At 60.4% G+C, this 199,856-nt stretch carries 184 protein-coding genes (1 of these 184 running past the window's edge); 95 read left to right on the forward strand and 89 right to left on the reverse strand.

All coding sequences use genetic code 11. The features are described from left to right. Positions 1 to 73: the 3' end of a thiolase family protein gene (locus tag AEQ63_RS01100; protein WP_064361491.1), read on the forward strand. 1,112 nt of this gene lie to the left of the window's left edge; the window shows 73 of its 1,185 coding nt (coding positions 1,113-1,185); its start codon lies beyond the left edge, outside the window; the stop codon is at positions 71 to 73. Between the two features lie 101 nt (positions 74 to 174). Here the strand turns inward: AEQ63_RS01100 and AEQ63_RS01105 are convergent, their stop codons facing one another. Continuing rightward, entirely contained in the window at positions 175 to 375 is a 201-nt protein-coding gene (locus AEQ63_RS01105) for a DUF6316 family protein (RefSeq protein WP_042607953.1), read from the reverse strand. 210 nt (positions 376 to 585) lie between these two features. Here AEQ63_RS01105 and AEQ63_RS01110 point away from each other — a divergent pair, with 210 nt between their 5' ends. After that, positions 586 to 1,545 (forward strand): DMT family transporter, encoded by a 960-nt coding sequence (locus tag AEQ63_RS01110; RefSeq protein ID WP_042607952.1) that lies wholly within the window; start codon positions 586 to 588, stop codon positions 1,543 to 1,545. 104 nt (positions 1,546 to 1,649) lie between these two features. On the opposite strand, the gene AEQ63_RS01115 is transcribed toward AEQ63_RS01110, so the two are convergent. Beyond that, positions 1,650 to 3,044: a class II fumarate hydratase gene (locus AEQ63_RS01115; protein ID WP_064361492.1), complete on the reverse strand. Its 1,395-nt coding sequence runs from the start codon at positions 3,042 to 3,044 to the stop codon at positions 1,650 to 1,652. Positions 3,045 to 3,235: 191 nt separating this feature from the next. Between AEQ63_RS01115 and AEQ63_RS01120 the strand changes: the two genes are divergently transcribed. From AEQ63_RS01120 to AEQ63_RS01150, 7 genes are all read left to right on the forward strand, one after another. Continuing rightward, positions 3,236 to 3,757, forward strand: coding sequence for a DUF2059 domain-containing protein (locus AEQ63_RS01120; protein ID WP_039760068.1), 522 nt, complete (start codon positions 3,236 to 3,238; stop codon positions 3,755 to 3,757). A 12-nt stretch (positions 3,758 to 3,769) separates the two neighbouring features. Continuing rightward, positions 3,770 to 4,069: a BolA family protein gene (locus tag AEQ63_RS01125; RefSeq protein ID WP_064361493.1), complete on the forward strand. Its 300-nt coding sequence runs from the start codon at positions 3,770 to 3,772 to the stop codon at positions 4,067 to 4,069. A gap of 272 nt (positions 4,070 to 4,341) precedes the next feature. Continuing rightward, positions 4,342 to 5,283: an oxygen-dependent tRNA uridine(34) hydroxylase TrhO gene (gene trhO, locus AEQ63_RS01130; protein ID WP_064361494.1), complete on the forward strand. Its 942-nt coding sequence runs from the start codon at positions 4,342 to 4,344 to the stop codon at positions 5,281 to 5,283. Positions 5,284 to 5,318: 35 nt separating this feature from the next. Continuing rightward, positions 5,319 to 5,921: a DsbA family protein gene (locus AEQ63_RS01135; protein WP_172667887.1), complete on the forward strand. Its 603-nt coding sequence runs from the start codon at positions 5,319 to 5,321 to the stop codon at positions 5,919 to 5,921. After that, positions 5,914 to 7,731, forward strand: a complete 1,818-nt coding sequence (locus tag AEQ63_RS01140) for an ABC transporter ATP-binding protein (RefSeq protein ID WP_064361495.1) — start codon at positions 5,914 to 5,916, stop codon at positions 7,729 to 7,731. Before AEQ63_RS01135 ends, AEQ63_RS01140 begins: the two co-directional genes overlap by 8 nt. 137 nt (positions 7,732 to 7,868) lie before the next feature. Next, entirely contained in the window at positions 7,869 to 10,328 is a 2,460-nt protein-coding gene (locus tag AEQ63_RS01145; protein ID WP_064361496.1) for an EAL domain-containing protein, read from the forward strand. Positions 10,329 to 10,407: 79 nt separating this feature from the next. Then, a complete protein-coding gene (locus AEQ63_RS01150) occupies positions 10,408 to 11,169 on the forward strand; it encodes a TenA family transcriptional regulator (RefSeq protein WP_371919864.1) in 762 nt (253 codons plus the stop codon). A gap of 102 nt (positions 11,170 to 11,271) precedes the next feature. Here AEQ63_RS01150 and AEQ63_RS01155 read toward each other — a convergent pair whose 3' ends face one another. From AEQ63_RS01155 to AEQ63_RS01175, 5 genes are all read right to left on the reverse strand, one after another. Beyond that, positions 11,272 to 12,198 carry a GGDEF domain-containing protein gene (locus AEQ63_RS01155; protein ID WP_042607945.1) on the reverse strand — a complete coding sequence of 309 codons (927 nt, stop codon included), beginning with the start codon at positions 12,196 to 12,198 and terminating at the stop codon, positions 11,272 to 11,274. A 361-nt stretch (positions 12,199 to 12,559) separates the two neighbouring features. Then, complete coding sequence (locus AEQ63_RS01160; protein ID WP_064361498.1) at positions 12,560 to 13,300, reverse strand: YciK family oxidoreductase; 741 nt, start codon at positions 13,298 to 13,300, stop codon at positions 12,560 to 12,562. 102 nt (positions 13,301 to 13,402) lie between these two features. Next, complete coding sequence (gene mupP / locus AEQ63_RS01165; protein WP_064361499.1) at positions 13,403 to 14,074, reverse strand: N-acetylmuramic acid 6-phosphate phosphatase MupP; 672 nt, start codon at positions 14,072 to 14,074, stop codon at positions 13,403 to 13,405. Positions 14,075 to 14,078: 4 nt separating this feature from the next. Further along, positions 14,079 to 14,777: a bifunctional 2-polyprenyl-6-hydroxyphenol methylase/3-demethylubiquinol 3-O-methyltransferase UbiG gene (ubiG, locus tag AEQ63_RS01170; protein ID WP_024013875.1), complete on the reverse strand. Its 699-nt coding sequence runs from the start codon at positions 14,775 to 14,777 to the stop codon at positions 14,079 to 14,081. Positions 14,778 to 14,835: 58 nt separating this feature from the next. Beyond that, entirely contained in the window at positions 14,836 to 16,170 is a 1,335-nt protein-coding gene (locus AEQ63_RS01175; protein WP_042607943.1) for a TRZ/ATZ family hydrolase, read from the reverse strand. 108 nt (positions 16,171 to 16,278) lie between these two features. Here AEQ63_RS01175 and mtnA point away from each other — a divergent pair, with 108 nt between their 5' ends. The 18 genes from mtnA to AEQ63_RS01265 all read left to right on the forward strand — a co-directional run bounded on the left by mtnA (position 16,279) and on the right by AEQ63_RS01265 (position 38,878). Next, the gene (gene mtnA / locus AEQ63_RS01180; RefSeq protein WP_042607942.1) at positions 16,279 to 17,355 is read left to right on the forward strand and encodes an S-methyl-5-thioribose-1-phosphate isomerase; all 1,077 of its coding nucleotides are present in this window, start codon (positions 16,279 to 16,281) and stop codon (positions 17,353 to 17,355) included. Positions 17,356 to 17,778: 423 nt separating this feature from the next. Then, on the forward strand, positions 17,779 to 20,433 hold the full coding sequence (gene gyrA / locus AEQ63_RS01185; protein ID WP_064361500.1) for a DNA gyrase subunit A: 2,655 nt from the start codon (positions 17,779 to 17,781) through the stop codon (positions 20,431 to 20,433). 230 nt (positions 20,434 to 20,663) lie between these two features. Continuing rightward, a complete protein-coding gene (gene serC / locus AEQ63_RS01190) occupies positions 20,664 to 21,749 on the forward strand; it encodes a 3-phosphoserine/phosphohydroxythreonine transaminase (RefSeq protein WP_064361501.1) in 1,086 nt (361 codons plus the stop codon). Next, complete coding sequence (gene pheA, locus AEQ63_RS01195; protein WP_016770924.1) at positions 21,749 to 22,843, forward strand: prephenate dehydratase; 1,095 nt, start codon at positions 21,749 to 21,751, stop codon at positions 22,841 to 22,843. The genes serC and pheA overlap by 1 nt, the downstream gene beginning before the upstream one ends. 13 nt (positions 22,844 to 22,856) lie before the next feature. After that, positions 22,857 to 23,969, forward strand: a complete 1,113-nt coding sequence (gene hisC, locus AEQ63_RS01200) for a histidinol-phosphate transaminase (protein ID WP_064361502.1) — start codon at positions 22,857 to 22,859, stop codon at positions 23,967 to 23,969. Between the two features lie 28 nt (positions 23,970 to 23,997). Continuing rightward, a complete protein-coding gene (locus AEQ63_RS01205) occupies positions 23,998 to 26,205 on the forward strand; it encodes a bifunctional prephenate dehydrogenase/3-phosphoshikimate 1-carboxyvinyltransferase (protein WP_064361503.1) in 2,208 nt (735 codons plus the stop codon). Next, positions 26,202 to 26,891 carry a (d)CMP kinase gene (gene cmk / locus AEQ63_RS01210; protein ID WP_024013869.1) on the forward strand — a complete coding sequence of 230 codons (690 nt, stop codon included), beginning with the start codon at positions 26,202 to 26,204 and terminating at the stop codon, positions 26,889 to 26,891. The genes AEQ63_RS01205 and cmk overlap by 4 nt, the downstream gene beginning before the upstream one ends. A 119-nt stretch (positions 26,892 to 27,010) precedes the next feature. Beyond that, positions 27,011 to 28,696 carry a 30S ribosomal protein S1 gene (gene rpsA / locus AEQ63_RS01215; RefSeq protein WP_016770920.1) on the forward strand — a complete coding sequence of 562 codons (1,686 nt, stop codon included), beginning with the start codon at positions 27,011 to 27,013 and terminating at the stop codon, positions 28,694 to 28,696. Between the two features lie 193 nt (positions 28,697 to 28,889). Continuing rightward, positions 28,890 to 29,168 carry a hypothetical protein gene (locus AEQ63_RS01220; protein ID WP_064361504.1) on the forward strand — a complete coding sequence of 93 codons (279 nt, stop codon included), beginning with the start codon at positions 28,890 to 28,892 and terminating at the stop codon, positions 29,166 to 29,168. Positions 29,169 to 29,321: 153 nt separating this feature from the next. Continuing rightward, positions 29,322 to 29,618: an integration host factor subunit beta gene (ihfB, locus tag AEQ63_RS01225; protein ID WP_007950920.1), complete on the forward strand. Its 297-nt coding sequence runs from the start codon at positions 29,322 to 29,324 to the stop codon at positions 29,616 to 29,618. 30 nt (positions 29,619 to 29,648) lie between these two features. After that, positions 29,649 to 29,888 carry a LapA family protein gene (locus AEQ63_RS01230; RefSeq protein WP_042607937.1) on the forward strand — a complete coding sequence of 80 codons (240 nt, stop codon included), beginning with the start codon at positions 29,649 to 29,651 and terminating at the stop codon, positions 29,886 to 29,888. A 222-nt stretch (positions 29,889 to 30,110) separates the two neighbouring features. Then, on the forward strand, positions 30,111 to 31,187 hold the full coding sequence (gene rfbB, locus AEQ63_RS01235; protein WP_042607936.1) for a dTDP-glucose 4,6-dehydratase: 1,077 nt from the start codon (positions 30,111 to 30,113) through the stop codon (positions 31,185 to 31,187). Then, positions 31,184 to 32,077 (forward strand): dTDP-4-dehydrorhamnose reductase, encoded by an 894-nt coding sequence (rfbD, locus tag AEQ63_RS01240; RefSeq protein ID WP_064361505.1) that lies wholly within the window; start codon positions 31,184 to 31,186, stop codon positions 32,075 to 32,077. The genes rfbB and rfbD overlap by 4 nt, the downstream gene beginning before the upstream one ends. Continuing rightward, complete coding sequence (gene rfbA, locus AEQ63_RS01245; RefSeq protein ID WP_064361506.1) at positions 32,074 to 32,964, forward strand: glucose-1-phosphate thymidylyltransferase RfbA; 891 nt, start codon at positions 32,074 to 32,076, stop codon at positions 32,962 to 32,964. The genes rfbD and rfbA overlap by 4 nt, the downstream gene beginning before the upstream one ends. A gap of 252 nt (positions 32,965 to 33,216) precedes the next feature. Next, a complete protein-coding gene (locus tag AEQ63_RS01250; protein ID WP_064361507.1) occupies positions 33,217 to 34,659 on the forward strand; it encodes a mannose-1-phosphate guanylyltransferase/mannose-6-phosphate isomerase in 1,443 nt (480 codons plus the stop codon). A gap of 148 nt (positions 34,660 to 34,807) precedes the next feature. Then, positions 34,808 to 36,172, forward strand: a complete 1,365-nt coding sequence (locus AEQ63_RS01255; protein WP_064361508.1) for a phosphomannomutase/phosphoglucomutase — start codon at positions 34,808 to 34,810, stop codon at positions 36,170 to 36,172. 100 nt (positions 36,173 to 36,272) lie between these two features. After that, positions 36,273 to 37,496 carry a hypothetical protein gene (locus AEQ63_RS01260; RefSeq protein ID WP_152972314.1) on the forward strand — a complete coding sequence of 408 codons (1,224 nt, stop codon included), beginning with the start codon at positions 36,273 to 36,275 and terminating at the stop codon, positions 37,494 to 37,496. After that, positions 37,493 to 38,878 carry a glycosyltransferase family 4 protein gene (locus AEQ63_RS01265; RefSeq protein ID WP_052512465.1) on the forward strand — a complete coding sequence of 462 codons (1,386 nt, stop codon included), beginning with the start codon at positions 37,493 to 37,495 and terminating at the stop codon, positions 38,876 to 38,878. Before AEQ63_RS01260 ends, AEQ63_RS01265 begins: the two co-directional genes overlap by 4 nt. Before the next feature lie 48 nt (positions 38,879 to 38,926). On the opposite strand, the gene AEQ63_RS01270 is transcribed toward AEQ63_RS01265, so the two are convergent. Genes AEQ63_RS01270 through AEQ63_RS01305 form a run of 8 tightly spaced genes read right to left on the reverse strand, consistent with a single transcriptional unit; the run spans position 38,927 to position 46,158 of the window. Beyond that, positions 38,927 to 40,228 (reverse strand): glycosyltransferase, encoded by a 1,302-nt coding sequence (locus tag AEQ63_RS01270; protein ID WP_064361510.1) that lies wholly within the window; start codon positions 40,226 to 40,228, stop codon positions 38,927 to 38,929. Beyond that, entirely contained in the window at positions 40,225 to 41,262 is a 1,038-nt protein-coding gene (locus AEQ63_RS01275) for a glycosyltransferase family 4 protein (protein ID WP_042607929.1), read from the reverse strand. The genes AEQ63_RS01270 and AEQ63_RS01275 overlap by 4 nt, the downstream gene beginning before the upstream one ends. Then, positions 41,259 to 42,293, reverse strand: coding sequence for a glycosyltransferase family 4 protein (locus tag AEQ63_RS01280; RefSeq protein ID WP_042607928.1), 1,035 nt, complete (start codon positions 42,291 to 42,293; stop codon positions 41,259 to 41,261). The genes AEQ63_RS01275 and AEQ63_RS01280 overlap by 4 nt, the downstream gene beginning before the upstream one ends. Next, on the reverse strand, positions 42,293 to 43,396 hold the full coding sequence (locus AEQ63_RS01285; protein WP_042607927.1) for a DegT/DnrJ/EryC1/StrS family aminotransferase: 1,104 nt from the start codon (positions 43,394 to 43,396) through the stop codon (positions 42,293 to 42,295). Before AEQ63_RS01285 ends, AEQ63_RS01280 begins: the two co-directional genes overlap by 1 nt. Positions 43,397 to 43,406: 10 nt before the next feature. Then, positions 43,407 to 44,036 carry an acetyltransferase gene (locus AEQ63_RS01290; protein ID WP_042607926.1) on the reverse strand — a complete coding sequence of 210 codons (630 nt, stop codon included), beginning with the start codon at positions 44,034 to 44,036 and terminating at the stop codon, positions 43,407 to 43,409. Then, positions 44,033 to 44,572: a hypothetical protein gene (locus AEQ63_RS01295; RefSeq protein ID WP_064361511.1), complete on the reverse strand. Its 540-nt coding sequence runs from the start codon at positions 44,570 to 44,572 to the stop codon at positions 44,033 to 44,035. Before AEQ63_RS01295 ends, AEQ63_RS01290 begins: the two co-directional genes overlap by 4 nt. Before the next feature lie 5 nt (positions 44,573 to 44,577). Next, on the reverse strand, positions 44,578 to 45,321 hold the full coding sequence (locus AEQ63_RS01300) for an ABC transporter ATP-binding protein (RefSeq protein ID WP_064361512.1): 744 nt from the start codon (positions 45,319 to 45,321) through the stop codon (positions 44,578 to 44,580). 12 nt (positions 45,322 to 45,333) lie between these two features. Beyond that, on the reverse strand, positions 45,334 to 46,158 hold the full coding sequence (locus AEQ63_RS01305) for an ABC transporter permease (RefSeq protein WP_227972800.1): 825 nt from the start codon (positions 46,156 to 46,158) through the stop codon (positions 45,334 to 45,336). Between the two features lie 355 nt (positions 46,159 to 46,513). On the opposite strand from AEQ63_RS01305, the gene gmd reads away from it, so the two are divergent. The 4 genes from gmd to AEQ63_RS01325 are packed head-to-tail and all read left to right on the forward strand — an operon-like array spanning position 46,514 to position 50,702. Further along, positions 46,514 to 47,545: a GDP-mannose 4,6-dehydratase gene (gene gmd / locus AEQ63_RS01310; RefSeq protein ID WP_039760002.1), complete on the forward strand. Its 1,032-nt coding sequence runs from the start codon at positions 46,514 to 46,516 to the stop codon at positions 47,543 to 47,545. Continuing rightward, positions 47,545 to 48,441 carry a GDP-mannose 4,6-dehydratase gene (locus AEQ63_RS01315; RefSeq protein WP_064361513.1) on the forward strand — a complete coding sequence of 299 codons (897 nt, stop codon included), beginning with the start codon at positions 47,545 to 47,547 and terminating at the stop codon, positions 48,439 to 48,441. The genes gmd and AEQ63_RS01315 overlap by 1 nt, the downstream gene beginning before the upstream one ends. Then, positions 48,442 to 49,587: a glycosyltransferase family 4 protein gene (locus AEQ63_RS01320; RefSeq protein ID WP_064361514.1), complete on the forward strand. Its 1,146-nt coding sequence runs from the start codon at positions 48,442 to 48,444 to the stop codon at positions 49,585 to 49,587. Continuing rightward, entirely contained in the window at positions 49,584 to 50,702 is a 1,119-nt protein-coding gene (locus AEQ63_RS01325) for a glycosyltransferase family 4 protein (RefSeq protein ID WP_064361515.1), read from the forward strand. The genes AEQ63_RS01320 and AEQ63_RS01325 overlap by 4 nt, the downstream gene beginning before the upstream one ends. Before the next feature lie 116 nt (positions 50,703 to 50,818). On the opposite strand, the gene AEQ63_RS01330 is transcribed toward AEQ63_RS01325, so the two are convergent. From AEQ63_RS01330 to AEQ63_RS01355, 6 genes are all read right to left on the reverse strand, one after another. Then, entirely contained in the window at positions 50,819 to 52,246 is a 1,428-nt protein-coding gene (locus AEQ63_RS01330) for a hypothetical protein (protein ID WP_064361516.1), read from the reverse strand. Positions 52,247 to 52,352: 106 nt separating this feature from the next. Next, a complete protein-coding gene (locus AEQ63_RS01335; RefSeq protein ID WP_064361517.1) occupies positions 52,353 to 54,548 on the reverse strand; it encodes a hypothetical protein in 2,196 nt (731 codons plus the stop codon). A gap of 10 nt (positions 54,549 to 54,558) precedes the next feature. Beyond that, positions 54,559 to 54,969: a GtrA family protein gene (locus AEQ63_RS01340; RefSeq protein ID WP_223259132.1), complete on the reverse strand. Its 411-nt coding sequence runs from the start codon at positions 54,967 to 54,969 to the stop codon at positions 54,559 to 54,561. Further along, the gene (locus AEQ63_RS29125; RefSeq protein WP_042607921.1) at positions 54,966 to 55,922 is read right to left on the reverse strand and encodes a WxcM-like domain-containing protein; all 957 of its coding nucleotides are present in this window, start codon (positions 55,920 to 55,922) and stop codon (positions 54,966 to 54,968) included. Before AEQ63_RS29125 ends, AEQ63_RS01340 begins: the two co-directional genes overlap by 4 nt. Further along, complete coding sequence (locus AEQ63_RS01350) at positions 55,915 to 56,859, reverse strand: glycosyltransferase family 2 protein (RefSeq protein WP_042607920.1); 945 nt, start codon at positions 56,857 to 56,859, stop codon at positions 55,915 to 55,917. The genes AEQ63_RS29125 and AEQ63_RS01350 overlap by 8 nt, the downstream gene beginning before the upstream one ends. Next, entirely contained in the window at positions 56,856 to 57,953 is a 1,098-nt protein-coding gene (locus AEQ63_RS01355) for a DegT/DnrJ/EryC1/StrS family aminotransferase (RefSeq protein WP_064361518.1), read from the reverse strand. Before AEQ63_RS01355 ends, AEQ63_RS01350 begins: the two co-directional genes overlap by 4 nt. Before the next feature lie 381 nt (positions 57,954 to 58,334). On the opposite strand from AEQ63_RS01355, the gene AEQ63_RS01360 reads away from it, so the two are divergent. The 5 genes from AEQ63_RS01360 (at position 58,335) to fabF (ending at position 64,403) form a co-directional block, all read left to right on the forward strand. After that, the gene (locus AEQ63_RS01360) at positions 58,335 to 59,306 is read left to right on the forward strand and encodes a UDP-glucose 4-epimerase family protein (protein ID WP_042607918.1); all 972 of its coding nucleotides are present in this window, start codon (positions 58,335 to 58,337) and stop codon (positions 59,304 to 59,306) included. Continuing rightward, complete coding sequence (locus AEQ63_RS01365; protein WP_064361519.1) at positions 59,303 to 60,334, forward strand: MraY family glycosyltransferase; 1,032 nt, start codon at positions 59,303 to 59,305, stop codon at positions 60,332 to 60,334. Before AEQ63_RS01360 ends, AEQ63_RS01365 begins: the two co-directional genes overlap by 4 nt. 96 nt (positions 60,335 to 60,430) lie before the next feature. Further along, positions 60,431 to 62,425: a polysaccharide biosynthesis protein gene (locus AEQ63_RS01370; RefSeq protein WP_064361589.1), complete on the forward strand. Its 1,995-nt coding sequence runs from the start codon at positions 60,431 to 60,433 to the stop codon at positions 62,423 to 62,425. Positions 62,426 to 62,535: 110 nt separating this feature from the next. Then, positions 62,536 to 62,871 (forward strand): ComEA family DNA-binding protein, encoded by a 336-nt coding sequence (locus AEQ63_RS01375; protein WP_042607916.1) that lies wholly within the window; start codon positions 62,536 to 62,538, stop codon positions 62,869 to 62,871. Positions 62,872 to 63,128: 257 nt separating this feature from the next. After that, complete coding sequence (gene fabF, locus AEQ63_RS01380) at positions 63,129 to 64,403, forward strand: beta-ketoacyl-ACP synthase II (protein WP_064361520.1); 1,275 nt, start codon at positions 63,129 to 63,131, stop codon at positions 64,401 to 64,403. Here fabF and AEQ63_RS01385 read toward each other — a convergent pair. The 3 genes from AEQ63_RS01385 to eat form a co-directional block, all read right to left on the reverse strand. After that, positions 64,400 to 64,957, reverse strand: coding sequence for a TetR/AcrR family transcriptional regulator (locus AEQ63_RS01385; RefSeq protein ID WP_042607914.1), 558 nt, complete (start codon positions 64,955 to 64,957; stop codon positions 64,400 to 64,402). The genes fabF and AEQ63_RS01385 overlap by 4 nt on opposite strands. Before the next feature lie 138 nt (positions 64,958 to 65,095). Then, positions 65,096 to 65,263, reverse strand: a complete 168-nt coding sequence (locus AEQ63_RS27015) for a DUF2897 family protein (RefSeq protein ID WP_016770901.1) — start codon at positions 65,261 to 65,263, stop codon at positions 65,096 to 65,098. A gap of 148 nt (positions 65,264 to 65,411) precedes the next feature. Next, positions 65,412 to 66,776, reverse strand: coding sequence for an ethanolamine permease (gene eat / locus AEQ63_RS01390; protein ID WP_064361521.1), 1,365 nt, complete (start codon positions 66,774 to 66,776; stop codon positions 65,412 to 65,414). A gap of 396 nt (positions 66,777 to 67,172) precedes the next feature. Here eat and kdpF point away from each other — a divergent pair, with 396 nt between their 5' ends. The 6 genes from kdpF to AEQ63_RS01420 all read left to right on the forward strand — a co-directional run bounded on the left by kdpF (position 67,173) and on the right by AEQ63_RS01420 (position 75,327). Further along, a complete protein-coding gene (kdpF, locus tag AEQ63_RS01395; protein ID WP_007899818.1) occupies positions 67,173 to 67,262 on the forward strand; it encodes a K(+)-transporting ATPase subunit F in 90 nt (29 codons plus the stop codon). 8 nt (positions 67,263 to 67,270) lie between these two features. Next, entirely contained in the window at positions 67,271 to 68,980 is a 1,710-nt protein-coding gene (gene kdpA / locus AEQ63_RS01400; RefSeq protein WP_064361522.1) for a potassium-transporting ATPase subunit KdpA, read from the forward strand. Next, a complete protein-coding gene (kdpB, locus tag AEQ63_RS01405; RefSeq protein WP_064361523.1) occupies positions 68,977 to 71,034 on the forward strand; it encodes a potassium-transporting ATPase subunit KdpB in 2,058 nt (685 codons plus the stop codon). Before kdpA ends, kdpB begins: the two co-directional genes overlap by 4 nt. 231 nt (positions 71,035 to 71,265) lie before the next feature. Next, entirely contained in the window at positions 71,266 to 71,811 is a 546-nt protein-coding gene (gene kdpC, locus AEQ63_RS01410) for a potassium-transporting ATPase subunit KdpC (RefSeq protein WP_064361524.1), read from the forward strand. 120 nt (positions 71,812 to 71,931) lie between these two features. Next, on the forward strand, positions 71,932 to 74,583 hold the full coding sequence (locus tag AEQ63_RS01415; protein ID WP_064361525.1) for a sensor histidine kinase: 2,652 nt from the start codon (positions 71,932 to 71,934) through the stop codon (positions 74,581 to 74,583). 48 nt (positions 74,584 to 74,631) lie between these two features. Further along, positions 74,632 to 75,327 carry a response regulator gene (locus tag AEQ63_RS01420; RefSeq protein WP_064361526.1) on the forward strand — a complete coding sequence of 232 codons (696 nt, stop codon included), beginning with the start codon at positions 74,632 to 74,634 and terminating at the stop codon, positions 75,325 to 75,327. A gap of 109 nt (positions 75,328 to 75,436) precedes the next feature. Here the strand turns inward: AEQ63_RS01420 and AEQ63_RS01425 are convergent, their stop codons facing one another. Next, entirely contained in the window at positions 75,437 to 76,474 is a 1,038-nt protein-coding gene (locus AEQ63_RS01425; protein WP_064361527.1) for a patatin-like phospholipase family protein, read from the reverse strand. Positions 76,475 to 76,688: 214 nt separating this feature from the next. Here AEQ63_RS01425 and AEQ63_RS01430 point away from each other — a divergent pair, with 214 nt between their 5' ends. From AEQ63_RS01430 to AEQ63_RS01440, 3 genes are all read left to right on the forward strand, one after another. Then, complete coding sequence (locus tag AEQ63_RS01430) at positions 76,689 to 76,967, forward strand: lipoprotein (protein WP_042607906.1); 279 nt, start codon at positions 76,689 to 76,691, stop codon at positions 76,965 to 76,967. Positions 76,968 to 77,080: 113 nt separating this feature from the next. Further along, positions 77,081 to 77,842, forward strand: coding sequence for a CHAD domain-containing protein (locus AEQ63_RS01435; RefSeq protein WP_064361528.1), 762 nt, complete (start codon positions 77,081 to 77,083; stop codon positions 77,840 to 77,842). A 234-nt stretch (positions 77,843 to 78,076) separates the two neighbouring features. Beyond that, positions 78,077 to 78,871, forward strand: a complete 795-nt coding sequence (locus AEQ63_RS01440) for an acyl-CoA thioesterase (protein WP_064361529.1) — start codon at positions 78,077 to 78,079, stop codon at positions 78,869 to 78,871. A 1-nt stretch (position 78,872) separates the two neighbouring features. On the opposite strand, the gene AEQ63_RS01445 is transcribed toward AEQ63_RS01440, so the two are convergent. The 3 genes from AEQ63_RS01445 to AEQ63_RS01455 form a co-directional block, all read right to left on the reverse strand. Next, complete coding sequence (locus tag AEQ63_RS01445; protein ID WP_042607903.1) at positions 78,873 to 79,238, reverse strand: Mpo1-like protein; 366 nt, start codon at positions 79,236 to 79,238, stop codon at positions 78,873 to 78,875. Between the two features lie 204 nt (positions 79,239 to 79,442). Then, positions 79,443 to 80,924 (reverse strand): methyl-accepting chemotaxis protein, encoded by a 1,482-nt coding sequence (locus AEQ63_RS01450; protein ID WP_064361530.1) that lies wholly within the window; start codon positions 80,922 to 80,924, stop codon positions 79,443 to 79,445. Positions 80,925 to 81,140: 216 nt separating this feature from the next. Beyond that, a complete protein-coding gene (locus AEQ63_RS01455; protein ID WP_064361531.1) occupies positions 81,141 to 81,947 on the reverse strand; it encodes a TatD family hydrolase in 807 nt (268 codons plus the stop codon). A gap of 235 nt (positions 81,948 to 82,182) precedes the next feature. Between AEQ63_RS01455 and AEQ63_RS01460 the strand changes: the two genes are divergently transcribed. The 3 genes from AEQ63_RS01460 (at position 82,183) to AEQ63_RS01470 (ending at position 84,709) form a co-directional block, all read left to right on the forward strand. Continuing rightward, positions 82,183 to 83,604: a transglycosylase SLT domain-containing protein gene (locus AEQ63_RS01460; RefSeq protein WP_064361532.1), complete on the forward strand. Its 1,422-nt coding sequence runs from the start codon at positions 82,183 to 82,185 to the stop codon at positions 83,602 to 83,604. A gap of 113 nt (positions 83,605 to 83,717) precedes the next feature. Then, positions 83,718 to 84,152 (forward strand): DoxX family protein, encoded by a 435-nt coding sequence (locus AEQ63_RS01465; RefSeq protein WP_016770887.1) that lies wholly within the window; start codon positions 83,718 to 83,720, stop codon positions 84,150 to 84,152. Positions 84,153 to 84,400: 248 nt separating this feature from the next. Further along, positions 84,401 to 84,709 carry a hypothetical protein gene (locus AEQ63_RS01470; protein ID WP_042607899.1) on the forward strand — a complete coding sequence of 103 codons (309 nt, stop codon included), beginning with the start codon at positions 84,401 to 84,403 and terminating at the stop codon, positions 84,707 to 84,709. A 6-nt stretch (positions 84,710 to 84,715) separates the two neighbouring features. On the opposite strand, the gene greB is transcribed toward AEQ63_RS01470, so the two are convergent. From greB to AEQ63_RS01485, 3 genes are read right to left on the reverse strand one after another with little or no spacing between them, the layout of a single operon-like run. Then, on the reverse strand, positions 84,716 to 85,213 hold the full coding sequence (gene greB, locus AEQ63_RS01475) for a transcription elongation factor GreB (RefSeq protein WP_016770885.1): 498 nt from the start codon (positions 85,211 to 85,213) through the stop codon (positions 84,716 to 84,718). 34 nt (positions 85,214 to 85,247) lie between these two features. Further along, positions 85,248 to 87,752, reverse strand: a complete 2,505-nt coding sequence (locus tag AEQ63_RS01480; protein WP_064361533.1) for an ABC transporter permease — start codon at positions 87,750 to 87,752, stop codon at positions 85,248 to 85,250. Continuing rightward, on the reverse strand, positions 87,752 to 88,435 hold the full coding sequence (locus AEQ63_RS01485) for an ABC transporter ATP-binding protein (protein WP_016770883.1): 684 nt from the start codon (positions 88,433 to 88,435) through the stop codon (positions 87,752 to 87,754). The genes AEQ63_RS01480 and AEQ63_RS01485 overlap by 1 nt, the downstream gene beginning before the upstream one ends. Before the next feature lie 10 nt (positions 88,436 to 88,445). Between AEQ63_RS01485 and AEQ63_RS01490 the strand changes: the two genes are divergently transcribed. The 3 genes from AEQ63_RS01490 (at position 88,446) to AEQ63_RS01500 (ending at position 90,587) form a co-directional block, all read left to right on the forward strand. Next, on the forward strand, positions 88,446 to 89,051 hold the full coding sequence (locus AEQ63_RS01490) for an arylesterase (RefSeq protein WP_064361534.1): 606 nt from the start codon (positions 88,446 to 88,448) through the stop codon (positions 89,049 to 89,051). A 58-nt stretch (positions 89,052 to 89,109) separates the two neighbouring features. Further along, a complete protein-coding gene (locus AEQ63_RS01495) occupies positions 89,110 to 89,403 on the forward strand; it encodes a hypothetical protein (protein ID WP_039759936.1) in 294 nt (97 codons plus the stop codon). Positions 89,404 to 89,615: 212 nt separating this feature from the next. Next, positions 89,616 to 90,587: a L,D-transpeptidase family protein gene (locus AEQ63_RS01500; RefSeq protein WP_042607894.1), complete on the forward strand. Its 972-nt coding sequence runs from the start codon at positions 89,616 to 89,618 to the stop codon at positions 90,585 to 90,587. Between the two features lie 124 nt (positions 90,588 to 90,711). On the opposite strand, the gene oprI is transcribed toward AEQ63_RS01500, so the two are convergent. Continuing rightward, on the reverse strand, positions 90,712 to 90,963 hold the full coding sequence (gene oprI / locus AEQ63_RS01505; RefSeq protein ID WP_003183784.1) for an outer membrane lipoprotei OprI: 252 nt from the start codon (positions 90,961 to 90,963) through the stop codon (positions 90,712 to 90,714). A gap of 638 nt (positions 90,964 to 91,601) precedes the next feature. On the opposite strand from oprI, the gene AEQ63_RS01510 reads away from it, so the two are divergent. Then, complete coding sequence (locus AEQ63_RS01510) at positions 91,602 to 91,883, forward strand: GNAT family N-acetyltransferase (protein WP_016770879.1); 282 nt, start codon at positions 91,602 to 91,604, stop codon at positions 91,881 to 91,883. Between the two features lie 60 nt (positions 91,884 to 91,943). On the opposite strand, the gene AEQ63_RS01515 is transcribed toward AEQ63_RS01510, so the two are convergent. Further along, positions 91,944 to 93,020 (reverse strand): 3-deoxy-7-phosphoheptulonate synthase, encoded by a 1,077-nt coding sequence (locus tag AEQ63_RS01515; RefSeq protein WP_016770878.1) that lies wholly within the window; start codon positions 93,018 to 93,020, stop codon positions 91,944 to 91,946. 128 nt (positions 93,021 to 93,148) lie between these two features. Continuing rightward, entirely contained in the window at positions 93,149 to 93,592 is a 444-nt protein-coding gene (locus tag AEQ63_RS01520) for a PilZ domain-containing protein (RefSeq protein WP_041478403.1), read from the reverse strand. On the opposite strand from AEQ63_RS01520, the gene AEQ63_RS01525 reads away from it, so the two are divergent. From AEQ63_RS01525 to cysB, 5 genes are all read left to right on the forward strand, one after another. Then, entirely contained in the window at positions 93,591 to 93,977 is a 387-nt protein-coding gene (locus AEQ63_RS01525) for a thioredoxin family protein (protein ID WP_042607893.1), read from the forward strand. The genes AEQ63_RS01520 and AEQ63_RS01525 overlap by 2 nt on opposite strands. After that, positions 93,974 to 94,930 carry a putative 2-dehydropantoate 2-reductase gene (locus tag AEQ63_RS01530; protein ID WP_064361535.1) on the forward strand — a complete coding sequence of 319 codons (957 nt, stop codon included), beginning with the start codon at positions 93,974 to 93,976 and terminating at the stop codon, positions 94,928 to 94,930. Before AEQ63_RS01525 ends, AEQ63_RS01530 begins: the two co-directional genes overlap by 4 nt. 22 nt (positions 94,931 to 94,952) lie before the next feature. After that, entirely contained in the window at positions 94,953 to 95,858 is a 906-nt protein-coding gene (locus AEQ63_RS01535; RefSeq protein WP_024013777.1) for a 5'-nucleotidase, read from the forward strand. A 98-nt stretch (positions 95,859 to 95,956) separates the two neighbouring features. Then, entirely contained in the window at positions 95,957 to 96,460 is a 504-nt protein-coding gene (locus tag AEQ63_RS01540; RefSeq protein ID WP_016770874.1) for a universal stress protein, read from the forward strand. Between the two features lie 112 nt (positions 96,461 to 96,572). Then, a complete protein-coding gene (gene cysB / locus AEQ63_RS01545; RefSeq protein ID WP_016770873.1) occupies positions 96,573 to 97,547 on the forward strand; it encodes an HTH-type transcriptional regulator CysB in 975 nt (324 codons plus the stop codon). Between the two features lie 9 nt (positions 97,548 to 97,556). Here cysB and AEQ63_RS01550 read toward each other — a convergent pair whose 3' ends face one another. Together AEQ63_RS01550 and AEQ63_RS01555 are read right to left on the reverse strand one after the other, a co-directional pair. Continuing rightward, on the reverse strand, positions 97,557 to 98,039 hold the full coding sequence (locus AEQ63_RS01550) for a GreA/GreB family elongation factor (protein WP_064361536.1): 483 nt from the start codon (positions 98,037 to 98,039) through the stop codon (positions 97,557 to 97,559). A 2-nt stretch (positions 98,040 to 98,041) separates the two neighbouring features. Continuing rightward, a complete protein-coding gene (locus AEQ63_RS01555; RefSeq protein ID WP_042607890.1) occupies positions 98,042 to 98,455 on the reverse strand; it encodes a hypothetical protein in 414 nt (137 codons plus the stop codon). Between the two features lie 125 nt (positions 98,456 to 98,580). On the opposite strand from AEQ63_RS01555, the gene earP reads away from it, so the two are divergent. Next, positions 98,581 to 99,723 carry an elongation factor P maturation arginine rhamnosyltransferase EarP gene (gene earP / locus AEQ63_RS01560; protein WP_064361537.1) on the forward strand — a complete coding sequence of 381 codons (1,143 nt, stop codon included), beginning with the start codon at positions 98,581 to 98,583 and terminating at the stop codon, positions 99,721 to 99,723. A 48-nt stretch (positions 99,724 to 99,771) separates the two neighbouring features. Further along, a complete protein-coding gene (locus tag AEQ63_RS01565) occupies positions 99,772 to 100,341 on the forward strand; it encodes an elongation factor P (RefSeq protein ID WP_003226785.1) in 570 nt (189 codons plus the stop codon). A 186-nt stretch (positions 100,342 to 100,527) separates the two neighbouring features. On the opposite strand, the gene AEQ63_RS01570 is transcribed toward AEQ63_RS01565, so the two are convergent. The 4 genes from AEQ63_RS01570 to AEQ63_RS01585 form a co-directional block, all read right to left on the reverse strand. Next, positions 100,528 to 101,538 carry an alpha/beta hydrolase gene (locus tag AEQ63_RS01570; protein WP_042607888.1) on the reverse strand — a complete coding sequence of 337 codons (1,011 nt, stop codon included), beginning with the start codon at positions 101,536 to 101,538 and terminating at the stop codon, positions 100,528 to 100,530. Between the two features lie 36 nt (positions 101,539 to 101,574). Continuing rightward, positions 101,575 to 101,994 carry an organic hydroperoxide resistance protein gene (locus tag AEQ63_RS01575; protein ID WP_064361538.1) on the reverse strand — a complete coding sequence of 140 codons (420 nt, stop codon included), beginning with the start codon at positions 101,992 to 101,994 and terminating at the stop codon, positions 101,575 to 101,577. Between the two features lie 324 nt (positions 101,995 to 102,318). Continuing rightward, complete coding sequence (locus AEQ63_RS01580) at positions 102,319 to 102,774, reverse strand: MarR family winged helix-turn-helix transcriptional regulator (RefSeq protein ID WP_042607887.1); 456 nt, start codon at positions 102,772 to 102,774, stop codon at positions 102,319 to 102,321. Positions 102,775 to 102,848: 74 nt separating this feature from the next. Beyond that, on the reverse strand, positions 102,849 to 103,805 hold the full coding sequence (locus tag AEQ63_RS01585) for a LysR substrate-binding domain-containing protein (protein WP_064361539.1): 957 nt from the start codon (positions 103,803 to 103,805) through the stop codon (positions 102,849 to 102,851). A 112-nt stretch (positions 103,806 to 103,917) separates the two neighbouring features. On the opposite strand from AEQ63_RS01585, the gene AEQ63_RS01590 reads away from it, so the two are divergent. Continuing rightward, positions 103,918 to 104,664, forward strand: a complete 747-nt coding sequence (locus AEQ63_RS01590) for a sulfite exporter TauE/SafE family protein (RefSeq protein WP_409212585.1) — start codon at positions 103,918 to 103,920, stop codon at positions 104,662 to 104,664. Here AEQ63_RS01590 and AEQ63_RS01595 read toward each other — a convergent pair. Then, positions 104,654 to 105,508 (reverse strand): LysR substrate-binding domain-containing protein, encoded by an 855-nt coding sequence (locus AEQ63_RS01595; protein ID WP_172667885.1) that lies wholly within the window; start codon positions 105,506 to 105,508, stop codon positions 104,654 to 104,656. The genes AEQ63_RS01590 and AEQ63_RS01595 overlap by 11 nt on opposite strands. 97 nt (positions 105,509 to 105,605) lie before the next feature. Between AEQ63_RS01595 and AEQ63_RS01600 the strand changes: the two genes are divergently transcribed. Then, entirely contained in the window at positions 105,606 to 105,827 is a 222-nt protein-coding gene (locus AEQ63_RS01600) for a DUF1127 domain-containing protein (protein ID WP_042607883.1), read from the forward strand. A 64-nt stretch (positions 105,828 to 105,891) separates the two neighbouring features. Further along, entirely contained in the window at positions 105,892 to 107,127 is a 1,236-nt protein-coding gene (locus AEQ63_RS01605; RefSeq protein WP_064361541.1) for a winged helix-turn-helix domain-containing protein, read from the forward strand. A gap of 91 nt (positions 107,128 to 107,218) precedes the next feature. On the opposite strand, the gene AEQ63_RS01610 is transcribed toward AEQ63_RS01605, so the two are convergent. Next, complete coding sequence (locus tag AEQ63_RS01610; protein ID WP_064361542.1) at positions 107,219 to 108,565, reverse strand: class II 3-deoxy-7-phosphoheptulonate synthase; 1,347 nt, start codon at positions 108,563 to 108,565, stop codon at positions 107,219 to 107,221. A 151-nt stretch (positions 108,566 to 108,716) separates the two neighbouring features. Between AEQ63_RS01610 and AEQ63_RS01615 the strand changes: the two genes are divergently transcribed. Beyond that, complete coding sequence (locus AEQ63_RS01615) at positions 108,717 to 109,472, forward strand: spermidine synthase (protein WP_042607880.1); 756 nt, start codon at positions 108,717 to 108,719, stop codon at positions 109,470 to 109,472. A gap of 111 nt (positions 109,473 to 109,583) precedes the next feature. On the opposite strand, the gene AEQ63_RS01620 is transcribed toward AEQ63_RS01615, so the two are convergent. Next, positions 109,584 to 110,357, reverse strand: coding sequence for a crotonase/enoyl-CoA hydratase family protein (locus tag AEQ63_RS01620; RefSeq protein ID WP_064361590.1), 774 nt, complete (start codon positions 110,355 to 110,357; stop codon positions 109,584 to 109,586). A gap of 420 nt (positions 110,358 to 110,777) precedes the next feature. On the opposite strand from AEQ63_RS01620, the gene AEQ63_RS01625 reads away from it, so the two are divergent. Then, positions 110,778 to 112,451, forward strand: a complete 1,674-nt coding sequence (locus AEQ63_RS01625; protein WP_042607879.1) for a DEAD/DEAH box helicase — start codon at positions 110,778 to 110,780, stop codon at positions 112,449 to 112,451. 106 nt (positions 112,452 to 112,557) lie between these two features. On the opposite strand, the gene AEQ63_RS01630 is transcribed toward AEQ63_RS01625, so the two are convergent. Continuing rightward, positions 112,558 to 113,325: a DODA-type extradiol aromatic ring-opening family dioxygenase gene (locus tag AEQ63_RS01630; RefSeq protein ID WP_042607878.1), complete on the reverse strand. Its 768-nt coding sequence runs from the start codon at positions 113,323 to 113,325 to the stop codon at positions 112,558 to 112,560. A gap of 103 nt (positions 113,326 to 113,428) precedes the next feature. Between AEQ63_RS01630 and AEQ63_RS01635 the strand changes: the two genes are divergently transcribed. Continuing rightward, positions 113,429 to 114,085, forward strand: coding sequence for a thiopurine S-methyltransferase (locus AEQ63_RS01635; protein ID WP_064361543.1), 657 nt, complete (start codon positions 113,429 to 113,431; stop codon positions 114,083 to 114,085). 171 nt (positions 114,086 to 114,256) lie between these two features. Here the strand turns inward: AEQ63_RS01635 and htpX are convergent, their stop codons facing one another. Together htpX and AEQ63_RS01645 are read right to left on the reverse strand one after the other, a co-directional pair. Next, on the reverse strand, positions 114,257 to 115,144 hold the full coding sequence (gene htpX, locus AEQ63_RS01640) for a protease HtpX (protein WP_007908619.1): 888 nt from the start codon (positions 115,142 to 115,144) through the stop codon (positions 114,257 to 114,259). 303 nt (positions 115,145 to 115,447) lie between these two features. Further along, on the reverse strand, positions 115,448 to 116,659 hold the full coding sequence (locus AEQ63_RS01645) for a pyridoxal phosphate-dependent aminotransferase (RefSeq protein ID WP_042607876.1): 1,212 nt from the start codon (positions 116,657 to 116,659) through the stop codon (positions 115,448 to 115,450). A gap of 224 nt (positions 116,660 to 116,883) precedes the next feature. Between AEQ63_RS01645 and msrB the strand changes: the two genes are divergently transcribed. The 3 genes from msrB to AEQ63_RS01660 all read left to right on the forward strand — a co-directional run bounded on the left by msrB (position 116,884) and on the right by AEQ63_RS01660 (position 118,324). Beyond that, positions 116,884 to 117,279: a peptide-methionine (R)-S-oxide reductase MsrB gene (msrB, locus tag AEQ63_RS01650; RefSeq protein WP_064361591.1), complete on the forward strand. Its 396-nt coding sequence runs from the start codon at positions 116,884 to 116,886 to the stop codon at positions 117,277 to 117,279. A gap of 104 nt (positions 117,280 to 117,383) precedes the next feature. After that, positions 117,384 to 117,869, forward strand: a complete 486-nt coding sequence (locus AEQ63_RS01655) for a glutathione peroxidase (RefSeq protein ID WP_042607874.1) — start codon at positions 117,384 to 117,386, stop codon at positions 117,867 to 117,869. Beyond that, positions 117,866 to 118,324 (forward strand): MarR family winged helix-turn-helix transcriptional regulator, encoded by a 459-nt coding sequence (locus AEQ63_RS01660; protein WP_064361544.1) that lies wholly within the window; start codon positions 117,866 to 117,868, stop codon positions 118,322 to 118,324. Before AEQ63_RS01655 ends, AEQ63_RS01660 begins: the two co-directional genes overlap by 4 nt. On the opposite strand, the gene AEQ63_RS01665 is transcribed toward AEQ63_RS01660, so the two are convergent. Beyond that, positions 118,308 to 120,629 carry a hybrid sensor histidine kinase/response regulator gene (locus AEQ63_RS01665; RefSeq protein WP_042607872.1) on the reverse strand — a complete coding sequence of 774 codons (2,322 nt, stop codon included), beginning with the start codon at positions 120,627 to 120,629 and terminating at the stop codon, positions 118,308 to 118,310. The genes AEQ63_RS01660 and AEQ63_RS01665 overlap by 17 nt on opposite strands. Positions 120,630 to 120,794: 165 nt before the next feature. Here AEQ63_RS01665 and AEQ63_RS01670 point away from each other — a divergent pair, with 165 nt between their 5' ends. Together AEQ63_RS01670 and AEQ63_RS01675 are read left to right on the forward strand one after the other, a co-directional pair. Beyond that, entirely contained in the window at positions 120,795 to 121,685 is an 891-nt protein-coding gene (locus tag AEQ63_RS01670; protein ID WP_041478431.1) for an ATP-binding protein, read from the forward strand. Beyond that, positions 121,682 to 122,164, forward strand: a complete 483-nt coding sequence (locus AEQ63_RS01675; protein WP_042607871.1) for a GAF domain-containing protein — start codon at positions 121,682 to 121,684, stop codon at positions 122,162 to 122,164. Before AEQ63_RS01670 ends, AEQ63_RS01675 begins: the two co-directional genes overlap by 4 nt. Here AEQ63_RS01675 and AEQ63_RS01680 read toward each other — a convergent pair whose 3' ends face one another. The 8 genes from AEQ63_RS01680 to AEQ63_RS01715 all read right to left on the reverse strand — a co-directional run bounded on the left by AEQ63_RS01680 (position 122,165) and on the right by AEQ63_RS01715 (position 133,545). Next, positions 122,165 to 125,110, reverse strand: coding sequence for an HD domain-containing phosphohydrolase (locus AEQ63_RS01680; protein WP_064361545.1), 2,946 nt, complete (start codon positions 125,108 to 125,110; stop codon positions 122,165 to 122,167). It abuts the gene before it with no gap. A 48-nt stretch (positions 125,111 to 125,158) separates the two neighbouring features. Further along, on the reverse strand, positions 125,159 to 128,803 hold the full coding sequence (locus AEQ63_RS01685) for a transporter substrate-binding domain-containing protein (RefSeq protein ID WP_064361546.1): 3,645 nt from the start codon (positions 128,801 to 128,803) through the stop codon (positions 125,159 to 125,161). Positions 128,804 to 128,811: 8 nt separating this feature from the next. Then, on the reverse strand, positions 128,812 to 129,438 hold the full coding sequence (locus tag AEQ63_RS01690) for a response regulator transcription factor (protein WP_042607868.1): 627 nt from the start codon (positions 129,436 to 129,438) through the stop codon (positions 128,812 to 128,814). 386 nt (positions 129,439 to 129,824) lie between these two features. Next, on the reverse strand, positions 129,825 to 131,153 hold the full coding sequence (locus tag AEQ63_RS01695; RefSeq protein WP_064361547.1) for a deoxyguanosinetriphosphate triphosphohydrolase: 1,329 nt from the start codon (positions 131,151 to 131,153) through the stop codon (positions 129,825 to 129,827). 69 nt (positions 131,154 to 131,222) lie between these two features. Beyond that, the gene (locus AEQ63_RS01700) at positions 131,223 to 132,386 is read right to left on the reverse strand and encodes an EAL domain-containing protein (protein ID WP_042607866.1); all 1,164 of its coding nucleotides are present in this window, start codon (positions 132,384 to 132,386) and stop codon (positions 131,223 to 131,225) included. 120 nt (positions 132,387 to 132,506) lie between these two features. Continuing rightward, the gene (locus AEQ63_RS01705; RefSeq protein WP_042607865.1) at positions 132,507 to 132,845 is read right to left on the reverse strand and encodes a hypothetical protein; all 339 of its coding nucleotides are present in this window, start codon (positions 132,843 to 132,845) and stop codon (positions 132,507 to 132,509) included. Beyond that, the gene (locus tag AEQ63_RS01710) at positions 132,842 to 133,228 is read right to left on the reverse strand and encodes a phage holin family protein (protein WP_008079909.1); all 387 of its coding nucleotides are present in this window, start codon (positions 133,226 to 133,228) and stop codon (positions 132,842 to 132,844) included. Before AEQ63_RS01710 ends, AEQ63_RS01705 begins: the two co-directional genes overlap by 4 nt. A 2-nt stretch (positions 133,229 to 133,230) precedes the next feature. Beyond that, on the reverse strand, positions 133,231 to 133,545 hold the full coding sequence (locus AEQ63_RS01715) for a DUF883 family protein (protein ID WP_016770842.1): 315 nt from the start codon (positions 133,543 to 133,545) through the stop codon (positions 133,231 to 133,233). Between the two features lie 293 nt (positions 133,546 to 133,838). Here AEQ63_RS01715 and AEQ63_RS01720 point away from each other — a divergent pair, with 293 nt between their 5' ends. After that, positions 133,839 to 135,047, forward strand: a complete 1,209-nt coding sequence (locus tag AEQ63_RS01720) for an ammonium transporter (RefSeq protein ID WP_064361548.1) — start codon at positions 133,839 to 133,841, stop codon at positions 135,045 to 135,047. Here AEQ63_RS01720 and AEQ63_RS01725 read toward each other — a convergent pair. Further along, on the reverse strand, positions 135,044 to 136,756 hold the full coding sequence (locus AEQ63_RS01725) for a cation:proton antiporter (RefSeq protein WP_064361549.1): 1,713 nt from the start codon (positions 136,754 to 136,756) through the stop codon (positions 135,044 to 135,046). The two genes, AEQ63_RS01720 and AEQ63_RS01725, sit on opposite strands and share 4 nt — an antisense overlap. Before the next feature lie 198 nt (positions 136,757 to 136,954). Here AEQ63_RS01725 and AEQ63_RS01730 point away from each other — a divergent pair, with 198 nt between their 5' ends. From AEQ63_RS01730 to AEQ63_RS01740, 3 genes are all read left to right on the forward strand, one after another. Continuing rightward, a complete protein-coding gene (locus AEQ63_RS01730; protein ID WP_064361550.1) occupies positions 136,955 to 137,191 on the forward strand; it encodes a glutaredoxin family protein in 237 nt (78 codons plus the stop codon). A gap of 114 nt (positions 137,192 to 137,305) precedes the next feature. Next, positions 137,306 to 137,623, forward strand: coding sequence for a hypothetical protein (locus tag AEQ63_RS01735; RefSeq protein ID WP_042607861.1), 318 nt, complete (start codon positions 137,306 to 137,308; stop codon positions 137,621 to 137,623). 70 nt (positions 137,624 to 137,693) lie between these two features. Further along, positions 137,694 to 138,584, forward strand: coding sequence for a pseudouridine synthase (locus AEQ63_RS01740; protein ID WP_064361551.1), 891 nt, complete (start codon positions 137,694 to 137,696; stop codon positions 138,582 to 138,584). Positions 138,585 to 138,666: 82 nt separating this feature from the next. On the opposite strand, the gene AEQ63_RS01745 is transcribed toward AEQ63_RS01740, so the two are convergent. Beyond that, a complete protein-coding gene (locus AEQ63_RS01745) occupies positions 138,667 to 138,888 on the reverse strand; it encodes a YgdI/YgdR family lipoprotein (protein WP_016770600.1) in 222 nt (73 codons plus the stop codon). 78 nt (positions 138,889 to 138,966) lie between these two features. Further along, a complete protein-coding gene (gene mobA, locus AEQ63_RS01750) occupies positions 138,967 to 139,569 on the reverse strand; it encodes a molybdenum cofactor guanylyltransferase MobA (protein WP_064361552.1) in 603 nt (200 codons plus the stop codon). An 81-nt stretch (positions 139,570 to 139,650) separates the two neighbouring features. Between mobA and moaB the strand changes: the two genes are divergently transcribed. Then, positions 139,651 to 140,190 (forward strand): molybdenum cofactor biosynthesis protein B, encoded by a 540-nt coding sequence (gene moaB / locus AEQ63_RS01755; RefSeq protein WP_016770598.1) that lies wholly within the window; start codon positions 139,651 to 139,653, stop codon positions 140,188 to 140,190. Next, entirely contained in the window at positions 140,174 to 141,400 is a 1,227-nt protein-coding gene (locus tag AEQ63_RS01760) for a molybdopterin molybdotransferase MoeA (RefSeq protein ID WP_064361553.1), read from the forward strand. The genes moaB and AEQ63_RS01760 overlap by 17 nt, the downstream gene beginning before the upstream one ends. Positions 141,401 to 141,459: 59 nt before the next feature. On the opposite strand, the gene AEQ63_RS28715 is transcribed toward AEQ63_RS01760, so the two are convergent. Both AEQ63_RS28715 and AEQ63_RS27615 read right to left on the reverse strand, forming a co-directional pair. After that, positions 141,460 to 141,768 (reverse strand): hypothetical protein, encoded by a 309-nt coding sequence (locus tag AEQ63_RS28715; protein ID WP_172667884.1) that lies wholly within the window; start codon positions 141,766 to 141,768, stop codon positions 141,460 to 141,462. A 56-nt stretch (positions 141,769 to 141,824) separates the two neighbouring features. After that, a complete protein-coding gene (locus tag AEQ63_RS27615; protein WP_141681062.1) occupies positions 141,825 to 142,058 on the reverse strand; it encodes a hypothetical protein in 234 nt (77 codons plus the stop codon). Positions 142,059 to 142,083: 25 nt separating this feature from the next. On the opposite strand from AEQ63_RS27615, the gene yegS reads away from it, so the two are divergent. Next, positions 142,084 to 143,001 carry a lipid kinase YegS gene (yegS, locus tag AEQ63_RS01770; RefSeq protein WP_064361554.1) on the forward strand — a complete coding sequence of 306 codons (918 nt, stop codon included), beginning with the start codon at positions 142,084 to 142,086 and terminating at the stop codon, positions 142,999 to 143,001. Here yegS and AEQ63_RS01775 read toward each other — a convergent pair. From AEQ63_RS01775 to AEQ63_RS01785, 3 genes are all read right to left on the reverse strand, one after another. After that, positions 142,985 to 143,644, reverse strand: a complete 660-nt coding sequence (locus tag AEQ63_RS01775; protein ID WP_042607856.1) for a response regulator — start codon at positions 143,642 to 143,644, stop codon at positions 142,985 to 142,987. The genes yegS and AEQ63_RS01775 overlap by 17 nt on opposite strands. Beyond that, positions 143,641 to 144,534 (reverse strand): sensor histidine kinase, encoded by an 894-nt coding sequence (locus AEQ63_RS01780; protein WP_064361555.1) that lies wholly within the window; start codon positions 144,532 to 144,534, stop codon positions 143,641 to 143,643. Before AEQ63_RS01780 ends, AEQ63_RS01775 begins: the two co-directional genes overlap by 4 nt. 462 nt (positions 144,535 to 144,996) lie before the next feature. After that, positions 144,997 to 145,467, reverse strand: coding sequence for a hypothetical protein (locus AEQ63_RS01785; protein ID WP_064361556.1), 471 nt, complete (start codon positions 145,465 to 145,467; stop codon positions 144,997 to 144,999). Between the two features lie 454 nt (positions 145,468 to 145,921). Between AEQ63_RS01785 and AEQ63_RS01790 the strand changes: the two genes are divergently transcribed. Further along, positions 145,922 to 146,857, forward strand: coding sequence for a chemotaxis protein CheV (locus tag AEQ63_RS01790; protein ID WP_016770829.1), 936 nt, complete (start codon positions 145,922 to 145,924; stop codon positions 146,855 to 146,857). Positions 146,858 to 147,049: 192 nt separating this feature from the next. After that, positions 147,050 to 147,856: an MOSC domain-containing protein gene (locus AEQ63_RS01795; protein WP_064361557.1), complete on the forward strand. Its 807-nt coding sequence runs from the start codon at positions 147,050 to 147,052 to the stop codon at positions 147,854 to 147,856. A gap of 73 nt (positions 147,857 to 147,929) precedes the next feature. On the opposite strand, the gene ppnP is transcribed toward AEQ63_RS01795, so the two are convergent. The 8 genes from ppnP to AEQ63_RS01840 all read right to left on the reverse strand — a co-directional run bounded on the left by ppnP (position 147,930) and on the right by AEQ63_RS01840 (position 157,473). Next, entirely contained in the window at positions 147,930 to 148,214 is a 285-nt protein-coding gene (gene ppnP, locus AEQ63_RS01800) for a pyrimidine/purine nucleoside phosphorylase (protein WP_039759849.1), read from the reverse strand. A gap of 71 nt (positions 148,215 to 148,285) precedes the next feature. Then, positions 148,286 to 148,828, reverse strand: coding sequence for an exonuclease domain-containing protein (locus AEQ63_RS01805; RefSeq protein ID WP_064361558.1), 543 nt, complete (start codon positions 148,826 to 148,828; stop codon positions 148,286 to 148,288). A gap of 70 nt (positions 148,829 to 148,898) precedes the next feature. Next, positions 148,899 to 150,860: an acetyl-CoA carboxylase biotin carboxylase subunit gene (locus tag AEQ63_RS01810; protein ID WP_064361559.1), complete on the reverse strand. Its 1,962-nt coding sequence runs from the start codon at positions 150,858 to 150,860 to the stop codon at positions 148,899 to 148,901. Positions 150,861 to 151,189: 329 nt separating this feature from the next. Continuing rightward, on the reverse strand, positions 151,190 to 151,987 hold the full coding sequence (locus AEQ63_RS01820) for an enoyl-CoA hydratase/isomerase family protein (RefSeq protein ID WP_064361561.1): 798 nt from the start codon (positions 151,985 to 151,987) through the stop codon (positions 151,190 to 151,192). Further along, positions 151,984 to 153,141, reverse strand: coding sequence for a citronellyl-CoA dehydrogenase (atuD, locus tag AEQ63_RS01825; RefSeq protein WP_064361562.1), 1,158 nt, complete (start codon positions 153,139 to 153,141; stop codon positions 151,984 to 151,986). The genes AEQ63_RS01820 and atuD overlap by 4 nt, the downstream gene beginning before the upstream one ends. Before the next feature lie 30 nt (positions 153,142 to 153,171). Continuing rightward, positions 153,172 to 154,788: a geranyl-CoA carboxylase subunit beta gene (gene atuC / locus AEQ63_RS01830; RefSeq protein ID WP_064361563.1), complete on the reverse strand. Its 1,617-nt coding sequence runs from the start codon at positions 154,786 to 154,788 to the stop codon at positions 153,172 to 153,174. 3 nt (positions 154,789 to 154,791) lie between these two features. Beyond that, a complete protein-coding gene (locus AEQ63_RS01835; RefSeq protein WP_064361564.1) occupies positions 154,792 to 155,676 on the reverse strand; it encodes an SDR family oxidoreductase in 885 nt (294 codons plus the stop codon). A gap of 12 nt (positions 155,677 to 155,688) precedes the next feature. Beyond that, complete coding sequence (locus AEQ63_RS01840; protein ID WP_064361565.1) at positions 155,689 to 157,473, reverse strand: acyclic terpene utilization AtuA family protein; 1,785 nt, start codon at positions 157,471 to 157,473, stop codon at positions 155,689 to 155,691. 184 nt (positions 157,474 to 157,657) lie between these two features. Between AEQ63_RS01840 and AEQ63_RS01845 the strand changes: the two genes are divergently transcribed. From AEQ63_RS01845 to AEQ63_RS01855, 3 genes are all read left to right on the forward strand, one after another. Then, positions 157,658 to 158,281 (forward strand): TetR/AcrR family transcriptional regulator, encoded by a 624-nt coding sequence (locus AEQ63_RS01845; protein ID WP_042607845.1) that lies wholly within the window; start codon positions 157,658 to 157,660, stop codon positions 158,279 to 158,281. A gap of 94 nt (positions 158,282 to 158,375) precedes the next feature. Then, positions 158,376 to 159,173, forward strand: coding sequence for a substrate-binding periplasmic protein (locus tag AEQ63_RS01850; RefSeq protein ID WP_064361566.1), 798 nt, complete (start codon positions 158,376 to 158,378; stop codon positions 159,171 to 159,173). A gap of 85 nt (positions 159,174 to 159,258) precedes the next feature. Continuing rightward, positions 159,259 to 160,272 carry a GNAT family N-acetyltransferase gene (locus tag AEQ63_RS01855; RefSeq protein WP_064361567.1) on the forward strand — a complete coding sequence of 338 codons (1,014 nt, stop codon included), beginning with the start codon at positions 159,259 to 159,261 and terminating at the stop codon, positions 160,270 to 160,272. A gap of 135 nt (positions 160,273 to 160,407) precedes the next feature. On the opposite strand, the gene AEQ63_RS01860 is transcribed toward AEQ63_RS01855, so the two are convergent. Beyond that, the gene (locus tag AEQ63_RS01860) at positions 160,408 to 160,962 is read right to left on the reverse strand and encodes an RNA polymerase factor sigma-70 (RefSeq protein WP_042607842.1); all 555 of its coding nucleotides are present in this window, start codon (positions 160,960 to 160,962) and stop codon (positions 160,408 to 160,410) included. A 370-nt stretch (positions 160,963 to 161,332) separates the two neighbouring features. Here AEQ63_RS01860 and AEQ63_RS01865 point away from each other — a divergent pair, with 370 nt between their 5' ends. Together AEQ63_RS01865 and AEQ63_RS01870 are read left to right on the forward strand one after the other, a co-directional pair. After that, positions 161,333 to 174,331 carry a non-ribosomal peptide synthetase gene (locus AEQ63_RS01865; protein ID WP_064361568.1) on the forward strand — a complete coding sequence of 4,333 codons (12,999 nt, stop codon included), beginning with the start codon at positions 161,333 to 161,335 and terminating at the stop codon, positions 174,329 to 174,331. A gap of 204 nt (positions 174,332 to 174,535) precedes the next feature. Further along, positions 174,536 to 175,360, forward strand: coding sequence for an alpha/beta fold hydrolase (locus AEQ63_RS01870; RefSeq protein WP_064361569.1), 825 nt, complete (start codon positions 174,536 to 174,538; stop codon positions 175,358 to 175,360). 111 nt (positions 175,361 to 175,471) lie between these two features. Here the strand turns inward: AEQ63_RS01870 and dsbG are convergent, their stop codons facing one another. From dsbG to dsbD, 3 genes are read right to left on the reverse strand one after another with little or no spacing between them, the layout of a single operon-like run. Next, a complete protein-coding gene (gene dsbG / locus AEQ63_RS01875) occupies positions 175,472 to 176,242 on the reverse strand; it encodes a thiol:disulfide interchange protein DsbG (protein WP_064361570.1) in 771 nt (256 codons plus the stop codon). Beyond that, a complete protein-coding gene (locus AEQ63_RS01880; protein WP_064361571.1) occupies positions 176,218 to 177,099 on the reverse strand; it encodes a TlpA disulfide reductase family protein in 882 nt (293 codons plus the stop codon). Before AEQ63_RS01880 ends, dsbG begins: the two co-directional genes overlap by 25 nt. After that, positions 177,099 to 178,832, reverse strand: coding sequence for a protein-disulfide reductase DsbD (gene dsbD, locus AEQ63_RS01885; protein WP_064361572.1), 1,734 nt, complete (start codon positions 178,830 to 178,832; stop codon positions 177,099 to 177,101). The genes AEQ63_RS01880 and dsbD overlap by 1 nt, the downstream gene beginning before the upstream one ends. Before the next feature lie 155 nt (positions 178,833 to 178,987). Between dsbD and AEQ63_RS01890 the strand changes: the two genes are divergently transcribed. From AEQ63_RS01890 to AEQ63_RS01910, 5 genes are all read left to right on the forward strand, one after another. Next, on the forward strand, positions 178,988 to 179,668 hold the full coding sequence (locus AEQ63_RS01890; protein ID WP_042607836.1) for a response regulator: 681 nt from the start codon (positions 178,988 to 178,990) through the stop codon (positions 179,666 to 179,668). After that, on the forward strand, positions 179,668 to 180,990 hold the full coding sequence (locus AEQ63_RS01895; RefSeq protein WP_042607835.1) for an ATP-binding protein: 1,323 nt from the start codon (positions 179,668 to 179,670) through the stop codon (positions 180,988 to 180,990). The genes AEQ63_RS01890 and AEQ63_RS01895 overlap by 1 nt, the downstream gene beginning before the upstream one ends. 215 nt (positions 180,991 to 181,205) lie before the next feature. Beyond that, complete coding sequence (locus AEQ63_RS01900; RefSeq protein ID WP_064361573.1) at positions 181,206 to 181,727, forward strand: GNAT family N-acetyltransferase; 522 nt, start codon at positions 181,206 to 181,208, stop codon at positions 181,725 to 181,727. A 106-nt stretch (positions 181,728 to 181,833) separates the two neighbouring features. Beyond that, positions 181,834 to 183,246, forward strand: coding sequence for an aspartate aminotransferase family protein (locus AEQ63_RS01905; protein WP_064361574.1), 1,413 nt, complete (start codon positions 181,834 to 181,836; stop codon positions 183,244 to 183,246). Positions 183,247 to 183,329: 83 nt separating this feature from the next. Further along, entirely contained in the window at positions 183,330 to 183,554 is a 225-nt protein-coding gene (locus tag AEQ63_RS01910; protein ID WP_041478467.1) for an MbtH family protein, read from the forward strand. Positions 183,555 to 183,731: 177 nt separating this feature from the next. On the opposite strand, the gene AEQ63_RS01915 is transcribed toward AEQ63_RS01910, so the two are convergent. From AEQ63_RS01915 to soxR, 10 genes are all read right to left on the reverse strand, one after another. Beyond that, complete coding sequence (locus tag AEQ63_RS01915) at positions 183,732 to 184,637, reverse strand: metal ABC transporter substrate-binding protein (protein ID WP_064361575.1); 906 nt, start codon at positions 184,635 to 184,637, stop codon at positions 183,732 to 183,734. Beyond that, positions 184,638 to 185,537: a metal ABC transporter permease gene (locus AEQ63_RS01920; RefSeq protein ID WP_007917717.1), complete on the reverse strand. Its 900-nt coding sequence runs from the start codon at positions 185,535 to 185,537 to the stop codon at positions 184,638 to 184,640. Continuing rightward, the gene (locus AEQ63_RS01925; RefSeq protein ID WP_064361576.1) at positions 185,537 to 186,385 is read right to left on the reverse strand and encodes a metal ABC transporter ATP-binding protein; all 849 of its coding nucleotides are present in this window, start codon (positions 186,383 to 186,385) and stop codon (positions 185,537 to 185,539) included. The genes AEQ63_RS01920 and AEQ63_RS01925 overlap by 1 nt, the downstream gene beginning before the upstream one ends. Next, the gene (locus AEQ63_RS01930; protein ID WP_042607829.1) at positions 186,382 to 187,311 is read right to left on the reverse strand and encodes a metal ABC transporter substrate-binding protein; all 930 of its coding nucleotides are present in this window, start codon (positions 187,309 to 187,311) and stop codon (positions 186,382 to 186,384) included. The genes AEQ63_RS01925 and AEQ63_RS01930 overlap by 4 nt, the downstream gene beginning before the upstream one ends. A 35-nt stretch (positions 187,312 to 187,346) precedes the next feature. Then, positions 187,347 to 187,922 carry a DUF6162 family protein gene (locus tag AEQ63_RS01935; RefSeq protein ID WP_064361577.1) on the reverse strand — a complete coding sequence of 192 codons (576 nt, stop codon included), beginning with the start codon at positions 187,920 to 187,922 and terminating at the stop codon, positions 187,347 to 187,349. Further along, on the reverse strand, positions 187,919 to 188,260 hold the full coding sequence (locus AEQ63_RS01940) for a hypothetical protein (protein WP_064361578.1): 342 nt from the start codon (positions 188,258 to 188,260) through the stop codon (positions 187,919 to 187,921). Before AEQ63_RS01940 ends, AEQ63_RS01935 begins: the two co-directional genes overlap by 4 nt. Further along, positions 188,257 to 188,799, reverse strand: coding sequence for a hypothetical protein (locus AEQ63_RS01945; RefSeq protein ID WP_064361579.1), 543 nt, complete (start codon positions 188,797 to 188,799; stop codon positions 188,257 to 188,259). Before AEQ63_RS01945 ends, AEQ63_RS01940 begins: the two co-directional genes overlap by 4 nt. Continuing rightward, positions 188,796 to 189,995: a PepSY-associated TM helix domain-containing protein gene (locus tag AEQ63_RS01950; RefSeq protein WP_064361580.1), complete on the reverse strand. Its 1,200-nt coding sequence runs from the start codon at positions 189,993 to 189,995 to the stop codon at positions 188,796 to 188,798. Before AEQ63_RS01950 ends, AEQ63_RS01945 begins: the two co-directional genes overlap by 4 nt. A gap of 212 nt (positions 189,996 to 190,207) precedes the next feature. Further along, a complete protein-coding gene (locus AEQ63_RS01955) occupies positions 190,208 to 190,666 on the reverse strand; it encodes a VOC family protein (RefSeq protein WP_064361581.1) in 459 nt (152 codons plus the stop codon). Between the two features lie 112 nt (positions 190,667 to 190,778). Continuing rightward, positions 190,779 to 191,231: a redox-sensitive transcriptional activator SoxR gene (soxR, locus tag AEQ63_RS01960; RefSeq protein ID WP_042607823.1), complete on the reverse strand. Its 453-nt coding sequence runs from the start codon at positions 191,229 to 191,231 to the stop codon at positions 190,779 to 190,781. Positions 191,232 to 191,324: 93 nt separating this feature from the next. Here soxR and AEQ63_RS01965 point away from each other — a divergent pair, with 93 nt between their 5' ends. The 5 genes from AEQ63_RS01965 to AEQ63_RS01985 all read left to right on the forward strand — a co-directional run bounded on the left by AEQ63_RS01965 (position 191,325) and on the right by AEQ63_RS01985 (position 196,025). Then, complete coding sequence (locus AEQ63_RS01965; protein WP_064361582.1) at positions 191,325 to 191,678, forward strand: antibiotic biosynthesis monooxygenase; 354 nt, start codon at positions 191,325 to 191,327, stop codon at positions 191,676 to 191,678. A gap of 111 nt (positions 191,679 to 191,789) precedes the next feature. After that, positions 191,790 to 192,059: a hypothetical protein gene (locus tag AEQ63_RS01970; RefSeq protein ID WP_064361583.1), complete on the forward strand. Its 270-nt coding sequence runs from the start codon at positions 191,790 to 191,792 to the stop codon at positions 192,057 to 192,059. A gap of 101 nt (positions 192,060 to 192,160) precedes the next feature. Then, entirely contained in the window at positions 192,161 to 192,775 is a 615-nt protein-coding gene (locus AEQ63_RS01975) for a LysE family translocator (RefSeq protein ID WP_042607820.1), read from the forward strand. Positions 192,776 to 192,980: 205 nt separating this feature from the next. Further along, a complete protein-coding gene (locus AEQ63_RS01980) occupies positions 192,981 to 194,147 on the forward strand; it encodes an aminotransferase class V-fold PLP-dependent enzyme (RefSeq protein ID WP_064361584.1) in 1,167 nt (388 codons plus the stop codon). 69 nt (positions 194,148 to 194,216) lie between these two features. Next, on the forward strand, positions 194,217 to 196,025 hold the full coding sequence (locus tag AEQ63_RS01985; RefSeq protein WP_042607818.1) for an aminopeptidase P family protein: 1,809 nt from the start codon (positions 194,217 to 194,219) through the stop codon (positions 196,023 to 196,025). Positions 196,026 to 196,068: 43 nt separating this feature from the next. Here the strand turns inward: AEQ63_RS01985 and AEQ63_RS01990 are convergent, their stop codons facing one another. Then, positions 196,069 to 196,665 (reverse strand): 2-hydroxychromene-2-carboxylate isomerase, encoded by a 597-nt coding sequence (locus AEQ63_RS01990; protein WP_064361585.1) that lies wholly within the window; start codon positions 196,663 to 196,665, stop codon positions 196,069 to 196,071. A 40-nt stretch (positions 196,666 to 196,705) separates the two neighbouring features. Continuing rightward, positions 196,706 to 197,434: an SDR family oxidoreductase gene (locus AEQ63_RS01995; RefSeq protein WP_042607816.1), complete on the reverse strand. Its 729-nt coding sequence runs from the start codon at positions 197,432 to 197,434 to the stop codon at positions 196,706 to 196,708. Positions 197,435 to 197,525: 91 nt separating this feature from the next. On the opposite strand from AEQ63_RS01995, the gene AEQ63_RS02000 reads away from it, so the two are divergent. Further along, positions 197,526 to 198,095, forward strand: coding sequence for a TetR/AcrR family transcriptional regulator (locus AEQ63_RS02000; RefSeq protein ID WP_064361586.1), 570 nt, complete (start codon positions 197,526 to 197,528; stop codon positions 198,093 to 198,095). On the opposite strand, the gene AEQ63_RS02005 is transcribed toward AEQ63_RS02000, so the two are convergent. Both AEQ63_RS02005 and rhtA read right to left on the reverse strand, forming a co-directional pair. Continuing rightward, positions 198,096 to 198,377, reverse strand: a complete 282-nt coding sequence (locus tag AEQ63_RS02005; protein WP_039759777.1) for a hypothetical protein — start codon at positions 198,375 to 198,377, stop codon at positions 198,096 to 198,098. A gap of 169 nt (positions 198,378 to 198,546) precedes the next feature. After that, positions 198,547 to 199,434 carry a threonine/homoserine exporter RhtA gene (gene rhtA, locus AEQ63_RS02010; protein WP_064361587.1) on the reverse strand — a complete coding sequence of 296 codons (888 nt, stop codon included), beginning with the start codon at positions 199,432 to 199,434 and terminating at the stop codon, positions 198,547 to 198,549. Positions 199,435 to 199,856: the final 422 nt, after the last annotated feature.

Here is a 199,856-nt window from a genome sequence, read left to right on the forward strand (position 1 = left end):
GCGTTACGGCATCGTCACCATGTGTGTGGGTGGCGGGATGGGGGCGACGGGGTTGTTTGAGGCGGTGCGCTAAGCCCTGACTGATGCGTTGATTGATCAACCGCTATCGCGAGCAGGCTCACTCCTACAGGGGAACGCGTTCCAAATGTAGGAGTGAGCCTGCTCGCGATGGCATCAACCGGTTGTCCGATTGGAATCCTGCCGCTGCATCCGCGCGATATAAGCCTGAATCTCCCGCTCAATCACCTGACCGTCAAACGGCCCCTCAAGAGTATTTTCCCGGGTGCTGAAATACAGCTCGCCATTGACCCGACACACACGGTCGCTGCGAAAACGGGTGGCGGGGGCGCTGTCCTCGGCGCGCATGGCGTACATGTCGGTCTCCCTGATCAATGTGTGGAAAAGTCTGCAATCAGCTTATGCCTGAAGCACTTGGCGCGCCTGTCCGGCCGATCAACGGCGGCGTGGCGGTTTACTGCTGCGACCTGCACAGTTTCATTCGCGGCCTGCCGGCAACTGTCCCTGTGTCGCACGGGACAGGGCGCCTAGAATGACCGCTCTTGTCAGCAGGCTTTTGGGGTTCGCATGCACATTTCATCGGGGCGCTGGGTATACGGACTGTTCCTGGCACTGCTGACCGCGTTTCTGTGGGGCATCCTGCCGATCAAGCTCAAACAGGTGCTGCTGGTGATGGACCCGGTCACGGTGACCTGGTTTCGCCTGTTGGTGTCCGGCGGCTGCCTGTTCATCTATCTGGCCTCGGTCAAACGCCTGCCGAGTCGCAAGGTGCTCGGCCCCAAGGGCGGCTGGCTGGTGCTGATGGCCGTGCTGGGGCTGGTCGGCAATTACGTGCTGTACCTGATGGGCCTCAACCTGCTCAGCCCCGGCACCGCGCAACTGGTGGTGCAAATGGGCCCGATCATGTTGCTGATTGCCAGCCTGTTCGTGTTCAAGGAACGCTTCAGCATCGGCCAGGGCATCGGCTTGCTGGTGCTGCTGCTCGGCTTTGGCCTGTTCTTCAATCAGCGCCTGGCCGAACTGCTGACCTCGCTGTCCGATTACACCGCTGGCGTGCTGTTGGTGTTGCTGGCGTCGACCGTCTGGACCTTTTACGCGCTGGGCCAGAAGCAATTGCTGACGGTGTGGAATTCGTTGCAGGTGATGATGGTGATCTACCTGTTCTGCGCGCTGTTGCTGACGCCGTGGGTGCATCCGCTGGAAGCGCTGGCGCTGAGCCCGCTGCAGGGCTGGCTGTTGCTGGCGTGTTGCATGAATACCTTGATCGCTTACGGCGCATTCGCCGAAGCGCTGGCGCATTGGGAAGCGTCCCGGGTCAGTGCGACGCTGGCGATCACGCCGTTGGTGACGTTTGTTGCGGTGGCCATTGCGGCGCGGATCTGGCCCGAGTATGTGCATGCCGAGCAGATCAATGCCCTGGGCTATGGCGGGGCGGTGCTGGTGGTGCTGGGTTCGGCGCTGGTGGCGCTGGGGCCATCGTTGATTGCCGGGCTCAGGGCGCGCCGGCTGAAGATGGCAGCCAGTTAAACCGCGTCAGCTTCATCGCGAGCAGGCTCACTCCTACAGTTGGAATGCGTACCCCCTGTAGGAGTGAGCCTGCTCGCGATGACTGACTAACAGACGCTACAGATCTAGCCCTTGGCGCCCGCTTCGATCATGTTCTCCGGCCGCACCCACGCATCGAACTCTTCATCAGTCAGATAACCCAGCTGCAACGCCGCCTCACGCAAAGTCAGGCCTTCGCTGTAGGCCTTCTTGGCGATCTCCGCCGACTTGTCATAACCGATGTGCGGGTTCAGCGCGGTCACCAGCATCAGCCCACGCTCCAGATGTTTGGCCATGGCCTCGGCATCCGGCTCGAGTCCGGCGATGCAGTGCTCCTGGAAGTTGCTGCAGCCATCGCCGAGCAAACGGATCGATTGCAGCAGGTTATGGATGATCACCGGTTTGAACACGTTCAACTGCAAGTGCCCCTGGCTCGCAGCAATACCGATCGCCACGTCGTTGCCGCGCACCTGACAGGCGAGCATCGACAGCGCTTCGCACTGGGTCGGGTTGACCTTGCCGGGCATGATCGAGCTGCCCGGTTCGTTGGCCGGCAGCTTCACTTCCGCGAACCCCGCGCGCGGACCCGAGCCCAGCAGACGCAGGTCGTTGGCAATTTTCATCAGCGCCACGGCGAGGGTTTTCAGCGCACCGGACAGGGTGACCAGCGGCTCATGGCCGGCCAGCGCGGCAAATTTGTTCGGCGCGGTGACGAACGGCAAGCCGGACAGCGCAGCGAGCTCGGCGGCAATCGCCTCGCCGAAGCCGTGGGGCGAATTGAGCCCGGTGCCGACCGCAGTGCCGCCTTGGGCCAGCTCGCAGACAGCCGGCAGCGCGGCACGAATCGCGCGCTCGGCGTAATCCAGTTGCGCGATGAACCCGGACAGCTCCTGACCGAAGGTGATCGGCGTCGCGTCCATCATGTGCGTGCGCCCGGTCTTCACCAGTTTCATATGGCGCGCCGCCAGTTCAGCGAGGCCGCCGGACAACTCGGCAATCGCCGGCAGCAGCTGTTCCTGTACCGCTTTGGCGGTGGCGATGCTCATGGCGGTAGGGAAGCAGTCGTTGGAGCTTTGCGAGCGGTTGACGTGATCGTTCGGGTGCACCGGCGACTTGCCGCCGCGCGGGTTGCCGGCCAGTTCGTTGGCGCGGCCGGCGATCACCTCGTTGACGTTCATGTTGCTCTGGGTGCCGCTGCCGGTCTGCCAGACGACGAGCGGAAACTGCTCGTCGTGCTCGCCGGCGAGGACTTCATCGGCGGCCTGTTCGATCAGGCGGGCGATGTCGGCGGGCAGATCGCCGTTGCGGTCGTTGACCCGCGCGGCGGCTTTCTTGATCAGCGCCAGGGCATGCAGCACCGGTAGCGGCATGCGTTCCTGACCAATGGCGAAGTTGATCAGCGAGCGTTGCGTCTGAGCACCCCAGTAAGCGTCGTCCGGGACTTCGATCTGGCCCAGGCTGTCGGTTTCGATACGGCTCATCGTGCACACTCCTGTTGGTCTGTTGGCGCAATTTAGGCCGGCATCGGCCCGGGTGGTTCCATCGGCTCGATTGTTGACCGCAAAGCCCCGCCAATCAAGCGCGGCAAGGGGCGGGGGTTGAGCCACAGCGATTGTTAGGCGCAGAATGGTCGCCCTTGGGGTTCGACCTCGCTTTGCTTAAAGGAAACTCGATGACTCGTCTTCGCGCCATCTGTACCGCGGTTGCACTGGTTTGCGCCAGCGGCCAGGTGCTTGCCGATACCGCCAGCCACAACGCCAGTGCCGAAGCTTTCCTGACGCTGGCTCACGCTGACAAGCTGGGCACCCCGGTGTACATGCAAGTGCAGCAAATGTTCGCCCAGCGCTTTGAACAGACCAAAGCGCCGGAGTCGAAGAAAGCCGTTCTCGAAACCTACCAGGCCAAGGCCAACGCCGCGCTGGACCAGGCCATCGGCTGGAACAAGCTCAAGCCGGACATGGTCAAGCTCTACACCAGCAACTTCAGCGAATCCGAGCTGAAGGATCTGGTGGCTTTCTACCAGTCTCCACTGGGCAAGAAAGTCCTCGAAAAAATGCCACAGCTGACCCAGCAGTCGGCGCAGATGACCCAGGGCAAACTGGAAAGCGCGGTGCCTGTGGTCAACAAGCTGCTCGACGACATGACCAAAGAGCTGGACCCGAAAGGCGCTGCTGCGCCGGCCAAGAAGAAGTAAGCGGAGTTCGTGATGACCATGCAACAACGCATCGAATCGACGCTGGCTTTGTTACAGCCTGAGCACCTGCAAGTGCTGGACGAAAGCCACATGCACAGTCGCGGGTTACAGACCCACTACAAGGCTGTGGTGGTCAGCACGCAGTTCGAAGGCCTGAACCGGGTCAAGCGGCACCAGAAAGTCTACGGCACGCTCGGCGAGCTGATGGGCGAGTTCCATGCGTTGGCGCTGCACACCTATACCCCGCAGGAATGGGCAGAGCTCGATGGCGCCCCGGCGTCGCCGACCTGTGCTGGCGGTAGCAAACACTGAGGATAGTGAGGGCTGTTGTGGCGAGGGAGCTTGCTCCCGCTGGAGTGCGCAGCGCTCCCGAGGCTGCAAAGGTGCACGAGCTGAAGGAATGCGCTTGCTGGTTTTATGACTGCTGCGCAGCCAAGCGGGAGCAAGCTCCCTTGCCACAGAGATATCAGTGCACCGTCAATTGACCGTGTTTTTTGCTAGAATCCGCAACGCGCCGCTTAGCCGGCGCGTTTTTTTTGAATCCGGTTCACCCTTTGCGAGGGTAGCCACCTGGAGAAATACCCATGACACAACCGATTGTCGTGGCGGCACTGTACAAGTTCGTCACTCTCGAAGATTACGTTGACCTGCGCGAGCCACTGCTGCAAGCGATGGTCGACAACGGCATCAAAGGCACCCTGTTGATCGCCGAAGAAGGCATCAACGGCACGGTTTCCGGCAGCCGTGAGGGTATCGATGGTCTGCTCGCCTGGCTGAAGAACGATCCGCGCATGGTCGACATCGACCACAAGGAATCCTACTGCGACGAGCAGCCGTTCTACCGCACCAAGGTCAAGCTGAAGAAAGAGATCGTCACCCTCGGCGTCGAAGGCGTTGACCCGAACAAGAAGGTTGGCACCTACGTCGAGCCGCAGGACTGGAATGCGCTGATCAGCGACCCGGAAGTGCTGCTGATCGACACGCGCAACGATTACGAAGTGTCGATCGGCACCTTCGAAGGCGCCATCGATCCGAAAACCACCAGTTTTCGCGAGTTTCCCGACTACATCAAAGAACACTTCGACCCGGCCGTGCACAAGAAGGTCGCGATGTTCTGCACCGGCGGCATTCGCTGCGAAAAAGCCTCGAGCTACATGCTCGGCGAAGGTTTCGAAGAGGTCTACCACCTCAAGGGCGGCATCCTGAAGTACCTCGAAGAGGTGCCGCAGGAAGAAACCAAGTGGCACGGCGACTGCTTCGTCTTCGACAACCGCGTGACCGTGCGTCACGACCTGACGGAAGGCGACTACGATCAATGTCATGCCTGCCGCACACCGGTCAGCGTTGAGGATCGCGCCTCCGAGCACTACGTCGCCGGCATCAGTTGCCCGCATTGCTGGGACAAGCTCAGCGAGAAGACCCGGCGCAGCGCCATCGATCGGCAAAAGCAGATCGAACTGGCCAAGGCGCGCAACCAGCCGCACCCGATCGGCTACAACTATAAGCAAGCATCCACCGAGGCTTAACCATGTCTGCGCGCCTGCTCTATGTGATGGATCCGATGTGTTCGTGGTGCTGGGGATTTGCTCCGGTGGCCAAGGCACTGGTCGAGCAGGCGCAGGCAGCCGGGGTCGAGCTGCATCTGGTGGTTGGCGGTTTGCGTACCGGCAGCGGTTCGGCACTGGAGCCGACCACGCGACGCTACATTCTTGAGCACTGGCAAGCGGTCACCGAGGCCACCGGCCAGCCGTTCAAATTCGACGGCGCGTTGCCTGACGGATTTGTCTACGACACCGAACCGGCCTGTCGCGCCATCGTGACCGCGCGCAGTCTGGCGCCGGATTGCGCGTGGACGTTGGTCGGGCTGATCCAGCAGGCGTTCTATGCCGAAGGTCGCGATGTCACTCAGGCCAGCGTGCTGGTCGAACTGGCGGAGCAGGCCGGTGTGCCGCGTATCGAATTCGCCGCGCTGTTCGATCATGCCGAGCAGCACAAGGCGACTCAGGCCGATTTCAGCTGGGTGCAGGATCTGGGCATCGCCGGATTCCCGACCCTGCTCGCCGAGCGCAACGGTCAACTGGCGCTGCTGACCAATGGCTATCAACCGCTCAGCGAGCTGTCGCCGTTGCTCGGCCGCTGGCTGGAGCGCGCGGCCTGTGTCTGACCGGGCCGATGACACGCCAGCCGTAGAGCGTGTCGACCGGCTGAGCTGGGCCGAAGTCCGGCGTCTGGCATTGCATCACAAGAAATCCCTGTGGATCGCCAACGGCGTGGCTGTGCTGGCGACGTTGTGCAGTGTGCCGATTCCGTTGCTGCTGCCATTGCTGGTCGACGAAGTCCTGCTCGGCCACGGCGATGCGGCACTGAAAGTCATGAACCATTTCCTGCCGAGCATGTGGCAGCAGGCGGCGGGTTATATCGGCCTGATGCTGGTGGTGACCCTGACTTTGCGTTGCAGCGCCCTATGTTTTGGTGTTTTGCAGTCGCGGCTGTTCGCGCGGCTGGCCAAGGACATCGTCTACCGGATTCGCATGCGTCTGATCGAACGGCTCAAGCGTATCTCCCTCGGCGAATACGAAAGCCTTGGCAGCGGTACGGTGACGACGCATCTGGTCACCGATCTGGACACGCTGGATAAATTCGTCGGCGAAACCCTTAGCCGCTTCCTTGTGGCCATGCTGACCCTGGTCGGCACCGCCAGCATCCTGATGTGGATGCACTGGAAGCTGGCGCTGCTGATTCTGCTGTTCAACCCGTTGGTGATCTACGCCACGGTGCAGTTGGGCAAACGTGTCAAACATCTGAAGAAACTGGAGAACGACAGCACTTCGCGCTTCACCCAGGCGCTGAGTGAAACCCTCGATGCGATTCAGGAAGTGCGCGCCGGCAACCGCCAGGGCTATTTCCTCGGGCGCCTCGGGTTGCGAGCGCAGGAAGTGCGCAACTACGCGGTCAACTCGCAGTGGAAAACCGACGCCTCGAATCGCGCCAGTGGTTTGCTGTTCCAGTTCGGCATCGACATCTTCCGCGCAGCAGCGATGCTCACCGTGCTGTTTTCCGACCTGTCGATCGGCCAGATGCTCGCGGTGTTCAGTTACCTGTGGTTCATGATCGGCCCGGTCGAACAGTTGCTTAACCTGCAATACGCCTACTACGCGGCGGGCGGCGCACTGGCGCGGATCAATGAACTGCTGGCGCGCGCCGACGAGCCGCAGTATCCCGGCGGCGTCGATCCGTTCAAGGGCCGCGACACCGTCGGCATCGAGGTGCAAGGCCTGAGCTTCGGTTATGGCGACGAGCTGGTGCTGGATCAGATGAACCTGTCGATCCTGCCCGGCGAGAAAGTTGCGATTGTCGGCGCCAGCGGCGGCGGCAAGAGTACTTTGGTGCAGCTGCTGTTGGGCCTGTACACGCCAGCGGCCGGGACCATTCGCTTTGGCGGGTCGACCCAGCAGGAAATCGGTCTGGAGACGGTGCGCGAGAACGTCGCGGTGGTGCTGCAGCATCCGGCACTGTTCAACGACAGCGTGCGCGCCAACCTGACCATGGGCCGGATTCGCAGCGACGAAGCCTGCTGGCAGGCTCTGGAAATTGCGCAAATGGCCTCGACCATCCGCGCGCTGCCAGATGGCCTCGACAGCATCGTCGGTCGTTCCGGCGTGCGTTTGTCCGGCGGCCAGCGCCAACGTCTGGCGATCGCACGGATGATCCTCGCCGAGCCGAAAGTGGTCATTCTCGACGAAGCCACCTCGGCCCTCGACGCCGCCACCGAGTACAACCGGCATCAGGCGATGGCGAAATTTCTCAACGGTCGCACCACATTGATCATTGCCCATCGCCTTTCGGCGGTTAAGCAGGCGGACCGGGTGCTGGTGTTCGACGGCGGGCAGATCGCCGAGGACGGCGACCATCGCCAACTGATCGCCGACGGCGGTCTGTACGCCAAGCTCTACGGCAACTTGCAACAGCACTGATCGAAACCTTCGCCGACCTGTCAGACGTTCTGCGCGCGGTGTAAGGCCGCGCCTTGCCTTGAACGAGAACCCCACCTAGTCTCGTCATAGCGAATTCGCCCGGAAGGCGAGCGGGCAGTGCTCATGCAAGGACTCTCATGAAGCAAAAGCAGACTCTGGGAACACCACGGTTGTTGGGTATCGTCTGGCCCTTTATTGCTGTCGTGGTGTTCCAGGCATTACTCGGGGGCGTGAGCCTTTACGTGCTTTCGGCCGTGCGTGGCTACGTGGCTGGCGAAAGCCTGTGGTCCAAGGGCCAGAAAGACGCCATCTATTATTTGAACCTCTACGCCGACAGCCGTGACGAGGCGATCTACCGCAAGTACCTGACGGCCATCGCCGTGCCCCAGGGCGGGCACGAATTGCGCTTGGCGCTGGATCGTCAGCCGCCGGATCTGCAGGCCGCGCGCGAAGGCATACTCAAGGGCGGCAATCACCCCGACGACGTCTCCAGCCTGATCTGGCTGTACCTCAATTTTCGCCATTTCAGTTATCTCGAAACGGCGATCGAGCGCTGGACCGTCGGCGACGCCTATCTCGACCGACTGCACGAAGTCGCGCAGGAGATGCATCAGGGCATGGCCCGGAACCAGGCCAGCCCTGGCGATGTGCAGCGCTGGAAAGTGCAGATCTTCGCCATCAACGATGCCGTGACCCCGGCAGCCAGGGCTTTCAGCGATGCCTTGGGCGAAGGGTCGCGGGTGATCATGCGGATTTTGCTGTTCACCAACCTGGCCACCGCGCTGGGTCTGATCGTGCTGGCGCTGTGGCGCACGCACAAACTGCTCAAACAACGACATGAATTTGCCCAGGCACTGCAACTGGAGAAGGATCGCGCGCACATCACCTTGCAGTCGATTGGCGATGGCGTGATCACCACCGACGTCAACGGCGCGATCGATTACATGAACCCGGCCGCCGAGGCCATGACCCACTGGAAGGCCGAGCAGGCGGCGGGGCTGCCGCTGTCGGCGCTGTTCAACCTGCTCGACGAGAATGCCCAGACCGAAGGGCTGACCTTGATCGAGCACATTCTCAGCGGTCAGCTCAGCGGCGGCAGCGAGCATTCCAAATTGATTCAGCGTCTGGATGGCAGCACGTTGTCGGTGACCCTGGTCGGTGCGCCGATCCGCAATGCCGGCAATGTCAGCGGCACCGTGCTGGTGTTGCACGACATGACCCAGGAGCGGCAGTACATCGCCAATCTGTCGTGGCAGGCGACCCATGATGCGCTGACCGGGCTGGCCAACCGCCGCGAATTCGAATATCGCCTCGAACAGGCCTTGCACAACCTGACACGCCAGCCCGGGCGGCATGCGCTGATGTTCCTCGACCTGGACCAGTTCAAACTGGTCAACGACACCTGCGGCCATGCGGCAGGCGATGAGTTGTTGCGGCATATCTGCACGCTGCTGCAATCGGGCCTGCGCGAGGGCGACACGCTGGCGCGGCTGGGCGGCGACGAATTCGGCATCCTGCTGGAGAACTGCCCGCCGGAGGTGGCGGAGAAGATTGCCGAGAGCCTGCGCCAGACCGTGCAGAACCTGCATTTTGTCTGGAAAGGGCGGCCGTTTCTGACCACGGTCAGTATCGGCCTGGTCCACGTGGCGCAGAATCCGACCACCCTTGAGGCCTCGCTGCGGGCGGCAGACATGGCCTGCTACATGGCCAAGGAAAAGGGCCGCAACCGCGTGCAGGTCTATCACGCCGACGATTCCGAACTGTCCATGCGCTTCGGTGAAATGGCCTGGGTGCAACGGCTGCACATGGCGCTGGAGGAAAACCGCTTCTGCCTGTATGCCCAACAGATCGCGCCGCTCAAGCCGCAACCCGGTCAGGCCGGGCACATCGAGATCCTCCTGCGTTTGCACGATGAGTCGGGGCGGATGATTTTGCCGGACAGCTTTATTCCGGCGGCAGAGCGCTATGGTTTGATGACCCAGTTAGATCGCTGGGTAGTTCAGAACGTGTTTAAGGTAATTGCTCAGTGTATTGAGCAGGAACATGAACTTCCGTTAGCGATGTGTGCGATTAATCTGTCAGGCATTACTATCGGAGATGACGCGTTTTTGCACTTCCTGCGCGAACAGTTTGTTAACTACGCTATACCGCCTGAAATGATTTGTTTTGAAATTACTGAAACCAGTGCAATCGCCAATCTTGGCAGCGCAATTCGTTTTATCAATGAACTCAAAGGCTTAGGTTGTCACTTTTCCCTGGATGACTTTTGTGCCGGAATGTCTTCATTCGCTTACTTGAAACATTTGCCTGTAGACTTCCTGAAGATCGACGGGAGTTTCGTAAAGGACATGCTGGACGACCCGATTAATCGGGCAATGGTCGAGGTGATCAATCACATCGGCCATGTTATGGGTAAGCAGACAATTGCCGAGTTTGTTGAAACTAACCAGATCGAACAGGCATTGCTTGAAATAGGTGTGGATTACGCTCAGGGTTATGTCATAGAGCGTCCGCAGTTATTTACCTGTGACAGTTTGCAAAGTCGCCCTGCCAGACCGCAGCCGTTGTTGTTCAAAGCGCCTGGCACGTTCCGTTGAAGTCTCTCGCCGATCCTTGCCATCACAACTCAAAAGGAGCCGAACAGTGATCGACACATTCAACCGAACCGGACCCCTCATGGAAGCTGCAAGTTATCCTGCCTGGGCACAACAGCTCATCAAGGATTGCAGCGAGAGCAAGCGCCGGGTTGTCGAACATGAACTTTATCAGCGCATGCGTGACAACAAACTCAGCGCGAAAACCATGCGCCAGTACCTGATCGGCGGCTGGCCGGTGGTCGAGCAGTTTGCCTTGTACATGGCGCAGAACCTCACCAAGACCCGTTTCGCCCGCCATCCCGGCGAGGACATGGCGCGGCGCTGGCTGATGCGCAACATCCGCGTCGAACTCAATCACGCCGACTACTGGATGCACTGGAGCCGCGCCCATGGCGTCAGCCTCGAAGATCTCCAGGCTCAGCAAGTGCCACCGGAGCTGCACGCCCTGAGTCACTGGTGCTGGCACACCAGCTCGGCGGATTCGCTGATCGTCGCGATCGCCGCGACCAACTATGCGATCGAGGGCGCGACCGGGGAGTGGTCAGCGGTGGTCTGCTCGACCGGGGTCTATGCGGCGGCGTTCCCGGAAGAGGACCGCAAGCGCGCGATGAAGTGGTTGAAGATGCACGCCCAGTACGATGATGCCCATCCGTGGGAAGCGCTGGAAATCATCTGCACCCTGGCCGGCCTGAACCCGACCAAGGCTTTGCAGGCCGAGCTGCGGCAGGCGATCTGCAAGAGCTACGACTACATGTATCTGTTCCTCGAACGGTGCATGCAGCTTGAAACGTCGGAGCGGTTGCTGGTCAACCGCGAGCGCAGGACCGTAACCGAGAGCTGATAGAACTGTGGGAGCGAGCCTGCTCGCGAAAGCGGTGGGTCATTCAACGAATCGTTGTCTGACACTCCCTCTTCGCGAGCAGGCTCGCTCCCACAATGATTTCTAGCCGGCCATCGCCAGCCGGTTACGCCCCTCGCGCTTTGCGACATAGAGCGCACTGTCCGCGCGGCGCAGCAAGCTGTCCGCCGATTCGCCCGGCAACAACGTCGAGCATCCCAGGCTCACGGTGATCTCGATCAACTGGCCATCGGCGAAATATTCCTCCGACTGCGTCGCCTGGCGCAAACGCTCGCCGACCATCGCCGCCGCTTCACGGCCGGTGTTGGACAGCAGGATCAGAAACTCCTCGCCGCCATAACGGAACACCATGTCGACGTTGCGCAGCTGCGCCTTGATCGACGCTGCGATAGCCTTGAGCACGTCATCCCCGGCGCCGTGGCCGTGTTCGTCGTTGACCCGTTTGAAGTGGTCGATGTCGAGCATCAGCACCGACAGCGGCTGCACATGGCGGCGCGACATGTCGATCTCGCGCTGTAAGGTCTGCTCCATCGCCACGCGATTGCCGGCGCCGGTCAACGGGTCGCGCAAGGCACTTTGAGTGGCGGCGCGATAGAGCAGGGCGTTGCGCATCGGATAGAGCAGGCAGGACAGCAGCGACTCGAGATCGCCCTGTTCCTTGTCGTTGAAACGCTGATTGCGGCGGAAGACCAGCTCGCCCATGTGCTCGCCTTCGTGGCTCAGGGTGTAGCTGACCGAATGGTGGCCGCGCGCGCCGAACTCCAGGCGCAGATCACTGGCCTTATGCACGTAGCTCAGCGCGTCCAACGGCACCAGGCGCTGAATTTCGCGGAAAAAGAGGCCAAGGATGCGCTGTGGCTCAAGGCTGGTTTGCAGTTGCAGGCTCATTTGCTGACGCAATTGCGCCAGGCTGGTCGGGCGCTCGATCAGCGCCGGTAGTTGACCGAAGCCCAGGCGCTGCAATTTGGCACTGTCAAAGTCAATTGCATGGGTCTGGGAAGGAGATTTCATATGGCGTGAGCCCCTAAGCAGTAAGTCTGTCTTACAGGCTGGGTGAGAGCGGCTATGGGCTGCGCGTCGTACTGATCCATCAGTCCCGTAGGACGTTTGGCGTAAGTTTAGTCTGCCGCAGGACGATCAGTCAGCTATCGAAATCGGCGTTGCCCCATGGCCATCACACGGCATGTTTTGAGGGAATTTAGAGCGAAACCCGTGCCATTCGGTTCGATTTTATTTAAAGCTTTTCGAATCAATGACTTGCTGAAAGGTGCCAGCGTCTAGCGCTGGGTAATTGGCGGCTTTGTGACGCTTCTGAGCGGCAATGGTTTGCCGCGACAGCATTCTGCCGCGGCAACAAATGCGACGTATGGCGTTATTGAGCGTTGAAAGCCTGGCCATTGACGCCTGTGCTGTCGGGACCCATCAGGTACAGATACACCGGCATGATCTCTTCCGGCGTCGGGTTGTTCAGCGGATTTTCCGCCGGGTACGCCTGCGCACGCATGCTGGTGCGGGTGCCGCCGGGGTTGATGCTGTTGGAGCGCACCGGCGCCACGCCTTCGACTTCGTCGGCCAGGGTTTGCATCAGGCCTTCGGTGGCGAATTTCGACACGCCGTAGGCGCCCCAATACGCACGGCCCTTGCGCCCGACGCTGCTGGAGGTGAACACCACCGAAGCATCCTGGGACAGCTTGAGCAGCGGCAGCAAGGTGCTGGTCAGCATGAACATCGCGTTGACGTTGACCTGCATGACGCGCATGAAGTTTTCGCCGGACAGTTGCTCGATCGGCGTGCGTGGGCCGATGATCGAGGCGTTGTGCAGCAGCCCGTCGAGGTGGCCGAACTCGGTTTCGATCATCGCTGCCAGTTCATCGTACTGATGGGGCAGGGCAGTCTCAAGGTTGAACGGGATCACCGCCGGCTGCGGATAACCGGCCGCTTCGATCTCGTCGTAGACCTCGGTCAGATTGGCCTCTGTCTTGCCCAGCAGCAGCACGGTGGCGCCGTGTGCGGCATAGGTCTTCGCCGCAGCCGCGCCAATGCCACGACCGGCACCCGTGACGAGGATGACCCGGTCCTTGAGCAATTCGGGGCGAGCGGTGTAATCAAACATAAAAACCTCATAGTCCTTAAAAGATCGCAGCCTTCGGCAGCTCCTACATGGGTATGCATTCTCCTGTAGGAGCTGCCGAAGGCTGCGATCTTTTGATTTTGGTCAGCAGTTGCACAGCGCGCTATCGAGCACCTTGCGCAACTCCAGCGGGTGATCCACGACCACGTCCGCGCCCCAATGCCGCGGGTTGTCATCAGGGTGAATGTAGCCGTAGGTCACCGCAGCGGTCTTGGTGCCGGCGTCGCGGCCCGATTCGATATCGCGCAGATCATCGCCGATAAACAGCACGGTCGACGGATCCAGATCAAGCATCTTGCAGGCGAGGATCAACGGCTCCGGGTCCGGCTTGCTGTTCTTCACATGGTCCGGGCAGATCAGCAGCGCCGAACGCTCGGCCAGCCCAAGACGTTGCATGATCGGCTCGGCGAAGCGCACCGGTTTGTTGGTGACCACACCCCAGATCAGATTGGCCTTTTCGATGTCGGCGAGCAGTTCGCTCATGCCGTCGAACAGTCTGCTGTGCACTGCGCAGCCGACCAGATAGCGCTCGAGAAACTCCAGGCGCAGCTCCTCGAAGCCTGGCGATTCCGGGTCCATCGAGAACGTCACTGCGACCATCGCCTTGGCGCCGCCGGAGATTTCATCGCGAATGTGCTTGTCGTTGATCGGCGGCAAACCGCGATCGGCGCGCATTGCCTGGCAGATGGCAATGAAGTCCGGCGCGGTGTCGAGCAGGGTGCCGTCCATGTCGAAAAGTACCGCTCTGATGGCCATCGGCTTATTCCTCGCGCAGGGTCTGGATCATGTAGTTGACGTCAACGTCGTTGGCCAGCTTGTAGTGCTTGGTCAGCGGGTTGTAGGTCAGACCGATGATGTCCTTGACGGTCAGGCCGGCCATGCGGCTCCACGCGCCGAGCTCGGACGGGCGAATGAATTTCTTGAAATCATGGGTGCCGCGCGGCAGCAGCTTCATGATGTATTCGGCGCCGATGATCGCGAACAGATACGCCTTCGGGTTGCGGTTGATGGTCGAGAAGAACACCTGGCCGCCCGGCTTGACCATGCGGAAACAGGCGCGGATCACCGAGGATGGATCCGGCACGTGCTCGAGCATTTCCAGGCAGGTGACCACGTCGAACTGCTCGGGCATCTCGTCAGCGAGGGCTTCGGCGGTGATCTGCCGGTATTCGACGCTGACCCCGGATTCCAGCTGATGCAGTTGCGCGACCGCCAGCGGCGCTTCGCCCATATCGATGCCCATCACCGTGGCGCCGCGCTGGGCCATGGCTTCGCTGAGGATGCCGCCGCCGCAGCCGACGTCGAGGACTTTCTTGCCGGCCAGGTTGACCCGTTCGTCGATCCAGTTGACCCGCAGCGGGTTGATGTCATGCAGTGGCTTGAATTCGCTTTCGCGGTCCCACCAGCGATGGGCCAGGGCCTCGAATTTGGCGATTTCGGCGTGGTCGACGTTGCTCATGTTCAATTCCTCGAAAAACCTGAAAAGGGCTGTAGCCGCGGATATTGCGCCGCGGTGTTTACGATTCGGTATGGCCGCTGATGCGCTGGCCCCAGTGGCGGGCGGTCTCGCCCAGCTGTTGTTCGTCCATGCGGGTCAGGCGCCGATCGTCGAGCAGTTGTTTGCCGGCGACCCACAGGTGTTTCACGCAATCGCGCCCGGTGGCATAGATCAACTGCGACACCGGGTCGTACACCGGTTGCTGCGCCAGACCGGACAGGTCGAAAGCGACGATGTCCGCGGCCTTGCCGATCTCCAGCGAGCCGACCTGCGTCTCGATGCCCAATGCACGGGCGCCGTTCAGCGTGGCCATGCGCAAGGCGCGATGGGCATCCAGCGCGGTGGCGGAGCCAGCGACGGCTTTGGCCAGCAGGGCGGCAGTGCGGGTTTCCCCGAGCAGGTCGAGATCATTGTTGCTCGCCGCGCCATCGGTGCCGACAGCCACATTGACCCCAGCCTGCCACAAACGCTCGACCGGGCAGAAGCCGCTGGCCAGTTTGAGGTTGGATTCCGGGCAGTGGATCACGCTGCTGTTGCTTTCTACCAGCAGGGCGAGGTCGTCATCGCTGATCTGGGTCATGTGCACGGCCTGGAACCGCGGGCCGAGCAGGCCAAGGCGAGCGAGGCGCGCCAGTGGCCGTTCGCCTGTCTGCTCGACGGCCTGCTGCACCTCGAATGCGGTTTCGTGCACGTGCATGTGGATCGAGGCGTCCAGCTCCTCGGCGATCACCCTGATTTTCTCGAGGTTCTCATCGCCGACGGTGTAGGGTGCATGAGGGCCGAAAGTGATCTTGATGCGTTCGTGATGCTTGAGGTCGCCGAACAATTCGACGCCCTGACGAATGGCTTCGTCGGCGCTGCTGGCACCGGGGATCGGGAAATCGAGGATCGGAATGGCGATCTGCGCGCGGATGCCGCTGTTGTGCACGCGCTCGCTCGCGACTTTCGGGAAGAAATACATGTCCGAAAAACAGCTGATGCCGCCCTTGATCTGCTCGGCGATCGCCAGATCGGTGCCGTCGCGGACGAAGTCTTCATCGACCCATTTGCCTTCGGCCGGCCAGATGTGATTTTCCAGCCAGGTCATCAGCGGCAGATCGTCGGCCAGGCCCCGGAACAGTGTCATCGCCGCATGGCCGTGGGCGTTGATCAGCCCCGGCGCCAGCAAGATATCCGGCAGTTCACGGATTTGCGTGGCGTTACACTTCAATGCTTCAGCCCGCGGGCCGATAAATACGATGCGACCATCACGGATGCCCAGGCCGTGCTCCTTGAGCACCACGCCTGCAGGTTCGACGGGAACCAGCCAAGTCGGCAGCAATAACAGGTCGAGCGCAATGGCAGGTTTCGGCATCGAGGGTCGGTTCCAGTGCTTTTGTAAAGGATGGCGAAGTATACCCGAGCGTCTTCGCGGGGGGATCGCTATAATCGGCGGCTTTTGTTCATGAGTGCGGGGTGTGGGATGCGCGATCGACTGTTGGCTGCGGAGAAAGTGAAGGCCATCGATTGGCGTGATGGCGCGCTGCACCTGCTGGATCAGCGTATTTTGCCGTTCGAGGAAACCTGGATCGCTTACACCAGCGCCGCCGGCGTGGCCGAGGCGATTCGCTCGATGGTCGTGCGTGGCGCGCCGGCCATCGGCATCAGCGCGGCCTATGGCATCGTCCTCGCGGCGCGGGCGCGGATTGCCGAGGGTGGCGACTGGTACGCGGCGCTGGAAGAGGATTTTGCCCTGCTGGCGGATTCGCGGCCGACTGCGGTCAATCTGTTCTGGGCGCTAGGCCGCATGCACGATCGCCTGGATCGTTTGAAGAGCAACGCCGATCCGCTGGCGGCGCTCGAGGCCGAAGCCATCGCCATTCACCAAAGCGACCGCGAAGCCAACCTGACCATGGCGCAACTCGGCGTCGATCTGATTCGCAAGCATCAGGGCAACGCTCAGGCCATTCTGACTCACTGCAACACTGGCGCGCTGGCGACCGGCGGGTTCGGTACTGCGCTGGGTGTGATCCGCGCCGCTTATATAGAAGGCATGGTCGAGCGCGTCTACGCCGACGAAACCCGACCGTGGCTGCAGGGCTCGCGGCTGACCGCGTGGGAGCTGGCCAACGAAGGCATTCCGGTGACCCTGAACGCCGACTCCGCCGCCGCGCACATCATGAAAACCAAAGGCGTGACCTGGGTGATCGTCGGCGCTGATCGCATCACTGCCAATGGCGACGTGGCGAACAAGATCGGGACTTATCAACTGGCGGTGAACGCCATGCATCATGGCGTGCGCTTCATGGTGGTGGCGCCGAGTTCGACCATCGACATGAATCTGGCCAGCGGCGATGACATCCCGATCGAAGAGCGTGATGGCGCCGAGCTGCTGGAAGTTGGCGGCAAACGCGTCGGTGCCGACGTTGAAGCGTTCAACCCGGTGTTCGATGTCACTCCGGCGGATCTGATCGACGCGATCGTCACCGAAAAAGGCATCGTCGAGCGGCCGGACACCGCGAAAATGGCCCAGCTGATGTGCCGCAAGCGCCTGCATTGACAGGCTCTGGTCTTGCATTGAGCCCTTCGCGAGCAGGCTCGCTCCCACAGGTTTCGTGATCGCCACAGACCATTGTGGGAGCGAGCCTGCTCGCGAAGAGGCCGGTAAAGTCAATAAACAACTCCAATTCAGGCCGAGATTTCACGTTCAACGAAGCTCTGAGCCTCTCTCGTCCCCCTCAAGCCTGTCATCGGTCAACTAACTATGCTCCATGCGCATCTGGGGGATAGGTGCGTGGCGGCCTTTGTGATAACATCCGGCGTTTTCCGAGGCGGCTCCACGGAGCTGTCTTTACTGCGCAAATCCGCGATCCAATGTTGATTTGTCGTAAGTCGGCGCATGGCACTCGGCCGGCCCCGACGAGCTTCGTTGCTCCCACATGGATATGACGAAGTTTCACCAGAAAAAGGAATCAGGCTTCTCATGGGCGAACTGGCCAAAGAAATCCTCCCGGTCAATATCGAAGACGAGCTGAAACAGTCCTACCTCGACTACGCAATGAGCGTGATCGTCGGCCGTGCACTGCCGGATGCGCGCGATGGCCTCAAGCCCGTGCACCGTCGCGTACTGTTCGCGATGAGCGAGCTGGGCAACGACTACAACAAGCCGTACAAGAAATCTGCCCGTGTCGTCGGCGACGTGATCGGTAAGTATCACCCGCACGGCGACACTGCCGTGTACGACACCATCGTTCGTATGGCCCAGCCTTTCTCCCTGCGCTACCTGCTGGTCGACGGCCAGGGCAACTTCGGTTCGGTCGACGGCGACAACGCCGCGGCCATGCGATACACCGAAGTGCGCATGACCAAGCTGGCGCACGAGCTGCTGGCTGACTTGCACAAGGAAACCGTGGACTGGGTGCCGAACTACGACGGCACCGAACTGATCCCGGCGGTCATGCCGACCCGCGTACCGAACCTCCTGGTCAACGGTTCCAGCGGTATCGCCGTGGGCATGGCGACCAACATTCCCCCGCACAACCTCGGTGAAGTCATCGACGGTTGCCTGGCCCTCATCGACAACCCCGAGCTGACCGTCGATGAGCTGATGCAATACATCCCCGGTCCGGACTTCCCGACTGCCGCGATCATCAACGGTCGCGCCGGCATCATCGAAGCCTATCGCACCGGTCGCGGGCGCATTTACATGCGTGCCCGCTCGATCATCGAAGACATCGACAAGGTCGGTGGCCGTCAGCAGATCGTCATCACCGAACTGCCTTACCAGTTGAACAAGGCGCGTCTGATCGAGAAAATCGCCGAACTGGTCAAGGAGAAGAAGCTCGAAGGTATCACCGAGCTGCGTGACGAGTCCGACAAGGACGGTATGCGCGTCGTGATCGAACTGCGTCGCGGCGAAGTGCCTGAGGTGATCCTCAACAACCTCTACGCCCAGACCCAGCTGCAATCGGTGTTCGGTATCAACATCGTCGCGCTGATCGACGGCCGTCCGCGCATCCTCAATCTCAAGGATCTGCTGGAAGCCTTCGTCCGTCACCGTCGCGAAGTGGTCACCCGCCGTACCGTGTTCGAACTGCGCAAGGCGCGCGAGCGCGGGCACATTCTCGAAGGTCAGGCCGTTGCCCTGTCGAACATCGACCCGGTGATCGCCCTGATCAAGGCCTCGCCAACGCCGTCGGAAGCCAAGGAAGCGCTGATCAGCACGCCTTGGGAATCCTCGGCAGTGGTGGCGATGGTTGAACGTGCCGGTGCCGATTCGTGCCGTCCGGAAAACCTCGATCCGCAATACGGTCTGCGCGAAGGCAAGTACTTCCTTTCGCCAGAACAGGCTCAAGCCATTCTCGAACTGCGCCTGCACCGCCTGACCGGTCTGGAGCACGAGAAGCTGCTGGCCGAGTACCAGGAGATCCTCAACCAGATCGGCGAGCTGATCCGCATCCTCAACAGCGCTGTGCGCCTGATGGAAGTGATCCGCGAAGAGCTGGAAGTGATTCGCGCCGAATACGGCGACGTGCGCCGCACCGAAATTCTCGATGCCCGTCTCGACCTGACCCTGGGTGACATGATCCCGGAAGAAGAGCGCGTCGTGACGATCTCCCACGGTGGCTACGCCAAGACCCAGCCGCTGGCTGCGTACCAGGCTCAGCGTCGTGGCGGCAAAGGCAAGTCGGCCACCGGCGTCAAGGACGAGGACTACATCGCTCACCTGCGGGTCGCCAACAGCCACACCACGCTGCTGCTGTTCTCCAGCAAGGGCAAGGTGTACTGGCTGAAGACCTACGAAATTCCGGAAGCATCCCGCGCGGCCCGTGGTCGTCCGCTGGTCAACCTGCTGCCCCTGGATGACGGTGAATACATCACCACCATGCTGCCGGTCGAGGAATATACCGAAGGTCACTACATCTTCATGGCCACCGCCAACGGCACCGTGAAGAAGACCCCGCTGGAATCCTTCAGCCGTCAGCGCAGCGTCGGTCTGATCGCGCTGGAGCTGGACGAAGGCGACGTGCTGATCTCTGCGGCCATCACCGATGGCGAGCGCGAAGTGATGCTGTTCTCCGACGGCGGCAAGGTCACCCGCTTCAAAGAGTCCGATGTACGTGCCATGGGCCGTACCGCGCGCGGCGTGCGCGGCATGCGTCTGCCGGAAGGGCAGAAGCTGATTTCCATGCTGATCCCGGAAGAAGGCAGCCAGATCCTCACCGCTTCCGAGCGTGGTTATGGCAAGCGCACCGCGATCACCGAGTTCCCTGAATACAAGCGTGGCGGCCAGGGCGTGATCGCCATGGTCAGCAACGAGCGTAACGGCCGTCTGGTCGGCGCGGTGCAGGTGCTCGACGGTGAAGAAATCATGCTGATCTCCGATCAGGGCACTCTGGTGCGTACCCGTGTCGGCGAAGTGTCGAGCCTGGGCCGTAACACTCAGGGCGTGACGCTGATCAAGCTGGCCAAGGATGAAACCCTGGTCGGGCTGGAGCGGGTCCAGGAGCCTTCGGAAGTCGAAGGCGAAGAGCTCGAAGGTGAAGAGGGCGAGGAGTTCGCAGGCAGCGTCGGCATCGACGAGGCAGGTGAAGACCAGCAACTCGACGCCGCAGCTGACGAAGAACCGCAGGAATAAGCGGACAAACGAGGGGGCGGATGAGAATTCGCCCCCTTGTTATTTGTCCGGTATGAATTTTCGACATCATGGAGCCCCCTGTGGGAGCGAGCCTGCTCGCGAAAGCAGGCGCTGCGGTACCTCTGAAGCACCGCGGTGATGCATTCGCGAGCAGGCTCGCTCCCACAGGGCCATGTTGATCGGTAGTGTGATTTATTGCGTGATACCACCAAATCAGAGCGAGATTGGATGTGAGCAAGCGAGCCTATAACTTCTGCGCCGGTCCTGCGGCGCTGCCTGAAGCTGTCCTGCAGCGCGCCCAGGGTGAACTCCTTGATTGGCACGGCAAGGGTCTGTCGGTCATGGAAATGAGCCATCGCAGCGATGAGTTCGTGTCCATTGCCACCCAGGCCGAGCAGGATCTGCGTGACCTGCTGAATATCCCGTCGAACTACAAAGTGCTGTTCCTGCAGGGCGGCGCCAGCCAGCAGTTCGCACAGATCCCGCTGAACCTGCTGCCCGAAGGTGGTTCGGCCGACTACATCGACACCGGTATCTGGTCGCAGAAAGCCATCGAAGAAGCCTCGCGCTACGGTCACGTCAACGTTGCCGCCACCGCCAAGCCTTACGACTATTTCGCCATTCCCGGCCAGAACGAGTGGAATCTGTCGAAAGACGCCGCGTACGTTCACTACGCGCCGAACGAAACCATCGGTGGTCTGGAATTCCAGTGGATCCCGCAAACCGGTGACGTGCCGCTGGTGGCCGACATGTCCTCGGACATTCTCTCGCGTCCGGTCGACATCTCGCGTTTCGGCATGATCTACGCCGGCGCACAGAAGAACATCGGCCCGAGCGGCATCCTCGTCAACATCATCCGCGAAGACCTGCTCGGCAAGGCCCGCTCGCTGTGCCCGACCATGCTCGACTACAAGGTCGCGGCCGACAACGGCTCGATGTACAACACCCCGCCGACCCTGGCCTGGTACCTGTCCGGTCTGGTGTTCCAGTGGCTGAAAGAGCAGGGCGGCGTCGAAGCGATCGCCAGGCTCAATGACGTCAAGCAGCGCACCCTGTACGACTTCATCGATGCCAGCGGCCTCTACAGCAACCCGATCAACAAGTCGGATCGCTCGTGGATGAACGTGCCGTTCCGTCTGGCTGACGATCGTCTGGACAAGCCGTTCCTCGCCGGTGCCGACGAGCGCGGTCTGCTCAACCTCAAGGGCCACCGCTCGGTGGGCGGCATGCGCGCCTCCATCTACAACGCTGTCGACATCACTGCGGTCAACGCGCTGGTGGCCTACATGGCGGAATTCGAGAAGGAACACGGCTGATGTCCGAGCAAGAACTCAAGGCACTGCGCGTTCGCATCGACGCTCTGGACACCAAAGTCCTCGAGCTGATCAGTGAGCGTGCGCGTTGCGCCCAGGAAGTCGCCCGCGTGAAGATGGCCTCGCTGGCCGAAGGCGAAGTGCCGGTGTTCTATCGTCCCGAGCGCGAAGCTCAGGTGCTCAAGCGCGTGATGGAGCGCAATCAGGGGCCGCTGGGCAACGAAGAGATGGCGCGGCTGTTCCGCGAAATCATGTCCTCGTGCCTGGCGCTGGAGCAGCCGCTGAAAGTGGCGTATCTGGGTCCTGAGGGCACTTTCACCCAAGCGGCGGCGATGAAGCACTTCGGTCACGCAGTGATCAGCAAGCCAATGGCGGCGATCGACGAAGTGTTCCGTGAAGTCGCCGCCGGTGCGGTGAATTTCGGCGTGGTGCCGGTGGAAAACTCCACTGAAGGCGCGGTCAACCACACGCTGGACAGCTTCCTCGAGCACGACATGGTGATCTGCGGCGAAGTCGAGCTGCGCATCCACCATCATCTGCTGGTCGGCGAAAACACCAAGACCGACAGCATCAGCCGCATCTATTCCCATGCGCAGTCGCTGGCCCAGTGCCGCAAGTGGCTGGACGCGCATTACCCGAATGTCGAGCGCGTCGCGGTGTCGAGCAACGCCGAAGCGGCCAAGCGGGTCAAGGGTGAGTGGAATTCCGCGGCGATCGCCGGCGACATGGCAGCGGGGCTGTACGGCCTGACGCGCCTGGCCGAGAAGATCGAAGACCGTCCGGACAACTCCACGCGCTTTTTGATGATCGGTAATCAGGAAGTGCCGCCGACTGGCGACGACAAGACCTCGATCATTGTGTCGATGAGCAACAAGCCCGGCGCGCTCCATGAGCTGCTGGTGCCGTTCCATGACAATGGCATCGACCTGACCCGCATCGAAACCCGTCCGTCGCGCAGCGGCAAATGGACCTACGTGTTCTTCATCGACTTCGTCGGCCACCACCGTGATCCGTTGATCAAAGGTGTGCTGGAAAAGATCAGTCAGGAAGCAGTAGCACTCAAAGTGCTGGGTTCCTACCCGAAAGCAGTTCTCTAAGGGGCGGTAGCAAATGAGTGGCAACTTCCTCGCTCTGGCACAGCCGGGCGTGCAACAACTTTCGCCGTACGTTCCGGGCAAGCCTGTGGACGAACTGGCGCGTGAGCTGGATCTGGATCCGGCAAAAATCGTCAAACTGGCGAGCAATGAAAACCCGCTGGGCGCCAGCCCGAAAGCCTTGGCGGCGATTCGCGAAGAGCTGGCGGAGCTGACTCGTTACCCGGACGGCAATGGTTTCGCCCTGAAATCGCTGCTCGCCGAGCAGTGCCGCGTCGAGCTGAATCAGGTCACCCTGGGCAATGGCTCTAACGATATTCTTGAGCTGGTTGCCCGTGCCTATCTGGCACCGGGCCTGAATGCGGTGTTCAGCGAGCACGCTTTCGCCGTATATCCGATTGCCACCCAGGCGGTCGGCGCACAAGCCAAAGTCGTGCCGGCCAAGGATTGGGGGCATGATCTGCCGGCGATGCTTGCGGCCATCGATGCCAACACCCGCGTGGTGTTCATTGCCAACCCGAACAACCCGACCGGCACCTGGTTCGGCGCAGAAGCGCTGGACGAGTTCCTGCAGGACGTTCCCGAGCACGTGCTGGTGGTGCTCGACGAGGCTTACATCGAATACGCCGAAGGCAGCGACTTGCCGGACGGCCTCGACTTTCTCGCGGCTTATCCAAACCTGCTGGTGTCGCGCACGTTCTCCAAAGCCTATGGCCTGGCAGCGCTGCGCGTCGGTTACGGCTTGTCGACGCCTGTGGTGGCAGATGTGCTGAACCGCGTTCGCCAGCCGTTCAACGTCAACAGCCTCGCCCTCGCCGCAGCTTGTGCAGCATTGAAGGACGGTGAGTATCTGGCGCAGAGCCGTCAGCTCAACGAAGCGGGCATGCAGCAGTTGCAGGCTGGTTTCCGTGAGCTGGATCTGGGCTGGATCGAGTCCAAAGGCAACTTCATTTGCGTCGATCTCGGCCAGGTCGCGGCGCCGGTTTTCCAGGGCTTGCTGCGCGAAGGCGTGATCGTGCGTCCGGTGGCCAATTACGGCATGCCGAACCACCTGCGGGTGACCATTGGTCTGCCGGCAGAAAACAGCCGTTTCCTCGAGGCGCTGCGCAAGGTTCTGGCTCGTGGTTGATGTCACTGCGCTGCAACCTGCTGCACCTATGATCGATCGCCTTGTGGTGGTCGGTCTGGGATTGATCGGTGGTTCGTTTGCCAAAGGCTTGCGTGAAAGCGGCCTGTGCCGTGAAGTGGTCGGCGTCGATCTGGATCCGCAATCGCGCAAGCTCGCGGTCGAGTTGGGTGTGGTCGATCGCTGTGAAGACGACTTGGCGGCAGCTTGCGTCGGCGCTGATGTGATTCAGCTGGCGGTGCCGATTCTGGCGATGGAAAAACTGCTCGCACGTCTGGCTGTAATGGATCTGGGGCAGGCGATCCTCACGGATGTCGGCAGCGCCAAGGGCAATGTGGTGCGCGCGGCGACCGAAGCGTTCGGCGGCATGCCGGCGCGGTTCGTGCCGGGCCACCCGATTGCCGGTTCCGAGCAGAGCGGGGTGGAAGCCTCGAATGCCGAGCTGTTCCGTCGGCACAAGGTGATCCTGACGCCGCTTGAGCAGACCGATCCTGCCGCGCTGGCGCTGGTCGATCGCCTGTGGCGCGAGCTGGGCGCCGATGTCGAGCACATGCAGGTCGAGCGTCACGACGAAGTGCTTGCCGCGACCAGTCATCTGCCGCACCTGCTGGCCTTCGGTCTGGTCGATTCGTTGGCCAAGCGCAATGAAAATCTGGAGATCTTCCGTTACGCTGCCGGTGGTTTTCGCGATTTCACAAGAATCGCCGGAAGCGACCCGGTGATGTGGCACGACATCTTCCTCGCCAACCGCGAGGCTGTCCTGCGCACACTCGATACATTTCGCAGCGACCTCGACGCCTTGCGCGACGCGGTCGATGCAGGGGATGGGCACCAATTGTTGGGCGTTTTCACGCGCGCCCGGGTTGCCCGCGAGCATTTCAGTAAAATCCTGGCCCGCAGGGCCTATGTGGACGCTATGAATTCCAACGATCTGATCTTCCTGGCTCAACCTGGTGGCCGCCTGTCCGGTCGGATTCGCGTACCGGGTGACAAATCGATTTCCCACCGTTCGATCATGCTCGGCTCGCTGGCCGAAGGCGTCACCGAAGTCGAAGGCTTCCTCGAGGGCGAAGACGCCCTGGCGACCTTGCAGGCGTTTCGCGACATGGGCGTGGTCATCGAAGGCCCGCACCACGGCCGCGTGACCATTCACGGTGTCGGCCTGCACGGCCTGAAACCGGCACCGGGCCCGATCTATCTGGGCAACTCCGGCACCTCGATGCGTCTGCTCTCCGGCCTGCTGGCGGCGCAGAACTTCGACAGCACCCTGACCGGCGACGCGTCGCTGTCCAAGCGTCCGATGAATCGTGTGGCCAATCCTCTGCGGGAAATGGGCGCCGTGATCGAAACCGCCGCTGAAGGTCGTCCGCCGATGACCATTCGCGGTGGCCACAAGCTCAAAGGCCTGACCTACACCATGCCGATGGCCAGCGCTCAGGTGAAATCCTGCCTGCTGCTCGCCGGCCTGTACGCCGAAGGCAAGACCACCGTCACCGAGCCAGCACCGACCCGTGACCACACCGAGCGCATGCTGCGTGGCTTCGGCTACCCGGTCAGCGTCGACGGTGCCACGGCTTCGGTCGAGTCCGGCGGCAAGCTCACTGCAACTCACATCGAAGTGCCGGGCGATATCTCGTCATCGGCGTTCTTCCTCGTCGCGGCCTCGATCGCCGAGGGTTCCGAACTGGTGCTGGAGCACGTTGGTATCAACCCGACCCGTACTGGCGTGATCGACATCCTGCGTTTGATGGGCGCTGATATCACTCTGGAAAACCAGCGCGAAGTCGGCGGTGAGCCAGTGGCTGACTTGCGCGTGCGGGCAGCTAGACTCAAAGGTATCGAGATTCCGGAAGAACTGGTGCCGCTGGCGATCGACGAATTCCCGGTACTGTTCGTCGCTGCTGCATGCGCCGAAGGGCGGACCGTGCTGACCGGCGCCGAAGAGCTGCGGGTCAAGGAATCCGACCGGATCCAGGTCATGGCGGACGGTTTGCTGGCGCTAGGCGTCAAGTGCGAACCGACCCCGGATGGCATCATCATCGACGGCGGCCCGATCGGCGGCGGTGAAGTGCACGGTCACGGTGATCATCGTATTGCCATGGCTTTCAGCGTTGCCTCGTTGCGCGCTACCGCACCGATCCGCATCCACGATTGCGCTAACGTCGCGACCTCGTTCCCCAACTTCCTCGCGCTGTGCGGGCAAGTCGGCATTCGTGTGGCACAAGAGGCTCAGTCGTGAAAAACATTGCACCGGTCATCACCATCGATGGGCCAAGCGGCTCCGGCAAAGGCACGGTCGCCGGGATTCTGGCCAAGCGTCTGGGCTGGAACCTGCTGGATTCCGGTGCGCTTTATCGTTTGCTCGCGTTTGCTGCGCACAATCATGGCGTCGACCTGACCAACGAAGAGCTGCTGAAGACATTGGCCGCTCATCTGGATGTGCAGTTCATCGCCGCGACCGAAGGTCAGTTGCAGCGGATCATTCTGGAGGGCGATGAGGTCAGTGATGTGATTCGCACTGAAAGCGTCGGTTCCGGTGCCTCGCAAGTGGCTGCGCTGCCCGCCGTGCGTGAGGCGCTGCTGCAGCGCCAGCGCGCATTCCAGGAAGCGCCAGGCCTGGTGGCTGACGGTCGCGACATGGGTACGGTGGTTTTTCCGGATGCACCGCTGAAGATTTTCCTGACCGCCAGTGCCGAGGAGCGGGCGCGCCGTCGATATTTGCAGTTGAAGGGCAAAGTCGAGGGTGTTAGTCTGTCGAGTCTGCTAGATGAGATCCGTGCACGCGATGAGCGTGACACCCAGCGCGCAGTAGCCCCGCTCAAGCCGGCGGCCGACGCGATTCAGCTGGATTCCACGGAGCTTTCCATCGATCAGGTGCTTGAACGCATCATGAGCGAGATCGCCATTCGCGATATCGCCGGGTGACCAAGAGGGCCGCAGGGGACCAGTCATAGTCCTGCGGTGCTTCTTTTAAATGAAACTAACCCACACCGTCTGGGGTGTGGAGATGGGCGTTTACTTCGCCCTCATCTACAGGAATTAAAATGAGCGAAAGCTTTGCGGAACTCTTTGAAGAAAGCCTGAAAACCCTGAACCTTCAGGCAGGCTCCATCATCACCGGTGTTATCGTTGATATCGATTACCAGGCTCGCTGGGTAACCGTTCACGCTGGTCTGAAGTCTGAAGCACTCATCCCGCTTGAGCAGTTCTACAACGATGCTGGCGAACTGAACATCAACGTTGGTGATGAAGTTCACGTTGCTCTGGATTCGGTTGAAGACGGCTTTGGCGAAACCAAGCTGTCCCGTGAAAAAGCCAAGCGCGCTGAATGCTGGATCGTTCTGGAAGCAGCCTTCGCAGCCGAGGAAGTGGTCAAGGGCGTTATCAACGGTAAGGTTAAAGGCGGCTTCACTGTCGACGTTAACGGCATCCGTGCGTTCCTGCCAGGTTCCCTGGTTGACGTCCGTCCTGTGCGCGACACCACGCACCTGGAAGGCAAAGAGCTGGAATTCAAGGTCATCAAGCTGGACCAGAAGCGCAACAACGTTGTCGTTTCCCGTCGCAGCGTCCTCGAAGCCGAGAACTCCGCCGAGCGTGAAGCTCTGCTGGAATCCCTGCAGGAAGGCCAGCAAGTCAAAGGTATCGTCAAAAACCTCACCGATTACGGCGCATTCGTCGATCTGGGTGGCGTGGACGGCCTGCTGCACATCACCGACATGGCCTGGAAGCGCATCAAGCACCCTTCCGAGATCGTCAACGTTGGTGACGAAATCGACGTCAAGGTTCTGAAATACGATCGCGAACGCAACCGTGTTTCCCTGGGCCTGAAGCAACTGGGCGAAGATCCATGGGTTGCAATCAAAGCCCGTTACCCAGAAGGCACTCGCGTAACCGCTCGTGTAACCAACCTGACCGACTACGGCTGCTTCGCTGAGCTGGAAGAAGGCGTTGAAGGCCTGGTACACGTTTCGGAAATGGACTGGACCAACAAGAACATCCACCCTTCGAAAGTCGTACAAGTCGGCGACGAAGTGGAAGTCATGGTTCTGGACATCGACGAAGAGCGTCGTCGTATCTCCCTGGGCATCAAGCAGTGCAAGTCGAACCCATGGGAAGACTTCTCTGGCCAGTTCAACAAGGGCGACAAGATCTCCGGCACCATCAAGTCGATCACCGATTTCGGTATCTTCATTGGTCTGGACGGCGGCATCGACGGTCTGGTTCACCTGTCCGACATCTCCTGGAACGAAGTGGGCGAAGAAGCCGTACGTCGTTTCAAGAAGGGCGACGAGCTGGACACTGTCATCCTGTCGGTTGACCCGGAGCGCGAGCGCATCTCCCTGGGCATCAAGCAACTGGAAAGCGATCCGTTCTCCGAGTACGTCTCGGTTAACGACAAGGGCGCTATCGTGACTGGTACCGTGAAAGAAGTTGACGCCAAAGGCGCCATCATCGTTCTGGCCGACGACATCGAAGCTACCCTGAAAGCCTCCGAAATCAGCCGTGACCGCGTTGAAGACGCGCGCAACGTTCTGAAAGAAGGCCAGGAAGTTGAAGCCAAGATCATCAGCGTTGATCGCAAGAGCCGCGTAATCCAGCTCTCGATCAAGTCGAAAGACGATGCTGAAGAGAAAGAAGCCATCCAGAGCCTGAAAGCAGCTCCGGAAGGTGAAGCAGCTGACACCACTATGGCGGCACTGCTGCGTCAAGCAATGGCCAAACAGAACTAAGTTCTGCTTGATCATGAAAAAGGGCGACTTCGGTCGCCCTTTTTTGTGTCTGCGATTTGCTCTTTGTACGCCCGTGCATGAAACCATTGCGTCCGCCTGTGGGTCTGTTTCTTTAATCGGATCAATCGCCTATTCGCGACTAAGCTTGGTCTTGAGCGTGTAGTCGTCGGGCTTGCCTGGCATAAGGAAGTGGATGAACAAGTTACTTGTTGTTGCAATGGTAATGGCGCTGGCAGGTTGTGCCACCAGTGCGAAGACCCATGCAGTACGTGGTGTCAGCGGTATCGAAGTCGACTGTTCGGGGCTCGGTTCCAGCTGGGAGAAGTGCCAGAAGCGTGCGGCTAAAGAGTGCAAGGGCAAAGGCTACAAGGTCATCACCCGCTCTGATGATGCGAAAGATGAAGACGACTATCCGTTCGGCTTCAATCCCGCAGGCTTTGTCACCCGGACCATGCTGGTGATGTGTCGCTAGGTGCGCAGCGTTCCGGCTCGCGGGTTCGATGCCCTGAAAATGGGCGTTTTAACGCGGGGGAAGATATGTCAATCCCTGGGCTGTTCAAATTCTTCGGGGCATGCTAAAACCTTTCAAGCGCTGATCTAGCTGCTTGAAAAAGAAGGGAAAAATATGACGAAGTCGGAGTTGATCGAACGAATTGTCACCCATCAAGGGCTACTCTCATCCAAGGATGTTGAGCTGGCTATCAAGACCATGCTTGAACAAATGTCTCAGTGCCTTGCCACCGGTGATCGCATCGAGATCCGTGGATTCGGCAGCTTCTCCCTGCACTACCGCGCGCCCCGCGTCGGCCGTAACCCAAAGACCGGCCAGTCTGTCAGTCTGGACGGCAAATTCGTTCCGCATTTCAAGCCAGGCAAGGAGTTGCGTGACCGCGTGAACGAGGAAGAGGAGGAGGGCGCTTGATCTTCGCTATTCAAATTCGAGGGCGTGTGAATGCGTAATCTGAAACGCATACTGCTTGGCGTATTTCTTCTGTTGATGGTTCTGGTTGTTCTGGCATTTGTACTGGAGAACCAGCAATCGGTTGCGCTTTTGTTTCTGGGTTTTTCCGGCCCGCAGTTGCCAGTCTCGGTGGTTGCAGTGTTGGCGCTGCTGATTGGCATGCTGATCGGCCCGGTATTGGGCTGGTTTCTGGGGCGTTCGTCCAGAGCCGCACGCAAGCGAATGGTCTGAAAACGGCAGGCGCAAGGCATCTGTCGAAATTGCGCCTCGGCCTGCCTTTATCCATTAGTAAAACCATCATTAAGCTGTAAAATGCGTCCCTTGTTCGATCGTGCCTTCTGCATGTCGATTCAGACTGACTCTGACGGATGCCGACTGATAGTGGCTTCTGCATTCATGGATTAGACCGCGCTCGCTGGCAGCGCTGTCCGCAGCTCAAGGGTATCGCTTCGCGTGAAAATTCTAGTTACCGGCGGTGCCGGCTTCATTGGCTCGGCAGTCATCCGTCACATCATCTCCAACACTTCCGATGCAGTCGTTAACGTCGATAAACTCACGTACGCCGGCAATCTGGAGTCCTTGGCGGAAGTCAGTCAGAATTCGCGTTATGCGTTCGAGCGAGTCGATATCTGTGATCGTGAGCAGATCGACCGCGTTCTGCGTGAGCATCAACCGGATGCAATCATGCACCTGGCCGCAGAATCCCACGTCGATCGCTCGATATCGGGCCCGTCCGACTTCATCCAGACCAATATCATCGGTACCTACACGCTGCTCGAGGCCGCGCGCCACTACTGGGCCGCGCTGGACGATGCGCGTAAAGCGCGCTTCCGCTTCCACCACATTTCGACTGACGAAGTTTACGGAGACCTCGAAGGTCCGGAAGACCTCTTCACCGAAACCACGCCTTATCAACCAAGCTCACCCTACTCGGCGAGCAAGGCCAGCTCCGATCATCTGGTTCGTGCCTGGGCACGCACTTATGGCTTGCCTACGCTGGTGACCAACTGCTCGAACAACTATGGCCCATGTCACTTCCCTGAGAAGCTGATCCCGCTGATCATTCTCAACGCACTTGAAGGCAAGCCGCTGCCGGTGTACGGCAAAGGCGATCAGGTTCGCGATTGGTTGTATGTCGAAGATCATGCTCGTGCGTTGTACAAAGTCGTCACCGAAGGCGTCATCGGTGAGACCTACAACATCGGTGGACACAACGAAAAACAGAACATCGACGTGGTGCATACCCTGTGTTCGTTGCTCGATGAGTTGCGGCCTGATTCGGCCCATCGTCCCCATGCCAGCCTGATTACCTATGTGCAGGATCGCCCGGGGCATGATCAGCGTTATGCAATCGATGCCAGCAAGATCCAGCGGGAATTGGGTTGGGCGCCTGAAGAGACCTTCGAGACCGGAATCCGCAAGACGGTTGAGTGGTATTTGAACAACGCTGATTGGGTTGAGCACGTGAAGAGCGGCAGCTATCAGCAGTGGATCGATCAGAACTACACGGATCGCTCGAACAACGCATGAAAATTCTGTTGCTGGGCAAGAGCGGTCAGGTGGGCTGGGAGCTGCAACGCTCTCTGGCTCCGCTTGGAGAGTTGATTGCACTTGATCGCCATCAGGCCGATGGATTGAATGGCGATCTGTCGAATCCCGAGGCTCTTCGCGCGACGATTCGGCAGGTGCAGCCCGACGTTATCGTTAACGCTGCTGCTTACACTGCCGTTGATAAAGCCGAATCGGAAACCGAGTTGGCTGACCGTGTAAACGGCATTGCAGCGGGTGTTATGGCTGAAGAAGCCGCCGCCTCCGGTGCCTGGCTGGTTCATTACTCAACCGATTACGTTTTCAATGGCCAGGGCACTGCCGCGTGGCGGGAAACCGATGCCGTTGCGCCGGTGAACCACTATGGCTCCAGCAAACTCGCTGGCGAGCGGGCAATCACTGCATCGGGCTGCAAGCACCTGATCTTCCGTACCAGCTGGGTTTATGGTGCTCGCGGTAACAACTTCGCGAAGACGATGCTGCGCTTGGCCAGCGATCGTGAAACGTTGAGCGTGGTCGCGGATCAGATTGGTGCGCCTACCGGTGCAGATCTGATTGCCGACGTAACGGCTCAGGCGCTTCGCCAGGCCCTGCAACAGCCCGAGCTGGCGGGGTTGTACCACTTGGCAGCCGCTGGTGAAGTGTCCTGGCATGGCTACGCAAGCGAGGTGATCGCTTTCGCTAAAGCCAATGGTGAATTACTCACCGTGAAGGCTATCGAGCCGGTCGAAACCACTTCGTATCCGACGCCCGCACACCGACCGCTGAACTCGCGACTGAATACTCAAAAGCTGCGCGCTACTTTTTCTCTACACTTGCCGGATTGGCAAAGTGGTGTAACCCGAATGCTCAGGGAAATTCTGAATAAATGATCAAGACCAATCGTAAAGGCATCATTCTGGCAGGTGGCTCCGGGACACGTTTGCATCCGGTCACGCTGGGGGTGTCCAAGCAGCTGTTGCCTATCTACGACAAGCCGATGATTTTCTATCCGTTGTCGGTGCTCATGCTCGCGGGCATACGAGAAATCCTGATCATTTCGACGCCTGAAGACTTGCCCAATTTCCGCAAGCTCCTGGGTGACGGCAGTCTGTATGGCATCGAGTTGAGTTATGCCGAGCAGCCGAGCCCGGACGGCCTTGCGCAGGCGTTCATCATCGGCGAGTCGTTTATCGGTAGCGACCCTTGCTGCCTGATTCTCGGCGACAATATCTTTTACGGTCAGTACTTCACTGAAAACCTGCGCTCTGCCAACGCTCAGGCCTCAGGCGCGACAGTGTTCGGCTATCACGTGTCCGACCCGGAGCGTTTCGGAGTGGTGGAATTCGATGCCAATGGCTGCGCGCTGAGCATCGAAGAAAAGCCACTGAAGCCGAAATCCAACTACGCCGTGACCGGGTTGTACTTCTACGATAACCAGGTCGTCGAAATCGCCAAGAACATCAAACCCTCGGAGCGGGGCGAGCTGGAAATCACCGACATCAATCGCGCGTATCTGGAACAGAAAACCCTGAACGTCGAAATGTTGGGGCGCGGCTTTGCCTGGCTGGATACCGGTACGCATGACTCGCTGCTGGAAGCCGGGCATTTCGTCCACACTATCGAACACCGTCAGGGGCTCAAAGTCGCTTGCCTTGAAGAAATCGCCTACCACAACGGCTGGATCAGCGCAGAGCAAGTCGAAGCTCAGGCGCTGCGCCTGAAGAAAACCGGCTACGGGCAATATTTGCAGAAGCTGCTCGATCAGCCAGCACGTTGACGGGCGCGGTTTATCGAGCGCTGTTTGTTGCATTCTGTCGAGGTATCAATTGCGATTGGCGCTGTAGAATGGCAGGCAATTACGCAACGTATTCCGCGCTCGCGAGGGCGCATGTGTCATCAGTCCCGTTGTCTTGAGATCGAGAGGCGGGGCAAGGATTCTGCACTGGGTTTGGTGCAGTTCGATTGCAAACATAATTGAGACTGCTTTCCTGACAATCATTGGCGGGAGAGAGGGTTAAGGACTTTGAGCATGGAACTGATTCCCGTAATTTTGTCTGGCGGAGTGGGCAGCCGGTTGTGGCCTGTGTCCCGAGAAGCCCATCCCAAGCCCTTCATGGAGTTGCCGGATGGTCAGAATCTGATCCAGAAGACGTTCCTGCGCGCCTCACGGCTGGACGGTGTGGTGGAAGTCCTCACCGTGACCAATCGTGAGTTGCTGTTCAAGACTGAAGATGAATACGGCGTCGTCAACACGGCCAGGCACGCGCAAGGCTTCATCCTCGAACCCTTTGGGCGAAATACTGCAGCGGCAGTGGCGGCGGCGGCTCTGCAACTGGAGACCACCCATGGTCCCGATGCACACATGCTGGTGCTCGCCGCCGATCATTTGATCCAGGACGAAAAAGCCTTTGCCGCGGCCGTGTCCAATGCCGTGGCGCTGGCCAGTGAAGGCTGGCTGGTTACGTTTGGCATTCAGCCGACCTATCCGGAAACCGGTTTCGGTTACATCGAGGCGCAGAAAGAGGCGCCGCTCAAATGCGGGCTGAAGGTCGCCCGGTTTGTCGAGAAGCCTGATCTGGAGACTGCACAGAACTACGTCAGTGCCGGCAACTATTTCTGGAACTCGGGCATGTTCTGTTTCCGTGTAGGCACCGTCCTGGAAGAGCTTCGGCTGCACGCCCCCGACGTTGTCGAGGCGGTTGCAAAGACCATCGAGGTGTCTCGCCTGACTTCCTCCAACAAATATCGTTGCCTGGCGCTGGACAGCGAAAGCTTTGCGCAGGTGCCGGATATTTCCATCGACTATGCATTGATGGAGCGTTCCCAGAAAGTCGCAACCATTCCGTGTGACATCGGCTGGAGTGACATCGGCTCATGGAACGCGGTGAGCGAACTGACTGCGCCGGATGAAAACGGCAACCGCTTTGAAGGCGAAGTGCTGTCCCATGGCTCGCGCAATAATTATGTGAACAGCGAAGGGCGTCTGACTGCGCTGGTCGGTGTGGAAGACCTGTTGGTCATCGACACGCCTGATGCGGTGATGATTGCTCATAAGGATCACGCTCAAGACGTGAAACACATCGTCAATCAGCTCAAGGCGTGCAGCCACACCGTGCATTTGCTGCACCGTACGGTCCACCGTCCATGGGGTACCTACACGACCCTGGAAAATGGCGAACGCTTCAAGATCAAGCGGATTGTCGTAAAGCCCAAGGCGTCGCTGTCGCTGCAGATGCATCATCACCGCAGTGAACACTGGATCGTCGTCAGCGGGATGGCGGTCGTGGTCAACGACCAGCAGGAACTGATGCTCAACACCAACGAGTCGACGTTCATCCGTGCCGGTCACCAGCATCGCCTCATGAACCCGGGCGTCATTGACCTGGTGCTGATCGAGGTGCAGAGCGGCGATTATCTGGGTGAAGACGATATCGTCCGCTTCGAAGACAACTACGGCCGCGTCGACAAATAACAGCGGGTTGCAGCCTTAAGCCTGATCGGCGATTTTTTACCGGTCGGGCTTATTTGCATGTGGCTTCACGCGACTTCACTCCCTATCGATGATTCACAGCTGCGGCATTTACCGGCGGCTGTCTCGGATTCCCAGGCAAGAGATCGAAATGCATACCCCTATCAAGACCCGCTGCTTCAAGGCTTATGACATCCGTGGTGAAGTACCGGTCGATCTGAACGAGGATGTTGCTTACCGGATCGGCCGGGCCATGGTCGTCGAGTTGCAAGCCAGAAGCATCGTGCTGGGGCGGGACATGCGACTGGAAAGTCCGATGCTGGCCGAGGCGATGTGCCGTGGTCTGAGAGAGGCAGGTGCCGATGTCATCGATATCGGACTTTGCGGAACTGAAGAAGTCTATTTCGCCACCAGTGCCTTCAATGCCGACGGTGGCGTAATGATCACGGCGAGTCACAACCCCAAAGGCTATAACGGGATGAAATTGGTCAAGTCGCAGTCACGGCCCATCAGCGGTGACACCGGGCTGAACGCCATCCGTGATCGGGTAGAGAGTGGTGACCTTGGCGCGTTGGCGGATGCCGTCGGTAACGTGCGTGAGGCGTTCGATAAAAGCCGTTACATCGACCACCTGCTGACTTACATCGACGTGGCGGACCTCAAGCCGCTGAAGATCCTGGCAGACCCTGGCAACGGTGCTGCCGGGCCGGTCCTGCAGGAGTTGATGGGCAAGTTGCCATTCGAATGGACGCTGATCAATGCCGAGCCGGACGGTCACTTCCCCAATGGCGTGCCCAATCCCCTGCTGCCGGAAAATCGCGAGCTGACGCGCCAGGCATTGCTTGAAAATGGCTGCGATGTGGGGCTGGCGTGGGATGGGGATTTTGACCGTTGTTTCTTTTTCGACGAAACCGGCCGGTTTATCGAAGGTTATTACCTGGTCGGTCTGTTGGCGGAAATGTTGCTCAAGCAACACCCGGGCAGCAAGATCATTCATGACCCGCGGCTGACCTGGAACACCATCGAGCAGGTCGAGCAAGCGGGCGGTGTACCGGTGCTGTGCAAGACCGGACATGCCTTTATCAAAGAGCGCATGCGTATCGAGGATGCCATTTATGGCGGCGAAATGAGCGCCCACCACTATTTCCGTGATTTCGCCTATTGTGACAGCGGGATGATCCCGTGGTTGTTGGTCACGGCCCTGATGTCCAGCACTGGCAAGAGCCTGGCGCAACTGGTCGATGAGCGTATTGCCGCTTATCCATGCACCGGCGAGATCAATTATCGCGTTGAAGATGTGCCGGCGATGCTGCACAAAGTCCTGGAGCATTTCCTGCCGCTCAATCCCGCGCTCGACAGGACTGACGGCATCAGCGTGTCGTTTGCCGACTGGCGCTTCAACCTGCGCGGCTCCAACACCGAGCCGCTGTTGCGCCTCAACGTCGAGACCCGTGGCGATCAGGCGTTGATGTGGGCGCGTCTGAAAGAGATCGAGTTGTTGATCAAAGGTGCTTGAAGCTTCGCCCGTCTGGTATTCAGCGGCGCCGGTGCTTTGGTGACCGAAGCACAGCGATGCGGGCGCGGGTTGCGAAATATCATTTCTATAGGTTGCCATTTTGAAAACGGTTTTATTGCTAAGCACGTACCCGATTGCCAGTCCCCGCCACGGCGGACAGGTCCGGGTCGCCAACATCGCCAAGACCTTTCGCGAAAATGGTTGGGATGTGACTCATCTGGCTGTCTATGAGCCGGAAGGTTATCCGCCATCTACCCTGGGTGCCAACGATGTCAGCTTTCCGGCTGGCAGCGACTTCAGGAAATACAAGGGCACGTACGTGCCGTTGATCAACGATTTGCTGTCCGGGGAATTCGCAGCGTCGGAGCAGGGCGGGTTCGCTGAAATTCTCAAGAAACTGCCGCCAGTGATCGACGTCATTCATGTCGAGCAGCCATGGCTATGGCCGCTGGTGCTGAAGATCCGCCAGATGCCGCAATACGCCAATGCCTGCCTCATTTACGGCTCGCAGAACATCGAGGCTCCGCTGAAGCAGGAGATCCTCGACAGCTACGGCATCAAGGGCGCCGAATCGGTGATCGCCGACATCGAGACGCTCGAGCGCAAGGCAACGCTGGAAGCAGATATTGCCGTGGCGGTAACCCAGGCCGATTTCGATATTCTCAAGGTCTGGGGCGCGAAAAGACCGCTGCTGGCGTCCAACGGTATCGCGCCGTGGTCGGCCAGGGCGGAGTTGCTCGCCAGTTGGAAGGAGCGGCTGCCGCAGTCGCCCTGGATTCTCTATGTTGCCAGTGCCCATCCGCCCAACTTCAAGGGTTTCAATGAATGCCTCGGCAGTTCTCTGGCGTGCATTCCTCCGGACAGCAAACTGGTGGTGGTCGGCAGTGTATGTGAGCACCTCGAAACCACACTTCGCGACAGTCGCTGGGGACAACTGAACCTTTCGCGCCTGCAACTGCTGTACATGCTGCCGGACGAAGATCTGGACGCCGTCAAGACACTTGCGCACGCATTTCTGTTACCGATCCCCCACGGTGGCGGCTCGAATATCAAAACCGCGGAAGCCATTTACTCTGGCAAGTACGTCATCGGTACCGAAGCGGCATTTCGTGGTTTTGAACAGCATCTTCTGCTTCCCGAGCTCAGTGTTGCGCGTACGCCACACGAGTTTCATGCGGCAATCCGCGCGCGTCTCACCGGGCCTGCGACGATCAGTGGTGACGGCCCGGACAGAGCATCGCGCGAGCCATTGACGTGGGCTCGGAGTCTGGAATCAATTCCGCGTACAGCGGCAGACGTAATCGTTCAGAAGGCGCAAGCATGACCACTTGGTTTGATGTAACAACCATTCTTGGCTGGCGTCGGCCTGCCGTAGGCATTATTCGTACCGAGGCCGAGGCTGCGGCCCATGCGCTCGAACTGATCGCGGCGGGGGAAGAGGTGAAGTTCTGCTTCTTCAGTCATGCTACCGGATACAGCGCGATCGATGCGGCCGACGTGGCAGCGACCCTGAAGAGAATTTCCGGGGCTCACGCGGCAGCGCCAGGCCGGACAGTTGCGGGCGCTACCCATAAACGTTCGATAGAGGCGCGCCTGAAAGAAAAGGCGACCAAGGTACTGAACCGCCTGCCCCCCAAGTTGAGCGGGCGTATCTATCAGTTTTTCCAGCTGCGCCGTACCTCCATCGTTGAAGCGGTGATCGGCGTCCGCCATTTGATCTCGGCCGCACGGGCTTTTTTCAAACCGGCCCAGCGCAACCATGTATTCAATCCTTCGTCACGCAAAGTGCACAGTGGCGGCCATCCCTTTGCCAAAGGCGACAGCTACATATCGGTGGGGCTGGACTGGGACAATAAAGACCTTGCGCATCTCTATGAGTTGAAGAAGCAGGTCGGTTTGCGCGTCATTCTCTTCTGCTACGACGTGATTCCGGTGAGGCTGCCACACTTGTGCGTGGGTGATGTTGCGGCCAAGTTTGCCAATTACTTTGCTGACGTTGCCTGGTGCGCGGACAAGATCCTGTGCATTTCCGAATGCACGCGCAAGGATCTGATCGCGTTGCTCGATGAATTGGGTGCGCCGATTCCTGAAACGGCGGTAGTCAAGTTGGGCTGCCAGCTATCCCACGAGTTGAGCGACACCGTCAGCCCCGACGTCGAAACATTGTTGAAAGAGCGTTTCGTGCTGTTCGTTTCCACGATCGAGCGCCGCAAGAATCACGAAGTGCTATATCGCGCCTATACGCGCCTGATCGATAGCGGTGTTGAGGATCTGCCTAAACTGGTCTTCGTCGGAATGCCCGGTTGGGGCGTGGGTGACTTGTTATCGGACATCTCGCTTGACCCGAGAACCCGGGATTACATACGGATTCTCAACAACGTTTCGGACTCTGACCTCATGCATCTGTATCGCAACTGCATGATGACCGCGTTCCCTTCCTTGTATGAAGGCTGGGGGTTGCCTGTTGCCGAAAGTCTGGCTGCCGGCAAGTATTGCCTGGCCTCCAATGCGGCTTCGATTCCGGAAGTAGGCGGGCAGCTGCTGGACTACCTGGAGCCGTGGGATGTGTCGGCGTGGGTCGCTGAACTGCACAAATATGCTTTCGATCCGCTGGCGCTGGCGGCCAAGGAAGCGGCGATCAAACGTGATTACAAACCCGTTGCCTGGAAAGAGACGGCGCAGTTTGTTTTCGATAGCCTGAAGTAACGATTACAGCATGCGGTGGATCAGGGGCGATCCACCGCATGCTGGTATTCAGGCAATCGTATTGGTGTTGAACAGATTCAGCGACTTGAGAATCTCGGGCGTACCGAGCAATTCGGGGCTCGCTGACCATTTCTCGATGATGGTCGCAAAATGGTCGACCGCTGAAATGATGACCTTCGCCCGAAGCGCGACAGGCACAGCCTGCGCAAGTTTGTGGGCGTAGTTCTCGGCCGTGAATGTCTCCTGTGCCCACGTTTGCGCCTGCTTGCCGATATCGATCGCCGAGGAGGGGCTGCCGCGCAGTGATAGAAGGATCTTCTTCAGATCTTCTATTTCCCTTTCAGGCGATACCTTCAATACATACTGATCGGGCAGTTCGCTGTAAAAGCCAGTGTTGGTAACGATGGTGGCTTTACCGTAGAGCATCGCTTCAATCGCAGAGGCCGACGCAGCTTCGAGGCTGGGCCAGCGCAGGCAACTGATGACGTCAGCTTCGCGAATGGCCTCTGACAACGCGGCGTCATCGACTTCGTTGGAAATGATCAGCTCGACCCCGGCCTTGGCGGCCATTTCGGTCAATTTCCGTTCGACATCCGGAAGAATCGCCCCCACCAGACGGTAACTCACGTTCTTTCGAAGTGAGGCGTTGCTGGCAATCGCCTTGATGCAACTTTCCACGCGTTTGTTGGGGTTGACGTGGCCGATGGTCAACAAGCGCAACTTGCGATTGTCATTGTGTACCGGTTGCGCATCGACGGCCCCGGGAGCGTCGTAGGCCAGCGGTGTCACGAAAACCGGACCCGCGCACGCGGCCATTACCCGCTTGCATCCCCAGTTGCTATGGGTAATCACGCCGGTGGCCATCGAACTGATCCATTCGGTCAGCGGTGCGGTTTCTCGCGTCGAGTTGATGAAGGTCGTACTGTCGCTGACGTTGAAGTAGTCGGTGGCGATTCTGCGTCCGTACCACTGCGTCAGGATGTGATGGGCTTCATCGCGCCGCTGCTGCGCCCAGCCCCAGAAAAGATGGCCGAGGAAGAAGTCATGCAGGCAGACGATGCCTGGGGCTTTGTGAAGCCAGGCCACGCCACCTTCGTGAAACTCGTAGTTGTCGCCGATCTGGTAGACGAGGCAGTCAGCGTCGGCCACTTCGGTGCTAACCCGTTCTTCATCCGTCCAGGCAATGACGGTGCAACCGAAGTCATGAGCCTCTTTGTCGAAAACATGCGGGCTTTCAGTGCGCACCAGCACAATGTGGTGCTGCTGACTGAGCAGGGCGCGAACCACGAGACGAGTCATCCTTCCGATGGCGGAGGATTTGACGCCGGGGGTAAAAATGACCAGTTTCATTTAAGTAGCGCCTCTATGGTCTCGGGCCAGTTGATGCCCAGGGTGTTCCACAGCGCCTCCGCGCCTTCGCCGTACTCGATGGTTCGGGTTTTGCTTTCGAACGCCGCATTCATCGCTTCGGCCAGACTTTCTGCAGTGGGCTCTGCTCGCCATCCGGACTCCTGCGGATTGACCAGGCCCAGGATGCCACCGCTGTCGGTCGTCGTGATCAGTGCCTTGCGCGCAGTGGCGGCTTCCATCGCGACGTAACCCAGGGAGTCTTCATCGAACGGGATGTAAGCAACGGCGAGTGCACGATTGACATAATTGACGTAGGTGGACCGAGGCAGGAAGCCAAGGTCGAGTTTGACGCGATCATGCAGGCCGAACTCATTGATGATCGAATGCAATTGCAGCGTGTCGGCGTGCGACTCGGGAGGCCCGGCAATGACCAGCTTGACCCGTTTGTCGGCTTTGGCAAGTGCTCGCAGCAGCAAGTGCTGACGCTTCATGCCGTTGACGCGTCCGCCGGCAAATATGTAATCGTCATATTCACCGCCGGTGAATGCTTCAGGATCGTTTACGGGCGGCAACAGCACCTGCGAGTCGAAGCCGTTGTACTTGAACAACCGCTGTCTGGTCACTTCGGAGTTGGTGTAGATGCTGCGGCTCTCCGCGAATGTTTCGTTGTCCGCGTTGATAATGGCGTTGCGAATGTCGGTGCCGCTTTTGTCTGCCGGCAGGTTGGTCTGGCCGACGTCGTAAAGGTCGTAGGCCTGACGATACTGGTGCAGCAGCCACAGTGATTTGCGGTGGTGGCGAACCAGGTACGCCGGGAATTTCAAGGCGATGACGTGATCGGTATTGAAGATTTCCAGCGTGCGGGTCAGCAACATCTGCGAGGGGATGCGCGATGCCGGTTCCCACTGAGCCGGGATGCGCATGACTTCGGCGTCGTGACCGGCCATGAGCAGGTTTCTTTGCAGATTGACCGCCAGTTCTTCTGCGCCGCCCCAGATGAACGGAGCCATGTTGTTCACAATCAGGACTTTCATGCCAACAGACGCTCCAGCACATGTGACCAGGAAATTTTCAAGTCAACCAGGCGCTGCCGGGCATTCTTGCCCATCGCTTCGGTCAGACTTCGATCCCGGTAGAGTTTGTCCATCGCAACGGCCAGAGACTCTGGAGTCGGCTCGGCGATATAACCGTTGTAGCCATCCTGCACCAACTCCAGAACGCCACCCGAGTCGGTAGTGGTGAGGATCGGTTTTTCCGCGTGACTGGCTTCGAGGCTGGGGTAGCCGTAGGAGTCTTCATCAACCGGAAGGTAAGCGGCAGCCAGGCAAACTGACAACTGCGCGACCTTTTCTTCTTCGGTGATCCAGCGATCATCCAGGGTCACTCGGTCCGAAAGGCCGTACTCTTCGATTTTTTCTCGCAGGGCGATGCCGTAGTCAGGACCCGCGCCCGTTCCCAGCAACCGCAGGCGGACCGGCGTCGTCGTATAGTTCAGTGCGTCGATCAGCAGGTGTTGGCGCTTGTGATGTTCGAGGCGGCAGATGTAAGCGATTTCATCGTTGTAGCCAGCGCAAAAAAAACGCTCCGACTCGAAGACCGGAGGGTAAAGCACCTCGCTATCGAAGTCGTTGTAGGTCTTGAGTCGCTTGGATACGACCTTCGAATTGGTGAAGATCGCCTTTGCTTCGCCCAGGGCTCGGGTATCGGCATCCACCAGTGCATCGCGAATTGCGCGATGCTTGGCATCGTCCGGGAAATCGCGGTACGGGCTGTCCCACATATCGTAGAACGCACGAATGTGATGGATGAACCAGAGGATCTTGTGCGGATGGGGAATCAGGTGCGACTGTGGCCGGAAACATATCACCCGGTCAGCGCTCTGCAGATCGACCCAACGCAACGCCATCATCTGTTGAAACAACAGATCCGGCGCATCCAGTTCGGGCAAGTAGACGACTTCGACCTGATGGCCGGCAGCCGTCAGCGTAGAGGCCAGCCAGTCGACGATATTCCTTCCGCCCCCTCTGATGAAGGGCACGAATGTGGAGCAAAGGGCGATTTTCATCAGTCGGCCAGGACCTCACGCAGGCTGGCTGCAATTCTGATGATGTCATCCTGAGTCAGGTCCTGATGCGTCGGCAAATTGATGCCCCGCCCCGACCACAAGTCTGCAACAGGGTAGGTGCTGTCTTCCATGTACGGTGGCAGCACGTGCATCGGGTAGAAGACCGGGCGGGTTTCGATACCCATGGCATCAAGTTTTTGCATGACTTCGTCACGTTTGTGCTCGTCGCCATCGCTCAGAAAGATGTTGTACATCCAGAAAACCTGTTTGGCCCAGGAAGCCTCGGTCGGCAACACGATTTTGCCAGCAAGGTCGGCCAGCGCTTCGTTGTACCAGCCAGCGAGCCGATCACGATCAGCCAGGGCAGTGTCAATGTTTTCCATCTGCGCCAGACCGATGGCTGCCTGAATGTTGGTCATGCGGTAGTTGTAGCCGACCACTGGAAACCAGTAACGACGCTTCGGGTCCATGCCCTGACCACGGAACAGGCGCAGTTTCGCCGCCAGCTCATCATCGTTGGTGGTAATCATGCCGCCTTCACCGGTGGTGACGATCTTGTTGCCAAAAAAACTGAAGGTTGCGCACGTGCCGAGGCTGCCAACCTTGCTGCCCTTGACTTCGGCGCCATGGGCTTCGGCCGCGTCTTCCACCACCCACAGGTTGTGTTTGCGGGCGATTTCGTTGACGACATCCATCTGCGCCGGGTGACCGTACAGGTGCACCGGGATGATGCCTTTGGTCTTCGCGGTGATCTTGCTTTCGATGGTCTGCGGATCGATGTTCATCGTATCGGCGCACACGTCCACCAGTACAGGCGTCGCTCCGCAGTAGCGCACGGCATTGGCGGTGGCAATGTAGGTCACTGTCGGTATGATGACTTCATCGCCCGGTTGCAGGTCGAGCACGACCAATGCCAGGTGCAGTGCAGTAGTGCCGTTGTTGGTGGCGATCGCATGCTTGACGCCGCAGAATGCTGCGAAGCTTTCTTCGAAGGCGCCGATGTATTTGCCGTTCGAGGAAATCCAGTTGGTATCCAGGCAATCCAGCACATACTTACGTTCGTTTCCGGCAAGCTTCGGTTGTGCAACAGAAATACGATTCATGCTTGTTCCTTCAAATTTTGTGTAGAGCTTTGGCTGGCACGCCTACGACTGTGGTTGCCGACCCGATGTTCGAAATGACGACGCTGCCGGCACCTACCATCACCGACTCACCAATATGAACCTCGGGGATGATTTTGCTGCCGACACCGATAAAGCTGAAATTGCCCACATGCACATTGCCCGCCAGCGCGCATTGCGGAGCGACATGGACCGCCTCGCCAATCACGCAATCGTGATCGATAGTGGCGCCGGTATTGACGATGCACAGATCCGAAATCTTCGCCTCGGCATTGATAACGGCCCCAGCCATGACGGCAATTCCCCTCCCCAAGGTAGCTGAAGGCGATACCACTGCTGCCGGACTGATCGCATTGACCAGGCCAAACCCCAGTTGGGTCGCCTTCGCGGCCAGCTTGTTTCGCACTGAATTGGATCCGATCGCGATGAACGCCTTTTCGTAGCCGTCCTTGCGAAGCGCGGCGAGGTGTTCGTCATTTTTAAGTACGGGAACCCCCAGGCAGGTATCCGGACTGTCCGGATTACCTACGCAGTAAGCGACGCTATCGCCTTGGGCGCGCAGCAATTCGATACACACCTTGGCGTGCCCACCGGCACCGACGACGATCACTTCACTTTTCATGCACCTTCACCTCTGGCTTGTCGAGGAGCGGCCGTGGCGTCGTCCTGAAGCGAATCGACAGCGGCTTGACGGTCGGCGCCCGGACATTTCTGTTCGATACGGTCCAGTTGTTGTTGCAGGCTTTCCAGCGAGTGCTGGCCGGAAAAGATTTTTTGCGACAGTCGGGTCTGGATCTTCGCCGAGTTCGCCAGGCGCTGGAATTCGAGAACAATCTGCTGGTGCTGCTGGTACTGAATCTTCTGCAGTTTGGTGAACTCTTCCAGCATCTCCTGGCGGAGAGTGGAGGTGAAGTAGTTGCGCAGGTGGAACAATAGCGGACGGGTGACCGGTCGGGCCGCTCTGACAAGGCGATGCGCAATACGCACAAGCGCCTGCTTCGTATAGTGGCGTACGATCAGTTTCATGCCTGGCTTGGTCGCGACGACCTCCGCCGGGACATCACCGCCCGTTTCAATGATGTTCTTGGCGTGCAGGCGGCTGGAGGCCAGCGTGAAAGCCACCTGTATATCCACGCCGTTGCGCTTAATGCTGTTCATCTGCCTCAAGCTCCGAAATAAGCCGCGGTGACCGTCGCCGGGTCGCCATCCATTTTTATTTTCCCGTGCTCCAGCCACAGCACCCGATTGCAGGTGTGCATGACGAGTTCGCGCGAGTGGCTGGCAATCACCAGGATATTGGTCGATTTCACCAGCTCGTTCATGCGGATTTCGGCTTTGTGCTTGAAGCCTTCATCGCCCACCGAAAGCCATTCGTCCATCAACAGGATTTCCGGTTTTATCGTCGTCGAAACTGCAAACGCCAGACGCAAGTGCATCCCTGACGAATACGTACGGATCGGCATGTCGACGAAATCCCCAAGCTCCGAGAACTCGATGATCTCGTCGAGCTTTTCAGCGATCTCCGACTTGGTCATGCCAAGAACGCCGCCGCGCAGGAAAATGTTTTCCCGGCCGGTCGCCTCCGGATCCGTACCCAGTGATATGTCGATCAACGAGCCGATTTCTCCCTTGATCACGGCGGTGCCGGAGGAAGGTTCGTACACGCTGCTGAGCAAGCGCAGCAGCGTGCTCTTGCCGGCGCCGTTGTGTCCAAGGAGACCGACCCGATCCCCGTCGCGAAGTGTGAACGTCAGGTCTTCGAGAGCTCTGACAATCACTCGACCCTGTTGATCCGCACCTAACTGACCGCCGGTAGCCACTTGCATCAGACGCTTTTTCAGCGAGCGCCCGTTCGCGTTATAGATCGGAAAATCTACACAGACATTTTTGAATTCGATCAAGGACATTAGTCGTTCTTCTCAGAGCCAGTATGCGATGCGGCGCTTGTAACGGCCATAAACCACGAGCGCGAAAGCCCAGCCGACGACGGCCATGCCCAGGGAAACCCACCAGTTGGTGGCGGTTGGCAACTGCCCGATCAGCGGTGATCGAACCACCGACATGACATGGTAGGCCGGGTTGAGATCGAGCAGGTACAGACCTGCCCGTTGCGGCAGCAAGCTTGGCATCCACATGATTGGCGTGAGGTAAAACACGACTTGCAACAAACTTCCGACAATCTGGGGCAGATCACGGTAGCGCGCGCACAGAATGCCCAGCAGAAGGGCGATCCAGGTCAAGTTGAGCAGTGCCAGGAAAAAACCCGGAATGCTGATCAGGGCCAGCCACGTCAGCGGCTTGCCGACGGCCAGCAGTACCAATGGAAAGATCACGATGTTGTGACCCAGAATCAGGATGTTGCGCCAGATCATGCGCATGATGTGGGCAAACAGGGGGATCGGTAGTTGCTTGATGATGCCTTCGGCGGCAATGAAGCCGGTGCAGCCTTCGGTGATCACCGTGGACATGAAGCTCCAGAGAATCATGCCGATAGCGAGAAAGGGCAGGAATTCCTGAATCGGAGAATTGAAAATCTGACCGAAAACCACGCCGATCGTGGCGATCATGACGCCCATGCTGATGGTCAGCCAGAACGGTCCGAGTGCCGACCTTCTATAGCGCTGTCGAACGTCCTGCCAGCCTAGCATCCCTACTAAAGCGTACCGTCTCGTCGCGGCGATGATGTCCGACACGGCGATACTTACTGAACCATTGCGCATTAATAGCACCAGATTGTTGATCAAAAAAACACGCCATTTTAGGCTTGGGTGCGGGGAGTGTCACTCTTTCTGAGTTATTTCTTTATTGCCTGTCGCACGCGCTGGGAGATTTCGATCGGTAGCAGCAACTTCTTGATTTATATATCCGTGTAGGCGTGGCAGGGATCGGGCAGAATGCAATCCTCGACATGCGGAGGAATGTCATGGGCTGCTGGCATAATGATCCTGTTACGCCTTGCGAACAGCTTTGGTATCGTCGTTCCGAGCCGCATTCTGTATGATCTGCAAGATTTCATGGCTCTTCCACTTAGAGCTCAATGGGCGCACATGACACAACGGAGCCTGGCAAAGGCTCTCTAATGGAGTTTAGAGGATTCGCATGAAAGCTATCGTTACCGGCATTACTGGGCAAGACGGCGCCTATCTGGCGGAACTGCTGCTGGAAAAGGGTTATACGGTGTACGGCACCTACCGTCGAACCAGTTCTGTCAACTTCTGGCGCATTGAGGAGCTTGGTATTGAAAAGCATCCCAATCTGCATCTGGTCGAGTACGACCTGACCGATCTTTCGGCCAGCATCCGTCTGCTTCAGACCACTGAAGCGACTGAGGTTTACAACCTCGCAGCCCAGAGTTTCGTTGGCGTGTCATTCGATCAGCCTCTGACTACCGGTGACATTACCGGCATGGGTTGTGTGAACCTTCTGGAAGCGATCCGGATCGTCAATCCGAAAGTGCGTTTCTACCAGGCGTCGACTTCCGAGATGTTCGGCAAGGTGCAGGCGATTCCCCAGATCGAGAGCACACCTTTCTACCCGCGCAGTCCTTATGGTGTTGCCAAACTCTACGCGCACTGGATGACCATCAACTACCGCGAGTCCTACAACATCTTTGCCACCAGCGGCATTTTGTTCAACCACGAGTCGCCACTGCGCGGACGCGAGTTCGTTACCCGCAAGATCACCGACTCCGTGGCGAAGATCAAGCTGGGCCTGCTCGACAAGATGGAACTCGGCAATCTGGACGCCAAGCGTGACTGGGGCTTTGCCAAGGAGTACGTCGAAGGTATGTGGCGCATGCTGCAGGCAGACGAGCCGGATACTTTTGTACTCGCGACCAACCGTACCGAAACCGTGCGTGATTTTGTCACCATGGCCTTCAAGGCTGTCGGGATCGATCTGGCCTGGAGCGGTGCGGCTGAAGACGAGAAGGGCACAGACCTGGCAACTGGCAAGGTGTTGGTCACGATCAATCCGAAGTTCTACCGTCCTACCGAAGTCGAGCTGTTGATCGGCAACCCTGCCAAAGCCAAAGCGGCGCTGGGCTGGGAGCCAAAAACCACGCTTGAAGAGCTGTGCCGCATGATGGTCGAAGCGGATCTGCGTCGAAATGAGAAAGGGTTTTCGTTCTGATGAGTATTGCCGGTAAACGCGCGTTGATCACAGGTATTCAAGGTTTCACCGGGCGGTACATGGCTGCTGAGCTGAAAGCCGGTGGCTATGAAGTGATAGGGATGGGTACACAGCCGTCGGATGAACCTGGCTATTATCAGGTTGATCTGGCCGACGGTCCTGCCTTGCGCGAGTTACTGGCAACTATTCAACCCGACGTGGTAATTCATCTGGCCGCACTCGCCTTTGTGGCCCACGGTGCGGCCGATACGTTTTACCGCGTCAATCTCATCGGCACCCGTCACCTGCTGGAAGCCGTCGCAGCCTGTGGCAAGGTTCCGGACTGCGTGCTGCTGGCAAGCAGTGCCAATGTCTATGGCAATGCTTCGGCGGGTTTGCTCAGCGAAACCACACCGCCAGCACCGGCCAACGATTACGCAGTCAGCAAACTGGCCATGGAATACATGGCCAGTCTTTGGCATAACCGCTTGCCGATAGTGGTGACACGTCCTTTCAATTACACCGGTGTCGGCCAGGCCGAGAGCTTTCTGCTGCCGAAGATCGTCGCTCATTTCCGCCAGCGTGCGGACAAGATCGAGCTGGGCAACCTTGATGTATCTCGCGACTTCAGCGATGTGCGTGCAGTGGTCAAGGCTTATCGCGGTTTGATCGAGGCGCGCCCTGTTGGCCAGACGGTCAATGTGAGTTCGGGCAAAAGTCATTCCCTGCGTGAAGTGATCGACATGTGTTCGGCTATCACGGGGCATCAACTTGCAGTCGAAGTGAACCCGGCGTTCGTCCGAGCCAACGAAGTCAAAATCCTGTGCGGCGACAATACCCGTCTTTGCGAGCTGGTCCAGGGCTGGGACACGCCAAGGCTGGAAGAAACTCTGAGCTGGATGCTTGCGGCGGAATAAATGAAGCTAGTTCTTTCAGTTGAGCCGATCCGCTTTCCGCTGACTGGCATCGGCCGCTATACCTATGAACTTGCGCTGAGACTTCAGCAAAGTCCTGAAATTACCGACCTGCAATTTTTTGCCGGCCGACGTTTTCTGCCTGAACTTCCCACAGCTGCCAATGAGTCAGGCAGTGGTTACGGCCTGAAGCGTGCGGTGCAGAAGAACTTTCTGGCAGTAGAAGCTTATCGGCTATTGATGCCGATGTTGCGAAAGGCTGCCCTGAAAGGGCATGGGGATTTTCTCTACCACAGTCCCAATTATTATCTGCCGCCTTTTGCCGGGCGCAGCGTGGCGACGTTTCACGACCTGTCGCCCTTCACCTGGGCGCATTGTCACGCGCCGCAGTTAGTCCGTTACCTGCAAAAAGAGCTGAAAACCACACTGGTCAGGGCCGATGCCCTGATCACTGATTCGGAATTCACGCGACAGGAACTGGCCAGCTATTTTTCCTGGCCCATCGAACGAATCCATACTGTGCCGTTGGCCAGTTCTCCGGAGTTCTATCCTCGCGCGCCGCAAGAGCTTCGCGAGGTGCTCGCACGCCATGGCTTGAAGCCCGATGGCTACACGCTTTTTGTCGGTACGATCGAGCCACGCAAGAACATCGAGACCTTACTCGCCGCCTATGGTCGATTGCCGCTTGCATTGCGAACCCGTTGGCCGTTGATCCTTACCGGGTATCACGGCTGGCGCAACGACGCGATTCACGAGAAGCTCGAAAGCGCCAGGCGTGAAGGCTGGGCGCATTATCTCGGATTCGTTCCCAGCGCAGACTTGCCCCTGCTGTTTGCCGGTGCACGTCTGTTCGCGTTTCCGTCGCTTTATGAAGGTTTCGGTCTACCGGTGCTGGAAGCCATGAGTTCCGGGGTGCCGGTGGTCTGCTCCAATAGTTCATCGCTGCCTGAGGTGGCGGGTGATGCTGCGCTGATGTGCGCCGCGCTGGACGTCGAAGCGCTGACCGGTCTTATCGAACGCGGGCTGACCGATCAGTGTTGGCGCGATGCCGCCGTCATCAAGGGAATGAAGCACGCTCAAGGCTTTTCCTGGGAGCGTTGTGCTCGAGAAACCCTGCAGGTCTACCAAAAGGTTATCGACGCCAAATGATCAAGGTTCTGCACTTCTTCAAAACCTATTACCCGGAAACGATGGGCGGGATCGAGCAGGTCATTTTCCAGATAGCCCAAGGTGGCGCGGAACACGGGTTTTGCTCCGAAGTGCTGTACCTCAGTGAACGGGGTGCTGCTCGTAATGAAACAGTGGGTAACCACCTGACCCATCGCTCCAGGCTGGATATGCATGTTGCCTCGACGGGATTCTCTCTGTCCGCGTTCAAGGATTTTTCGCAATTGGCCAAACAGGCTGACGTGGTGCATTACCACTTCCCATGGCCTTATATGGACCTGGTCCATTTTGCGACTCGGCATGGCAAACCCTCGGTACTCAGTTATCACTCCGATATCGTCAAGCAAAAGACACTGCTCAAGTTGTATCAGCCACTGATGAACCGCTTTCTCTCCAGCGTGGATTGTATCGTGGCGTCTTCACCTAACTACGCGCAAAGCAGTCCGGTGCTGTCACGGTTCCGCGACAAGGTCGAAATCATTCCTTATGGGTTGGACAGGGCTACCTATCCGGTCGTGCCCGAAACCAGGCTTGATTTCTGGCGGAGCAGGGTGGGGTCGAAGTTCTTCCTGTTCGTCGGTGCCTTGCGATATTACAAGGGGCTCGATTACCTGCTGGATGCGGCAAAGATCAGCGGACTGCCAGTAGTGATCCTCGGGGGTGGGCATCAGGAGTCCGAACTAAAAGAGCAGGCTGCGCGGCTCGGCCTTGCCAATGTGCATTTCCTGGGAGGGTTGGGTGATGAGGACAAGGCTGCGCTGTTGACGCTGTGTTATGCCTTTGTGTTTCCATCACACTTGCGTTCGGAGTCATTTGGCATCTCGCTGCTTGAGGCGGCGATGTATGGCAAACCGCTCATTTCCTGTGAAATCGGTTCGGGTACGACCTTCATCAACATTGCTGGTGAGACTGGTCTTGTGGTTCCGCCTCGAGACTCCGGTGCCCTTGCCAGCGCAATGTTGACGTTGTCGAACGCACCTGAGCGCGCTCAGGCCTTCGGTGAGAATGCGCAGCGTCGATACTCTGAGGTGTTTTCTGCGCAATCCATGGTTTCAGCGTACGCGGCAATCTATCGGCGCTTGCTGCGAAAGCCCTGAGGTCCGAGTGCTTCGCACAAGCGTCGTGGAATCTTCCGTACAGCCATCGTGAGCGCGTCGGCTCAATCTGCATGTAAGGGCGTCTCGCGCGGCGCCCTTACACTGACATCCGATTCTCAATTCAGCTGAAATACCGGGTTGGATATCGCAGCTTTTGCAATCATGAACGCAATTGGTACGGCGACCACAAACAAAATGCCCAAGGGAATCAGGACTTTTGCCGAAGTCGCTCGTGCGCACTGTTTTGAAACTCCGAACGCAATCGCACAGTAAGCCATCACATGCAGAGGCAAGAAAAACCTGGTCTCAATGGCGCCCGGAAGAATTGCGAATACCGGCAGCACAATAACCGCCAGCCAGCCAATGCGATATAGGCCCTGCGCCGGTTTGTCCGATTTTCGAATCACTAAAAGGAATAAGCAGATCAGTCCAAACAAAGCGGTTGCGATACTGGTCGCCGAACGAACGTCATTTTCCTTGGAACGAACCTTTGTGTAGGTGTCATAGTCGCGAACATCCAGCCCGTTCACAAAATGCTTGGTGTATATCTTGAGGAATGAAACCGGTTCCGAGAGGAGCAGTTGGAAGTACCACGGTAGTGTTGGAACAGTACCTTTAAACTTTAATTCTTCAGTCAATCGCACACCTATCGGATCGAGATAGAAGATAGGAAAGATTGCGCCGGTCTCTGTGTCGTGGCCTGTTTCATAACGCTGCAGGGTAATCCCCCATTTCAGCTGACTTGCAAAAAGTGAAGCGTCGTTGACGCTCGCGACAACCAGCGGGGTTGCAGAGTCCAAGTGCTTTTTGTTTATCAAAGACTGAGGAATGGCTGCGATCGCCGAGCCGATAACGAAGAATGCCAATAACAGCATTTTTTTACGCAGGCATTGATTCTTAAGGGCGAGCAGGGGAATAGCCGGCAGCAAGGCAATGAGAGTGAACAGATAAATCGTTCGAGTATTGTATGCCCCGTATGCCAGTACCCCTGCCACGATCATCAGGACGATTGCTGTTGCAACACTCTTTTGCTCGCTTGCTTTGAGAATCAGGGCCAGCGCGCCAATGATCAGGCAGAAAGCGGGAAGGTCGCTAAGTGTGTAAGCAATCAGCGGCGGGAAGAAAATGGCTACCAGCGCGGGAACCAACAGGCGGCGCGGCAGAGTGACTTTGCCCCCGATGACCTTGCTGAACACGTATGGAAGCGAAATGCACAGTGAGTAGGAGAAGGCCAGTGCCTGGATCAAATGGACAGCCAGATATCCCGTTGCAGGATAAGCGTCGAAGAATATCCTCGCTGGCGAGAGCAGCAATGGATAAAAGTAACCGCGCAAAGATTTTGGAAATGAAAAATCCCAGACTTTTGAGCTCAGGTCCCAATAGTTATAGGCATCACCCAGGAATGTCTGTGGGTTGATGTAAAGCTGGGCCATGAACATCAGTAGCGTGGCCAGTATGAAGGCGACGAATTTCTCGCTTAGTCTGAAGGTATACATTGCCGATTGCTCTGACGGGGTGCGGGTATCGATTTTCATCGCATCCATGTTGTTGCTCCGTTTTCAACGAAGAGTGTGCTGGCTCGACGTGAAATAAATTCCGATAAACCCCGCATCTGCATTTTTGACTCGGCAAGGATGCGGGGCTGCAGGGTTATTCAGGTACGATCTTGACCCAGTCCAGCCGGGCAGAGTAACCGTAGTAATCATGGTTCGGGACCGTCTCGAACTCGAGTACATTGCGTCCCGTTTTCAAAAGTTTAGGGTCCACTGATCCAGTGAACTTTCCAACCTCGCTCCATTCAACAGGAATCTCTGCGCCGTTGATTCTGAACTTCATGTTGCTGCGGCTCGCCTCGTTCGGGAACGCGTCGAAAAAACCGCTCAGTACGTAAGGCGCGTTTTTCGGCTCGATATCGAAGTAAAGTGACGCTTGCGGTGCATTCATCCAGGCGGTAGCAATGTGATTGAACCGGCGAGGTTCCCAATCTGCGTCGCGCCATCCAGAGCCAGCCGTAGGAAGGTCGAGATTCCACCAGTTGCCAAAGCCCCAGGAGTATTCATCTTTGGCCAATTGGTCGCGAAATTTGAAAAAATCAAACCACGGTTTTGTTTCGGTAATTCCACGGTAGCGCAGGCTGGTCGGCGTATCGCCCGATTCCAGCTCCGTGCGGTAGGATGCCGATAAACCATTTTCCGCGTTCGGCTTTCTGTCCCCGACTACCACCGTGACCACTTTCGACTTGGAGAGCTTCATGCTCGGGGTAGCGGGTGCCAACTCCATGCCTGGGCCAGTAACAGGCGATGGAAAGTTGAATGTCCATTCATCTTTGCCCTCCTCGCAAGTGCCCTTGCGTTGTACCGAAGGTGTTGGAGCTTGCCATTCGCGACTAGGCATATAGCAAACCTGAATGTCGTTGACGGGTTTGCCATAAATGTAAGTAAGAACGTTTGCCAGATCAGGATTCAAGAACATCCAGACATGATTGAGCTGATTGTTGTAGTCGAGTATCAACAGGGTCTTATCAGCTGCGTTGCCGTCGAAATTTTGAACAATGTCCCTGAGCGCGAGCTGCTGTTGCCTGGAAATTTCAATGTAATGGTGAAACTGGAACAGCTGGAAGGCGAGGCCAGTGAAGATGAGCGCGGCGAATCCTGCCGAGGTCAGTGCTTTGGATGCTTTGCTCAAAGCCCAGAGCATTGAGACTGCGAACAGGACGGCGCCCGGTGTGGCGAATAAAAAGGTCCGTTGGCTGATCGCCATATGCGGAGGCGAAAGCAGAAACGGAGCGTAGCCGATGCAAATAAGGGCGAGGCCGATCAAGGCGAGCCGGAAAACGATTGCGAGGTTGGCGCTTTTTTCTTCGAATGCGACGGGTTTTACTGATCTCTTCAAGAAGATATAAATCAATCCCATCAGTAGTGCAGTCGCAACTACCAGGTACCAATAACTGATTATCTCGATGCGGGTGATGCGCAGTGCATCGATCCAGCCGCCGAAGATACTGCGAAACAGGCCCACTTTGAACAGGTTGGGATAGTACGTCATCAGCGTCGTCAGTGCGCTGCCGCCAGCCAGCACGCTTTGATAGCTTTTTACCAGCGGCGCAGTATGAATGACATAAGCAATATACGTCAGGGCGCCGGAAACCCAGATCACGTAGTACAGGCAATTGTCTTTCAGATTCGAAAACAATCGCTTGAATCCCGTCTGTGCGAACGCCACCAGAAACGGAATTGCGACGAGCAGCAGGGAGGCCTCATACATTGCACTGGCACAAGCCAGCAGGAAGCCAGCAGCCAGGCTCAGGAGTGTCCCGCGGAGTTTGCTGTTCTGGTCAGTTGCTGCGAGCAGCAAGACGCTGCCAATCAATACCAGGCTCAATGCCCAATTGATGTGGATCGCCCGGAACGAGAGCTGCATCGTGTCAGCTGGATAAATGATGACCAGAATGCTGGCGAACATTCCCCATTTGATAGAGCCTGTCACCCGCGTGGTAAGCAAACTCAATGAGGCGCCTTTGATCGTCAGTGCAACCATCAGCAATATGTGCCAGAAATTGAAACTGTTCGGGTCGAGAAAATAAGCAACCGCGTGGGGAAATACCGTCAGTGGTCGCAAGGCATGAGCAGGCAAGGGGCTTGAAATGTCTGTTACGAAAAACAGCCCCGCTCTGCTGAAGAGGCCGATTACACCCCATTCCTCAATAAGCCCGGTCAGCGAAAATCCGAAGGGCAGCCATATGAACACAACGGTCAGCAGTGCCGGAGCCAAGTGGGCAAGCCATAGCATCGACCTGCTATAGGTATGAATAGGCATCGCAGGCAATGCCGGTTTCGTAGTTGTCATGGGGCGCCTGTTAATCCTTCGCGGGCTTGGTTTTATGAGTTGCCTTGAGAACGACTTTGTTTAGAAGGTAACTTGAGGGTAGGAGAAGCAATATGACCAGAATCGGTGCGACAGCCTTGTGCATATTCAAGTGCTCGACCAGCACATTGAGTAAAACTGCGCCGAGTACGTACTGCACGAGATAAATGCTCGGATAAACAAGCATGCCGATTACCGAGTGCTCGACCTTGAACACGACTTTCGAGTTGAAGAAGTAGGCAAAGACTATTCCGGCAACATAGGCGATCGCATAGGCTATCTGGTAGTTGATCACATAGCTGAGCAACAGATAGAGGCAGTAGGTTATTCCGGTATTGAGTCCGCCGCCGATCAGGAAGCTGATCCAGCGGCGAACTTGCGGATTGTCCTTCAGTGTAGTCACGGCGTTGTTTTTTTTGCGGTCAGCTTGGTGAACTCTGAATAATCACGGATGTAATCGTCAGCTTCGTAATAGTCCGAGGTGAACACCAGCAGTACCGCATCTTCGGAATATTTGTACTGGATGCCCCAGGTCAGTGGCGGCAGATAGATGCCCTTGTTCGGAGCATCGAGCATCACTTCTGCTCGGTTGGTACCGTCGTCGACTACCACTGCGCAGCTGCCTTTCACGCAAATCAAAAACTGGTGGCACTTGTGGTGGGCATGCTCGCCGCGGGTCTTCTGGCTCGGGACATTGAACACGAGAAAATAACGCTTGGGGGTAAACGGGATTTCCTTGTGGAACTCACCCACGGAGAGGTCGCCGCGCATGTCCGCAATGTATTTGAAGCGGTGGGTGGTGACATCGCCGACGCCGATACGCACTACCGCATCATCCTGCTCCTGGGTTTTGACGGCAGGAGTCTTGGTTGCATCACTGGATGCGGAGTTTTCCACGTAGCCTGTTATACGGGCCGGAGAGCCGGTCACGATGGCGTACGGAGGTACGGATTTGGTAACGACCGCACCTGCACCCACCATTGCGCCGGTACCGATGGTGACGCCAGGCAGAATGACCGCGCCGCCACCAATCGAGGCGCCATCCTGAATGACCGTCTGCGAAAACGACTCCGGATATACCTTCGAGCGTGGGAACTTGTCGTTGGTGAACGTGGCGTTCGGGCCGATGAATACGTCGGAGCCGATCCGCAAGCCGTCCCACACGTAGACACCGGACTTGATGGTGGTGCGATCACCGATCACCACGTCATTTTCAATCAGTGAGTGCGAGCAGACGTTGACGTCGTCACCAATCACTGCGTCCGGGAAGACCACAACGTATTGCCAGATGCGTGTGTTCTTGCCGATCTTCGAACTCTTTACATCGGCGCTGGCGTGGATGAACGGCTCAGTCATTGGAATGTTCCTTGTTGTCGAGTTTCATGCAGACGATGGCAAGCGGTCGCTGCTTGCTGTTTTCGTAGGCGCGCCAGGCATAGGTGCCCACGAGTCCCAGGCCGAGCAGATTGAGTGTGCCCAACAAGAGCACCACCAGCATGGTGGCGGCATACCCTGGCACCTCGATAGCTCCAGACAGCTTCGCAATGATCACCATGAAACCGATGAACAGCGAAATGAGCGAACCCATGGCGCCCATGCGCGTGAGCAGTCTGATCGGGTAATCGGTAAACGCGAACACACTGTCCATCATGTACTCGAGCTTCTTCTTGAAGGTCCACGCCGATTTGCCTTCCAGGCGTGTCTGCCGTTCGTATTCGATGAACTTGCGCCGAAAGCCGAGCCAGAAAATAAGCGCAATCAGCGACGAGCGCGACTCGTTCAACTGCAGCAGCTGCTCGCGAAACGCTTTGTTGCAGCCGAAGATGTCGACCCCTCCTGGCGGCATGTCGTGCACCACCAGGCGGCGATACAGGCCCCAGAAGATCGATGACGCCATCCGACTGGAAAACGGATCCTGGCGGGCGTTGCGCGTACCGATGGCGACGTCGCACTCATCGTTGGCAAGCGACCTGAAAAAGTTGATCAGGAGTTCTGGCGGCTCTTGCAGATCAGCGGCCATCACACCGAAATAATCACCCTTGGCAGCCATCAGGCCGGTGCGTATGGCGGGGAACGAACCGAAGTTGCGCGAGTGGGCCAGCAATTGTGCGGAAAAGCTCATTGCGCCCAAAGCCTGTTTGAGCAGCAGAAACGAATCGTCAGGGCTGCCGTCCACGACGAATACCACCTCGAGCTGGTTCTCGAGGGTGGTGTTCATGTCCGTCAGCGCCTGGATCAGCCGGGGGATGGAATCCGCGTTTTTATAGACCGGGACGATGACCGAATATCTCATGCAGCCCATCCATTGACCGCAGCGATGACGTTGCCGACTTCTGCATCGCTCATTTCCGGGTAGCAGGGCAGCGTCAGGATCAGCGATGCCAGTTGTTCGGTATTGGCCAGGCTCAGGCCGGCAAACTGCTCACCGAACACCGGTTGTTTGTAGTCGGGAATCGGATAGTGAACGTCGGAGGCGATCTGCGCCTGACGCAAGTGCTGCTGCAGGGCGTCGCGCTTCGAGGACTTGATCACATACAAATGGGCCACCGAGGCCAGGCCTGCATCCTGCGCATGGCTGACCTCTGCGTGACGGATCTCGGTGCGGTAGCGCTGGGCAATTTCGCGACGGCGGGCATTGCCCTCATCGAGGTGCGGCAGGAACTCGGACAGGATGGCTGCCTGCATTTCATCCAGGCGGCTATTGCGGGCGCCCGCGAGCTCCACGCAGTACTTGGAGGACCAGCCGTACTGACGCAATTGCGCCACACGCTGGGCTATCGCAGCCGAATTGGTCACGACAGCGCCGCCGTCGCCCAGGGCGCCGAGATTCTTCGTAGGATAGAAGCTGAAACTGGAAGCGTCCCCGAAGGTACCCACCCGCTGACCATCGCGCTCGGCGCCATGAGCCTGGGCGCAATCTTCCAGCAGGGCAACCTTGTGCGCCGCGCAGTACGCGGCGATCGCCTTGATGTCCGGCACTGCCAGACCATACAGGTGGGTGACGACTACGGCTTTGGCCCCGGCTTCGATCGCCTGCTTGACGCTCGCCAATGTGACTACATGAGTGTCCAGGTCAACATCCATGAACAGCGGAGTGGCGCCGATGGCCAGTACCGATGTGGTGGTGTACATGCCGGCATTGGCCACTGTAGCGACCTGATCGCCATCAGCGACACCGAGTGCCTTGAGCGCCAGCTCGATGGCGTCGGTTCCATTGGCGACGCTGACGCAATGGCCAGCCTGCAGATACTCTGCGAATGCCGTTTCAAAGCGTTTGACTTCCGGTCCTAAAACCACCCACCCGCTGTCGACCACGCGCTGCACCGAAGCATTAATCTGCGACTTGAACTTGTCGATCTTCGCTGCGAGGTTGTTGATCTGTTGCATGGGTGCTCTCCATTTCGAAGCAAAAGGCGTCTGCTATCTTGATTTTGGCCGGTGTTAGCCGAGATTTGGCGTGATGACGGATCTGAAAATCCTGTAGCGGCGAGCGCTCTGATCACTTTTCCGCACGGATTCTATCCGTACCCTGAGTCCGCTCCAACAGCAAAGTGCAATTAGCGCCAGTGTCGGGCTATGCGGTAGATGCAGCTTGCAGGATTGCTGTCGCCACAGAAGTGGCTATGACGTCGACGATTCAATAAACTGCCCGCCTCAAGTCGATAGCCGATCCGATTTTCCTGGCGTCGCGCCACACGTGCGGTTCCGCCACTTGCAACAGCGTCGCTGCAGTGTGTTTGCAGCATCCATTTCTTCCAAGGGTCGCCCATGAGCACCAAGACATTTCTGGTAACGGGTGGCAACGGTTTCGTGGGCCGGGCATTGATCGGGCAATTGCTCGCGTCAGCGGACTGCCGTGTCGTGGCCCCTCTGCGCCGCGCCGAAACGGCCGTCGACCCTCGCATGCGTGCGATCCAGTGGTCCGGTCTTGGCAGCGGGCAGGATCTGTCGGAAGCGCTGCAGGGCGTCGATTGCGTCATTCATGCGGCAGCCCGGGTCCACGTCATGAACGAGGTGGCTGCTGATCCGCTGGCAGCGTTTCGTCAGGTCAATGTCCAAGGCACTCTGGATCTTGCCCGGCAAGCGGCGGCGGCCGGAGTGCGGCGTTTCATCTTCGTCAGTTCGATCAAGGTCAATGGCGAAGGTACTCCGCCGGGCCGGCCGTACTGCGCCGACGACGTACCTGCTCCGGTCGATCCGTACGGTATCTCGAAATACGAGGCGGAGCAGGTGTTGCAGGCGCTGGCGAAGGAGACTGGCATGGAAGTCGTGATCATTCGACCGGTGTTGGTTTACGGGCCTGGGGTCAAAGCCAATTTCCTCGACATGATGCGCTGGCTCGTTCGAGGCGTGCCGCTGCCATTCGGTACTGTCGACAACCGACGCAGCCTGCTGGGGCTGGACAATCTGATCGACCTTTTGCTGACGTGCGTCGAGCACCCGGCCGCTGCAAACCAGGTATTCCTGGCCAGTGATGGTGAAGATGTGTCGACCACTCAACTGTTGCGCAGGCTTGGCATTGCGCTCGGCAGACCGGCCCGGTTGGTGCCGGTCCCTGTCGGCTTGATGAGCGGTGTGGCCAGGTTGCTGGGGCGTGAAGCCCTGTCGCAGAGAATCTTCGGTTCTCTGCAGGTCGACATCAGCAAGAACCGCCAATTATTGAACTGGGTGCCTCCTGTGCCCCTTGATCGCGCCTTGAGCCTGACGGCGCAGCATTTTCTGGATACTCGCGAAATATGAATTACGGATGGTTCATCGCGATCATCGCGCTTTTCTCCCTCACGCTGACCTGGGTTTTGCGCCATTACGCATTGTCACGAAGCCTGATGGATATTCCCAACGCGCGAAGCTCGCATTCGGTGCCAACCCCGCGCGGGGGCGGGGTGGCGATTGTTCTGACATTCATAGTGGCGCTGGTTTATCTGCTGTGGCGGGATCTGATCGCGTTTGCGCCATTTCTGGCCATCGCCGGGGCGGGCACGCTGGTCGCCGTGGTTGGTTTCATGGACGACCATGGACACATCGCCGCACGCTGGCGCTTGTTGGGGCATTTTGCCGCGGCGATCTGGTTGCTCTGGTGGATGGGCGGACTGCCTGCCTTGCGGATTTGGGGCGTGCTGGTCGACCTGGGCGTTGTCGGTGATGTGCTGGCGGCCTTTTATCTGGTCTGGCTGCTCAACCTCTACAACTTCATGGATGGCATCGATGGTATCGCCAGTGTCGAAGCCATTTGCGTGTGCCTCGGCGCCTGTCTTCTTGGCTGGCTGGGTGGCTGGCCGCAGCTGATATGGGCCCCGTTGTTGCTCGCAGTTTGCGTCGGCGGTTTCCTGTTCTGGAATTTCCCGCCCGCGAGGATCTTCATGGGCGATGCCGGCAGCGGGTTTCTCGGTATCGTGCTGGGAGGCTTGTCGCTCCAGGCGGCAGGACAGAATGGCGAACTGCTGTGGGGCTGGTTGATTCTGCTCGGCGTATTCATTGTCGACGCGACGTTCACGCTGTTTCGGCGCCTGCTGCGCGGCGATAAAGTTTATGAGGCGCACCGCAGTCATGCCTATCAATATGCCTCTCGTCGGTTTGGCAGTCATCTGCCCGTCACTATTGCCGTTGCCGTGATCAATATGTTTTGGCTGTTGCCGATTGCCGTGGCCGTCATGCATTTCGGTCTGGACGGGAGCGTGGGCATTATTGTCGCCTATGCTCCTTTGCTGTGGCTGGCGATCAGGTATCGCGCCGGCGAACTGGAAAAGAGCTCGGAGATCCGCGGGTAACAGTTCTGTCATTTGGGTTTACAGTGCAGGGCATGCCAGCAGTTGCGCAGAGGGATACAGCAGTTGAAGGGAGAAAACTGAGTGTTTGAAGAGTTGATGGACAAGGTTCGGGAACGGCTCGTCGCATTGCCAAGGCGACGCAAGCGCCTGATTCAGGTGGCAACGGACATCGTCCTGGTCTGGGCAGCCCTGTGGCTGGCGTTCATCGTGCGCCTGGGCATCGATGACATGTATAACCCGTTCAGAGTGCATGTCTGGCTGTTTGTCTGCGCACCCGTGGTCGCCATTCCCCTGTTCATCCGCTTCGGTATGTACCGGGCGGTCATGCGCTATTTCGGCAATGATGCCCTGATTGCCATCATCAAGGCCGTCAGTCTCTCTTCGCTGATCCTGGCCGTTGTCGTGTACTGGTACAGCAACCATGAGGCTGTGGTCCCACGTTCGATCATCTTCAATTACTGGTGGTTGAGCCTGGTCATCATCGGCGGACTGCGCCTGTGCATGCGCCAGTACTTCATGGGCGACTGGTTCACTGCAGCACAGCACGTGCCCTTCACCAATCGTGATAACGGCCTGACCAAGGTCGCCATTTACGGCGCCGGCGTCGCCGGCAATCAGTTGGTTGCCGCGTTGCGCATGGGCAAGGTCATGCGCCCCGTGGCTTTCATCGACGATGATGCCAGTATCGCTGACCGTTCGATCTCGGGTCTGCATGTCTATAAACCCAAGCACATTCAGGAAATGATCGACGTCACCGGTGCGCAGGAAATCCTGCTGGCCCTGCCATCCTCCACCCGGGCCAGGCGGCGGGAAATCCTCAATCTGCTCGAGGGTTTTCCTCTGCATATCCGCAGCGTGCCGAATTTCACCGATCTGGCCAGTGGCAGGGTGAGAGTCGAGGATATTCAGGAAGTCGACATTGCTGACCTGTTGGGGCGCGATGCGGTGCCGGCGCAACCGGACCTGCTCCAGCGCTGCATCAAGGGCAAAGTGGTCATGGTGACCGGTGCCGGTGGGTCGATCGGATCCGAGCTGTGCCGGCAGATTTTTTCCTTGGGACCGACCACGCTACTGTTGTTCGATCACAGTGAATTCAATCTCTACAGCATTCTGTCCGAACTCGAGCAGCGCAGTTGCAGGGAGTCGGGAAAGGTCAGACTGCTGCCCATCCTCGGCTCCGTGCGCCATCCGCACAAGCTGCTGGACGTGATGAAAACCTGGCACGTCGACACTGTTTATCACGCCGCCGCTTACAAACATGTACCCATGGTCGAGCACAATATTGCCGAAGGTGTGCTGAACAACGTGATCGGCACCTTGAACACTGCGCAGGCCGCCCTGCAATCGGGTGTTGCCAATTTCGTGCTGATCTCTACCGACAAGGCTGTACGCCCGACCAATGTGATGGGCAGTACCAAACGCCTGGCCGAGCTGGTGCTGCAGGCGCTCAGTCACGAGATTGCTCCGGTACTGTTTGGCGACAAGTCCAACGTTTCAAGGGTCAACAAAACCCGCTTCACCATGGTTCGGTTCGGCAATGTATTGGGGTCGTCCGGCTCGGTGATCCCGTTGTTCCACAGCCAAATCAAATCCGGCGGGCCGCTGACAGTTACCCATCCGAAAATCACCCGCTACTTCATGACCATCCCCGAGGCGGCGCAGTTGGTGATTCAGGCCGGCTCCATGGGGCAAGGTGGCGATGTGTTCGTGCTGGACATGGGCGAGCCGGTGAGGATCGTCGAGCTCGCCGAGAAAATGATCCATCTCTCCGGTCTGAGCGTGCGCTCGGACCGCAATCCGCAAGGCGATATTTCCATCGAGTTCACCGGGCTGCGTCCCGGCGAAAAGCTCTACGAAGAGTTGTTGATCGGCGATAACGTCGCCGCCACCCCGCATCCGATGATCATGAGCGCCCATGAGGACCATCTGCCATGGGATGTACTGAAAGCGCGGCTAAGCGAACTGCTGTCAGCCGTTGATAGCGACAACTACACCCACGTCCGGCAGATCCTGCGCGAAACCGTCAGCGGCTATACACCCGACGGCGACATCGTCGACTGGATCTACCAGCAACGCCGCCTCGAGCCTTGATTGTTTCACATTCTGTAACGCACGCATTTTTGACATCGCTCCAGCATGACCTACGTTTGGAGAGCAGCTTCGGAAAAGCTGCTTTCTAAAACGATGATGGAGCGTCACTTATGCGTACCGGTTATTTCTACTCGCTGATCTTTGCTTTCCTCACCAGCGCCTCGATCGCTGCCATTGCTGCCCCTGTAGCCCCGACCGAGACAACAAAGGCGCCTTTGCTGATGGAGGCGGCTGCGCCCTCGGCAAGCGCGAAGGTCGATCTCAACGGCGCGGATGCGGCGACACTGCAAAAGGAGTTGTCGGGTGTGGGAGAGGCGAAGGCGCAAGCGATTGTTGCGTATCGTGATACAAACGGGCCGTTCGCATCGGTGGATGAGTTGCTGGAAGTGAAGGGGATCGGCAAGGCGATTCTGGATCGCAACCGTGAAAAGCTGGAAGTGAACTAAGCTGACAGTTCAACGCCGAGAGGCCGGTCATTGACCGGCCTTTTTATTGGCTGCCGACCTGTGGAAGCTTGCAAGCTGAAAATTACGGTTATCATATTGCGCCTTGATTATGCCTATAATAAATTCCGCTTGGGGCTGATTCAGCAGCCGAAACGGCAGCGGCCGAGCTGCTCGGCATTTCGTCGCTGACGCAGTAGCCGAATCGCAGCACGCCGCGATACGTCGAATATTTGAATTGATAAAGGGGTCACCACGGTATGAACCAACGTCGAGTCGTCGTCACGGGCATGGGCCTGGTTTCACCCTTGGGCAGTGATGTTGAAATCGTCTGGAAGCGTTTGCTCGCCGGGCATTCCGGGTTGCGCAATTTGCCTGACGCGGTCGTGGCTGATCTGCCGACCCGAGTGGGCGGCAGTGTGCCGACGGTCGAGGAGGACGCCGAGGCCGGGTTCGACCCGGATCGCGCGACGCCACCCAAAGAACAGAAGAAGATGGATCGCTTCATCCTGTTTGCCATGGAAGCGGCGCGGCAGGCTTTGGAGCAGGCCGGCTGGCATCCAGCGGACCCTGAAAGCCAGGAGCGCACGGCGACGATCATCGGCTCGGGCGTCGGCGGTTTCGGGGCCATTGCCGACGCCGTGCGTACCACCGACAGCCGTGGTCCTCGGCGTTTGTCACCGTTCACCATTCCATCGTTTCTGGTCAATCTCGCGGCCGGTCATGTCTCGATCCAGCATGGCCTCAAAGGGCCGTTGGGCGCACCGGTGACCGCATGTGCCGCCGGGGTTCAGGCGATCGGCGACGCGGCGCGGTTGATTCGCTCGGGAGAGGCGGACATCGCCGGATGTGGCGGCGCGGAGGCGTCGATCGATCGCGTCAGTCTGGCCGGTTTCGCCGCCGCGCGGGCGTTGTCCAGCGGTTACAACGACACCCCTGAGAAAGCTTCCCGTCCCTTCGACAGCGGGCGCGATGGCTTCGTGACGGGTGAGGGGGCCGGCCTGCTGGTCATCGAGTCGCTGGAGCATGCTCTGGCGCGGGGGGCAAAACCGTTGGCCGAACTGGTGGGCTACGGCACCACCGCCGATGCGTATCATCTGACCGCCGGGCCAGAAGACGGCGGCGGCGCGCGGCGGGCGATGCAACTGGCTTTGGCCCAGGGTGGCGTGACGCCGGCGCAGGTGCAACATCTCAACGCTCACGCCACTTCAACGCCGGTTGGCGACCTGGGCGAGTTGGCCGCGATCAAGGCGGTGTTCGGTGCGCAGAACAAAATCGCCGTAACGTCGACCAAATCCGCCACCGGTCATTTGCTCGGCGCGGCGGGTGGGCTGGAAGCGATTTTCACCCTGCTGGCGATCCGTGATCAGGTGGTGCCGCCGACGCTCAACTTCGAAAACCCGGATCCAGCGAGCGAAGGGGTGGACATTGTTCATGGCGAGGCGCGGCCGATGCCGATCGAGTTTGCGTTGTCCAATGGCTTCGGTTTTGGCGGGGTCAATGCGAGTGTGTTGTTCAAGCGCTGGGGAGGTTAATCGGTCGATTGCTTGAGATGCTCGCGGGTGACGTCGAGGATGCGCTGAGCGAAGTCGGCATCGGCGACGCTGCGCGACAGCAGCAGTGCACCCGCCAGGGTCGCCATGATGACAATGCTGCGATCGGCAATATTGTCGCCTGCGAGTGTGCCTTGAATCTGGCTGAGTCGAGCATTGAGGACTTCGTCGCTGGTTGGGCTCGGCTGGCCGCGCAGGCCCAGCTCTGAGGAAATGGTCAGCAGCGGGCAGCCTTCGTGGGGCGAGGTCTGATGCCACTCTGACAGGTAGGTATCGATAAAGACCTGCAGAGGGTTTTCCTGCGCGAAGATGTCTTCGCACAGGCCCGCGACCTGCGCGCCGGCCGCTTGCAGGGCTTTTTCGACCAGTTCTTCCTTTGATTTGAAATGCGAGTAGAAACCGCCATGGGTCAAGCCGAGGGCTTTCATCAACGGTTGCAGGCCGGTCGCGCCGATGCCGTCCTTGCGAAAGCGCGCCGAGGCTTCCTTGATGATGCGCTGATGGGTCTGGGCTTTGTGATCTGGCGAGTAACGCATGTGGAGCTCTCCGCGACGATGCTGACATCTTAACCACGGAAGATTAAATGGTGACTGTACTTCTAAAATCTAAAAAGCCTGCCAGTAAGTCCGATTGCATTGGAAAAACCAACCCCGCCATTGCGGCGGGGTCTGGTGTCAGCGGTCCTGTGCGTCCTTGGCGTCCGCTTCGGCATTGCGCTGTGCGACGCGCTTGCGTTCTTCATCGGTCAGTTCGACCTTGTTGGCGGTGTCGCGCAACATCATCAATCCGCCAACAATCGAGCCGATCGCAACGACCAGAATCAACCAGGCATACCAGGGCATAACGGCTCTCCTTAATGGCAGCTCGACGGGCGAGGATTTCGCCGTGCGATGCTGCATACCACTTTTGAGCGAAGTGAACTCGTAGTGGTTCCCTTCCAGGCCGCTTGCCCCCGGTGGATTCGAAACTTTCGTAGGAGCTGACGGGGCGTTACAGGCCTGTGAGCATCGCATCCGCCGGTGCATCGGCGCGCAGTTGTCCGGTCAGCAGGAAGTAACAGAACCCGACCGCCATGAAGCCGAGGAAAATCAGCCCGATCAGCGTGTTGAACCACGCCATCGCCACCAGGCAAACCACGGCCAGCATCAGCGCAATCAACGGCACCAGCGGGTAACACGGCGCCCTGAAGGTGCGCTCCAGATTCGGTTCCGTTTTACGCAGTTTGAACAGGCTGAGCATGCTCATGATGTACATCACGATTGCGCCGAACACGGCCATGGTGATCATCGCAGCTGTCAGTGTCATGCCGCCGAGGTTGATCAGGCCATCGCTGTAGATCGCGGCAATGCCGATGAGCCCGCCGGCGATGATCGCGCGGTGTGGTGTCTGGAAGCGCGAGAGCTTAGCCAGCGAAGCAGGCAGATAGCCGGCGCGGGCGAGGGCGAAGAACTGTCGGGAGTAGCCGAGGATGATCCCGTGAAAACTGGCGACCAGGCCGAACAGGCCGATCCACACCAGCATGTGCAGCCAGCCGGAGTTGTCACCGACCACGGTTTTCATCGCCTGTGGCAACGGATCGTTGATGTTGGCCAGGGTGCGCCAGTCGCCGACGCCGCCGGCGAAGAACATCACGCCCATGGCCAGCAGCACCAGGGTCAGAATGCCGCTGATGTAGGCTTTCGGGATCGTGCGCTTGGGATCCTTGGCTTCTTCGGCGGCCATCGCTGCGCCTTCGATGGCGAGGAAGAACCAGATGGCAAAGGGAATCGCCGCGAACATCCCGGCAATCGCCGGCGCGCCGAAGACGTCGGAACCGGCCCAGCCATTCAGCGCGAAATTGCTGAAGCTGAACGCCGGCGCGACCACGCCCATGAATACCAGCAACTCAGCCACCGCCAGCACGCAGACGATCAGCTCGAACGTCGCCGCCAGTTTCACCCCGAGAATGTTCAGGCCCATGAACACGATGTACGCGCCAACCGCTGCGTGTTTCGGTTCGAGGGCCGGAAATTGCACATTCAGATAAGCACCGATCGCCAAGGCAATCGCCGGCGGGGCGAAGACGAATTCGATCAGTGTCGCCAGCCCGGCGATCAATCCGCCTTTCTCGCCGAACGCACGGCGGCTGTAGGCGAATGGTCCGCCAGCATGGGGAATTGCGGTGGTCAGTTCGGTGAAACTGAAGATGAAACAGGTGTACATGGTCGCGACCATGAATGAAGTCACCAGAAAGCCCAGCGTGCCCGCCACGCCCCAGCCGTAACTCCAGCCGAAATATTCCCCGGAAATCACCAGCCCCACGGCAATGCCCCACAGGTGCAACGTGCCCAGCGTCGGTTTGAGTTGTGTGTTCATGCGCTTGCTCCCGCAATGGTTGGAAAGCTCCGGGGAGGGCGCGTGCAGTGGGCGTGCCACTGCCGTGAAACAAGTCGTAATGAGTTCAAAGCTGTCGCAGCGGGGATGATTCGCACTTGATGTGTGGGAAAAGTGCGCCAGTTGGGTGCGATGTTGTCTGCGCCGCCGCCTTCGCGAGCAGTCTCACTCCTACAGGGCGACGCATTCCAAATGTAGGAGTGAGCCTGCTCGCGATGGGGCCTGTACAAACACCAGAAATCTCCCTGTAAAGCCCGCATAAACCCACTCTTTACGCTTTCTTTATGTCCCGCGCCGCGCCTCGCTCTCGTTCCTTTACAGCGACCTTCCCGACAATCAGCGCACACACGGCAATACGCCGTAACACGGAGATCTTCCATGAGCGTTCTGGACGGGGTGTCACTGCTGTTGGCAGTGGGGCTGTTCATTTATCTGTTGGTTGCGCTGTTGCGCGCGGACCGGAACTAGGAGCGGCTATGCACAGTTATGACTATTGGCTGATCCTCGGGTTTTTCGCGCTGGTCCTGTTGCCGGCGCCGTTTCTCGGGCGCTTTTATTACAAGGTCATGGAGGGCCAGCGCACCTGGCTGACGCCGATTCTCGGCCCGGTCGAGCGCGGTTGCTATCGTCTCGCCGGGGTCGATGCGCAGGCGGAGCAGAGCTGGCAGAAGTACACGCTGGCGCTGCTGGCCTTCAACCTCGCCGGTTTCCTGCTGCTGTTTGCGATTCTGCTGTTCCAGGACCACCTGCCGCTGAACCCGCAAAACCTGCCGGGCCAGGAATGGACGCAGGCATTCAACACCGCGGTCAGTTTCATGACCAATACCAACTGGCAGTCCTACAGCGGCGAGGCAACCCTCAGCTACCTGAGCCAGATGGTCGGCCTCACCGTGCAGAACTTCGTCAGCGCTGCCACCGGCCTCGCCGTTCTGGTCGCGCTGTGCCGTGGCATCGGCCGTAAATCGACGAAAACCCTCGGCAACTTCTGGGTCGACATGACCCGCGCCACGCTCTATGGCCTGCTGCCGCTGTGCCTGCTGCTGGCGCTGTATCTGGTCTGGCAGGGCGTGCCGCAAACCTTCGCCCAGTATGTGAATGCCGTGACCTTGCAGGGCGTCGATCAAGTGATCCCGCTCGGCCCGGCCGCCAGCCAGATTGCGATCAAGCAACTGGGCACCAACGGTGGCGGTTTCTTCGGCGTCAACTCGGCGCATCCGTTCGAGAACCCGACGGCGTGGAGCAACCTGTTCGAAGTCGCTTCGATCATCCTGATTCCGGTGGCGCTGGTGTTCACCTTTGGCCACTACGTCAAGGATCTGCGTCAGAGCCGCGCGATCATCGCCTGCATGCTGGCGCTGTTCCTGATCGGCGGCGCGACCTCGCTGTGGGCCGAGTATCAGCCGAATCCGACCCTGAACAACACCGCCGTCGAGCAGACCGCGCCGCTGGAAGGCAAGGAAGCGCGCTTCGGCACCACCGCCACGGTGCTGTGGTCGGTGACGACGACGGCGGCCTCGAACGGTTCGGTCAACGCCATGCATGACAGTCTCAACCCGCTCAGCGGCATGGTCGCGCTGGTCAACATGATGGTCGGCGAGGTGATCTTCGGCGGTGTCGGCGCCGGGCTGTACGGCATGTTGATCAACGTGCTGATCGCGGTGTTCCTCGCCGGTCTGATGATCGGCCGCACCCCGGAATACCTCGGCAAGAAACTCCAGGCCCGCGAAGTGCAGTTGCTGGTGGTGACGCTGCTGGTGATGCCGGTCGGTGTGCTGGTGCTCGGCGCCATTGCTGCGGTGCTACCCGGTCCGGCGGCGACCATCAGCAACCCCGGCCCCCACGGTTTCAGTCAGTTGCTCTACGCCTACACCTCGGCCAGCGCCAACAACGGCTCGGCATTCGGTGGCCTGAGCGCGAACACCCCGTTCCATAACCTGATGCTCGGCCTGGGCATGTTGATCGGTCGATTCGGCTACATCCTGCCGGTGCTGGCATTGGCCGGCAGCCTGGCGATGAAGAAAAGCGCACCGGTCGGCCAGAACAGCTTCCCGACGCACGGCCCGCTGTTCGTGACCCTGTTGACCGTGACCATTTTGCTGGTGGGCGGCCTGACGTTCTTGCCGACGCTGGCGCTCGGTCCTGTCGCCGAACATTTAAGTATGGGCTTCCAAGGAATCCATCCATGAATATGCCTGCAATCAAACCCGCCGCTGTCAAGGCGCCGGAACAAGCAAAAACCGCGATCTCGGCCCTGTGGCGGCCGGCGCTGGTGCAAGCCTTCGTCAAGCTCGACCCACGGCAACTGGCGCGTTCGCCAGTGATGCTGGTGGTCGAACTGACGGCGATTTTCACCACCGTGCTGTGCTTCATCCCGGATGCCGACGTGCCGACCTTCGTCGCCGCACAAATCGCCCTGTGGCTGTGGTTCACCGTGCTGTTCGCCAACTTCGCCGAGGCCTTGGCCGAAGGTCGCGGCAAGGCCCGCGCCGACAGCCTCAAGGCCGGCAGCGAAGGCCTCAGTGCGCGCTGCCGCCAGGCCGATGGCAGTTTCAAGATCGTGCCGGCTGCCAATCTGCGCAAGGGCGACGTGGTGCGTGTCGAGGCCGGGGAGATGATCCCCGGTGACGGCGAAGTCATCGAAGGCATCGCGGCGGTCAACGAAGCGGCAATTACCGGTGAATCGGCGCCGGTGATCCGCGAGTCCGGCGGCGACCGTTCCGCCGTTACCGGTAACACGCGGCTGGTGTCCGACTGGCTGCTGGTGAAGATCACCGCCAATCCCGGTGAGTCGACCCTCGACCGCATGATCGCGCTGGTCGAAGGCGCCAAACGCCAGAAGACCCCGAACGAAGTCGCGCTGGACATTCTGCTGATCGGCCTGACCCTGATCTTTCTACTGGTGGTCGTCACCCTGCAACCGTTCGCGCACTTTGCCAATGGCAGCCTGCCGCTGGTGTTCCTTGTGGCGTTATTGGTCACGCTGATTCCGACCACCATCGGCGGTCTGCTGTCGGCCATCGGTATCGCCGGGATGGATCGTCTGGTGCGCCTCAACGTGATCGCCAAGTCCGGTCGCGCAGTAGAAGCGGCGGGTGACGTGCATGTGCTGTTGCTCGACAAGACCGGCACCATCACCTTCGGTAACCGTCGTTGCAGCGCGGTGTATGCCGCGCCGGGTGTGACCGGCCGTGAGCTGTCCGAAGGTGCGTTGTTTGCGTCGCTTGCCGATGAAACCGCTGAAGGCAAATCGATCGTCGAGTTCCTCCGTGGTCTGCATCCACAACCGGAGCCTGCCCCGGAAACCCTGACCGCCGTACCGTTCAGCGCGGAAACCCGCTTGTCCGGCGTGGATTATCAGGGCCGCGTGTATCGCAAAGGTGCGGTGGATTCGCTGCTGGCGTTTCTCGGTCAGCAGCGCACCGATCTGGCCCCGGCGCTGGCGCGGGAAATCGACAGGATCGCCCAGAGCGGCGGCACGCCGTTGCTGGTCTGCGCTGACGGCAAATTGCTTGGCGCGATTCATCTCAAGGACGTGGTCAAACCGGGCATCCGCGAGCGTTTTGCCGAGCTGCGCAAACTGGGGATTCGCACGGTGATGGTCACCGGCGACAACCCGCTGACCGCTGCGGCCATCGCCGCTGAAGCGGGCGTCGATGACGTGCTTGCCGAAGCCACGCCGGAGAAAAAACTCGCGCGCATTCGTCACGAGCAGAACGACGGTCGCCTGGTCGCCATGTGCGGCGACGGTGCCAACGACGCCCCGGCACTGGCCCAGGCGGACGTCGGCATGGCGATGAACGACGGTACGCAAGCGGCACGCGAGGCGGCGAACATGGTCGATCTCGACAGCGACCCGACCAAGCTGCTCGACGTGGTGCAGATCGGCAAGGAATTGCTGGTGACCCGTGGCGCGCTGACGACCTTTTCCATCGCCAACGACATCGCCAAATACTTCGCGATTCTGCCGGCGCTGTTCGCCTCGATTTATCCGCAGTTGGGCGTGCTGAACATCATGCACCTGAGCAGTCCGCAGAGCGCGATTCTCTCGGCCATCGTCTTTAACGCGCTGATCATCGTCGTGCTGATTCCGCTGGCGTTGCGCGGCGTGCGCGTGCAGGCGGCGAGTGCGGCGGCGTTGTTGCGGCGCAATCTGCTGATCTATGGCGTGGGCGGGATTGTCGTGCCGTTCGTGGGGATCAAGGCGATCGACATGCTGCTTACGGCGTTGCATCTGGTGTGACGATTAGAAAAGAGCCCCTCACCCTAGCCCTCTCCCGGGGGGAGAGGGGACTGACCGAGGTGACGACGGGAGCTGTATCGACCTGAAATACCGAGGTGTACTCAGGTTTTGAACGGCACAAAGATCGGCTCCCTTTCCCCCTCGCCCCCTTGGGGGAGAGGGCTGGGGTGAGGGGGAAAAGATCTCCCTGACACCCCGCAAAATTTGCTCAACGAATTCGAGGATCTTGAAATGTCCACAATGATACGCCCGGCCCTGACCCTGTTGGCACTGATGACCCTGGTCACCGGCGTCGCCTATCCACTGGTGGTGACCGGCATCGCCCAGGTCGCATTCCCGGCCCAAGCCAACGGCAGCCTGATCCACGACGCCGACGGCAAGGTTCGCGGCTCGTCGCTGATCGCCCAGGATTTCAGCGGCGACAACTGGTTTCACCCACGCCCGTCCGCCGGGGCTTTTGCCACAGTGGCCAGCAGCGCCAGCAACCTCGCGCCGAGCAATCCGGCCCTGGCAGCCCGAGTGATCGAAGACGCCCACAAACAAAAAGTCCCCGGCCAGGGCCCGGTGCCACTGGCACTGCTGACCACCTCCGCCAGCGGCCTCGATCCGCACTTGCCACCGGCAGCAATTGCCTATCAACTGGCGCGTGTCGCGGCGGCGCGTAACCTGCCGGTGTCGACCTTGCAGCAACTGCTCGATAAGCACATCGAACAGCCGCTGGTGGGGCCGCCGGTGGTGAATGTGCTGGAGCTGAACCTGGCACTGCAAAACCTGTAGATCAAAAGATCGCAGCCTTCGGCAGCTCCTACATGAATCGCATTACCCTGTAGGAGCAGCCGAAGGCTGCGATCTCTTGACGCTTCACACCAATCTCAAACCGAACAAGGCAATCCCAGCATGAGCGACTCCGGCCGCGCCGACGCGCTGTTAGCAGACCTGCCCCGCGATGGCCGTGGCCGGCTCAAGGTTTTCCTCGGCGCCGCCCCCGGTGTCGGCAAGACCTACGCCATGCTTCAGGCTGCCCACACGCAACTGCGCCAGGGCGTGAAAGTTCTCGCCGGGGTGGTCGAAACCCATGGCCGCGCCGAAACCGAAGCCTTGCTCGGCGGCCTGCCGCAGCAGCCGTTGGTGCGCAGCGAATACCGTGGCGTGCTGCTCGAAGAAATGGACCTCGACGGCATTCTCGCTGCCAGACCCAAGCTGGTACTGGTCGATGAACTGGCCCACAGCAACGCCCCCGGCAGTCGTCATGCCAAGCGCTGGCAAGACATTCAGGAACTGCTCGCCGCCGGCATCGACGTGTTCACCACGGTCAACGTCCAGCACCTGGAAAGCCTCAACGATCAGGTGCGCGGCATCACCGGCGTGCAAGTGCGCGAGACGCTCCCGGACTGGGTCTTGCAGGAAGCTTATGAGCTGCTGCTGATCGACCTGCCGCCGCGTGAATTGCTCGAGCGTCTGCGCGAAGGCAAGGTCTACGTGCCGGAGCAGGCCCGCGCTGCTATCGACGCGTTCTTCACCCAGACCAACCTCACCGCCCTGCGTGAACTGGCGATGCAGACCGCTGCTGCGCAGGTCGATAACGATCTCGCCCAAGGCTATCGCCAGCTCGGTCAGGCTGCGCCGGCGGTACGCGGGCGTTTGCTGGTTGGTGTCGATGGCGATGCGCAGGCCGAACGTCTGGTGCGTCATGCCAGCCGCGTCGCCCAGCGCCGGCATCTGCCGTGGAGTCTGGTGCATGTCGACAACGGCAGTGCCCGCGACGAGCAATCGCGGTTGCGTCTGCAAAGCGCCCAGCAATTGGCCGAACGCCTCGGTGGCGAAGTGGTTCTTTTGCGCGCTGGTGAAGTGGCGAAAACCCTGATTCAACACGCCGCCGAGCGCCGCGCCAGTCTGTTGCTGGTCGGCCAGTCGCGGCCGCGATTGCGCCGTCGATTGTTCGGCGGCGGCCTGGCGGCGCGGCTGCTGCGTCAGGCTCATGGGCTGGAAATCAACGTCCTCGACAGTGATCACGAACAGCACCCACCGCGCCCGCGCAATCCGCTCACGCTGGTGTGGTTCGACTATGCGCTGGCGCTGGTCGCGACGTTGTTGGCCAGTGCCCTGGCCTGGGCGGTGTCGAGCGTGTTGCCGCTGCCGAACATCTCGCTGGTGTTTCTCGCAGCGGTGTTGCTGGTGGCGGTGCGCAGCAGCCTTGGCCCGGCGCTGGCGTGTGCGGCGCTGTCGTTTCTGACCTACGATTTCCTGTTCATCCCGCCGAATTTCTCGCTCAGCATCCAGCGCGAAGAAGACGTGCTGACGCTGCTGTTTTTCCTGCTGATGGCGGCGCTCACCGGCAACCTCGCGGCACGTCAGCGGCGGCAATTGCAGGCCCTGCGCGATACCCAGGAAGAGACCAGCGAATTGCTCGACCTGTCGCGCAAACTCACCGCCGCGACTGATCGCCAGGCCGTGGTCAGCGCCGCCGCGCAGCACCTCGAAGGCTGGAGCGACCTGCAACTGTGCCTGCTCAACCGCGACGGGCAGGGCGGCTGGAAAGTCGAAACCGGCGGGCCGCTGCAATTCACCGAGGCCGAACGCGCCGCCGCCGATTGGGCCTGGCAACACGATCAACCAGCGGGCAAGGGCACCGGCACCTTGCCGCTTGGGCGTTGGTGGTGGTGGCCGCTGTCGGTCGAGGACGGGCCGCTGGCATTGCTCGGTGTTTGCGCCAGGGAAGGCCAGACCTTGAGCGGTCAGCGCCGACGCTTGCTCACTGCGCTGAGCCAGCCGCTGGCGCAGGCTCTGGCCCGCGCGCAATTGGCCGATGACCTCGAAGCGGCGCGGCTGCATGGCGAAACCGAGCAACTGCGCAGCGCATTGCTGGCCTCGGTGTCCCACGATTTGCGCACGCCACTGACCGCCATGCGCGGCAGCATCGACAGCCTGTTGGCCCTCGGCGAAGCGATCCCGCTGGAGGATCGCCGCGAGTTGCTCGAAGGCACCCGCGATGAAGCCGAACGCCTCGACCGCTACATCCAGAACCTGCTCGACATGACCCGCCTCGGCCACGGCGCCTTGAAGCGGGCGCGGGACTGGGTGTCACCGGCGGATATCGTCGGCAGTGCGCTCAATCGCCTGCGCGCGGTGCTGGCGCCTTTGCAGGTCAGCACCGAGGTGCCGGCCGAGTTGCCACTGCTGTACGTGCACGCGGCGTTGATCGAGCAAGCGCTGGTCAACGTGCTGGAAAACGCCGCGCGCTTTTCGCCGAGCCACGGTCGCTTGCAACTGCGCGCCGGGGCTGATGAGCAGGAGATTTTCTTTTCGGTCAGCGATGAAGGCCCGGGCATCCCCGAAGAGGATCGCGCGAAGATTTTCGACATGTTCTACACCGCCGCGCGCGGTGATCGCGGCGGCCAGGGCACCGGGTTGGGACTGGCGATCTGTCAGGGCATGGTCGGCGCGCACGGTGGGCGCATCGCCGTAGCTGACGGCATCGACGGGCGGGGCACCTGCATCACCTTGCACCTGCCGTTGCAGGCGCAACCCGGGATGGACAATGAAGCCTGAGGCCGACTGCGCTACTCTCTTGCCACTCTTTTGTGTTGATGTGAATTCATGAGCCAGACCGCGACCATTTTGGTCATCGACGACGAACCGCAGATCCGCAAATTCCTGCGCATCAGCCTCGCTTCACAAGGCTATAAAGTGCTCGAAGCGGGTACCGGTGCCGAAGGCCTGGCGCAAGCCGCGCTGAGCAAACCGGACCTGGTGGTGCTCGACCTCGGCCTGCCGGACATGGACGGTCAGCAAGTGCTGCGCGAGTTGCGCGAATGGGCGAGCACGCCAGTGCTGGTGCTGTCGGTGCGCGCCAGTGAAGGGCAGAAGGTCGAAGCGCTGGATGGCGGCGCGAATGACTACGTGACCAAACCCTTCGGCATCCAGGAATTTCTCGCCCGGGTTCGCGCGCTATTGCGCCAGGCCCCGGCGGGCGAGGCGCAGCCGGCGGCGCTGAACGTCGGCCCGTTGACCGTGGATCTGGCCTATCGGCGGGTGCTGCTCGACGGCGCCGAAGTCGCCCTGACCCGCAAGGAATACGCGGTGCTCGCGCAACTGGCGCGGCATCCGGGGCGAGTGATCACCCAGCAGCAATTGCTCAAGGATATCTGGGGACCGACGCACACCGAGGACAGTCATTACCTGCGGATCGTGGTCGGGCATCTGCGGCAGAAACTGGCGGATGACCCGACCCGGCCGCGGTTTATTGTGACGGAGGCGGGAGTTGGGTATCGGTTGTTGAGTGAAGTTGGCTGATCTGACGCCTTCGCGAGCAGGCTCGCTCCCACAGGGGAATGCATTCTAAATGTGGGAGCGAGCCTGCTCGCGAAGAGGCCTTCAATTACTCTGAAAAATCCGGATCAGTTCAACCCTGCTCCCGCTCATACCGATCCAGCGTATCACTGGCAATCTGTCTGCCCAGCGCAATCAATTCCGGCGCCTTGTAGAACTCGAAAAACCGGCACACCCGCTTCGGCACGTTGATCAGGATATCCGGTGGATAGCCGGCGATCTTGTACTGCGCCAGTGAGGTTTGCATCACCTCGAAACTCTGGTTGATCAGATCCAGCAGCGACGCCGGCCCGACGTTATCGATGATGAACGAACCGGTGGCGGATTTCGGCGCGCCTTCGCGTTCCGGGGCGGCGGCCGGTTGCTGGCTTTCCGGTTCGACGCCTTCGAGCCACGGATTGATTTCCGCCGCTTCGGCGCGCAGGGCTTCCTGTTCCAGTTTCAACAACTGCTCGGCCTGTTTGCGCCGGAATGGCAACTTCGAACCCATGGATTTGATCAGACTGTCGAAGCGCGAACGGAACGCGGCGGGCCGCTCGATCACCGGTAATTTGTAATGACGCTGATTGGTGGCGTTGAGGTTGACCGCGATAATCAGATCGCAGTGACTGGACACCACCGGAACGATCGGCAACGGATTGAGAATGCCGCCGTCGACCAGCATGCGGTTGCCCTGCATCACCGGCGTAAACAGACTGGGAATCGCCGCCGAGGCGCGCATGGCCTGATGCAGGCAGCCTTCCTGAAACCAGATTTCCTGCTGATTGGTCAGGTCGGCGGCGACAGCGGTGTAGGGGATGCGCAGGTCTTCGATGTTGATCTCGCCGACGATCTTGCGAATCTGCCCGAAGACCTTTTCACCGCGAATCGCGCCGAGGCGGAAACTGACGTCGACCAGACGCAGCACGTCGAGGTAATCGAGGCTTTCGATCCAGCGCCGGTAGTCATCCAGTTTGCCGGCGGCATAGATCCCGCCGACCACCGCGCCCATCGAACAACCGGCAATGCAGGCGATGTCGTAGCCGCGTCTTTCAATCTCTTCGATAACGCCGATATGGGCATAGCCCCGGGCACCACCGGAGCCCAGCACCAGTGCGACACGCTTTTTCATCAAACTTCCTCCGGACAAGCCTGCACAATGCACGCATCGGCCAAGCGGCTCAATCGCCAAGGTCGTTGCGCGAGGCAGTGACGTCGTTTTTCGCTCGCGCCGCACGCTTGCGCGCTATGCTCTGCGCCACACGGTTTGGCCGGCGGGCGAGGCACTTTTTCGCCGCTCGACCGTCTTACCTGCACGACTGTTGACCTACCTTGAGGTGTGAGTGATGAAAGCCTGGATCTGTGTACCGTTGATGGCCCTGGTTCTGGCCGGTTGCGCCGGCAAAACCGCGTACCGCGACAGCTGCGGCAGCCAACTCGATACGGCCTGGCACGAACTGGACCTGGCCAAGGCTGAAGGCTTCGCCGGCACCGTCAGCTATTCCAAAGCGCTGTCGCTGCTGACCGCCGCCAAGACCCAGCAACAATTCGAAGGCTTCGAAGGCTGCAGCAAGAAAGCCGAAAAAGCCCGCTTCTACATTCGCGAATCCCGCGCGGGACGTTAAAAAAGCAGCTGCAAGCTGCAAGCGGCAAGCGGCAAGCGGCAAGCTTAAAGCGACCGCGTTCAGCTTGAAGCTTGTAGCTTGCAACTTGAAGCTGTCCTACGGAGTAGACCCCCATGATCGATCGTTTGGTGGCTCATGTGTTGAGCCTGGATGTGCGGCTGCTGGCGTGTCAGGCAAGGTTGAATGCGCGCACCGATCCCGAGGCGTTGCATGATTTGCGCACCACGGTGCGGCGCTTGCGCAGTCTGTTGCGGCCGTTGCGCGGGTTGCCGGGTGTCGAGCAACTGGAGGCGGCGGCTTCGGCGGTGGGCGATCTGACCACACCGTGGCGTGATCGCGAAGTGCTCGCGGCGTATCTGCTCGAGCATGATCAGCCCGAGGCTGCGCAGCGGCGTCTGGCGCAAATGGCCGAAGCGTATCCGGCGCTGGCGGCGAGTGCGGAATTGGCTTCGTTGCTGATGATTCTTGACGCCTTTCCACGGTTCTTGCGCGCGTCCGAGCGTCAGGGGCTGCTCAAGGATCTGGATAAGCGCATTGAAAAACGTCTGGGCAAACAATGGCAGAAGCTCGACGCGGCGCTGCACGATCCCGCCCACGACCGTCATCGTCTGCGCCTGCTGATCAAACGCGTGCGCTACGGCATCGAAGCTTATCCGCAAGTGGATCGCTTGCCGAAACCGGCTTACAAACAACTGAAATCCGCGCAAGGCGCATTGGGCGATTGGCACGATTGCTGGCAATGGCTGGCCCGCGCAGAGCAGGAGGCCGATCTGCAACCGTGCGTGGCAACGTGGCAGGCGGGGTTGATCAAGGCAGAGCTGAAGGCCGATCAAGTGCTGGAAAAGCTCAGCGCCACTTGTTTCAAACGTTCCTGAGGATGACCCCGTTTCCTTGTGGGAGCGAGCCTGCTCGCGATAGCGATTCATCAGTCGACACTTCGCTGCCAGATAGACCGCTATCGCGAGCAGGCTCACTCCTACAGGAGAGTTCGGTGTGACGGATAAAGGTGCAAGGCCTATCTGTCAGCCCATTTGACCGGAATAGACGCTGCGCCGCCGCCCCGGGCTGGTTAAGATCCCCGCATTCCTTTTTCGCTTTCCGAGGTTGCCATGCGCTTTTGCGATCTGCTCGATGCTGTCCGCCAACAACCTGAAGTGACCATCCCCGCCGAATGGGGGCAGGGCCGAGCCAGTTTTGGCGGGCTGGTGGCCGCGCTGCAATTTGAAGTCATGCGCGCCAGGGTGCCGTCGGAACGTCCGGTGCGTTCGCTGGCGATCACCTTTGTCGGCCCGGTCGAGCCGGACGTGCCGGTGAGTTTCGAAGTCGACGTGCTGCGCGAAGGCAAAGCGGTCAGCCAGGTGTTGGGCCGCGCCATGCAAAACGGCCAGGTGGTGACGATCATTCAGGGCAGCTTCGGTGCCTCGCGGCCCTCGGAAGTCGCCGTCGAAGCCTACCCGGCGCCAACCATGAAACACTGGGACGAATGTCAGGAGCTGCCGTATATCAAAGGTGTCACCCCGGAATTCATGCGCCATCTGGCCATGCGCTGGAGCGTCGGTGGCATTCCGTTCTCCGGCACGCCATCGCGCTTGATGGGCGGTTGGGTGCGCTTGCGTGGGGATGTCAAAGAGGAGCCGGTCAACGAGGCGCATCTGTTGGCGCTGGTGGATGCCTGGCCACCGGCGCTGTTGCCGTATCTGAAGAAGCCTGCACCGGGCAGCACGCTGACCTGGACCATTGAGTTCGTGCAGCCGTTACACGACTTCAGTACGCTGGACTGGTGCCAATACCTGGCCGATATCGAATACGCCGCCGACGGCTACGGCCATGTCGCCGCCAAGCTGTGGAGCGCGAAGGGAGAGTTGATTGCCATGAGTCGCCAGACCGTGACGATCTTTGCCTGACTCAATGCCGACGGTGGCGCTCACGCCAGGCGCGCCACCAGCCACCGCTGAGAAAGAACCGCGGAAAGGTCAGAAATTGCTCGACCAGCAAACGTGAGACGGCATCCTGGCGATCACTGAACGGCTCGGAGGCTTGCGCCTCCAGGCTGTGACCGTGACGCTGCAGACCCAGCGCCGCGACGATACCGATCACGCCGATGGCGACGCTGGCCAGGCTCAGGCTGAACACCCCCGACACGATCAGCAGAAACGCCACGATGAACAGCGGCACGGCAATCAGGTGCAGGACCAGATTGGTCGGATGCTGATGATTGCCCGGGTAGGCGCGCCATTGCCACGCGGGAAGATTGGGGTGACGTTTGCCCATGTTTACTACTCCTCGATCCATGTTGAACTTCATGGTTGAAGAATAGGCCCGGGCGCGGAGGGCGGCGAATCAAGGTTGGCTATTGAGTTGATAGCGGCAATGGCCGTTTTTGATGGTGCCCGATCTGGCCCCATCGCGAGCAGGCTCACTCCTACATTTGAAATGCGTTCCCCTGTAGGAGTGAGCCTGCTCGCGATAGGGCCATCAGAGTTTCAACTGACCTATCGCCTTGTTAAGCGCCCCGGCCAACGTCGCCAACTCATCACTGGTCGTCGCCGAATCCACGGTCTGCTGCACGGTGTTCTCGGTCACATCACGAATACTCACCACCGCCCGGTTCATCTCCTCGGCAACCTGACTCTGTTGCTCCGCCGCCACGGCGATCTGCGTGTTGCTCTCGCGCATCTGCGCCACCGCGCCGGTGATCTCTGCCAAGGCTGCGCCGGCCTCCTGCGCCTGCTGCACACAATCGTCAGCCTTGTACGAGCTCTCCTGCATGAAATCCACCGCATCGCGGGTGCCGGCCTGCAACGCCGCGATCATCCCGGTGATCTCGTCGGTGGAGGCCTGCACGCGCTTGGCAAGGTTACGCACTTCATCGGCGACCACGGCAAAGCCGCGACCCATTTCCCCGGCACGGGCAGCTTCGATCGCCGCGTTGAGCGCCAGCAGATTGGTCTGTTCGGCGATGCTGTGAATCACGCTGACCACGCCGCTGATCTTCTGACTGTCTTCGGCCAGGCGTTGAATCATTTGCGCCGTCTGCTGCACGCCACTGGATAGCCCGGCAATCGACTGCTGCACCCGGGCGACCACTTGCTGGCCGCTGCCGGCGAGGCCGTCGGCGGTTTTCGACAGATCGCGAGTGGCGCCGGCGTGTTGCGCGATGTGATAAACGGTGGCGGTCATTTCGTTGATCGCGGTGGCGGCCTGATCGGTTTCGCTCTGCTGCCCGAGCATGCCGTGCCGCACATCGTTCATGCTCGCCGCCAACCGCGCGGCACCGACATCCAGTTGCCGTGCGGTGTTGGCCACTGTCGTCACGACGCGTTGATATCCGGCCTGCATGGCGTTGAAGGCATTGGCCATCTGCCCGACTTCATCCCTGCCCACCAGCGGCACCCGAGCTGAAAGGTCGCCGGTTTTTTCAACGTGCAGCATCACGTCTTTCAACGTGTTGAGCTGGCTGAGCAGAAAGCGGATCAACAGTTGCGAAGCGCCGAGCATTGCCAGCATCAGGACGAAGACCGCCAGCGCGTAGTTGGCGAAGCGCTCGCTGAACACTTGGCTCAGGCTCGGGCCATAGGCGATGACTGCCACTTGTTCGCCGTCGGCACGGCTGAACACCTCGGCGCCGATCAACGGATTTTCGCCAAACAGCGGCAGATGATTGATGGCGTTCCAACCGACGCTGCCGCTGATTTCCAGCAGCGGTTGATCATTGAGACGCGGCGCTTCACCGCGCTTGAAGGTCAGCACCTGAGCGGATCTGGGCAGCGCCTGCCCGGGCGGCCAGGCCTTGAGCAATTGCGCCTGCGCCTGCGCGGATGCCTGAGCGGCGTCGCTACGGGCCTGCTGTTCGAGATGTACGGCGTACAGCACCAGCAGCAGCGTTGTGACAAAGGCGACCGCATTGACCGCCCAGAATTTGTATTTCAGCGAGATGTTGCTAAGCCAGGCACCCATGGAGGTCTTCTCTGATAGCGGAAACAGTTTTGGCAAGGTGCCATTATTGTGCCGCTATGCAGATAAGGGAGTTTTGATATGAATCAACAGATGCCGCTGGCCTGCTTTTCTGTAGGAGTGAGCCTGCTCGCGATAGCGGTGTGTCAGTCAATGATGTAACCGACTGACCCACCGCTATCGCGAGCAGGCTCACTCCTACAATGGGATTTGGGTGTGTCAGGAAGTGATCGGTAAACCGAAGAACGCCCGGGCACACGCGGTGGTGTGCGCGGCCATTGCTTCTTCGGTCTCGCCGCGATGCAACGCCACCTCGCGCAACACCTCGGTCAGATAGGCCGGCTCATTGCGCCCGTTTTTCGGCTTCGGCCGCAGCGTGCGAGGCAGCAGATACGGCGCATCGCTTTCAAGCATCAGCCGTCCCGGCTTGATCTCCTTCACCAGCGGATGCAGGTGCGTGCCGCGGCGCTCGTCGCAGATCCAACCGGTAATGCCGATGTGCAGATCCAGATCGAGGTAGCTGAACAGGGCTTTCTGTTCGCCAGTGAAGCAATGCACCACTGCCGCCGGCAGTTGATCGCGGAAGTCCTTGAGGATTTCCAGCAGGCGCTGGCTGGCATCACGCTCATGCAGGAACACCGGCAGTTGCAGCTCGGCGGCCAGCGCCAGATGTTCTTCGAGGGCCTTTTCCTGCTGCGCACGCGGGGAGAAGTCGCGGTTGAAATCCAGACCGCATTCACCTACCGCGACGACATTGGATTCGTTCAACAGGCTGCGCAAACGACGCGCGCTGTCAGCATTCCAGTCGCTGGCCGAATGTGGGTGAACACCGGCAGTGGCGAACAGTCGTTGGCCGCTTTCGTCCAGTTGCTGGCACAGCTCCAGCGCCTGCTCACTGCCCTCGACGCTGGTGCCGGTGAGCACCAGTTGGCAGACCCCGGCGGCGTAGGCGCGGTCGAGCACCGTCTGGTGTTTGTCGGCGAAACTGGGGTTGGTCAGGTTGACGCCGATATCGATGAGTTGCATGGTGCTACCTCGGGCCGAAGGCCGGAAAGCATATCAGAGCTGTAGATTTATAAGAAAAGGCAAGAACTACAACGACTTATGGCTGTCTGTTGAGGCCGCGGGGGACTCCGGGGTGGCGGCAATGCCATCACTGTGCCAGTCTCTCGCACTTTACCAGCGCACAAAGCGCTCTGTTTTCGTCGGTGATCTCGCCGCTTTCATGGTGAAGTCGCCCCGTATTCTTTTCGGAGAGTGGATGCATCGTCCCTCGGTTCTGCTGCTGTTGTGCGCTGCGTTGCTGCTGCCGATGACGGCGGTCGCGCGCCTGCCCGGGCCGCTGCAAGCCGTGCCGGCGAGCAAGGTTCGCGACCTCTCGGACATTCGCAGCAGCCGCGTGTTGCGCGTGCTGGTCAATCAGAGCCGCAACAGCTCCGGCGAAGTCCAGGGCCAGGCCATTGGTGTCGAATACCACCGCCTGCGCGCCTTCGAGCAATACCTCAACGGCCATGCCCGTGACGGCCAGCAAGTCACCCTCAAAATCATTCCCAAAGCCAAGGATCAATTGCTCGGCGCCTTGCAGCGTGGCGAAGGTGACATGGTCGCGCCGGGCGAGTTGCTCGATCTGCCTTCGGGCTATGCGGTCGCCAGCAGTGAGCCGATCGCCAGCAACGTGCCGCTGGTGCTGGTCGGCATCAAGGGCCAGCGCCGCTACACCAGGGTCGAGCAACTCTCTGGCAAAACCCTGGCCCTGCCCACTGGCAGTGCGGCGGGGGAGGTGGTCAGCCAGCTCAACCAGAAACTGGCGCTGCACAAACTGGCACCGATCAATATCGAATGGGTCGATCCAACGCTGGCCGTGGAGGATGTGCTGGAAATGGTCCAGGGCGGGATTTTCCACCTGACCATCGTCGAGCAGCCGATTGCCGAGCGCTGGGGCAAGATCCTGCCGAAGCTGCGCCTCGACCGGCAACTGAGCCTCGGCGAGCCGGGCGAGGAACATTGGTTCGTGCGCCGCGACGCGTCGATGTTGCGCGCGAGCATCGATCGCTTTCTCACCGGTTACAAGAAACCCTCTGACGAAGACGCCGCATTTCTGCGCATCTATCGGCGCTTGTACCAGGTGCACAATCCGCTGGCCAAGGGGGATCGCCAGCGTCTGGAAAAACTCCGCCCGACCCTGCAAAAGCACGCCGACGCGCAGAATATGGACTGGCTCAATCTTGCGGCGCTGGCGTTCAAGGAATCGCGTCTGCAGCCCAACGCCCGCAGCGGCAGCGGCCCGACCGGGCTGATGCAGATCACTCCGTCCGCCGCGCAACGGGTCGGGGTGAGCAATATCCACAATCTCGATGCGAATGTGCAGGCCGGCGCCAAGTATCTGGCGATGATCCGCCGCAAATTTTTCAGCAGCCCCAAACTCAACGAGCGTGAGCGCATGGCATTCACCCTCGCTGCGTACAACATCGGCCCTGAGCGCGTGCAGGGCATGCGTGCCGAAGCGCGCCGCCGTGGCCTGAATCCCAACCAGTGGTTTTTCCAGGTCGAGCGTATCGCCATGGAGCAGGTGGGAATGGGCGCCGTCAGCTATGTTAATAGCGTGAACAAGTACTACTTGGCATTCGACCGGGAGCGAGAGTCGCTCGAGCCCCGCCAGCAGAAAGTGGTTACACGGAAATAATCTAATAATTCGATTGTTATGGCGAAATATTTGCGCTTTTAACATGAAATAAACTGATTAATATAGCGACCAACCCAAACACACAAACACTTCTGCACAACAAGGAATGCACCATGAGCTCTCTGATCAACAAGGTTCTGTTCACCCGCGCCGGTTACGGCCTGACTGTCCTGCGCATTGCTGTTGGCGTGATCTTCGCCGCCCACGGTTCGCAGAAACTCTTTGGTCTGTTCGGTGGCTACGGCTTGGCCGGCACCGCGCAATGGATGGAAAGCATCGGCCTGACCCCGGGCTACCTGATGGCCTCGCTGGCCGGTGGTACCGAGTTCTTCGCCGGTCTGGCCCTGATCATCGGCCTGCTGGCCCGCCCGGCGGCACTCGGTCTGGCGTTCCTCTCGCTGGTGGCAATCTTCTCGGTGCACATCGGCAACGGTCTGTTCATGGCCAACAACGGTTATGAGTTCGCCCTGGCTCTGCTGGCCGGTAGCATCGCGGTACTGATCGAAGGTGCCGGCAAGCTCTCGGCGGATCGCGCCATCGCCGGTTGAAGGCTCTGGCTCAAGGCAAAGGCCCGCATTGCGCGGGCCTTTTTTTGTTGCGGGCGATTCTTGACACTGGTCGGTCACGTTCTCTAGGATGTTGCTCATGCGCCGATTTAAACAGCTACTTGCGGGGCGCCAGGTGACTTGTACAGTTACCGTCAGAAGCCGGAACAGGGCTTCGAAATACCGCTAAAGCGCTGGTTCGGTGTTGCCTCTCACCTGCCATGCAGACTTTTGAGGCAGAGACACGACAGATGAACGCACTACGCCCTCCAGCACGTCCCGCGCCGATCACGGCCCATGTCACCCAGCGCAACCCGAAAATTCTTCTTGGCGGCAAACACCAGCCGACGCTGTTGCGTTATCTCGATGGCTGGCCACGTCGCAGCGGCGGTCCTGCCGCGTTCCTGATCCAGTTTGTCGATGACGGCGAGTCGCTGGCGCGTTTCGCCACTGACAGCTTTGATCTGGCGGTGATTCAGGCGCCGAGCGCAGAAGAGGCGCCGGAAATGATCAAGCAACTGACCCGCGTTGCGCGGCAGGGCTTGATCACCCGGCGCTGATTGTTCTTACGGGTATTCAATCGCCACGATGTAAACGAACTGCTCGCCGGTCGGCGTCTGCACCCGCACTTCGGCGTCGAGTGCCTTGCCGATGAGAGCGCGGGCCAGCGGTGAGTCGATGCTGATCAAACCGAGTTTGAGGTCCAGTTCATCGGGGCCGACGATGCGGTAGCGCGACTGCTTGCCGTCTTCGTCTTCGATAGTGACCCAGGCACCGAAATAGACCTTGTTCGGGTCACTGGGTTTTTCGCTGACTACCTTGAGCGCTTCCAGACGCTTGGTGAGAAAACGCACGCGACTGTCAATTTCGCGCAGCATTTTTTTGCCGTAGGTGTACTCGGCGTTTTCCGAACGATCACCCTGCGCCGCCGCTTCACTCACCGCCTGGGTGACCTGCGGGCGACGCACATGCCACAACTCATGGAATTCGGCGCGCATCCGCGCTTCACCTTCGGGGGTGATCAGCGCGGTGCCGGCGGTGCGGGGAGGGCGATAACGGCTCATGGCAACTTCTTGTGATTAAGACCGCCTGAGTCTATCAACCCTCGCGCAACACTGTCAGTGGGCTGGCGTTCAGTGCGCGACGCGTGCCGAACACCCCGGCTCCCCCTATCAATGCGGCGCCAATCAACGGCAGCACCAGCAGCCAGGGATGCGGATGCCATGGCAGGTCGAAGGCGAAGCGGTACAGCACCAGGCTGACCACCTCCGAACCGATCGCCGCGAGCAAGCCGCTGACCGCGCCCAGCAAACCGAACTCGATACGTCGCGCCTTGATCAGCAACTGTCGCTCGGCACCCAGCGCACGCAACAGCGCACCTTGGCGGATGCGTTCATCCAGCGTCGCCTGCAGGCCGGAGAACAGCACCGCCATCCCCGCAGCAAGAACAAACAACAACACATATTCCACCGCCAGGGTGACCTGGGCGAGGATGCTGCGCAGCTGTTCGAGCAAGGCTTCGACCTGCAGGATGGTCACCGCCGGGAATGTCCGCGACAGCTCGACGATCTGCTGATCGTGCCCCGGCGCCAGATAGAAACTGGTCAGGTAGGTCGCCGGGAGATCCTTCAAGGTGCCCGGCTGGAAGATCATGAAGAAGTTCGGCTGGAAGTTGTCCCAGTTGATCTCGCGCAGGCTGGTGACCTTCGCTTCGCGATTGACCCCGCCGACACTGAACACCATGTGATCGCCGAGTTTGAGTTTCAGGCTCTCGGCCACTTTGCCTTCCACCGAAACGCCCGGCACATCGTCTGACGGCTGGCCACTCCACCATGAGCCAGCGGTGAGCTTGTTGCCGGCCGGCAGATCCGCCGCCCAGGTCAGGCTCAGATCACGCTGAATGGCGCGGTCACCCGCCGAATCCTTGCTGACGATATGCTGCACCGCCTCGCCATTGATGCTGATCAGCCGCCCCGGCACCACTGGATACAGCGGCGCCGCTTGCGCGGACACCTTGATCAGGTGATCGGCGAAGGCCTGCTTGTCAGCCGGGAGGATGTTCAGCGCGAAGTAGTTCGGCGCATTTTTTGGTAGCTGGTTCTGCCAGGTGTCCAGCAACTCACCGCGCAGCAGCGCGATCAGTGCCATCGACAACAGGATCAGGCCGAAGGCCAGGGATTGTCCGGCCGCGGCCAACGGATGCCGCAACAACTGGCCAAGACCCAGGCGCCACGGCAACGAGGCGCGGGCGAGCATGCGGCGCAGGCTTTGCAGCAACAACAGCAGCAGGCCGCCGAGCACCAGCGCGGCGACCACGCCACCGCCGAGCAGGGCGAAAGTCAGCAGCAGGTCGAGGCTCAGACGCCACATGATCAGGCCCAGCGCACCCAGCGCCGCGCCATAGACCATCCACGTACTCGACGGGATCGGCAGCATGTCGCGACGCAATACCCGCAGCGGTGGCACGCGACCGAGGGCGGCCAGCGGCGGCAGGGCGAAACCGGCCAATGCCACCAGCCCGGTGCCGATCCCGGCAATGGCTGGAAACAGGCCGCCCGGCGGCACATCGCTCGGCAGCAAATCATGCAGCAGTGCGAACAGGCCCAGTTGCGCCAGCCAGCCGAGCACGGCGCCACTGATCGCCGCAATCAGACCCAGCACGGTGAGCTGCAGACTGAACAGCACCATGGTTTCCCGCCGCGATAATCCGAGGCAGCGCAGCAAGGCACTGGCGTCAAACCGTCGGCTGGCGAAACGGTTGGCCGACAACGCCACCGCCACCCCGGCCAGCAACACCGCGACCAGACTGGCCATGTTCAGATAGCGCTCGGCTTTGCCCAGCGCACCGCCAATCTGCCGGTTACCATCACGGGCATCCTGGATTCGCTGGTTTGCAGCCAGGCCCGGTTTGATCAGTTCGCGATAGGTTTCCAGCGCCTGCGGTTCGCCGCGCCACAGTTCGCGGTAGCTCACCCGGCTGCCCGGTTGCACCACGCCGGTGGCGGCGAGGTCATCGAGGTTGATCAGCACCCGGGGCGTCAGGCTGTAGAAGTTGCCGGCGCGATCCGGCTCGTAGGTCAGCACGCGCGTCAGCTTCAAAGTCTTCATGCCGACATCGATGCTGTCGCCGATCTTCAGATCCAGCGCGGTCAACAGGCGCGCCTCGACCCAGGCTTCACCGGGTTGCGGTTCGCCGCCGACTTCTTCCTGGGCAAATGGCGCGGGCGCGCTTTTCAGCTCGCCACGCAGTGGATAGGCTCGGTCGACAGCTTTGATGCTCGACAGCTGAATGCCGTTGTCGGTGGCAATGACGCTGGAGAACTCCACCACTTGCGCATGATTCAGGCGCAGTTCGGTGCCGCTGCGGATTTGCTCCTCGCGGGCCGGCGAGCTGCCTTCCAGAACCAGGTCGGCACCGAGAAACTCGGTGGCACGCAGCATCATCGCGCCATTGAGGCGAGCGCCGAAATAGCCAATCGCGGTGCTCGCCGCGACGGCTACCACCAGCGCAAAGAACAACACGCGCAACTCACCAGCGCGGGCATCGCGCATGAGCTGGCGCAGGGCGAGGCTGAACAGACGCAACAGCGGCAGACGTGCCATCAAGGCTCCAGAGGGGCGACCAGCAGCCCGGCTTCAAGACGGATCAGGCGCCGGCAGCGATGGGCCAGGCGTTCGTCGTGGGTCACCAGCACCAGAGTGGTGCCGCGTTCCTTGTTCAACTCGAACAGCAAGTCGCTGATGCGCTCGCCGGTGTGGCTGTCGAGATTGCCGGTGGGTTCGTCGGCGAACAGCACGTCCGGTTCGGCGGCGAAGGCGCGGGCGATGGCCACACGTTGCTGTTCGCCACCGGAGAGCTGGCGCGGCGAGTGGGTCAGGCGCTGGCCGAGGCCGACGCGCTGAAGCAGTTGCGTGGCGCGCTCGCGGGCATCCTTGCGGCCATCGAGCTCGAGCGGCAGCATGACGTTTTCCAGCGCATTGAGGCTGTCGAGCAACTGGAACGACTGGAAGACAAAACCGACGTGCTCGGCGCGGATTCGCGCGCGCTGGTCTTCGTCGAGATTGCTCAGGCCCTGGCCGGCGAGGGTGACTTCGCCGCTGCTGGGCAGGTCGAGGCCGGCGAGCAGGCCGAGGAGGGTGGATTTGCCGGAACCGGACGCGCCGACGATGGCCAGGCTGTCGCCCTTGTTCAGTTCCAGGCTGAGTTCGTGCAGGATAGTCAGTTCACCTTCCGCGCTAGGGACCACTTTGCTGAGGTTCTTCGCGGTGAGAATGCTTGCGCCCATGGAGAATCCGATGCGTGTATGGTTTTTGAGTGCTGGCCTGGCCTTGATGTGCATGGCCCAGAACGCAGCGGCGGGTACTGTCCTGATCGTTGGCGATAGTATCAGCGCCGGTTTCGGCCTGGATACCCGTCTGGGGTGGGTGTCGCTGCTCGAGCAGCGGCTCAAACAGGAGGGTTTTGACGATAAAGTGGTCAACGCTTCGATCAGCGGTGACACCAGTGCCGGAGGCCAGGCGCGGCTGCCGGCGCTGCTTGCAGAGCATAAGCCTGCGCTGGTGATCCTCGAACTGGGTGGCAACGACGGCCTGCGCGGGATGCCGCCAACGCAATTGCAACAAAATCTTGCCTCGATGATCGACAGCTCGCGCCAGAGCGGCGCCAAAGTGCTGTTGCTCGGCATGCAACTGCCACCCAACTATGGCAAGCGTTACACCGATTCGTTCGCCGAGGTTTACGGCAAGCTCGCTGACGAGAAAAAGGTCCCGCTGGTGCCGTTTTTTCTGGAAGGCGTCGGCGGTGATCCGGACCTGATGCAGGCCGACGGTCTGCACCCGGCCGCCGGGGCTCAGGGCAAGTTGCTGGAAAATGTCTGGCCGACGCTAAAACCGCTGTTATGAGGCTTTTCTACTGGCAGGCTTTCGGCTAATGTGGCGCCCCCCTAATTTGGAGCCCCCGATGCCGCGTCCTGCCTGGTCCCTGTTTGCCTACCAACTGATCGAGCCTGACGAGCAGTTGGACCTGTTCGCCTGCCAGGAAGTGCGGGTGCATCTGGTGACGCGTCAGCTGGAGCTCGGTGGCTCGGCTGACCGCACGCTCTGCGGCAGTCTGTTGCCGGCGCAACCGCGCTGGTCGAATGTTGATCGGCGGGTATTTCAGGATCAGCGCCTGTGCTCGCTATGCCGGGCGATTCTCGAATCGCAGAAGCGCGGCACCTCGCCGATCTGGCCCGAGCTGCGTTTCGAGCTCTGAGCGCCCAAAATCAAAAATGTGGGAGCGAGCCTGCTCGCGAAGGGTTTTTTTCAATCGACATTTATGGTCGCTGAGACACTGCTTTCGCGAGCAGGCTCGCTCCCACTATGTAAGCACTCTGTCGCCTGTAATTGCGTGACCTCCCGAATCCCCAAGCCGCGGTGTACAATCGCGCCCTTATACCCTTGATGATCATGCGAAGGATTTTCCGGATGTTGCCGCGCTTTCCTGCCGTCACCCGCTGCCTGTCACTTGCCGCCCTGTGTGTGGCCGGTCCCGTTGCTGCATTGGAGCTTCCCCTGCCACCACCCGGCGAGGACATCGTCGGCCAGGTGCAGGTGATCAAAGCCAAGTACGAAGACACCTTCGCCGACCTGGGCACCACTTACGATCTGGGCTATTCGGAAATGGTTGCGGCCAACCCGGGCATCGATGCCTGGCTGCCGGGCGCCGGCACCGAGATCGTCCTGCCGACCCGGTTCATCCTGCCGCCGGGGCCGCGGGAAGGCATCGTCATCAACCTCGCCGAATACCGCCTCTATTACTACCCGAAAGGCCGCGACGTGGTGTACACCTTCCCGCTGGGCATCGGCCGTGAAGGCTGGGGCTCGCCGATCGCGCATACCTCGATCATCGCCAAGACGCCGAACCCGACGTGGACTCCTCCGGCCTCGATCAAGGCTGAGCACGCCGCAGACGGTGATCCGCTGCCCAACGTGGTACCAGCCGGACCTGACAATCCGCTGGGCCCGTTCAAGTTCACTCTCGGCACGCCGGGTTACCTGATCCACGGTTCGAACAAGAAGTTCGGCATCGGCATGCGCACCAGTCACGGTTGCTTCCGCATGTTCAACAACAACGTGCTGGAGATGGCCGGCATGGTCCCGGTCGGCACCTCGGTGCGCATCATCAACGACCCGTACAAGTTCGGACGCAGCGGCGGCAAGGTCTATCTGGAAGCGCACACGCCGCTCGACGACAACGGCAACCCGTCTGTAGTCGACAAGCACACGGCGGTGATCAACGCGATGCTCAAGCGTGAAGACATCACCAGTAACCTGCGCATGAACTGGGACGTGGTGCGTGATGTGGTCGCGGCCGAAGATGGCCTGCCGGTCGAGATCGCCGTGCCGAACGCTTCGGCGCCGATGGTGAGCAGTGCACCGATCGATCTGCAGCAATAAGCGTTGATCGAAACCCGCCGATGCGAGAGCGTCGGCGGGTTTTTTAGTGCCCGGAGGAAAGTACCGGGCACAAAAAAAGCCGACCCGGAAACCGGATCGGCTCGATAACAATCCCGAGGGATTATTACTTGCGGCTAGCTTTTTCCAGCATGCGCAGAGCACGCTCGTTAGCTTCGTCAGCAGTCTGTTGTGCTTTTTGAGCAGCAGCCAGAGCTTCATCAGCTTTACGGTAAGCTTCGTCTGCACGAGCCTGGGAGCGAGCAGCTGCGTCTTCAGTAGCGGTCAGACGTGCTTCGGTTTCTTTCGATGCGCTGCTGCAACCGGTAGCCAGAACTGCGGCCAGAGCCAGAGCAGAGAATTTCAGAACGTTGTTCATCGTGTTCCCCTTCAAGGACTTTCAAATTAAGTGGCTGTCTCCTCACGATTGAGGAAATAGCCGGCGTACATACTACCCATTACTTGTAGTAAGTAAACTGACGTAGCGCAAGAAGCAAAAAAAATTGTAGGCGTTGATTCTTTTTCGAGCAACTTTTAACTGCGCTGTATAAAAAATATCCAGCTGCAAGCCCCGGTGTGAGCGACTCAAACGGAAAAAGTTCCCACCCTCGCATGCTCTTTTTGCGAGTTTGGCGAGAGTCTTTCTAAATGAATTCGTCCACACTTTTGTTCTGCTTCTGCGAACCGCTTCGCGTATCTTTGTTGATGTTCAGGTGACTTTAAAAAAGGTCGCACGTCTTAAGTCTCAACATTCCGGCAATGTTCAGGCAAACGGCACGCGAAGAACGTCTTGCGGCCATCCTGCGAGCATCGAAGCCTTTGCCCACCGACTGTGCGATGACGAGCGTACCTTGAGCATTTTTGCCAATGGTGCCTACTATTCAACAGGTGTCAGGTTGCGCGAGATCGGTGTGGCTCTTCTCGGTGTCCATCAGGCACGGGGTGGCGTAGATGTTCCTTCGCCGGGAAAACATCGGTAAGGTAGGGGTCACAATTCAAGACCCGCGAGGAGTAGTGATGAGCGAGGCGTTGTCCATCCACCATGACCAGGCTGGTCATCAATTCGAGACCACCGTGGACGGTCATCGTGCTTACCTGACCTACATGGATCTGGGCAAGCAGACCCTGGATATCTATCGCACCTTCGTGCCCAATGCCCTGCGCGGTCGTGGCATCGCCGCAGCGCTGACTGAACGCGCGCTGCAATACGCCGAAGAAATGGGCTACACGGTGATCCCGTCCTGCTCCTACGTCGAGCGCTACATGGAACGTCATCAGCGCCGCGCCGCAAAAATCTGAATCGCACACGCAAAAACGCCGGGCATTGCCCGGCGTTTTTTTATGTCCGCGAAACCATGCTTACGTGCGCTGGCGTTTCGGCAATACGTCCTTGAGCTTGGCGTGCATGCTGCGCAAGGTGTTTTCAGTGGCGGACCAATCGATGCAGGCATCGGTGATCGACACGCCGTATTGCAGGTCGGCGAGGTCTTTCGGGATCGCCTGGCAGCCCCAATTCAGGTGGCTTTCAACCATCAGGCCGATGATCGACTGGTTGCCTTCGAGGATCTGGTTTGCGACGTTTTCCATCACCAGCGGTTGCAGGGCCGGGTCCTTGTTGGAGTTGGCGTGGCTGCAATCGACCATGATGTTCGGCTTGATCTTCGCCTTGTTCAGCGCCTGCTCGCACAGGGCCACGCTAACTGAATCATAGTTCGGCTTGCCGTTACCGCCGCGCAGCACCACGTGACCGTAGGCGTTGCCTTTGGTGGTGACGATCGACACTCCCCCTTCCTGGTTGATGCCGAGGAAACGATGCGGGCTGGACACCGACTGCAAGGCGTTGATCGCCACGGTCAGGCCGCCATCGGTGCCGTTCTTGAAGCCGACCGCCGAGGACAGGCCGGAAGCCATCTCGCGGTGAGTCTGCGATTCGGTGGTACGCGCGCCGATGGCCGACCAGCTGATCAGATCCTGCAGATATTGCGGGGAGATCGGGTCGAGGGCTTCGGTCGCGGTCGGCAGGCCTTTTTCGGCCAGGTCCAGCAGCAACTGACGACCGATGTGCAGGCCATCCTGGATCTTGAACGAGTCATCCAGGTACGGATCGTTGATCAGACCTTTCCAGCCGACGGTGGTACGCGGCTTCTCGAAATACACGCGCATGACCAGGTACAGGGTGTCGGAGACTTCCTCGGCCAGCACCTTGAGGCGATCGGCGTATTCGTGGGCAGCCTTGATGTCATGAATCGAGCACGGGCCGATCACGACGAACAGACGGTGGTCGGTGCCATCGAGAATGTTGCGAATGACTTCGCGGCCCTTGGTGACGGTGCGCAGGGCGGCGTCGCTCAGGGGGATATCACGCTTGAGCTGATCGGGAGTGATCAGGGTCTCGTTAGAGGCGACGTTTAGGTCGTTGATCGGTAAATCAGCCATCGTTTACTCGTCAGGTCACGGGTGCCGGCCGCCAGCGATCCCCGCGCGGCGGAGCACAGCAGATTTAGCGCGTCGGGGAGCCGAACCTTAGCGCGTCAGACGCGGCTCGACAATGGGCAAACCGTGCTTTAGTCCAGCGCTGGCTGCGCAAAAGCCTTGCGCAGGTTGTCGTGGGAGAACTCTTCGGCATGCTCCTCGACCCATTGCAGGGCCAGCGCCTGAATATCCTGCAGGTCATCGTGGCTGTCCTGCATGCGCGAATAGCGTTCGATCTGACACACCTGCTCACCCATTCGCGCGCTGAACAGAGTCTGTTCGTCAGTGAAGGCGATGCCCACCAGATAGCCTTTTTTGCGGCGCAGACACCAGGCCACATAGCCCGGACAACAGAAGTCGGCATTCAGCGTCGGCATGCGCACTTGCAACGCGGTGCCGTGGCGCCAGGCGCGGTGGTAATTGCAAGCGATGCCGCCGAGGCTGATAGTGTGCAGCTGTTGTCTGGAAATGCATTCAGGCTTGAGTAACGTCAATTCAACCGGCACTTCGTCCGGATGAGGAATGAAACGTCCCATGAGCACAGACTCCCTGTGTCGGCCATCTGACATTGTTTCTCCAAGTATAGTGGCCGAATCCGAGCTGACCGACTTTGACGCCGACCAGCGGCTGCTGGCGATGAAAGGGGTTTGCCTGGTGATTTTCACCAGCGTCGGCTGCGCCAGTTGTCGCTATGCCCGCGAGGTGTTGCCGGGCATGCCGCTGGCAATCGATCGGCTGTGCTGGATCGACGCCGGCAACAATGGCGGCCTGGTCGAGCGTTATCAGGTGTTTCATTTGCCGGCGCTGTTTGTGGTGCGCGACGGCGAGTTCTTTGGCGCAGTGCACAGCCGCCTGACGGTTGACGGTCTCAACCAGGCCGTGGCGCAGGCGCTGGGTCGAATTGCAGAGGAGTTGCCATGAGCGAGACAGTCAGCAAACCGGTGGTGGGGATTATCGGCACCGGTGCAATCGGCGGTTTTTACGGGGTGATGCTGGCGCGTGCCGGTTTCGACGTGCACTTCTTGTTGCGCAGCGAATTTTCCGCAGTGGCGGAGCGTGGTTTGCAGATCAACAGTGCGGTGCACGGTGCGTTGACGCTGAATCCGGCGAATGCCTATTGCGCTGCCGAAGACATGCCGCGCTGCGACTGGCTGCTGGTCGGCACCAAAACCACCAGCAACGCAGGTCTCGCGCCGGCGATCATTCAAGCGGCCAAACCTGACGCAAAAGTGCTGTTGCTGCAAAACGGTCTGGATGTCGAAGACAGCCTGCGGCCGCTGCTGCCGGATTCGCTGCATCTGCTTGGCGGCCTGTGTCTGATCTGCGTAAATCGCGACGGCCCCGGGCAGATTACCCATCAGGCCCTTGGCGCGGTGAACGTCGGTTACCACAGCGGTCCGGCCATCGATGAAGTGGCGCGCATGGCGATTGTCGAAGAAGGCGCCGGGTTGTTCCGCGCCGCTGGCATCGACTCTCAAGCGATGGCCAACGTGCATCAGGCGCGCTGGCAGAAACTGGTGTGGAATATTCCCTACAACGGACTTTCGGTGTTGCTCGGCGCGGGCACTGAAGCGCTGATGACCGATGCCGACAGCCGCGTGTCGATTCAGGCGCTGATGGCCGAGGTGGTGCAGGGCGCCAGGGCTTGCGGATACGAGATCCCGCCCGGATATGGCGAGTACCTGTTTACCATGACGGAAAAAATGCCCGATTACTGGCCGAGCATGTACCACGATTTTTCACACAGACGCCCGCTGGAGCTGGAGGCGATCTACGCCCGGCCACTGGCGGCGGCGAAAGCGGCGGGCTGCGAGTTGCCGCGCATCGAGGCGTTGTATCGCCATTTGGGTTTCATCGACCGACGCAATACTTGAGTCGGTTGTTCTGGGGGAATGCATGGCCAATAACATCGATGACAAACTGGTGCTGGCGATTTCCTCGCGCGCCTTGTTCGACCTGAGCGAAAGCCACAAGGTCTACCTGTCGAGCGGCGTCGAAGCCTATCGGCAATATCAGATCGAGCACGAAGACGAAATTCTCGCGCCGGGCGATGCGTTCCCGCTGGTGGAAAAACTCTTGAGCCTGAACAGTCGCCTCGGCCGCGCGCGGGTCGAGGTGATTCTGGTCTCGCGTAACAGCGCCGACACCGGGCTGCGCGTGTTCAATTCGATTCACCATTACGGGCTGGCGATTTCCCGCGCGGCGTTCGTTGGTGGGCGCAGTCCGTATCCGTACCTGAAAGCGTTTGGTTGTGACCTGTTTCTCTCAACTCACGCTGAAGACGTGCGCGCGGCGCTGGATGCAGGATTTGCCGCGGCCACGATCCTGTCCGGTGGCGCCAGCCGCGCGGCCAGCGATGAATTGCGCATTGCCTTCGACGGTGACGCGGTGATTTTTTCCGACGAGTCCGAGCGCGTCTATCAGTCTGGTGGTCTGGAAGCGTTTCAGGCCAAGGAACGCGAGTCGGCCCGCGAGCCGTTACGTGGAGGGCCGTTCAAAGGCTTCCTGGCTGCGCTGAATCTGTTGCAGCGCGAGTTTCCCGACGACGACTGCCCGATCCGCACGGCGCTGGTGACCGCGCGTTCGGCGCCGGCCCATGAGCGGGTGATTCGCACCTTGCGGGAATGGGATATCCGTCTCGATGAATCGCTGTTTCTCGGTGGCCTGACCAAATCGGCGTTCCTCGAAGCCTTCGCCGCTGACGTGTTCTTCGATGACCAGACCGGCCATTGCGAGCTGGCCCGTGAAGTGGTCGCCACCGGCCATGTACCCCATGGCATCAGCAACGAACCGCCGATCTAGAGCCTTTTCATTCAGGACGTTGCGTCGCACGTCGCACTCGCCAAGGCACTGCTAAGCTGAATCAATCTCCGCCATCGTTGGCTCGCGAGGAGGTCCCGATGATTCGCTCAATGCTGTATGCCACCGACCTCGGTCTTTATGCACCGTTCGTGATGCAGCATGCCCTGGCGTTGGCGCGCACCTTCAATGCCGATCTGTATGTAGTGCACGCGGTGGAACCCATGGGCCTGTTTGCCGAGTCGGTGCTGCAGAGCTATCTCGACGAACAGGCATTGAACGAATTCCATAGTCAGGGTCTGAAAACAGTCATCGCCAATATCGAACAACGGGTGCTCGACAGCTTTCGTGAAGAACTGGGGGACGACGGCGAACAGGATCTGCAGCGCATTCGCGCAGTGCGCGTGCTGCAGGGCGATCCGTCGCAGGTGATTCTCGATCAGGTGCACAAGCTCTCGGTCGATCTGCTGATCGTCGGCAGTCACAGCCATGGCGTCGGCGCTGAAACGCCGTTGGGGCGCACGGCGGCGCGGGTGCTGCAACTGGCCAAGGTGCCGGTGTATCTGGTGCCGTTGATGGAGCGCCGGCGGCGGGAAGATCGTTGAAGCAGGAATAATGGCGTTTTGATAAAAAGTTCTAGATTTATTCTTCAAACCATTAATATAGTTATATACCGTCGCTGATGCCCGTGGCGTCTACCTGCTTTGAGGGATTGATATGAAGCTTCAACAACTGCGCTACATCTGGGAAGTGGCGCACCACGACCTCAACGTTTCCGCTACCGCCCAAAGCCTGTACACCTCGCAACCGGGCATCAGTAAGCAGATCCGCCTGCTGGAAGACGAACTGGGCGTCGAAGTCTTCGCCCGCAGCGGCAAGCACCTGACCCGCGTCACCCCGGCCGGCGAGCGCATCATCACCACCGCCGGCGAGATTCTGCGCAAGGTCGAGAGCATCAAGCAGATTGCCCAGGAATTCTCCAACGAGAAAAAAGGCACGCTGTCGATCGCCACCACCCACACCCAGGCACGTTATGCGCTGCCGCCGGTGATCAGCAATTTCATCAAGCAATACCCGGACGTGGCGCTGCACATGCATCAGGGCTCGCCGATGCAGATCGCCGAAATGGCCGCTGATGGCACCGTCGATTTCGCCATCGCCACTGAAGCGCTGGAGCTGTTCGGGGATCTGGTGATGATGCCGTGCTACCGCTGGAACCGTTGCGTGGTCGTGCCTCATGGGCACCCGCTGACCAAGCTGCCGAAGCTGACCCTCGAAGCGCTGGCCGAATACCCGATCGTTACTTATGTGTTCGGTTTTACCGGCCGCTCCAAACTCGACGAAGCGTTCAGCCATCGTGGGCTGACCCCGAAAGTGGTATTCACCGCTGCTGACGCCGACGTGATCAAGACCTACGTGCGCCTGGGTCTGGGCGTGGGCATCGTGGCGAAAATGGCCGTCGATACCAAACTCGATAACGACCTGGTGGTGCTGGATGCCAGCGAGTTGTTCGAGTCGAGCATCACCAAGATCGGTTTCCGTCGCGGCACGTTCCTGCGTGGTTTCATGTGCGACTTCATCGAGAAGTTCGCCCCGCACCTGACCCGCGAAGTCATGGCCAAAGCCATTCAGTGCCACAACAAGCAGGAACTGGAAGAGCTGTTCGACGGTGTCGAACTGCCGGTCCACTAAGGTCCCGCCTCAAAGCACCTCGGTGACAGCGAACTGTTGCCGGGTGCCCGCCACCAGAATCTCCACCTCATCGCCTTCGAACTTGCCCAGCAGGCTTTTGCCCAGTGGCGACCGCGGGGTGATGACGGTGATCGGCTGACCCACTACATCGACTTTCAGGCCCGCCGCATCCGGCGCCAGAAACAGCCATTGCTCGCGACCCTTTTCGTCTTCCAGACCGAGCAGGGCGCCGACTTCGATACCGCGGTTTTCATCGTAGGCACGCAACGTCAGGTTCTGGCACAGCGCCAGTGACTGACGGATCTCCTCAACCCGTTTCGCCTGACCGGCCGCCAGATACGAAGCCTCCAGCCCCAGGGTGTCGTATTTGTTTTCGGCGATGTTTTCTTCGTGGGTCGCGGTTTCGTAAGCGGTTTGCGCGGCGCGCTCGGCAATGTCGAGGTCGACGCGCAGCCTGTCGAGAATCAATTGGTGGACGCTGTGTTTGTTCATGATCAATCGCAGAATTGCAAAACGTTGGCGCGGCTCTTTTCGGTCGGCGCAGTCTGGTCCTGCTGCAGCCAGAACTGGCATTTCGGATTGGATGCATTGCGCGAATTGGCGCGTGCCTGATCCAGTCGGGCCTGCTGCTCATTCTTGCGCAGGTTTTCTTCGTACTGTTGGAACATCGGCGTTGGCGGCGGCGCAACGTCCGGTTGTGGCTCGACGGCTGCTGGTGGATTGACGCGCTGCTGCACCGCTTGCGCGACAGGGGCCAGTTGCTCGGCAAAAAACAGACGCGAGAGCAGCCAGCAAGTCAGCGCGATCGCGAGAAACCCCAGCCACAGGCCCAATGCGATGCTGCCGGTCAGATGCAGCGCGCTAAGCTGCACAGGCAAGGGACGACGCGGATTCGGACGGTAGGGCATGGCGGCCTCCTGGCGGATGGTTGCAGGCAAGTGACGATTGTCGCACGAAGATTAATCGCCGTTGGCTCTTCTGCGCGAGCGCATTTATGCGGACAATCGAGGTTTTTTGCCAACGGGAGAACGGCATGCCTGAAGCGAAACCCCGCTGGGATATTTTCTGCACCGTGGTCGACAACTATGGCGACATCGGCGTGACCTGGCGCCTGGCCCGGCAATTGGTGGCCGAACAGGGCTTGCCGGTGCGCCTGTGGGTGGATGATCTGCGCGCCTTTGAGCGTATCTGCCCAGAGATCGATATCGATCTTGCGCAGCAGTGGCAGCAGGGTGTGGACGTGCGACAGTGGCCGAGCGAGTGGCGGCATGCGGACGCTGCCGATGTAGTCATCGCAGCCTTCGCCTGTCAGCTGCCGACGGATTACATGGACAGCATGGCCGCCCGGAAAACGCCGCCGCTGTGGCTCAACCTCGATTATCTCAGCGCCGAAGACTGGGTCACCGGTTGCCACGGCTTGCCGTCGGTGAAATACAAATCGGTGCAGAAGTTCTTCTTCTTTCCGGGCTTCAAATCGGGCACCGGCGGCCTGCTGCGTGAACGCGGACTGCTCGAAGAGCGTCGGCAGTTTCAGCAGGATCGACCGGCGCAGCGACAATTCCTGCAGGGCCTGGGCATCGATCCTGCGCCCGGCGCACAGCTGATCTCGTTGTTTGCTTACGAGAATGCCGGGTTGGCCAGTTGGCTGGATGTGCTCGCCGCCGATCCACAGCCCACGCACCTGCTGGTGCCGGAAGGGCGGATTCTCGGTGATGTGGCGCGCTGGCTGGACGTGGAAATCCTGACGGTCGGGGCGATTCATGTGCGCGAGTCGCTGACCGTGCAAGTGCTGCCGTTCGTTCGTCAGGACCAATACGATCATTTGCTCTGGTGCTGCGATTTCAATGCGGTGCGCGGTGAAGACTCATTCGTGCGCGCGCAATGGGCGGGGCGGCCAATGCTCTGGCACATCTATCAGCAGGACGACGACATCCATCTGGACAAGCTAGATGCTTTCCTCGCGCTCTACACCCAAGGGCTTTCACCTGCGGCCGCTGAGGCGATGAACGGTCTGTGGCGCGCCTGGAGCGCTGGTCAACCGATCGGTGAGCACTGGCTGAGGGTGCGAAAACATTGGCCAGAACTTGAGGGAAACGCCGAGGCATGGTGTCTGGAACAGGCCTTGCAGGCGGATCTTGCCACGGCGCTGGTACAGTTTTATGTAAATTGGATATGATACGCGGCCTAGATTTTTGTAAATCCCATCCAAATTCGGATATTCGCAATGAAAACTGGTAAAGAACTCAAACCCGGTACCGTGATCCGTATCGACAACGACCCTTGGCTGGTTCAGAAAGCTGAATTCACCAAGTCGGGCCGTAACAGCGCGATCATGAAGACCAAGCTGAAGAACCTGCTGACCGGTTACAAGACCGAAACCGTTTACGGTGCGGACGACAAACTGGACGACGTGATCCTGGATCGTAAAGAAGCCACCCTGTCGTTCATCAGCGGTGACACCTACACGTTCATGGACACCACTGACTACACCATGTACGAGCTGAACGCCGAAGACATCGAAAGCGTTCTGCCTTTCGTTGAAGAAGGCATGACCGACGTTTGCGAAGCCGTGTTCTTCGAAGAGCGTCTGGTTTCCGTAGAGCTGCCGACCACCATCGTGCGTCAGGTCGACTACACCGAAGGCTCCGCTCGCGGCGACACTTCCGGCAAGGTGATGAAGCCTGCCAAACTGAAGAACGGTACCGAGCTGTCGGTTGCCGACTTCATCGAAATCGGCGACATGATCGAGATCGATACCCGCGAAGGCGGTTCCTACAAAGGCCGTGCGAAATAAGCACTGCTTTTTGCGGAAAGAAAAAACCCGACCATTGAGTCGGGTTTTTTTGTGCCTGCGGTATTTGCGGCAGCGCGAATCCCTTGTAGGAGTGAGCCTGCTCGCGATGGCGGTGATTCAGTCGCTGAAGATGTTGACTGAGACGACGCTATCGCGAGCAGGCTCACTCCTACAGGAGGGCTGCGGTTATTTCAGGTGTTCCTTGAGCTCCTGCGAAGCCTGCAACATCGCCGAACGCACCGCTGGCACCTGGCTGACCACGTTGAGCAACCCGTAATCGTGGATCATGCCGTTGTAGCGCACCGATGTAACCGGCACTCCGGCTTCGTCGAGTTTGCGCGCATAGGCTTCGCCTTCATCGCGCAGTACATCGGCGCTGGCCGTCTGCACCAGTGCAGGCGGCAGGCCTTTGAGTTGCGCGGTGGTGGCGCGCAGCGGTGAGGCGTAGATCTCGTTGCGCTGTTTGGCGTCGGTGGTGTAGTTGTCCCAGAACCACTTCATCATGTTGCGGGTGAGGAAGTGCCCTTCGGCGTACTGGTTGTACGAACCGGTGTCGAAGTTGGCATCGGTCACCGGCCACAGCAGCACCTGGAATTTGATTGCCGGGGTGCCCTTGTCCTTGGCCATCAGCGCGACCACTGCGGCCATGTTGCCGCCGACGCTGTTGCCGGCCACGGCCAGGCGCTTGCCGTCGACATTGATCTCTTTACCGTGTTCCGCCACCCACTTGGTCGCAGCGTAGGCCTGATTGATTGCCACCGGGTAATGCGCTTCCGGCGATGGGGTGTAATTGACGAACACCGCCGCCGCCCCCGAACCGACCACCAGATCCCGCACCAGACGTTCGTGAGTCGGGAAGTCCCCCAGTACCCAGCCGCCGCCGTGGAAGAACATGAACACCGGCAGCTCACCCTTGACCCCGGCCGGCCGGACGATGGTCAGGCTCAACGGTTGGCCATCGACCTGCACGGTCTTCTCGCTGACATCGGCTTTGGGCAGTGTCAACTTGACCCCGGATTGCGCGCCGACCAGCACGGCGCGGGCATCCTTGGGCGACAGCTGCTCGATCGGTTTGCCGCTGCCGGCATTCAGCGCATCGAGAAATGCCTGGGTGTTGTGTTCGACATCACCGGCAAAAGCGCTGTGCACCGACAGGGCGAGAAGGGTACCGGTCAAGACTTTGCTGAAAGTGTTCATGTTCAATTTCCTTGTTCGGGCCGGGGGCTTCAGTGCTTACACGGTCACGTGCAGACGGACATCGACGTTGCCACGGGTGGCGTTGGAGTACGGGCAGACCTGGTGAGCAGCGTCGACCAGCAATTGCGCGTCGGCCTGTTCGAGGCCCGGCAGGCTGATGTGCAAGTCGATGTCCAGACCGAAACCGCCAGGGATCTGGCCGATGCCGACATGGGCGGTGATCGATGCGTCGTCAGGAATTTTGCGCTTGGTCTGGCTGGCAACGAATTTCAGTGCGCCGATGAAGCAGGCCGAGTAACCGGCAGCGAACAGTTGCTCAGGGTTGGTCGCCGCGCCGCCAGCACCGCCGAGTTCTTTCGGAGTGGCCAGTTTGACGTCGAGCACGTTGTCGCTGGAGATCGCACGACCGTCACGGCCGCCAGTGGAAGTTGCGATTGCGGTGTAGAGAGTTTGCATGATGTGAGCCTCGTTGGTTGTGGTGTTGTACGCTAATTGTTTGCGCGCTAAGTAGGTGTGAAGAGAATGTATAGCGCTAATGTTTAGCGCGCAAGATAAATTTTCGAAAAAACTTGGAGGAATGCGACTGTCTGAAGATCAATTAGCTTGAAAGACTTGAATTAGAGCGGTCGGAGGGAAAGGTGAAGGGTCAAATATTTTCTGGCGGTGGAGATCAATTGTAGGAGTGAGCCTGCTCGCGATAGCGGTGGGTCAGTCACCGCCTGTGTAACTTGACAGACCGCAATCGCGAGCAGGCTCACTCCTACAGGGGGCTGCGTGCGTTCAGTTGAGGCTGTCTTGCAGATGACCGCGCAGCGCTTGCAGCTCGGCCTGTAACTTCTGCAGGCGTTCAAGGGTGAAGCCGCTGGCGCCAAGAATGCACTGCGGCACAGTCTGCGCCTTGTCGCGCAATGCCCGGCCCGCTGCGGTCAGCTCGACAATTACCACGCGTTCATCTTCACGACTGCGGGTGCGGCTGAGCAGGCCTTCGGCTTCCAGTCGTTTGAGCAACGGCGTCAGCGAACCCGGATCGGTCAGCAGGCGCGCGCTGATTTCTCCGACGGTCAAACCGTCCTTCTCCCACAACACCATCATCGCCAGATACTGCGGATAGGTCAGCCCCAGCGCCTGCAATAGCGGCTTGTAGACCTTGGTCATCATCAGCGAGGTCGAGTGCAGGGCGAAGCACGCCTGATTGTCGAGCAGCAGGTCGTCGCAATTGTCGCGTTCGGAAGTCATGTCAAAGCCTTGATCGTTGATCGTTTTGAATCTAGCGCTCGAACCTTTAATGCGCCAGATAAATATGCCCGGCGTCAGTGCCCGGCGAATTGCCGTTGCAGCGCCAGATCCCACGGCGGCACCGGACTGAAGCGGGTTTTAAGGTATTCCAGCAGCAGGCGACTGCGTGAATGGATCTGCTGTTCCATGCGCAGCGCATAAATGCCGGTGGACTCCGGTGGCGGCAGGCCATTTTCGCAGAACAGCGGCACCAGCTCGCCGCGCAGCAGGTATTCACTGGCCAGCCAGGTCGGCAGGTGTGCGACGCCCAGACCCGCCGCCGCGCCACATGCCAGAGCTTCGGCATTGTTGGCGCTCAGGCGTACGCGCGACGGACGGTGCAGTTGCAGCTGCCCATCCACTTCGAATTTCCAGGCAAAGGGCGGAGCGAGGCCTTCCCAATCGAGGCCGTCGTGATCGCTCAACTGCGCGGGATGATTGGGCATGCCACGACGCTTGAGGTAGTCAGGACTGGCGCAGGCCACGCGGACCATGCTGGCCAAGGGCGTGGCGACCAGACGCGAGTCGGCCAACTGCCCGGTACGCAGCACCAGATCGACCTTGCCCAGACTGCTCCCGGCCATGTCGATGAAGCTGTCGATCAGATGCATCTGCACATCGAGTCCCGGGTACAGCAGGAGAAAGTCGGCGATCACCGGCGCCAGATGCCGCCTTCCGAACGCTGCTGGCGCATCGATGCGGATCAAGCCTTCCGGCGCGCTGCTCAACGAAACGGCCTCGGCGCGGGCCAGCTGCAATTCGGCGATGATCCGCCGCGCCCGTTCGGCAAAGGCCAGTCCGGCCGAAGTCGGCAGCACGGCATGGGTGCTGCGCACAAACAGCTGGCTGCCGACGGCACTTTCCAGGCTGTCGATGCGCCGGGCTACAGCGGAAGGCGTCAGCGGGTGACGGCGCGACGCGGCAGAAAAGCTGCCACTCTCCAGCACGTCGAGAAACAGACCCAGCTGATCGGTTAATTGGTTGGGATTCATGTGAAACCACGCTTGTGCAAAATCGGCACAGCCATTGTGCGTTGCTGTGCGTTTCCCCGCTAGGCGTGAGTGCGTAGCATTGGCCGCCTGTCGTTAGAGGATTACGTTTGTGATGGATTTTCTGTTGTACCTGCTGTTCGGCGCTGCCCTTGGCACATTGGGCGGGATCTTTGGCATTGGCGGCGGTTTGATCGCGATTCCGTTGCTCGGCGTGTGGTTCGGCCTTGATCAGCAGATCGCCCAAGGCACGGCGCTGGTGATGGTGGTGCCCAACGTCATGCTGGCGCTGTGGCGTTATCACCAGCGCAACCGCATCGAGTTGCGCCATGCGCTGCCGCTGGCGGTGATGGGTTTCTGCTTCGCCTGGCTCGGCTCGATCTGGGCAGTGGGCATTGATGCGCAAACCATGCGCATCGGCTTTGTCGCGTTTCTGGTGGCGCTGTCGGCCTACAACCTGTTGAAGATGTTCGGCCCGCGCCCGGCGCCGACTGCCGAGATGCGCTATTCGTGGCCTTGGCTGGGCGTGCTTGGCGCAGCATCGGGAACCATGGGCGGCTTGTTCGGCGTGGGCGGTGCCGTGGTCGCCACGCCGGTGCTGACCAGCCTGTTCGGCACCACGCAGGTGGTCGCTCAGGGCTTGTCATTGGCGCTGGCCTTGCCGAGCACCGGTGTGACGCTAGTGACTTACGCCGTGCACCACGAAGTCGACTGGATGATCGGTTTGCCGCTGGCAGCCGGTGGTCTGCTCAGCATCAGTTGGGGCGTGAAAGTTGCCCACGCCATGCCGGAAAAACTCCTGCGCGGGCTGTTCTGCGGCTTCCTGGTGCTGTGTGCGGTGATGCTCGCGTTTAAAGTTTGAAGCCTTCGACGATGTGCTCGGCCAGGCACTCGGTGATCGGCGACGGGTTGTTCAGGTTGCGGATCAGCATGATGCTCGCCTCGGGCAACAGCGGCAGGTCTTCGGCGGCGCCGAGGATGCGCATGTCCGGGGTGATCAGGCTTTCCAGCTGCGCGGTGATCGCCAGACCCGCGCTGACCACGGCCATCAGCGCCGACAGGCTGCTGCTGTTGTAGGCGATGCGGTAATCGCGGCCCATCGCGTCCAGCGCATTGCACGCCCACAAGCGGCAGAAACAGTCGCTGTTGAACATCGCCAACGGCAGCGGCGTCTGTTCGTGGGCGCTGAAGTTCTGCGCCTCGGCCCAGACAAAGCGCTCCTTGCGCAGCAACTGGCCAATCTCGTTACCCGGTTCACGGGTGACGATCGACAAATCCAGATCAGTGCGTTGCAGCAACTGCTTGCTCGACTCGCAATGCACCTCGATCTGGATCAGCGGATAGAACTGAGCAAATCGCGAGAGGATCCCCGGCAGAAAACGCATCACATAATCATCCGGTGTGCCGATGCGCACGGTGCCGACCATGTGCGGCTCGCGCAGGGTGTTGAACACCTCACTGTGCAGCTTGAGGATGCGCCGCGCGTAACCGAGCAGCACCTGGCCCTCAGCGGTCAAGCGCACCTGGCGACCATCGCGCTCGAACAGCTGGCGCTGCAACACGTCTTCTTCCAGGCGTTTCATCTGCATGCTCACCGCCGACTGGGTGCGATTGACCATCTCGCCAGCACGGGTGAAACCGCCCTGATCGGCAATCGCGACGAAGGTGCGCAGGACATCGGTATCGATACTGGGGTACGCGGACAATTGATGAATCTCCGTGATGCATGCCATCAGAAACATTCGTTGGATTGATCTTAGCGCCGGCGCGAGACTTGAGCCATCCACAAAAGGAGGCAAGACGATGAAAGGTCAAAGAGAGTATGTGAGTGAACAACAGCAGGCTGGCCACGGGCATATCGTGTCCGATCTGCTGCACAAATTCAGCCGTTGGTACGAGCTGCACCGTGAGCGGGAAATGCTCGCCGGGCTGAGCGACGAAGCGTTGAAAGACATCGGCATCAGCCGCGCCGATGTCGAACACGAAACCGTGCGGCCGTTCTGGGACGACCCGATGCATAAATGATGAGGCCATCGCTACACAAACCCCTTTCAGGTGAGGTAGGTTGCGAGCAGACATGGAGGAATCAATGCCCGCGACAGTGTCCTTTTCCATCAAACAGGCGCGACGTCTGGCGCTGGCTGCCCAAGGGTTCAATGGGCGTCAGCCGCCGACCGTCAACGCCAGCCACCTCAACCGGCTGATCGAACGGCTGGGCCTGCTGCAAATCGATTCCGTCAACGCCGTGGTGCGCTCGCACTACCTGCCGCTGTTTTCCCGCCTTGGTTTCTATTCTTCCGACTTGCTCGACCAGGCTGCCTGGAGTTCGGGGCGTCGTCGTACGCTGTTCGAATATTGGGGCCATGAAGCGTCGCTGCTGCCGCTGTCGATGTACCCGTTGCTGGGCTGGCGGATGCAGCGAGCCAGGCGGGGCGAGGACATCTATCAGCACTTGGCGAAGTTTGGTCGCGAACAACAGGAAATCATTCGCCGCGTGCTGGCCACGGTTGAAGAGCGGGGCGCGTTGGGCGCGGGAAGTCTGTCGACCCGCGAAGACAAGGCCGGGCCGTGGTGGGACTGGAGTGCTGAGAAACAGGCGCTGGAATGGTTGTTCGCCGCCGGCGAGGTGACGGTGGCGGGGCGACGCGGGTTTGAGCGTTTGTACGATTTACCCGAGCGGGTGATTCCGGCAGCGATCCTGCAGCAGCCGCTGGCGGATGAGGCCGAAGCACAACGCGGTTTGCTGTTGCACGCAGCGCAAGCGCTGGGCGTCGGTACGGAGAAAGATTTGCGCGATTATTTCCGGCTGAATCCTGCGGATGCACGGCCGCGTCTGGCTGAGCTGGTCGAGGCGGGGCAATTGCAGATGTGCGAAGTCGGCGATTGGCGGCAGATCGCCTATTGCCTGCCGGAGCCCAAGGTGCCGCGCAAGGTCATTGCCAGTGCGTTGTTGTCGCCGTTCGACTCGCTGATCTGGGAACGTAGCCGCACCGAGCGTCTGTTCGATTTCCGTTACCGCCTGGAGATTTACACGCCGCAGCCCAAACGGGTTTACGGCTATTACGTATTGCCGTTTTTGCACAACGAACGGATTGCCGCGCGGGTTGATCTGCGTGCCGAGCGGGCGGCGGGGCAGTTGGCGGTGCATGCGGTTCACGAGGAAGAGCCGGGGCTGGACGAGGAGGGGATGCTGGCGCTGGCCCTGAATTTGCGGCGGATGGCGGGTTGGTTAGGGCTTGAGCGGGTGCAGTTGAATTGTCAGCGCGAGAGTGCGGCTCGGCTGAGGCTGGCATTGGCGCAACTGGATGGCACCGGCTCCCTGTAGGAGCTGCCGAAGGCTGCGATCTTTTGCTCTTGTTTTTGAAGATCAAGATCAAAAGATCGCAGCCTTCGGCAGCTCCTACACGGGATCCGGTTTAGCGCCGGACTTGCTTCAACGTTTCGGCAATCAAAAACGCTAATTCCAGCGACTGATCGGCATTCATCCGTGGATCACAATGGGTGTGATAACGATCGGACAAGCCATCCTCGGTAATCGGCCGCGCGCCGCCAATGCACTCGGTGACGTTCTGTCCGGTCATCTCGATGTGGATGCCGCCGGCATAACTGCCTTCCGCTTCGTGCACCTGGAAGAACTGCTTCACTTCGCCAAGGATCTGCGCGAAGTCGCGGGTCTTGTAGCCGCTGCTGGCCTTGATGGTGTTGCCGTGCATCGGATCGGAGCTCCACAGTACGTGCTTGCCTTCGCGCTGCACCGCGCGGATCAGTGCCGGCAGGTGATCGCCAACCTTGTTTGCGCCCATCCGCGCGATCAGGTTCAGACGGCCCGGATCGTTGTCGGGATTGAGCACGTCGATCAGGCGGATCAGGTCATCGGGGTTCATGCTCGGACCCACTTTGACCCCGATCGGGTTGTTCACCCCGCGCAGGAATTCGACGTGCGCGCCGTCGAGCTGGCGGGTGCGGTCGCCGATCCACAGCATGTGCGCCGAGCAATCGTAATAATCGTTGGTCAGGCTGTCGCGGCGCACGAAGGCTTCTTCGTAGTTCAGCAGCAACGCTTCGTGGGCGGTGAAGAAACTGGTTTCGCGCAGTTGCGGCGAGCTGTCCATGCCGCAGGCGCGCATGAATGCCAGGGTTTCATCGATGCGGTCGGCGAGGTGGGCGTACTTCTCGGCCAGCGCCGAGTTGGCGATGAAATCCAGGTTCCACTTGTGCACTTGATGCAGGTCGGCAAAACCGCCCTGAGCGAAAGCGCGCAACAGGTTCAGGGTCGCCGTGGACTGATGGTAGGACTGCAGCAGACGTTCCGGATCCGGCACGCGGCTCTTTTCGTCGAAGCCGATGCCGTTGACGATGTCGCCACGGTAGGCCGGTAGTGTCACGCCGCCGATGGTTTCGTCGTTGGCCGAACGCGGCTTGGCGAACTGACCGGCCATGCGCCCGACCTTGACCACTGGGCAGCCGGCGGCGAAGGTCATGACGATTGCCATTTGCAGCAACACTTTAAAGGTGTCGCGGATCTTCGCTGCGGAGAATTCGGCGAAGCTTTCCGCGCAATCGCCGCCCTGCAACAGAAACGCCCGGCCCTGGGTGACTTCGGCGAACTGACGGCGCAGCTCGCGCGCTTCGCCGGCGAACACCAGCGGCGGATAACTGGCCAGCGTTTGCTCGACCTGGCGCAGGTGCGCGGCGTCGGGGTATTGCGGTTGTTGCTGGATCGGCAGGGCGCGCCAGCTGTCAGGGCTCCACGGTTGGCTCATCACGGTCTCGAAGTTCGTACGCAGGGGAGCGCCATGTTAGCAGCAATTAGTGCGTGACCTGTTCCCGCCCCATCGCCGACAATCGCCGCTTTGCCACGGTGCCACAGCGGCGCCATCGCGTCACCGCGCCCGGTGACCATCAGGAGACGAAATGACTGAGGAGCGCGTCGAGCATCTGCTCGCCGAAGTACAGGATGAGTTCGGCGTGATTCGCGTGCTGGAAGTGGCCGATTACCGCTTTCTCGAATTCGGCGATGCGATCGAGCAGAGTTGCGTGTTCACCGCTGACCCGAGCTGGCTGGAGTATGACTACACCCGTGCGATGCTGATCGGCGCGCTGTGTCACGAGCAACCTGAGAGCGCGCTGTTTCTCGGATTGGGGGCGGGCACGCTGACCCAGGCCTGTCTCAAGTTTCTGCCGCTGGAAGACGTCGAAGCCATCGAACTGCGCCCGGACGTGCCGCGTCTGGCCATCGAGTACCTCGGTCTGGATGACGATCCGCGTCTGTACATCCGCGTCGGCGATGCGCTTGAGCTGCTGCCCACTGCCGAGCCGGCGGATCTGATTTTCGTCGACCTGTACACCGATGTCGGGCCCGGGGTCGGGCATCTGGCCTGGAGCTTTCTCGGCGATTGCCAGAAGCGCCTGAATCCGGGCGGCTGGCTGGTGATCAACCAGTGGGCCACCGACGATGGCAAACCACTGGGCGCGGCGTTGTTGCGCGGCCTTTATCACCGGCATTACTGGGAGCTGCCGGTGAAGGAGGGCAACGTGATTCTGATCGTCCCGGCGGACCTCGATCAGACGCTGGATCTGCAGGCGCTGACCCAACGGGCCGAAGCGCTGGCGCCACAGCTGGGGTATTCGTTGCAGTCGTTGATCAAGGCGATTCGCCCGGCGACCTGAAACGAGGGCCGTGCCGGCCCTATCGCGAGCAGGCTCACTCCTACAGGGGATTGCATTTCAAATGTAGAAGTGAGCCTGCTCGCGATGTCGCCTCGACAGGCGCCAGACTTCTCAAACTCCTTTGAAGATCCCTGGCCGCCGCTCCACCAGCGACCGCACCCCCTCCCGGGCGTCTTCAGTAGCAAGCAACTTCTTCACCAGCGCCGGTAACGCCTGCGCCGCGGCCGTCTCACCCTCATAGCGCGCCTTTCGCGCCGACATCAACGTCGCCTGCCGGGCAATCCGTTCGGCCAGCTCGATCGCCCGCGGCATCAGGTCTTCACTGGCCATCACTTCCTGCACCAGGCCCAGATGCAACGCCTCGTGGGCATCAAACTCATCGCCCGTGAGCAACCAGCGCATCGCATTGCCCCAGCCGGCGATCTGCTGGAAACGCAAAGTCGCCCCGCCAAACGGAAAGATCCCGCGCTGCACTTCCATCTGCGCGAAGCGGGTGTTGCTCGCGCACAGGTTGATGTCTGCCGCCAGCATCAACTCGATGCCAATGGTCAGGCAGTAACCTTGCGCGGCGACGATCACCGGTTTGCTCACCCGGGGCCCGACGAAAACACCCCAGGGATCGCAACCGCCGGTCGGAACCTGCCAGCCTTCGGCCAGTGCGGCACTGGCATTGACCAGATCGAGCCCGGCGGTGAAGTGCTCACCGTGGCCGAACACGACGGCCACCCGCGCTTCGCGGTCGGCTTCGAACTCGCCGTAAGCCAGGCTCAGCTCATTGAGCAGATCGAGGTCGAAGGCATTGCGCTTGGCCGCCCGATCAAGGCCGATCAGGTACACGTGACCACGACTTTCTCGGCTGACGCGGCCGGCGCAGGGCTGATTCATGAAGAATTCCTCGAGCAGGATGGACGGGAGCGCGGCGCTTTGCCGCAGGTCGGTGAACCGTTTAAGCGTCATCACCCGCAGGGCCGGGCCTTTGCAAAATAGACCGTTGCACGATTATCCGCAAAAGCCCGTTACACGGCGGTGACACACGGGTTGTGGCGATAAAAAAAGCTCCCTTTTTGGGCAAAATCCGGTATAGTGCGCGCCGGCCTTTAACCGGGCCGCGTTTAGGTAGCGCAATTTCCCGAAGTCAGCTTCGGCTGCACGTCCGCACTGCGGGCTCTTCCTTGACGATTCATCTTCATTCATTCGTTTTCGCAAATCCCCGCCGACAAAGCTGCCAGGGCGACTCTTGAGTCTCAACACGGCATGCGCAGCTTTGGAGCATGGGTCTTTGCGGATGCACTTAGAGGCAGACCCATGACCCAGGAAACCGGCGGATTCGCCGCTTTTAATCTCAACCCGAATATTCTTGCAGCCGTCGCAGCGACCGGCTACGAGGAGCCTTCGGCGATTCAGCAGCAATCGATCCCGATCATCATGGCCGGGCAGGACATGATTGGCCAGGCGCAAACCGGTACCGGTAAAACCGCCGCGTTCGCACTGCCTATTCTGCACCGCATCGATCCTGCCAAGCGCGAACCGCAAGCCCTGATCCTGGCGCCAACCCGAGAGTTGGCGCTGCAAGTAGCAACCGCTTTTGAAACCTACGCCAAGCAAATGCCAGGCGTTACGGTCGTGGCCGTTTACGGCGGCGCGCCGATGGGCCCGCAACTCAAGGCAATCCGTAATGGCGCACAGATCGTTGTCGCCACTCCGGGTCGTCTGTGCGACCATTTGCGTCGCGACGAGAAAGTCCTGTCGACCGTGAACCATCTGGTTCTCGACGAAGCCGACGAAATGTTGAAGCTGGGCTTCATGGATGACCTGGAAGTCATCTTCAAGGCTCTGCCAGCGACCCGTCAGACCGTTTTGTTCTCGGCGACCCTGCCGCAGTCGATCCGCGCCATTGCCGAACGCCACCTGCGCGATCCGCAACACGTCAAGATCCAGACCAAGACCCAGACTGTTACCGCGATCGAACAGGCTCACCTGTTGGTTCACGCTGACCAGAAAACCTCGGCCGTGCTCAGCCTGCTGGAAGTCGAAGACTTCGACGCCCTGATCATGTTCGTGCGCACCAAGCAGGCCACCCTGGACCTGGCCAGCGCCCTCGACGCCAAAGGCTACAAAGCCGCCGCGCTGAACGGTGACATCGCCCAGAACCAGCGTGAGCGCGTCATCGACTCGCTGAAAGATGGCCGTCTGGACATCGTTGTTGCCACCGACGTTGCTGCCCGTGGTCTGGACGTTCCGCGCATCACTCACGTGTTCAACGTTGACATGCCGTACGATCCGGAATCCTACGTGCACCGTATCGGCCGTACCGGCCGTGCCGGTCGCGAAGGTCGTGCCCTGCTGCTGGTGACTCCACGTGAGCGCCGCATGCTGCAAGTGATCGAGCGTGTAACCGGTCAGAAGGTTGCCGAAGTGCGTCTGCCGGACGCTCAGGCTGTGCTCGATGCCCGCATCAAGAAACTGACCAACAGCCTGTCGCCGCTGGTCGCTGATGCCGAATCGACTCACGGTGAGCTGCTCGATCGCCTGACCGCCGACATCGGTTGCACCCCGCGTGCACTGGCCGCTGCGCTGCTGCGCAAGGCTACCAACGGTCAAGCGCTGAACCTGGCGGCGATCGAGAAGGAACGTCCACTGGTGCCGAACAACGCACCGCGTGGCGACCGTCCTGAGCGTTCCGGCGATCGTCCGGACCGTGGTGATCGCGAGCGTCGCGCGCCAATGCCGTTGGGCGAAGGCCGTGCTCGTTGCCGTACCGCGCTGGGTGCGCGTGACGGTATCGCTGCGAAAAACCTGTTGGGCGCCATCCTCAACGAAGGCGGTCTGGCCCGTGAAGCGATCGGTCGCATCCAGGTGCGTGACAGCTTCAGCCTCGTCGAGCTGCCGGAAGAAGGTCTGGAAAAACTCCTGACCAAACTGAAGGACACTCGCGTTGCTGGCAAGCAGTTGAAGCTGCGTCGCTATCGCGAAGATTGATCCGCCTCTGGGCTGATTGATCGCAGATAAAAAATCCCCGACTGGTTCGGGGATTTTTTTTGCCTGTGTTTTAGCGTCTGTGGGAGCGAGCCTGCTCGCAAAGGCCTCAACCGAAGCGATAAATATCCATGCCCAACGCGCCCATCGTAAAGCCCTGATGCGCCACGCTGAAAATCCCGCCAGCACCGCGAGCAAAGAACAACGGCAACAAATGCTCTTCACTCGGGTGGCTGCGCACGGCGCTCGGTGCCTGCTGGCGATAATCATGCAGCGCCGCCTCATCGTCGGCGGCAAGCCTGGCGATCATCCAGTCACGGAAATCCCGCGCCCACGGCTCAATGCTTTCCGGCCCGGCGTGCCAGTCCAGTTCGCGCAGGTTGTGGGTGATGCTGCCGGAGCCGATCAACAGAACGCCTTGCTCGCGCAGGCTCGCCAGAGCACGGCCAACTCGCGTCTGCAGTGCCGGGCCGCCGCGACTCGGCAGCGAGACTTGCACCACCGGAATATCGGCCTGCGGATACATCAGCGACAACGGCACCCAGACGCCATGATCGAACGGTCGTTGCGGATCGAGGCGCGACGGCAGGTCATTGGTGTTGAGAAGCTCAGCCACTTCGGCTGCCAACTGCGGATTGCCCGGCGCCGGATATTGCACTTCGAACAACGCTCGCGGAAAGCCGCCGAAGTCGTGCCAGGTCTCCGGGTGCGGATGGCTGCCGACCAGCAGTTCGTGGCTTTCCCAGTGTGCCGAGACGATGACGATGGCTTTGGGGCGCGGCAGTTCGGCGGCCAGTCGCGCCAGTGCCGGGCCGCTGGCACCGGGTTCCAGCGCCAGCATCGGTGAACCGTGAGAGATAAACAGGCTGGGCAACATGGGCGGACTCCTCAGCGTTAAGATGAGCCATCTTCAGTCAGGTCATCGATCTGAATCCAATATAAGTTTCTGCGGTTTTTCATCGGTTTTCCGGGAGTGATCCATGCAGCCTGAGTTTTGGTACAAGAAATGGGATTCGAACCAGATCGGCTTTCACCAGCCCGAGGCCAACCCGTATTTGCAGCGCTACTGGGCGGATCTGGCGATTGCACCGTCGGCGCGTGTGCTGGTGCCGCTGTGCGGGAAGAGTCTGGATCTGCTCTGGCTTGTCGGGCAGGGGCATCAGGTGCTTGGGGTGGAGCTCGCGGAAAGGGCTGTCGAGGATTTTTTCGTTGAGCACAGGCTTGAGCCGCAGATCAGCGAGCAGGGCGCGTTCAAGGTTTATCGAAGTGATGCCGTCGAACTTTGGTGCGGGGATTTTTTCGCGCTGAAGGCGGAGGATGTCGCGGGTTGCACTGCGTTGTATGACCGCGCCGCGTTGATTGCCTTGCCGGAAGCGATGCGCGAGCGCTACGCGCCGCACCTGCAGCAGTTGCTGGCGCAGGGGATGAAAGGGCTGGTGATCACCCTGGATTACGAACAGACGCAGATCCCGGGGCCGCCGTTTGCGGTGAGCGATGGTGAAGTGCAGCGGTTGCTGGGCCAAGGTTGGCAGGTGGAGAGGCTGGAAGAGCGGGATATTCTGGCTGAGAGCCCCAAGTTTCTGCAGGGCGGGGCTGAGTGGTTGGTGGAGCGGGTTTATCGGGTTTCTTCCAGATAGTTTTTTGTTAACAGTCCGGCGTCTTCGCGAGCAGGCTCGCTCCCACAGGGGAATGCATTCCAAAGGTGGGAGCGAGCCTGCTCGCGAAAGGGTTGGCACTGCCAGCGCATAATCGTCGGACACAAAAAAAGGCCCGCATCACTGCGGGCCTTCTTTTTCAGTGCGATCAAATCAACCGCGACGACGCAGGGCGTCAATACGCTCTTCCAGCGGCGGGTGGCTCATGAACATGCGGGCGAAGCCCTGTTTGATGCCACCGTTGATGCCAAAGGCGTTCAGGGTGTCGGGCATATGCACCGGCAAGCCCTGTTCGGCGCGCAAGCGTTGCAGTGCGCCGATCATCGCGCTGGTACCGGCCAGGCGGGCGCCGGCTTCGTCGGCGCGGAATTCGCGCTTGCGCGAGAACCACATGACGATCGCACTGGCGAGAATGCCCAGCACCAGTTCGGCGAAGATGGTCGCGACGTAGTAGGCGATGCCCTGGCCTTCTTCGTTCTTGAAGATCACCTTGTCGACGAAGTTGCCGATGATCCGCGCGAAGAACATCACAAAGGTGTTCACCACGCCCTGGATCAGTGCCAGCGTAACCATGTCACCGTTGGCAACGTGACCGATTTCGTGGGCCAGTACGGCTTTCACTTCATCGGGCGAGAAACGCTCGAGCAGGCCCTGGCTGACCGCGACCAGCGCGTCGTTCTTGTTCCAGCCGGTGGCGAAGGCATTCGCCTCGTAGGCCGGGAAAATCCCGACTTCAGGCATCTTGATCCCGGCTTCGCGGGACAGTTGCTCGACCGTTTGCAGCAGCCATTGCTCATGACGAGTGCGTGGCTGGCTGATGATTTGCGTTCCGGTGCTCATCTTCGCCATCCACTTGGAGATGAACAGCGAGAACAGCGAGCCGGCGAAACCAAAGACCGCACAGAAAACCAGCAGCTGACTGAGGTCGAGATCGACCCCGTTGGCCGCCATGAACCCGTTGAAGCCGAACAGGCTCAGGGTGATGCTGGCTATCAGCACGACCGCCAGGTTAGTGGCCAAAAACAGCAGGATGCGCATCATGGTTGTAGAACTCTCCTCAAGCTAAAGATGTAGCGTACTGCGGGGTATATAAGGTGCGGCACCGGGCTATTCAACCGAGTGACTATTTCAAACTGTGTCCTACAGCGGTTTCCTGAGGAAAAAGAAAATTCCCACTCTCAATTCCGATGCGGATGACACAGCTTCGCGCCCCGCTGCCATTAGGTCGGACACGTCTGCACGCCTCGCATCGCAAGTGTAGAAGGGCTGCAAAGGTGCGGAACAAAGATGTGTTGCTGAATCAGACAGTACGCAACGGCTGATCCATTGCGCACTGCTGGCCTATTACTGGCGGTAGGACTTGAGGAAGTTGCCGATACGGCCGATGGCCATTTCCAGATCATCGACGCGGGGCAGGGTGACCACACGGAAGTGATCCGGCCAAGGCCAGTTGAATGCCGTACCTTGCACCACCAGCAACTTCTCGGAGAGCAGCAGGTCGAGGACAAATTTCTCGTCGTTATGGATCGGGCAGACCTTCGGGTCGATTTTCGGGAATGCGTACAGCGCGCCCATCGGCTTGACGCAACTGACACCGGGAATGTCATTGAGCAGTTCCCAGGTGCGGTTGCGCTGTTCCAGCAGGCGGCCCTGGGGCAGGACCAGATCGTTGATGCTCTGGTAACCGCCCAGCGCGGTCTGGATCGCGTGCTGGCTCGGCACGTTGGCGCACAGACGCATGTTGGCCAGCATGTCGATGCCTTCGATATAGCTCTGTGCGTTGTGTTTCGGCCCTGAGATGGCGATCCAGCCGGAGCGGAAACCGGCCACGCGGTAGGATTTCGACAGGCCGTTGAAGGTCAGGCAGAGCAGGTCCGGCGCCAGCGAAGCGGTGCAGATGTGCACGGCATCGTCATACAGGATCTTGTCGTAGATTTCATCGGAGAACACCACCAGGTTGTGCGCCCGGGCGATTTCCAGCATGCCCAGCAACACTTCCTTCGAGTACACCGCACCGGTCGGGTTGTTCGGGTTGATGATCACCATGGCCTTGGTGTTCGGGGTGATCCTGGCCTTGATGTCGGCCAGGTCCGGGAACCAGTCGGCGCCTTCATCGCACAGGTAATGCACGGCATTCCCGCCGGCGAGGCTGACGGCGGCGGTCCACAGCGGATAGTCCGGCGCTGGCACCAGCACTTCGTCGCCGTTATTGAGCAGCGCCTGCAGCGACATCACGATCAGTTCGGAAACACCGTTGCCCAGGTAGATGTCTTCGATGCCGACGCCCTCGACCTGTTTCTGCTGGTAGTACTGCATCACCGCCTTGCGCGCGCTGAACAGGCCTTTGGAATCGCTGTAGCCTTGCGCGGTCGGCAGGTTGCGGATCACGTCCTGGAGGATTTCGTCCGGCGCTTCGAAACCAAACGGCGCCGGGTTGCCGATGTTCAGCTTGAGGATGCGCTGGCCTTCCTCTTCCAGTCGTTTGGCGTGCTTGAGCACCGGGCCGCGAATGTCGTAGCAGACGTTGGCGAGCTTGTTCGATTTGCTGAACTGCATGGCGATGTGATCCCGAAAATGAACGATCCAGGCGGCAAGTGGACAACCGTACTGGGATTGCTGCGTCTTCGCACAGGCGGAGGTCTGTCGCTTGAGCGCTCAGAATCCGTTTGAATGCGCCCGGTCTGGCTGCCAGACTGGCGCGTGACGAGGCGCAATCATACGTGCCGCCCGATCCGTGGAAAAGGTACAGATCGGGCTTTTTCAGCCGCTGAGGTGTGATGATGGAAAAGTTGCAGAAAACCCTGGAAGAGTGGAAAGCCATGCTCGACCCCGAGCAGTACAACGTCTGCCGTCTGAGTGCCACCGAGCGCCCGTTCTCCGGCAAATACAACGACACCAAAACCGACGGTGTCTACCACTGCATCTGCTGCAATGAACCACTGTTCGACTCCATAACCAAGTTCGATTCTGGTTGCGGCTGGCCGAGCTTCTACGCGCCGATCGGCGAAAGCGCGATGACCGAAATCCGTGATACCAGCCACGGCATGATCCGCACCGAAGTGAAATGCGCGCGCTGCGATGCGCATCTTGGCCATGTGTTCCCGGATGGCCCGCCACCGACTGGCCTGCGGTACTGCATCAACTCGGTGTGCCTGAATCTCGAGCCCCGCGAATAACCGAACCAGGCGACGCGATGTCGCCTGTTTTTCGAATAATTAAATTGCACACAATTCAATTGCTCGTTATGTTCGCCCTTTCCTCACGATTGCGGAGCCATCTCATGAGCGACAACCTGCTGAATATCCCCTGCACCACCATCAAGGGTGAGCAAAAGACCCTCGCCGACTTCGCTGGCAAAGCAGTGCTGGTGGTCAACACGGCGAGCAAGTGTGGCTTCACTCCGCAATACAAAGGCCTCGAAGAGCTCTGGCAGACCTACAAGGACCAGGGGCTGGTGGTGCTGGGCTTTCCCTGCAACCAGTTCGGCAAGCAGGAACCGGGCACTGAGGGCGCCATCAGCGAATTCTGCGAGCTGAATTTCGGCGTCAGCTTCCCGCTGTTCAAGAAGATCGACGTCAATGGCGCCGATGCTCATCCACTGTTCGTGCAGTTGAAGAAACGCGCCCCGGGCGTGCTCGGCTCGCAGGGCATCAAGTGGAACTTCACCAAGTTCCTGATCGGCAAGGACGGCCAGTTGGTAAAGCGTTTCGCCCCGACGACCAAGCCGCAGGATCTGAGCGGCGAGATCGAAGCCTTGCTGAAATGAGCCTGGCGGTTGATTCGCTGAAGCTCGACAGCCAGTTGTGCTTCAAGCTTTACGCAGCCTCGCGGGCAGTGATTCGCGCCTACAAGCCGATGCTTGATCAGTTGGGCCTGACTTACCCGCAGTACCTGGCGATGCTGGTGCTGTGGGAGTGGCAGGACGCTGCACCGGAGCAGCCGACGGTAAAAGCCCTCGGCGAACGTCTGGCGCTGGACTCGGGCACGTTGACGCCGTTGCTCAAGCGGCTGGAGCACATCGATCTGGTCCAGCGTCGGCGCTCGGAGCGCGATGAACGCGAGGTGCATTTGAGCCTGACGCCTGTCGGCGCAGCATTGCGCGAACAGGTCGGGCCGCTGAAAGCGCGCCTGTTATGCGACAGCGGCGTTGATCTCGACCGTCTCGACGACTTGCGCGCCGGCCTCGATCACTTGCTGGGGCAGATCAAAGCGCTGACGTAGTCGGCATCCACTGATCGAGCAACGCCGCGAGTTCTTCGCGGCGAAAGGGTTTGGCCAGATAGTCGCTCATGCCGGCCGCGCGGCAGCGTTCGCGCTCCTCGGACATGGCATTGGCGGTCAGCGCGACGATCGGCAGATTCGGCCAGCGTCCGCTCTGGCGAATCTGCCGACTGGCTTCATAGCCATCCATCACCGGCATGTTGCAGTCCATCAGCACCAGATCGAAATCGGCAAACTCCAGCTGGTCCAGCGCCTCGGCGCCATGGCCCGCCACCACCACATCGCAGCCTAGCTTGCCGAGCATGCCTTTGGCGACCAACTGGTTGACCGGGTTGTCCTCGACCAGCAGCACCTTGCCCCGACGCGTGGACGGCGAGGCATCCGCTTGCGTTTCACTGAGGGTGGCGACATCCGGTTGCAGAATCCGCCGCAGGTGCTGATAGAGCGCGTTGCGCGCCAGCGGCCGGGCTTGCTGCTGCAAGGGGGCGAGGGCGGCGGCTTCTTCGCTGGGCAGGAAACTGCCGTAAGCCGTCACCAGCAGAATCGGTGCGGTGATGTTCGGGCGCAGACCGAACAGGCACTCCGGGCAATCAGTGATCAGTACGTCAGGATTCAGGCCCAGCAGCGAGTCATCGATGGTACGCTGCGTGTATTCCAGCCCCCACACCGGCAACAGGCTTTTCAGCAGCTCTGCCAGACCACTGCTGGCGGCGGTGATCGCCAGGACCTTGCCGCGTAACGGCTCCGGCGCCAGTGCGCGGGTGTGGCTTGGCAGGGGCAGATCGGCGCAGAACTGGCTGCCGAAACCGCTCTCGGAACTGATGGTCAAGCGGCCCTGCATGGCTTCGCACAGGTTATACGTCAGCGCCAGACCCAGCCCGGTGCCGCCGTATTGACGGGTAATGCCAGCGCCAGCCTGAGTGAACGGCTGGAAGATTTTCACCTGAGCTTCCTGGGCGATACCGATGCCGGTATCGCAGACTTCGATGCGCACGCCATGCTTGTGCGCCGACAAACGCACGTCGACCCGACCGAAGCGGGTGAATTTCAGCGCATTGGATAAAAGGTTGCTGACAATCTGCCGCACTCGCGTCGGATCCCCCAGCACCAGGGCCGGGAAGTGCGGCTCGATCAAACAGGTCAGCTCAACGCTCGGCGCAGCATTTTGTGAGAGCAGATTGGCCGTGTCCTCGATCAGCGAGCCGAGATCGAACGGGATGTTTTCCAGCTCCAGTTGCCCGGCGTCGAATTTCGACAGGTCGAGAATATCGTTGAGCAGTTCCACCAGCACCTTGCCCGAGTCGTGGGCAATCGACAATTGTTGCTGCTGCTCGGCGTTCAGCGGGCCGTCGAGCGACAGCGCGATCATCCCCAGCAAGCCGTTGAGCGGCGTGCGGATTTCATGGCTCATGTTGGCCAGAAAGGCCGAACGCGCTTCGGCCATGTCCAGCGCCGTGCGGCGCGCCACTTCGAGTTCTTCGTTGGACTGGCTGAGACGGGCGTTGATCGCCTTGAGCTCGGCGGTGCGCGCCGAGACGATGTCTTCAAGTTGCGCGAGGTATTCGGTCAGGCGGTTTTCCGCTGTACGCCGTTGCTGGATTTCGGTGGCGATGTTCTCGAATTGCTGATTGGCGACTTTCACCAGCACACCGATTTCATCGTTGCCGTGGCCGGCGGGGCACTCGAGCGTGGTCGGCTCGGCGCTGCGTGGATCGCGGCCGCTGAGCTCGCGGATGACTCGCACCAGTGGCTTGGTCAGCATCACGTAGAACAGCGCCAGCAGGATCCCGGTCAGCAGCAGGCTGCGGGCGAAGCCATTGAGCAGGGTGACTTCTGCACGTCGCAGGAAACGGCTGCCGAAGGCATAGGTGTCGACTTCGAGCTTGAGGACGCCGAGGGATTCATTGGGCAAGTGGTCGAGGTACAGGCGGTCTTCGAAATGACGCTTGGCGCCGAACAGGAAGTCGCTGATCAGCCGATAGTTGCTCTGCAGTTCCGGGCGTTTGACGTTGGCCAGCACGGTCTCGTTGTTGTCGATCAGTTGCGCGGCGATGATCGCCGGCGAGCGCAACAGGCCCAGGGTGAGTTCCTGCGCCAGTTCGGCGTCGATGTTGTAGGCGATGCGCGAGGCCGGGTTGTGGCTGATTTCCAGCAGGGCGAGGATTTCCCGGTTGATGGAAGCGTCTTCGCTGGCATAATCGATGCCGATCTGCAGCAGACTGAGCAGGGTGCCCAGAATGAACCCGACCAGCACGGTAAGCCTGGCTTGCTTGTATGACAGCCGGTGGGTGAATTTGATATCCATGAGGTGTTGAACCACTTCCGTTTCCCTTCGCTGCTCAAGCATAGTCGATCATGTATGGATACCGAGGTTCCCGAATCGCCTTGTAACAAGGCTTGGTCGGGCAATTCTATCTGTGCAGGGTCGCTGGATCGTCATCATCACTGTGAAAGTGCCCGAGGAGAAGACGTGGATTCCCGATTGAATGCTTTTCTTGAACGCGCCGAGTCGGTTCTGGCGCGAATCGAACCACTGTTGCCGGCACCGCGTCCTGTCATTGACTGGAATACGTGTCTGGCGGCGCGCTGGCAGCGTGACGGGCGCAGCGGTTATCTGCTGCCGCTGGAAGTCAGCCTCGACATGCGCCTGTCGGACCTGATCGGCGTCGACCGTCAGTTGGAGCAATTGGGCCGCAACACGCAACAGTTTCTCGATGGCATGCCGGCCAACCACGCTTTGCTGTGGGGCTCGCGCGGCACTGGCAAGTCCTCGCTGGTACGGGCGTTGCTGGCCGAGCATGCCGGCGCGGGCCTGCGTCTGATCGAGATCGAGCGCGATCATCTGGCGGACTTGCCACGGGTGGTCGAGCAGGTCGCCAAATTGCCGCAACGTTTCGTGCTGTTCTGTGATGACTTGTCGTTCGAATCCGGCGAAGGCGACTACCGCGTGCTGAAAAGCGTGCTTGACGGTTCGCTCGAGCAGGCCCCCGACAACGTCTTGCTGTACGCCACTTCCAACCGCCGCCACCTGGTGCCGGAAAAGGAAAGCGACAACGAAAACTGGAAGCGCGTCGACGGCGAACTGCACCCCAGCGAAGCGGTGGAAGACAAGATCGCCCTGTCGGACCGCTTCGGTCTGTGGCTGTCGTTCTATCCGTTTACCCAGGAACACTTCCTCAATGTCGTCGAACACTGGATCGGCCAGTTGGCCGCCAAGGCCGGCCTGAGCTGGCAGCGCGACGAAGCACTGGACATTCTCGCCGTGCGCTGGGCCACCGGCCGCGGTAATCGCAACGGACGTTGCGCGTATCAATTCGCCCGCTACTGGGTGGGACTGAAATTGCTGGAGCACAAGGCATGATTGATTTGCAACACAGCGGCCAGGGCCTCGAAGGCTACGGTATGTTGGCTGCCCAACTGGAGTCGCTGCTGGCGGACGAGCGCGATTTCATCGCCAATGCCGCGCAGTTTTCCGCGTTCCTGTTCAATCAGCTCGATGATTTGAACTGGGCCGGTTTCTACCTTAATCGCAACGAAGAACTGGTGCTCGGCCCGTTTCAAGGCCAGATCGCGTGCGTGCGCATTCCGTTCGGGCGTGGTGTGTGTGGCGCGGCGGCTGCCAGTCTGCAGACTCAGCGCGTCGAAGATGTGCATGCCTTCCCCGGCCACATCGCCTGCGACAGCGCGTCCAACAGTGAGTTGGTGGTGCCGTTGGTCAAGGACGGTCGCCTGATTGGCGTGCTTGACCTCGACAGCCCGAAGCTGGCGCGTTTCGGCGCCGCAGACCAGGCCGGGATCGAGCAGCTGGCAGCGATTTTCCTGCGCCTGACCGACTGCTGATCAACCGCTGAGGCCAGCCTTGTGCAACAGGCTGGCCGTGTCCACGCTGTCGATTTGCGCGGGATCGAGAAACCGCGTCGCGTACTGCATGTACACCCCCTCGTTGATGAACAGGCCGAACAGCGGCGCGTCAATGTGCGCTTCGCGGCACATGGTCGCCATGATCCCGAGCGCCTCGCTCAACGATTTGGCTTTCTTGTAAGGGCGATCGGCGGCGGTCAGCGCTTCGAAAATATCGGCAATCGCCATCATCCGCGCCGGCAGGCTCATCTGCTCGCGCTTCAGCCGTTTCGGGTAGCCGGTGCCGTCCATTTTTTCGTGATGGCCGCCAGCGATCTCGGCGATGCTGTCGAGGTGGCCGGGGAAGGGCAGGCGGCTGAGCATCATGATCGTCTGCACCATGTGGTGATTGATGATGTAGCGCTCTTCGCGGGTCAGCGTGCCCCGGGCGATCTTCAGGTTGTAGAGCTCGCCGCGGTTGTACTTGTATGCGGGCACATCGAGTTTGAAACCCCAGGGATTGTCTTCCGGGATCAGTTCGTTCGGGTCGCGTTCGATCAGATGCTCGGGTTTGTCGGCCAGCAGTCTTTCGCTGACGGGCAGCGTGGGCGCAGGCGTTTTCGCCTGGCGGCGGTGTTCTTCCCATGACACACCAAGGCGATCGTCAAGCGTGCGCAGCCAGGGGCGTAGCGCGATCTGGTCAAGGCGTTGCAGATCAGCCTCGGCCATGGCCTCGCCACCGAGATTGCAGCGGGCGACAAAGGCAAAATCGTCGTCCAGCGTCATCAACTCAAGGTCACGCGAGCGGGCCAGCGCAGCGTCGTCTGCACCGTTCGCCAAGGTCTGCCAGTAGTTGATCCAGACATCACGCTTGAGCACTTCGAAACGCGTACGGATTTCGTGGATGCGGTCGTTGATGGTTTCAAGTTTGGTGGCTTTGTCGACCACGTATTCCGGCGTCGTGACCTTGCCGCAATCGTGCAGCCACGCGGCGATGTGCAACGCCTCCCATTCATCCTCACTGGGCTGATAGGCACTGAACGCCGGCGCCTGGCTGGCGGCGGCAGCCTGGGCAAGCATCAGCGTCAGTTCCGGTACTCGCTGGCAGTGGCCGCCGGTGTACGGGCTCTTGGCGTCGATCGCGCTGGCGAGCAGCTGGATGAAAGCATCGAGCAATTGTTTCTGCCGGGCCTGCAGGCGCTGGCTTTCGATGCTCACCGCCGCCGCGCCGGACACCGCCTGCAGAAAGGCGATGCGGTCAGGCCGCAGTTTTTCCAGATCGCTCGGCGCACCGCTGTCATCGACCAGCAGAATCAGCAGGCCGATGGTTTCGTCATGCTGGTTGTGCAGGCGGATACCAATCAGGTGGATGCGTGGCGACTGCATCGCCAGGAGGATTTTCTGCAAGTCGCCGGCCTGATCGAAGCCCAGATGGCTGACGGTATTGTTGGCGCTGGCCAATTGTTCGAACCACGCCGGCCCGCTGTTTTCATGCAGCTCACGGCCCTGAATGTCAAATGCCTCCAGTGCTTGCGGTACGCCATCGATGATCAGCCCATAAGGTTCCATGCGGGCACCGTCGGCTTCACGCAGATAGATCAGGCCGGCCTGAGCCTGGGCGATTTGCACGGTTTCGAAGAGCACTCGTTCAAGCAACGGGGCGAAGCGTGTTTCGGCACACAGGCTGTCGGTGATCCGGAAGAAACTGCCCAGGGTGTCCTTCATCCGCGCCATGGACAGGCTCAATCGGTCGATTTCCAGCACGGCTGAGCGGCGGGTCAGTGGGAAGTTGAAGTCGAAGCTGCGAATGGCATCGGCTTCCTTGACCAATGCATGCAGCGGTTTGACGAGGATCCGCGAAGTCATCCAGCCCAGTGGCAGGCACAGCAGCAAGATCGCCAGGGTGATGAGCGCGCCTTGCCAGCGCAGGCGGAAAGCGTCGGCCAGCAATTCATCTTCCGGCACCAGCAGCGCCAGTTGCAGACCTTTTGGCCCACCTTCCTCAATGCCGGTACGGGCGACGATCCATTGCCGGCCGTTCACCTGCAGGCGCTTGCCAATATCTCCTGCGCTGAAAAGCGCGTTCAGCTCGGGGCTCAGATCGGCCGCTCGGGCCAGCCGCGCCGAGCGATCGTCGACGATCAGGCGATGGCTGTCGGGGTAGGCCACGGCATTGCCGTCGGTGTCGTACAACGCGATTTCTGTAGAGGGCGTGACCCGGTGCCTGCCAAGGGCGGTCGACAGCGAAGCGAGGGTCAGGTCGGCGCCAATCACGGCGTTCTCGCCGCTGCGCCGGGCCAGCGTGGTGCCGACATTGTGAGTGGAGAAAAATACGTAGGGTTCGGTGGTGATCTGCCCGGCCTGTTGCAGGGCGTCGCTGAACCAGTTCCGGTTGCGTGGATCGTAGGCGTCCTGCGGATGATTGCGGCGGCTGATCGGGGTCAGGGCCTGATCAAAGAACAGTGATTGCGAGCGTATGGCGCCTTGGGGATCGTGCTCGATGCTCCACACCTGATACACCGCCGTGTCCGGCGCCTGCAGCTGGGCCTTGAGCGCCGCCGTACGCAGCGCCCGCACCATGAAAAAGTCGCCATTGGCGTAACCCAGATACAGCGAAGCCAGCGCCGGGTTGTCGACCAATGACTGGCTGAAGGGCTTGAGCAAGGGCAGGCGATGCTCAAGATCAGCAGACTGGGCCGCCGGGGTATCTGCCAGCAGGCTCAACAGATGGCGGATCGGCTGGTAAGTCGCCTGCAGGTCATCGCGCACATCCTGCTCGATGCGATCGAACAGTTTCTCGCTGCTCGACAGAATGATCTGCGTGGTCTGGCGGTAATTGAACAGGCCCAGCACTACGCCCGTCAGCAACAAAAGAAAAGTGAACATGACGCTGATGTGCACGTGCAGCGGCAAGCGGCGCTGCTCGGGGCGCAGTGGGCTGGGCATTGCAGGCTCTCCATGAATGTTTAACTCACTGCTCAGCCCCAAGCATAGTTAAGACTCGCTCACTGTGCCTTGGTCGGCCAATGCCAATTGATGTTGCAAGGCTTGCTCCAGTTCGAGCATCGCCTGACTGGTTGCTTGCCATCGGCGGCCAATCTCCAGCGAGGGAAGCGCTTGCTGGCAAGCGTCCTCGAGGGCATCGCAACATTCGATCAGCCGCGATGCCTGGGCGATGCGTGCCGCGCCCTTGATCTTGTGGGCGACTACTGTCAGTCCTTCGCGATCATCGGCAGGCGAAAGAGTGAGCAGTTCCTGGCGGTCGAGGCGGCTGCTTTTGAGCAGCTCCACCAGCAAGCGGCGTGTCTGCGCCGGGTTGCTGCCGGTCAGCAGGCACAAACTCTGCAGGTCGAACACCGATGCGGGAGACGCTGGCGTGATCCCGTCGATCCACTGCCCGAGCAGGGTCAGGCTCAGTGGCTTGAACAGGCAATCGTTCATGCCGGCGAGTTTGCAGCGCTGGACTTCCTCTGGCTGGGCGTTGGCCGTGAAACCCAGCACGGTGCACGGCGGACGACGATTTTGCAGCTCGAACTGGCGGATGGCGCGAGTCAGCTCATATCCGTTCATCACGGGCATGTTGCAGTCGGCAATCACCAGATCGAAATGCTCTGCCTGCCACAGTTCCAGGCCGCTGCGGCCATCTTCGGCGATGCTGAAGCGGTGACCGAGAAACTCGAGCTGCTGGCACATCAGCAAACGGTTGGCGGGATGGTCGTCGACCACAAGGACATGCAGGGGCGTCGTTGCAGGTTTGATCGCCGGCTCGCTTTTCGCTGGGTGTGTCGTTGCCGGACGGATTTGCAGTGGCAGGGACACGCAGACCTGAGTGCCCAGTTCCGGCTGGCTGTTGAGCTGCAGTTGTCCGCCCATCATTTCACACAGGTTGCGACTGATGACCAGCCCCAGCCCGGCGCCGCTTGTGGCCTGGCGACTGCCATTTTGTGCCTGGGCAAACGGTTCGAACAGGCGCTGTTGATCTTCGGCGCTGATCCCGACACCGCTGTCCTGCACGGTCAATTGCATCAGAGCCCGTCCGGTTGCGTCCGATGTCATCAAGTCCAGGGTAATCCGCACGTGGCCGTGGTCGGTGAATTTGATGGCATTGCTGACCAGATTGGACAGCACCTGCTTGAAGCGCAGCGGATCCAGATGCACCTCCACGGCCGGGTCCGGCGGATTGAAGACGACTTGCAGGGCGAGGTTTTTCTGCCGGGCGAGACCGTCGAAGATGCGCGCCACGGATGTCACCGTGTCGACCAGGTTGATCCAGTCCGGACACAGGCTCAGTCGCCCGGATTCGATGCGGGCGATGTCGAGAATATCGCCAATCAGCCCCAACAGATCCTTCGCCGAATGGTACGCCGTGTCGATGGATGCTCGATCCGGATGCTGGGGCTCGATGCGTTTGAGGGTCAGCTCAAGCATGCCGATCACGGCGTTCATCGGTGTACGGATTTCATGGCTCATGGTCGCCAGAAACGTGCTCTTGGCCCGGTTTGCCTCGTCTGCCTGCTCCTTGGCCGCGCGCAGTTCCTCGAACAACTGACGGCGTTCACTGATATCGATCCAGCCGCCGATGATGCCCTGGACGTCGCCGCTGGAGTCGCGGTAGGGAAGGATCCAGTGGTAAATCGTCAGACGGCGGTTGCCGATGTGCAGGGGGCGGTCGAGTATCAGCGCAGTACCTTCGGCGATGACTCTCTGGTAATCGGCGTGGAAGGCCTGGGCCTCGAAAGCATTGCTCACTGTGCCCTGCATGACCCCTTTGCCGAGGATGTCCTCACGCTTGGCGTTGAACGCCTGAAGATAGCTGTCATTGCAACTCTGCAGCAGACCCTGGCGATCCCGCACGTAGATCGGATGCGGCGTGCCGTTGACCAGAGATCGCATGAACTCCAGTTGATCGTTCAACGCGCGCTCGGCGGCGCGGCGCTGTTTGATCTGATGGCGCATGTAGGCGTTCCAGGTCAGTAACAGCAGCAGGATCAGGCCGGCGGCAGCGATGACTTGATAGAACAGGCGCTGATAGTTTTGCCAGATGTTCTGCGATGCGGTGGAGTAACCACGCCAGCGACCGTTGATCACACCGAGTTCTTCCGGAGCGATGCTCAGCAGTGCCTTGTTGATGATCGAGGCGAGCTCGCTGTTGTCACGGGCGGTAGCCAGTGAAAACGCGGCCTGACCGGTACCGATGGTGGTGGTGATCTGCAATGGCCGGGCAAAGATGCGCGATGAAATGAAGTAGTTGGCGATCACCAGTGAGTTCACGGCGCCGTCGACATGGTTTTCAGCCAGCATCGACACCGCGCTGAAACTGTCGGGCGTTTCGATCACTTCAATGCCCGGGAAGTCTTCCCGCAAGTAATCGACCAGTGGATTGCCTTGGGCGATCGCCAGCCGCTTGCCTTTGAGTTGTGCCAGGTTGGTCGGGCCGTCGGCGCTTTTGCGGGTCAGCAGCACGTAGGAATTCTCAAGGTAGGGCCGGCTGAAGCTCAGGGTTTTTTCGCGTTCGGCACTTGGCAGCAGCGCGGCGATCAGATCGGCTTTGTGGTTGTCGATCTGTCTGATCATTTCCGCATCGTTGCGACTGCGCTGAATTTCGAAACGCAGGCCGGTGCGCAAGCGAATGAGTTCGAGCAGATCGGCGCTGATGCCCCGAAAGTTGCCGGCGCTGTCGAAGAAGGTCAACGGTGCGAACGCTTCATTGACCACTACGCTGACTACGGGATGCTGCTTGAGCCAGCTCTCCTCGCGATGGGTCAACTGCAGTTTTCGGTCGGTGAGCAGCAAGTCGCTGCCAGCGCTCCAGCGTTTGCCGATTTCGTCGCGCTGGCTGCCCGGAATGGCATCTAGCACCGTGTCGACAATGGCCAGCAGTTGCGGATTGCTGCGCCTTACGGCGAAGCTGAACCCTTGCGCTTCCTGCTTGCCGAAGTTGGCCATGCGGACATTGTTCAGATAACCCTTGTTGATCATGTAGTGGGTGGAAAGGGTATCGCCTAGAAACACATCGGCCTGGTCGAACGCCACGGCGTTGATTGCATTCTGGTAGGACGGATAACAGGTAATGAGCGCCTTGGGATACAGCGCTCTGATCTCGGGCAGTGGCAAGTAGTGATAAACCATGCTCAGGCGCAGCCCGGCCAGACCCTCGGTCAGAGAGCGGGTTTCATCCTCGCGGGTCACCAGTACTGGCTGATCGACCGCGTAAGGTCTGGAGAACGCGAGATTGGCGTTGCCCGCTTCGTAGCCGTTGGCTGTGCCGAGCAGGTCGATCTGGCCGTCGACCAGGGCGCGAATGGCAGCGTCGCGGGAGGGGAAACGTTGCACCCTGATCGGTAAGCCGGTGGCCTGGCCGAGGATGCCCGCGTAGTCGGCGGTGAGTCCTTCGTAGTCCTTGCCGCTCACGGTCATGTCGAATGGCGGGTAGTCAGGTGCAGAGGTTCCCAGCACCAGTTCGCTGCGAGTCTGCAGCCATTGCCGCTGAGCAGGCTGCAAGACAACCTGGACGGCTTCGCTGGCCGAGCGACTGAGCAAGGCGTAGTCCGGTGAGACGCCTGGCATGGCAGATGCGTTGGCGCTCAGGCACAGACCTGCGCTCCAGGCGATTAGATAGTCCTTTAAACGGCTGGGCATGTAGGGTCTCACACAAGAGCGTTGCGTTTGGCCATCTCGATAAGTTCTACAAGGGATCTGGCCTTGAGTTTTTGCATCAGGCGTTTTTTATACGTGCTCACCGTCTTGTTACTTAGGAACATGCCCTTGGCAATTTCTTTATTGGTACGGCCCTGGGCAAATAACTGCAATACCATCAATTCGCGATCATTGACGGATTTGAATAATTCAAGTTCGACATAACGGATATCGTCACAGCGAACCGGATTAAGTGCCTGGCTGGGGAAGTAGTTATAACCGGAGAGTACCGCTTTGATTGCGCTGACCAGTTCGCTCAGATCTTCCTGTTTACAGACATAACCGGAGGCACCGGACTGCATGCAGCGAATCCCGAACAGCGTTGGACATTGCGCGGTCAGAATGAGGATTTTGAAATTCGAACCCATGGTGTTGAAGCGGGCCAGCACTTCGAGGCCGTCCAGCTTGGGAATGCTGACATCCAGGATGACCAGGTCAGGCATGCATTCGCGGACCATTTGCATGGCATCGACACCGTTATCGGATTCACCGACGACCTTATAGCCTTCATGTTCCAGCAGCATTCGGACGGCGAGACGGATAACCGGATGGTCGTCCACAATAAAAACGGAGTTCATAAATAGAGTCCCATGCAAGCATGAATAAAGCGCGCACCTTAGCTCAGATGCGTGAGCACTCGCATGGACTGGCAGTGTCGTGACTACCTTATAGGATTAGTCCTACGCGTAATAAGGAAAGGGACTACGTTAAAATTAGGTTTGACGTAAGGAAGTGCGGGGTTGGCAGGACTTCACTGTTGGCTTGTCAGAGTTTGCAAGTGTTGGGCTTTGATAATTTTGCAAGTGTTTAAATATGGGTTTAACAGTGCGCCGTCATGGTGTTTATCTTTTCCGCTATCAGCTCACGCGCTGCCCTGGCCAGCACGGCGTTTTCCGAATGATCGCGGGGGGCAGCTGGTTGTATCCAGTCGGTCATGGTGCCCGCCCGACTGGATGCAGCAGACTCAGTGGCTGGAGCGGCCGGTCATTTCCAGTGCCATGTCGCTGGCATAGCTGTCGGTCATGCCGGCGATGAAATCGATCATGCGCAGAAACGAGCTGTGCAACGACCCCCGCGGGTCCGGGGCGTTATTACCGAGCAGATCGAGGATGCGCCGACTCTTGAACGACGGCGTGCGGCCGTTGTGTTGCTCCAGCGCGGCGCCGCAGAACGAATTGAGCAGGATTTCCAGCGTCGTATACGCGCCGATTTCGTGCAAGGTCTTGCGCTTGTCCTGAAAGATTTTCTTGCGGGCAATGTCCTTGGCGTTCAACACGCAGCGTTTCGCCGGCCCGTGCATGTGTTCGACCAGATCGCCGGGCAGCGTGCCCGCAAGCAGGGCTTCCTGTTGTTCGACAAAGGCCCGCGCCGCTGCGTTGGTCAAGTGCTCGATGGCCTTGCCGCGCAGGATCGCCAGCTTGCGCCGCCGGGAATCCTGCGGGCCGAGCTGGCGATAGGTTTCCGGCAGGTCGTCACCGACCAGTCCGAGCAGCAGCGATTCGACTTCGGCGTATTCCAGGAGCTCCATCTCCAGACCGTCTTCGAGATCGATCAGCGCATAGCAGATGTCGTCGGCTGCCTCCATCAGATACACCAATGGATGGCGTGCCCAGCGCTGGTCTTCCAGTTGTGGCAGGCCGAGCTTGTGAGCGATCTGTTCGAGCAGCGGCAGTTCGCTCTGGTAGCAGCCGAACTTGTGTTTCTTGTAGCCAAGGGAGTCAGCGTGGCGCGCGGTCCACGGGTACTTCAGATAGGTGCCCAGCGTCGCGTAGGTCAGGCGGGTGCCGCCATCGAACTGGTGATATTCCAACTGTGTCAGCACGCGAAAGCCTTGAGCGTTGCCCTCGAAATTGAGGAAGTCACCGCGCTCGGCTTCGCTCATGCCATCGAGCCAGCCGCGCCCGGCGGCTTGTTGAAACCAGTGGCGAATGGCGTCTTCGCCGGAATGGCCGAACGGCGGGTTACCGATGTCGTGAGCCAGGCAGGCCGACTGCACCACCATGCCGAGGTCGGCGGGGTCGCACCATTCCGGCAGCGCGCTGCGCAGGGTTTCGCCGACGCGCATGCCCAGCGACCGGCCGACGCAACTGACTTCCAGCGAGTGGGTCAGGCGCGTGTGAATGTGATCGTTGCTGGTGACCGGGTGCACTTGGGTCTTGCGCCCGAGGCGGCGGAAGGCACCGGAGAAAATGATGCGGTCATGGTCTTTGTGAAAAGGGCTGCGGCCAAGTTCTTGCGGGCTGTGCAGCGGCTTGCCGAGGCGTTCGCGGTTGAGCAGGGTAGGCCAATCCAAGGCTGATTCTCTCCGTCTGGTGACTGATCGCCCTAGCTTCCCGGTTCGGCCCCGTGCCTGCAAGCAGAACTACAGGCCTGCCGCATCGATATCGATCAACAGCAAGCGTTCACCGTTATCGAAGAACTGCCCGGCGGTCAGGCAATACTGGTTGCTGGTGGCATCGCGATAAGTACTCGACAGGGTCAGGCGGCGTTCTTCCCAGCCTTCGGCGAGCAGATGATAGAAGTAGGGTCGCCACGACCAGTTGTGCCCCAGGTAGCGATCATCGGCGAACCAGCCGTCGTGTCGCCATTCCAGGTTGGGCGTCAGTTGCGTGCCGTGACGATCACATTGATAAAAGCGCAGCAGCCAGGGAAACGCCTGCAGCTTTGGCAGTGCGCTGAGCGGAGCGCGGGCCTGCGCCCATTGCTGCAGAATCGCCATCAACTCACTGAGCTGCTGGCGCATCTGCATCAGGCGTCCGCGCTCGCTGAGTTTCTGCTTCACATAGCGCTGGCGCAGTTGAGCGAAGTGCGCGACGAAAGCGTCCGTAGCGAAGAAATCTTCCTGCGCACGGGCGAAGAGAAAACCCTGCACGTAGCGCGAGCCGCATTCCAGAGCGAAATTGAGCTGCGCTTCGGTTTCGACACCTTCAGCGATGATCCAGCAGCCGGTTTTCTCGGCCATTTGCGCGAGTGCTTTGACCACATCGCTGCTCGGGCCACCAAGGGCCGCTGCCTGGAACAGGCGCATGTCGAGCTTGAGAATGTCCGGTTGCAGGGCCAGCACCCGATCCAGCTGCGAATAGCCAGCGCCGAAATCATCGATGGCGATTCTCGCGCCTGCGTCGCGGTAGCGTCCGACCACCTGTGACAAACGTTCGCTGTTGCCACCCAGCTCGGTGATTTCGAACACGATGCGCTGCGGATCAACCTTGTTCCGGGCCAACTGCTTGAGACTGGGCAAGGCCTGATCCGCACGCAGGCGACTGATCCAGCGCGGCGACATGTTGAGGCTGAGAAACCATTCTGGCGGTGCCTCATGCAGGCGGCTCAAGGCATGATCACGGATCTGCCGGTCGAGACGACGAAGGGCGGTGGCCGGGGTGCGCGGATCGGCGAATAACGGCCCGACCGAGGTCAACTGACCATCGCCGTGACGCAAGCGGCCGAGTGCTTCGACGCCTGCAATGCGTCCGGTGGCGGTGTCAATGAAAGGCTGAAAGCAGGCGAGCGGTTGCCCGTCGATCACGGCAAGTCCTTAATCTTATTGTTTGTTGGCCGCGTTTGCCGGATAGGCACGCGGGATTGAATCCCCCGATAAGGAGATTCACCCCGGCGCTATTGCAAGATTGTAGCCAGAGACACCGACTCAGCGTTTGCCCGAGCTGTGCATGACCAGTTTGATCAGCGGTCCGAGTGTGGTGCCGAGACGCAAAAGTCGGGTCAGACCGCCACCGCCGCTGCGTTTCGAGCCTTTGCCGGTGAGGAAACCCAGCAGCGTTACCGCCGCCACGCCCCACAACGGCGCATGCTTGATGCCGAAACCGTCCTGCACGTTCTGCTTCATGCCACGCATGCGCTGCAAGGGTTGCAGCACTTGCGCGGTTTCGTGGCGGATTTCCTGACGGTGCATTTCCATGCGCAGGCGGATCAGGGCCTTGCGCATTTCCCGGCGCGAGCTGTTGTGCGGAAGTTCAGGCAGGCTCATGGCAGCAGGCGCTCCCGGTCGTTGGCGAGCTCTTCGAGCGTGCCGTGGAAAGGCGAGGACTCGTCGAAAATCGCCGCTTTGAGGCGCAGGCCGCAGAAGATCGACGCCAGCGTGTAGAACACGCACAGGCCGATTATCGCCGCCAGACGGTAGGTGTCCCAGAAGATGATCATCACCAGCGTCGACAGGCCCACCAGCAACAGCAGGGCAAACACCAGCGCCAGACCGGCAAACAGCAGCAGGCTGACGGTGCGTGATTTCTGCTCCTGCAATTCGATGCCGAACAACTCGACATGACTGTGCAGCAGGCCCAGAACGGCGGCGCCGAGACGACGCGTGGAGGAGGCGGTGCCCGCAGTCGGGCCGGATTCACCGATCGACATGATCAGCGCCGAGTAGCCAGCAGGCCAATCAGGAAACCGACGCCGGCAGCGATGCCCACCGATTGCCATGGGTTGGCGGACACATAGTCTTCAGTAGCGGTGACCGCCGCCTGACCGCGTTCGCGCAGAGTGTCTTCAGTCACTTTCAGGGTCTCGCGGGCGCGCAGCAGGCTGTCATGAATCTGGGCGCGCAGCTCATCGGCCTGATCGCCAGCGAGGGTCTTGGTGTGCTCGAGCAAGCGTTCGGTGTCGGCAACCAGAGTCTGGAAGTCGTTCATCAGGATTTCTTGAGCAGTCTTTGCCTTGATGCTGGCCATTGGTGGATCTCCGTAGGTGGCTTTGAAGCGTTCGAGTATGAGCCTTGCGTGAAGGTTCAGTGCAAATGCCTGGTACAACTTTTGCTGTGTCGTGGTGCGTCGCTTGGTATCCGTGCGCTGTTGCCGGGCGAAAAAATCCAATTCATCTGCTTGCGGTTCGTGATCGGACATCAACAGTGCGCCAAATCAGTTCATCCCATTTGTGGATGGATGACTGACGGGGCGCAACTTGGTGCATGAAATGTCCCCATGAACCGCTTTGGTGCCTTTTTAGCCTTCAGGTCTGCCTCCTCATGGAAAATCTGCAAAGTGCTGTGGACACGCTGGTTCACAGTTCCAACACGTTGTTCATTCTGATCGGTGCGGTGATGGTACTGGCGATGCACGCCGGTTTCGCCTTTCTGGAGGTTGGCACGGTCCGGCAGAAGAATCAGGTCAACGCACTGTCGAAAATCCTCAGCGATTTCGCCGTCTCGACCCTGGCCTATTTCTTTATAGGCTATTGGATCTCCTATGGCGTGACCTTCATGCAACCCGCCGCGGTGCTCAGCGCCGACCATGGCTATGGACTGGTGAAGTTTTTCTTTCTGCTGACCTTCGCTGCCGCGATCCCGGCGATCATTTCCGGCGGTATTGCCGAGCGCGCGCGTTTCGTCCCGCAGCTGTGCGCGACGGCGCTGATCGTGGCCTTCATCTATCCGTTTTTCGAGGGCCTGGTCTGGAACGGCAACTTCGGCCTGCAAGGCTGGCTGGCGGCGAAGTTTGGCGCCGCATTCCACGACTTCGCCGGCTCGGTGGTGGTGCACGCCATGGGCGGTTGGCTGGCGTTGGCCGCCGTGTTGTTGCTCGGGCCGCGCAATGGTCGTTATCGCGATGGTCGGCTGGTCGCATTTGCGCCATCGAGCATCCCGTTTCTGGCACTGGGCTCGTGGATCCTGATTGTCGGCTGGTTCGGCTTCAACGTGATGAGCGCGCAGACGCTGCAAGGTGTCAGTGGCCTGGTCGCCGTCAACTCGCTGATGGCCATGGTCGGCGGCACCGTCGCGGCGTTGATCGTCGGGCGCAATGACCCGGGCTTTCTGCACAACGGCCCGTTGGCCGGTCTGGTGGCGATCTGTGCCGGATCCGACCTGATGCACCCGGTCGGCGCACTGGTGACGGGGGCAATTGCCGGAGCCTTGTTTGTCTGGTGCTTTACCGCTGCTCAAGTCAAATGGCGCATCGACGACGTCCTCGGCGTATGGCCGCTGCACGGCGTGTGTGGCGTGTGGGGCGCAATTGCCTGCGGCATTTTCGGCCAGACTGCGCTGGGAGGTCTGGGCGGGGTGAGTCTGATCAGCCAGGTGATCGGCACCGTGCTCGGCGTCGTGGTGGCGCTGGTCGGCGGCTTTGTAGTTTACGGCGCGATCAAGGCTCTGCATGGACTGCGCCTGAGTCAGGAACAAGAGTATTACGGCGCCGACCTGTCGCTGCACAAGATCGGCGCGGTGAGTCAGGACTAGATTTCCTCATCATTGGCTCCGGGGTAGAAACCATGGAGGAGGCGATAGCGATCGATGCGCACCTGATCGACTTTCTCCTGCACCTGATGCGCTGGCAGGCCAAGCATGATCAGTGCGTGTGAAGCGAGCATCAGGCTCGACTCCAGAAGCTCCGGCACCACCTCCGTGGCGCCGGCGGCTCTGAGCTCGGCCGATTGGCTGTCGTCACGGGTGCGCACCAGGATCGGCACCTGTGGGTTGAGTCGGCGCGCTTCGCGGAGGATGCGCAACGCCACATCACTTTGATCCACGGCAATCACCAGCAGCCTCGCGCGTAGCAGGCCGACGGCAGTAAGCAGGTCGCCACGCGCCGAGTCGCCGTAATGCACGTCGCTTTCCCCGCTAGCGGCTTCCTGTACCCGTACCGGGTCGTTGTCCAGCGCGACATAGGCTTGCCCGGCATTGCCCATGAAGCGTCCGATGGACTGGCCAACGCGACCGTAGCCGCAGATCACCACATGTTGGTGGAGATCGGCGTTGAGCGCGCTGATCTGTTCGATCTGCGCTTCCTGATTGGGCTTGCGGTGCAGCACGGCGGCAAGGCGCGGCGCTGCGCGCAAAAGCAGCGGCGTGAGCAGCATCGAACAGAACGTCGCTGCGAGCAGCAGGGCACCCGGTTCGGTCGGCAGCAAACTGTTCTGTTGCATCTGCGCCATCAAGGCAAAACAGAATTCGCCGCCCTGGGCCAGCGCCAGACCGCTGCGCCACGCGGTTTCGCTGTCGCTGCCACGCCACTTCACCAGCAGCGCAACCACGATGCCCTTGACCAACATCAGTCCCAGCGTCAGGCCGATGATCAACAGGCTGTGACTGACGAACAATTGCAGGTCGATCAGCATGCCGATGCTGACGAAGAACACGCCGAGCAGGATGTCGCGAAAAGGCCGGATGTCGGCTTCGATCTGGTGCCGATAATGGCTCTCCCCGAGCAACATGCCGGCCAGAAAGGCGCCGAGGGCTGGCGACAGGCCCAACAAGTGCGTGAGCCATGCGGTGAGCAGCACGATCACCAGTGCCAGCAGGACGAACAGCTCCGCCGAGCGTGACGCCGCCACTTCATGAAACAGCCTTGGCAGCAACCAGCGACTGGCGAGCAGCAGGCAGAAGAACAGCACCACGGTTTTGCCCAGGGTCAACGGCAAGGCCCAGTACCAGGGCTGCTCGCTGGTCCCGGCGAACACGGGCACCAGTGTCAGCAGCAGCACTGCGACGACGTCCTGAAACAACAGCACGCCGACCGCGTTCTGGCCGTGGCTGCTGAATACTTCACCGAGACTGCCCAGCTCCTTGGTCACAATCGCCGTGGATGACAGCGATAGACCGGCACCAAGCAACAGCGCTGGCATCATCGGCATGCCCAGCCCCATCAACAGTGTGCCGAGCAAGGCTGTGCTGATGAGCACCTGCTGACTGCCGAGGCGAAACACCACCTGACGCAGCGCAATCATCTTCGACAGGGAAAACTCCAGGCCCAGCGAGAACAGCAGGAACACTACGCCCAACTCAGCGACATCCGGCAGATGTTCGCTCTCGTTGACCCAGTCGAACGCGTTCGGCCCGACCATTAATCCCACGCACAGGTAGCCCAGCACCGGTGGCAGTCGCAGGCGCCGGAACAGGGCAATCACCACCAGGGACGAGGCGAGAATGATCAACAGATTTGCAAACACGGGACACTCCGCTGTCAGGGCGTTGGCCTCTGAAGCGTAGAGGCAAAAAGTCCGCGAGGATGACGCAATTGCAATTTGCGCCGAATGATTTGCGTCAGGATTTTGCGCCAGCAGCGTTGCATCCTTTGGGCGGTGGCGGGTCGACGAGGGTTCGGCACCGTCCTAGAATGGCCTCACTTGTTTTCCGGTAATGCCGTCATGCCTCCTGAATGTCAGCTGTTCGGCACCCTCGGGTGTCATCTGTGTGAAGTCGCCGAAGCCGAGCTGATGCCCTTTGTCGAGCATGGTCTGCTGGTGGAACTGATGGACATCGCCGAAGACGAGTCGTGGTTCGAAAAGTACAGCTTGCGCATTCCGGTACTGCGGCGGGTCGACACTGGCGCGGAGCTGGATTGGCCGTTCAGTGGCGATGAAATCGTGGCGTTTTTACGCTGACGCAGATTTGTCCTGTTCATTCCGCTGGTCGCAGCAACCCATCCTTGCGTTGGCACTCCCCGGCTTCTTCGGTTACTGTATGTCCATACAGCAATCGAGTCAGAGGGATGAACCGTGGTCAATGTCGAACAGTTGAAGAGCAGCGTTAACCGGATGTCGGTCGACGTGGTGCGCGAGGCCGTCCTCGAATTGCGCCTGGACGGGCTGGTCACGGAAGGCAAGACGCCGTTCAACAAGCTGCATTTCAATACCTGCTTTGCCGAAATCGAAGCCCTGTTTCAACGCGCCGGTTATCACAAGCAGCTGGATGTGGTCGGTTATCAGGGCCTGCTGTATGCCTTGTACGATCCGGGGCGCTGGGAGGCGGTCGATGTGTTGCGCTGGCTGAAGGAGTTCACCGAAGCGGCGGCACTCAAATCCGTGCCGGCGTGAAGAAACTGCGCTAGGTGGCTTTGCCTCGGTGTTGGATAATGCCGGCCTGCATTGAGGATTCCTGTTTCGTATGTCCACTCCCGTTTTTTCCGCTGCGCACAATCAGGCCAGCACGTTGTACTTGCCGCCCGGCCCCTGGCTGACGGTCCTCGATTGCCTGTGCGAGCACTTCAGTGCCATCGGCCGCGAGCAGTGGCTCGACCGGATTGCTCGGGGGCGGGTGCTGGATGCACAGGGCCAGCCGATTGCACTGGACTTGCCGTACAAGGAAGGTTTGCGCATTCATTACTTCCGCGAAGTACCGGACGAGAAACCGATTCCGGTGGTCGAATCGATTCTCTACGCCGATGAACATCTGGTGGTGGCCGACAAACCTCATTTCCTGCCGGTCACGCCGGCCGGGGAATATGTCGAGCAGACCCTGCTGCGGCGGCTGATCCGTCGGCTGGACAATCCGCATCTGGTGCCGCTGCACCGCATCGATCGGCACACCGCAGGGCTGGTGATTTTCTCGGCGAATCCGCAAACCCGTTCCGCCTATCAGTCGTTGTTCCCGACGCGGCAGATCGACAAACGCTACGAAGCGATTGCCCCGGCGCTGCCCGAACTGAATTTTCCGTTGGTACACAAGAGCCGGTTGGTCGATGGCGAGCCATTCTTCCGCATGCAAGAGGGGCCTGGTGTCAGTAATACCGAAACGGCGGTCGAGGTGCGCGAGAAAAACGGCGATCTGTGGCGCTATGGCCTGTTTCCAGTGACCGGCAAGAAGCATCAGCTGCGTGTGCACATGACCGCGCTGGGGGCGAGTATCTGCAACGATCCTTTTTATCCGACTGTGCTGAAAGATGTCGAGGACGACTACGCCAACCCATTGAAGCTGCTTGCGCAAGGCCTGCGCTTCATTGATCCGGTGACGGGTGAATTACGGGAGTTCGAAAGCCGGATCACCTTGCAGTGGTGACAACCGATCCACTTTTGCTACGCCCATGAAAAAGCCCGCATCGCAATGCGGGCTTTTCTGTATCCGGTATCGACCCGGAGCCTTACAGCTCTTTAACGGTACGAACCTGATCCTTGTTGATGCGGGTTTCTTTGCCGTCCAATTGCTGGAACTCGTAGAAGCCCGAATCATCATCGTATTTCGGGGTGTCGACGGCCTGGATTTCGCGACCGTCATTCAAGGTGATCACTGTTGGCGAGGAGCAACCGGCGAGGGTTGCCAGGCCCAGTGCGAGCATGAAAGTGGCGAGGGTCCGTTGAGTCATGAGTGTGTCTCCGAATGGGAAATCTTCTGGTTACTGAGCTTGAGACGTAAACAAGGCGTGAGAGTTCCTTGGATAATGTCAGTCTGACACAGTGTTATGCAGATGTAACAATTCGGGGGTGTTGAGGTTGGCCAGTCGCGGGTCGTTGTCGAGGCATTGCAATGCGACGGCGCCGAGACCGCGCATCACCCGCCCGGGGCTGCGTTCACCGCTGTGCCACGCCGCTTCGAATGCCGGCAATAGCGCCACAGGAATCACGCACAGCAGCGGTTCCCAGTGCTCGCCGTGGCGCAGCATTAAAGGTTTTTCACGTTGCTGATCGGCGGTGGCAAGCATGGCTTGCAGCAACGCCTCGTCGATCCGTGGCACATCGCATGGCAACACCAGCAAGTGCGAATGGCGCGCCGCTTTCAGCCCTGCACGAATCCCGGCCAACGGGCCCGGAAAGTCCCCCTCATCATCCATGACCAACTGATCGGCAAACGCGGCATAACGCTCGCGATTGCGGTTGCACGAAATAATGAGATCGTCGGTGAGCGGCCGCACCTTACGCTGCAAATGCGCGATCAAAGGCTCGCCCAGCCACTCGATGAGCCCCTTGTCCTGACCGCCCATGCGCTGGCCGCGTCCACCGGCCAGAAGCAGGACAGAGCAGGGTGGCAACGGGCTGTTCAAGGGCATGACGACTCTCCAGAGGGGCGGCAGAAAAATGAGCCGCTGTGATATAACACCGGGCTGTTTCCCCTACAACTGGAAGAGCCTATGAAAGCCAAGGCTGATGTACCTTTCGTGCCGCTCAATATCGCGGTGCTGACTGTCAGCGATACCCGAACCCTGGAAACCGATACCTCCGGCCAGGTCTTCGTCGATCGCTTGATCGCGGCCGGCCATGCGCTGGCCGAGCGCGTTCTACTAAAAGATGATCTGTATAAAATTCGCGCGCAAGTCGCCAACTGGATTGCCGACGATGTCGTTCAAGTAGTGCTGATCACTGGCGGCACCGGCTTCACCGGCCGTGACAGCACACCGGAAGCAGTGGCGTGCCTGCTCGACAAGCAGGTCGACGGTTTTGGCGAACTGTTCCGCCAGATCTCCGTGGCCGATATCGGTACGTCGACCGTACAGTCCCGTGCCCTGGCAGGTCTGGCCAACGGCACGCTGGTGTGCTGCCTGCCAGGTTCGACCAATGCCGTGCGTACCGGATGGGACGGCATCCTCGCTGAGCAACTGGACGCCCGTCATCGTCCGTGCAATTTCGTCACCCATCTGAAGCAGGCGGCGCCTTGTGAATCCCGTGGGTAAGCCAGGCAAGACCGGCAGTTTGTTGCCCGTCGAAGCGGCGCTCGAGCGTTTGCTGGACATGGCCGATGCATCGCGCATTGTCGAGCGCGAGCACTTGCCGCTGGCTCAGGTGGAAGGACGGGTGCTGGCTGAAGATCTGATCTCGACACTGGATCTGCCGCCCTGGCCGAACAGCGCCATGGACGGCTACGCCTTGAACCTTGCTGACTGGAACGGTGAGCCGCTGGCCGTCAGTCAAAAGGTCTTCGCCGGGCAGTCTCCGCAACCGTTGGAGCGAGGCACTTGCGCTCGCATCTTTACCGGGGCACCGCTGCCGCCGGGCGCGGACTGCGTCGAGATGCAGGAAAACGCTGAAGTTCAGGCCGACGGCCGAGTGCGTTTCCTTGAAACGCTGAAACCAGACCAGAACATTCGTCCGCAGGGCCAGGAAACCACGGTTGGCGAATTGGTGCTGCAGGCAGGCACCCGATTGGGGCCGATTGAGCAAGGTCTGGCTGCTTCGCTTGGCTGCGCCGGCCTCAATGTCGTGCGCAAGCCGCGCGTGGCGGTATTGTCCACCGGTGACGAACTGGTTGAGCCCGGCCAGGCACTGGGCCCGGGCCAGATCTACAACAGCAACCGCGTGCTTCTGTGCAGCTGGCTGCAGCGTCTGGGCTGTGAAGTCATCGATGGCGGAATTCTCCCGGACGATCTGCCCACCACAAGGGCCCGGCTGGGCGAGTTGCAAAATGTCGATCTGATTCTTTCCACCGGCGGTGTCTCGGTCGGTGAGGCGGATTTCCTCGGCATTGCCTTGCGTGAAGAAGGCGAACTGGCCTTGTGGAAGCTCGCCATCAAGCCTGGAAAACCCTTGACCTTCGGCCATTTCCGCAACGTGCCGGTGATTGGCCTGCCCGGCAATCCCGCCTCCACGCTGGTGACGTTCGCATTGCTGACGCGGCCTTATCTGTTGCGACGCCTGGGTGTGCAAGACGTCGAACCGCTGAAGTTTGCAGTGCCAGCAGGTTTTGTCTGGCCGGTGGCCGGAAACCGTCGCGAATATTTGCGCGGACGTCTCGAGCACGGGCGGGCAATCATCTACCGCAACCAGAGTTCGGGTGTGCTGCGTAGCGCGGCGTGGGCCGACGGATTGGTCGAAGTCCGGGAAGGCCGCACGCTGAGCGAGGGTGATGAAGTGAACTTCATTGCGCTCAGTGAGCTTCTGGGGTAGACCTTCTCACCCATGCACGCGTCGGCGGGTACGCACGGCGCGTGCAACGATTGGTTCGGTCAGTTGCTGATCAGTGTCACCAACTGGTCGAATCGGCTGTTGGCCACCCATCCCAGCAGTCCCAGGATGACAGCGGTCGCACCCGCCGAATACGCCAGACGGTGTTTGATGGTACGGACGTCATTGAGCATTTCGTCCATGTCGCGGCGCATGTATTTGAAATGGGTTTCCAGCTCGCTGACACGGGGCTCCATATCAAACTCTCCAGTGGGTTTGGCGTTGTTGCAAAAATCCGCTTTTTTACTGGCACGACTTTCGGCGAGCGCCGCGACCGGGCTCACCGGTGCCTTGGTTTCATGGTTGTGCATGGAAGTACTCGCTGAATGAATCAACTGCACGCTTGCTGATGTTTCCATGACGCGATTCATGAAAATAAATCGGGGGGGATCCGTTCATTACCGGCACATCCTTGTGTAATTGGGTTGAAGGTTGATGCTGCCAGCACACGGTGACCCAAGGGCCGGGCGCGGTCAATTAAGCCGATTCCTGTTGTTTCGTAAGAAAAAATACCGCTGTGCAGGAAGCTTGCTGTTCGAACAGCAATTAATTGCTCTCCCCGGTGGCTTTTTCGAGGCACGCCGTGGTCAAGATGTTTCAACCGATTCAATTCTTGGAGTGACGTTATGAGTGAACGCCGGGCACTGCTGATCTTGCATGGCAAACAGGCACTCAACGAGGATGTCCGCGCCGCTGTCGAGGCCAGGCGCGAGACAGGCTGGGAGCTTGCGGTGCGAGTGACCTGGGAAGCCGGCGACGCCCAGCGTCTGGTAGAAGAAGCGCTGGCCGCCGGCTACACGAAAATCATCGCCGGCGGCGGCGACGGCACCTTGCGTGATATCGCCGAAGCATTGGCTCAGCATCCGCAAAAAGCCAGTCTCGTCTTGCTGCCACTGGGCACCGCCAACGATTTTTCCCGGGCTGCCGGCATTTCCCTGGAGCCGGCGCAGGCCCTCGATCTGCTGGACGTCGAGCCTTCGGATATCGATCTGGGCGAAGTCGGCGGGCAGATTTTCCTCAACATGGCGACGGGTGGATTCGGCAGCCAGGTCACCGCCAATACCTCGGAAGACCTGAAAAAGGTCCTGGGTGGCGCGGCTTATCTGTTCACTGGCCTGACCCGGTTCAGCGAGCTGCACGCCGCTTACGGTGAGTTGCAGGGGCCGGATTTCCATTGGCAGGGCGAACTGCTGGCACTGGGCATCGGCAACGGGCGGCAGGCGGGTGGCGGGCATGTGTTGTGCCCCGAGGCGCGAGTCGACGACGGTCTGCTGGATATCAGCATTTTGCCGGCGCCGCAGGAACTGGTCGGGACACTGAAGAATTTGCTGAGCGAGGGCTTTGGCCTCGACAACATGTTTGTACGCGCGCGGTTGCCGTGGGTCGAGATCAAGGTCGCCGAAGGGCTGAGTATCAATCTCGACGGCGAGCCGCTGGAAGGCGACAGTCTGCGCTTCGTGGCGAAACCCGCAGCGTTGCAGGTGCACCTGCCGAAAGACTCGCCGCTATTGGGCCCACAAGCGTCAATCAGTCATCCAGGCTGATGATCTGTTCACGCACGGCGAACAGTACCAGACCCGCTACGTCGTAGATCTGCAGGCGTTTCATGATCTGCGCGCGATGGGTTTCCACGGTCTTGACGCTCAAGCCCAGGCCGTTGGCGATTTCCCGGGTGGATTTGCCTCGTACGATCAGCCGAAGGATCTCCAGCTGGCGCGCCGTCAGGTTGTGCGAATCGGCGATGTCCGGCTGGCTCTTCTGGTTACGAGTCAAAGCCTGGTTGATCACCGTATGAGCAATGGCGGGGCTGAGGTAGCGTTCGTTGTTGCGCAGGGCTTCCAGTGCGTGTTCGAGCTCGGTGGCCGTGGTGTCCTTGAGCAGGTAACCATGGGCACCGGACTCCAGCGCCTGCATGATCAGCGCCGGATCGGTGTGCATCGACAGGATCAGCACCTTGCTCTGCGGGCGCACGCGCTTGAGGCGTTGCAGCGCTTCCAGGCCCCCGGTTTCCCTCATCGAAATGTCCAGCAATACGATGTCGGGGCTCAATTGCTCGACCATTTCGAGCAGTTGCGAACCATCATTGGCTTCGCCGATTACCGCGTAACCGGGAATATCCAGTACCAGAGCGCGCACGCCGGCCCTGATCAGCGAGTGGTCATCCACCAGAAGTAAGTTACAAGTCAACGCATAACCTTATTCGTACTGGCCCGTTCGAGCGCTCGCGGCGCCCAGGGGAAAAGTGCTTCGATTCTTGTGCCTTTGCCCGGCTCGCTGACAACGCTCAATGTGCCGCCCAACTGTTCGATGCGCTCGGCCATCCCGGCCATGCCGCGTTGGCCTTCTCTGGCCGGGTCGGCCGCCGGGGCGAAACCGAGACCGTCATCGCTGATCAGCAGAGTCAGACCTTGCGGCAGACGCTGCACTCGAATCAACAGATTTTTTGCCTGTGCGTGGCGCAGGATATTGGTCACGGCTTCCTGAGCGATGCGAAACGCCGCGACGGCCATTTCCTCGGGAATGCCGTTGAGCCGTTGCTGGCAGTCGAGGCTCCAGTTGACCGAGCTGTTGGCCAGCGTCTTGAGCAAATGCGCACGCAAGCTGGCTTCAAGCCCCAGACTGGTCAATTGCCGCGGATTGAGAATGGCCGAGACGTCACGCACTTTGGTCAGGGTTTCGTCCAGCGTGTCGCACAGCACCGCGCATTGTTCCTGCAGCTCTTCCGGCAGGCGACGCTTGAGCCAGTCACTTTGCAGTTTGGCGGCGGTGAGCAATTGGCCGATATCGTCATGTAATTCGCGGCTGAGGCGGTGCCGTTCGTTTTCCTGGACTTGCAGCAGACGATCGGCCAGCTCTTGCGGCTGGAACTTGATCGACTTGCGCGACAAGCGATATTGCACCCAGACGCAGGCGGTCGCGGCGATCTCGATCGCCAGCAACCCCAACGGAATGCTCGCGGAAAAACAATAGGCCAGTAAACTGCCAAGGGTCGCCAGAACACACAGCACCAGTGTGAAGCGCCGGGCGTTTTCCCGTGAGGGTGGCCATGTAATGAGTGACTTGAGACTGGCGTACATAACGGATGGAGCCAATGGATGTTCGCTGCGGGCAGACCGGCCGGTAAGGGGCGGATCTCTGTGTGGAAATACTGTCAATTATGTTATTGATTCAAACCGCATTCGTTAAGCAATCATTGACCGGCAATAACATCGGTACCGAAACGCTGAAGTCAGTGTGCCATTAATCGGCAGGCAACTAACCGGCGGCATAATACCACTTAACATACCGTTGGTCGCGGTCGCTATATATGTCTATCTGGTCAGGAAATACCGGATCGTGGACGCAAGTTCCATATTGGAAAAGTTGGAATTATTGTATTTGGACGACTTCGATTTGCCTGGAAGTATCGCCGGGTGCACACAGGGAAAACCCTGATGCCGGCACTTGGAAATCAGCCGTTGGTCGGGCGGATTATTTGGCCCGGATTGTCGCTGGCAGGTATCAACTATTCAATTACGACAGTATCGCGGCCTGGTTTCTCAAGCCTGGCGCGCCGTCAGAGACGAAGGGAGCAAACGTTTGCTCGCCGTCTTCGGCTCAAGGGCGTCCTGATCCATGTGCGCCGCGAACGCTTCAAGCAAGGCTGCCTGCTCGCTTTCATCGAGGCTCAGTTGGCCGGTTTTAGGATCGACCAGTTCAAGCTGCCACGCCATCAGGGTGAAGCAGTCTCGCAGCGCATCGAGGGCCTGCTCGTGCAGGTCGACATGACCCTGGGTCAGATTCAGCAGGTTGTAGATGTGCAGGGAAAACTCGGAGATCGCTTCCAGCGCCAATGCTTCGGCCCGGCCCGCCAACTTGAGCAGGGTGCCGAGCATGCAGTCGATGGCATCCTTGTCATTGCTGATCAGTTGCAGGTGATTCAGGCATTCTTCGGACTTGGCGAGAAGCGTTTCGGCCTCGACCAGAAATTCGGGGAAGCGCTGCGCCCAGTCTTTACGGTCGATTGGCATGTTCATCTCCACCACGTCGTGTTGGTTGACGGATGGCCGTGTGTGGCGACGATCGTGGATCGTCGGCAGATCGCTCCCGGCGGTGCAGGTGCACGGACCGAGGGGTTCCAGAGGGTGGGTTGCCACTGAATTGCGATCGCACACAATAGCCTGACTCCGTTCATGCAATGAGAATGGCGTCACAGTAATGGCTATTGGAAAGGGCGAATATCAGGTTGGGCCTGATTGTGGCTAGGGGAATCCCTTAGGCGCGGGAACCTAACGTGCAAACCGAGGTCGCGCCGCAATGAATCTAGCAGATGAAATCACCAACGCCAGTAAAGCATGATGTCAGTGTGACATCAATGGGCGTTTATGGCATTTTTACGGGCGCTGCTTACAGCAATCAAGATTAGCTGAACGCGGCCGATAAACCCCCATAGTGAATTCATCAGAACAAGCCCAGGAGTCATTGATGGCCGGCATTCTCGACACGGTAGACCAACGCACGCAACTGGTGGGTGAGAATCGCCTGGAAATCCTCATGTTTCGCCTGGCCGGACGCCAGTTGTTCGCGATCAACGTGTTCAAGGTTCAGGAAGTACTGCAACTGCCGAAGCTGACCCTGATGCCGCAGCGTCATCCCTTTGTCTGCGGCGTGGTCAATCTGCGCGGCCAGACATTGCCAGTGATCGACCTGTCCCAGGCGATCGGCATGCGCCCACTGGTGCCGGGCCCGAACAGCACGATCATCGTCACCGAATACAACCGTTCGGTGCAGGCCTTCCTTGTTGGCGGTGTCGACCGCATCGTCAACATGAACTGGGAAGCCATTCTGCCGCCGCCGACCAGTGCCGGCCGCCAGCATTACCTGACTGCGATCAGCAAGGTCGACGATCAACTGGTCGAGATCATCGACGTGGAAAAAGTCCTCGCCGAAATCGTCCCGTACAACGCCAAGGTCTCGCGCGAGAAACTCGACGACCCGGTACTGGAGCGCGCCCGTGGGCGCGAAGTGTTGCTGGTGGATGATTCCAACGTGGCGCTTTCGCAATTGCGCGACACCCTCGGCCAGCTCGGGGTGAAAATGCACATCGCCAGCGACGGTTTGAAAGCCTTGAACATGCTCAAGGCCTGGGCCGATACCGGCGTGCACATGACTGACAAACTGCTGATGATCTTCACCGACGCAGAAATGCCGGAAATGGACGGCTACCGTCTGACCACGGAAATCCGCAATGACCCGCGTCTGCGTGGCTTGTACGTCGTGCTGCACACCTCGCTGTCTGGCAGTTTCAACGACTCGATGGTGAAGAAGGTCGGCTGCGACAACTTCCTGTCCAAGTTCCAGCCGGACAAACTGGTCGATGTGGTGCGCCAGCGCCTGATGCTCGACGCCGTGCCGGCCTGAAACACGCAAATTTTGCTTGCTGTGGGAGCGAGCCTGCTCGCGAAGACGCCGGCACATTCACCATCAATGCTGTCTGAGCCTGCGCTTTCCCGAGCAGGCTCGCTCCCACAACGGATATGTTCAAACCCACTACGGCTTTGATTCAGCATTGAAGCTCGTATAGGGTGGCGTTTTTCCATCAGGGAGCTGGCCATGCTGCGTCTGAGCGCGCTTTATCGTTACCCGTTGAAATCCGGCAAGGGCGAAATCCTGCAAAGCATCGAGCTGGACAAGCTGGGCCTGGCGGGCGATCGACGCTGGATGCTGGTGGACGAGGCCAGCGGACGCTTTCTGACCCAGCGTGCCGAAGCGAAAATGAGTCAGTTGTCGGCATTGTGGAATGCCAGCGGCGGTCTGACCCTGAGCGCTCCAGACCAAGGCTCCATCGAAGTCCCATTGCCTGCGGCCGACGCCGAGCTGCGCGGGGTGACGATCTGGCGTGACACCCTGCGTGTGCCGGACGCCGGTGATCAAGCCGCGCGATTTGTCAGCGACTTCCTCGGCAAACCGACGCGTCTGGTGCAAATGCCACTGGAGCGGGCGCGCACCACCCAGTCGGGATTCGGCAAGGACGACGATCAAGTGGCGTTCGCGGACGGTTATCCGTTGCTGCTGATCGGCGAAGCCTCGCGGCTGGCGCTTGCGGAAACAGTCGGACGACCGCTGGAGATGCTGCGTTTCCGCCCGAACCTGGTCATCGAAGGCAGCGCGCCTTACGCTGAGGACAACTGGAAGCGTATTCGCATCGGCGACATCGAATTCCGCGTGGTCAAGCCGTGCGCGCGCTGCATCATGACCACGGTCGACCCGCAAACCGGTGAGCGCAGCGCTGATCGCGAGCCTTTTGCGACACTGCAAAAGCACCGCTCTACCGCCGATGGCGCAATGTTCGGGCAGAATCTGGTCAACGACGGCAACGGCCGCCTGGAAGTCGGCATGCCGGTGGAAGTTCTCGAATAGGCTGTCGCTGAAATGAAAAATGCCCGTGTCTTCTGGACACGGGCATTTTTTTGCGCTGTGAAAACCGGCGGGATCAGCCGCGGTATTCGCACAGGTAAGCGGTATCGACGGCGACTTTCAGCTGGAACTTGCTGTTGGCCGGGACGTTGAACTGGCTGCCGGCGGCGAAGGTTTCCCAGTCGCTGCTGTCTGGCAGTTTTACACTCAGCGCGCCGGAAACGACGTGCATGATTTCCCGCTGGCTGGTGCCGAATTCGTATTCGCCCGGGGCCATGACGCCAATGGTCGCCGGACCTTCAGCAGTGCCAAAGGCGATCGACTTGACGGTGCCGTCGAAGTACTCGTTGACTTTAAACATGGGCGGATTCCTCGAAAAGGGCTTGAAAGGGGGCGGCCAGTATGCACAAGGCTTGCAACCTCGTCACGCCCCTAAAGCGGCAGGACCAGCGGCAGTAATCGTGCAGTATTGCGCGCATCTTCCAGGGCCCGATGCTGTTGACCGCTGAACTGCATGCCCGCCAGTTGCAGCGCGCCGTTGAGCCCAAGCGGTCGTTCCAGGCGGCGGGCCTTGGCGAAGCGTTGTTTGAGGTTCATGTGCGGCACTTTGCTCAGGCCACTGTCGATGTTCAGGCGCTGCCATTCCTGCAGCAGCTGCTGGCGATCGTAACCGCCCCAACTGGCCCAGCCTTCAAGGCGAGCCTGATGCTGCGCCAGCCAGCGCTCGAAAGCCGGCCAGACTTCGCTCAGCGGTTGCGCCGAATCGATATTGGCCTGGGTGATGTGCGTCAGCTCCCGACAGAACGGCGTCAGCAATGGACGGCGGGTCGGTTTGACGAAGCGCTGGAAGTGATCCTGCTCGCGCCCGGCACGATCGACCAGCGTCGCACCGATCTCGATAATTTCCATTTCCGTCACCGGCCAGCCACCCTCGTCTGTGGTGGCTTCCAGATCTATGACCAGCCAATGGGGCATCGCAGGGTTCCTGATTTCCGCGTTCTGATTTATCAGAGCGTAGTCAAACCCCGCGCTTGTGTCCGGGCGACTACTCGACCTGCAACAGAACCTGACGATTTTTTACCTGATCGCCGACCTTCACTTGCACCCGTTTGAGCACGCCATCGATGCCGGCTTTCAGCGGATGCTCCATTTTCATTGCCTCCAGCACCACCAGCAATTGACCCTTGCTGACCGTACTGCCTTCGCTGACCAGCACGTCGACAATGGCACCATCCATCGGTGCTTTCAGGGTGCCTGAGGCGACGCTGGTCTGACTGCTGATCTGCGCATGAGTTCGATCCTCCAGGCGCAGGCTGCCCGGATGGGTGAACAGCCAGAGCTGCCCGTCGTGCAGACGATAGGCGTGGCGCTGGCGCAGACCGTCGACCTCCATGGTGACCGATTGCGCGGTGTGCTCGATGACTTTCAATTCCAGCGTGCGTTCGCCGACCTGCACGACACATTCGCCGGATTTGCGCGCCAGCACCGACAGTGCCCAGTCCTGCTCGTCACTGCCGAGTCGATAGTGCAGAGGCACGCTGGCGTTGTTGCGCCAGCCGTTCAAAGGGGCGCGATGGGGCAGGGCGCTGGCCTGATAAAACAACACCACGGCGATCGCCAGTTGCTCCGTCGTTGGCACATGGGCGTTGAGACTGGCGTGGCTGGAAAAGTGCTGCTGGATGAAAGCGGTGCTGAAGTCGCCACTGATGAACTGCGGATGTTGCAGCAGGCCTTCGAGCAAACGTTGATTGCTCTGCACCCCGAGCAGCACGGTGTCCTGCACCGCACGCAACAGCTTGCGCCGCGCCTCTTCCCGAGTGGCGCCGTGGGCGATCAGTTTGCCCAGCATCGGATCGTAGAACGGGCTGACCGACTGACCTTCAAGCAGACCGTGATCGATGCGCGCGCCGTGGCCCAGCGCTGGCTGCCATGCGGCAATTTGGCCGGTTTGCGGGAGAAAGTCCGCGGCGGGATCTTCAGCGTAGAGGCGCACTTCCATGGCGTGACCGTGGAGATGGATCTGTTCCTGCGTCAGCGGTAACGGCTGGCCTTCGGCGACCAGCAACTGCCATGCGACCAGATCAAGTCCGGTGATCATTTCCGTCACCGGGTGTTCGACCTGCAGGCGCGTGTTCATCTCCAGAAAATAGAACTGCCCGCGCGCGTCGAGCAGAAACTCCACGGTGCCAGCGCCGACGTAATCCACCGCGCGCCCGGCCTTGAGCGCCGCCTCGCCCATGGCCTGGCGCAGCTCGGCGGTCATCACCGGGCAGGGTGCTTCTTCGATGACTTTCTGATGGCGGCGCTGGATCGAGCAATCGCGTTCGCCGAGGTAGACCAGATGGCCGTGCTGATCGCCGAACAGCTGCACTTCCACATGGCGGGGTTCGATCAGTGCCTGCTCAAGGATCAACTCGTCACTGCCGAAACCGTTCAGTGCTTCGGAACGAGCCGTGCGCAGTTGCGCCGCCAGTTCGCTGGCCTCGTGCACCAGGCGCATGCCGCGTCCACCGCCACCGGCGCTGGCCTTGATCATCATCGGATAACCGATGCGCTCGGCCTCGGCCAGCAGGGTCGCGTCGTCCTGCGCGGCGCCCTGGTAGCCTGCAATGCATGGAACACCGGCATCAAGCATGGCGATCTTCGACAGGCGTTTGCTGCCCATCAGTTCGATCGCGTCGGCGCTGGGGCCGATGAAGATCAGCCCGGCTTCGGCGCAGGCGCGGGCGAAATCGGCGTTTTCCGAAAGGAAGCCGTAGCCGGGATGAATCGCATCGGCGCCGCTGCGTCGGGCGGCTTCGATGATCGCCGGAATGTTGAGGTAGGACTGCTGCACCGGCGCCGGGCCGATGTGCACCGCCTGATCGGCCATTTGCACATGCAGCGCATCGGCGTCGGCATCGCTGAACACCGCGACGGTGCGATAGCCCAGCGCCTGGGCCGTGCGCTGGATGCGGCAGGCGATTTCACCGCGGTTGGCGATCAGGATTTTGTGGAGGGTGGGCATGGTGAATTTCCTGAAATGATGGCGGTGAATGTGATGGCCTCATCGCGAGCAGGCTCGCTCCCACATTTGCAATGCATTTCGACCCGGGATTTGTGGATGGCGGGCATGGTGGGGTTTCCTGAGGTTTTTTGCGGTGGGTTGGATGGCCTCATCGCGAGCAGGCTCGCTCCCACATTTGCAATGCATTTCGACCCGGGATTTGTGGATGGCGGGCATGGTGGGTTTCCAGAGGTTTTTGCGGTGGGTTGGATGGACTCTTCGCGAGCAGGCTCGCTCCCACGTTTGCAATGCAATTTCGACCTGTGGGAGCGAGCCTGCTCGCGAAGCTTTTAGTTGACCCACCGCGGTTTGCGCTTTTGCACAAAAGCCAGAGTCCCCTCGATCCCTTCGTCTCCAGTTACCGCCGCGCTGAACCACTGCGCCGCGTCGTCCAGCAATTCATTCGACGGTTGCCCGGCACTCGCCATCAGCAATTTCTTGGTCATCGCATTCGCTTGCGGGGCGCAGCGCAGCACCTGTTGCAACACTTCATCCAGCCGTTCGGCCAGTGCTTGCGCATCCTGTTCAACGAAATGCACCAGCCCCAATCGCTGCGCCTCGGCGCCGTCGAAACGCGCCGCCGTCAGCGCGAGTCGGCGGGTTTCGGTCAGGCCGATCCGTTGCACCACAAACGGCGCGATTTGCGCCGGGATCAGGCCGAGGCTGGTTTCCGGCAACCCGAACTGCGCCTGGTGATCGGCCAGGGCGATGTCGCTGACACAGGCCAGACCGAATCCACCGCCGAGCACCGCGCCTTGCAGCACGCAAATCAGCACTGGCGGCGTGTGCTGGGCTTCCTCCAGCAACGCGCCGAACGCTCGGTTCAATTCGCGGTAAGCCTCCGTGCCCTGCGCCCGTGCGTTGGCCATGTCCTTGATGTCGCCACCGGCGCAGAAATGCCCGCCGGCACCGCTGAGCACCAACGCCCGCACCGTACGGTCATCGCGTATCGTCGCCAGCACCGCGCGCAGTTCGGCGACCATTTGCAGGCTCATCGCGTTGCGGCTGTCCGGGCGGTTGAGAGTGATGTGCAGCACGCCGCCATGCAGTTCCAGCAACAGTGTCTGGCAATCCGGCAGGTCGCTCATTTCTTTTTCCCGGGCAGGATGCCCATCAGTTTGCAGATGATGCCCAGCATGATTTCGTCGGCGCCGCCGCCAATCGACACCAGGCGCACATCGCGGTAGGCGCGGGCCACCGGGTTGTCCCACATGAAACCCATGCCGCCCCAGTATTGCAGGCAGCTGTCACTGACTTCGCGGCCGAGGCGTCCGGCCTTGAGCTTGGCCATCGACGCCAGTCGCGTGACGTCCTGGCCTTTGATGTATTGCTCGGTGGCCTGATAGACCAGCGCACGCAGGCATTCGATTTCGGTCTGCAATTCGGCGAGGCGGAAGTGGATGACCTGATTGTCGATCAGCGTATTGCCGAAGGTCTTGCGCTCCTTGCAGTACTCGATGGTGCTGTCGATGCAATATTCCAGGCCTTTGATCATGTTCGCCGCGCCGAACAGGCGTTCTTCCTGGAACTGCAGCATCTGCATCATGAACCCCGCGCCTTCATGGCCGATGCGGTTGCGCTGCGGCACGCGCACGTTATCGAAGAACACCTGCGCGGTTTCCGAGCTGCGCATGCCGAGCTTGTCCAGGTGCGAGCTGAGGCTGATTCCCGGGGTGTTCATCGGCACCATGATCAGCGACTTGTTGATGTGCGGCTTGTCGTCCGAGGTGTTGGCCAGCAGGCAGATGAAGTCGGCGCTTGGCGAGTTGGTGATCCACATCTTGCTGCCGTTGATCACGTAGTCGTCGCCGTCCTTGCGCGCCGTGGTCTTCAGCCCGGCGACATCGGAGCCGGCGCCGACTTCGGAAACGCCGATGCAACCCACCTGTTCGCCAGTGATGGCCGGACGGAGGAATTCTTCGCGCAGTTCATCGGAGCCGAAACGCGCCAATGCCGGAGTGCACATGTCGGTCTGCACGCCGATCGACATCGGAATCCCGCCGCAATGAATGGTGCCGAACTCTTCGGCGGCGACAATCGAATAGCTGTAATCGAGGCCCATGCCGCCGAATTTTTCCGGTTTGGAAATGCCCAGCAGGCCCAGTTCGCCGGCCTTGCGGAAAATATCGTGGATGGGAAAGCGCCCGGCCTTTTCCCATTCTTCGACGTGCGGGTTGATCTCGTGCGTGACGAACTGGCGGACGGTGCGGCGCAGGGCTTCGTGTTCCGGGGTGAAGATCATTGTTGTTGTTCTCCGTAGGATCCGTGGCGGTCAGAAGCGGCTGACGCCGAAGCTGTTGGGTTGCAGCGCACGCCTGTCGGCTTCGTGGCAGATATCCAGCAAGTAACCGAGCAGGGTGCGGGTGTCGCGCGGGTCGATCAGGCCGTCGTCCCACAGGTTGGCGCTGCCGTACAGTGCGGTGGACTGGCTGTCGAGTTTCTGCGCGGTCATCTGCTCGAGCATGTCGAGCATTTTCGGATCGGGCTCGATGCCGTCCTTGAGCTGTTTGGCCTCGGTGACGATGCGCAAAACCTTGCCGGCCTGCGCACCGCCCATCACTGCGGTGCGACTGTTGGGCCAGGCGAAGATGAAGCGCGGGTCGAGACCGCGCCCGCACATCGCGTAGTTGCCGGCGCCGTAGGAACCGCCGACGACGATGGTCAGTTTAGGCACCCGCGCGTTGGCCACCGCTTGAATCAGTTTCGAGCCGTGCTTGATCACGCCTTGCTGTTCCGATTCGGTGCCGACCATGAAACCCGTGGTGTTGTGGAAAAACAGCAGCGGCGTCTGGCTCTGGTCGCACAACTGGATGAACTGCGCCGCCTTGCTCGCACCTTGAGGGGTGATCGGGCCGTTGTTGCCGATGAAGCCGCAGGCGCGGCCCTGGATTTTCAATTGGCCGCAGATGGTTTGTTGATCGAACTCGCCCTTGAACTCGAGAAAATCCGATTCATCGGCGATCCGCGCGATGATTTCGCGCACGTCGTAGGGCTTTTTTGCATCGTCCGGGATCAACCCGAGCAGTTCATCAATGGGGTAGAGCGGTTCTTTGAATTGCGCCTCCGGCTGCCATGGCAGCTGTGCATTCCATGGCAGCATGCGCATGATTTCGCGCACCTGACGTATGCCGTCAGCATCGTTCTCGGCCAGATATTCGGCGGTACCGGCGACCTGCGCGTGCATCTCGGCGCCACCCAGCTCCTCATCGCTGGCCACTTCGCCGGTCGCCGCTTTGAGCAATGGCGGGCCGGCGAGGAACAGCTTGGCCTTGCCGCGCACCACCACCACGTAATCCGACAAACCCGGTTGATAGGCGCCGCCTGCGGTGGCCGAGCCGTGCACCACGGTGATCTGCGGCAACCCCATGGCCGACATCCGCGCCTGATTGGCAAAACTGCGCGCGCCTTCGACAAAAATTTCCGCCGCGTAGTTGAGATTGGCGCCGCCGCTTTCGGCGAGGGTGATCATCGGCAGTTTGTTTTCCCGGGCGATCTGTTGCAGGCGCAGGGATTTTTTCAGACCGCTCGGCGAGATCGTGCCGCCTTTGATCGCACTGTTGTTGGCGACCACCATCGCGCGAATGCCGCAGACGTAACCGATGCCGGCAATCAGCCCGCCACCGGCCGAACTGCCATCCTTGTCGTCGTGCAACTTGTAGCCGGCGAGGCTGGCCAGTTCGAGGAACGGCGCGCCAGGGTCGAGCAACAGGTTCAGACGCTCGCGGGGCAACAGTTGCCCGCGTTTGCTGAATTTGTCTTTGGCGTCGGCGGCCTTGTCCAGCAGCTTCTGTACAAGCTGCCGGACCTGCTCGATGGCGGCGAGCATGGCGGCGCGGTTGCGCGCGAACGCTTCGCTGTGCGGGTCGAGTTGCGACTGAATCTGCGCCATGGCTTATTCCTCGTCCTTGGGCACGTCGGGACGCAACACTTCTGGTAAATAGGCGCGGTGAAAGCCGTTGAAGGATTCGCTGTGGCTGGCCTTGTGCAGCGGCCAGGCGCGACTGCCGAGGCTGGCGGCGCCGTCGATTTTCACCGTGGTGCCGCTGATGAACGCCGCCGCCGGGCTGAGCAGAAACACGATCGCCGCACTGACTTCCGACTCGGTGCCGATGCGCTTGAGCGGCACATGCTCGCGCAACGTCGGGATCACTGCTTTGAAGGCGCCTTCGTAAGTGTCCATGCCGCTGGACGCAATCCAGCCCGGTGCCACGGCGTTGACCCGCACCCCGGCATAGCCCCACTCGAACGCGGCAGTCTTGGTGAAGTTGTCCATGCCCGAACGCGCGGCGCCCGAGTGGCCCATGCCGGGCATGCCGCCCCACATGTCGGCGAGCATGTTGACGATGCTGCCGCCGTGTTTGCTCATCGACTGGTTGAACACCTCGCGGGCCATCAGAAAACCGCCGACCAGATTGGTGCGCAACACGGTTTCGAAACCCTTCTGATTGATCGACGCCAGCGGCGACGGGTACTGACCCCCGGCGTTGTTGACCAGACCGTGAATCGGCCCGTGTTCGGCGATCAGCTCTTTGACCAGTTGCCTGACCGCTTCTTCATCGCGGATATCGCAAGCCTTCCAGTGCGCGCGGCCGCCGTCCTCGGTGATTTCGGCGGCGACCTTTTCGAGCTTTTCCGGCTTGCGCCCGACCAGCAGCACATGGGCGCCGAGCGCCGCCAGTTCATGGGCGGTGCAGCGACCGATGCCGCTGCCGCCGCCGGTGACAATCAGGTTCTGGCCGCTGAACAGATCGGCGCGGAATATCGACGCGTAAGCCATGCACACCATCCTCTAGACGAGCTGTTCGGCGATGCTCTGCGGCACCGGAATCTGGATTTCCAATAATTGCTGGGCGAAGGCTTTGCCCTGCGGGTCGATGCGCAAACTGGCGACACCGCCACCGCCGAGGGCGTTTTCCAAGAGAAAGTTGAGACTGTGGGTGCCGGGCAGGTACCAGCGTTCGACGCGGCCAAGCAGCGGATCGAGGACGTGGCGCATCCAGTCGACCACCACCGAAGTTGTCAGCGCTTCGGCGATCCACGGCAGGTAATCGGGATGGCGCGGCATCACGCCGATGTTGCTGTGGTTGCCCTTGTCGCCGGAGCGCGCCACCGCCAGTTTCACCAGCGGCACACTGGCATCGGCGCGGCCCTGGGGTTTGGGCGGATGCTGGGCGACGGGCAAGTCTGCACTGTCCAGAGCGACCAAGGCGGGCAAGGCACACGGATGACGCTCGCCAGCCATGTCTACTTGCAGGGTGCAGGCGCTTTTTTCGATGAGGAACGAGAACAGGCGGATGACTGGGTAAACGCTCGGGCGACCGCCGACGATGCCGGTCAAGCCAGGCGCCATACCGGTCGCAGCCTGGGCGATCTCTTTGGAAAACAGCACCAGCGCACGTTTGTCGGGATGCCGCACGGCGATTTTGATCACCACTTCGCGGCTGTCGCGGCGCTGACCGTGGGGGCCATAGGTGGCTTCGCTGCCGAGCAGTTCGACGTGGGTTTCGCTGTAGGGCGCCCAGCCGCGCAGGCTGAACATCTCGGCGGTCTTGTCGATGATTGCCTGGCTGACCCGCCGCGCCTTGTCCACTGCGTCGATGCCGGCCATCAGGCAACTCGCCGTACAGCGAAAGCCGTCCGGACAAGTGGCGCTGACCTTGTATTTGTCGGTGGGCGGCAGGCCTTTGGCACCGTGCACCTGCACGACGTTTTTGCCTTGCTGCTGGAGTTTGACCTGAGTGAAGTCGCAGACCACGTCGGGTAGCAAGTAAGCCTGCGGATCGCCGATTTCATAGAGCATCTGCTCGCCGACCGTCAGCGGCGTGACCAGCCCGCCGGAGTCTTCCGGTTTGCTGACGAGGAACTGGCCATCGGCGCTGACTTCGACGATCGGAAAACCGATGTGCTCGTAATCCGGTACCTCGCGCCAGTCGGTGAAATTGCCGCCGGTGCACTGCGCGCCGCATTCGATGATGTGCCCGGCCAGCGCGGCCTGGGCGAGTTTGTCGTAGTCATGCCACGACCAGCCGAATTCGTGGACCAGCGCCGCGCTGACCACGGCGCTGTCGACCACCCGACCGGTAATGACGATGTCGGCACCCAGACGCAACGCTTCGACAATCCCCGGCGCGCCGAGGTAGGCGTTGGTCGACACGCACACGCGTGGAAGCGGGGCGCCGCTGAACATTTCGCGGATGTCGGCGGGGTTTTCGAGGTGTCCTTGCAGGTCATCACCGAGCAACACGGCAATCTTCAACTTGACCCCGGCCTGGTCGCACGCCGCTTGCAGGGCAGCGGCGCAGGCCTGCGGATTGACGCCGCCGGCATTGCTGATCACGCGGATCTGCTGTTCGGCCAGTTGCGTCAGCAGCGGCGTCAGCACTTCGATGAAGTCGCCGGCGTAACCGGCCTGCGGGTCTTTGAGACGCGCGCCGGCCATCAGCGACATGGTGATCTCGGCCAGATAATCGAACACCAGATAATCGAGGTCTCCGCCCGTTACCAGTTGGGCGGCAGCGGTGGAGGTATCGCCCCAAAAGGCGCTGGCGCAGCCGATACGCACGGTGGTTGGCATTTTTATCTCCGACTCAGGGACCTGCGACAGAAGTGTCTGGAGGCTACCAAGCAAGCGCTTGGTTTGTAAACAGGGGAAACATTCTTCTGCCCAAGCGCTTGCTTGGTGCCCGCGCGCGGCTTAAATTGCGCGCAACCCTGCGGTTACAGGGGGCAACACACTGATCGACTGTAGGAGAGAACGGGTGGACGAGCAAAAAGCCCTGCGGGTCATGCGCGAACTGGTCGAGTCAGGCCAGTTGACCGACCCGGACAGCGCCCGTGGCAAATTGCTGCAAGTGGCGGCTCACCTGTTTCGCAACAAAGGCTACGAGCGCACCACGGTGCGCGATCTGGCCAGCGCCGTGGGCATTCAGTCGGGCAGCATTTTTCATCACTTCAAAAGCAAGGATGAAATCCTCCGCGCGGTGATGGAGGAAACCATCCGCTACAACACCGCGTTGATGCGCGCAGCCCTGGCCGAGGCAAACGACGTGCGCGAGAAAGTCCTGGCACTGATTCGTTGCGAGTTGCAGTCGATCATGGGCGGCAGCGGCGAAGCGATGGCGGTGCTGGTGTATGAATGGCGCTCATTGTCCGAAGACGGCCAGGCTAAAGTCCTCGCTTTGCGTGACGTTTATGAAGACATCTGGCTGCAGGTTCTGGGCGAGGCCAAGGACGCCGGTTATATTCGCGGCGACGTTTTTATTACCCGACGTTTCCTCACCGGCGCACTGTCCTGGACCACCACCTGGTTCCGTGCCGGCGGCAGTTTGAGCCTCGATCAACTCGCCGATGAAGCGCTGATTCTGGTCCTCGAAGCGCGTTGAACGGTTGTCGGACCGGCCGGGAAACTGGCTAAGTCGGCGAAACCGCCTAGCTTGAATGCATTGATCGCTATTTTTTTTCGGGGAGTGGGGTGTTTTGAAGTCTTCGCCAATTCGGACAGCCGCCGGGCTGATGCTCGCTGCGCTGGCTGCGTTATGGGTATTGCCCGTTCAGTCAGCGCAATTGGTCCGGGTCGGCGCCGCGCATTTCCCGCCCTATACGATTCGCCCGGAAAACGGCGCCGACACCGGCCTGTTGCCGCAATTGATCGAGGCGTTGAACAGTTCGCAGAGCGACTATCAGTTCGTCCTGGTGCCGACGTCGATCCCGCGCCGCTTCGGTGATTTCAAGCAGGGCCGCATCGACATGGCGATCTTCGAAAACCCCGAGTGGGGCTGGAAAGACATTCCCCACGATGACGTCGACATGGGCCTGGAAGACGCCGAGATTTTCGTCGCGCAACGCGAAGACGGCCGCCAGCAGAGCTATTTCTCCAGCCTTTCGGGCAAGCGTCTGGCGTTGTTCAGCGGTTATCACTACGAATTTGCCAACTTCAACGCCGACCCGAAATACCTCGCGAAAAACTACAACGCCACGCTGACCTATTCCCACGACAGCAACCTGCTGATGGTCCTGCGCGGACGCGCCGACATTGCTCTGGTGACCCGTTCCTATCTGTTCGATTACCTGCTGCGCAACGAAAAGGTCCGCGACGCCTTGCTGCCCTCGCAGCGTACCGATCAGATCTATCACCACTACGCGATTCTGCGCACAAGTGCTCCGATCACTGGCGAAGCTTTCGGCAAGCTGCTGCAAGGGCTGCGCGACAACGGGGAATTGCTGAGGATCTTCGATCCGTACCGGATTGCGGTGGTGCCGGTGCCTCAGCACTAAGGTGCGGTTTTCATCCCGCGCTTAAATTTCCCCTTCCGGCTCACGTCACTTCGTTGAACTGTCGACGATTACGTGAGCCCGACCCATGTCCAATCTGAATGACCTGACTGCCCTGGCCTTGCCCTCGGGCAGTCAATTGATCGCTGATGCCACCGAGAGCCGCTTGAGCCTGAGCCTGGACGGTCAGCCGTTGATTCGGCTGCGTCTCGACCGCGAGGGCAAAGGCCCGATCCAGCTCGACGAGCGTTTCGCCCTGCCGCCCGGGCAAGCTTTGTGGGCGGCCTGCTATTGGTTGTTCGCCCGTGACCCGGCGTGTCAGCAGTTGACCTGGCAACTCGACCAACCGCCCACCGAGGCATTGCTCAGCGGTTTACTGATCAATACCGAAGTGGCCGGCGAATATCGCTGCGAGCGCACGCTGTTCTGGCAACTGCCGCAACCGTGGCTCGGCGCTTCACTGACCGGCAGCTATCCGCAGCAAATGGTTATCAGCCAGGGCAAGCGCCATCCGCTGCGCCCGGTGAAGCCGCGGGGTGAAGTCTATCGACGTTTCGATGCGCGGCTCGGCGCGTGGATTTCCCTGCGTACGCTGGAAATCGAAGAAGACCTGTCGCGCTTCAATCGCTGGCAGAACAGTCCGCGCGTGGCGAGCTTCTGGCAGGAGGAGGGCAGCCTTGAGCAGCATCGCGAATACCTGAGCAAGCTCGATGCAGATCCGCACACGCTGACGTTGATCGGCTGTTTTGACGATCAGCCATTCGCCTATTTTGAAGCCTATTGGGCCAAGGAAGACCGCATCGCGCCGTTCTACGATGCCGGCGATTACGACCGTGGGATTCACATGCTGGTCGGCGAGGAAAGCCATCGCGGCCCGCACAAAGTGGCGAGCTGGTTATCGGCGCTGGTGCATTACCTGTTTCTCGATGACCCACGCACCCAGCGCGTGGTCGCCGAGCCGCGTGCCGATAACGCGAAGATGATCGGGCATATGCACAACCAGTGTTTCCACTGCGAAAAGGAATTCGATTTCCCGCACAAGCGCGCGGCGCTGATGATTCTGGGGCGGGAGCGGTTTTTTGATCGGTGCCGGTTGGCCTGATGTGTTCGGCCTCGGAATTTTTTGCGGTCTTGAGCCCGCCATCGCGAGCAGGCTCACTCCTACAATGGTTCTGTGTTCACAGTTCGAATGTAGGAGTGAGCCTGCTCGCGATTGGGGGCGCACCGCCCTGATAGACTAACGACGACCCGCGATCACCCCATCCCGCCGACTGCCCGACACCTTGCGGCAGTGCACCAGCGCATCACGAATCATGAAGTTGACCAGGGTCGGCGATACGCCGAGTTCCTTGGCGATGTCTTTCTGCGGCACGCCGTGCAAGCGATACATCTCGAAGGCGTAGCGGGTGCGGCTGGGCAGCTCGGTCAGCGCATCGGCGATGTGTTCCAGGGTCGAGAAGTTGATGTGCGACGTTTCCGGCGAAGCGCCCTGAATCACCACGTTCAAGCCTTCCTCTTCCGGGCCTGAGTATTTCTGTTCGAGCGCCTGCTTGCGGTAATGATCGATAGCGAGGTTGCGCACGATCTGGAACAGGTAGCTCAGCTGAGCCTTGATCGACGACGTGATCGGCGGCGCCGATTGCAGTCGGAAAAACGCATCCTGAACCACGTCTTCGGCACGAGACCTGCAGCCGGTAATGCGGGCTGCAATCTTGACCAGAATCAGTCGATTGTCGACGAATGCCTGAAGTAGCGGTGAATCGCACCTGCTTGTGGATACTTGTTCCGTCATGGAAATCACCTTGCTGCCAATAGGTTAGTGGGAGGGCCTGGGGGACGGCGCCGTCCTACACATCGAGCGACAAATTATGTTGAATGATAATGATTGTCAAATGAGAAAGAGAAGTACTGCAGTAAGTCGATGTGTTTTGCGAACTGCGACACGCTGCCGCAGCCTGGCCCCGTTGAACGTCGAGCCTGCCGACTAATTATTTCAAGACGTCATCCGTTCTCATTGGTGAATGGTTCCGGGTGTTGATCCCCGGCCACAGCGCATTCCGATGCCTTGCGCGGTCGGCACAGACCGCGCCCTGCACGCCTCTCGACAGGCGTGACGCAGCCACCCGATTCCACTTGCAAGCCGAATTCAGGCAGGAAACCTCATGACCGACGCGTTCGAACTCCCCAGCACCCTGGTCCATGCCCTCAAGCGTCGTGCGGCCCTGACGCCGGACCGACTGGCCTTGCGTTTTCTCGCCGAAAACCCTGAGCAGGCTGTGGTGCTCAGCTATCGCGAACTGGATCAACGCGCGCGCGCCATCGCCGCTGCATTGCAGGCCGAGGCCGGTTTCGGTGAGCGCGCGGTGCTGCTGTTCCCCAGTGGCGCGGATTACGTCGCGGCGTTTTTCGGCTGCCTGTATGCCGGTGTGATTGCGGTGCCGGCCTATCCGCCGGAATCCGCCCGGCGTCACCATCAGGAACGCTTGCTGTCGATCATCGCCGACGCCGAGCCCAGGCTGTTGCTGACCAGCGCCGACCTGCGCGATGCCTTGCAGCAAATCGAGGGCGCGCCGCCGCTGTTGTGCGTCGACACCCTCGACAGCGCACTGGCCGAGCGCTGGGTTGAGCCGAGCCTGCCGCCCGAGCACATCGCCTTCCTGCAATACACCTCCGGCTCCACCGCGCTGCCCAAGGGCGTGCAAGTCAGCCACGGCAATCTGGTCGCCAACGAACTGCTGATCCGTCACGGTTTCGGCATCGACGTCAACCCGGACGACGTCATCGTCAGCTGGTTGCCGCTGTATCACGACATGGGATTGATCGGCGGCCTGCTGCAGCCGATCTTCAGCGGCGTGCCGTGCATTCTGATGTCGCCGGCATACTTCCTCGGCCGGCCATTGCGCTGGCTGGAAGCGATCGCCGAATACGGCGGCACCATCAGCGGCGGGCCGGATTTCGCCTACCGCCTGTGCAGCGAGCGGGTCAGCGAATCGGCGCTGGAACGCCTCGATCTGAGCCGTTGGCGCGTGGCCTATTCCGGCGCCGAGCCGATCCGCCTCGATACCCTTGAACGCTTTGCCGAGAAATTCGCTGCCTGCGGTTTCAGTGAACAGAGTTTCATGGCTTCGGACGGTTTGGCCGAGGCGACCCTGTTTGTCGCCGGCACGCCGCGCGGCAACGGCATCCCGGCGCTGCGCGTGAACGATCAGGCGCTGGCACAAACCCGCGCCGAGCCGGGCGACGGCAGCGCGATCATGAGCTGTGGCACCAGCCAGCCGGAACACGCGGTGCTGATCGTCGAACCGAATACGCTCAAGGAACTGGCGGACAACGCGGTCGGTGAAGTCTGGGCCGCCGGCCCGAGCATTGCCCACGGCTACTGGCGCAATCCCGAAGCCAGCGCCAAGACCTTCGTTCAGCACGCCGGCCGCACCTGGCTGCGCACCGGTGATCTGGGCTTTGTCCGTGACGGCGAATTGTTCGTCACCGGGCGTCTGAAAGACATGCTCATCGTCCGCGGGCACAACCTCTATCCGCAGGACATCGAGCAGACCGTCGAACGCGAAGTCGAAGTCGTGCGCAAGGGCCGCGTCGCAGCCTTCGCAGTCACTGACGACGGTGAAGAGGGCATTGGCATCGCCGCAGAAATCAGCCGCAGCGTGCAGAAAATCCTCCCGCCGCAAGCGCTGATCAAAGCCATTCGCCAAGCCGTCGCCGAGGCGTATCAGCAAGCCCCAAGCGTGGTGGTGCTGCTCAATCCGGGCGCGTTGCCGAAAACCTCCAGCGGCAAACTGCAGCGCTCGGCATGCCGCAATCGTCTGGCCGAGGGCAGCCTCGACAGCTATGCGCTGTTCCCGTCGACCGCTGCCGAAACCCAGACTGCGACCCGTAGCACTTCGGAGCTTGAAACGTTGATCGGGCAAGTCTGGGCCGAGCACCTCAACGTCAAGCAGGTCAACGCCGACGATCACTTCTTCCTGCTCGGCGGCAACTCGATCGCCGCGACGCAAGTGGTCGCGCGGGTTCGCGAAAAATTCGGTGTGGCGCTGAGCCTGCGCCTGCTGTTCGAAGCCCCCACCTTGTCCGCCTTCGCCGCCGCTGTGGCGCAGCAACAACAGGACGGTGGCAGCGCGCAGGGTGCTATCACCGCGCTGTCGCGCAGCGAGGCGATGCCGCAGTCGCTGGCACAAAATCGTCTGTGGATCACCTGGCAGCTCGACCCGCACAGCAGCGCCTACAACATTCCCGGTGGCCTGCGCCTGCGTGGGGAGCTGGACGAAGACGCCGTGCGCAGCAGCTTCCAGCAACTGATCGAACGCCACGAATCCCTGCGCACGCGTTTCTTCGAACGCGACGGTGTGGCATTGCAGCAAGTGCTCGCCGCCGCCGAATTCAATCTGCAACTGATCGACATCAGCGACCTGCCAGCGGCCGAGCGTGAAGCCCGGGCCGAGCAGATTCGCGAAGACCAGGCGCGCACTCGGTTCGACCTGGAAAAAGGCCCGTTGCTGTGGGTGACCCTGGTGCGTCTCGACGATGAAGAACATCAACTGCTGGTGACGATGCACCACATCATCGCCGACGGCTGGTCGCTGAATATTCTCCTCGACGAGTTCTCGCGCCTCTACGCCGCCGCTGCGCAGGGTACAACGGCAAACCTGGCAGTGCTGCCCACGCAATACGCCGACTACGGCAACTGGCAGCGGCAATGGCTGGCGCAAGGCGAGGGCGAGCGGCAACTGGCGTACTGGAAAGCGCAGTTGGGCGATGAGCATCCGACACTGGAGCTGGCTACCGATCATCCCCGCTCGGCCAGACTAAACCACAGCGCTGCGCGCCACAGCGTGCGCCTGAGTGCCCAGCTCAGCGAGGCGATCCGCCAGACCGCGCAGGCGCACCAAGCCACGCCGTTCATGCTTCTGCTCGCCGCGTTGCAGAGCCTGCTGCACCGCTACAGCGGTCAGCGCGACATTCGCATCGGCGTACCCAATGCCAACCGTCCGCGCCTGGAAACCCAAGGCCTGATCGGCTTCTTCATCAACACCCAGGTATTGCGTGCACACGTCGATTCGCGCCTGCCGTTTGCCGAGTTGCTGAGCCAGACCCGCCAGGCCGCACTCGGCGCCCAGGACAATCAGGATCTGCCCTTCGAGCAACTGCTTGAAGCCTTCCCGCAGGCCCGCGAACAGGGTCTGTTCCAGGTCATGTTCAACCATCAGCAGCGCGACCTCGGTGCACTCAAGCGCTTGCCCGGTCTGCTCGCCGAAGAGCTGTCGTGGCACAGCCGCGAGGCCAAGTTCGATCTGCAATTGCACAGTGAAGAAGACCGCAACGGACGTCTGAGCTTGTCGTTCGACTACGCCAGCGAACTGTTCGACGCCGCGACCATCGAGCGACTGGCCGAGCATTTCCACAATCTGCTCAGCGAAGTCTGCGAACGGCCTCAGCAGGCCATCGGCGATCTGCGCCTGTTGACCGCCAGCGAGCAACACCAGCAGAAGGACTGGAGCGTCGCACCGTGCACCGCGGCGCAACAGTGGCTGCCGGAGCTGCTCGACCAGCAACTGCATAAAACCCCGCACCGCACCGCGCTGGCGTGGGAGACCGGTAGCCTGGATTTTGCCGAGCTGCACGCGCAAGCCAACCGGCTCGCCCATTACCTGCGCGACAAAGGCGTCGGCCCGGACGTGTGCGTGGCCATCGCCGCCGAGCGTTCGCCGCAACTGCTGATCGGTCTGCTGGCGATCATCAAGGCTGGCGGCGCCTATGTGCCGCTTGATCCGGAATATCCGGCCGAGCGCCTCGCGTACATGCTCAGCGACAGTGGCGTCGAACTGCTCCTGACCCAGACCGAACTGCTTGAGCGCCTGCCAGCCAGCGACGGTGTCAGTGTGATCGCCATGGACGCGTTGCACCTGGAAAAATGGCCGAGCCATGCACCGGGCCTGCATTTGCACGGCGACAATCTCGCCTACGTGATTTACACCTCGGGTTCCACCGGGCAACCGAAAGGCGTCGGCAATACCCACGCAGCGCTGGCCGAGCGCCTGCAATGGATGCAGAACACCTACGCCCTCGATGAAACCGACGTGCTGATGCAAAAAGCGCCGATCAGTTTCGATGTCTCGGTGTGGGAATGCTTCTGGCCGCTGATCACTGGCGCGCGTCTGCTGATTGCCGGCCCCGGCGAACACCGCGATCCCCATCGCATCGCGCAACTGGTTCAAGAACATGGCGTGACCACGCTGCACTTTGTGCCGCCGCTGCTCTCGCTGTTCATAGATGAACCGCTGAGCGCCGAATGCACCAGCCTGCGTCGGGTATTCTCCGGCGGTGAAGCACTGCCGGCCGAACTGCGCAATCGTGTCCTCGCGCAACTACCGGCGGTGCAACTGCACAACCGTTACGGCCCGACTGAAACTGCGATCAACGTCACGCACTGGCATTGCACCAGCGCCGATGGCGAGCGCTCGCCGATTGGCCGGCCGCTGGGCAACGTGATCTGCCGCATCCTCGATGCCGATCTCAACCCGGTTCCAGCGGGAGTGCCGGGTGAGCTGTGCATCAGCGGCAGCGGTCTGGCCCGTGGCTATCTCGGCCGTCCGGCGTTGACCGCTGAACGTTTTGTCGTCGATCCATCGGGCGAGCAGGGCGCCCGCTTGTACCGTACTGGCGACCGTGCGCGCTGGACGTCCGACGGTGTGATCGAATACCTCGGCCGTCTCGATCAGCAGGTCAAGCTGCGCGGCTTTCGGGTTGAGCCGGAAGAAATCCAGGCGCGGCTGCTCGCTCAGGAGGGCGTCGCCCAAGCCGTGGTGCTGGTGCGCGAAACCGCTGCCGGTGGGCAACTGATCGGCTACTTCACGACAACCGATTTGCCTGAAGATGCCGATGAGCAAATCGCTCGCCTGAAAGTCGCCTTGGCCGCCGAGCTGCCGGAGTACATGGTCCCGGCGCAACTGCTGCGCCTCGACGCGATGCCGCTGAGCCCCAGCGGCAAACTCGACCGCCGCGCCTTGCCTGAACCGCAATGGCAGGTGCGTGAACACGTCGAACCGGTCAGCGAACTGGAGCAACAAATCGCAGCCATCTGGCGTGAAGTGCTCAGCCTCAATCAGATTGGCCTGAGCGACGATTTCTTTGCCCTCGGCGGTCACTCGCTGCTGGCCACTCAGATCATCTCCCGCACACGTCAGGCCTGTGACGTCGAACTGCCGCTGCGCACGCTGTTCGAGCACAGCGAACTGGGCGATTACGCCGAACAGATCCGCCAGATCCAGGCCAGCGGCCGCACCAACCAACAGTTGCCGATCGGCAAAGTCGATCGCAGCCAAGCGGTGCCGTTGTCCTATTCGCAGCAGCGCATGTGGTTCCTCTGGCAGATGGAACCGGACAGCCCGGCGTACAACGTCGGTGGCATGGCGCGCCTGCGTGGCGTGCTGCATGTCGAGCATTTCGAGGCCGCGTTGCAGGCGCTGATCCTGCGTCACGAAACCCTGCGCACAACGTTCCCAAGTGTCGACGGTGTCGCCCGCCAGCAGGTGCATGCCGAGACCGGCGTGCGCATGGGCTGGAAGGATTTCTCCAGCCTGCCGGCGGCTGTGCGTGAACAACAAGTCCAGCAACTGGCCGATGCAGAAGCGCACCAGCCGTTCGACCTGGAAACCGGCCCGCTGCTGCGCGCCTGTCTGGTCAAGACTGCCGAGCACGAGCATTACTTCGTTCTGACCCTGCACCACATCGTCACCGAAGGCTGGGCGATGGACATCTTTGCCCGTGAACTCAGCGCGTTGTACGAAGCGTTCGTCGATGAGCGCGAATCACCGCTTGAACCGCTGCCGGTGCAATACCTCGACTACAGCGTCTGGCAGCGCCAGTGGCTGGAATCCGGCGAGCGTCAGCGCCAACTCGACTATTGGACTGCACAACTAGGTCGCGAACATCCGCTGCTGGAATTGCCCGGCGACCGTCCGCGTCCACCGGTGCAAAGCCACCAGGGCGAGCTGTTCCGTTTCGATCTGAGCGACGATCTCGCCGCGCGGGTGCGGGCGTTCAACGGGCTAAACGGTCTGACCCTGTTCATGACCATGACTGCCGCACTCGCCACGTTGCTCTACCGCTACAGCGGCCAGACCGACCTGCGCATCGGCGCGCCGGTGGCCAACCGCATCCGCCCGGAAAGCGAAGGGCTGATCGGTGCGTTCCTCAACACCCAGGTGCTGCGTTGCCAGCTCGACGGGCAGATGTCGGTCGGCGAATTGTTCGAGCAAGTGCGCCACACGGTGATCGAAGGCCAGTCCCATCAGGATCTGCCGTTCGATCATCTGGTCGAAGCCTTGCAGCCGACGCGCAGCGCCGCTTACAACCCGCTGTTCCAGGTGATGTGCAACGTCCAGCGCTGGGAGTTCCAGCAGAGCCGCACGCTGGCCGGCATGACCGTCGAGTATCTGGCCAACGATGCGCGGGCGACCAAGTTCGACCTCAATCTGGAAGTCACCGACCTCGACCATCGCCTCGGTTGCTGCCTGACCTACAGCACCGATCTGTTCGACGAACCGACCATCGCGCGCATGGCCAGGCATTGGCGCAACCTGCTTGAAGCGTTGATCGCCAATCCGCAGCAACGGCTCAGCGAATTGCCGTTGCTCGATCAGCCTGAGCAACAGCAACTGCTCGACAGCCTCGGCATCGAGCCGGGCGAGCATCGTCTCGATCAGTGCATCCATCATCTGTTTGCCGAACAGGCACTGGCGCGCAAAGACGCGCCAGCGCTGACCTTCGCCGGGCAGACCCTGAGCTACACCGAGCTCGATGCCCGCGCCAATCGCTTGGCCTGGGCGCTGCGCGAACGCGGGGTCGGCCCGCAAGTGCGGGTGGGTCTGGCGCTGGAGCGTTCGCTGGAAATGGTCATCGGCCTGCTGGCGATTCTCAAGGCTGGCGGCGCCTATGTGCCGCTGGATCCGGAATACCCGCTTGATCGTCTGCACTACATGATCGAAGACAGTCGCATCGGCCTGCTGCTCAGCGATCGGGCGATGTTCGAAGCCCTCGGCGAGTTGCCGCCAAGCGTGGCGCGCTGGTGCCTGGAAGATGACAGCGCCGGGTTGGCCGACTACCCGGCCAGCGAGTTGCCGTTTATCAGCCTGCCGCAACATCAGGCTTATCTGATTTACACCTCGGGCTCGACCGGCAAACCGAAAGGCGTGGTGGTCTCCCACGGCGAAATCGCCATGCACTGCCAGGCCGTGATCGAACGCTTCGGCATGCGCCCGGACGACTGTGAACTGCATTTCTATTCGATCAACTTCGACGCCGCCACCGAACGTCTGCTGGTGCCGCTGCTCAGCGGTGCGCAGGTGGTGTTGCGGGCGCAGGGCCAATGGGACGCGGAAGAAATCTGCGGTTTGATTCGTACGCATCGAATCAACGTCCTTGGCTTCACGCCAAGCTACGGCAGCCAGTTGGCGCAGTTTCTCGCCACGCAGAACCAAGTCCTGCCGGTGCGGATGATCATCACCGGCGGCGAAGCGCTGACCGGCGAGCATCTGCAGCGCATCCGCGCGGCGTTCCAACCGGCGCAGTTCTTCAACGCCTACGGCCCGACCGAAACCGTGGTCATGCCGCTGGCCAGTCTGGCGCCGCAGGTGCTGGAAGAGGGCGCCGGCAGTGTGCCGATCGGCAGCGTGATCGGCGCGCGGGTCGCGTACATTCTCGACGCCGACCTGGCGTTGGTGCCGCAAGGTGCGACCGGTGAACTGTTCATTGGCGGCGCCGGTCTGGCCCAGGCCTATCACGACCGTCCGGGCATCACCGCCGAGCGTTTCGTCGCTGACCCGTTTGCCGCTGATGGCGGACGCATGTATCGCACCGGCGACCTGGTGCGCCAGCGTGCCGATGGTCTGGTCGAGTATCTGGGCCGGATCGACCATCAGGTGAAGATCCGTGGTTTCCGTATCGAGCTGGGCGAAATCGAAACGCGCCTGCTCGATCACCCTTTGATCCGCGAAGCCGTAGTGCTGGCGCTGGACGCACCGAGTGGCAAGCAACTGGTGGGTTACCTGGTGACCGACGTAGCCGAGCAAAATCAGGCGCAACAAGCGGAACTGCGCGAGGCACTGAAGACTCACCTCAAGGCGCAACTGCCGGATTACATGGTGCCGACCCACCTCATACTGCTAGCGAGCATGCCGCTGACCGCCAACGGCAAACTCGACCGCCGCGCCTTGCCGGCACCGGATCCGCAGCTCAATCGGCAGGACTACGTCGCGCCAAGCAACGCGCTGGAGCAGACCCTGGCGCAGATCTGGTGCGATGTGCTCAACGTCAGGCAGGTCGGTCTCAGCGATAACTTCTTCGAACTTGGCGGTGATTCGATTCTGTCGATTCAAGTGGTCAGCCGCGCGCGTCAGCAGGGTATTCACTTCAGCCCGCGTGATCTGTTCCAGCATCAGACCGTGCAGACGCTCGCTGCAGTTGCCAGTCGCACGCAGCAAGTGACTGCCGAGCAAGGTCTGGTCGACGGCGAGTCGCGTCTGACACCGATTCAGCACTGGTTCTTCGATACGGATATCCCCGAGCGTCAGCACTGGAATCAGGCGCTGTTGCTGGAACCGACTGTGCCGCTCGCGCCGCAACGTTTACGCCAGGCTTTGCTGGCGGTGATCGAGCAGCACGATGCACTGCGTCTGCGTTTCAGCGAAACCGATGGCGTATGGCGAGCAACGCATCAAGCGCTGACGGATGAGGATGTGCTGTGGCAATCCAGCGTCGATTCGCTGGAACAGTGCGAAGGCCTGTTCGCCGACGCGCAACGCAGCCTGCACCTGCACAATGGCCCGTTGCTGCGCGCGGTGCTGGTCGATGTCGCTGATGATCAGCAACGCCTGTTTATCGCCATCCACCACTTGGTGGTCGACGGTGTTTCCTGGCGCGTGTTGCTCGACGATCTGCAAACGGCGTATCGCCAACTCGACGCTGCGCAGCCGCTGAAACTGCCGGCGAAAACCAGCGCCTTCAAGGACTGGGCCGCGCGTTTGCAGGCCTACGCTGGCAGCGAATCTCTACGTGAAGAATTGAGCTGGTGGCAAGCGCAACTGGCCGGCTCGAGCGCTGACCTGCCTTGCGAGAATCCGCAGGGCGGCGGGCAGAATCGTCATGCGCAAACCGTCAGCGTGCGCCTCGATGCCGAGCGTACCCGGCAGTTGCTGCAACAGGCGCCGAGCGCGTACCGCACCCAGGTCAACGACCTGCTGCTGACCGCACTGGCCCGCGTGCTGTGCCGCTGGAGCGGCCAGCCGTCGGCACTGATTCAACTGGAAGGTCACGGTCGCGAAACCCTGTTCGACGAGATCGACCTGACCCGCACGGTCGGCTGGTTCACCAGCGCCTACCCGCTGCGCCTGACTCCGTTCACCATCGAAGAGGCCGCCGGGCAGGGCGCTTCGATCAAGGCGATCAAGGAACAACTGCGCGCCGTGTCGCACAAAGGTCTCGGTTATGGTGTGCTGCGCTATCTCGCCGATGACGGTTGCCGGCAGAGCATGGCTACGCTGCCGAGCGCGCCGATCACCTTCAATTACCTCGGCCAGTTCGACCAGAGTTTTGCCAGCGATGCGCTGTTCCGTCCGCTCGATGAGCCGGTCGGTGCCGCCCACGACCCACAGGCGCCGTTGCCGAACGAGCTGAGCGTCGACAGTCAGGTGTATGGCGGCGAATTGCTCCTGCGCTGGACCTTCAGCGCCGAGCGTTATGACGCGCAGACCATCCACGATCTGGCCGATGCTTACGTCGGTGAGCTGCAAAGCCTGATCGAACATTGCCTGCAGGACGGGGCCGGCGGTCTGACGCCGTCGGACTTCCCGCTGGCAAAACTGACCCAGACGCAACTCGACGCCTTGCCGGTGCCGGCCGCACACATCGAAGATGTCTATCCGCTGACGCCGATGCAGGAGGGCATGCTCCTGCACACCCTGCTGGAACCGGGCACCGGTCTGTATTACATGCAGGATCGTTATCGCATCAACAGCGAACTCGATCCCGAGCGTTTCGCCCAGGCCTGGCAAGCGGTGGTCGCGCGTCACGAAGCGTTGCGCGCCTCGTTCTGCTGGAACGTCGGCGAAGACATGCTGCAAGTGATTCACACCCCGGGTCGCACGCCGATCGAGTATCTGGACTGGAGCGCCGTCGCCGAACCCGAGCAGGAACCGAAACTGCAAGCGCTGCTGAAAAGCGAGCGCGAGGCCGGTTTCGATCTGCTCAATCAGGCGCCGTTCCACCTGCGCCTGATCAAGGTCGGCGCGGCGCGCTACTGGTTCATGATGAGCAACCACCACATCCTCATCGACGCCTGGTGCCGTTCGCTGCTGATGAACGATTTCTTCGAGATCTACACCGCCCTCGGCGAAGGTCGTGAAGCGCAGTTGAGCGTGCCGCCGCGTTATCGCGATTACATCGGCTGGCTGCAACGGCAGAGCCTGGCCGAAGCGCGGCAGTGGTGGCGGCAGAATCTGCAGGGCTTCGAGCGCACCACGCCGATCCCGAGCGACCGGCCTTTCCTGCGCGAGCATGCCGGTGAAAGCGGCGGCATGATCGTCGGCGACCGCTACACCCGCCTGAATGTCGAGGACGGTGCGCGGCTCCGCGAGCTGGCGCAGGCCCATCAATTGACCGTCAACACCTTTGCCCAGGCGGCGTGGGCTCTGGTTCTGCGACGCTTGAGCGGTGATCGCGACGTGCTCTTCGGCGTGACCGTGGCCGGGCGCCCGGTGGACATGCCGGAAATGCAGCGCACCGTCGGCCTGTTCATCAACAGCATCGCCCTGCGGGTGAAGATGCCTGCGGACGATCAGCGCAGCAGCGTGCGCCAGTGGCTCAGCGCGTTGCTCGACAGCAACATGCAACTGCGCGAGTACGAATACCTGCCGCTGGTGAACATCCAGGAACAGAGCGAATTGCCCAAAGGCCAGCCGCTGTTCGACAGCCTGTTCGTGTTCGAAAACGCTCCGGTGGAAGTCTCGGTGCTGGATCGTGCACAGAGCTTGAACGCGACCTCGGATTCCGGCCGGACCCACACCAACTTCCCGCTGACAGCGGTGTGCTACCCGGGCGATGACCTTGGTTTGCACCTGTCGTATGACCAGCGTTATTTCGACGAGTCGACGGTCGAGCGCATGCTCGCTGAGTTCAAGCGGTTGCTGCTGGCACTGGTGGACGGCTTTCATGGCGACATGGCCGACTTGCCGCTGCTGGGCGACGAAGAACGCGATTTCCTCCTGCACGGCTGCAACCAGAGCGGCCACGACTATCCGCTGGAGCAAAGCTACGTGGCGCTGTTCGAAGCGCAGGTCGCGGCGCATCCGCAGCGCATTGCCGCCAGTTGCCTCGATCAGCAATTGAGCTATGCCGAGCTGAATCACAACGCCAACCGCCTGGGTCATGCGCTGATCGCCGCCGGGGTGCGCATGGATCAACCGGTGGCGCTGCTGGCCGAGCGTAATCTCGACCTGCTCGGCATGATCATCGGCAGCTTCAAGGCCGGCGCCGGTTACCTGCCGCTGGACCCGGGCCTGCCGAGCCAGCGCCTGAGCCGCATCATCGAGATGAGCCGCACGCCATTGCTGGTATGCAGCGCCGCCTGCCTTGAACAGGCGCAGAGTTTGCTTGAGGAGTTTGGCTGTTCGAATCTTCCGCGCCTGCTGGTGTGGGAAGAGGTGCAGGTATCGGGGACGGCGACTGAGAATCCCGGCATTCACAGCAGCCCGGATAACCTCGCTTATGTGATCTACACCTCGGGTTCGACCGGTCTGCCAAAAGGCGTGATGGTCGAGCAGCGCGGCATGCTCAACAACCAGTTGAGCAAACGCCCGTACCTCGGCTTGAGCGAGGCCGACGTGATCGCGCAGACCGCTTCGCAAAGCTTCGACATTTCCGTCTGGCAGTTCCTCGCCGCGCCGTTGTTCGGCGCGCGGGTCGACATCGTGCCGAACACCATCGCACACGATCCGCAAGGTCTGCTGGCGCATGTGCAGGCGCAGGGCATCACCGTGCTGGAGAGTGTGCCCTCGCTGATCCAGGGCATGCTCGGCGCTGACCACATGAGCCTCGACGGTCTGCGCTGGATGCTGCCGACCGGCGAAGCGATGCCGCCCGAACTGGCGCATCAATGGCTGCTGCGTTACCCGGACATCGGTCTGGTCAATGCTTATGGCCCGGCGGAATGTTCCGACGACGTGGCGTTCTTCCGCGTTGACCTGGCCTCGACGCGCGGCAGTTATTTGCCGATCGGCACGCCGACCGACAACAACTTGCTCTATCTGCTCGATGGTGCGCTGGATCTGGTACCGCTGGGCGCGGTGGGTGAACTGTGCGTGGCCGGCACCGGTGTCGGACGCGGCTACGTCAGTGATCCGCTGCGCACCGCGCCAGTGTTCGTGCCGAATCCGTTCGGCGCGCCGGGCGAGCGTCTGTACCGTACCGGCGACCTGGCGCGGCGCCGCGCTGACGGCGTGCTGGAATACGTCGGCCGCGTCGATCATCAGGTGAAGATTCGCGGCTTCCGCATCGAACTTGGTGAAATCGAAGCGCGCCTGCATGAACAGCCGGAAGTGCGCGACGCTGCGGTTGGCGTGCAGGAAGGCGTCAACGGCAAGCATCTGGTGGGTTATCTGGTTGCTGCCGATGCAGCGCTCAATCCGGGCGAACGCCTTGAACGGATCAAGCAGCGCCTGCGCGCCGAACTGCCGGAATACATGGTGCCGCTGCACTGGCTGTGGCTGCAGCAGATGCCGCTCAATGCCAACGGCAAACTCGACCGCAAAGCCCTGCCGGCGCTGGAGATCGGTCAATTGCAGAGCGAGGATTATCTCGCCCCGCGCAACGAGCTGGAGCAGACCCTGGCTGATATCTGGGCCGAGGTGTTGAAGGTGGAAAAGGTCGGCGTGCGCGACAACTTCTTCGAACTCGGCGGGCATTCCTTGCTGGCGACGCAAATTGCATCGCGGGTGCAGAAAGCCCTGCAACGCAACGTGCCGCTGCGCGCGATGTTCGAGTGCAGCACGGTAGAGGAACTGGCTGAGTACATCGATGGATTGGCGGCCAGTGATATTACCGAGGAGAAGGTGGATCGGTTGAATGATCTGATGGCGGAGTTGGAGGGGCTTTAGTTCTCTAGGGTTTGTACTGGCCCCATCGCGAGCAGGCTCACTCCTACAGTTGAAATGCATTCCAATTGTAGGAGTGAGCCTGCTCGCGATGGCGTCGGTGGATTCAACACAAATCAACGGTACATGACTGTACATTTCCACCCTTGACGGTCAACAACCGGCAGCTCAGTCTGCCGGTTCTGTTTTTTCTCGCGGAGGTGGTCGATGCCCTTTTTCACGGTTGACGGACAAGCACTGCACTACATTGATCAAGGCACCGGCCCGGCCGTGTTGCTCGCTGGCAGTTATCTCTGGGATCAGGCCATGTGGGCGCCGCAGATCGCCGCGCTGACCCCGCACTATCGCGTCATTGCCCTGGATCTGTGGGGGCATGGCGAGTCCGGCAAGTTACCTGAAGGCACCACATCGCTGGACGACATCGCCCTTCAGGCGCAGGCCTTGCTCGATCATCTGGACATCGACCGCGTCACCCTCGCCGGGCTATCGGTCGGCGGCATGTGGGGCACGCGCCTGGCACTGGCCGCGCCGCAACGTCTCAACGGTCTGGTGCTGATGGACACCTACGTCGGCGTCGAGCCGGAACCGACCCGGCAGTATTACTTCTCGCTGTTCAAGCAGATCGAAGACACCGGGACCATCTCCGAACAACTGCTGGACATCGTCGTACCGATCTTCTTCCGCCCGGGCATCGACCCGCAGTCGCCGGTGTATCAAAACTTCCGCGCAAAACTGCAGAACTATTCGCCCGAGCGTTTGCGCGAAAGCATCGTACCGATGGGGCGCATCACGTTTGGTCGCGACGATCTGTTGCCACGTTTGGGCGAACTCAACGCAGCGACCACGTTGGTGCTGTGCGGCGATCAGGACAAACCACGACCACCCTCGGAAGCCCGGGAAATGGCTGAATTGATTGGTTGCCCGTGTGTGCTGGTACCGGAGGCGGGGCATATCTCCAATCTGGAGAATCCCGGGTTTGTGACTGAGGCGCTGCTTGGCTTCTTGAGCGAGTGCAACAGACACACCGTGTGATCCAATCGCGAGCAGGCTCACTCCTACAGGTATCGCATTCTTGCTGAAGGAATGCAGTCAACTGTAGGAGTGAGCCTGCTCGCGATTGGGGCCGGTTCAGGCGATGAAAAACTACTTGGGCCCGAGAATCTTCACCAGCTTGTCCGGCGAAGGCGCGCCTTGCTGTTGTTGCAGTTCGCCTTTGTCGTCCAGGTAGAAAATCGCCGGAGTGGCCTGCAGTTCCAGGTCTTCCATCAATTGCATGTTCGCCGCGAGTTTGCTCTGCACGGCGACCGGAATGTCTTTGAGAGCCTTGAGCGCGCTGCCCTTGCCAGCCTTTTCGTGATCTTCCAGGGCCTTGGCCGGGTCTTTCGCCGCCAGCAGCGCGGCGGATTTGCCCGGGCTGTCTTCACGAATGATGCCGACCATGATGTGGCGCAACTGCACTTTGCCGGCCTTGACCCATGGCCGCGCCTGCTCCCAGAACATGTTGCAGTACGGGCAGTTCGGGTCGCTGAACAGGTACACCGTGCGCGGCGCATCCTTGTTGCCGTCCTGAATCCAGTTGCTCGCCTCGAACTTGGCCCAGACTTCCTTGGACATCGGCGCGTAAACCAGTTTTTGCAATGGCTCGCTGCTCAGGTCCTTGCCGTCGGCGTCGTACAGGTTGCCCACTACCACGTGTTTACCGTCCGGGGTCAGGTACAGCGCCATGCCGCGATTCTGGTATTGCGCGGCATACCCGCGCAGGCCATCGGGGGCGTCGAACTGGCCGACGATTTTCGCGCCCTTGGCTTCGATCTTTTTGATCGCCGCGGGCAGTTCTTCAGCAGCCTGCACCGACGGCAAGTGCAGCAGGGCAGTGCCCAGGGTCAGCGTCAGCAGGTGGCGGAGGCGGGGCATGGCAGTTTCCTTGCAGAGTTGGCCGGGGCAACGGCCTGATTCGGGCTTGAAGGTGAAGTGTCGAAGGTTTCCAGAGCGCGGGCGAGGCTGGCGTTCGACAGTTCACCGAGGTGACTGGTCAGCAAGCGACCGTCCGGGCTATAGAACAGCGTAGTCGGTAACGCCATGGATCCCACGGCCTGACCGAGACGGCCGTTGCGGTCGAACAGCACGTTGTTCAGGCTCAGGCCCTGGGTTTCCAGGAACGTCGCCACGCTTTGCATGCTTTCAGCCTGATTGACGAACAGAAACGTCAGATCCGGGCGCTGTTGCTGGGCGTTTTCCAGCACCGGCATTTCCCGCCGGCACGGCGGGCACCAGGTGGCCCACAGGTTGATCACCAGCGGGCCGCCCTGATAGTCACTGAGCCTGATGGTTTGCCCGGCGGCATTGCGCAGGGAAATGTCCGGCAGGCGCGTGCCTTGTTCGTAGATGTTCAGCGAGAGGGTGGCGAGCAGCCAGAACGCCACGCCACTGACCACACCAAAGCCCAACGGTCGGCGCAGACCGGGACGACGCCAGCCGCGATACAACGCCGCCAGCAGCAGAGCGATCACCCCGGGCCAGGCGAGGAATCCACCGTCGCGCAGATCGATGATCTGCCACGGGTCATTGCGATAATGCGACCAGTACAGCGCGACAAAGGCAATGCGCGCCGCAAGCATGCCCAGCAAAAACAGGCTGAACAGCGCCGACTCGGGGTTATCGCCACCGCGCTTGGCTACCCGCCAGCCGACAAATGTCGCCAGTGCCAGCGCACTGATCAGCAGCAGGTGGTTGAGCGCGATGGCAAAAGTGCCGAGGGTGAACGTCAGCATCAGTTGGCGTCTCGGGTAGTGGACCAGCGTTGCAGGAACGTGTCGGCATCGACCTCGCCGGTGATGCGCTGGCTGCGGCGTTCTTCACCGTCAGTACCGACCCAGATGAAAGTCGGCGGCCCGGGCACTTTATAGCGACCGAGCAGCTCGCGGCTGGCGGCGTTGTCGGCGGTCACATCCAGGCGCAGCAGGCGCACGTCGCTCAGTGCCTGCATGACCTTGGCCTCGCCGAATACCTTCTTCTCCATGACTTTGCACGACACGCACCAGTCGGCGTAGTAATCGAGCAGTACCCACTGGCCTTGGGCCTTGGCGGCGTCGAGTTCACGTTGCAGGGCGGCCGGTTCCTTGATGGTGGTGAAGGCGTCATGACCGCTTGGTGCGGCGCTGGCGACCCGGCCGGCGCTGTAAACCTGCAATGGCTGGTACGGATCATCACTGCCGCCAGCCGCACCGATCACCAGCAAGCTGCCCCACAAACCGAGCAACAGGGACAGGGCGCCGAACATCTGCGCGACGCGGCCAAATCCTTCGGACTGTTTCCAGGCGCTATAGGCGGCAATCAGCAGCAGCGCGCCACACAGACCCAGCCACAACGACGGATCCAGTACCGGGCGCAGCATCAGCAATGCGGTTGCGAGAAAGAGAAAGCCGAATATGCCCTTGAGCAGGTTCATCCACGCCCCTGGTTTGGGCAGGAATCGATTGCCCACGGTGACCAGCAGCAACAGCGGCACACCGATGCCGATGCCCAGTGCAAACAGAATCAGACCGCCGTGCAACGCGTTACCGCTTTGCGCGATGTACAGCAGCGCACCGGCCAGTGGCGCGGTCATGCACGGCCCGACCAGCAGACCGGACAATGCACCGAGCACACCGGCGCCGATCAGGCTGCCGCCGCTGCGGCTGCGTGAAGCGTGTTCAAGTCGATCACGCAGCGCCACCGGCAACTGCAGCTCGAAGAAGCCGAACATCGGCAATGCCAGCACCACGAAAATCGCCGCAAACGCACCGAGCAGCCAGGGATTCTGCAACCACGCCTGCAGGTTCGCACCGAGCAGAGCGGCAATCACACCCATCGCCGCATACACCAGCGCCATGCAGATCACATAGCTGCTGGCCAGGGCGAAGCCGCGCCGTGGTGTGGCGCCGCTGCCGACGATCATCCCGGCCAGAATCGGCAGCATTGGCAGTGAGCACGGGGTAAACGCCAACAGCAGGCCGAGGCCGAAGAACACCAGCAGACTCCAGCCCAGCGCCCGTTGTTGCAAGCTGCTGGCCAAGGCCTGATCCGGCGCTTCAGCGCCAGTTGTCGCTGCGGCTTTGCCGCCCAGGTCAATTACCCGGGTTTGCGGTGGATAACACAGGCCGGCATCGGCGCAGCCCTGGTAACTGACCTTGATCTGCCCGCTGGCCGTCGCCGGGATTTTCACTTCCAGGCCTTGGCGATACACCGGCTGCTCGCCGAAGAACTCGTCGCTATGGGATTCGCCTTCAGGCAACCCTGGCTGCTGATCGGCGGCCAGTCCGTCGAACTTCAAGCGTTTCTGATACAGGTAGTAGCCGTCGGTGATCTGCCAGAACAGCTGGGTTTCCCCCGACTCCACACGCTCGGAGGTGAGGACGAATGCCTTGTCGACGGGTAAAAAGTCCGGCTTGGACTCGAACGGATTGTTTCCGGCCTGGGCCAGACCGGAAATCAGTAAAGCAAACAGAAGAAAAAAATGACGCATGGAGGAGCCTTGTCCCTGTGCAATTGAGGTGCACAATGGGCAGCGGCGATTAACCGATGATTAACCGCGATGCCCTTGTCGCAGTGACGTTCGGCGCCATAATGTCAGCTTAATCGGCCAACCGCCTAATCCGCTTTTTTCCTGTGGGATTCACCATGCACGTACTGGTTTGCGAAGACGATGAGCTGATCGCCAGCGGCATCGTTGCCGGGCTCACGGCTCAGGGCCTGACCGTCGAGCACGTCAACACGGCGTCGAAAGCGCGGGCGATGCTCAAGGTCGCCGAGTTCGACGTGATGGTGCTCGATCTTGGCCTTCCCGACGAAGATGGCCTCAAGTTGCTCCAGCAATTGCGCCAGAGCGGCCTGGAGATTCCGGTGCTGATTCTCACCGCCCGCGATTCTGTGACGGATCGTGTCGACGGTTTGCAGGCCGGCGCCGACGATTACCTGCTCAAGCCTTTCGACCTGCGCGAACTGTTCGCCCGCCTGCAAACCCTGTTGCGCCGAGTGGCCGGGCGCAGCGTCAATCTGATCGAGCATGGCGCGCTCACCTACGACCCGAGCAGCCGGGAAACCCGCCTGGCCGGGCAACCGGTGGACTTGTCGCGCCGCGAGCAATCGCTGTTGCAGGCGCTGCTGCACAACCGCGGCCGCGTTTTGTCCACCGAGCAATTGAAGGACAGCGTCTATGGCTTCAACGATGAGCTGGAAAGCAATGCGCTGAACGTGCATATCCATCATCTGCGCAGCAAGCTTGGCAAAGGCATCGTCGAAACCGTGCGCGGTCTGGGCTATCGCCTCGGGCCTGCCGATGGCGGGGAGCAGGGCAAGTGATGAGTCTGCGCCTGCGCCTGAGCCTGACGCTCGGCGCCGCATTCGCGCTGATCTGGGCGCTGGCTGCGGCGTGGATGCTCAGCGATCTGCGCAATCAGATGATGTTTTCCCTCGACCAGCGCCTGGTTGCCTCGGCGCGCATGGTTGCCGGTCTGCTCGAGCAATTGCCGACGCTGCCGAGCAAGGGCGAAGGCACCCACTTCAGCGCCGAACAATTGAATATTCCCGGGGGGATGGCCTGTCAGGTCAGCTCATTGCGCGGCGAGATTCTTGCCCGTAGCCACAACAATCCCGAACAAGCACTGGAAGCGGAAAAAATGGGCTTCCACGATCAGATGATCGACGGCGCACCGTGGCGCAGTTTCACCCTGGCCCGCGGCGATGTGCGCATCACTACCGCAGACCGGCAGATCGAGCGTGAAGCGTTGAACATGTCGATCCTGCTCGCCGCTTCGGTACCGGTCGGCGTGGCCTTGCTGGGCTGTCTGTGCTTGCTGTGGCTGGGGATCGGTCAAGGCCTGGCGCCACTGAATCGTCTGCGCGAAGCGCTGATGCGGCGCAATGCCGATTCGCTTGAACCGTTGCAGTTGCAGGCGTTTCCCAGCGAATTGAAGCCGCTGCTGGAAACCCAGAACCAATTGTTCCAGCGCATCGGCAAGACCATCGAGCGTGAACGCCGCCTGACCGGTGACGCCGCGCACGAATTGCGCAGTCCGCTGACGGCGATCAAGACCCACCTGCAAGTCGCGCGCATGACCGATGGCAGCGCCCGCGATCAATCGCTGGCCCGCGCCGAGGAGGGTGCCGATCGCCTGCACCGCACCCTTGAACAGTTGCTGTTGCTGGCGCGGGTCGAAGGCAGTCTGTCATTCGATGACGGCTCGCAATGCAGCGCCGAGCAAGTGGCCAGGCTGGCGATTCAGGACGCCACGGGCGGTGAACGGCTGCGGATCAAACTGCACGTGCCGGACGAGCTGTCCGCCGCGCCGCTGCAAATGCCTGCAGTGCTGGCGATTGCTGCGCTGCGCAACCTGCTCGACAACGCTCTGCGCCATACGCCTGAAGATTGTGCGGTCGAGGTCAATCTCGAAAGCATCGGCAACCGTGTGCGCTTTGTCGTGCGCGACCATGGGCCGGGCATTGCGCCGGATGACTTGCAGCATCTGACTCAGCGCTTCTGGCGCAACGGCCAGAGCACCGGTTGCGGGCTGGGTCTGGCGATTGTCCAGGCGATTGTTCAGCGCTGCGACTGCGCCCTGCATTTCGACAGCCGCCCGGATGGCTTGCGGGTCGAACTGACCATGCCGTTGCAAGCCCTCTGATCTCACCTCAGATCCCCTGTGGGAGCGAGCCTGCTCGCGAATGCGGTAAGTCATTCAACATCGACGTTGACTGGCCTGACGCTTTCGCGAGCAGGCTCGCTCCCACAAGGGAACATGTTCTGCCACATGAAATGTAACTTCTCGCCGTTCGCTATCCGGCAGGGCCGGGGCTAAGGTCAACGCAGCTTGACTCAATGGATTGAGGGAACTGCGCCATGGAAGCACCCATCTGCATTCGTCCGGCCCGATTGGCCGACGCTGGCATCATCAGCCGCATTATCGAGCGTTCCATCCGCATCGGTTGCGCGCTCGACCACCGTAACGATCCGCCACGGGGCGGCACCTGGATCGCTCAGCAATCCGCTGACTTCATCAGCGCCCGACTCGCTGACCCCCACTTCCATTTATGTCTGGCTTTACTGGCGGACAAACCGGTCGGTGTCGGCATGGCCCAGGCCAGCGGCGAGATTTCCCTGTGTTACGTGCAGCCGGAATCCTTTCGCCGGGGCGTCGGACGGGCGCTGATGCAGGATCTCGAAGGCTGGTTGCGCATTCGTGGCGTGCAGGATGTTCACCTCTACAGTTCGCGCACCGCCGAGCCGTTCTATCGGCATCTGGGTTATCAACAAGCGGCGCCATCCGGCATCTGCGACGGCTTGCAGACCGTGCCGCTGCACAAACCTTTGTCCGCACCGGCCCGACAACTCGATCAAGGGTGTAAATCCGCGCCGCGCTGAAGCGTTTCCAGAACAGGAAAACCTGCAAGTGCGCCCCGCCACCGGAACGCGCACCTGTTGGTGTGCTGTTTTGGTCACTATCCATAGCGAATTGAGGGGTCGAGAGATGTCAGTCGCCACCAGCCTTATCGAAGAATCGTCGGCCCGGGTCGCCTCGGCACCAGCGGAGACGTTGTACGAATTCCACGAATCACCGTTGCTGGCGCGCCAGAGCCAGCAGGAGTCCAATGCACGCAGCTACCCTCGGCGTATTCCACTGGCGCTCAAGCGTGCCAAGGGCCTGTATGTCGAGGATGTCGAGGGGCGCACATTCATCGACTGCCTGGCCGGGGCCGGCACGCTGGCGCTGGGGCATAACCACCCGGTAGTGATCGAGGCAATCCAGCAGGTGCTCGCCGATGAATTGCCGCTGCACACCCTCGACCTGACCACGCCGGTCAAAGATCAATTCGTCCAGGATCTGTTCGGCTTGCTGCCGACGGAACTGGCGGCGCAGGCGAAAATCCAGTTCTGCGGCCCGACCGGCCCCGACGCCGTGGAGGCAGCGCTGAAACTGGTACGCACCGCCACCGGGCGCAGCACCGTGCTGTCCTTTTCCGGCGGTTATCACGGCATGAGTCAGGGCGCGTTGAGCCTGATGGGCAGCCTGGGACCAAAAAAACCACTGGGTGCCTTGCTCAGCAATGGCGTGCAATTCATGCCGTTCCCCTACGACTATCGTTGCCCGTTCGGCCTCGGCGGCGCGGCGGGCGTCAAAGCCAATCTGAGCTATCTGGAAAACCTGTTGAGCGATCCCGAGGCTGGCGTGCAGTTGCCGGCAGCGGTGATTGTCGAGGCGGTGCAGGGCGAAGGCGGGGTGATACCCGCTGATATCGAGTGGCTGCGCGGTTTGCGCCGGATCACCGAGAAGGCCGGTGTGGCGCTGATTGTCGATGAGATCCAGAGCGGCTTCGCCCGCACGGGCAAGATGTTCGCCTTCGAACACGCGGGCATCGTTCCGGATGTGGGGGTGTTGTCCAAAGCCAACGGCGGCAGCCTGCCGTGGGCGGTGGGGGTTTACCGCGACTGGCTCGACACCTGGCAACCGGGCGCCCATGCCGGCACGTTCCGTGGCAATCAGATGGCCATGGCCGCCGGTTCAGCGGTGATGCGCTATCTGGTAGAGCACAAGGTCTGCGAACACGCCGCCGCAATGGGGGATCGACTCAGCGAGCATCTGCGCATTCTGCAACGCGACTTCCCGCAACTGGGCGACGTCCGCGGGCGCGGCCTGATGCTCGGCGTCGAACTGGTCGACCCGAGCGGCCTACCCGCCGCGCTCGGTCACCCGCCGGCATTCGCACGTCTGGCGCCGCTGGTTCAGCGTGAATGCCTCAAGCGCGGCCTGATTCTGGAGCTGGGCGGCCGCCATGGCGCAGTGGTGCGTTTCCTGCCACCGTTGGTGATTACCGCTGCGGAAATCGACCGCGTCGCGGAGATTTTCGGGCGCGCTTTGGTCGCTGCCACCGCCGCACTGTAAATTTTTCCGCGCGGCGAACGTTCTTTCTACATACCCCGGCTGCACTCGTTGTACAGCCGACCTTACAACGATGGAGAACCAGCATGACGTCAGTATTCGACCGCGAGGACATCCTCTTTCAGGTCGTGGTCAACCACGAAGAGCAATACTCGATCTGGCCCGATTACAAAGCCGTGCCAGAAGGCTGGCGCACCGTGGGCAAGAGCGGCCTGAAAAAGGAATGCCTGGCCTACATCGAAGAAGTCTGGACCGACATGCGCCCGTTGAGTCTGCGTCAGAAGATGGATGCGCAAGTCGCGGCGCAATAAGCGACCGGGCAGAAAAAACCCGCTGGACCAATGAGGGTCGGCGGGTTTTTTCATGTCTGGAGAGTGGCGCTGTCAGTGCTGGCCTCTTCGCGAGCGGGCTCACTCCTACAGTTGAAATGCGATCCCCTGTAGGAGTGAGCCCGCTCGCGATAAACGATAACGCGGTCGTGCCTGAAATTACGCTCCGCTCAGCCCCTTGAGCAACAAATCCACATTGCCTTCCAGCTCCGCCAGCGGATCCGCCGCATCAGTACTCAACACCACCAGTCGGCTGCCGGATTCGGCAATCGCCGCTTTCACCGGTTCGGCTGGCTGGCGATGGTGCAGCACCACCGCTACGTCGTTGTCCTTGAGCGTCGCTGTCAGCTTCTTCAGTGCTTCAGGCGTCCACTCGGCATCAGGACGCGCATCCTGTCCCGCCAGTTCAAGGTTGAGGCTGCCAATCAGATAGCCGAAGTGATCGCTCAGGCTCATCACACTCAGATTGTCCGCCTCGGCCAGACGCGCTTCGGTGTCCGCGCTGAGTTTCAGCAGACGCTGTTTCAACGCCGCCAGATTGGCTTCGATCGCAGGCTTGGCGCTCGGTGCCAGGCGCACCAGGTCCGCCGCCATCACATCCGCCATGCGCCCCATGTTGTTGCTCGCCAGCCATGGCTGACTGTTCAGGCCATCAACCTGCACGCCCGGCTGCACGGCGATGCCGGGCAGGGCGCCGTCGACCGGGCGGGCAGCGTCGACTTCGACGATACGGATGTTGCTGCGCCGAGCGATCGGGTACAGCGGATCATCGGCCCACAGCGAACGCAGACCGATCACCGCGTCCGCGTCGGTGGCCAGTTTGCTCAGGGCCGGCGCGCCACGGCCGGTGAAATACGCAGTCTGGCGGCTGCCGGGCAGGTTGGCCGGGGCTGCGCGTTCGAGCTTGACGTCCGTGCCTTTGAGCAGCGCTTCGCCGAGGCCGAAGGTAATCGGCAACGAGGCCAGAACGCGCAAGGGTTTTGCATTTTCAGCAGCCATCAACGGCGTACAGACCACGCCACACAGGGCCATTGCCAGAGTCAGGTTTCGCAATGAAAAAGCCATTTATCCAAGGTTCCCTTTCAGGCTGGGGACAACGCCGCGCGCGATGGCGGCGAGGGCGAAAGCGATGCCGGCGACCAGAATGATCGCGGCGCCGGATGGAATCGGCAGGTCGAACACGATCGGCGCAAGAATCCCGCACAGCGTGCTGACGGTAGCGATCAGCACCGAACACCAGAAAAATCCTTTGAGCGACTGGCTGAGCAAGCGTGCCGCCGCCGCCGGAATCACCAGCAAGGCGCCGACCAGAATTGCACCGATGACTTTTACCGCCGCGACGGTGATCAAGGTCACCAGGATCACGAACAGGTAATCCAGCGTCTTGACCGCTACGCCACGCACCGCCGCCAGTTGCGGATTGAAACTGGCGAGCATGATGCGGTTGTACAGCGGCAGGGCGAGGGCCATGACCAGCGACCCGACGATCGCCAGCACCGCCAGATCATTGCCGTTGACCGTCAGTACCGAACCGAACAGCACGTTTTCCAGAATGTGCACGTTGATCTTGCCGGCGAGGATCAGCAGCAGGCTCGCGCCGAGCGCCAGCGACACCGAGAGGAACACGCCGATCAGCGTATCCGGTGCCAGCCCGGTACGGTTGCGCAGGTAATTGAGCAGGATGCCGAACAGCAGGCAGTAGCCGAACAGGCTGCCGTACGGGCCGGTGTAGGGTTCGCCGAGCAGAATGCCGATGGCGACACCGGTCAACGCGGCATGGCCGACTGCTTCGGAAAAGAACGCGAAGCGCTTGACCACCACCAGCGTGCCGAGCCCACCGAGCACCGGGCCGATCAGCAGACCGGCGAGCAGGGCGTTGACCACAAATCCGTAGGCCAGCGCTTCCGGCAGATAACCCGAAGATGCCCAACCCTGGACCATCAAACGAAAGGCTTCGTAACTCATCAGACAGCGCTCCGTGGATGGGTGGAAAACAGCGTCAGCAGACGTTCCGGTGTCAGCGCCTGTTGCGGCGTGGCGTCGAACAGCACGCGACGGTTGAGGCCGGTCACCCGATCGGCCAGTCGCCCGACCGCTTCCAGATCGTGTTCGATCCACAACACGGTGATGCCCGCCGCGCGCCAGTCATTCAGCAGACGTTCGAACACCTGAATCCCGGCCTCATCGAGAGCCGACATCGGCTCGTCGAGCACCAGCAATTGCGGCGGCGGAATCAGGCCCTGCGCGAGCAGCACCCGCTGCCGTTCGCCGCCGGACAGCGCGCCCATGCGCCGCTTGCGCTTGTCCTGCATGCCGACACGCTCCAGCGCCTCGCCGATGGCACCGGCGTAGTGTTTGCTCAAACCGAGAAAGGCCGGCCGGCGCTGGCACATGGCGGCCATGAAATCGTCGACGGTCATCGGCAAACCGCGATCGAACTCCAGCGCTTGCGGGACATAACCGATGGTGCCGGGCTCGCTGGGCCAGTGCAGGCTGAGCTGGCCCTGCTGCGGCATCTGCCCCCGCAGCGTCTTGATCAGCGAACTCTTGCCACCGCCGTTGGGGCCGACCAGCGCGTGCACGCTGCCGGGCTGCACCTGGAAACTGACTTTGTCGAGAATCGTTGTGCGCCCCAGCGTCAGGCTGACTTCCGCAAACTCCAGCGCCGGCCCCGTAACCTGTAGGAGTGAGCCTGCTCGCGATAGCGGAGTTTCATCCAATGAAGATGTTGGCTGAGCGGACGCCATCGCGAGCAGGCTCACTCCTACAGGGGACTCGGTGTTTTCTGGGGCGAGGGTTTCTTTCGACGTCATGCCCCAGACTCCTGAATCGCCCGGACCACGGTGTTGAGGTTGCCGGTCATTTCCTTTTCGTACTTGTCGGCGGTGTATTCGCCGTAGGAAATATGCGACAGCGGGTACAGTTTCACCCCGGATTCGCGCTGGATGGTATCGACGTAGCTGGAGGGGAAATCCATTTCCGAGAAGATCACTTTCACGTCGAGTTCGCGCAATTGATCGATGGTCTTTTTCAACTGGCTCGGGCTCGGTTCGATACCGTGAGCGGGCTCGACCACGGCCGTCACTTCCAGACCGAATTCACGCAGCAGATAGTCGTAAGCCGCGTGCACCGTGGCCACACGCAGTTCGGCGTTCGGTGCCTGGGTCAGTTTGGCCAAAGCGTCGGCGCGCATCTGCCGCAGGCGTTTGCCATAGGCGCGGGCGTTCTGGGTGTAGGTCTTGGCATTGTCCGGATCGATCTTGCCCAGCTCGCGGGCGATGTTGTTGACCTGGGCGATGGAGGCGCTGATCGACAGGAACGTGTGCGGGTTGACCACTTTGCCGGCGCCGCGCGCAGCGACACCGGTAGCGGCCAGCAACGGCACATTCTCGTTGGCTTCGATGGTTTTGACGTTGGGCGTTTCGCTGGCGGCGATCATGCGATCGGCGAAGTCGTCATGGCCGACGCCGTTGAGCACGATCACATCCAGACCGCTGATGCGCTTGATGTCCTCGGCTCGTGGCTCATAGGCGTGCGGGTTGAAACCGGCGGGAATCAACGGCACCACTTCAGCCTTGTCGCCGACGATGTTCGCGACATAGCTGTAATACGGATGCAGGGTGATGCCGATGCGCAGGCGTTTGCCCTGTTCGGCGTTGGCCAGCGGGCTCAGCAGGCAGGCGCACAGGCCGAGGAGAAACAGGCGTAACAATGGACGGCGAGGAGATGAAATGGACATGGGCAAGCAGTCTTCTCTCGGATAAAGGCGAGGAATCAATGGCGATGTTCGCGGGTAACCCCGGCATCGAATTGCGCGACGATCTGTTTCCAGCCAGCGGCGGACAGCGCGGCATCGGACAGATCCTGCGCAGGCACGAGGTCGGCGCTGCGGTTCAGCCAGATGTCCGGCGCAGCGTTGGCATCGGCACCGACACGCATGAGAAATGACCCGGCGACATCAGGCGTCGCGCTGCGACCGAAGTAGGCGCGGTCGGCGAGCATCTGCCATGCATGACCGCCACGGCTGACCGAACTGGCATCCTGTGCGAACGGCGCGAAACCCTCTTCGGCCAGCACCTGTGGGGTCGGCAGGGCTTTTTGCTCTTCGCGCAGCAAGCGGATTTCGTCGAGGGTCACCCGCAGGTCGGCATAGATGCCTTGCTCGGCGGCGCTGAGGTCGCGGCGGGCGTCGTATTGGTTGCTCGCGACGGGCTCCGGCTCATGGGAAACCCCGCGCCACGCCACCACCGAACCGGCGACCGCGAGGATCAACAGACATAGCAGCAGCACGTTGAGGGTTTCATGGCCGGCACCCGCCGGGCGTACCACTTGAGTTGTCGGGGTACTCATGGGGCTTCGATATCCGCCTGGTCGATTTCCACTACATGGCCGGGGCCAGCGTCGAACAGCACATAGAACTCGCTGCCGGGCTTCTTGAACGTCAGGGTCGAGTCTTCGCCCAGTTTGCCCGGCACCAGAATGGTTTCGTCGTAGCCGATCACGTCGAGGGTCACGCCCGGCGCGCCGCTCCCATCGGAGAAACCGCCGGTGCATTTGATCTGTTCGGCATCGATGGCTTTGCATTCGCACATCGGGTTGTGCGCCAGAGCGCCGGCACTGAAACCGGCGCTCAGGACCAGCAGCGCGGCACTTGCCAGCAAGCGCGGGTGGAGTGGCGAGCGAGTCATGGTTTGGCTCCTTGTTTGTTCAGCCAGGCAACGGTGGCGGGGGAGGCTTGGCTCAGGGGAATCGCGGCCTGGTGCATGCTGCCGTCCCAGCCTTCCATGGTGATCCACAGCTCGGCGTCAGGTTTGGTTTTCGCCGGGATCGGCATCTGCGTGCCCATGCGGTAAGGGGTGCCGAAGAAGATCGTGCCGGCGGCACGCAGGCTGCGCGGTTTGCCGATGCGCAAGTAAGTGGCCTTGACCTGTTCGACGCAGGTATCGCAGACGGCAGCAGTGAAATCCTTCATATAGCCAGCCGGGCCGCTCAGGTGCGGCGCTTCTTCGCGCAGCTCGGCCAGGCGCAGGCTCCACGGGCCGACCTGAACGGTGCCTATTTCCCGTTGGCCCAAGCCACTGTCGCCGCGAAAAAGCGAGGCATCGGCAAAGTATTTCGGCATGAACCCCAAAGGGATCAGCAACAACAGAACATTGATGTGGAAGCGCCACTTGTGCCAGAAACGCGACAGGCGAGACGGCGGTGTGACCGAGATGGCTTTGTTCACAGGCTGGCCTCCGAAGGTTCACGGCGCATCGCTGGTTGGGCGGTGACGCTGTTTTTCTTGTCCTCGCGCTTCAGTGCATTGGCGGTGGCCAGCGCGGTGCGTTTGGTCCAGATCAGCAGGCCGCTGAGGATCATCATGCTCAGCAACAGACCGAAGAAGAACCAGATCAATTTGATCCAGATGCCACCGAAGTCACCGGTGTGCAGCGGGCGCATGGATTCGGTGACGAATTCCAGCGAGGACCGGTCGGACAGCAAGCGTGATGAGGCCATTTCGCCGTTGTATGGGTTGAGTGTCGCGGTCTGGTACATCAGCGGATACCAGCCGCGACCGCTGACGCTCATGTGGGAGTAGGCATTGCCCGGCAGGTTGACGTAGCTGGCTTCCAGCCCCGGAATTTTCTGCTGGGCGATTTCGATGGCGCGGTCCAGACTGATCCGCGGTGGCGGAGTGCCGGCGGCGGAGATCGGCACGCTTTCCCGGGACATCGCCGGAATGATCGGTTCGCTGGAAATGGAAATCTGGTTATCGAACAGGAATGCCTTGATCAGGAACCAGATGCCGGTGATGGAAATCACCGCAATGAACCAGATCGACCAGATGCCGCACAGGCGATGGAAATCGCCCCAAAAGATCCGCGCGCCATGGCGTACGCGTAGGGTCGGGCGCAGAAAACCTTTCCAGAAGCGCTTGTAGACCACCAGCCCGGTAATCAGCGAAACCAGCATCGGCACGCCGAGCAATGACACCAGATACCAGCCCCAGCTGTAGCCATTGGTGAACGGCACCAGCCACCAGCCGTGCAAGGCGCGGGTGAAGGCCTTGAAATCGAAGGCCGGCGCGGTGCCCTGAATGACGCCGGTGTACGGATTGACATAGACCGTCAACGAACGCCCGTCGGGGTAGCTGACTTCGACGTCGAGGGCAAAGTGCGACTCGTCCGGACGATTGATGCTCTGCACCAGGGTTTGCGGCTCGGCTTGTTTGATCGCGGCGAGAATCTGGTCGTAGCTCAGGCGCGGCGCGTCGTCCGACGGCTGGCTGGCGCGCATTTGCGGGTTGGCCAGCCAGACGATTTCCTGGCTGACTACCGCCAGCGTGCCGGTGACACAGACGATCAGCACAAAGAACCAGATCGGCAACGCCAGCCAGCTATGCACCAGGAACCACAGTTTGGAACGGGATTTCTTCGACATGATTGCGCGTCTTGATAGCGGTGGAAGGGGCCGGGCTACGGGCTTCGCAGCACGGAACTCCCCGGGAGGCCGTTCGTGGCTTTTGCCTACGCGAACGGCCTGCATTCCTATAAGACGTATGAGCGAAGAAAATCCCGAAAGCGGCTATGAAAGCAAATGTTTCGCAATTACATCGGCACAGCGTTTTGTCGGTCGGTTCCGGCAACAAGGCTTTAGTTTTGGTTGAACATTTCCATCGCTCGTTGGCGAATCTGCTCTTCGCTCAGGTCTTCCTTGTGGGTGGCGAGAAACCATAAATGGCCGAACGGATCTCTCAAAGTCCCGCTGCGGTCGCCGTAGAACTGGTCTTTGACCTCGGAGACGCTTTGCGCGCCGGCATCCAGTGCTTGTTGAAAGGCCTGATCGACATCGGGCACGTACAGGTGCAAACCGATCGAAACCGCCTGCTGCGGATTGCTCAACGGCCCTTGGTCGCAAGGTGTGCCGAGCATGATCGCGCTGTCACCGATGCGCAGTTCGGCGTGGCCGATATTGCCGTCGGGCATGGTCAGACGCATGACTTCGCTGGCATTGAAGGCTTTCTTGTAGAAATCGATGGCCTCGGCGGCCTGTTGGATGCCGAGATACGGGGTAATGCTGTGATACCCCTCAGGAATGGGTTTGACGCTCATGACGTTCTCCCTGTTTTTGTTTTCAACAGATGGGGTTGCTCCGGATTTGTCCGGAGCAATCACTATAGAACCGTCCTCGCAGCGCAGGTTTTCTGCCGACGAGCAGCGCGCATCACGCATCGCGAAAGTGCGGGCCTGGGCCTCGGTCACCGAGCACGTCACCCTTATTGCGCAATGGACACGCCTCCATGGACAGACAGCCACAGCCGATGCAACCGGTGAGCTGATCGCGCATTAGCGTCAGTTGCCTGATTCGTTCGTCGAGTTCGCGCTGCCATTGTTCAGACAGCATTTTCCAGTCCGCCGCCGACGGCGCGCGATCCTGCGGCAGGATCTTCAGCGCTTCGCCGATCTCCGCCAGCGGTATCCCCAGACGTTGCGCGACTTTGATTAATGCTACCCGGCGCAACACGGCACGGGGATAGCGGCGCTGGTTACCGGCGTTGCGTTCACTTTTGATCAAACCTTTGGCTTCGTAAAAATGTAGCGCCGTGACCGCGACGCCACTGCGCGCGGCAACTTCGCCGACGGTAAGAGGTTTATGCACCTGGTCTTTGCTGATCATGGGGAAAATGCTCTTGACCTTGACTTAACTAGAGGTTTTACCCTGCAGCTCTTCGGGTCGCAAGGCTCGCTTCAAGATGAGTGGGGGCTTTCCATGAGCAATCGCAGCTTTACCCAATTGATCGAATTCGAGATCGAACCGCGTCAGCAAGCCGCGCTGGTTTCGGCATTGGCGATGCAAACCGAGCGTCTGGCTCAGCGTTACGACGGTTTTCTCAGTGCCAGCGTGCAGGCCAGCGACGACGGCCGCCGCGTGTTGAGCTTTCTGCAATGGCAAAGCCGCGAGGCGGGGGAGGCGGCATTTCACAGTTTCGAAAACGGTGAGCAGGATTTCTGGCAACTGATCCGCACTCATCGCGCGAAAACCGTGACCTTCAATTCCTTTCAGGTACACAGCAGCATTGCCCGCAGCCACGACGATGCGCTGCATTGCCGTCTGCCGGGTTAGCCAGGATTAGCGCAAACCTGATAGCCACTATTGAGAGCGTTGATTTCTGCGCGAGCGTGCCTGGGCGTAGCCTTTCTCCATCGACCCCACATTGCTCGCCAGGACGCCCCCATGAACCGTTTACTGACTGTTTCGCTGATGCTCGCTGTTTCCGTACTCGCTGGCTGTGCCAGCCACGTTTCGCCAGAGCTGCGCCCTTACACCGCTGAAGAATCCCGCGAACTGGCACTGGAAGCGCTGAACCGCAGCGGCCTGTCGTTCGATGAATACCACGCAAAAAAAGCCCAGTTGCTCGGCCAGCCGCAGAAGACTTTCGGTTTTGACCAGCTGGGTGAGATGAGCGCCGAGCGTGCCGTACAGCTGCACGGACGTCCTAGCTGAAAGCAAACTGTGCTGCTTGAAGTTTTCCCTAACTGTCCGTGGGTTTGCCGGACGCCGTGGGATAGGGTCAACACCTGAATGACCCTGGATGGACTGCCTCGATGAACCTCTCGCTTGATCTGCTGTTGGGCTTTGCCCTGTTTGCCCTTGTCACCTCGATCACACCGGGGCCGAACAACACCATGTTGTTGGCATCCGGAGTGAATTTCGGCTTCAACCGCACCATTCCGCACATGCTCGGCATCAGCTGCGGCTTCTTCCTGTTGGTGGTGGCGGTGGGCTTCGGCCTGGGCGCGGTGTTTCAGGCCTACCCGATTCTTTATACGGTGCTGCGTTATGTCGGCGCCGCCTATTTGCTCTACCTGGCGTGGAAGATCGCCCACTCCGGCCCGGTCGGCGACGGTGCCGACGGCCAGGCGAAACCGATCAGCTATCTGGGCGCCGCCGCGTTTCAGTGGGTCAATCCCAAGGCGTGGATCATGGCCATCGGTGCCATCAGCACGTACACGCCGATGCAGGGCTATTTCTACAATGTGGTGGTCATCGCGGCGGTATTCGCCATCATCAACCTTCCAAGTGTTGGCCTGTGGGCCGCGTGCGGCACGCTGTTGCGCAATGTACTCAAGGATCCGCGGTGGTTGCGCGTGTTCAATTGGGGCATGGCGGCGCTACTGGTAATTTCGCTGTATCCGTTACTTCTCGAAAGCTTTCACTGACGCATTGCTTCAATCGCCGGCCCGATGCCTGTTAAGCTCGGTTTCAGGAGCGTTCCTACGCACTTTTAAATGAAGCCCTACTTCTTTAACGGCATCCGATCAGGTATTGATGACGCTCTCGAACCCATGCACAGCTCACGAGGCTGTGCATCGTCGTTTGCAGACACGAGCCTCCTGATCCCGGAACACGCTCTGCGAGTCCTTTATGAACACACGTCCGTTGTATTTCGATTACGCCGCCACCACCCCGGTGGACGAGCGGGTCATCAGGGTGATGACCGAATGTCTGGGTTTTCACGGTAACTTCGGTAACCCGGCTTCCAGCTCCCACGCCTTCGGCCAGCAGGCCCGGCAGACGGTCGAGCAGGCACGTCGGCAAGTCGCCGATCTGGTCGGCGCGCAGCCTGAGCAGATCGTCTGGACCTCCGGTGCCACCGAATCCAACAATCTTGCCCTCAAAGGCGTCGCCCAGGCCCGTGGCGTTTCCGGCGGGCACATCATTACCAGCCAGATCGAACACAAGGCCATTCTCGACACCGCCCGACAATTGCAGGATTCGGGCATTGCCGTGACTTATCTGGTGCCGGACGCTGAAGGCTTGATCACACCGCAAGCGGTCAGTGAAGCGATGCGCGACGACACGTTTCTGGTGTCGCTGATGCTGGTCAACAACGAGCTGGGCACGGTCAACGATGTCGAGGCGATTGGTGAGGTGGTGCGCAGTCGGCAGGCGCTATTCCATGTCGACGCCGCGCAGGGCGCTGGCAAAGTCGCGATCGATCTGAGCCGCCTGGCGGTTGACCTGATGTCGTTTTCCGCACACAAACTCTACGGCCCCAAGGGCATCGGCGCCTTGTATGTCGGTCCGCACGCGCAGCAACGCTTGCAGGCGCAGATCCATGGCGGCGGTCACGAAGGCGGCTTGCGCTCCGGAACCCTGGCGACTCATCAGATTGCCGGTATGGGCGCAGCATTCGCTCTGGCCGCCGACGCATTCGATGAAGAGAAAAAAGCCATCGTCGCTTTGCGCGAACGTTTGCTCGAACAGCTTTTGAGTTTGCCCGGCGTGCGCCTCAATGGCAGTGCCTCGCAACGTATTCCGCACACCCTAAGCCTGACCTTCAGCGAGGGCGAGTTCAACAGTACTGCGTTGAGCCATTCGATCGCGTTTTCCGCGACGTCGGCGTGTAATTCCGCAAGCAACGCGCCGTCCCACGTGCTGCTCGCGCTCGGCCACGATGCGCGGCTGGCGGCGCGCACCATTCGCTTGAGCCTCGGGCGGTTTACCACCGCCGAGGATGTCGACAAGGCCGTCGAACTGATCAGAACCGCCTGCGCCAGTGCCCCGGCATTCTGGGCGACAGGGCTTTAAAACAGCCGACGCTTTCCATGGCCGTGAAGGCTACGAACAATAACGATGACGCGATTAGCAGGAGACATGATGAGTTCCCACACCTTGACCGAAGGATCGGTGCCTCAGCGCCTGGCGCATACCCGTGAACTGATGCGCCGCGAAGGCATCCATGCGCTGCTCGTGCCGTCCGCCGACCCGCATCTGTCGGAATATTTGCCGGGTTACTGGCAGGGCCGGCAATGGCTGTCGGGTTTCCACGGTTCGGTCGGTACGCTGATTGTCACTACTGATTTCGCTGGCGTGTGGGCCGACAGTCGTTACTGGGAACAGGCGACCAAGGAACTCGACGGCAGCGGCATCGAACTGGTCAAGCTGCAACCGGGGCAGCCGAGCCCGCTGGACTGGCTGGCCGAGCAAACCCCAGAGGGCGGCGTGGTGGCGGTCGATGGTGCGGTGATGGCAGTGGCGTCGGCGCGCACACTGAGCAGCAAGCTCGAAGCACGCGGCGCTCGTCTGCGCACCGATATCGACCTGTTGCAGGAAGTCTGGCGCGATCGCCCGAGCCTCCCCGACGCGCCGGTCTATCAGCATCTGCCGCCGCAAGCGACTGTCAGCCGCGGTGAGAAACTCGCGAAGCTGCGCGAGTCCTTGCAAGAGCGTGGGGCCGATTGGCATTTCATCGCCACCCTGGATGACATCGCCTGGCTGTTCAACCTGCGCGGTGGTGATGTCTCGTTCAATCCAGTGTTTGTTTCGTTCGCCTTGATCAATCAGCAACAGGCGACGTTGTTCGTCGCCCTGAGCAAGGTCGATGCCGATCTGCGCGGCGTGCTCGAACAGGATGGCGTGACGCTGCGTGACTACAGCGAAGTGGCCGATGCATTGCGTGCTGTGCCGAGTGGCGCGAGCCTGCTGGTCGATCCGGCGCGAGTGACCACAGGTTTGCTGGATCACCTGGACAGTGGCGTGAAACTGGTCGAAGGCCTGAACCCGACCACGCTGGCCAAATCGCAGAAAAGCGAAGCCGACGCTCAGCACATCCGCAAAGCGATGGAACAGGATGGCGCGGCATTGTGCGAATTCTTCGCCTGGCTGGAATCGGCGTGGGGTCGCGAGCGCATCACCGAGCTGACCATTGACGAGAAACTCACCGCCGCTCGTGAACGTCGCCCCGATTATGTTTCGCTGAGTTTCAACACCATTGCCGCGTTCAATGCCAACGGCGCGATGCCGCATTATCACGCTACCGAAGAGGAGCATGCGGTGATCGAGGGTGATGGTCTGTTGCTTATCGATTCCGGTGGCCAATACCTCGGCGGTACGACCGACATCACCCGCATGGTCCCGGTGGGAACGCCGACCCAAGAGCAGAAGCAGGATTGCACGCGTGTGTTGAAAGGCGTGATTGCCCTCTCACGGGCACGCTTCCCGAAAGGCATTCTGTCGCCGCTGCTCGACGCCATCGCCCGTGCCCCGATCTGGGCTGAAAACGTCGATTACGGTCACGGCACCGGTCACGGCGTGGGCTATTTCCTCAACGTTCACGAAGGTCCGCAGGTGATCGCCTATCAGGCCGCGCCGGCGCCGCAAACAGCTATGCAACCGGGAATGATCACATCGATCGAACCCGGTACTTATCGTCCAGGCCGTTGGGGTGTGCGCATCGAGAACCTGGCGATGAACCGCGAGGCCGGTACCAGCGAATTCGGCGATTTCCTCAAGTTCGAAACCCTGACGTTGTGCCCGATCGATACCCGTTGCCTGATTGCGGATCTGCTGACCCAGGAAGAAAAGCAGTGGCTCAATGCTTATCACAGTGAAGTGCGCGAGCGTTTGAGCCCATTGCTGGAGGGTGCGGCGCTGGGCTGGCTGAACGAGCGCACTGTGGCAATTTGATCGATGTACCCAAGGCACTGCCCGCGGTGCCTTGGGCTTGGCTTCAATCCTGGCGCAATGCCTCTTCTACGAAGTCGAGTCGATCCTGACCGAAGAACATCTGATCGCCAATGAACATGCTTGGAGCACCGAAAACGCCGCGCTTGATGGCTTTTTCGGTGTTTTCCTTGAGTGCGGCCTTGACTGATTCATCGTTGGTCAACGCCATTATTTCCTGGGTATCGAAGCCGTTTTCAGTCAGCACCCCTGCGATGGTTTGCGGATCGTTAAGGTTACGGCCTTCCACCCAAAGTGCCTTGAACAGGCAATCGACGAAGTCGGCGAAACGCTGCGGCTGATGCAACTGCATGCCAGTGACGGCGCGCATCAATATCAGCGTATTGATCGGAAAGTGCGGATTGAACCTGAGCTGTACGCCGTAGCGTTTGGCGAAACGGTCGAGGTCCTGAAACATGTAACGACCCTTGGCCGGAATCACCGCCGGCGAGGCATTGCCGGTGGCTTTGAATACGCCACCCAACAGCATCGGGATGTAGATCAGTTCGCTGCGGGTTTCGGCGCAAATGTTCGGCAGCTGGGTGTGCGCCAGATAGGTGGTGGGGCTGCCGAGGTCGAAATAGAATTCCACGGTTTTCGTCATTATCAAGTCGCGCTCTTATTGTTGTGATGAGGGGGAGGGCTTACCAGCGCTCGTTCCATGGGCGCAGGTCCAGCTCGAAGGTCCATGCATCCCGTGGCTGACTGTGCAGATACCAGTAGTTTTCGGCGATGTGCTCCGGGTCGAGAATGCCGTCCTGATCCTTGGTCGCGTATTTTTCGGGAAAGCTGTTGCGGATGAAGTCGGTGTCGATCGCACCGTCCACTACGACATGGGCGACATGGATGTTCATCGGTCCCAGTTCCCTGGCCATGCTTTGGGCCAGTGCGCGGATACCGTGTTTGGCGCCAGCGAAAGCGGCGAATCCGGAAGCGCCGCGCAGTCCGGCGGTGGCACCGGTAAACAGAATCGTGCCGCGCTGCCGGGTCACCATGCGCTTGGCCACTTCACGGGCATTGAGAAACCCGGAGAAACAGGCCATCTCCCAGATCTTGAAATACTTGCGCGCGGTTTCTTCGAGAATGCTGCACGGCACGTTGGCTCCGATGTTGAAGACAAAGGCCTCGATCGGACCGACGCGTGTCTCGATGTCTTCGATCAGCGCGATGACGTCTTCTTCCTTGCGCGCATCGCAAGCGAACCCATGAGCCTCACCGCCTTCAGCGACTATGGCGTCGACCAGTGGCTGCAGTTTGTCGGCGCTGCGCCGGGTCACGCAGGCAGTGAAACCTTCATTGGCAAAACGCTTGGCGATCGCGCCGCCAGTGGCATCGCCCGCACCGACAACCAATACGACCTTCTTGTTATTCATGGGTGAATCCCTTTAGGTTAACGATCGTTTAGTTAACGAACGTTATGCTAGGATTCGGGCAGCGTCAAGGCGAACCATTTCAGGAGAGGACATGCGTTATTCGGCAGGCCACAAATCGGAAACCCGCGAAAGATTGCTGCAAAGCAGCGCGCTGTCGGCAAAGAAATCGGGGTTTTCCACGGTGGGCGTGGATGGTCTGATGAAGGCTATCGGTTTGAGTGGCGCAGCGTTCTACAGTCACTTTTCCTCAAAGGATGGGTTGTTTGCTGCCATTGTCGAGCGAGAGCTGAGTGAGAGTCTCGAGCGCCTTGGTGGGCAGGGCGGCGCAGATCGGCAGCGGCTGGAGCGTTGTCTGAAGCAGTACCTGAGCATGGCCCACGTCGAGCAACCCGAGTCCGGCTGCGCGCTGCCGACATTGGGTGCAGAGATCGCCCGTGCCGATGCTCAGGTGCGTGAGCAGGCGGAAGAATGGATCTGCCGTCTCCAGCAAAGTTGGGCGGAGATACTGGAAAGCGAGAGCCTGGCCTGGTCGGTGCTTTCGCAATGCGTGGGTGCGCTGGTGGTCGCGCGGATGCTGGCAACACCGGACGTGCAGCGAACGGTGTTGCGCTCGAGCCATCAGGAAATCACGCGTCAGCTCGCTTCCCCGCGAGCCGAGTAGTTATTTGCAGATGACGATCATGCTGCGGCTGGTATAGCCGGCGGGGTTCAGGCCGAACGGATAATCGCCTGGTTCTTCCACGGCATCCCCGGATTTGGCGATCACCTTGTACCCCTTGGGAGCGCAGGAGTTGGCGGCGCTGGTGTAGCACTTGTCCCATGAGGATGAAAGTCCGGAACAGTTGATATGCAGGCCCTTCTTTCCCCGCTTGACCTGGGTTTCCGAGGTCGCTGCGCAACTTGCGATCGCCAGCAGGGCGATCAATAGCAAAATTCGTTTCATTACCATCCTTAATAGCGGCCGCGAGTCTTGTGCTCGGGTCTGCCTGTATTCGCTCGCGTTTGCAGCGTTGTGCCGTCCCTTTGCGAAAAAATCCATGCCTGGCGATGGGTTACGAAGCTAAACATGGCCTAAATAAGCGCCAATTACCAGAGCCACTTTTCATTACCCTTCAGTCCGCCGCGACAGCAGGCTTTGCTCCGCTGCCCATGGTCATCGTTGCGCCCACGGAGGCCAGAATGATGCACAGGATGGCCAGCCATTGTGACAATGAAAGGTATTCCTGCAGAAAAAGCAGGCCCGATAGCGCGCCGAACGCGGGTTCGATACTCATGAGTGTGCCGAAGGTGCGCGCGGGCATTCGCGTCAGGGCAACCATTTCCAGGGTGTAGGGCAGGGCGGTGGACAGAATGGCGACTCCGATAGCGACTGGAATCAGCGAAGGTGTGAGCAGCGCAGCGCCGGCATGAACGATACCGATCGGCGCTACGAACAGCGCGGCGATCATCACGCCCAACGCAGCCGTAGTTACTCCGTTATCAGCGCCGGCCTTCTGCCCGAACAGAATGTACAGCGCCCAGCAGACCCCGGCTCCCAGTGCATAGCCCGCTCCGACCAGGTCAATGCCAGCAGTGGTTGCCCCAGTAGGTATCAATAGAAGCAAGCCGGCCGCGGCCAGCGCGATCCAGAGAAAATCGATAGCGCGGCGAGAGGCATATATCGCTACAGCCAGAGGGCCGGTGAATTCGAGAGCAACGGCGATGCCCAGCGGCACAGTGCGCAGAGACATATAGAAGAGGAAGTTCATCCCGCCCAATGCCATGCCGTAGACAATCACGGTACGAAGAGACTTGGCGGTCAGCTTTGCGCGCCATGGCCGGAGCAATAGCAGCATGATCACGCTGGCAAAGATCAAGCGCAGCGTGGTCGTGCCTTGAGCGCCGATAATCGGGAACATGCTTTTGGCCAGGGAGGCGCCTGACTGGATGGATGCCATGGCTATCATGAGCAGGCCTACCGGAAACAACATGGAGGCTAGGGAGCGAGGTTGGTCATTCATTACAGGGCGGCATCCAGGCAAAAGCAGAGTGTTGTTATGGGAGTGGGCAATATACTGCGCATTGGATGGGGGCGCGTCTATATATAGAGGAGGTTTTTGCTGATTTGTAAGAAAAGCGAAATTAACGGTTGACGGCAGATTCCAGAGGTCTATAATTCGCCCCACTTCCGGCGCGGTCGAAACGGAAAACTCCTTGAGATTCAATGAGTTACGCAGTTTTCGACAGCGGCTCGCTTCAGATCATCGAAGCCTGGGAGGAGTTGAAAGAGCAGTGATGTTTGGCTCTTTTAACGGCTCGATCTTCTCGGTCGAAAGCGGAGAAAAAGAGGTGTTGACAGCAGCGATTAACGCTGTAGAATTCGCCTCCCGCTAACGAGAGATCGGAAGCGCAAGTGGTTGAAGTTGTTGAAGAATTCTTCGAA

Origin of the sequence: Pseudomonas sp. RIT-PI-o (genome assembly GCF_001297215.1) — a bacterium.
GTDB classification, from domain to species: Bacteria; Pseudomonadota; Gammaproteobacteria; order Pseudomonadales; family Pseudomonadaceae; genus Aquipseudomonas; species Aquipseudomonas moraviensis_A.

What these genes read in the sequence shown, in the direction of transcription:
- AEQ63_RS01795 (WP_064361557.1), top strand. Translation starts at nt 147,050, where the DNA reads ATGCTGCGTCTGAGCGCGCTTTATCGTTACCCGTTGAAATCCGGCAAG.
- AEQ63_RS01835 (WP_064361564.1), bottom strand. Translation starts at nt 155,676, where the DNA reads ATGGCTTACGCGTCGATATTCCGCGCCGATCTGTTCAGCGGCCAGAAC.
- AEQ63_RS01810 (WP_064361559.1), bottom strand. Translation starts at nt 150,860, where the DNA reads ATGCCCACCCTCCACAAAATCCTGATCGCCAACCGCGGTGAAATCGCC.
- htpX (WP_007908619.1), bottom strand. Translation starts at nt 115,144, where the DNA reads ATGATGCGCATCCTGCTGTTTTTGGCCACTAACCTGGCGGTCGTGCTG.
- AEQ63_RS01435 (WP_064361528.1), top strand. Translation starts at nt 77,081, where the DNA reads ATGATCGATCGTTTGGTGGCTCATGTGTTGAGCCTGGATGTGCGGCTG.
- AEQ63_RS01515 (WP_016770878.1), bottom strand. Translation starts at nt 93,020, where the DNA reads ATGGCTGATTTACCGATCAACGACCTAAACGTCGCCTCTAACGAGACC.
- AEQ63_RS01575 (WP_064361538.1), bottom strand. Translation starts at nt 101,994, where the DNA reads ATGCAAACTCTCTACACCGCAATCGCAACTTCCACTGGCGGCCGTGAC.
- AEQ63_RS01220 (WP_064361504.1), top strand. Translation starts at nt 28,890, where the DNA reads ATGAACAAGTTACTTGTTGTTGCAATGGTAATGGCGCTGGCAGGTTGT.
- AEQ63_RS01415 (WP_064361525.1), top strand. Translation starts at nt 71,932, where the DNA reads ATGAGCGACTCCGGCCGCGCCGACGCGCTGTTAGCAGACCTGCCCCGC.
- AEQ63_RS01205 (WP_064361503.1), top strand. Translation starts at nt 23,998, where the DNA reads ATGATCGATCGCCTTGTGGTGGTCGGTCTGGGATTGATCGGTGGTTCG.
- cysB (WP_016770873.1), top strand. Translation starts at nt 96,573, where the DNA reads ATGAAGCTTCAACAACTGCGCTACATCTGGGAAGTGGCGCACCACGAC.
- eat (WP_064361521.1), bottom strand. Translation starts at nt 66,776, where the DNA reads ATGAACACACAACTCAAACCGACGCTGGGCACGTTGCACCTGTGGGGC.
- AEQ63_RS01615 (WP_042607880.1), top strand. Translation starts at nt 108,717, where the DNA reads ATGACTGAGGAGCGCGTCGAGCATCTGCTCGCCGAAGTACAGGATGAG.
- AEQ63_RS01285 (WP_042607927.1), bottom strand. Translation starts at nt 43,396, where the DNA reads ATGAATCGTATTTCTGTTGCACAACCGAAGCTTGCCGGAAACGAACGT.
- AEQ63_RS01780 (WP_064361555.1), bottom strand. Translation starts at nt 144,534, where the DNA reads ATGTACGCCAGTCTCAAGTCACTCATTACATGGCCACCCTCACGGGAA.
- AEQ63_RS01790 (WP_016770829.1), top strand. Translation starts at nt 145,922, where the DNA reads ATGGCCGGCATTCTCGACACGGTAGACCAACGCACGCAACTGGTGGGT.
- AEQ63_RS01930 (WP_042607829.1), bottom strand. Translation starts at nt 187,311, where the DNA reads ATGTCCATTTCATCTCCTCGCCGTCCATTGTTACGCCTGTTTCTCCTC.
- AEQ63_RS01485 (WP_016770883.1), bottom strand. Translation starts at nt 88,435, where the DNA reads ATGGGCGCAAGCATTCTCACCGCGAAGAACCTCAGCAAAGTGGTCCCT.
- AEQ63_RS01555 (WP_042607890.1), bottom strand. Translation starts at nt 98,455, where the DNA reads ATGCCCTACCGTCCGAATCCGCGTCGTCCCTTGCCTGTGCAGCTTAGC.
- AEQ63_RS01230 (WP_042607937.1), top strand. Translation starts at nt 29,649, where the DNA reads ATGCGTAATCTGAAACGCATACTGCTTGGCGTATTTCTTCTGTTGATG.
- AEQ63_RS01655 (WP_042607874.1), top strand. Translation starts at nt 117,384, where the DNA reads ATGAGCGACAACCTGCTGAATATCCCCTGCACCACCATCAAGGGTGAG.
- kdpA (WP_064361522.1), top strand. Translation starts at nt 67,271, where the DNA reads ATGCACAGTTATGACTATTGGCTGATCCTCGGGTTTTTCGCGCTGGTC.
- rhtA (WP_064361587.1), bottom strand. Translation starts at nt 199,434, where the DNA reads ATGAATGACCAACCTCGCTCCCTAGCCTCCATGTTGTTTCCGGTAGGC.
- AEQ63_RS01690 (WP_042607868.1), bottom strand. Translation starts at nt 129,438, where the DNA reads ATGAACTCCGTTTTTATTGTGGACGACCATCCGGTTATCCGTCTCGCC.
- AEQ63_RS01510 (WP_016770879.1), top strand. Translation starts at nt 91,602, where the DNA reads ATGAGCGAGGCGTTGTCCATCCACCATGACCAGGCTGGTCATCAATTC.
- AEQ63_RS01350 (WP_042607920.1), bottom strand. Translation starts at nt 56,859, where the DNA reads ATGAGATATTCGGTCATCGTCCCGGTCTATAAAAACGCGGATTCCATC.
- AEQ63_RS01470 (WP_042607899.1), top strand. Translation starts at nt 84,401, where the DNA reads ATGAACGCACTACGCCCTCCAGCACGTCCCGCGCCGATCACGGCCCAT.
- AEQ63_RS27015 (WP_016770901.1), bottom strand. Translation starts at nt 65,263, where the DNA reads ATGCCCTGGTATGCCTGGTTGATTCTGGTCGTTGCGATCGGCTCGATT.
- AEQ63_RS01455 (WP_064361531.1), bottom strand. Translation starts at nt 81,947, where the DNA reads ATGCAACTCATCGATATCGGCGTCAACCTGACCAACCCCAGTTTCGCC.
- AEQ63_RS01440 (WP_064361529.1), top strand. Translation starts at nt 78,077, where the DNA reads ATGCGCTTTTGCGATCTGCTCGATGCTGTCCGCCAACAACCTGAAGTG.
- AEQ63_RS01935 (WP_064361577.1), bottom strand. Translation starts at nt 187,922, where the DNA reads ATGAGTACCCCGACAACTCAAGTGGTACGCCCGGCGGGTGCCGGCCAT.
- AEQ63_RS01250 (WP_064361507.1), top strand. Translation starts at nt 33,217, where the DNA reads ATGGAACTGATTCCCGTAATTTTGTCTGGCGGAGTGGGCAGCCGGTTG.
- ihfB (WP_007950920.1), top strand. Translation starts at nt 29,322, where the DNA reads ATGACGAAGTCGGAGTTGATCGAACGAATTGTCACCCATCAAGGGCTA.
- AEQ63_RS01385 (WP_042607914.1), bottom strand. Translation starts at nt 64,957, where the DNA reads ATGCGTTACTCGCCAGATCACAAAGCCCAGACCCATCAGCGCATCATC.
- AEQ63_RS01860 (WP_042607842.1), bottom strand. Translation starts at nt 160,962, where the DNA reads ATGACGGAACAAGTATCCACAAGCAGGTGCGATTCACCGCTACTTCAG.
- moaB (WP_016770598.1), top strand. Translation starts at nt 139,651, where the DNA reads ATGAAAGCCAAGGCTGATGTACCTTTCGTGCCGCTCAATATCGCGGTG.
- AEQ63_RS01955 (WP_064361581.1), bottom strand. Translation starts at nt 190,666, where the DNA reads ATGAGCGTCAAACCCATTCCTGAGGGGTATCACAGCATTACCCCGTAT.
- AEQ63_RS01480 (WP_064361533.1), bottom strand. Translation starts at nt 87,752, where the DNA reads ATGGCACGTCTGCCGCTGTTGCGTCTGTTCAGCCTCGCCCTGCGCCAG.
- AEQ63_RS01365 (WP_064361519.1), top strand. Translation starts at nt 59,303, where the DNA reads ATGAATTACGGATGGTTCATCGCGATCATCGCGCTTTTCTCCCTCACG.
- AEQ63_RS01115 (WP_064361492.1), bottom strand. Translation starts at nt 3,044, where the DNA reads ATGAGCCGTATCGAAACCGACAGCCTGGGCCAGATCGAAGTCCCGGAC.
- AEQ63_RS01275 (WP_042607929.1), bottom strand. Translation starts at nt 41,262, where the DNA reads ATGAAAGTCCTGATTGTGAACAACATGGCTCCGTTCATCTGGGGCGGC.
- AEQ63_RS01900 (WP_064361573.1), top strand. Translation starts at nt 181,206, where the DNA reads ATGGAAGCACCCATCTGCATTCGTCCGGCCCGATTGGCCGACGCTGGC.
- AEQ63_RS01445 (WP_042607903.1), bottom strand. Translation starts at nt 79,238, where the DNA reads ATGGGCAAACGTCACCCCAATCTTCCCGCGTGGCAATGGCGCGCCTAC.
- AEQ63_RS01110 (WP_042607952.1), top strand. Translation starts at nt 586, where the DNA reads ATGCACATTTCATCGGGGCGCTGGGTATACGGACTGTTCCTGGCACTG.
- AEQ63_RS01315 (WP_064361513.1), top strand. Translation starts at nt 47,545, where the DNA reads ATGAGTATTGCCGGTAAACGCGCGTTGATCACAGGTATTCAAGGTTTC.
- AEQ63_RS01280 (WP_042607928.1), bottom strand. Translation starts at nt 42,293, where the DNA reads ATGAAAATCGCCCTTTGCTCCACATTCGTGCCCTTCATCAGAGGGGGC.
- AEQ63_RS01535 (WP_024013777.1), top strand. Translation starts at nt 94,953, where the DNA reads ATGGCCAATAACATCGATGACAAACTGGTGCTGGCGATTTCCTCGCGC.
- AEQ63_RS01965 (WP_064361582.1), top strand. Translation starts at nt 191,325, where the DNA reads ATGAGCAATCGCAGCTTTACCCAATTGATCGAATTCGAGATCGAACCG.
- AEQ63_RS01675 (WP_042607871.1), top strand. Translation starts at nt 121,682, where the DNA reads ATGATTGATTTGCAACACAGCGGCCAGGGCCTCGAAGGCTACGGTATG.
- AEQ63_RS01785 (WP_064361556.1), bottom strand. Translation starts at nt 145,467, where the DNA reads ATGCCAATCGACCGTAAAGACTGGGCGCAGCGCTTCCCCGAATTTCTG.
- AEQ63_RS01600 (WP_042607883.1), top strand. Translation starts at nt 105,606, where the DNA reads ATGAAAGGTCAAAGAGAGTATGTGAGTGAACAACAGCAGGCTGGCCAC.
- AEQ63_RS01820 (WP_064361561.1), bottom strand. Translation starts at nt 151,987, where the DNA reads ATGAGCGACCTGCCGGATTGCCAGACACTGTTGCTGGAACTGCATGGC.
- dsbD (WP_064361572.1), bottom strand. Translation starts at nt 178,832, where the DNA reads ATGCGTCATTTTTTTCTTCTGTTTGCTTTACTGATTTCCGGTCTGGCC.
- AEQ63_RS01925 (WP_064361576.1), bottom strand. Translation starts at nt 186,385, where the DNA reads ATGACGTCGAAAGAAACCCTCGCCCCAGAAAACACCGAGTCCCCTGTA.
- AEQ63_RS01265 (WP_052512465.1), top strand. Translation starts at nt 37,493, where the DNA reads ATGACCACTTGGTTTGATGTAACAACCATTCTTGGCTGGCGTCGGCCT.
- trhO (WP_064361494.1), top strand. Translation starts at nt 4,342, where the DNA reads ATGACACAACCGATTGTCGTGGCGGCACTGTACAAGTTCGTCACTCTC.
- fabF (WP_064361520.1), top strand. Translation starts at nt 63,129, where the DNA reads ATGAACCAACGTCGAGTCGTCGTCACGGGCATGGGCCTGGTTTCACCC.
- AEQ63_RS01525 (WP_042607893.1), top strand. Translation starts at nt 93,591, where the DNA reads ATGAGCACAGACTCCCTGTGTCGGCCATCTGACATTGTTTCTCCAAGT.
- AEQ63_RS01520 (WP_041478403.1), bottom strand. Translation starts at nt 93,592, where the DNA reads ATGGGACGTTTCATTCCTCATCCGGACGAAGTGCCGGTTGAATTGACG.
- AEQ63_RS01590 (WP_409212585.1), top strand. Translation starts at nt 103,918, where the DNA reads ATGGATTTTCTGTTGTACCTGCTGTTCGGCGCTGCCCTTGGCACATTG.
- AEQ63_RS29125 (WP_042607921.1), bottom strand. Translation starts at nt 55,922, where the DNA reads ATGACTGAGCCGTTCATCCACGCCAGCGCCGATGTAAAGAGTTCGAAG.
- AEQ63_RS01905 (WP_064361574.1), top strand. Translation starts at nt 181,834, where the DNA reads ATGTCAGTCGCCACCAGCCTTATCGAAGAATCGTCGGCCCGGGTCGCC.
- AEQ63_RS01625 (WP_042607879.1), top strand. Translation starts at nt 110,778, where the DNA reads ATGACCCAGGAAACCGGCGGATTCGCCGCTTTTAATCTCAACCCGAAT.
- mobA (WP_064361552.1), bottom strand. Translation starts at nt 139,569, where the DNA reads ATGCCCTTGAACAGCCCGTTGCCACCCTGCTCTGTCCTGCTTCTGGCC.
- earP (WP_064361537.1), top strand. Translation starts at nt 98,581, where the DNA reads ATGCCTGAAGCGAAACCCCGCTGGGATATTTTCTGCACCGTGGTCGAC.
- AEQ63_RS01840 (WP_064361565.1), bottom strand. Translation starts at nt 157,473, where the DNA reads ATGCCAACCACCGTGCGTATCGGCTGCGCCAGCGCCTTTTGGGGCGAT.
- greB (WP_016770885.1), bottom strand. Translation starts at nt 85,213, where the DNA reads ATGAGCCGTTATCGCCCTCCCCGCACCGCCGGCACCGCGCTGATCACC.
- AEQ63_RS01150 (WP_371919864.1), top strand. Translation starts at nt 10,408, where the DNA reads ATGGAAGCTGCAAGTTATCCTGCCTGGGCACAACAGCTCATCAAGGAT.
- AEQ63_RS01980 (WP_064361584.1), top strand. Translation starts at nt 192,981, where the DNA reads ATGAACACACGTCCGTTGTATTTCGATTACGCCGCCACCACCCCGGTG.
- AEQ63_RS01880 (WP_064361571.1), bottom strand. Translation starts at nt 177,099, where the DNA reads ATGCTGACGTTCACCCTCGGCACTTTTGCCATCGCGCTCAACCACCTG.
- AEQ63_RS01730 (WP_064361550.1), top strand. Translation starts at nt 136,955, where the DNA reads ATGCCTCCTGAATGTCAGCTGTTCGGCACCCTCGGGTGTCATCTGTGT.
- AEQ63_RS02005 (WP_039759777.1), bottom strand. Translation starts at nt 198,377, where the DNA reads ATGAAACGAATTTTGCTATTGATCGCCCTGCTGGCGATCGCAAGTTGC.
- AEQ63_RS01155 (WP_042607945.1), bottom strand. Translation starts at nt 12,198, where the DNA reads ATGAAATCTCCTTCCCAGACCCATGCAATTGACTTTGACAGTGCCAAA.
- AEQ63_RS01160 (WP_064361498.1), bottom strand. Translation starts at nt 13,300, where the DNA reads ATGTTTGATTACACCGCTCGCCCCGAATTGCTCAAGGACCGGGTCATC.
- AEQ63_RS01660 (WP_064361544.1), top strand. Translation starts at nt 117,866, where the DNA reads ATGAGCCTGGCGGTTGATTCGCTGAAGCTCGACAGCCAGTTGTGCTTC.
- kdpB (WP_064361523.1), top strand. Translation starts at nt 68,977, where the DNA reads ATGAATATGCCTGCAATCAAACCCGCCGCTGTCAAGGCGCCGGAACAA.
- AEQ63_RS01610 (WP_064361542.1), bottom strand. Translation starts at nt 108,565, where the DNA reads ATGAGCCAACCGTGGAGCCCTGACAGCTGGCGCGCCCTGCCGATCCAG.
- AEQ63_RS01565 (WP_003226785.1), top strand. Translation starts at nt 99,772, where the DNA reads ATGAAAACTGGTAAAGAACTCAAACCCGGTACCGTGATCCGTATCGAC.
- mupP (WP_064361499.1), bottom strand. Translation starts at nt 14,074, where the DNA reads ATGGCCATCAGAGCGGTACTTTTCGACATGGACGGCACCCTGCTCGAC.
- AEQ63_RS01995 (WP_042607816.1), bottom strand. Translation starts at nt 197,434, where the DNA reads ATGAATAACAAGAAGGTCGTATTGGTTGTCGGTGCGGGCGATGCCACT.
- AEQ63_RS01490 (WP_064361534.1), top strand. Translation starts at nt 88,446, where the DNA reads ATGCGTGTATGGTTTTTGAGTGCTGGCCTGGCCTTGATGTGCATGGCC.
- AEQ63_RS01325 (WP_064361515.1), top strand. Translation starts at nt 49,584, where the DNA reads ATGATCAAGGTTCTGCACTTCTTCAAAACCTATTACCCGGAAACGATG.
- AEQ63_RS01680 (WP_064361545.1), bottom strand. Translation starts at nt 125,110, where the DNA reads ATGCCCAGCCCACTGCGCCCCGAGCAGCGCCGCTTGCCGCTGCACGTG.
- atuC (WP_064361563.1), bottom strand. Translation starts at nt 154,788, where the DNA reads ATGGCGCAGATTCAGTCGCAACTCGACCCGCACAGCGAAGCGTTCGCG.
- msrB (WP_064361591.1), top strand. Translation starts at nt 116,884, where the DNA reads ATGGAAAAGTTGCAGAAAACCCTGGAAGAGTGGAAAGCCATGCTCGAC.
- mtnA (WP_042607942.1), top strand. Translation starts at nt 16,279, where the DNA reads ATGCGCGATCGACTGTTGGCTGCGGAGAAAGTGAAGGCCATCGATTGG.
- AEQ63_RS01620 (WP_064361590.1), bottom strand. Translation starts at nt 110,357, where the DNA reads ATGAATCAGCCCTGCGCCGGCCGCGTCAGCCGAGAAAGTCGTGGTCAC.
- yegS (WP_064361554.1), top strand. Translation starts at nt 142,084, where the DNA reads ATGAGTGAACGCCGGGCACTGCTGATCTTGCATGGCAAACAGGCACTC.
- AEQ63_RS01430 (WP_042607906.1), top strand. Translation starts at nt 76,689, where the DNA reads ATGAAAGCCTGGATCTGTGTACCGTTGATGGCCCTGGTTCTGGCCGGT.
- hisC (WP_064361502.1), top strand. Translation starts at nt 22,857, where the DNA reads ATGAGTGGCAACTTCCTCGCTCTGGCACAGCCGGGCGTGCAACAACTT.
- rpsA (WP_016770920.1), top strand. Translation starts at nt 27,011, where the DNA reads ATGAGCGAAAGCTTTGCGGAACTCTTTGAAGAAAGCCTGAAAACCCTG.
- rfbA (WP_064361506.1), top strand. Translation starts at nt 32,074, where the DNA reads ATGATCAAGACCAATCGTAAAGGCATCATTCTGGCAGGTGGCTCCGGG.
- AEQ63_RS01645 (WP_042607876.1), bottom strand. Translation starts at nt 116,659, where the DNA reads ATGCAGTTCAGCAAATCGAACAAGCTCGCCAACGTCTGCTACGACATT.
- AEQ63_RS01855 (WP_064361567.1), top strand. Translation starts at nt 159,259, where the DNA reads ATGTCCAATCTGAATGACCTGACTGCCCTGGCCTTGCCCTCGGGCAGT.
- AEQ63_RS28715 (WP_172667884.1), bottom strand. Translation starts at nt 141,768, where the DNA reads ATGCACAACCATGAAACCAAGGCACCGGTGAGCCCGGTCGCGGCGCTC.
- AEQ63_RS01890 (WP_042607836.1), top strand. Translation starts at nt 178,988, where the DNA reads ATGCACGTACTGGTTTGCGAAGACGATGAGCTGATCGCCAGCGGCATC.
- rfbD (WP_064361505.1), top strand. Translation starts at nt 31,184, where the DNA reads ATGAAAATTCTGTTGCTGGGCAAGAGCGGTCAGGTGGGCTGGGAGCTG.
- AEQ63_RS01970 (WP_064361583.1), top strand. Translation starts at nt 191,790, where the DNA reads ATGAACCGTTTACTGACTGTTTCGCTGATGCTCGCTGTTTCCGTACTC.
- AEQ63_RS01420 (WP_064361526.1), top strand. Translation starts at nt 74,632, where the DNA reads ATGAGCCAGACCGCGACCATTTTGGTCATCGACGACGAACCGCAGATC.
- AEQ63_RS01120 (WP_039760068.1), top strand. Translation starts at nt 3,236, where the DNA reads ATGACTCGTCTTCGCGCCATCTGTACCGCGGTTGCACTGGTTTGCGCC.
- AEQ63_RS01580 (WP_042607887.1), bottom strand. Translation starts at nt 102,774, where the DNA reads ATGACTTCCGAACGCGACAATTGCGACGACCTGCTGCTCGACAATCAG.
- soxR (WP_042607823.1), bottom strand. Translation starts at nt 191,231, where the DNA reads ATGATCAGCAAAGACCAGGTGCATAAACCTCTTACCGTCGGCGAAGTT.
- AEQ63_RS01870 (WP_064361569.1), top strand. Translation starts at nt 174,536, where the DNA reads ATGCCCTTTTTCACGGTTGACGGACAAGCACTGCACTACATTGATCAA.
- oprI (WP_003183784.1), bottom strand. Translation starts at nt 90,963, where the DNA reads ATGAACAACGTTCTGAAATTCTCTGCTCTGGCTCTGGCCGCAGTTCTG.
- kdpF (WP_007899818.1), top strand. Translation starts at nt 67,173, where the DNA reads ATGAGCGTTCTGGACGGGGTGTCACTGCTGTTGGCAGTGGGGCTGTTC.
- AEQ63_RS01465 (WP_016770887.1), top strand. Translation starts at nt 83,718, where the DNA reads ATGAGCTCTCTGATCAACAAGGTTCTGTTCACCCGCGCCGGTTACGGC.
- AEQ63_RS01175 (WP_042607943.1), bottom strand. Translation starts at nt 16,170, where the DNA reads ATGCCGAAACCTGCCATTGCGCTCGACCTGTTATTGCTGCCGACTTGG.
- dsbG (WP_064361570.1), bottom strand. Translation starts at nt 176,242, where the DNA reads ATGCCCCGCCTCCGCCACCTGCTGACGCTGACCCTGGGCACTGCCCTG.
- AEQ63_RS01320 (WP_064361514.1), top strand. Translation starts at nt 48,442, where the DNA reads ATGAAGCTAGTTCTTTCAGTTGAGCCGATCCGCTTTCCGCTGACTGGC.
- AEQ63_RS01865 (WP_064361568.1), top strand. Translation starts at nt 161,333, where the DNA reads ATGACCGACGCGTTCGAACTCCCCAGCACCCTGGTCCATGCCCTCAAG.
- AEQ63_RS01370 (WP_064361589.1), top strand. Translation starts at nt 60,431, where the DNA reads ATGGACAAGGTTCGGGAACGGCTCGTCGCATTGCCAAGGCGACGCAAG.
- AEQ63_RS01630 (WP_042607878.1), bottom strand. Translation starts at nt 113,325, where the DNA reads ATGTTGCCCAGCCTGTTTATCTCTCACGGTTCACCGATGCTGGCGCTG.
- AEQ63_RS01330 (WP_064361516.1), bottom strand. Translation starts at nt 52,246, where the DNA reads ATGGATGCGATGAAAATCGATACCCGCACCCCGTCAGAGCAATCGGCA.
- AEQ63_RS01145 (WP_064361496.1), top strand. Translation starts at nt 7,869, where the DNA reads ATGAAGCAAAAGCAGACTCTGGGAACACCACGGTTGTTGGGTATCGTC.
- AEQ63_RS01585 (WP_064361539.1), bottom strand. Translation starts at nt 103,805, where the DNA reads ATGAATCCCAACCAATTAACCGATCAGCTGGGTCTGTTTCTCGACGTG.
- AEQ63_RS01290 (WP_042607926.1), bottom strand. Translation starts at nt 44,036, where the DNA reads ATGAAAAGTGAAGTGATCGTCGTCGGTGCCGGTGGGCACGCCAAGGTG.
- AEQ63_RS01495 (WP_039759936.1), top strand. Translation starts at nt 89,110, where the DNA reads ATGCCGCGTCCTGCCTGGTCCCTGTTTGCCTACCAACTGATCGAGCCT.
- ppnP (WP_039759849.1), bottom strand. Translation starts at nt 148,214, where the DNA reads ATGTTTAAAGTCAACGAGTACTTCGACGGCACCGTCAAGTCGATCGCC.
- AEQ63_RS01975 (WP_042607820.1), top strand. Translation starts at nt 192,161, where the DNA reads ATGAACCTCTCGCTTGATCTGCTGTTGGGCTTTGCCCTGTTTGCCCTT.
- gmd (WP_039760002.1), top strand. Translation starts at nt 46,514, where the DNA reads ATGAAAGCTATCGTTACCGGCATTACTGGGCAAGACGGCGCCTATCTG.
- atuD (WP_064361562.1), bottom strand. Translation starts at nt 153,141, where the DNA reads ATGATCTTCACCCCGGAACACGAAGCCCTGCGCCGCACCGTCCGCCAG.
- AEQ63_RS01805 (WP_064361558.1), bottom strand. Translation starts at nt 148,828, where the DNA reads ATGCCCCATTGGCTGGTCATAGATCTGGAAGCCACCACAGACGAGGGT.
- AEQ63_RS01300 (WP_064361512.1), bottom strand. Translation starts at nt 45,321, where the DNA reads ATGTCCTTGATCGAATTCAAAAATGTCTGTGTAGATTTTCCGATCTAT.
- AEQ63_RS01915 (WP_064361575.1), bottom strand. Translation starts at nt 184,637, where the DNA reads ATGGCTTTTTCATTGCGAAACCTGACTCTGGCAATGGCCCTGTGTGGC.
- AEQ63_RS01570 (WP_042607888.1), bottom strand. Translation starts at nt 101,538, where the DNA reads ATGAACACTTTCAGCAAAGTCTTGACCGGTACCCTTCTCGCCCTGTCG.
- AEQ63_RS01605 (WP_064361541.1), top strand. Translation starts at nt 105,892, where the DNA reads ATGCCCGCGACAGTGTCCTTTTCCATCAAACAGGCGCGACGTCTGGCG.
- AEQ63_RS01375 (WP_042607916.1), top strand. Translation starts at nt 62,536, where the DNA reads ATGCGTACCGGTTATTTCTACTCGCTGATCTTTGCTTTCCTCACCAGC.
- AEQ63_RS01705 (WP_042607865.1), bottom strand. Translation starts at nt 132,845, where the DNA reads ATGAGCCTGCCTGAACTTCCGCACAACAGCTCGCGCCGGGAAATGCGC.
- AEQ63_RS01910 (WP_041478467.1), top strand. Translation starts at nt 183,330, where the DNA reads ATGACGTCAGTATTCGACCGCGAGGACATCCTCTTTCAGGTCGTGGTC.
- AEQ63_RS01990 (WP_064361585.1), bottom strand. Translation starts at nt 196,665, where the DNA reads ATGACGAAAACCGTGGAATTCTATTTCGACCTCGGCAGCCCCACCACC.
- AEQ63_RS01540 (WP_016770874.1), top strand. Translation starts at nt 95,957, where the DNA reads ATGATTCGCTCAATGCTGTATGCCACCGACCTCGGTCTTTATGCACCG.
- AEQ63_RS02000 (WP_064361586.1), top strand. Translation starts at nt 197,526, where the DNA reads ATGCGTTATTCGGCAGGCCACAAATCGGAAACCCGCGAAAGATTGCTG.
- AEQ63_RS01255 (WP_064361508.1), top strand. Translation starts at nt 34,808, where the DNA reads ATGCATACCCCTATCAAGACCCGCTGCTTCAAGGCTTATGACATCCGT.
- AEQ63_RS01550 (WP_064361536.1), bottom strand. Translation starts at nt 98,039, where the DNA reads ATGAACAAACACAGCGTCCACCAATTGATTCTCGACAGGCTGCGCGTC.
- AEQ63_RS01270 (WP_064361510.1), bottom strand. Translation starts at nt 40,228, where the DNA reads ATGAAACTGGTCATTTTTACCCCCGGCGTCAAATCCTCCGCCATCGGA.
- AEQ63_RS01985 (WP_042607818.1), top strand. Translation starts at nt 194,217, where the DNA reads ATGAGTTCCCACACCTTGACCGAAGGATCGGTGCCTCAGCGCCTGGCG.
- AEQ63_RS01135 (WP_172667887.1), top strand. Translation starts at nt 5,319, where the DNA reads ATGTGTTCGTGGTGCTGGGGATTTGCTCCGGTGGCCAAGGCACTGGTC.
- AEQ63_RS01355 (WP_064361518.1), bottom strand. Translation starts at nt 57,953, where the DNA reads ATGCAACAGATCAACAACCTCGCAGCGAAGATCGACAAGTTCAAGTCG.
- AEQ63_RS01635 (WP_064361543.1), top strand. Translation starts at nt 113,429, where the DNA reads ATGCAGCCTGAGTTTTGGTACAAGAAATGGGATTCGAACCAGATCGGC.
- AEQ63_RS01940 (WP_064361578.1), bottom strand. Translation starts at nt 188,260, where the DNA reads ATGACTCGCTCGCCACTCCACCCGCGCTTGCTGGCAAGTGCCGCGCTG.
- AEQ63_RS01295 (WP_064361511.1), bottom strand. Translation starts at nt 44,572, where the DNA reads ATGAACAGCATTAAGCGCAACGGCGTGGATATACAGGTGGCTTTCACG.
- gyrA (WP_064361500.1), top strand. Translation starts at nt 17,779, where the DNA reads ATGGGCGAACTGGCCAAAGAAATCCTCCCGGTCAATATCGAAGACGAG.
- AEQ63_RS01720 (WP_064361548.1), top strand. Translation starts at nt 133,839, where the DNA reads ATGGAAAATCTGCAAAGTGCTGTGGACACGCTGGTTCACAGTTCCAAC.
- AEQ63_RS01895 (WP_042607835.1), top strand. Translation starts at nt 179,668, where the DNA reads ATGAGTCTGCGCCTGCGCCTGAGCCTGACGCTCGGCGCCGCATTCGCG.
- AEQ63_RS01500 (WP_042607894.1), top strand. Translation starts at nt 89,616, where the DNA reads ATGTTGCCGCGCTTTCCTGCCGTCACCCGCTGCCTGTCACTTGCCGCC.
- AEQ63_RS01335 (WP_064361517.1), bottom strand. Translation starts at nt 54,548, where the DNA reads ATGACAACTACGAAACCGGCATTGCCTGCGATGCCTATTCATACCTAT.
- AEQ63_RS01665 (WP_042607872.1), bottom strand. Translation starts at nt 120,629, where the DNA reads ATGGATATCAAATTCACCCACCGGCTGTCATACAAGCAAGCCAGGCTT.
- AEQ63_RS01715 (WP_016770842.1), bottom strand. Translation starts at nt 133,545, where the DNA reads ATGGCCAGCATCAAGGCAAAGACTGCTCAAGAAATCCTGATGAACGAC.
- AEQ63_RS01530 (WP_064361535.1), top strand. Translation starts at nt 93,974, where the DNA reads ATGAGCGAGACAGTCAGCAAACCGGTGGTGGGGATTATCGGCACCGGT.
- AEQ63_RS01950 (WP_064361580.1), bottom strand. Translation starts at nt 189,995, where the DNA reads ATGTCGAAGAAATCCCGTTCCAAACTGTGGTTCCTGGTGCATAGCTGG.
- AEQ63_RS01685 (WP_064361546.1), bottom strand. Translation starts at nt 128,803, where the DNA reads ATGCCCAGCCGTTTAAAGGACTATCTAATCGCCTGGAGCGCAGGTCTG.
- AEQ63_RS01360 (WP_042607918.1), top strand. Translation starts at nt 58,335, where the DNA reads ATGAGCACCAAGACATTTCTGGTAACGGGTGGCAACGGTTTCGTGGGC.
- AEQ63_RS01450 (WP_064361530.1), bottom strand. Translation starts at nt 80,924, where the DNA reads ATGGGTGCCTGGCTTAGCAACATCTCGCTGAAATACAAATTCTGGGCG.
- kdpC (WP_064361524.1), top strand. Translation starts at nt 71,266, where the DNA reads ATGTCCACAATGATACGCCCGGCCCTGACCCTGTTGGCACTGATGACC.
- pheA (WP_016770924.1), top strand. Translation starts at nt 21,749, where the DNA reads ATGTCCGAGCAAGAACTCAAGGCACTGCGCGTTCGCATCGACGCTCTG.
- ubiG (WP_024013875.1), bottom strand. Translation starts at nt 14,777, where the DNA reads ATGAGCAACGTCGACCACGCCGAAATCGCCAAATTCGAGGCCCTGGCC.
- AEQ63_RS01710 (WP_008079909.1), bottom strand. Translation starts at nt 133,228, where the DNA reads ATGTCGATCGGTGAATCCGGCCCGACTGCGGGCACCGCCTCCTCCACG.
- AEQ63_RS01460 (WP_064361532.1), top strand. Translation starts at nt 82,183, where the DNA reads ATGCATCGTCCCTCGGTTCTGCTGCTGTTGTGCGCTGCGTTGCTGCTG.
- AEQ63_RS01740 (WP_064361551.1), top strand. Translation starts at nt 137,694, where the DNA reads ATGTCCACTCCCGTTTTTTCCGCTGCGCACAATCAGGCCAGCACGTTG.
- AEQ63_RS01105 (WP_042607953.1), bottom strand. Translation starts at nt 375, where the DNA reads ATGTACGCCATGCGCGCCGAGGACAGCGCCCCCGCCACCCGTTTTCGC.
- AEQ63_RS01125 (WP_064361493.1), top strand. Translation starts at nt 3,770, where the DNA reads ATGACCATGCAACAACGCATCGAATCGACGCTGGCTTTGTTACAGCCT.
- AEQ63_RS01920 (WP_007917717.1), bottom strand. Translation starts at nt 185,537, where the DNA reads ATGAGTTACGAAGCCTTTCGTTTGATGGTCCAGGGTTGGGCATCTTCG.
- AEQ63_RS01745 (WP_016770600.1), bottom strand. Translation starts at nt 138,888, where the DNA reads ATGACTCAACGGACCCTCGCCACTTTCATGCTCGCACTGGGCCTGGCA.
- AEQ63_RS01425 (WP_064361527.1), bottom strand. Translation starts at nt 76,474, where the DNA reads ATGAAAAAGCGTGTCGCACTGGTGCTGGGCTCCGGTGGTGCCCGGGGC.